The organism is Rhodococcus sp. WAY2 (genome assembly GCF_009859915.1).
GTDB classification, from domain to species: Bacteria; Actinomycetota; Actinomycetes; order Mycobacteriales; family Mycobacteriaceae; genus Rhodococcus_F; species Rhodococcus_F oxybenzonivorans.
On sequence record NZ_CP046572.1, the window covers coordinates 2,380,001 to 2,610,686 of the forward strand.

Below are 230,686 nucleotides of genomic sequence, written 5' to 3' on the forward strand. Positions count from 1 at the left end.
TGGAGGGAACGTGGGGAAGTGAAACATCTCAGTACCCACAGGAAGAGAAAACAATAGTGATTCCGTGAGTAGTGGCGAGCGAAAGCGGAAGAGGCTAAACCATGGATGTGTGATAGCCGGCAGGCGTTGCATTCGTGGGGTTGTGGGGTTCATCTTGTCAATGCTGCCGTGTTGGCCGACAGTAAGAAATCATGGTGTTAGTGGAAGTGGTCTGGAACGGCCTGTCGTAGAGGGTGAGAATCCCGTACACGAAAACATTGTGACTGTCGTGATGAAAACCCAAGTAGCACCGGGCCCGTGAAATCTGGTGTGAATCTGTCGGGACCACCCGATAAGCCTGAATACTCCCTGGTGACCGATAGCGGACTAGTACCGTGAGGGAAAGGTGAAAAGTACCCCGGGAGGGGAGTGAAATAGTACCTGAAACCGTGCGCTTACAATCCGTCAAAGCCTTCGAGTGACTTGTCACTGGGGGTGATGGCGTGCCTTTTGAAGAATGAGCCTGCGAGTTAGTGGCATGTCGCGAGGTTAACCCGTGTGGGGTAGCCGTAGCGAAAGCGAGTCCGAATAGGGCGTTCATAGTGGCATGTTCTAGACCCGAAGCGGAGTGATCTACCCATGGCCAGGTTGAAGCGACGGTAAGACGTCGTGGAGGACCGAACCCACTTAGGTTGAAAACTGAGGGGATGAGTTGTGGGTAGGGGTGAAAGGCCAATCAAACTCCGTGATAGCTGGTTCTCCCCGAAATGCATTTAGGTGCAGCGTCGCGTGTTTCTCATCGGAGGTAGAGCTACTGGATGGTCTAGGGGGCCCACAAGCTTACCGAAATCAGCCAAACTCCGAATGCCGGTGAGTGAGAGCGCGGCAGTGAGACTGCGGGCGATAAGGTTCGTAGTCGAGAGGGAAACAGCCCAGATCGCCAGCTAAGGTCCCTAAGCGTGTACTAAGTGGAAAAGGATGTGGGGTCGCGAAGACAACCAGGAGGTTGGCTTAGAAGCAGCCACCCTTGAAAGAGTGCGTAATAGCTCACTGGTCAAGTGATCCTGCGCCGACAATGTAGCGGGGCTCAAGTACACCACCGAAGCTGCGGCATTCACACAATGCACCCCCATTTTCCTGCGGGAGGGTGGGCAGTGGTGTGGATGGGTAGGGGAGCGTCGTGTGGCCATGGAAGCGGCGGGGTGACCCAGCCGTGGAGGCCACACGAGTGAGAATGCAGGCATGAGTAGCGAAAGACGAGTGAGAAACTCGTCCGCCGAATGACCAAGGGTTCCTGGGCCAGGTTAATCCGCCCAGGGTGAGTCGGGACCTAAGACGAGGCCGACAGGCGTAGCCGATGGACAACGGGTTGATATTCCCGTACCCGTGTGAACGCGCCCCTGGTGAATCAGTGATACTAACCACCCTGAAACCGCGTGTGGACCTTCGGGTTCGTGCGTGGTGGATGCGTGGGACCTGATCTGGTAGTAGCCAAGCGATGGGGTGACGCAGGAAGGTAGCTGAGCCAGTCAGTGGTAATACTGGTGTAAGCCTGTAGGGAGTGACCTAGGCAAATCCGGGTCACACATATCCTGAGAGGTGACGCATAGCCGAATGAGGCGAATTCAGTGATCCTATGCTGCCGAGAAAAGCCTCTAGCGAGCTTTCACACGGCCCGTACCCCAAACCGACACAGGTGGTCAGGTAGAGAATACTAAGGCGATCGAGATAACTATGGTTAAGGAACTCGGCAAAATGCCCCCGTAACTTCGGGAGAAGGGGGGCCTCGTCTGGTGATCACTCTTGCAGTGTGAGCTGGGTGGGGCCGCAGAGACCAGTGAGAAGCGACTGTTTACTAAAAACACAGGTCCGTGCGAAGTCGTAAGACGATGTATACGGACTGACGCCTGCCCGGTGCTGGAAGGTTAAGAGGACCGGTTAGCCATTTCGGTGGCGAAGCTGAGAATTTAAGCCCCAGTAAACGGCGGTGGTAACTATAACCATCCTAAGGTAGCGAAATTCCTTGTCGGGTAAGTTCCGACCTGCACGAATGGCGTAACGACTTCTCAGCTGTCTCAACCATAGACTCGGCGAAATTGCATTACGAGTAAAGATGCTCGTTACGCGCGGCAGGACGAAAAGACCCCGGGACCTTCACTACAGCTTGGTATTGGTGTTCGGTTCGGTTTGTGTAGGATAGGTGGGAGACTGTGAAGCGCTCACGCCAGTGAGTGTGGAGTCGTTGTTGAAATACCACTCTGATCGTATTGGACCTCTAACCTCGGACCATGATCTGGTTCAGGGACAGTGCCTGGTGGGTAGTTTAACTGGGGCGGTTGCCTCCCAAAATGTAACGGAGGCGCCCAAAGGTTCCCTCAGCCTGGTTGGCAATCAGGTGTCGAGTGCAAGTGCACAAGGGAGCTTGACTGTGAGACTGACAAGTCGAGCAGGGACGAAAGTCGGGACTAGTGATCCGGCACCGGCAAGTGGAAGCGGTGTCGCTCAACGGATAAAAGGTACCCCGGGGATAACAGGCTGATCTTCCCCAAGAGTCCATATCGACGGGATGGTTTGGCACCTCGATGTCGGCTCGTCGCATCCTGGGGCTGGAGTAGGTCCCAAGGGTTGGGCTGTTCGCCCATTAAAGCGGCACGCGAGCTGGGTTTAGAACGTCGTGAGACAGTTCGGTCTCTATCCGCCGCGCGCGTTAGAAACTTGAGGAAGGCTGTCCCTAGTACGAGAGGACCGGGACGGACGAACCTCTGGTGTGCCAGTTGTTCCACCAGGAGCACCGCTGGTTAGCTACGTTCGGAAGGGATAACCGCTGAAAGCATCTAAGCGGGAAGCCTGTTCCAAGATGAGGTTTCTCACCCCCTCGAGGGGGTAAGGCCCCCGGCAGACCACCGGGTTGATAGGCCAGAACTGGAAGCCCAGTAATGGGTGTAGGTGACTGGTACTAATAGGCCGAGGACTTACCACAAAGAAGCTACGCGTCCACTGTGCAGTATCTGAAACAACACACAGATACCCTTTTCCCTTTTACGGAACCCCCGACAAGTTCCGCACCCACCCGGGTGCGTGGCCACGGAGGGGAAACCGGCAAAGGGACGATGGGTGTGTGACAGTTTCATAGAGTTACGGCGGCCATAGCGGAGGGGAAACGCCCGGCCCCATTCCGAACCCGGAAGCTAAGCCCTCCAGCGCCGATGGTACTGCACTCGACAGGGTGTGGGAGAGTAGGACACCGCCGAACATCCGTTACCGGAAGCCCCCCAACACCTGTTGGGGGGCTTCCGGCATTCCACAACAAGAATGGTTGGTCTCGGGACCCTCATGATCGGGTAGCGCCGGCGAGTACCTGCAACGCCCGCGTGGCGAGATGAAGGTTCAACCGGGTATCGACGCTCCGGAGATCACGATCGGTGAGTTCGTGTATACGGGACATGCGGTATCTCAAGGTACTGCGGTGAATTCGGAGAGCGCGAGCGGTTTCGTCGTACTTGCCACCGCAGTCCAGATACTGGGCCAAGGTGGCTGTCATGGTGCTGTGGTGGTCCCGGTCGTAGTCGAGGAGCGGCCCGAGCCATTCCTGAACGAAATTTTCGACGTCGCGTGTCGTCGCGTGCGCGTCGAGGATGCGGTACACGCCCAATTCGTCGAAATGTGCCACGCCCCAGGGCGACAGTGATTGCTTTCGTATTTCCAGAGCTCGTACCGCGTTGCTGTACGACTGAGGTATCTCACTGGGTGACGAACATTCTGATCCGACACCCATCACTCCGCTCGCCGGCCCGAGGGTCTTCTCCACAGTTCGGAACGCTTCAACCGCATCGGTTTTCGACTGTGTAATCGCGGCGACGACCCCCGAACCGTGGTCGCTGCGGTGCATGAGAAGGGCCGCGGAATCGGTCGAGGCGAAGTATCGGTGTAGGGCGTCGGACACGGTATCCGCATTCGTCTCCGAATCCCACTCGACCACCAGAACTCGCTGCGGTTCGTGAAGGTCGTAGCCAAGTGCTTCGGCACGGGAGTAGGCACTGTCGTCGTCGGTTCCAGAGAGAAGATCGTCCCCGAGGTCGCGGCTCAACCGTGCCTCGGTCTCCGCCAACGACCGTTCGTGCGCCATCTCGATGGCGAGGACCGTCGCGGCGTGTTCCAGCGCGAACGTGTCCAAGTCCGTCGCCTCGTGTTCCGGGTCGCAGAGGTACACGATCCCCAGCAGAGCTTGACGGGGTCGAACGATCTGCAGGATCCGGTTGTCATCCCGCAGCGGTTTGCCCTCCATAGTGGCTCGGCGCACGACGTCGACTCGATTCCGGCCCCCAATCCGACGATATCGCGGCATCTTTCCGGGACCGGCCCAGACTCGGAGGTTGCCGAATTGGTCCTCGACGCCCACGGGTAGTCCGGTCAGCTGATGGAGGTTATCCGCGATGACCGCTTCGGACGCGCCCGCGAGAGAAAGCCGATCGAGCGTTTCACGGATCCTCGCTTCGGACTGGAGTCGCTCGAGCTGCTCCGTCACTACGGCCACTTCGTCGGAAGCTTCTCGCACACTGCGTGCCTGCGCTTCTGCGCGCAAGGCGCGGGAGGCTGAACGCAGGGCAGACATGGTGTGCTGAATCAGCAGTTCGAGAAGAGTGACTTCCCTCTGGGTTGGTGGACGAGCGGCCCTGATCATCAGCGCGATGGTGTCGACCGAAGGGTCGTCGAACAGAATGCGCTGACGCCAGAATCCGTCGGCATCTCCTGCCACCGGTTCCACTGTGAACGGTCCCAAGTGACCAAGGGCCTCCCGCATCACGCCGAGGATAATGTCCCGATCACTGGAGTCATGCATGTCCGCTGTGAGTGCCAGAACGGTACAGAGGTCGGATGCCCGAGGAGTGTCGACCACCCTGGGGTCTGGGGATGCTTCCAGATCCATGCCTTGATCTACCCCGGATATCCAGGGTCGAAACCCCCAAGGGTGTGCATCCGTGCCGATTCGCGTCAGACTCTTTCGTTCCGCCGTGACCATGTGGTGCGCGCCCGCAGGCGTCAATCTTGGGGATGAGGGGTGGCGACATGATCCAATCCGATACCTGGCACGATCCTGATCTGAACATGATTCGCGACGTCGTCGCGCATACGTCGGACGGGTGCGAGGGCTGTCTCGAACTCGGCACCCGGTGGGCACACCTGATGCTGTGCCTGACGTGTGGGTACGTCGGCTGTAGTGACTCGTCACCAATGCGCCATGCCAGACACCACGCACAGACCAGCGGGCATCCGATCGCACAGTCTCTGCATCCCGGGGACAACTGGCGCTGGTGCTTCGTGCATGACGTGAAGATCTGTACGCCGTATCCGGCGACCGGGACGAGGGTCGTCGGCCCGAGCGTCGTGCCGGGACTGACGAAGGATGTCAGACAGGATCTCCGTATCGCGAAATCGCAGTGAGAATCGCCGTCCAGATTGCGTCTGCGGGAACTTCGGGCGGCGCATCGTCCAGCCACCCGGGGCGCGGTGGGACGGCCCCCTCGGTGGTGGGCATCGTCGGCAAGTCACCGGGGACGTCAGCGTAGGCGTCGGCGGCCGGCGTAGGCCTCGACGTGGCGGCGAACGAGGAGTCCGAAAGGTTTTCCTGGTGCGATTCGTGCCGCAAGTCGAGCAGTTGCCGACCCTCGCGACCGCGGAGCAGAAACACCAGCAGCGGGTCGTCGTCGAGTATCCACGCGGCCTGGTACAGGACCGCCGCGGCATGTCGGCAAGGCGCGTCCCAGTCCTCACACGTGCATGTCGCGTCCGCATCGAACATCGAAGGCAGGAGCGATATGCCGATTGCCGCGAGATCTTCGTGCAGTTCGCGCGGAAGCGTTCCGCTGGACAACTGGGCGACGTGGCCACTCCTCGATCTGAGCGCGGCAGATACCCGCTCCCACTCTGCATCGTCGAGCACATCGACACGAATGCGCACGTGCAGCAGCTCGTCGCTGGAATGCACGTCGGCGGAAAGAAGTCCGGCGGCGAAGGTCAGCGGGCCGACCATTCCGCCGCGGGCATGAGCGCGTCCCTGCTTCAGCGTGTGAGAGTCGAGTGCAGATTGCTCGAGATCGTCCACCCACTGCTGGGCCCACCAGGTCCTACCGCGAGTACGTTTGCCCTTTTGGACCCCGAAGGGGGGAAGTGTCAACGCGGTCGTCGTCACAGAATGCCTCCGAGTTGATAGTCGGGGCTCAACGCCACGAGTTCGGTGAGTTCTCCGTCGGTCAGTTCGGTGAAGGCGGCGGCACCGCGAAGTAGGACCGAGTCGGCGAGCGCTCGTTTGCTGTCGAGCATGGCGGCAATACGTTCCTCGATGGTGCCCGCGGTGATGAAGCGATGGACCACCACCGGCCGGTGCTGGCCGATCCGGTAGGCACGATCGGTTGCTTGGTCTTCGACGGCCGGATTCCACCAGCGATCGAAGTGTACGACGTGATCCGCTCGCGTCAGATTGAGTCCGGTCCCCGCGGCTTTGAGGGACAGAATCAAGACCGGTACGTCGCCACTCTGAAACCGTTTCACCAGTTCCTCCCTGGCAGCTACCGAGGTGCCGCCATGGAGGAATTCGCACTCGATACCGCGGGAGCTCAGGTGCTGCCGCAGAAGTCGCCCCATCGCAGTGAAGTGGGTGAAGACCAGCGATCGGCCGTCCTCCGACAGAGTGGTGTCGACCAGGTCGTCGAGGAGGTCGATCTTCTGGGAGCGGCCCCCCAGGGACGTGGGCTGTTGCCCGAGGTACTGCGCTGGGTGGTTGCAGATCTGTTTGAGGCCGGTCAGCAGGGACACGATACCGCCGCGACGCTGCATGCCGTCGCTGCTACGAATCTGTTCGAGAGCCTCCCGGACGAGCGCTTCGTACAACGCAGCCTGCTCTGGAGTGAGCCCGACATCCACGTCGATTTCGGTTTTCGGTGGAAGCTCCGGGGCTATCCCGGGATCCGACTTCTTTCGGCGTAGGACGAACGGTGCGATGAGGCCGGCCAGCTCGCTAGCACGATCCACGCCGTCGCCGCCGCTCGGGTTGTCGTAGCGCCGCCGAAATTGTGCGTATGTGCCGAGGAGACCGGGTGTGACACCGTCGAGTATCGACCACAGATCGCTGAGTCTGTTCTCCACCGGCGTTCCGGTGAGGGCGACGCGAGCCCGGCCCGGCACAGTGCGCAGAGCTCTCGTGACCGAGGCATTGCGATTCTTCAGATGCTGGGCCTCGTCCGCGACGACGAGTCCCCACCCGGTCGCGGCGAGGGCGCCGGCGTCGAGCCGCATCGTCGCATACGTGGTCAGCACGATCGCGTCGGCGCTGTCCGTGAGGTACTCACTCGGCGCTGATCGTCTCGGGCCGTGATGGATGAAGACTCTCGTATCCGGGGCGAAGCGTTCGATCTCGCGGCGCCAGTTGCCCAACAAGGATGCGGGGCAGACGACGAGGGAGGGTCCCGAGGTCTCGACTTCCTGCTGACGGTGGACGTGAAGTGCTATGAGGGTCAACGTCTTACCGAGCCCCATGTCGTCGGCCAGGCAAGCTCCCAGCCCGCGGGAGGTGAGCGCCGCAAGCCATCGGAAGCCGGCAAGTTGGTAGTCCCGCAGTTGTGCGCGCAGCGCGGCCGGCACGGGCACGTCGAGGGCGATCTTGTCGGTGAGTTCTCGGGCCGTGCGGGCGAGTGCTCCGTAGGTATCGACACGACACTCTCCCTCGCCGCGGCCAGTTCGGCCTGTCAACGAGGCGCGTAGTGCCTCGACCATCGGCATCGTGCCGGTTCGCCGCTGCAGGGTCTTCCGCACGAGCGCCGAGTCGGCGACGACGTAGCGATTACGCAGTCGCACCACGGCGCGTTCGGAAGCGACCAGCTTCTCCATGTCCTCCCGGGTGAGGACCTCGTCGCCGATCGCCACCCGCCAGTCGAACCGGAAGGCGTGGTCACCACTGAACGCGGTGGGCCCCTCACTCACCGCGGACTCGCCCAGAACCATGCGGGTCGATGTCTGCGTCATCAGCTCCCGCGGCCAATGGATCTCGATGCCTTCATGGCGCAGACGAGCGCCGGCGTCACCGGCAAGTGCTGCGACGTCGTCGTCGTCGAGCCTGATCCGATCCGGCGCCTCGGAGCGCAGGAGATCCTCGAGCGGTGCCCACCGAAGCGCGGCACGACGGAGAGCTTCGAGTACCGCAATCCGCGGGTCGACCATGAACGCGGACTCCGCCATGCTCGGATAGCGCCAGAGATCCACGGCGTCGCAGACGATTCCGGGCCTGTCCACCCCGTGCACCTGGAGAGTGGCGTCGAAATCGCTGTCCACCAGATCGACGGTTCCCATGGCCGGAACAGGATCGATGCGCAGGGACAGAGCCACGGTCGTGGGCGCGTGGGAGGCGGTCCAGGCCCTGAGTCGGGGAACGCCGACAGTGTTCCATCCCAGATACGGTAAGGCGTCGGACTCGGCGGGGGCGCACACCCTGGGAAGCGCATCGAGGACGGACGTCACAAAGCCGCGCACCACCTCCGACGCAGCCGGAAGCAGGACCGCCCTCGCGTCCTCGGACAGTTCACCCGAGGGGATCGCGCGGGCCTCGGGTGGAAGGGCAGCGGCAAGGCTGCTGAGGTGGCGTTGCTCGTCCGTGTCGAGGACGCCGAGTCGCCACACGTCCTGTCCGCTCGCGGTCACGGACGGAAGAATCGAACCCTTCGCGAGATACCCGACGGCGGTCCGACCGCAGGCGGCGAAGAAGGCGACCGACCGGTGGACCTCGGCCTCGGCCGGCAGGGCCAAGAGAATGGGGAGCGCGTCGCGCAGGGACACTCGCCGCGTCGGAAGGCTGGCTACCGCATGCTCGCCGACGGCGAGGCGCGTGTACGAGTCCGAATTCGGGGGAGGGGCACCCTGTGGTTTGTCGTTCCAGAAGACAAGGTGTGCGTTCCGCGGAACTTCGGCGGGTACGAACGTGGCCGCGTAGCTCGTGAGAGCCGGCTCTACTGTCACAACTTCACCCTTCCCAGCGGCGTGCAGGCGACTTCACCCCACATACCAGCGCCTCATACGGTACGTCGTACGTCAACGACGCGGTGATCCCTCGAGTTCCCGAGACGTCATGGGAAGATTCCGACATGGCTGGAATCGCGACACCACAGGGCGGCGACCCGGCTCGAACCATGGAGTTGCTGTGGGGCGGTGGCAGTGCGCCCGTGTCGCGGCCCCGTCGGGGACAGGCGGGGCTGAACCTAGACCGCATCGTCGACGTCGCGATCGGCCTCGCCGACGCGGAGGGACTCGATGCTGTCTCGATGCGCCGCCTCGCAGCTGAGCTCGGAGCCGGGGCGATGTCGCTGTACACGCACGTTCCCGGCAAGGTGGAACTGGTCGATGTGATGACCGACCGGATGCTGTCCACTCTCCACGCCGCCCCTGACGGCAGCGCCGACCCGGTCGCAGCGTGGCGGGATCGGCTCGCCGCGGCAGCACGCGGCTATTTCGAGCTCCTCCGCGCCCATCCGTGGATGCTGAACGTCGTCACACTCAGCCGGCCGGTGCTGGGACCCGGGGCTATGGCGAAGTACGAGCGCGAGCTGGCTGCGGTCGAAGGGCTCGGACTCTCAGACCTCGAGATGGACTCCGTGGTGACCCTGGTCGACAGTTTCGCGGTAGGCGCCGCGCGGGCCGCCGCCGAAGCGGCAGCACTGGCTGCTCGGGGAGACGCCGACAGCGAATGGTGGCGCAGCGTGGCGCCGCATTTCGAGAAGGTGTTCGACCCCGACCGCTTTCCGCTTGCCGCCCGAGTCGGGGCCTCGGCCGGCGAACACCACAACGCCGCCTTCGCCCCCGACCATGCCTTCGAATTCGGTCTCGCCCGCCTACTCGACGGAATCGGCGCCCTGATCCGAAACGGTGGACGCTCCCTCGAGTAGCGCCGTGGGAACAGCCAGCCGGGTGGGTTCCACGCGACCACGAAGAGTCACGCTGTCGGTGAGGGTCCACTGCCGCCGTTCGTCCTCGCCCGCTTCGTCGGTGGCACGCTGGGACGCCACAAGCCGTCCGGGGACGTTCTTGGCCAACTCGGACAGACGCGCCGCTTCGTTGACGGGATCGCCGATCACCGTGTACTCGAATCGTTCGTGCGCGCCGATGTTGCCCGCGACCGCGCGCCCGGTCGCAACTCCGATACCCGCCTCGCACTCGCGGACCTCGGCGGCGAGCCGTTCGCGCAGAGCACGAGCGGCGGACAGTGCTGCACCCGCATGATCGTCGAGCGCGACCGGTGCACCGAAGATGGCAAGCGCGGCATCACCTTCGAATTTGTTGACGAACCCGCATCGGCGGTCCACCTCGTCGACCACGACATTGAAGAATCGATTGAGTAACTCGACAACCTCCGCGGGGGAGCGGGTGGCGGTCAAGGTGGTCGATCCGATGATGTCGACGAAGAGCACGGATACATCCCGCTCCTCACCGCCCAGCTCCGGCCGGTGGCGAAGCGCATTGCTCGCAACCTCCTGCCCGACGTGTCGCCCGAAGAGATCGCGGATCTTCTCGCGCTCGCGCAGGCCCTCGGCCATGCGGTTGAAGCCGGTCTGCAGCTCGCCCAGTTCGGTGCCGTCGTACACGATCACCTCGGCGTCCAGCTTCCCGTCGGCGACCTCGGCCATCCCCAACTGCACCGAACGGATCGGAGCCTCGGTGGCCCGCACACTGATCACGACGAGCAGCAGGCCGAAACAGAGGATTACACCACCGAGCGCGAGGATCGACACCGCAAGGCTGGTGGGACTGGCGTAGCGAATGAAACTGAACACAGCGATGAGCATCAGTCCGAGCAGTGGCACTCCGGTTCCGAGGACCCAGGCGAGCACGGTTCGACCGGTGATACCCAGGGTCCGGCGGGTCCGCGGTTCCCCTGAACTCAGCGCCCGGGCCGCGACGGGGCGCAGGGCGAATTCGGTGAGTAGATAGCAGAACGCGCAGATGGTTATTCCGGCAAAGGCAACGGTAAATGCCACTTTGGGGATTGTTTGCGGGTTGATGATGCCGTACAGCGCGGTGAAGAACACCCATCCCAGACCCCACAGGGCCGCCTGGACTCGCGTCAGCCGCCACGGCGCCCGGAACGCAGCTGCACGGTCGCTCTCGGTGGGGTTCCGGTCGACTGTGGACCATCGAAGGTCGGAGACGATCCGCCGAGTGCCCCACGTCACCCCGATCAACACTGCTGTCAGCACGAATACAGGCACCGCGACGAAATTGGCGAGCATGAATTCACCGGACCACACGCTCGGCCCTGGGACGACCACGCTGATGAGCAGACACGCAATCAGTGCCCCGATGAGGTTGGTGACCACCAACGGAGCGGTGAGCAGTAATTGGACGCGGACGCGGCGGCGGCGCGGGCTTTCATCCGGCGATCCGAGCAACCACGACCCCAGCGGGGCGACAGATCTGCGAGGGCGGCGCATAGTCATTCGAGACTAGTCGGCGCGATCCCTTAGGGTGATCGAGTGCGCCTAGTGATTGCCAGATGCCGAGTCGACTACGTAGGCCGCTTGACGGCACATCTTCCCACTGCGCGTCGTCTGTTGCTGATCAAGGCCGACGGATCGGTGAGCATTCATGCCGACGACCGCGCCTACAAGCCGCTCAACTGGATGAGCCCGCCGTGCTGGCTCGTCGAAGGAGCCGCAGACGACGGCGGAGCACTGTGGGTTGTCACCAACAAGGCCGGTGAGGAACTACGCATCACGATCGAGGACATCGAGCACGACTCCAGCCACGAGCTCGGGGTCGATCCCGGGCTCGTCAAGGACGGCGTCGAAGCGCACCTGCAGGAACTGCTTGCCGAACACGTCGAAACCCTCGGCACCGGATACACCCTCGTGCGTCGCGAATACATGACGGCCATCGGCCCGGTCGACCTCCTGTGCCGGAACGCCGATGGCGCGTCCGTCGCCGTCGAGATCAAGCGCAGAGGTGACATCGACGGAGTCGAACAGTTGACGCGGTACCTCGAACTCCTCAACCGGGACCCCTTGCTCGCGCCCGTGAGCGGAGTCTTCGCCGCCCAACAGATCAAGCCTCAAGCGAAAACTCTTGCCACGGACCGCGGGATCCGATGCTTGGTGCTCGACTACGAAGCGCTCCGGGGCACCGAGAGCACCGAGTTCCGGCTTTTCTGAGGCCTAGGCTGGTTCCGTGCCCCGTCGCAAACCCCAACCCAGGAACACGCGCCGAGGTGCGTCCAATGCGAACCGCGACGAAGCCGGGTTCGGCGATGCACTGACACGCCTGGAATCGGGCCCCGGCGGGTACAGCGACGAGGACTACGTCGTGCGCACCATCCCGGGGTCACGTGCCACCAAAACCTACCGGTGCCCGGGCTGCGATCACGACATCCGGCCGGGGGTACCCCATCTCGTGACGTGGCCCGCGGAATACGGCGGGGCCGATGACCGGCGGCACTGGCACACCGGGTGCTGGTCGGGACGCAGCACCCGGGGCCTGACGCGCCGGTGGTCCTAGCTGCCCGTCTTGACCGTCCGCTGATCCGCCGAGTCGGCGTTCGATTCCTCGTCGACTGCCGACAGGACTGCGGTGTCGGCGTCGGCATCCGAGTGATCGTCTGCCTTGTCGTCGGACTCGACCCGACCTGAGGTGGACTCGTTTCGCGCGGGAGCGTTCTTCTGCGCAGACCGGGAGTCGTTGCTCTCGTTGGAGCGTGCGTTCGACTGCGGGGCGGTCTCGGGGTGGGCGTCCAGTAGTTCGCTCTCCCGGTTGACGGACGCCAGCATGGCGGGAACCGAATCGAGCTGACCGCGAATGCCCAACAGCTGAGCGAGGATTCGGCCGCGGAGTACGCGAAGCTCCTCGGCAAGTTCCTTGGCGTGGGCGATCTTGCGCTCCGACTGGTCGGTGGCCGCCTGCAGCCTGCGCTCCGCCTCGTGCGTGGCGTCGGCGAGCCGTCGCTGAGCTTCGGCCTTGCTGGTCGCCTCGAGTTCGTTGACCGCGGCAATCGTCTTCTGCCTGCGCTCGGACATGGAGAGGTCGAAATCTTCCTGCACCTGCGCCCGGCGCAGATCGGCCTCGGCCGCGAGGCGGTCACGCTCGGCCTGCGCCGCCTCGACGATGCGCGCCGCCTCGGTGCGGGCTTTGGCCATGGTCTGCGTGTGCTCGGTCTCGAGGGCGCTACGACGGTCCTCGAGTTCGGCGACCAGCGACTCGTACTGGCCACGAAGCTGAGCGGCCTCCTGCTCGGCGATCGAGATCATCTCCGCAGCATCGGCCTCCGCCTTGGCGCGCACCTCCGAGGCTTCGTCGGACGCCAGGCGGAGCATCCGCGAGATGCGGTCGCTCATACCCTCCGCGGTAGTGGGGGGAACGGACAGGCGATCGACGTCCTTGCGGAGCTCGTCGATCTCGTCCCGCGCATCGTCGAGCTGCTTCGCGAGATCGCGTGCCTGCGCCGCCGCCGCGTCCCGGTCGGCCGCCGTCACGCGCAACTCCGCATCGAAACGCTCGAAGTAGTTGCGCACCTCGTCCCGGTCGAAGCCCTTACGCGCCACGGAGAACGGAAGGGGGATCGAACCACGGTCCTGCTCGTTTACCATGGCCGCCAATCTACCTGGGCAAAGCCGTGCTTGTCTTTCGGCCTACCTGGTCTTCACTGCTCCCGCGCAGGCCACGGGGCCAAGCATCAGGGGCCTGACGACGGCTCCGCCTCAGTGGCCTGACGACGGCTCCGCCTCAGTGGCCCGCCGAAGGCTCCACGAGCTCGATGAGGACTCCGCCGGCATCCTTGGGATGGACGAAGTTGATCCGCGAGTCCGCGGTCCCGCGGCGGGGAGCGTCGTAGAGGAGGCGTACGCCGCGATCGCGGAGCTGCGCGGAGAGGGCGTCGATGTCGGTGACCCGGTACGCCAGCTGCTGGAGACCGGGACCGCTCCGATCGATGAACTTGGCGATGGTCGAGCTCTCGTTCAGCGGGGCGAGCAGCTGCAGCGCGGTGCTGCCCTCAGGCGCGCCGACGACGCTGAGCATCGCCTCGCGCACGCCCTGCTCCTCGTTCACTTCCTCATGGGTCGACACCATGCCGAGATGCTCCGCGTACCACGCGATGGCCGAATCGAGGTCGGGAACGGCGATGCCGACGTGGTCGATGGCGGTCACCAGGTCCGAAGACAGCGGCGACGGGGGCTGAGAGGGGGAGGTCTGTGTCATGCCCTCGACGTTAGCGCTACCGTTTCTGTAGTTCTCGTCGGGATGTGACTTCCGTCGTGCTGTGCACGCAGACGTGTTCGCCCGGACGTGATCGGCCGACAGAAATCGAAGGATCCGCGGAGGAAAACGTGACCAGTTCTGTGATTGTTGCCGGGGCCCGTACGCCGATGGGTCGGTTGATGGGTTCGTTGAAGGATTTCTCGGGTTCGGATCTGGGTGGGATCGCGATCAAGGGTGCGCTGGAGAAGGCGGGGGTGGCGCCGGATCAGGTGGAGTACGTGATCATGGGTCAGGTCCTGACGGCGGGGGCGGGGCAGATGCCGGCGCGGCAGGCGGCGGTCGCGGCCGGGATTCCGATGGATGTGCCGGCGTTGACGGTGAACAAGGTGTGTTTGTCGGGGATCGATGCGATCGCGTTGGCGGATCAGTTGATCCGGGCGGGGGAGTTCGAGGTGGTCGTTGCCGGTGGGCAGGAGTCGATGTCGCGGGCGCCGCATTTGCTGGAGAAGTCGCGGGAGGGGTTCAAGTACGGCGATGTGACGATGCGTGATCACATGGCGTTCGACGGGTTGCACGACATTTTCACCGATCAGGCAATGGGAAATCTGACGGAGGCGCGGAACAAGTCCGACAGTGTCCCGGTCAGCCGCGAAGATCAGGACGCGTTCGCGGCGGCGTCGCACCAGAACGCGGCCCGGGCGTGGAAGGACGGGTTGTTCGACGACGAGGTGGTGCCGGTGTCGATCCCGCAGCGCAAGGGCGATCCGGTGGTCTTCGCCGCCGACGAAGGGGTGCGCGCCGACACCACGATCGACACGTTGGCAAAGTTGCGTCCGGCCTTCGCGAAGGACGGGACGGTCACGGCCGGGTCCGCGTCGCAAATTTCCGACGGTGCGGCGGCTGTGGTCGTGATGAGCAAGGCCAAGGCCGAGGAGCTCGGTCTCGAGTGGCTGGCCGAGATCGGCCCGCACGGCGTGGTTGCGGGTATGGACTCGACGTTGCAGTCGCAGCCGGCGCGGGCGATCGCGAAGGCGTGCGCGAAGGAGGGCATCGACCCGAAGGATCTCGACCTCGTCGAGATCAACGAGGCCTTCGCGGCTGTCGGGATCGTCTCGACCCGTGAGCTGGGGCTGGATCCGGCGAAGGTCAACGTCAATGGTGGGGCGATCGCTGTGGGGCATCCGCTGGGCATGTCCGGGGCGCGGGTCACCCTGCATCTGGCCCTCGAGTTGCAGCGCCGCGGCGGCGGTGTGGGTGTGGCCGCACTGTGCGGCGGCGGCGGTCAAGGTGACGCACTGATCGTCCGCGTCCCCAAGAAGTAGATGGGCGACGAGCCGTGGTGGTGTATCTCACACCACTACGGACCGTCGTAGATAGTCGGGCACAATGGTCGCCATGGCGAACGTCTTCGATCTCAGCACCACGGCCAAGCGCTTCCGATTTGTCGCAATTCTGGAAGCAATCACCTGGCTCGGCCTCCTCATCGGTATGGCATTCAAGTATCTGCCCGCCGACGGTAACGAGATCGGTGTGAAGATCTTCGGCCCCCTCCACGGGGGTGTATTCGTCCTGTACGTCTTGATCGCGCTGTGGACGGCACGCAAGCTGAGCTGGTCTCTGCTCACCACGTTCTGGGCGCTCGTTGCCAGCATTCCCCCCTTCGGCACGGTCGTGTTCGAGGTCTGGGCCGTTCGCGCCGGTCGCATGGCTGAACTGTCCGACGAGAGCGCAGCGAAGAACACGCCTTCGCTGGTCTGAGGCCGTAGGAGGTCGAGCCTTCCTCGGGTCGTGTGCCCGCTTTCCGGTACGCCCACGAATCGTGACAAACTGGGTGCGTGACTCGACCAGGTTCTCGTCCTCCCGCGCGTTCCTCTGCAGTGGCCGCCGCCATGACCGGCGCAGTCGATCTGTCAGCACTCAAGGAGCGCGCCACCACCCCGCCCCCTGCACCCTCCGGAAACGGAGCCGCGCCCTCGGCCGCCGGTTCCGGGCTCGCCCCGGTCGTCGAGGTCACCGAGGCCAACTTCGAAGCCGAGGTGCTCGTCCGGTCCCAGCAGGTCCCGGTCGTCGTCGACCTCTGGGCCACCTGGTGTGAGCCGTGCAAGCAACTCTCGCCGCTGCTCGAGAAGTTGGCTCACGAGACGGGTGGCACCTGGGTGCTTGCCAAGGTCGACGTCGACGCCAACCCGCGCATCGCCCAGGCATTCGGGGTCCAGTCGGTCCCGACGGTCGTCGCCATCGCGGCGGGGCAGCCCTTGGCGGACTTCCAGGGTGTGCAGCCCGAACCGCAACTGCGTCAGTGGCTGGCCGCCATCGCGCAGGCAGTCGCCGGAAAGCTCAGCGGCCCTCCGTCGGATGGCGCAGACGCCGACCAGCCGGAACCGGAGGACCCCCGCTTCGTTGCTGCCGAGGCGGCCCTCGACGAAGGCGATCTGGCCGGCGCAGAAGCCGCATTCCAGCGCATCCTCGACGAGGAACCCGCCAACGCCGAAGCGCAGGGTGCGCTGCGGCAGGTTCGTTTCCTCGCCCGCGTGCAATCGGTGGATCCCTCTGCCGTCGCGGCGGCGGATGCGGCGCCCGACGATATCGATGCTCAGCTGCAGGCCGCCGACGTGGAGCTCTACTCGCAGGCCCCGGAAGCTGCTTTCGCCCGATTGATCGGTGTGATTGCCCGGAGCGCCGGCGACGACAAGACGAGGGTCCGTACCCGCCTGGTCGAGCTGTTCGAATTGTTCGACCCTGCCGAACCGGTGGTCATGGCGGCACGCAGGAAACTCGCGGCCGCGCTGTACTGACCGGTGCTCTGGGCCGGTCAGCGGTAGCGTCCCTCGCAAGCCTGCTCGCCGCCCAGCACCCCGGTGCGGAAGGCGTCGACCCGGGAGAACCCACTCGGGACGGTCTCGCCGTTGACATCGCTGGCGGCGAGCCCGTCGGTGAGCAGCCCCGACACTGCCTCGTCGAGGTCGCCGGGGGAAAGCCACACACTGCCCTCCTCCAGGGTGGCCGGATTTTCCGGGCTCAGCGCCGTGGTGATGACGCCGGACAAACAGGCGGCGCGCAGAGCCGTCTGCGGTGAATGCAGGTCGTCTCCACGGTCCTTCTGCAGGGCCAGGGTGTACCGCGACGCCAGCAGAACGTATGCGTTGTAGTCGCCGGTCAGATCGGTCTGGAACAGCTCACGCCGGCCCAGCCGGCCCGGTGTGCCACGCTCGGCAAGGGCATCGACACTGACGCCGATGGTGTTGCTCGCCGGACAGAACGACACCGGCTCGGTGACCTCGGCGTCTCTGCAACCGAGATCCGCGCCGTCGAAGTTCAGCTCCGGCGGATCGCTGAGGTCGAAGATCTGCTGGAACGACGTGAAGAACGCCTCCAGCGACTCCTCGGTGACGGGTAGTTCACCGTCGTCGGATTCATCGGCGAAGAACTGAGGGAGGTCGGCACGGCGAGAATCGATCTCCTTCTCGTCGATGCGCGTACAGGGTGCGGGGCCGTCGGTGAATCCGATCTGCGTGGCGGTGACCCGCTCGAACGCCGAACCGTGAACATTGCCGGGGTCGCTGGGATCGGTATCGCCGATCGCGACCGCCGACGCCAGCACCTTGTTCAACCCGTCGGAGGTGTTCAACGTGAAGTGGGATGACTTGTCTTCCGCGATGTGCCGCATGAATGCCCCGCCGAAGCAGTCGGCCTGCTGCTCGCGAACGATGCCCCCGCCCACCTCGACCTCGGCGATTCCCGCCTTGGTCTGAACGGCATGCCCGTACTCGTGGGCGAGGACGAATACCGCGGCAACCACACCGAACTTCTCCACGACCTCGGGTAGGAGGAGCGCGCGGTCCCAGCCGATGGTGTGGTCGGTGCTGCAATACCCGGCATTGAGCAATTCTTCGGTGCTGTCCCCGCAGAACCGCGGACCGTCCGATTCCCGGGGGTCCCACGAAATCAGTTCTACGACTGGTTCGAAGTCGCGATGGAACAGAGCGGGGAACTGGGTGCGCCAGTAGGACTCGATGTCGCTGACAGCATTGGCGACCATCGTGTCGATCTCGCCGCCGTCGGTACCGGTGACGGAAAGGTCGGCGTCCGGCACCCCCTTCCGGGCGCCACTCGGCCCGGACGTGGCGTCCAGACCGGCGACCTTGAAAGGATCGTCGTAGATGGAGGCGGCGTCACCGTCGATCGATCGCGCGCAGCCGCACAGTACGACCAGGGCGAGCACACCCATACCCACGACCCACTGCCGACGTCTGGTCAACAACGCCGTGCTCTCATCAACGCTCCAGACTCATCCAGATCGCGCCGTTGGCCGGCAATGCCACCTCGGCAGAGGCGGGCCGCCCGTGCCATGGCTGCGAAGTTGCCGTCACTGCCCCGAGATTTCCCCAACCCGACCCCCCATAGATTTCGGCGTCGGTATTGAGAATCTCACGCCATGTGCCCAATTCGGGCAAGCCCACTCTATAACTGCCGTGTGGCGTACCCGAGAAATTGAACAGACACGCCACGATCGAACCGTCGGTGCCGTAGCGGAGGAAGCTCAGAACGTTGTTCGCGGTGTCATTGGCATCAATCCACGAATAGCCGCCCGGGGACGTATCGAGCGTCCACAGCGCTGGATGCGCCCTGTAAGTGGCATTGAGATCGCTGATCAGTTTCAGGAGACCGCCGTGCAAGCGTCCGGTGTGGGGATCGTCGATCTCGTGCCAGTCGAGGCTGCGCTCTTCCGACCACTCCCGCGTCTGGCCGAACTCCTGCCCCATGAACAGCAGTTGCTTGCCGGGGTGCGCCCACATGTACGCCAGCAGAGACCGGACACCCGCAGCTTTCGCATAGTCGTCACCTGGCATACGAGTCCACAACGTGCCCTTGCCGTGCACAACCTCGTCGTGGCTGATGGGCAACAGATAATTCTCACTCCACGCATAGACGAGCGAGAAGGTGATCTCGTGGTGGTGATAGCTCCGATGGACGGGATCGTGACCGAGATACCCGAGGGTGTCGTGCATCCAACCCATGTTCCATTTCATGTTGAATCCGAGACCGCCGATGTTCGTCGGGCGGGTGACACCGGGCCACGCCGTCGACTCCTCGGCAATCGTGACGACCCCAGAATGGTGCTTGTGGACCGTCGCGTTCATTTCCTGAAGGAAGTCGACTGCTTCGAGATTCTCCCGGCCACCGTGGATGTTGGGCGTCCAGCCGCCTTCCGGTCGCGAGTAGTCGAGGTAGAGCATCGACGCCACCGCATCGACGCGGAGTCCGTCCACGTGGAACTCGTCGAGCCAGAACAGGGCGTTGGCAACGAGGAAATTACGGACCTCGCGTCTGCCGAAGTCGAAGACGTAGGTTCCCCAGTCGAGCTGCTCACCGCGCCGGGGATCGCCGTGCTCGTACAGCGGGGTGCCGTCGAAACGGGCGAGCGCCCACTCGTCCTTCGGGAAATGGGCAGGTACCCAGTCGACGATTACGCCGATCCCCGACTTGTGGAGGCGGTCGACGAACCACCGGAAGTCGTCGGGGGAGCCGAAGCGCGACGTGGGCGCGTAGTACGACGTCACCTGGTAACCCCAGGATCCACCGAACGGGTGCTCGGCGACCGGCAGCAACTCCACGTGGGTGAAACCGCACTCGGTGACATAGGTGGCCAATTCCTCGGCCATGTCGCGGTAGCTCAACCCGGGACGCCACGAGCCGAGATGCACTTCGTACACACTCATCGGCAATTGTGTCGGGTCGGTGCTCGCCCGCTGCTCGAGCCACTCGGCGTCATCCCATTCGTGCGTACTGATCGCCACGCGGGACGCTGTCGCCGGCGGCACCTCGGTGGCGAACGCCATGGGGTCCGCCTTGTCCCGCACGCTTCCGTCGCGGCCGTGGACGCGGAACTTGTACAGCTCGCCGACCTCGATACCGGGAATGAACAGCTCCCAGACACCGGTGGAGCCGAGCACCCGCATGGGAAAGGTCTCGCCGCCCCAGCCGTCGAAGCTGCCGATCACGCTGACCCCACGGGCAGCGGGTGCCCAGACGGCAAACGACGTGCCGGTCACCGTTCCGTCCGGGGTGTCGTACGAGCGTCGGTGCGCCCCCAGAATTTCCCACAGGCGCTCGTGCCTGCCCTCCCCGAAGAGGTGCAGATCGAGCTCACCGAGGGTCGGCAGGAAGCGGTAGCCGTCCGCCGCGAGGTCGGTGTGGCCGCCCGGCCACGTCGTCGACACCCGGTAATCGATCAGATCACGGTAGGGAACCAGCGCTCCCCACATACCGTGCGCGATGTGCTCGAGTGGGAAGCTCTTTCCGCCGATCACCGCTTCGACGGACTCCGCCCGCGGGCGCAGAACACGGATGACCGTGCCGTCGGGGTGGGGGTGTGCCCCGAGGACAGAATGCGGGTTGTGGTGAATGCACCGCGCCAGCAGATCCAGATCGGCGTCGTCGGGTGCGATTGCAGTGGGCGGTTGGACGGCCACTATGTACCTCCGCGGTATGCCAGCTTCGTCCTGGCCGGATAGGGAATGGACGGCAGAGCCAGAATATGGGCCACCGAACGCCAGGGCTCGAGACGTACGAAGTTCGCCTGCCCCCAGTGGTATTGCTCCCCGGTGACCTCGTCGAGCACGGGTAGGTGGTCGTGCCAGTCACGTCCGAGTGCCGGCATGTCGAGCCACACCGTTCCCTGCTCGGCGCCGAACGGATTGAGGTTGATCACCGTCAGCACGGCGTCACCCGTTGTCGCGTCGAACTTCGAATATGCGATGAGTGCATCGTTGTCGACGTGATGGAAGTGCAGGTTTCGTAGCTGCTGCAACGCCGGGTGCTGACGGCGGATGCGGTTGAGCGCAGTGAGCCATGGTTCGAGGGACTCACCGCGGGCGGCGGCACCTTCGAAATCCCGGGGGCGCAGCTGGTACTTCTCCGAGTCGAGATACTCCTCACTCCCCGGACGCACCGGAAGGTGCTCGTACAGTTCGTAACCCGAGTAGACGCCCCACGTCGGTGACAGAGTCGCGGCCAGTGCGGCGCGCAACGCGAACATGCCGGGACCACCGGTTTGCAGGCTCTCGTGCAGGATGTCCGGGGTATTGACGAAGAGGTTGGGCCGCGCCTCGTCGGCCTTCGCTGCGATCTCCTTGCCGAATTCGGTCAACTCCCATTTGGCCGTTCGCCACGTGAAATACGTGTACGACTGGGTGAACCCGCGCCGGGCCAGTCCGTACAGTCGCGCCGGCCGGGTGAATGCCTCGGACAGGAACAACACGTCCGGATCGGTCTTCTTGACCTCCGCGATCAGCCACTCCCAGAAGTCCGGTGGCTTGGTATGCGGATTGTCGACCCGGAAGATCTTCACCCCCGCGGCGATCCAGTGCCGCACCACACGCAGGACCTCCGCGTAGATGCCGTCCTTGTCGTTGTCGAAGTTGACCGGATAGATGTCCTGGTATTTCTTCGGCGGGTTCTCCGCGTAGGCGATGGTGCCGTCCGGAAGGACCGTGAACCATTCCGGATGGTCCCGCGCCCACGGATGGTCGGGCGCGCACTGCAGCGCGAGGTCGATGGCGACTTCGAGGTCGAGTGCGCGCGCCGCAGCGACGAACGCCTCGAAATCCTGCATCGTTCCGAGCTCCGGATGTATCGCGTCGTGACCGCCTTCGGCCGATCCGATCGCCCACGGCGAGCCCGGGTCGTCCGGCCCGGGAGTCAGCGTGTTGTTGGGTCCCTTGCGGTTGATCACGCCGATCGGGTGGATGGGCGGCAGGTACACGACGTCGAAGCCCATGGCCGCGATCCGGGGCAGCGCGGCGGCCGAGGTGGCGAAGGTGCCGTGCCGGGGCTTCCCGTTCTCGTCCCAGCCTCCCGTCGACCGGGGGAAGAATTCGTACCACGACCCGAAGAGCGCCCGTGTGCGGTCGACGAGGACACTGTGCGCTTCACTTCTGGTCACCAGATCACGTAAGGGATGCGCCCGCAAAAGTTCGGCGACGTCCGAACCGAATGCCGGGGCCACCCGCTCGCCGAGCGGATGCTCGGACCGCAACGATGCGGCGACACCGATCAGCCGCGAACGGTCGTTCCGCGGGACACCCTTGGCGGCACGCTCGAATAGCCGGGCGCCGTTCTCCAGATCGTTGGCCAGCTCGGACGGCCCCTGCCCGACCGAGAGCTTGGCCTCCACGGCATGCTTCCAGGTGGTGATCGGGTCGCTCCACGCCTCGATCCGGAAGGTCCACATTCCTTCACTGGTGGGCGTGAAGGAACCGTCGACGGTGTCAGGCGCAGGTCCAGGGTTCATGGGAATGCGAAAGGTCGCCGATCCGCCGGATGATGCAGTACGGGGTCCTCGCACCGCGAGAGTGGCGGCCACGGCATCGTGCCCCTCCCGCCACACCTTCGCCCGCACGGGAAATACCTCACCGACAACAGCCTTGGCAGGGTAACGCCCGCCCGAGATGTCGGGCATCACGTCGTCGATGCCGAGTCGACCTGTCACACTGGGCTCCGTTCCATAGTCGGAAGTTGCCGACGACGCTTCGTTCCGCCGCCGGTTTCAACCGTAATGGAGCAGACCGGTCCCTGTCCCAGTTGGCGACAGCGCCCCGCGGGAGGGGCTTGGAGACTGGGCCGCGCGCCGCGGCAGGTCGGCCGAACTCGCTCGCATCCCGCGACACGACACCACCCGGCCGGAAGTGCATTATTGTTCGCGAAGTGAAAGCCTTGCGTCGGTTCACTGTCCGAGCCCACCTTCCCGAGCGTCTCGCCGCGCTCGGCCCGCTGTCGACGAATCTCCGCTGGTCGTGGCATACGGCCACGCAGGAGCTCTTCTCGTTGCTGGACGAGGACCTGTGGCGGCGCGTGCAGTACGACCCCATCCGGATGCTCGGTGAAGTCGAGCCGGCTCGCTTGGACGAGCTGGCCGAGGACGTCCCCTTCCTCGCCCGCCTCGACGCCGCCGCCGCCGATCTCGACCAGTACCTGTCCCGGCCGCGCTGGTACCAGAATCAGCAGGCGAAAGGCGTTTCGCTCGGTGGTGGGATCGCCTACTTCTCAATGGAGTTCGGTGTCAGCGAAGTGCTGCCCAATTACTCCGGCGGGCTGGGCATTCTTGCCGGTGATCACCTGAAGGCGGCGTCCGATCTGGGTCTTCCGCTGATCGGTGTGGGCCTGCTGTACCGATCGGGGTACTTCCGGCAGTCGCTGACCGCGGACGGCTGGCAGTCCGAGCACTACCCGGCCTACGACCCGCAGGGATTGCCGCTGCGTTTGCTGACGGAGTCGGGTCCGGACGCCGGAACTGCCTCTCCCATCCTCGTTCACGTTGCGGTGCCCGGTGGCCGAGTGTTGCGCGCCCGGGTATGGATCGCTCAGGTGGGCCGGGTACCGCTGCTGCTGCTCGACTCCGACATCGCCGAGAACGACGCCGAGATGCGTGGGGTCACGGACAGGCTGTACGGCGGCGACCAGGATCACCGGATCAAGCAGGAAATCCTGGCCGGTATCGGAGGGGTCCGCGCGGTGCGGGCATACACTCAGGCGCACGGTCTGCCCGATCCCGTGGTCTTCCACATGAACGAAGGACACGCCGGGTTCCTCGGACTCGAGCGAATCCGCGAGCTGGTGACCGGTGCGGGACTTGCTTTCGACGAAGCACTGGCCACCGTGCGCGCGGGCACCGTCTTCACGACGCACACGCCTGTTCCGGCCGGAATCGACAGATTCCCCGCGGACCTGGTCCGGCACTACTTCGGCGGGGACAACGCGGAGAACGAATCTGCGCTGCTCCCCGGGCTGACGATGGATCGCATCATCGGCCTCGGCAGCGAGCCGGATCCGTCGGTATTCAACATGGCGCACATGGGTCTGCGCCTCGGCCAGCGTGCCAACGGAGTGTCGAAACTGCACGGAATCGTCAGTCGCGCCATGTTCCGGCCACTGTGGCCGAACTTCGACGCCGACGAGGTCCCGATCGGTTCGGTGACCAACGGTGTCCACGCCCCCACCTGGGCGGCACCGGAATGGGTCGACCTCGCCACCCGCATCCTCGGACCCGAGCTGGTGGAGGAGGCCAAGGGGTGGGAGCGATTGCAAGAACTGTCCGCCGACGAGCTGTGGTCCACGCGCAACAGCCTCCGCACCAAACTGGTCGAGGAGGTACGACGACGCGTGCGGGCATCCTGGATCGAGCGCGGCGCCACCTCCGCAGAATTGGGATGGACCGACCAAGTCTTCGATCCGGGTGTCCTCACCGTCGGCTTCGCCCGCCGGGTCCCCACGTACAAGCGGCTCACCCTGATGCTGCGCGATCCCGACCGGCTGCGCGCACTGCTCCTCGACGAGAAGCGGCCGGTCCAGCTGGTGGTCGCGGGGAAGAGTCACCCGGCTGACGACGGCGGCAAGGCTCTCATCCAGCAGATCGTGCGGTTCGCCGACGCAGCGGACGTGCGGCATCGGATCGTGTTCCTGCCCGACTACGACATGTCGATGGCCCGGTATCTGTATTGGGGTTGCGACGTGTGGCTCAACAATCCGCTGCGCCCACTGGAGGCCTGCGGGACGTCGGGGATGAAATCTGCGTTGAACGGTGGACTGAACCTGTCGATCCGGGACGGGTGGTGGGACGAGATGTTCGACGGCGAGAACGGCTGGGCCATCCCGACCGCGGACGGGGTCGTCGACGAGACGCGCCGGGACGACCTGGAAGCCAGCGCACTGTACGAACTGCTCGAGCGGGCAGTGCTGCCGAGGTTCTACGACCGCGGTCCGGACGGTTTGCCCGTGCACTGGGTAGAGATGGTCCGGCACACCCTGCAGAACTTGGGCCCCAAGGTGCTGGCCTCGCGAATGGTGCGTGACTACGCCGTCCAGTACTACGCGCCTGCAGCGGATTCGGCGCGTACGGTGGCGGCCGACGGTTACGCGGGCGCCCGCGAGCTGGCCGAGTTCCGGCATCGCGTCGAGGCCGCCTGGCCGTCGGTTGCGGTGTTGCAGGTGGACGGCGAGGGACTTCCCGACACCCCGGAGATCGGCGCCAACCTGGTGCTGCGCGCCCATATCCGACTCGGTGCGTTGTCCGTCGAGGACGTCACCGTGCAGGCCGTCATCGGAAAGACGGATCTGGACGAGGAGCTCAGCGACATCGTCACCGTTCCGATGACGCACGACGGGTCCGACGGTGCCACGGAATTGTTCGTCGCAGACACCCCCCTTCCGCTGTCGGGGTCCGTCGGCTACACGGTGCGAGTGCTCCCGAAGCACAGGCTGCTCGTCGACCCCTCAGAGCTAGGCCTGGTGGCGGTTCCGAGTATGTAGCTGGCGGCGGCCGACGTCCCGGTGGCGGAAACCGGCGGCGCCGGCGAGAACCAGGACAGTCGCGGACACGAGAAGCACGAACGGCGGGAGCAAGGACGCGGCCGGCAGGTTCGGAGTGTGGTGGAACGGAGACAGCACCCCGAACCTCTCCGGAAGCACATGGGTGAACAGTGCGGCGACCAGAACATAACCGAGGTACGACCACAACAGAGGCAACGCCCGCGGGACGAGCCCGTACACGGCTGCGCCCAGGCCGACCATCAGGAACAGTGCGGGTAGGACGTTCAGAGCAGCCCCGATTGGAGCGGCCGAGGTGAGGCTCGATCCGATGCCCGCGGCCAGAGTGATCGTGGCGGCCGCACCGGCGATAATCAGCACATGGCTCGCGAACCACCTCGTGCGCGACCCCGCTGCGGCCACGGCCTCGTCGGTCCTGCCGGATGATTCCTGCGCGGATACCGCTGTGAACGCAGCCACGGAATACGCCGCGGCCAGTCCCGCCAGAAGTACCAGGTGATGAGCCGATATCTCGTCGACGGTCGCGCCTGCGGGCAGCACCTTCCCGTGCTGACCGAGGATTCCGAGGGGGAGCGACAGCGCGAATACTCCCAGACCCCACACGAGGGCCTGAGCTTGCAGACCTCGTGCTGCCAGAGCCGTAATTGCCGCCCGCGACGGGGCTGCTCGAGCGTGACCGCGTCGGGGTGGGAACAGTCCGGAACCGACGTCACGCCGGTCGACAGCGGCGTACGCGCATGCCGCGAAGATCACTGAGGCGGCGAGTCCGATCAGCAGTGGCCACCATCGTTCGTCGACGTAGGCACGGGTTGCTTGTGACCATCCGAGCGGCGACATCCAGGTGAGAAGGCTGCCACTGTGCTCGTGCCGGACATCGCCCACGGCGCGGAGCGCAACGGCGACGCCGATCGCGGCGATGCCGGCACCGCTCGCCGTGCGGGCATGCTCGGTGAACTGGGATGCGAGCGCGGAGAACGCCGTGAACACGAGACCCACCACCAGGACCCCGGCCGACATGGTGAGTGACCCGACCGGCGGAAGCCCCACCGCCAGAAGTCCGATCACGAGAAGCAGACCGACGAAGACGTTGGCGAGCGCAGCGGAAATCAGACCGGCCGTGATACTTGCATAGCGTCCGACGACACCGGTATGCACCAACTCGAGGCGTCCGCACTCCTCTTCGCCGCGTAGATGTCGGGTCACGAGCAGCACGGACATGACGGCTGCCGCCACCATCGTCATCCCGGCGACCTCGTTGGCCACCATCGCGCCGAGCGTGTAGTGGTCCAGTCCGTATCCGGGACCGGCGAGGGCTGTCGCGGCGGGGGAGGAGAGGAGCCCGGCCCGGGCCTGCCGGGCGACGGCGGTCGGGTAGGTCGTCGAGCAACTCCACGCAACGAGGAGAGTGAACCCGACGACTGCGACCGTCCATACGGGAAGTCGAACCCGGTCGGTTCGGATCGCCAGTTCGGTGAGAACCCCGGTGCCGCTCAGCCGGCTCACCGGGACTGTCCGCCGGCCAGTACCTTGGTCTCTTCGCGGTTCTCGCGACGGAACACGTCCTCGAGTGTCGGCGGGTTCGCGACGATCGAGACGATCCCCAACCCGGTCAGGGTGGTGAGAACCGGATCGAGTTGTTCCGGGTCGACGTCGAAGGTGACCGTGTGGGGGTCGTCGCCGCCGCGCAGATTGTGGACTCCCGGCACATGGCCGATGGGGTGCGGTCGAATTCGGGTGGTGGCGGTGACGGTGGTTCGGTGACACCGGCGCAGATCCGACAGCTTCCCCGCCTGCACGGTGCGGCCGGCGCGAACAATGGTGACGGCGCTACACAGAGTGTCGATCTCGGCGAGGCTGTGGCTCGACAACAACACCGTGCGTCCGCCGGCCGCGAACTCGGCGACGCACTCTCGAAAGACCGCTGCGAGCATCGGATCCAGCGCGGACGTCGGTTCGTCGAGGACGAGCAGTTCGCTGTCGGCGGCGAGCGCCGCCACGAGTGCGATCTTCTGGCGATCACCCTTCGAATAGGTGCGGCTCTTGCGCGTCGGGTCGAGCTCGAAACGTTCGATCAGCGATCGACATCGGGTCGGGTCGAGGCCGCCGCGGAGCCGGCCGAGGACGTCGATCGCTTGCCCGCCCGTGAGGCCGGGCCAGAGCGTCACCTCGCCCGGCACGTATGCGACGCGCCTGTGTAAGGAGACCGAGTTCCGCCACGGATCCCGACCGAGCACCGTAGCCGTGCCACCGCCGGGGCGGAGCAATCCGAGCAGTATCCGGATCGTGGTGGTCTTGCCGGAGCCGCCGGGTCCCAGCAGACCGTGCACCTCGCCGGGCTGCACTGTCAGATCGAGGCCGTCGAGGGCGAGGACGTCACCGAATTTCTTGGTCAGTGCTCGGACGGAGATCGCTGAGGCCATCGGACGAGCATAGGTGTGGACGGTCCCGGCGTCTGCGCGAGTCCGGTCTGCCGATCAACTACGCGAGTCCCGAATTCTGCCCAGGGCCTTGCGTACGACCTCGGGGTCGGACGTCTCCCAGAACGGCGGCAGCGACGCGCGGAGATATCCGGAGTATCGTGCGGTCGCCAGACGTGGATCCAGCACGGCGACAACACCTTTGTCGTCGACGCTGCGCAGCAAGCGGCCCACTCCCTGGGCGAGGAGCAGTGCGGCGTGGTTGGCCGCCACCGAGAGAAATCCGTTGCCTCCACGAGACTCCACAGCCTTCTGCCGAGCCACCAGTAGGGGGTCGTCGGGGCGCGGGAAGGGAATGCGGTCGAGGATGACGAGACTGAGGGACGGGCCCGGCACGTCGACGCCCTGCCACAGTGACAGCGTGCCGAACAGGGATGTCGGTTCGTCGCCGGCGAAGCCTCGGACCAGGGCTCCGGTGGAGTCGTCACCTTGGCAGAGGACGGGAGTGTCGAGACGCTCACGCATGGCCTCGGCGGCCGCCTTGGCCGCGCGCATCGAGGAGAACAGGCCGAGTGTGCGTCCGCCGGCAGCGGCGACCAGTTCGGCGATCTCGTCGAGGTAGGAAGGAACCAGACCGTCGCGACCCGGCGGCGGAAGGTGCTTGGCGATGTAGAGAATTCCGGCGCGTGCGTGATCGAACGGCGAGCCGACGTCCAGCGCATTCCATTTCAGAGTGCCCGCGTCCGACGGTGCCTCGGTGCCGGTGGCCAATGCCGGATCGATGACGACGGACGATTCGGCCGGAAGTCCCCAGTTGACCGCCAGACCGTCGAAGGAGCCGCCGACCGTGAGCGTGGCGGACGTGAGGACCACCGTCGACTCGGCGAACAGCCGCGACCGTAGGAGGCCGCCCACAGACAATGGAGCCATCCGCACGACCCGCCGGACCGAACCCCGATTGTCGTCCGCGGCCAGCCAGACGACGTCCCGTCGCTGGGCGGGATCCGGCTCGTCGAACGCGCTGAGCACCCGGACGGCGCTGTCGTGCACTTCCTCCACCGCTGCCAGGGCGGTGTTACGTGCGGCGGCGGCCTCGGGATCGCTCAGCGCCATTCCCGGACGTGACGGACCGATGGCTGTGCGCAGTGACCAGGCGGCGTCACGGACAGCAGCGAGCGCAGGTGCGGCACCCGGTGGCAGCGCCTCCCACCGCTCCGGTCGTAGTTCCTCGAGAAGCGCCGCCCATCCTTCGCCTGCTGCTTCGAGGCGATCCGCGTCCTGCTCCTCGACCAGTTTGGTGCACCGGCGGGCTGCGGCGCTGATCGTCGATGCGGCGAGTTCGGCGGTGGCGACATTCGTGACGCGATCCACCAACTCGTGGGCCTCGTCGATGACCACGACGTCGTGCTCGGGGAGGATCGCAATTCCCGTGATGGCGTCGATGGCCAGCAGCGCGTGATTGGTGACGACGACGTCTACCTGGGACGCCTCCGAGCGGGCACGCTCGGCGAAGCAGTCCTCACCGACCGGGCACCGGGACTTGCCGAGGCATTCGCGCGCGGTGACGCTGACCTGCCGCCACGCTTTGTCGCTGACGCCGGGGGCCAGATCGTCGCGGTCACCGGTGTCGGTTTCCGAGGACCACTCGGTGAGCCGCTGCACCTCCCGGCCGAGGCGTGAGACCGCGAAGGGGTCGAACAGCTCGTCCGTCGGCGGTTCGTCCGCGGCTCCCGTGTGGATCTTGTTCATGCACAGATAGTTGTTGCGCCCCTTGAGGATCGCGAAGTGCGGCCGCCTGCCGAGAGAGTCCTCGAGGGCGTCGGCGAGGCGCGGCATGTCGCGATCGATCAGCTGGCGTTGCAGTGCGATGGTGGCCGTCGAGACAACCACCGTCTTCCCACTCTGCACCGCATGCCGCACGCTCGGCACCAGGTAGGCCAGTGACTTGCCGGTGCCGGTTCCGGCTTGCACGGCCAGATGCTCCCCGGTGTCGATCGAATGCGCGACGGCCGACGCCATCGTGAGCTGGTTCGATCGTTCGGCACCACCCAGCGACCGCACCGCCGTGCGCAACAGTTCGGGGACGTTGGGAAGGTTTTCGGGCACCCGAGCAGATTACTCGGGACCGACGTCAGAAATTGCTCCGCCATCGCGAGAGGCGTCTCGGTCACGGACCTGCAGGTGCACGCCTGCGGCGCGCATCTCGGTCAGCGCCGACTCGACGGTCGTCGGAGAGACACCCGCAGTGAGGGGCAGCAGTACCCGGGTGGTGAACCCGGCCTTCGCTGCGTCCAGTGCCGTGGCTCGCACGCAGTGATCGGTGGCGATACCGACGATGTCGACGTCGGTGATCCCGGCGTCGTGCAACCACTTCTCGAGTCCCCAGCCCTCGGGATTCCTGCCCTCGAAGCCGGAATAGGCCGCGGAGAACTCTCCCTTGGAGAAAACCGTGGCGATACGGCTCGTGTCCAGGTCGGGATGAAATTCCACTCCCGGCGTACCCACTTTGCAGTGCACGGGCCAGGTGTCCACGAAGTTCGGTTCGTCGGCGAAGTGGTGACCCGGATCGATGTGGTGATCGATGGTCGCGGCGACAGCGTCGTAGTCGGCAGTGTCGAGGAAGCGACTGATGCCGGCTGCGACCGCGGAACCGCCCTGGACGGCAAGGGCCCCGCCCTCACAGAAGTCGTTCTGCACGTCGACGACGAGTAGCGCACGGCGCGCTCGGATGCTCTCGGTGTCGCTCACAACGTCCTTCCCTGGATGGCGCGGCTGTCGGTGTCGGCGAACCGGGTGGGGACAGCCGGATCGCCGTGGGACAACTTCAACCCCTCCCACGGCAGACTTACCAAGCCTGCCGCAAGTAGCGATCGACTCTCTTCCAGGGTATCGGCGTCCGCGACGGCCTCGCCACCGCGCACCAGCGGAACGAGCAGGTCGCGGGCCTCGAGCCCGTTCTGTTCGGGTCGGGGCCCGCGCGCCGGGTAGATCACTTCCTCCACGACGGTCCCGGTATCGCGGGAGAAGCGGACCGCCCGCTTCGCGCCACCCCGGGACGTTTTCAGACTGCTCCGCTTCTCGACGGGAATGCCGTTCACCTCGACGAGCTTGTAGACCATTCCGGCGGTGGGGGCACCAGAGCCCACGACGACAGCGGTGCCCACCCCGTACACGTCGACCGGTTCGGCGCGCAACGCCGCGATGGCGTACTCGTCGAGGTCTCCGGAAACGACGATCTTGGTCTTCGTGGCGCCTAGGTCGTCGAGTTGTCGGCGAACCTGACGGGCCAGGACACCGAGGTCGCCGGAGTCGATCCGGACGCCGCCCAATTCGGTTCCCGCGACGTCGACGGCGGTCTTCACGCCACTCGTGATGTCGTAGGTGTCGACGAGCAGGGTGGTTCCCACACCCAGCGCCGCCACCTGACCGCGGAAGGCGGCGGCCTCGTCGGGTCCGTCCGCGGTGGTGTGCAGCAGGGTGAACGCGTGTGCGCTGGTACCCGCGCCGGGTACACCGTGCCTGCGTACAGCCTCGAGGTTGGACGTGGCGGTGAAGCCCGCGAGGTATGCGGCGCGTGCCGCCGCGACGGCAGACTCCTCGTGTGTGCGCCGCGAGCCCATCTCGATCATGGGGCGACCGTCCGCAGCGCTGACCATCCGCGCGGCAGCCGAAGCTATCGCGCTGTCGTGGTTGAGGATCGACAGGATCAGTGTTTCGAGCACCACGCACTCGGCGAACGTTCCGCTCACCGAGAGGATCGGCGAGCCGGGGAAATAGAGCTCACCCTCGCGGTAACCGTCGATGTCCCCGGTGAAGCGGTACGTGCGCAGCCACGCCACGGTCGCGTCGTCGAGGAAACGTGACACCACATCGATCTCGGCGTCCCCGAAACGAAAGGTCGCCAAGGCGGAGAGCAGTCGCGAGGTACCGGCGACCACCCCGTACCGACGACCGTCGGGCAGGCGCCGGGCGAAGACCTCGAAACTGCACCGGCGATGCGCAGAACCATCGGCGAGGGCCGCCGACAGCATCGTCAACTCGTACTGATCGGTGAACAATGCGCTGCTGTCTCGGGACACCCGGCCACTCTAGGCCGCGGTGTCGCGGGATGTGAGCTCGTCGTACCCTGGTGTCATGGCTTCTCGCTCGACGACAGCACCATTCGTGGATGCCGTGCCGGCATCGCCGCAGGTCACTCCTGCAGAATCGGAAGCCGTCGAGGTCGAGGACGTCAGCGATCGCCCCTGGGTGACCGTGGTGTGGGACGACCCCGTGAATCTCATGCACTACGTCACCTACATATTCCAGAAGCTGTTCGGATACAGCAAGGCCAAGGCGACGGAACTGATGATGCAAGTGCACTCCGAAGGCAAGGCCGTCGTGTCGAGCGGTTCCCGGGACAAGGTCGAGAACGACGTACGCAAGCTGCATGCGGCGGGCCTCTGGGCCACCATGCAGCGGGACAGCAGCTAAGTATCCAGTCGACAGTCAACTATTCGTTCGACAGTGAGGAAATCGGTACCCGACGTGCGGATGTGGACCAGGAAGAACTCGCTCGGCGGCGTGAAGTTGCGGTCGGAGATGGATGCCCACGAGGCGACGGTGTTGCGGTCGCTGGTCGCCTCCGTCCTCGGTCTCCTCGACGAACGCGCCCGTTCTGCCCCCGAGGACGAACTCGCCGCCCTCACCGGGATGCGCACCGGCCACACGACACCGCCCGACGAGGAGGTGCTCGCGCGGCTGTTGCCGGACTTCCATCGGCCCGGTGCCGACGCGCCGGACGACGCGGATGGGCGGGCGGAGGCGAAGGCGGACATCAACGGAGCGCTACGTGGACTTCATGAGCCGGAGATCATCGACGCGAAGATGGCCGCCGGCTCCGTCATCCTCCACACCGTTCCGGAGAACGGCGGCAAGGTGCTGCTGACGCCGGAACAGGCCGACGCCTGGCTGAGCGGGCTCAACGACGTCCGGCTGGCATTGGGTACCAACCTCGGCATCGACGCGGACACGCCCGACGAACTGGATCCCGACGATCCGCGCGCGCCCCACCTGGACATCTATCACTGGCTGACGTGGATGCAGGATTCGCTGGTTCAGGTACTCGCTCCGTGACCTCGACGACGCCGGGACGGACCGACTCGCTCATCGATGTCGCCGGACTGCGCGTGGGCCACCACCACGAAGTGGACTCCGACGCCACGCTCGGCAGCGGTGCGGCGACGGGATGCACGGTGGTGCTGGCACCGCACGGCGTCACCGCGGCCGTCGACGTCCGCGGCGGAGGCCCGGGCACCCGGGAAACGGACCTCCTCGATCCCAGTCACAGCGTGCAGAAGATTCACGCGATCCTCCTTACCGGCGGCAGCGCCTTCGGTCTCGCCGCTGCGGACGGCGTCATGCGCTGGCTCGAGGAACACGGCCACGGAATCGCCATGGGTCAGCCGGGTCAGGTGGTTCCTATAGTGCCGGGTGCGGTCATCTTCGACCTCCCGGTGGGAGACTGGACTCGACGTCCCACCGCCGAATTCGGTTACCTCGCATCGAACTCCGCTTCGTCGTCGGTGCTCTGCGGATCCGTGGGCGCCGGGGTGGGAGCGCGGGCGGGGGCTGTGAAAGGTGGTGTCGGCACCGCCGGGGTGGTCATCACCGACGGCCCGGCCCAGGGCGTCGCGGTGTCTGCCTTGATCGTCGCGAACCCCGTCGGATCCGTTTTCGACCCCAGGACCGGACTTCCGTGGGGAGTCGCCACCGCCGGCGCCGCCGCTTTCGGGCTGCGCGTACCGGCCACCGCCGAACTGTCTGCGGCCAACGATCTCGTGGCCAAGGGGACGGTCCTCAACACCACCATCGGAGTCGTCGCCACCGACGCAGCCCTCGGTAAGGCTGCGTGTCGTCGCATCGCCGTCGCGGGCCACGACGGGCTCGCCCGCGCGATTCGTCCCGCGCATTCCCCCCTCGACGGAGACACGATTTTCGCCGTGTCCACGGGATACCACCGGACCGGACCCCTCGCGGGCGTGCCGGACGCCTTCCCGCCGGACCTGCCCATTCTCGACGCGGTGTGTTCGGCCGCCGCAGACGTGGTGGAGCGAGCCGTCGTCGATGCCGTTCTGAGTGCCACCGCGGTCGCGGGAATTCCCACCTACCGCGAACTGTTTCCCTCAGCACTGCGTTCCTGAGGGCCGGTGGCCGACCGGCCCGTCCGCACTTAGGATGGCGCTCACGGAGGTGGCTGACGTGTTGGTGATTCGAGCGGATCTCGTCGACGCAATGGTGGCGCATGCCCGGGCGGATCATCCGGACGAGGCGTGCGGTGTCATCGCGGGGCCCGAGGGCTCCGATCGCCCCGAACGGCACATTCCGATGATCAATGCGGAGCGGTCTCCGACGTTCTACCGCTTCGATTCGGGGGAGCAACTTCGGGTGTGGCGGGCGATGGAGGAGGCCGACGAGGTTCCCGTGGTGATCTACCACTCGCATACCGCCACCGAGGCATATCCGAGTAGAACCGATATCTCCTTCGCGTCCGAACCGGATGCGCACTACGTGCTGATCTCCACGCGGAACCCGGACAGCCACGACCTCCGCAGTTACCGCATCCTCGACGGCGAGGTCACCGAGGAACCCGTCGATGTGGTGCAAAGTTACAAGTTCGCCCACACGTCCGTGGCAGACGTTCCCGACAAGTGACCCCGCCGTCCTCCACGGACGGGTCCGTGCCGGAAAATCCCACACCTCGAGGAGCCGACCATGGCTGTCACCGTTTCGATCCCTACCATCCTCCGCGCGCACACCGGCGGTGAAAAGCGAGTAGAGGCTACAGGTCCCACTCTCTCTGCCGTCATCGACGATCTCGACGTCAACTACGGCGGCATCAAGGAGCGCCTGATCAACGACGGACGTCTGCACCGATTCGTGAACGTGTACGTCAACGACGAGGACGTCCGATTCTCGGGCGGACTCGAGACCGAGGTGGCCGACGGAGACTCGGTCACCATCCTCCCTGCCGTCGCGGGAGGTTGATCGCAGCCGATGGCCCGGTTCGAGTCGCTGATCGAGACGCTCGGGAACACACCCCTCGTCGGACTGCCCCGGTTGTCGCCGCGCTGGACCGGGGATGCCCCGGTCCGGTTGTGGGCGAAACTCGAGGACCGTAACCCGACGGGCTCGGTGAAAGACCGGCCTGCACTGCGCATGATCGAAGAGGCCGAACGGGACGGGGTGCTGGCGCCGGGCGCCACCATCCTCGAACCCACCAGCGGCAACACCGGAATCTCCCTCGCAATGGCTGCGAAATTGAAGGGGTACCGACTGATCTGCGTGATGCCCGAGAACACGTCCGTGGAGCGCCGTCAGCTTCTGACCATGTTCGGGGCACAGATCATCGACTCACCCGCGCGCGGCGGCTCCAACCAGGCCGTCGCGGTGGCCAAGGAACTGGCCGCCGAGCATCCCGAGTGGGTGATGCTCTACCAATACGGCAACCCCGCCAATGCACAGGCGCATTACGACACCACCGGGCCCGAGATTCTGCGCGACCTGCCCGAGATCACTCACTTCGTGGCCGGGCTCGGCACGACTGGAACGCTCATGGGTACCGGGCGCTTCCTACGCGAACACGTCGACGGCATCGAAATCGTCGCGGCGGAACCGCGGTACGGAGAACTGGTGTACGGGCTCCGCAACATCGACGAGGGTTTCGTTCCCGAACTCTACGACGAGGCGGTGCTCACCTCGCGATTCTCGGTGGGCCCCGCCGACGCGGTACGCCGGACCCGTGAGCTGATCGAGATGGAGGGGATTTTCGCCGGTATCTCGACCGGGGCCATCCTGCACGCAGCACTCGGAGTCGCGCGTAAGGCCGTGAAGGCCGAACGAACCGCGGACATCGCCTTCATCGTGGCCGACGGCGGCTGGAAATATCTGTCCACCGGCGCGTACGGCGGTACGGTCGAAGAAGCCGAGGAAGCACTGGAAGGGCAGCTGTGGGCGTGATGAGAACGGTGCGTGGAGCATGACTTCGTCGATCGATCCGGTGCAGCCGCAGCAGAAGCGGCCGCTGTGGCTGCAGTCGGCCGTCGTGATCGGCGTCTTCACCGTCCTGCTGTACGCGATCGAGGTCGTCGACGTGGTCTCGGGCGAGGTCCTCGAGAGGAACGGGGTACTGCCGCGATCGGTAGACGGTCTGTGGGGCATTCTCTTCGCGCCCGTTTTACACGACGACTGGAATCATCTGATCGGCAACACCATTCCCCTCATCGTGCTCGGTTTCCTCGTGCTGCTGTCCGGGGTCGCCAGAGGACTCGCGGCGACCGGGATCATCTGGGTGATCGGGGGTCTCGGCACCTGGCTGACAGGTGGCGCATTCGACAACCACATCGGATCCTCCATTCTGATCTTCGGATGGTTGGCGTATCTCCTGGTGCGCGGGCTGTTCACCCGGCACTTCGGCCAGATTCTGCTCGGTGTCGTGGTGTTCGTCTTCTACGGCGGCATGTTGTGGGGCGTACTGCCCAGCCAGCCGCACGTCTCCTGGCAAGGTCACCTCTTCGGCGCGATCGGGGGAGTGCTCGCCGCCTGGGCGCTCTCGGCGGACGCACGCAGAGAGCGCGCCCAGAAGTCGGTCGGGCCGCGTTCCCTCACCTGACTGTTGCCCGCCTTGGTCACCACGCCTCGGCAGCGGGCGGTTGCCCACGGCGGTCCCGGCGGTAGTCGAGGGTAGGTCGGAAGAGGATACCGAGGGCGGCTTGCCTGGGCGAACATAGCCCGATCTTGCGGCTAGGTCACAGTCGGTCATCAGTTGTGAAGTCGACGCGCCAATTCCGCCGGAAGCTTTTTCGGCAACGGGTCGCCATGGCAGCATGGCGGGTATGCGCATTACCGTCCTGGGGTGTTCAGGCAGCGTCTCCGGACCAGACTCACCCGCATCGGGCTATTTGTTGACGGCGCCGGACACTCCGCCGCTGGTAATGGACTTCGGGCCCGGTGTCCTCGGTGCTCTCCAGAAATTCGCCGATCCCGGTGAGGTGTCCGTGTTCCTCACCCACCTGCATGCCGATCACTGCCTGGACCTTCCCGGGCTGCTCGTCTGGCGCCGCTACCATCCGCACCCGCCGGAAGGTCGGGCCCTCGTCTACGGACCGTCCGACACCGCTCGCCGGATCGGAGTGGCGTCAGCGGAATGTGGTGGCGACATCGACGACATTTCCGACACGATCGAACTGCGCCACTGGGCGGACGGCGTTCCCGTCAACTTCGGTGACCTCACCATCACCGCCCGCCGCGTGAACCATCCGCCGGAGGCGTACGGACTCCGCGTGACCGACGGCACCGGTCGCACCCTCGTGTACAGCGGTGACACCGGCATGTGCGAAGAAGTGGTCGAACTGGCCCGCGGGGCCGACGTCCTGCTCGCCGAGGCGTCGTGGACGCACAGCCCGGATCGGCCGAAGGGGGTGCATCTCTCCGGCACCGAAGCCGGCCAGGTCGCCCGCCGCGCCGAGGTCGGCGAACTTCTTCTCACCCATATCCCACCCTGGACCTCGCGGGAAGATGTGATCGCCGAGGCCAAGGCCGAGTTCTCCGGACCCGTTCACGCGGTGACCGCGAGCGGCGTCTACGACGTCTGAAGCCGTGTGCCCAGGCTCTCGGACCGGACGACTAGGCTTTCGGCTGTGACAACACGAGATGACGGTAGGGCGGACGACGAACTCCGCGAGGTCAAGATCACCCGCGGCTTCACCACACACCCCGCAGGATCGGTGTTGGTCGAATTCGGCAACACCAGAGTGATGTGCACGGCAAGCGTCGAGGACGGCGTGCCCCGGTGGCGTCAGGGCTCAGGGCTGGGCTGGCTGACCGCTGAGTACGCGATGCTTCCCGCTGCCACACACACCCGCAGCGGACGTGAGTCCGTGAAGGGCAAGGTGGGTGGCCGGACCCAGGAGATCAGCCGATTGATCGGCCGTTCCCTCCGCGCGTGCATCGACCTCGCCGCCATCGGCGAGAACACCATCGCGCTCGACTGCGATGTCCTGCAAGCGGACGGGGGAACCCGCACCGCCGCCGTCACCGGGGCCTATGTCGCGCTGGTCGACGCAGTCACGTATCTGCGGGCGGCAGGCCGGCTCGCAGATCCGCAACCGATTTCCTGCGGAATCGCCGCTGTGAGTGTCGGCGTGGTCGATGGTCGTGTTCGACTCGATCTGCCCTACGAGGAGGATTCCAGGGCAGAGGTCGACATGAACGTGGTGGCCACCGACACGGGCACACTCGTCGAGATCCAGGGCACCGGTGAAGGAGCCACCTTCCCGCGCAGCACCCTCGACAAACTTCTCGATTCGGCTCTCGCGGGTTGCGAGCAATTGTTCGAAATCCAGAAGACCGCACTGGAACTGCCGTATCCCGGCGTCCTGCCCGAACCCAAGGTCGTGGTGCCGAAGAAGAAGTTCGGGAGCTAGTCCGGTGCCGGGAACACGGGTGCTCGTGGCCAGCCGCAACGCGAAGAAACTCCGGGAGCTCCATCGAGTACTCGACGCCGCGGGGGTGAAGGGTGTCGAATTGGTCGGTCTCGATGACGTACCTCCTTATCCCGAAGCTCCCGAGACAGGGGCGACGTTCGAGGAGAACGCGTTGGCGAAGGCGCGCGACGGGGCTCGGGCCACCGGATTGGCTTGCGTGGCAGATGATTCCGGCCTGGAAGTGGATGCCCTGAACGGCATGCCCGGCGTGTTGTCGGCGCGGTGGTCCGGCACGCACGGCCGCGACGAGGCCAACACGGCGCTGGTCCTCGCGCAGCTCGGTGACGTTCCCGACGACCGTAGGGGAGCGGCGTTCGTCTCCGCGTGCGCGCTGGTTGTGCCCGGTGGGGAGGAGACGGTGGTCCGCGGTGAGTGGCGGGGGACTATTGCCCGCGAGCCGGTCGGTGACGGAGGATTCGGTTACGACCCGGTGTTCGTGCCGGAAGGAAGTAGCCGCTCGGCAGCACAGTTGTCGCCGGAGGAAAAGGACGCGGCCTCACATCGAGGTCGCGCACTGACCCAGCTCATTCCCGCGCTGGCCAAGCTCGCCGAGAGCTGACGCCCGACGGGTACGACAAATGTGGACGGGAGGGTTTCATGTCTCCGATGATGGTGCCGCAAACACCGCTCGGATGGTTGGTCTACGTGATCGCTGTGATTACAGGTCAGCCGGTCATCATGTGACCGGCTGATCAACGCCGACTATTCGAACACTGATCAGATCCCGAAGTCGGAACGGACCTGCTTGGTGCGCTGATGCTCCACGTAGAACGACAGGAACGGAATGGTCCCGGCGAGCAGTGTTCCGACGGTGCGACCCGCGGGCCAGCGGACCTTCACTGCCAGATCCAGCGTGACCAGCAGGTAGACGAAGTACACCCAACCGTGCACTACGGCAATCCACGTGGGCAGATTCTCGACCTGGAAGATGTACTTGGCGACCATTTCCGCTGTGAGGACGAGCAGCCACACACCGGTGGCATAGGCAAGAACCCGGTAGCGCAGCAGCGCGGGAGCGATCTTCTTACGCTTGTCCGCGTCGACGACCGAACCGGACACAGTCTCGTCCTGACCCGTGCTCACGTGGTGCTCCTATCGTTCTCGCGAGCTGCCAGCTCGGCGAGATACTCGTTGTACTGCTGAACCTGGAGAATTTCGAGGTCATCCGAACCGTCTTCGGCGGCGACTGCGTCGACCGTGGGACGAGGGGGGAGCACATCGGCCGGAATTTCCCGCACCTCGTCGGCTGCCTTCTCTGCCTCCGCCGGATCGGCGTCCTCGAGCTGCACGAAACGCCGATACGCGTAGATGAAGAACACCGCGAACAAAGGCCACTGGAACGCATACCCGAGGTTCTGACCGTTGCCCCCCACCGCTTCGAAGCGCTCCCACTGCCACCAACCCAGCGCGAGGCACGTCGCAGCCCCGGCGACCACCAGCAGCACGAGTGCAGGTCGGCTTCGTCTACGGTTTCCGGACACGATGACGACGGTACCCGAAACGGTGATTGCCCTGCTAGGAGAGGTGGGCGGTATGGGCGCGGTCACACGCCCACACCGACCCGAACCGTGCGCGAGGGGGGATTCGAACCCCCACGCCCTTTCGGACATCAGGACCTAAACCTGACGCGGCTGCCTGATTACGCCACTCGCGCGCGTTGACAGACTACGCCATGGACAAGGCACCCCAGCACGCGCACGTCAGCCGGCGCGCTCACTCCTGTCGCGGCTCTTGCGCCCTGCCCATGACGCAGTCTGGCTGTGACAGTTGGGGCACAGAAATCGAACTTCCCGCAAGCGGGAGTCCAGTGGGTCTCCACGGATGTGGTCCACGTGCAGTATCAGCGGGCGTCCGCACCACTCACCTTTCACACCGCAAGTCGCGCATGCGTACGCCACTCCTGCCTCGATCAGAGCCCGTCGCAGTAGGTGAGGCTGAACGCGTCCGCTGCCGGGTGGGCGACGAATCAGTATCTCCTGCCAAGTCATTCGATTGCGGGCAGGTTTACCCTTCGTGTGCGCCTGTCCCGTGAAGTGGGAGGTGTCAATCTCGAGCGCTCTGATCCGCCGACTCAGGTGAGCGTGTGTTCCACCCGCGGGTTTCAGTCCGAGGTAGCGCATGACGCCTGCGTAACTCGTCGATTCTGCGACCGCCCGCTCGAGAACCTCCCGGGTGTACTTCACCGTGCACCCGTAAGCCGTCGCTGAGCTCGCTGGTACCGCCAGATCGCGTGGGAGAGGGTGGCCGCGGTGACATCGAAACGGACGGCGGCGGCCGCGAGGAGTTCCTCGGCCATCGCATTCGTCACCTCCACCTCTGGCGCAACAGCGTCGATGACGAAATCGTGGAGGAGGCAACGGCTTTCGGGAGTGTGAAGGCCGAGTTGCACCACGAAGCACTCCCATGTGGCGCTGCCGAAGCCGGCGATCTGGACGAGTGCAGAGCGGAGCACGTCGTCGTCCCGCAAGTCGGAGGACTGCCTGCATCCGGCGGTGACCAGCGAGCGGGCGGCAAGTGCGACGGCCTCCGCCTTGGTGGTGTAGTTGCCCGGGACCCGCTGCCGGTTGCCCAGCACGGCGATCAGCTCCGCTGGGTCGTCGGCGTACTCGGACAGGGCTTCGAGGTCGTCGAGCGGCACGCCTCGGTGCGCGCGCCAGCGCCCTATGACGGCACGCACCCCGGAAGCCGGCGTGCCGTAGGTGGCGCGGGCGGAGAACGCCGCGTCGAGCAGCCCGGCCTCGATCTCGCGCGGCCAGCCCTCCGTCCAGTGTGGCCATGCGCCCGGAGGTAGTTCCGCGGCGATGTAGTCGATCAGGTCACGAACGTGTGCAGTGCTCATTGTTTCCCCCCGGAGAACGATGTGTGTGCGTCGATCGGCTCGAACATTAGTTCGAGGGTCCGACACGCTCGAGGATCGAGCCGGCCGGACACGGTGACGTCACGGCGGATGGGCACGACCTAGGCACTTCGTCAAGGTGGTAACAGATTGATAACGATTAATATGAGGCTTTCCTCAGGTTCTAGGACGTCCTTGCACCGCCGCGTCCAGCGACGACGTGACCTACCCGAGAGTCACTTTTCGAACGCTCTGTGATCGACATCACGCGTATGTGGCGCCATGTCGAGCTCATGGCGCTGCACTCGCCGCGAACGTGAGGAATTCCTCATGATTCTGTGTCAACCTTGTACAGCCCGGAAGTGCTGATCAGAGCCGATGCAGCAGGCACACGATGCCGAGGGCGGCAGACCAGCAATCCCCACCTCCCCGTAGGGGTGACCAGGAGAGGACTTACGCGTGACGATTGACGACACGACACCCGCAGGAAATGGAAGAAACTCGAAGGGTTCGCGGCGCATCGGCGTAGACCGGGACGACACTCGGTCGTCGAGCAAGACCACACTCGCCGACCGTCTGGTTGGCGGCGAATCGTATGCCCTCGCCTTCGGTGGCCAGGGTGCGCCCTGGCTGAGCTCCCTCGAGGAGCTGAGCCGCGACAACGGTCTCGAGCCGGCTTTGACCAAGCTCGTGAACGAGGCCGCCGAGTACCTCGCCCCGGTGGCGCAGGAGCTGCTCGTCGTGCGTCCGGTCGGATTCGACCCCATCGCGTGGATCCTCGAGCAGGAACTCGCCGACGAAGAAGACGGTGCCCCGGCGGCCGGACCTTCAGCCGCTGCTCTCACGTCTGCAGCAGTCTCCCTTCCCGGTGTCTTCCTGACACAGATCGCCGCGCTGCGTGCGCTGGCGGCTCAGGGCCTCGATCCCACCGTGACGGCACCCGTGTCGGTGATCGGCCACTCCCAAGGACTTCTCGCTGCGGAGGCCGTTGCGACCTCCGGCAACAAGGACGGCGAACTTCTCGCCCTCGCTCAGCTGATCGGTGCCGCTGCCGGACTGGTGGGTCGTCGTCGCGGAGTGATCTCTGCGGCCGACTCCACCCCGATGCTTGCCGTGTCCAACGTCGACCCGGCGCGCCTGCGTCAGATCGTCGAAGAGCTCGCCGAGGGCCTCGAGCCCGAGCGCGCCGCTGTACTCGGCATCCGTAACGCCCGGCGCCGCGTCGTGCTGTCCGGCCCGCCGGCCCAGCTGGCACGGGTGCAGCAGCGCTGCGAGCAGATCGAGGCGGACGAAGCCCGTGAGCGCGACGCCAAGAAGCGTGGCGGCTCCATCTTCTCGCCCGTGTTCGAGCCGCTCCCCGTCGAGATCGGCTTCCACCACCCGGCTCTCGCGGAGACCGTCGATATCGTCGGCCAGTGGGCCGCCCGTTGCGGTCTCGATGAAGACAAGGCTCGCGCCCTCACGAGTGCCTGCCTCGTCGACCCCGTCGACTGGGTCGAGGCCGTCGACAGCACCATCGACGCCGGCGCCTCCTGGATCCTCGATCTCGGACCCGGTGACCTCCTCACCCGCATGACGTCGGCCAGCGTGCGAGGGCAGGGCGTCGGCATCGTCGCCGCTGCCACCCGCGGCGGCCACCGCAACCTGCTCACTCCGGGTGCGGCACCCGAGGTGCCCGCTGCGTGGACCGAATTCCTTCCGAAGCCGGTCGCGCTGCCCGGCGGACGTATCGGCGTCGAGACCGCATTCACCAAGCTGACCGGTCGTTCGCCGATCCTGCTCGCCGGCATGACCCCCACCACGGTCGACCCGAAGATCGTCGCCGCAGCTGCCAACGCAGGTCACTGGGCCGAGCTCGCCGGTGGTGGCCAGGTGACCGAGCAGATCTTCGCCGACCACGTCGAGGAGCTCACCGGGCTGCTCGAGCCGGGTCGGGCCGTGCAATTCAACTCGATGTTCCTCGACCCCTACCTGTGGAAGCTCCACGTCGGTGGCAAGCGCCTCGTCCCCAAGGCCCGCGCCGCCGGTGCCCCGTTCGACGGCGTCGTCGTCACCGCCGGCATCCCGGAGCTCGAGGATGCCGTCTCGATCATCGAGGACCTCACCGAGGCCGGATTCAGCTACATTGCGTTCAAGCCGGGCACGGTCGCGCAGATCCGTTCGGTGATCCGCATCGCCAACGAGGTTCCCTCGTTCCCCGTCATCGCCCACATCGAGGGCGGCCGCGCCGGTGGTCACCACTCGTGGGAAGACCTCGACGACCTGCTCCTCGACACCTACGCCGAGCTGCGTACCCGACCGAACCTGGTCCTGTGCGTCGGTGGCGGCATCGGCACGCCGGAGCAGGCTGCCGACTACCTGACAGGCCGCTGGTCCGTCGCGCACGGCTTCCCGGCGATGCCGCTGGACGGCATCCTGGTCGGTACCGCCGCCATGGCCACACTCGAGGCGACCACGTCTCCCGAGGTGAAGCAGCTCCTCGTCGACACCCCCGGTACCGCGGACTGGGTCGGTGCCGGCACCGCCGAGGGCGGTATGGCCTCCGGTCGTAGCCAGCTCGGCGCCGACATCCACGAGATCGACAACGCCGCGTCCCGCACTGGCCGCCTGCTAGACGAGGTCGCCGGTGACGCCGACGCCGTTGCCGCGCGTCGCGACGAGATCATCGAGGCACTGAACGTCACGGCGAAGCCGTACTTCGGCGACGTCGAGACGATGACGTACGAGCAGTGGCTGCTCCGCTACCTCGAACTGGCCGTCGGCATCGACGCCGCGAAGGCATTCGACTGCGGTTCCGACCTGCAGGACGCCATCGACGAGGCCACCACCAGCCCCTGGCTCGACATCACCTGGCGCAAGCGTTTCGGTGAGATGCTGCAGCGCACCGAGTCGCGTCTGCACCCGGTCGACCGCGGACCGATCCCCACCCTGTTCGCCGACGACGCGATCCTGGAGCGTCCCGAGGCTGCCATCTGCGCACTGCAGGCTCAGTACCCGGACTACGCGACCACGGTTCTGCACCCCGCCGACGTGTCGTTCTTCGTCTCGCTGTGCAAGACGCCCGGCAAGCCGGTCAACTTCGTTCCCGTGGTGGACGGCGACGTCCGCCGCTGGTGGCGTTCCGATTCGCTGTGGCAGGCACACGACCCCCGCTACACCGCGGACCAGGTCTGCGTCATCCCCGGCACCGTCGCCGTCGCCGGCATCACGCGCGTCGACGAGCCCGTCGGTGAGCTGCTCGACCGCTTCGAGAAGGCCACCTACGACGAGCTGGTCACCGCCGGTGCGTCACCGCTGTCGCTGCTCGCGCGCCGTCACGTCGACATCGCGCGGGGCCTCCTCGACACCGTCCTGTCGGCTCCCGACATCCAGTGGGCCTCGCGTCTGACTCTGAACCCGGTTCGCCGGCTCGGTGACCTCGACAAGTGGTCGGTCGAATCCGACACCCGCGCGGTGCACGAGACCACCGGTGCCGAGCTCTCCGTGATCGGCGACCAGCAGGTGCTCCTCACTGTTCCGCTGGTGGCGGGCAAGTCCGTCCAGATCACCATCACCGTTCCGGCCTCCGTCGCGGACGGTGGCGCACCCCTGGTCACCGAGGCCGATGCCGAGGAGTCGATGACCGCACTCCTCGCGGTCGCGGCCGGTCAGGAACTGCCGGCCGTCAAGAACGGTGTCGCTCGCCTCAACCTGGCCTGGACCCCGGATCTGATCGCCGACCACGCCGGTGTCACCGGTTCGGGTCTGCCCACGACGCTGAGCGTCAGTGGCAAGGCGGTCCCGGACGTGGTCGTCGGCGCCTGCTGGCCGGCCGTGTTCGCCGTGCTCGGTGCCGCGAAGACCGAAGACTCGCTCTCGGTCATCGAAGGCATGCTCGACCTGGTCCACCTCGATCACAGCGTCGACTTCGTGGGTGAATTGCCCTCGGAGACCAGCATTCTCGTCGTCAAGGCCGAGGTCGCCTCGGTGCTCGACACCGACCTGGGCCGCGTCGTCGAGGTCAAGGTGGAGGTCGGCGCCATGCTCGGTGAGGGCCTCGACGCCCCCGCCGTCGTCACCCTCTCGGAGCGCTTCGCCATCCGCGGCCGCACCGGCAAGGGCGAGCTGTCCGATCCGCCCCGCGCCGGTGGTTCGCTCAGTGACGAGGCCGTGGACACCCCGCGTCGTCGTCGCCGCGACACCACCATCGTCGCGCCCCGCAACATGGGCTCCTTCGCTCAGGTGTCGGGTGACCACAACCCGATCCACACCTCCGACAACGCCGCGCTCCTCGCCGGCCTCGGCAGCCCGATCGTGCACGGCATGTGGCTCTCGGCCGCAGCCCAGCAGGTCGTCACCGCCGTGGACCCGGCCGAGACCAAGACGCCGCCGCGCCGTCTCACCGCCTGGACCGCCCGCTTCCTCGGGATGGTCCGCCCCGGCGCCGAGATCGACGTCCGCGTGGACCGCGTCGCCGTGGACCGTGGCGCCGAGATCGTCGAGGTCGGGTGCCGCATCGACGGTGAACTGGTGATGGTCGCAACGGGTCGCACCGCGGCTCCGAAAACCGTCTACGCGTTCCCCGGACAGGGCATCCAGCGTCCCGGCATGGGCCTCGACGCCCGCGCCCGCTCCAAGGCCGCCCGCGAGATCTGGGACCGCGCCGACAAGCACACCCGCAAGGCTCTCGGCTTCTCGATCCTCGCCGTGGTCCGCGACAACCCGACGGTCGTCAAGGCCCGGGGTGTCGAGCACAAGCACCCGGACGGTGTCCTGCACCTGACCCAGTTCACCCAGGTCGCGATGGCGACGCTCGGTGTGGCTCAGGTCGCCGAGCTCCGCGAGTCCGGTGCCTTCGTCGAGGGTGCCCTGCTCGCAGGCCACTCGGTCGGTGAATACAACGCCCTCGCGGCGGTCGCCGGTGTGCTTCCCCTGGAAGCCGTTCTCGAGGTGGTCTTCCAGCGTGGTTCCGCCATGCACGCCCTCGTGCCGCGCGACGAGGCCGGGCGCTCCGACTACCGGATGGCCGCTATCCGGCCGTCGCAGATCGGTCTCGCGGACGAGGACGTCGAGTCGTTCATCGGTGAGATCGCCGCGGCAACAGGCGAATTCCTGCAGGTTGTGAACCTGAACCTGCGTGGCTCGCAGTACGCCATCGCGGGCACGGTGGCCGGACTCAACGCGCTCGAGAAGGAAATCGACGTCCGCCGTGAGGCTTTCGGCGGCAAGCGCGCCTACATCATGGTCCCGGGCATCGACGTCCCCTTCCACTCGACGGTTCTGCGCGGCGGTGTCGACGACTTCCGTGGTCGCCTCGAAGAACTGCTTCCGCAGGACATCGACCCGGCCATCCTGATCGGGCGTTACATTCCGAACCTCGTGCCGAAGCCGTTCTCGCTGAAGCGTGAGTTCGTGCAGGAGATCGCGGACCTCGTGCCGTCGAAGCCGCTGCAGAAGGTCCTGAAGGACTTCGACTCGTGGGCGGCACAGCCGTCGCAGCTCACGCGCATCGTGCTCACCGAGCTTCTGGCCTGGCAGTTCGCGAGCCCGGTCCGGTGGATCGAGACGCAGGACCTGCTGTTCGCCGACGAGTCCGAAGGTGGACTGGGTGTCGAGCGCTTCGTCGAGATCGGTCTGGGCTCCGTCCCGACCGTCGCGAACCTCGCCTCGCAGACCCTCAAGTTGCCGGGACGCTTCGGCTACCCGGTCGAGGTCCTCAACATCGAGCGTGAAGCCGCCATCGTGTACTCCACCGACGTGGATCCGGCGCCGGTCGAAGACGACGAGCCGGCAGCACCGGCAGCCGAGGCGCCCGCCGCGTCGGCAGCCCCCGCTGCCGCTCCGGCCCCCGCGGCAGCCCCCTCGGGTGGTCCGCGTCCCGACGACATCGCCTTCAAGGCAGCCGACGCCACCAAGGTTCTGATCAGCCTGTGGACCAAGTTGCGTCCCGATCAGGTCGGCCCCGTCGACACGATCGAGGCTCTGTGCGACGGCGTGTCCTCGCGGCGTAACCAGCTGCTCGTCGACCTCGGTTCCGAGCTCTCGCTCGGCGCGATCGACGGTGCCGCCGACGCCGACATGGGCTCGCTGGCTGCCACGGTCGACTCGCTGGCCCGTACGTACAAGCCCTTCGGCCCGGTGCTGTCCGACTCGATCAACGATCACCTCCGCAAGGTCTTCGGCCCCTCGGGTCGACGTCCCGCGGCCATCGCGGACCGAGTCAAGAAGGTCTGGGAGCTGGGTGACGGCTGGGCGCACCACGTCACCGCGGAGGTGGCGCTAGGAACCCGCGACGGTTCCAGCATCCGCGGCGGTGACCTCGGTGGCCTCGCAGGCGGCGGTCTCGCCGACGGCGCCGCAGTGGACGCTGTCATCGACAGCGCAGTCGCCGCAGTGGCCTCGCGCCGCGGGATCAGCGTTTCGCTCCCGGCAACGGGTGGCGGAGCCGGTGGCACCGTCGACGCTGCGGCACTGGGTGAGTTCACCGAGCACATCACGGGCCGCGACGGCGTGCTGGCCTCGGCCGCCCGCCTCGTGCTCGAGCAGCTCGGCTTCGCCGGTGACACGGCGACGGCAGCGGCGCCGACCGACACCGAACTCGTCGACCTCGTGTCCGCGGAACTCGGTTCGGACTGGCCGCGACTGGTGGCTCCCGCATTCGACGGAAAGCGGGCGGTCCTGCTCGACGACCGCTGGGCATCCGCGCGGGAGGATCTGGCCCGTCTGTGGATCGACGCGGCCGGCTCGGGATCGCTCGAGATCGAAAGTTTCGCCGGTGCAGGTAAGTCAGTTGCGGCGCAGGCCGCATGGTGGCAGGCCCGCGCTACCGACGAGGGTCGCGCGGCTCTGGCCGAGAAGTACGGGCGTATCGCCGCGGCGGCAGCCGCAATCGGTTCGGAGGCGGCAGCTGTCGTCACCGAAGAGACCCCGGAATGGGCAGACCAGGTCGCCGTCGTCACCGGTGCCAGCAAGGGGTCCATCGCGGCCGCGGTCGCAGGCAAGCTCCTCGCGGGCGGCGCGACGGTCTTCGTGACCACCTCGCGTCTCGACGACAAGCGTCTCGGCTTCTACCGCGACCTCTACCGCCGCAATGCTCGCGCCGGTGCCGCCCTGTGGGTGGTTCCCGCGAACATGGCGTCGTACACGGACATCGACGCGCTCATCGAATGGATCGGTGAGGCCCAGTACGAAACGGCCGGTGGATCGAAGAAGCTCATCAAGGAAGCGGTCACCCCGACCTTGCTGTTCCCGTTCGCCGCGCCCCGCGTGGCCGGTGACCTGGCCGACGCCGGCGCCCGCGCCGAAATGGAGATGCGAGTTCTCCTGTGGTCGGTGGAACGCCTGATCGGTGGACTGTCGAAGATCGGCTACGACCGTGACGTCGACACTCACCTGCACGTGGTTCTGCCCGGCTCCCCGAACCGCGGTCTGTTCGGTGGCGACGGCGCGTACGGCGAGGCCAAGGCCGCGCTCGACGCAGTGGTCGGCCGCTGGAAGGCCGAGCGCAACTGGGCCGAACGCGTCACCCTGGTGCACGCTCTCATCGGCTGGGTCCGCGGAACCGGACTGATGGGCGGCAACGACCCGCTCGTCGAGGCCGTCGAAGGTGCCGGAGTCCGTACCTGGTCCACCCAGGAAATGGCCACCGAGCTGCTGCAGTTGTGCGAGCCCGAGGCACGTCGCCTCGCGTCCGCCGAGCCGCTCGCCGCCGATCTGACCGGTGGACTCGCCCAGGCGAACCTGGACCTGCCCGCGCTGGCAAAGCAGGCTCAGGAAGCTGCTGCTGTCGAGGCCGACGAGGACACGGCCGAGCTCGACACCATCGCGGCTCTGCCCGCCCCGCCGCGGGTCTCGGAGTCGGCGGCACCGGCCTGGTCGGGAGTCACTGCGGCCCCGGAGGACCTCGTGGTCATCGTCGGTGCCGGTGAGCTCGGACCGTTCGGCTCCTCACGTACCCGCTTCGAGATGGAGGTCGACGAAGAGCTTTCGGCGGCAGGCGTTCTCGAACTCGCGTGGAACACCGGACTGATCGTGTGGGAGACCACACCGTCGCCCGGGTGGTACGACGCCGAGACCGGGGAACTGGTTCCGGAAGCCGAGATCGCGGACCGGTACCACGACACCGTCGTCGAACGGTGCGGCATCCGCCGCTACGTGGACGAAGGCGCGATGGTCGATAACACCGCACCGCTGCTCACGTCGGTCTTCCTCGACAAGGACCTGAGCTTCGTCGTCAGCACCGAGGCGGAGGCGCTGGCCTTCGTCGAGGCCGATCCGGACAACACGGTCGCGACTCCGGTCCCGGACAGTGGAGACTGGCAGGTCACCCGCCGAGCCGGTACCGAAATCCGCGTGCCGCGCAAGATGAAGCTCACGCGCAGCGTGGGTGGTCAGATCCCGACCGGATTCGACGTCACGAAGTGGGGTATCCCCGCCGACATGGCCGACTCCGTCGACCGCGTGGGCCTGTGGAACATCGTCGCCACGGTGGACGCGTTCCTCACCGGTGGGTTCACGCCCAGCGAACTGCTGCGGTGGGTGCACCCCTCGCTGGTCGCCAACACCCAGGGCACCGGCATGGGCGGCATGAGCTCGATGAGGTCGTTGTACATCGACACGCTGCTCGGTGAGAACCGGCCGAACGACATCCTGCAGGAAGCTCTGCCGAATGTTATTGCGGCGCACGTCGTCCAGTCCTACGTCGGCGGTTACGGCGCCATGGTCCACCCGGTTGCGGCGTGCGCCACGGCTGCGGTGTCCGTCGAAGAGGGCGTCGACAAGATCAAGCTCGGCAAGGCGCAGTTGGTCGTTGCCGGTGGCTTCGACGACCTGAGCACGGAAGGCATCATCGGATTCGGTGACATGTCCGCCACCGCGAAGACCGACGACATGCACGCCAAGGGAATCGAGGATCGCCGCTTCTCGCGGGCCAACGATCGTCGACGCGGCGGATTCGTGGAGTCGGCCGGCGGCGGCACGATCCTCCTCGCTCGCGGTGACGTGGCACTCGAGATGGGCCTGCCCGTCCTCGGTGTGGTTGCCTACGCCAGCTCGTTCGCGGATGGTGTCCACACATCGATCCCGGCTCCCGGAATCGGTGCGCTCGGTGCGGGTCGTGGGGGAGCGAATTCGCAGCTCGCTCAGTCCCTCGGCAAGCTCGGTCTCGGTGCCGACGACATCTCGGTGATTTCCAAGCACGACACGTCCACCGCGGCCAACGATCCCAACGAGGCGGAGCTGCACGAGCGCCTCGCCGGGGCCCTCGGCCGCAGCGAAGGTGCGCCACTGTTCGTCGTCTCGCAGAAGAGCCTCACCGGACACGCCAAGGGTGGTGCCGCAGCATTCCAGCTGATCGGTCTCTGCCAGGTGCTGGACAACGGTGTCGTCCCGCCGAACCGCAGCCTCGACTGCGTCGACGAGAAGATGGCCGAGTTCGAACACCTCGTGTGGGCTCGGGAGCCGCTCCGATTCGGTGAGCAGTTCCCCCTGAAGGCCGGTCTGCTCACGAGCCTGGGCTTCGGTCACGTCTCCGGACTGATCGCCGTCGTGCACCCGCAGGCGTTCGTCGAGGCAATCCCGGCAGACAGGCGGGAGGCGTACCTCGCACAGGCACGCAAGCGCTCCGTCGAGGGTCAGCGTCGTCTGGTGAAGGCCATGGTCGGTGGCGGCAGCCTGTACGAGCGTCCTGCCGATCGTCGCTTCGGCGGCGACAGTGTGCCGGCCGCAGCGTCCCGTCAGCTGGAAGCGGACGTCCTGCTCACCGAGGCAGCACGCCTGGGAGCGGACGACGTGTACAGCTCGGGTCTGCCCGGCTGCAAGTAGGAACAGGATCGATGGGAGTTCTGGGAATCGGCTTCGACCTCGTCACGGTGTCGGAGTTCGCCGAGCAGCTGGACCGGCCAGGTACGGCAATGCTCGACAACTTCACACCGGGCGAACGTCGAGACGCCGTGACCCGGAGCTCCGATCCGGCTCGGCATTTCGCGGCCCGATGGGCGGCGAAGGAGGCAGTGATCAAAGCATGGTCCACCGCCAACTTCGCCAGCCCGCCGGTGCTGCCCGAAATGATCCACCACCTGATCGAGGTGGTGACGGATGCGTGGGGACGACCGAGCATTCGCTTACGCGGAGACGTCGCCGAGCATCTGACGGACGTGAAAATTCATATCTCGCTCACGCACGACGGCGACACCGCCGGTGCATTCGCGGTGATCGAAGCGGCGTAGGCGCTCCGCGCCCGTGCGCCTTTCTGGTAGCAGGAGCAACCAGAAAGGCGCACGGGACCGGAGGTCCTAGCCGGTGGTCGTAGTGGTGCGAGATTCCTTTTCGGCGACGAGCAGGTACGCCACCATCAGCCGTTTCAGCTCGGCGACGGCATCGGCGTGGCTCTGGTCGTCCTGCACCGAGAAGTTCAGCATCGAGTAGACGACGTGAACGAGAACCTCGGCCATCATCGTGCGCCGCTCCCGCGTGGTTTGCGGGGTGAGCGGTGCGAGCATCCGCGAGACCTGCTCCGCGAACGCCTTCTCATGGATGGCCCCCGTGGCGCGGGTCGACGGGGTCGACTGCATCGCCAGCCACACCTCGCGTCGTGACGGATCCGACATCCACAAACCGGCCATGTGGTCGACGAAGGCGTTGAGGAAGCGTAGCCAGTCGAGAGACGGAACCTCACCGTTGAACTGCGCGAGTTCGTGTTGAACGCCGACGAGGTCCTGCCTGTTGAGCTCGCACACGATCACATACTTGTTCGCGAAGAACTGGTAGAGCGTGCCGATCGGCACATCGGCACGAGCGGCTACCTCCTCGCAGGTGAACGACTCGAATCCCACATCCACCAGCAATTCCCGCGACGCTGCGAGTAGCGCATCGAACTTGCGGCGACTACGTTCCTGGGTCGGACGTCGGCGGGGCAGGAGCTCCTGCGGGTCCGACTGCAGCTCCAGCGCCGGGTCCACACGGCGCGGTGCTTGCTTGCTGGCTGAAGACTCCACCGCCCCAGGCTATCGGTCTTTGCTCCGGATTCCGAAGACCCGTCCCGGTGGCTCGTCGGGTTTTGCCAGGACGTGGCCACCGATCGGGTGGTTTCCCGGGCGAACAATGTGATGGCCCACAAATAGCCGACGGCAGGAATTCCGCCACATCACCACCCGGCGACGAGAGCGACTGAGACCGGTTGGTTGGCGGCGTTCAACGTCCCCTGAAAGTCGCACCCGGCCCGCGGAGGAGTTCGGGCGTACTGCGCCGAAGGCCGGGTGGGACGGAATGCGCTCAGACGGAAAGGTCCCGTCGCAGCTTGGCCACATGGCCGGTGGCGCGAACGTTGTACTGCGCGACCTCGATCTTGCCCTCCTCGTCGACGAGGAAGGTGGAACGGATGACGCCCTGAACGGTCTTGCCGTACATCTTCTTCTCCCCGAATGCGCCCCACGCCTCGAGTGTGGACTTGTCCGGGTCGGACAGGAGCGGGAACGTCAGTTCCTCGGTGTCGCGGAACTTGGCCAGCTTGGCCGGCTTGTCGGGGGAGATGCCGATCACGTCGATGCCGGCTCCGTTGAGTTCCACCAGATTGTCGCGGAAGTCGCACGCCTGCTTGGTGCAACCGGGGGTGCTGGCGGCCGGGTAGAAGTACACGACGACCTTGCGTCCGCGGTAGTCGGCGAGGGACACCTCGTTGCCGTCGGCATCGGGGAGGGTGAAGGCGGGTGGAGTGTCTCCGGGAGAGAGTCTGCTGTTGTCGGTCACGACACGTCACGCTACCGGGACGGCCCGACACCGGCGGTACATCCAATGGGGGAGACGGAGTCGCGGGTGGCGTGTTCTCGTCTACGGTTGACGCAAGTGTGGGATCTTCGCGATAGCGTCGCTCTCGCTGATCGAACCATTCGAACAAGTTGGAGGATACGTTGCCCAGGGACACCGACAGCATCGAGCGTGAAATCGAGAACGCGCGCAATCAGCTCGCAAGCACACTCGACGAATTGACGGTCCGCACCAACCCGAAGCGTCTCGTGGAGAACACGAAGCAGACGCTGATCGCGAAGTTCAACGAGCCGGCGGTCAAGTACGGACTGATCGCCGTAGGTGCGGTGGTGGGGCTCCTGGTGCTCCGCAAGGCGCTGCGCTGACCGATTCGTGGTGACGCCGCCGGGACTGTGACCGCACATCCCGGCGGCTGTTCGCTTTTCGGGCGGAACAACAAGCGCAAGAAGAAAGGCCCTCACCTTCCGAAGAAGGTGAGGGCCTTTCCTGCAAGTGCGCCCACAGGGACTCGAACCCCGGACCCAGTGATTAAGAGTCACTTGCTCTACCAACTGAGCTATAGGCGCTCGCTCTTGCGAGACAGAACAGTAGCGGACCGCTTCTCGGGAATGCAAATCGCCTGGTCGACGCCTCGCTTACCTCCCCGGCACGAGATACAACCCGTAACAACAGCACCGCTGGTCACGATTGATATTCGAACGTTACTGGCACGCCCGGCGCTTGGTTGGAACCGGTCTCCGGCGGCTGGCATCATTGGAGACCACACGGTCTCGACGTGCTGATTCGTCTCGCGATGGCGAGGGGCGTGCCGGCTTGAACGTGACATCGGAGCGAGGACGTGAAGTGGGGTTAACCATGGGTGTGGGGCGCGGTAGGCGCATGCGTGCGCGATCGGTCTCGAAGACCGCGACGATTGTGGCGGCATCACTCGTATTCGCATTGTCGATCGCGGGATGCACGGTGTCCGACGCCGGCACCGTCACCTCGGAAGGGGAGGCGCCGATCGACTCCAATCCGGTCACCGAGTTGATCAAACCGAAGGTGACCGCATCGGCCACCGACGGAGCTGTCGGCTTCTCGCCGGGTCAGCCGGTCACCGTGTCAGTCGCAGACGGGACGCTGGCCGAGGTCACGATGTACAACCCCGAGGGTGTGCCGGTCGACGGCGCGATCGCACCCGACGGTCTGTCGTGGGTCAATACGGAACCGCTGGGCTACGACAAGGAATACCGGCTCGAAGCCAAGGCGAACGGACTCGGCGGCGCGACCACGTCGACGTCGGTGTTCACCACCAGCGCGCCCGGTAACGTCACCAAGCCTTACGTGATGCCGGGCGATGGTGACGTGGTGGGCGTCGGCCAGCCGCTCGCCGTGCAGTTCGACGAAAACATCCCCGACCGACGGGCTGCCGAGGCTGCCATCACCGTCACGACGAATCCGCCCGTGGAGGGCGCGTTCTTCTGGGTCAACAACCGTGAGGTGCGGTGGCGTCCGCAGAACTTCTGGGCGCCCGGCACGACCGTCGATGTCAAGGTCGCCGTGTACGGCCGAGATCTCGGAGACGGACTGTTCGGACAGGAAGACGTCCACACCACGTTCACGATCGGTGACGCTCTCATCGCGACGGCCGACGACAACACCAAGCAGGTCACGTTCGAACGCAACGGTGAAGTGATCATGACGATGCCCACATCGATGGGTAAGGACGACACACCCACCGACAACGGCGTCTACATCATCGGCGACCGGTTCGCGAATCTCGTGATGGACTCGTCCACCTACGGAGTGCCCGTCAACTCTCCGCAGGGGTACAAGACGCCCGTCGACTGGGCCACGCGAATGTCCTACAGCGGCATCTTCTTCCACTCGGCGCCGTGGTCGGTGGGACAGCAGGGCTATTCCAACGTCAGTCACGGTTGCCTCAACCTCAGTCCCGCCAACGCGAAGTGGGTGTACGACAACACCAAGCGGGGAGACATCGTCGTCGTGAAGAACACGGTCGGCGGCACACTGTCGGGCACCGACGGCCTCGGCGACTGGAACATTCCCTGGAACGTGTGGAAGGCGGGCAACGCCAGCGACTGAGTCCCTGGGACTGAACGCAGACAAGAAAGCCCCCGGCCGAGGCCGGGGGCTTTCTGTTGGGGTGAGTGACGGGACTCGAACCCGCGACAGCCAGGATCACAACCTGGTGCTCTACCAACTGAACTACACTCACCATGCGCTTTCGGCAGCCACCCGGAGGCGGTTACTTCGGCGAGGAAGATACTAGCGCGTCCGATGCCCGAGAAGCCAATCGGTATGTCAGGCGGGCCCGAGTTCTTCGACGATGGCGGCGATGTCGCTGGTAGACGGGCCGGGGTCGGGCACGAAGGCCGTTTTTCGGTAGTACCGCAGTTCGCGGATCGACTCCTTGATGTCGGCGAGGGCCCGGTGGGCGAGGCCCTTTTCGGGCTGCCCGAAGTAGATCCGGGGATACCAACGACGGCACAGCTCCTTGATGGAGCTCACATCTATCATCCGGTAGTGCAGGTAGGTGTCGAGGTCGGGCATGTCGCGCGCGATGAATCCGCGATCCGTTGCAATGGAGTTACCGGCGAGCGGTGCGGTGCCCGCCACGGGAACATGCTCGCGGATGTAGGCGAGCACCTGCTGCTCGGCGTCGGCGAGCGTGACCGTCGACTTGCGGACTTCCTCGGTCAGTCCCGAAGTCTGATGCATCTTGGTCACGACATCCGGCATGGCGGCGAGCGCTTCGTCGTCGGCGTGGATGACGATGTCGACACCCTCACCGAGAACGTTCAGCTCGCTGTCCGTGACCAGAGCGGCGATCTCGATCAGCTTGTCGGTACCGAGCCGGAGGCCCGTCATTTCACAGTCGATCCACACAAGTTTGTCCTGCACCAGGAACACAGTAGTCACGTGGGTCACGGGCTAAGGTCTGCGGTGGACACTTTCTCCCGACGTTCGTGATCCGAGGAGGGCTTCGATGACCCAGCAATCGCAGAACGGCGGGGCCGCCCCGACTCCCGCGCAGAAGGCGGAGGCGGCCAGAGCTGCCGCGGTCGAAGCGGCGAGGATTGCCGCCGAGGCCGCGGCCGCCGCGGAGGTGGCGGAGAAGGAAGCGCGGGAGGCGGAGGCGCAGGGCGCGACTGCCGCACCGCCTCTGTCGGGGCCTGCCGCAGAAATCGCGACGGGGTACTCGTCGGCTGGTGTAGCGCTCGAGCTCGGTACCGTCCTCATCGACGGAGTTGTCGATCCCGCGGCCAGGGTCCGGATACCGCTCGCGACGATCAACCGGCACGGCTTGGTGGCCGGTGCAACCGGGACCGGTAAGACCAAGACCCTGCAAGGAATAGCCGAGCAGCTGTCGGCGGCAGGGGTTCCCGTGGTGATGGCCGATGTGAAGGGCGACCTCTCCGGCTTGTCGAGGCCGGGAGAGACGAACGAGAAGATCACCGCTCGCGCCGCCGAAACCGGCGACGGTGACTGGGCGCCGGCGGGTTCGCCAGTGGAGTTCCTCTCCTTGGGTACGGAGGGTGTCGGCATCCCCGTGCGGGCCACCATCACTGCGTTCGGCCCGATCCTGCTCAGTAAGGTGCTGGGCCTCAACGCCAACTCAGGAGTCGACTCTCGGGCTCATCTTTCACTGGGCCGACACTCGGGGTCTGGCGCTGCTCGATCTGAAGGATCTGAGGTCGGTCATCGCTCACCTCACAAGCGACGACGGCAAGGCCGACCTGGCGGTCATCGGCGGAGTGTCGCCGGCCACGGCGGGTGTGATCCTCAGGGCACTGGTCAATCTCGAGGCGGAGGGCGGTGACACCTTCTTCGGTGAACCCGAGTTCGCCACCGAAGATCTGCTCCGATTCGACAGTGACGGGCGAGGCGTCATCACGCTGTTCGAACTGGGCGCGCAGGCCGCCCGTCCCGCCCTCTTCTCCACCTTCCTGATGTGGGTACTGGCCGATCTGTTTCAAACGTTGCCCGAGGAAGGAGATCTGGACAAGCCGAAGCTCGTCTTCATCTTCGACGAGGCGCATCTCCTGTTCACCGACGCGTCGAAGGCGTTCCTGCAGCAGGTGGAGCAGACGGTCAAGCTGATCCGCTCCAAAGGTGTCGGCGTCTTCTTCTGCACTCAATTACCGACGGACGTCCCCAATGCGGTGCTGTCACAACTGGGTGCACGCATCCAACATGCGTTGCGCGCGTTCACGCCGGACGATCAGAAGGCGCTGAACAAAACGGTACGCACGTACCCGAAGACGCAATTCTATGATCTGGAGAAGGCGCTCACATCCCTCGGTATCGGCGAGGCGATCGTGACGGTGCTCTCCGAGAAGGGTGCGCCGACGCCGGTGGCGTGGACCAGGATGCGGCCACCACGTTCACTCATGGACACCATTGGCAACGACGCCATTCGGGCCGCGGCGGCGTCGAGCCCGCTGGCGCAGAGATACGGTCGGACCGTCGACCGCGAATCGGCGTACGAGAAGCTGACCGCGAAGGTCGCGGGAGCGCCTGCGACCGATGACGACATCGATCTGCCATCGCTGCCGGGCCTGCCCGCGCCTGCGGAGCCCGACGGGCCGAACATGGCCGAGCAGATTCTGGGAAATCCGGCGGTCAAGAGTTTCCTGAGGTCGGCGGCCTCGGCCGCAGGACGAGAGATCTCGCGCAGTATCTTCGGCACCGGGCGCCGCCGACGGCGCTGACATCGGCTGCGCTCGGGGCGAACGTACCGTTCAGCGCGGTGGAAGCGTCGAACGGTACATTCGCCGCCGTCTAGTTGCCCAACTTCTTGTAGAAACTTCCCACGATCGGCGCCACGACGGCGCGCGGACTGTACTGTCCCGCAACGGACATCGCCTTACTGATGATGCCCGGCACCACACGCATCTTGTTGTCGGCCAAGCCGTCGAGCGACACCTTGGCGGTGTATTCGCTGGAGATCCACAGGAAGTCGGGGACCAGCTTGTCGACGATGGACGCGTCCGCGGGGTCGGGTTCCTCGGTGCGGACCGGTCCCGGGGCGAGCAGAGTCACGCCGACCCCCGAGCCCTTGAGTTCGCCGCGCAGCGACTCGGAGAAGGTGTTGACGAAGGCCTTCGTAGCCGCGTAGGTGGCGTTGTGGGGGATGGGCATGTTGCCTGCCGCCGATCCGACCATCAGGATCGCGCCGGACTTGCGTTCCAGCATGCCCGGAAGCACGGCGAGGGTGAGATCATGAACGGCAACGGCATTCAGTTCGACCTGCGCCCGTTCGTAGGCGGGATCGAGGTCGGCGACCGCGCCGAACGTTGCGATGCCGGCGTTGTTGCACAGCACGCTGATCTCCCGGCCGGCGATCTCGTCGACCAGGGCGGAACGTGCGTCACGATCGGACAGGTCGCACGCCCGCACGTCCACCTCGACACCGTGTTCGGCGCGGAGCGTCGCCGCCAACGACTCCATGACCTCGCCGCGCCGGGCGACGAGGATGAGGGAATGACCACGGGAGGCGAGATCCCTGGCCAGCGCCTCGCCGATACCGGACGAGGCGCCGGTGACGACGGCGCGGGCACTGGGGGTGGGGTTCGGCAAACTCACGGTCAGTCAGCGTAGTGCGTCAGATGCGCGCCGCGAGCCGGGTGCCCTGTTCGATGGCGCGTTTGGCATCGAGTTCGGCTGCGACGTCGGCGCCGCCGATGACATGGGTGCTGACCCCGGCGACGGTCAGCTCGTCGACCAGGTCGCGCACGGACTCCTGACCTGCGCAGATCACCACGTTGTCGACGGCGAGGGTGCGGGGCTTCTCGCGTTTGTCGCCGAAGGTGATGTGGAGTCCCTCGTCGTCGATGCGCTCGTAGTTGACGCCGGACAACTCGTGCACGCCCTTGTTCTTGAGGGCGGCGCGGTGCACCCAACCCGTCGTTTTCGCGAGCCCCGCCCCGATACGCCCGCTCTTACGCTGGAGGAGGTACACCTCACGAGGCGACGGCTCGGGTATGGGTGTGGTGAGGGCGCCGGCCGCGGCCTCGGGTTCGGTGACCCCCCACTCCTGCTTCCATTCCTTCAGGTCGAGAGTCGGTGAGTGCTCGTGGGTGAGAAACTCGCTGACGTCCACGCCGATGCCGCCGGCACCGATCACGGCAACCGACTTCCCGACCGACTTCCCACCCCGCACCACCTCGGGGTACGTGAGCACTGTGGGATGGTCGATGCCGGGAATCGACGGGAGGCGCGGGGTGACGCCGGTGGCGATCACCACCTCGTCGTAGTGGCCGACGAGATCGACCGCTGCGACGCGGGTGTCGAGCCGGACATCCACACCGGCGAGTGCGAGTTGCCGGTTGTAGTAGCGAATGGTCTCCGCGAACTCCTCCTTGCCGGGGATCTTGCGGGCGATGCCGAACTGGCCCCCGATTTCGGAGTCCGCCTCGAACAGCGTCACCGTGTGGCCCCGCTGCGCCAGGCCGAGCGCCGCGGACAATCCCGCGGGGCCGGCGCCCACAACTGCGACGCGCTTCGCGGTCCGGGTGGGGGAGAGCGTCAGTTCCGTCTCCCGGCCCGCACGCGGATTCAGCAGGCAGGACACGTGCTTGCGGACGAAGGCGTGGTCGAGGCACGCCTGGTTGCATGCGATGCAGGTGTTGATTTCGTCCGAGTTTCCGGCTTCGGCTTTGCGGACCCAGTCGGGGTCGGCGAGCATCGGGCGGGCCATCGAGATCAGCTGAGCATCACCGCGGGTGAGTATTTCCTCCGCGACCTCGGGCATGTTGATCCGATTGGACGCGGCCACCGGAATGTTCACGTGCTTCTCGAGCTTGCCGGTGATGTCGGCGAACGCCGCGCGCGGCACCGACGTGACGATGGTGGGGACGCGGGATTCGTGCCAGCCGATGTCGGTGTTGATGATCGTGGCACCGGCAGCTTCCACGTCCTTGGCCAGAGCGACGATGTCGTCCCACGTCTGACCGCCTTCCACGAGATCGGCCATCGACAAGCGGAAGATGATGATGAAGTCGCGGCCCACGGCGGCCCGGGTGCGGCGAACTATCTCGACGGCGATTCGGCGGCGGTTCTCGGGCGTGCCACCCCACTCGTCAGTCCGCTTGTTGGTGCGTTCGCACAGGAACTGATTGATGAAGTAGCCCTCACCCGCCATGATTTCGACGCCGTCGTAGTTCGCCCGCTGTGCCAGCCGCGCGCACCGCACGAAGTTGCGGATCTGCCAGCGGACGCCGCGGCCGGTGAGTCTCCGGGGGCGGAACGGGTTGATCGGGGCCTTGATGGAGGAGGCGGAGACGCTGAACGGCTGATAGCTGTAACGGCCTGCGTGCAGGATCTGCAGGGCGATCATGCCGCCCTCGTCGTGCACGGCCTGGGTAATCGCACGGTGCCGCCGGGCCTCCACGCGGTTGGTGAGCTTGGCCCCGAAAGGCAGCAGCCAGCCGGTGCGGTTGGGGGCGTACCCACCGGTGACGATCAGGGCGACACCACCGCGGGCGCGCTCGGCGAAGTACGCCGCCAGTCGAGGTACGTCCTTGGCGCGGTCTTCGAGGCCGGTGTGGATCGAACCCATGATCACCCGGTTCTTCAGAGTCGTGAAACCGAGGTCCAGCGGGGCGAGGAGCTGGGGAAACTGTGTCATGCGGCGTGTCCTTACTGCGAGAGGGCGTCGAGCACTTCTTGGCACCAGCCGGCGAACCCCTCTTCGACGCGGATGCCGCCGCGCAGGACGAGGTACTGGTGAAGGGCGGTGCCGGAGAGTTGGTCCGGCGCCGGGAAGTCACGTTTTTCGATCATGCGGTAGATCTCGAGCCGGGCAGCGTGGCCGTCGCGGTGCCGGGCGACTTCGGCGGCCAGTGCGGGAATGTCCCCTTGCTGGGCGGCGCGGATTTTGACCGCAAGCTCGTTACGCAGGTGATTCGGTTCGGTGGGCTCGGCGATCCAACGCTGCAACTCGGCGCGACCTGCCGCGCTGACCCGATACACCTTCTTGTCCGGCCGGCTGTCCTGCGCTACGACTTCAGGATCGACCCACCCGGCTTCGTCCATGCGCTTGAGCAGCCGGTAGATCTGCTGGTGAGTGGCGCTCTGGAAGAAGCCGATCGATTTGTCGAATCGGCGTGCCAATTCATATCCCGACCCGGAATGTTCGGTGAGGGAGACGAGAAGCGCATGTTCGAGTGCCACGAAGAAAGTATGTATGCAACGAAGTGCCTATGCAACTAAGTGCACACAATCCGCTCGGTGCGAGTGGGACGTTGCGTCGGAGAGTACGAACGACCCGTTCGCTCACATAGGCTCGCGACATGAGCACCGAAGTTCGTCCGCCCGCCGGGATCGGTGAGGCTGCGACGCGCAAACAGGTCGTCGCGTGGGGTCTGTGGGACTGGGGGTCAGCCGCCTTCAATGCGGTGATCCTCACGTTCGTCTTTTCCGTCTACCTCACCGACGCAGTGGGGGAGGACCTCGAAGGATCGATCTCTGCGAGCACCTGGCTCGGGTGGTCGCTGGGGATCGCCGGATTCCTTATCGCGGTGCTGGCGCCGGTCACCGGGCAGCGATTCGACGCCGCAGGACGGCGCAAGCGCGCGCTCGGTGTCCTCACCTTCGCGACCGTGGCCTGCATGGCCGGCATGTTCTTCGTCCGCGACTCGGTCGAGTACCTCTGGCTCGGTCTGGTGTTGCTTGCTGCCGGTTCGGTGATCTTCGAGCTCGCCGGTGTGCCGTACAACGCCATGTTGCGGCAGGTGTCGACGCCGTCGAATATAGGTCGGGTGTCCGGCTTCGGTTGGGCAATGGGCTATTTCGGCGGGATCGTGCTTCTTCTGTTGTGCTACTTCGGCTTCATCGCCGGTGACGGGGACACCCGCGGAGCACTGGGGTTCACCACGGACGGTGGCCTGAACATCCGGATGGTGGCGCTGCTCGCGGCGATCTGGTTCGCCGTCTTCGCGATACCTGTGCTGCTGAAAGTTCCCGAACTGCCGCGGCCCCAGGTCGATCCGGGCGCCGACAAGGCCGGTTTCGTGGAGTCGTATCGGATCCTGTGGCGAGATCTGCGCAGCCTCTGGTCTGCCGACCGCCGCACGGTGTACTTCCTCGGCGCCAGTGCGCTCTTCCGCGACGGACTGGCCGGGGTGTTCACGTTCGGTGCTGTCCTCGCCGTCAATGTGTACGGCATCAGTGCCGGAGATGTGCTGCTGTTCGGTGTCGCGGCAAATATCGTCTCCGCCGTCGGCGCACTCACGGCAGGCCGCTTCGACGACCGGGTGGGTCCCAAGACGGTCATCGCGGCGTCGCTGGCCGCGATGATCGTCGTCGGCATCATCTTGACGTTTGTGTCCGGTCCGGGAATGTTCTGGATCTTCGGTCTCCTGCTGTGCCTTTTCGTGGGACCCGCGCAGTCCTCGTCGCGCACGTTCCTCGCGAGGATCACCCCGCCCGGCCGCGAGGGGCAGATGTTCGGTCTGTACGCGACGACCGGACGCGCGGTGTCGTTCCTGTCGCCGACGCTGTTCGGACTCTTCGCGTGGTGGTTCGGCGCAGACCGGGCCGGTATCCTCGGTCTGCTGATCGTGCTGGCCCTCGGACTCGCGGCCCTGACCGTGGTGCGTGCCCCGGAGCGGAGCTGACGCGTCCTGCGTCAGCTCCCAGAGGCGACAATCAGCGGGCGGCCATTCCGGCCCGCCGAAGTATCGCCTCGGCGAGGTCCTCGGGGCACTGCTCGGGGATCCAGTGCGTCGCGTCGTCGAGGACGACGAACTCGTATGGTGCGTCCACGAACTCGCCACACTTCTCGGCTCCGGCGCGGCCCAGCGCTGTGTCGCCGGTACTCCAGACGTAGGTGGTGGGGACCGTGACGGCGGGGGTCTGGTCAAAATCTCTTGTCATTGCCCGGTACCAGTTCAGGGCCCCGGTGAGCGCGCCCGGCTCGGTGAGGACTGCGACATGCCGGTCGACGAGTTCGGGCGGGACGACATCGCCGAACATCGCCCGCAGCGACTGCGCGTTCTCGCGCAGGAGCACATGTTCGGCCTTGCCCTCCATCCGCAGCAGGCGAATGTAGGACGACCGTTCTTTCTGGTCGGCGTCCTCGCGCAGCGCCCAGCCGAAGGCGCCCGGATGAGGCACCGAAACGGTCGTGAGTGAAGTGATTCGGCCGGGGTGTCGCGCCGCCACGACCCACGCAACGATGGCGCCCCAGTCATGGCCTACGAGATGCGCTTTCTCGAGGCCGAGTGCGTCCAGGAGAGCGATGACGTCCCCGACGAGGTGGTCGATGCGGTAGGCGTCGGTACCCTCTGGCCGCGCACCAGCCGAATATCCACGCTGATTCGGTGCATAGGTCCGCATCCCGGACTGTGCGAGGAGGGCGGCGACCGGCGTCCACGACGCAGCGCTTTCCGGAAACCCGTGCAGGAGAATGGCTGCTTCGCCGTCGGAAGGGCCGTTGACGGTGACGTCGAAGGTCAGGTCGCCGATGGGGATGGTCACGTTTTCGGAGGTTGGCAGCATGCCCCCACCGTACGGCGGCAGGGTCAACTCCTCCGGGGATTCCACGCCGTCATGCCGAGCATGATGAGCCGTAGCTGGCGTTCGGCGCGGGCGACCACCTCGGCTTCGGTACGCACGCCGGGACGGTCGGCTTCGAGGAGGTCGACGACGACGGCGAACATCGTGGAGACGATCAGGTCGGCCGCCATCTCGAGGTCGTCGGCGTCCCACGACTCGAGGCCGCCGATTCGCGTGAGATCCACGGTCAGCTCGCTGACGAACAGTCGCATCTCGGTGGCGATGGCGCGGCGGATCTCGGGAACACCGCCGTAGCGCTCACGACTGAGGAAGCGGAACTGTGCCTCGTGAGTGCGGACCTGGCGGACGAGGATGTCGAGAGACGCGCCCGCACTCTTGGTGCTCGGGTTGCGGCGGGCATCGCGCAGCATCTGTCGCAGCATTCGCATGCTCTCCTCGACGAGAACGACGCCGAGTTCCTCGATGGACGCGAAGTGCCGATAGAACGCAGTGGGCACGATTCCTGCATGGCGGGCAATTTCCCGCAGGCTCACACCCGCGAAGCTCCGGTCCGCCATGAGGTCGAGGGTGCCGTCCAAGAGGGCCTTCCGGGTGCGCTCTTTACGTGCTGCCCTGCTCTCGGGTTCCGCACCGGTCGACTGACTCACGGTACCGAGTCTATTCGTGGCGACGGGAGCGTCGATCACGAGGACGTCGGCTGCCGCACCGTCCGTAACCACGGGCTGACCGTATTGCTCGTCCGTCATGTCTTTCCGATCTGTCCGAGGTGACGGCACTCGCGTGTGTGCCTGCCGTCACATTTCGATTGACAACTACCTGTCTGCACCTGTCACACTATTGTCAGTGTACAACCGTGCACTCAAATGGAGGAGGCTGCCGTGTCAGTTGCTCACACCAGTCGTCCGGCGGAGGGACGCAGGTTCTCGCTGCTGTCGTTGTTCGAGGCGATGGCCACTCCGCATCAGCTCGACCGTTACCTCGAACTCGTCACGCCGATGGTCACCGTGCGTGATCTGCGAGCCGAGGTGCTCGCGGTCGATCGGTCGACCGCGGACACCGTCACGCTCACGCTGCGCCCGACCCGTCAGTGGCGCGGATTCCGCGCCGGGCAGTTTGTGCAGGTAGGGGTAGTGATCGACGGAGTTCGCCACACTCGTTGCTACTCGCCGGCCAACGCTCAGTCGTCCCCGGACGGCACCATCGAGTTGACGATCAAGGCACACCCCGACGGCCTCGTGTCGCAGTATCTTCACGAAAACGCCCGGCCCGGACTGATCCTCGACCTGTCGCAGGCAGCGGGGGAATTTGTCCTGCCGACCGCCCGGCCGCGCCGAGTTCTCCTCGTGAGTGGTGGCAGCGGGATCACCCCGGTCCTCTCGATGCTTCGCACTCTCGTCGAGGAGAAGCACGCGGGAAGCGTGACTTTTCTGCACTACGCGTACACCGAAAACGACGTCGCCTATCTGGACGAGCTTCGCGAGCTTGCCGACGCCAACCCCAACGTCAACCTCGTGCTGGCGTACACCGATCAGGAGACCGGCGGACATCTGCACGGCTTCTTCGGGCAGAAGCATCTCGATGCGGTCGCGCCCTGGTACGCCGAGGCCGAGACCTTTCTCTGCGGTCCGCCCGGCCTGATGCGTGGTGTTCGGGAGGTGTACCGGGAACTCGGCATCGAGGACCGTCTCCACACCGAGGAGTTCGCTCCCGCCGCGACGCCGGTCGAGGGTGAGGCCGGTGGTGAGCTGTCCTTCACGGCCAGTGGAGTCACGGCCGACAACTCCGGTGGGACCCTGCTGGAACAGGCCGAGGCCGCCGGACTTCATCCCGAGTACGGCTGCCGGATGGGCATCTGCTTCTCCTGCACCGCGGTGAAGAAATTGGGATGCACCAAGAACGTACGTACCGGCGACACCGACACCGATCCGGACAAGGCCATTCAGTTGTGTGTCTCGGTCCCTGTCGGCGACGTCGCCCTCGACATCTGACTCACTCGACATCACACACTTGGAGACCGACATGTTTGGACTCTCACTTTCGTTCCTGCCGTTCGTCGACGGCTCGGACGACAAACATTCGACAGCCCCCGTTGTGCTCACGCACGACCAGGTCGAGGAAATCGGCCGGGAACTCGACGCACTTCGTGATCGCACCGTTGCCGATCTCGGCGCGGAGGACCGCGAGTACATCTACAAGATCATCAAGGCCCAGAGGGGCTTCGAGGTCGCCGGCCGCGGGCTGATGTACCTCGGATTCTTTCCGCCCGCCTGGATCGCGGGCGTCGGTGCCCTGGGGATCTCGAAGATCCTCGACAACATGGAAATCGGCCACAACGTCATGCACGGCCAGTACGACTGGATGCGTGAACCGGGACTGAACTCGCGGGTCTTCGAATGGGACACCGTGTGCCCGGCCGACCAGTGGAAGCACTCCCACAACTACATGCATCACACGTACACGAACATCCTGGGGCGCGACCGGGACATCGGTTACGGCATCTTGCGGATCGACGAGGCCCAGAAGTGGAATCCGTACTACCTCGGCAACCCCGTCTACGCCTTCCTGTTGATGATGCTGTTCGAGTGGGGCGTCATGTTGCACGACCTCGAGGCCGAGAACGTCATTCAGGGCAAGAGGAAGTGGCACGACGTCAAGCCGCTACTCAAAGGGTGGTGGAACAAGGCCGGGCGCCAGGTGCTCAAGGACTACGCGATCTTCCCTGCACTGACCGGACCGTTGTTCATTCCCACGCTGCTCGGCAACGTCACCGCCAACCTGATCCGCAACGTGTGGGCGTACTCGATCATCTTCTGCGGCCACTTCCCCAGCGGTGTCCAGAGTTTCACCGAGGACGAGACCGCGGAGGAGACTCGCGGCGAGTGGTACGTGCGGCAGATGCTCGGCAGCGCCAACATCGAGGGCAGCCCGCTGTTCCACATCATGTCGGGCAACCTCTCTCACCAGATCGAGCATCACCTGTTCCCGGACCTGCCGGCCCACCGCTACCCGGAGCTCGCCCCCCAGGTAAGGGCGCTGTGTGAGAAGCACGGACTTCCCTACAACACCGGTGGCTTCTTCAAGCAGATCGGCTCCGTGTGGGGGAAGATCTTCAAGCTGGCGCTCCCGCCCGGCCTCCTCTCGTCCGACACCCCTCCCGGTGTTATCGTCGAGCGGCAGAAGACTGCAGCCTGAGAGGCGAAACACATGGTGGGGAAGTTCGAACGGCGCAAGGACACCGTGCAGGAACTGACGGAATCCGCGGCCACGCACGTGGGACACATCGCGACCATCATCGCCGGCGCGGTTCGCGACGTCACCCGGGAGATCGGTGACTGGGTGTCGGACGGAATCGAGATGCGGGAGGCCGCGAAGAAGGCCCGCGAGGACGAAGGCTTGGACGACAAGCCGATCGACTGATGACGAGACAGGAGGGCACGGCCGATGCGGCCGTGCCCTCCTGTCGTCTCGGGACCGCTCGGTCAGATGACGCCGAGTGAGATCATTGCGTCGGCCACCTTGACGAAGCCGGCAATGTTCGCGCCGTGGACGTAATCGCCGGGCATCCCGTACTCGTCGGCGGTGGCGACGGTGCGGTCGTGGATGCCGCGCATGATCCCGGCCAGTCGCTCGTCGGTGTACTCGAAGCTCCACGAGTCGCGGGACGCGTTCTGCTGCATCTCGAGTGCCGACGTTGCGACACCGCCGGCGTTGGCGGCCTTGCCTGGTGCGAAGGCCACGCCGGCGTCGCGAAACACCTGTACTCCCTGAGGGGTGGTCGGCATGTTCGCGCCTTCGGCGACGGCCTCGACGCCATTGGCCACCAAAGTCTTGGCAGCTGCTTCGTCGAGTTCGTTCTGGGTGGCGCAGGGAAGTGCGACATCACATCGGACGTCCCAGATCGATCCGTTCGGAACGAATCTCGCGTGCGGCACGGTATCGGCGTATTCGCCGATGCGCCCGCGCCGCACTTCCTTGATCTCCTTCAGGAGGTCGACGTCGAGGCCCTTCTCGTCGACGACATATCCCGACGAATCCGAGCACGCAACCGCGACGCCGCCGAGCTGGTGGATCTTCTCGATGGCATGGATGGCGACGTTTCCGGAGCCGGAGATCACCACCGTCTTCCCGTCCAACGAGGTGCGTGCTGCGTGCAACATCTCGGCGACGAAGTAGGCCACTCCGTAACCGGTGGCCTCGCGCCGCACCTGTGAACCGCCCCAGGTGAGGCCTTTGCCGGTGAGGACACCCGACTCGTAGGAATTGGTGAGGCGTTTGTATTGACCGAACAGATAGCCGATCTCGCGTCCACCGACACCGATGTCACCGGCAGGGACGTCGACGTACTCGCCGATGTGGCGGTGCAGTTCGGTCATGAAGGACTGGCAGAAACGCATGATCTCGGCGTCCGAACGGCCCTTGGGGTCGAAGTCGGAACCCCCTTTGCCACCACCGATCGGGAGTCCGGTGAGTGCGTTCTTGAAGATTTGCTCGAAACCGAGGAACTTCACGATTCCGAGATTCACGCTCGGGTGGAAGCGGAGACCGCCCTTGTAGGGGCCGAGCACACTGTTGTACTGCACCCGAAATCCGCGATTGACGTGCACACTTCCGGCGTCGTCCACCCAGGGCACTCGGAAGATGATTTGTCGTTCGGGCTCGCACAGGCGCTCGATCAGCCCGGAATCCGCGTAGTGCGGGTGATGGTCGAGAACGATCTGAAGCGACTCGAACACTTCTGCCGCCGCCTGATGGAACTCCGGTTCGCCCGCATTGCGTAGGCGGACCTGTTCATAGATTTCGGCTACTCGGTCGCGCGTTGACACCCACATCCACCCATCTGCCGCTGTGAGGCTTTCTTTACCTTACATTTAGGCGAACTATAGACGTCGGTGAGAAAGTGCAGGTGCCGGCGCCGGGATCAGGTGGTTCGGCTGTGTGAACGAGCCCGCATCGCGACGGCGGCTTGGTCGACCTCGCCGCCGCAATGCCTGCAGCGATGTTCGAGTTCGAGCACATGTCCGCAGTCGTGCAGTAGCTCGGAGGCCGGCTCCTCCACCGCCCACTTGCTACCCCACTCGAACAGCGACAGCAGGAGCGGCCGAAGCTCCTCCCCGGCCCGGGTCAGGTGGTACTCGAACCTGGGAGGCCGCTCGGAATACTGCCGGCGTTCGATGACGCCTACCTCTTCCAGCTTCCGAAGGCGTGCGGTGAGGATGTCACGCGAGACGCCGATGTAGCCGGCGATTTTGTCGAAGCGATGCACTTCATAGCTCAGTTCGCGGATGACGAGCATGGACCAGCGGTCGCCGATGAGTTCCATGGTGGCGGCGATCGCGCAGGGGCGCGGCGCCAGCGGCATGCGGTCCATGGCCATCTTCGGCGTCGTTCGATCGGCTCGACCCTCGTTCATGTCTCCATCATAGAGGGTTGTGTTTTCCAACTCATGGCGAATACGCTGACCGGACACAGTCAGTTGGATATCCAGACTTACTCGAAGGGGTCTTCATGACCAAGATTCACGACCGATCTGTCCTCGTCACCGGGGCCAATCGCGGCCTCGGCCGCGCTTTCGTCACCGAGGCCCTCTCGCGTGGGGCGCGAACTGTCTACGCGGCGGCGCGCGACGCGTCGACGATCGTCGACCACCCCCAGGTGGTACCGGTGACCCTGGATGTGACCGATCCCGAATCCGTCTACGCTGCAGCGCAATACGTGGGCGACATTGGTGTGCTGATCAACAATGCCGGAATTTATCTCGGCGAGTCACCACTCACCGGTGACCTCGGCAAGATGCGCCGCGAACTCGAAACCAACCTCTTCGGCCCCCTGAATGTGACCAGGGTGCTCGCCCCCATCATCGCCGCCAACGGTGGTGGTGCGGTGCTCAACGTCCACTCGGTGCTGTCCTGGCTGGCGGTGAGTGGGTCGTACAGCGTCTCCAAGGCGGCGATGTGGAGTGCCACCAACGCGATGCGCCTGGAGCTCGCGGAACGGAACATTCAGGTGGTCGGGCTGCATCTGGCGTACATGGACACCGACATGACCGCGGGCCTCGACGTCCCCAAGATCTCGGCACCCGAGGTTGCCCGGTTGGCGTTCGACGGCGTGGAGTCGGGCGCCACGGAGGTGCTGGCCGACGATGTCAGCCGTACTGTGAAGGCGGCACTCGCCGGGGAACTCGAGGGCCTGTATCCGCAGCTCGCGGCCCAGGTCGTTGGGTAGGACGCGAAATAAGGAAACCCGCCACTCGCGGAGGCAGGTGACGGGTTCCCGAGCATCCGTCCTGTCGGGTGGGACGGTGCGACAACAGACTAGACGGTCTGTTTGCTACGCGCGAGTATCAGGGGCTGGGTTCGGAAGCGGGATGAAATACCTACCGGGCGCCTGCGGCCCTTTCGGGGGAACAGAGACATCGACTCGCGCCTGTTCCTACGGCGTCGCGCGCCTGCTGCGCAGCGCGATGCGGACGGAAACGCCGCGGATCGTGGGTTCGATCGTGCTCGGTGCACAGGCCACATCCGGTTCCCGCGACGGCGGGAAACCGGATGTGTGCCTATGCGGTGGCGCACTTGTGCCTAATGTGCCCCCGGCAGGATTCGAACCTGCGACCAAGAGATTAGAAGGCTCTTGCTCTATCCCCTGAGCTACGGAGGCGCGGTCGAAATATTACCTGTTGCCCGGACGCCGCTCGAGGACGGCTGCACAGCTCGTGTCGTCAGCTGATGGCAGCAGCCCATACCAGCATCCCGGCCAGAACGAGCTCCACGACAAAGTAGAACCAGACGGGGTAGAAACGCTGGGGTCGATCGACGAGCCCGGCGACGATGCGCCCCGCGGCCATGCCGACGAGAGCCACGGCCACCACGACGGCGGCCACCGATCTGATGCCCTCGACGTCGAACGCGGCGAATCCGAGCAACGCAGCCACCGCGACGCCGAATCCGCCGTACACCGCACGAACCTCGGCGCGGGCGGTCGGCGAGTCGGCGGTCAACCCGAACGGCGCCACGAGACGGGCAGGCGTGACCAGGCCGTAGAGGCCCATCCCTGCGAAGAACAACGCCACCAGAATGATCAGAAGCGCGGCCATACTGTCTCCTCGACTCCGCGGAAGGGGCTTCCGCCGACGGTAGCGGAGCATCCGCCGACCCTCGGTCTCCGACACGGCGTCGTAGGTCCTACCCTGGAGGTATGGCTACACCCCAGCTCACGGCCTCCGACTCGACGTCCAACAGTCCGGCTCGGGCCGATTCCACGGCCCTGTTCGTCGTGGCGGGACTCATTGCCGGGCTGGTCGCTGCACTCGTCGTCGGCTTGTCTGCCGCTCAGGCCCTCGTGCTGCTCGGTATCCCGGATCCGGGACCGGTCACCACCTATGGGCTGCCTGCGTTGCGGGCGGTGTCGGAGATCGCGGCCGTCGTCACCATCGGATCACTCCTGCTCGCCGCCTTCTTCGTACCGCCGCAGAAGTCGGGGGTACTGGACGTGGACGGCTACCGTGCGGTCCGGACGGCGTCTTATGGCGCCATCGTGTGGGCGGCGTCCGCGCTGGTCCTCGTTCCACTGACGCTGTCGGACACCTCCGGGCAACCGTTCACGGAAGCGGTGAAGCCGAGCAACATGTTCGCCGCGATCGACCAGGTGGAACTGGCCGGGGCGTGGCGCTGGACGGCGATCATCGCGATCGTCCTCGCGATCGTGTCCCGGTTGGTGCTGCGATGGTGGTGGACGCCGATCCTGCTCGTCGCAGGCATCTTGGGGTTGATGCCGCTGGCACTGACGGGGCACTCGTCCTCCGGCGGCTCCCACGACCTGGCTACCAACAGCCTGATCCTGCACCTGGTTGCGGCATCGCTGTGGGCAGGCGGGCTGTTCGCCCTGCTCGCGCACGCCCGTCGGCGAGGCGCCCACACCGATGTCGCGGCGAGGCGTTTCTCCTCGGTGGCAACCGTGTGTTTCGCCGTGATGGCAGTCAGCGGCGTGATCAACGCCCTGGTGCGTGTGCCCATCGGCGACCTCGTCGACACCACCTACGGGCGCCTGGTGGTGGCCAAGACGGTCGCGCTCGTCCTCCTCGGCGGGTTCGGCTGGGCGCAACGCCGCCGGGCTCTGCCCGCACTGCAGAAAGACCCCTCGAACCGCGGCAACCTCATCAGGTTCGCGGGCGCGGAAGCCATTGTCTTCGCCGCGACGATCGGTCTCGCTGTCGGATTGGGTCGGACGCCCCCGCCTGCACCGACTAGAGCACCGACTCTCACCGAGGTCGAACTCGGTTACAACCTCTCCGGACCGCCGACGTTCGCCCGACTGATGTTGGACTGGCGGTTCGATCTGCTCTACGGCACCGCTGCACTGGTGCTCGCCCTCGTCTATGTACTCGGTTTGCGCAAGCTCCACCGCCGCGGCGACAGCTGGCCGCTCGGCCGGACGCTCGCCTGGATGTGCGGATGCGCGGTACTCCTCCTGGCCACGTCGTCCGGGGTGGGGCGCTACGCACCAGCGGTGTTCAGCGTGCACATGGGTGCGCACATGGCGCTGTCCATGCTGGCCCCGGTTCTCCTCGTTCTCGGGGCACCGATCACTCTCGCGCTGCGAGCACTCGATCCGGCGGGCAAGGACGGTGTGCCGGGGCTACGGGAATGGATCCTGGCCGCGCTGCACAGCCGGTTCTCGCAATTCATCACTCACCCCCTCGTCGCGGCGGCTCTGTTCGTCGGCGGCTTCTATGCGCTGTACCTCGGCGGAATCTTCGGCGCCACCGTCGACTCACACTCCGCCCACCTCTTGATGAACCTGCACTTCCTGCTCAGCGGGTACCTCTTCTACTGGGTGGCGATCGGTGTCGACCCCTCCCCGCGCCAGCTGCAGCCCGTGACGAAACTCGCGATGGTGTTCGGGTCGCTGCCGTTTCACGCCTTCTTCGGGGTCGCGCTGATGAGCATGGGCGCCGTCATGGGCGAGTGGTACTACCGTTCGCTGGGCCTCGGCTGGAACTCGGACCTGGTGGGGGACCAGAAACTGGGCGGCAGCATTGCTTGGGCCACGGGCGAAATTCCTCTGGTGCTCGTCATGATGGCGCTCCTCATCCAGTGGTCGCGCAGCGACGACCGCACCGCGCGACGCGTGGACCGGGCGGCCGACCGGGACGACGACGCGGACCTCGCCGCCCACAACGCCATGTTCGCTGAGCTCGCGAAACGCGACCGCGAGGCTGGACTCTGACCGCTAGCACGCATCCCCGACACGACGGGCTGGTCATTCCCGGTTTTCGGTCGGTTGTCCACACCCGGCCCGATTCTCCACAGATTCGTCGCGGGCGACGATTGCGCGGTTCCAGAGAGGCAGGCTGTGTCCAACGGCAATTGCAGAACGACACAGGAGGAGCGCGAATGTACGAGACACACGGCACGGTGGTCGGCACGGTCATCACTACACCGGCCACACGATCCGGATCCGCCGGCGAGGAGTTTCTCGCCTTCCGGATGGCAAGCACGGTACGCCGCCGCGACTACACGACGGGGGAGTGGCGCGACGGCAGCACGCTGTACCTCACGGTCACCTGCCGGCGCCGGCTGATGTCCGGCGTGGTGCAGTCGCTGGCGAAAGGGGATCCGGTGATCGTCACCGGTGAACTGCGGACCAACGAATACACGACGCGAGACGGCGTCGCTCGGACCGACCTCGAGTTGAGCGCCACCGCGGTCGGACCCGATCTTGCGCGGTGCACGGTCGTCCTCGACCGGGAACCCCGGACCGTTGCGCCTGTGGAAGCAACGGAAACTTCTTCCGCGGAATCTGCCTCCACGGATTCGGTCTCCACAGAACAGGCAGCCGCAGAGACGCTCGTCGCCTGATGCGGCGCCGGGCACCCGCGCAGCTGGGTGCCCGGGCGAGCCGGAAAGCATCCGTTCACCTCTTCCCACGATCCGCAAATGTGGGTTCGACGCCCTACACCATTAGGCTGGCCACATGGCTGAGTTCATTTACACGATGAAGAAGGTGCGCAAGGCGCACGGTGACAAGGTCATCCTCGATGACGTCACGATGAGCTTTTACCCCGGCGCCAAGATCGGTGTGGTCGGCCCGAACGGCGCGGGTAAGTCCAGCATCCTCAAGATCATGGCGGGGCTGGATCAGCCGGGCAACGGTGAGGCATTCCTGGCTCCCGGTGCCTCCGTCGGAATCCTGATGCAGGAGCCCAAGCTCGACGAATCCAAGACTGTTCGCGAGAACGTCGAGGAGGGCATGGGCGAGACCATGGTCCAGCTCAAGCGGTACAACGAGATCGCCGAGCTGATGGCAACCGACTACTCAGACGAGCTGATGGAGGAGATGGGCAACCTTCAGGAAAAGCTCGACCATGCCGATGCCTGGGAGATCGACTCCCAGCTCGAGCAGGCCATGGACGCTTTGCGTTGTCCGCCGCCGGAGGAGATGGTTACGCACCTCTCCGGTGGTGAGAAGCGCCGCGTCGCGCTCTGCAAGCTGCTGCTCAGCAAGCCCGACCTGCTGCTGCTCGACGAGCCCACCAACCACCTCGACGCGGAGAGCGTCCTGTGGCTGGAACAGCACCTGGCGGCCTACCCCGGCGCCATCCTGGCCGTCACCCACGACCGGTACTTCCTCGACCACGTGGCGCAGTGGATCTGTGAGGTCGACCGCGGCCGCCTGTACCCGTACGAGGGCAACTACTCCACCTACCTGGAGCAGAAGGCAGCCCGGCTCGAGGTTCAGGGCAAGAAGGATCAGAAGCTACAGAAGCGCCTGAAGGAGGAGCTGGCTTGGGTCCGCTCCGGAGCGAAGGCCCGCCAGGCCAAGAACAAGGCTCGCCTCGACCGGTACGAGGAGATGGCGAACGAGGCGGAGAAGACCCGCAAGCTGGACTTCGATGAAATCCAGATTCCGGCGCCGCCGCGCCTCGGTGACGTGGTGGTCGAGGTATCGAACCTCGACAAGGGTTTCGACGGCCGTGTGCTGATCAAAGATCTGTCCTTCACACTTCCGCGGAACGGAATCGTCGGCGTCATCGGTCCCAACGGTGTCGGTAAGACCACACTGTTCAAGACCATCGTCGGTCTCGAGGAACCGGATGCCGGTGAGGTGAAGATCGGTCAGACCGTCAAGCTCAGCTACGTAGACCAGAACCGCACCGGGATCGACCCCGACAAGACGGTGTGGGAGGTCGTATCGGACGGTCTCGATCACATCGTCGTCGGACAGACCGAAATGCCGTCCCGCGCGTACATCAGCTCATTCGGCTTCAAGGGACATGACCAGCAGAAACCTGCCGGTGTGCTTTCCGGTGGTGAGCGGAACCGGTTGAACCTGGCAATGACCCTCAAGCAGGGCGGCAACTTGATCCTTCTCGACGAGCCGACCAACGACCTCGATGTCGAGACGCTCGGCTCGCTGGAGAACGCGCTCGAACAGTTCCCCGGCTGCGCCGTCGTGATCTCCCACGACCGGTGGTTCCTCGACCGGACCTGCACCCACATCCTCGCGTGGGAAGGCGGCTTCGGTGACAACGAGGCTGCCTGGTACTGGTACGAGGGCAACTTCGAGGGCTACGAGGAGAACAAGGTCGAACGGCTCGGACCGGACGCGGCACGTCCGCACCGTGTCACGCACCGCAAGCTCACCCGGGACTGACGTGGGAGAGCCGGCAGTCTTCACCTACGAAGTGCAGGTGCGGTGGGGCGACTCCGACAGACTCGGGCACGTCAACAACACCCGATTCGTCGAGTACATGCAGGAAGCGCGGATCCATTTCCTGACGACGGAATTGGCTGCTGCCGGTGCGCGTCCCGGGGCGATGGTGGTGCGCAAGATGGACGTCGAGTTCCTGCGCATCATCACCGACGACTCCGGTCCGTTGAAGGTCGACGTCACAGTGCAGCACGTGGGTACCTCGTCGTACACGATTCGGCATGTCGTCACCGACCGATCCGGGGCAGTGTGCGGGACGGGTGACGCCCTGCTGGTGGCCTTCGACGTCAAGACCGAACGCTCACGCCCACTGTCCGACGCCGAACGTGCCGGGCTGGGGCGTTACCTCGCACCGGTCAGCACCGGCTGACCAGCGGGGTACGCGGCGGCCTGAAGTTCACCCTCCGTTCCGACCGCCGCGGGATAGTCTCGAGGAGTACTGCCCGCGGCGATCGGACGAAGAGGATGTGATCACCGATGACGGAATCGGCAGCGCTGAGGGATGCGGAGTGGGCCCGGAACCTGCCCGAGGCGCTGAGATCTCAGGTGCCGGCCCTCGCTGCCACGTACTTTCGGCATGTCGATCGTGGCGACAGTGAAAGCGCGGTCAACGGTGCCTCCGACGCCGTGCTCGCCGCCCACCTGACACTGGCACTGCAACGCCCGCCGGAGCGGGCCGTCACCCGGGTGTATCGCCCCGGAGACGGCCACCACCTCGGCGCATCCCTGCAGATCGTCAACGACGACATGCCGTTGCTGGTCGAATCGATCACCGGGCTGCTTAACCGACTCGGTATCGGCATCAGCGAATTCGTCCACCCCATCATCTCGGTACACCGCGATCCCATCGGCGCGCTGCGCGGAATCCTGCTCGGCGACAAGGACACTGACACCACCGAGCATCGCCTCACCGAGTCCTGGATTCACGTTCAACTCGACCCCCGCGCAGAAGCCACCGTCCTGGACAGGCTGGAGACGGAAGTCGGGAACGTCCTGTCGGATGTTCGCCAGGTGGTCCGGGACACCGACGCCATGCGGACTCTCCAGCGGAACCTGGCCGACCAACTCGAGGCGTCGGCGCCGAGGCCGGGGGCGACGAAAGAAGACCTGGAAGACTGCGCCGACCTCCTTCGGTGGATGTCGCAGGGCAATTACGCAGCTCTGGGATACCGCCGATTCGAGCTGGGCGAGCCCGACTCGTCAGGACAGCGGAAACTCGAGGTCGTCCCGGGTAGCGGACTCGGACTGCTGCGGTCCGACACCGTCACCGACGGACAGTTCGGCCTGCCCCCGGCGGCAGAGATTCCGGACCGCCCGCTGCTGGTTCTGACCCAGGGGTCGTTTCCGGCCACCGTGCACCGTTCGGTGTACCCGTTCTATGTCGGGGTCAGCATTCTCGACTCGAACGGCACCATCGTGGGCGAGCACCGGTTCCTCGGTGTCTTCACGGTCACCGCACTGCACGAGAACGTCCTCGACATCCCGGTCATCGCACGCCGCGTGCGTGCAGTGATCGATCGGGCAGGCTTTCAGCTGAACTCGTACTCCGGGCAGGCCATGCTCGAGGTCATCCAATCATTCCCGCGGGCGGAACTGTTCTCCAGCGACGCCGACACGTTGTTCGACACCGTCACGGCCGTGCACAGCATCGGGTTGCGCAGGCAGCTCCGTCTGTTCGTGCGGGAGGACTTTCTGGGCAGGTTCGTCTCCTGCCTGATCTACCTTCCCCGGGACCGATACACCACTCGGGTGCGGATCGCGATGCAGAACATTCTCCTACGGGAACTGGGAGGGGGCACACTCGAGTACACCGCCCGGGTCACGGAACTCGACCTTGCACTGTTGCACGTCACCATCCGCAGGACTGCTGAGGAGATGGGCACCAGACTGGCCCTGTCGGACGCCGATCGTGAGCGCATCCAGGCGATGCTGTCCGAGGCGAGCCGCAGCTGGGACGATCATCTCGGTGATCTCGTCGCGGTCACACCCGGGGCGGATTCGGTTCTCGTGCAACGTTATGCGGATGCTCTGCCCGAGGGGTACAAGGAAGACTTCGACCCCGCGCGTGCTCTGGACGACCTGGTGCGACTCGAAGCGCTGGACGAGGGCACGATCGATCTTCATCTCTACCGTGACCCCGACGCCGTGGTCGGGCACTGGCGTCTCACCCTGTACGTCGGGGGCGAGGGGATCTCGCTGAGCAAGGTGCTTCCCGTCCTGCAGAGTCTGGGAGTCGAGGTACTCGACGAACGGCCCTATGCGGTTCCCAGGCCGGACGGCTTCAGTTGCTGGATCTATGATTTCGGGCTGTCGGTTCCGGCCGAGTTGCTGCGCGATTCGGTGGAGGACGACCTGGACGCCGAGTTGGCGGACGAGGGTGCGAGCTCGGCGCCGAAACTGCAGGAACGGTTCACCGAAGCTTTCACCGCTGTGTGGTTCGGACGTGCCGAGGCGGACCGGTTCAACGAACTGGTCCTCCGGGCCGGGTTGGCGTGGCGGCAGGCGGCAATCCTGCGCGCGTACGCGAAGTACCTGCGGCAGGCCGGCTTTCCTTACAGCCAGTTTCACATCGAGGGCGTGGCACTGGCCAATCCGCGTTCGGCGTGCACCCTGGTCGAACTGTTCGAGGCCATGTTCGATCCCGAAACTCCCTCCGTCGAACGGGTGTCCCAGCTCGAGACGCGGCTGCGGCACTTCATCGACAGAGTCGTCAGCCTCGACGCGGACCGCATTTTGCGGGGCCTCTTCGGCCTGATCCAAGCCACCTTGCGTACCAATTACTTCGTCACGGACGAGGCCGGCAACCGACGCGAGTATCTGTCCGTCAAGCTCGATCCGTCGAAAATTCTGGAGTTGCCGAAGCCGCGCCCGAAGTTCGAAATCTTCGTCTACTCACCGGATGTCGAGGGCGTCCACCTACGATTCGGGCCGGTAGCCCGTGGTGGTCTTCGCTGGTCGGACCGACGCGAGGATTTCCGCACCGAGATCCTGGGCCTGGCGAAGGCGCAGGCCGTGAAGAATGCCGTGATCGTGCCAGTCGGTGCGAAAGGCGGATTCGTGGTCAAGAATTCGCCGGTTCCCACGGGCGATGCGGCGCTCGACCGGATGCAGGCGCTCGAGGCCGGTCAGAACAGGTACCGCACCTTCATCTCCGGGCTGTTGGACCTCACCGACAATGTCGACCAGGCGTCGGGCAAGGTGGTACCGCCCCCCGGGGTCGTGCGCCGGGACGGTGACGACCGGTATCTGGTCGTCGCCGCAGACAAGGGCACCGCCAAATTCTCGGACCTCGCCAATTCCGTTGCCCAGCAGTACGGATTCTGGTTGGGTGACGCTTTCGCCTCCGGTGGGTCGGCGGGATACGACCACAAGGAAATGGGCATCACCGCGCGGGGTGCGTGGGAGAGCGTGAAGCGGCATTTCCGGGAAGTGGGGTTGGACACGGCGCGCGAGGATTTCACCGTCGTCGGTGTCGGGGACATGAGCGGTGACGTCTTCGGAAATGGAATGCTGCTGAGCCGGCACATTCGTCTGGTCGCGGCATTCGACCATCGCCACGTTTTCCTCGACCCCGATCCCGATGCAGCGCGGTCCTTTGGGGAGCGATCCCGCCTGTTCGCTCTGCCTCGTTCGTCGTGGGCAGACTACGACACCAGCCTGATCAGCGACGGCGGGGGCGTGTGGGACCGGACTCGCAAATCGGTTCCGATCAGCGCTCCGGCACGCGCAGCTCTCGGGCTGGACGACACGATCACCGAACTGTCCCCGCCGGAACTTGTCCGTGCGATCCTGCGGGCACCGGTCGACCTGTTGTGGAACGGCGGTATCGGCACATACATCAAGGCCTCGGGCGAAACCAATGCGATGGTCGGCGACAAGAGCAACGACGCCGTCCGGATTGACGGCAACGAGGTGCGTGCCCGAGTCGTGGGGGAGGGTGGCAACCTCGGGGTGACCGCTCTGGGACGAATCGAATACAGCCAGAACGGTGGACGAATCAACACCGACGCCATCGACAACTCGGCAGGGGTCGACTGCTCCGACCACGAAGTGAACATCAAGATCCTGCTCGATTCCCTCGTGAACAGTGGCGCGTTGCCGTCCGAGGAGCGCAACCCGCTCCTGGCCTCGATGACCGACGAGGTCGCCGACCTCGTCCTCGCCGACAACGTCGCACAGAACAACCTGCTCGGTGTCTCACGGACGAGTGCGGTACCGATGCTCACCGTGCACCGGCGGCAGATCGCCGACCTGGTGAAGCGGCGCGGACTCGATCGGAAAATCGAGGTGCTGCCCACCGACGCCGAGATCACGCGCCGCCGTCAGGCCGGTCAGGGTCTGACGTCGCCGGAACTCGCCACGCTCGTCGCCCATGTGAAGCTGGCGCTGAAGGATGATCTCCTCGCCACCGACCTGCCCGACAGCGACACGTTCGCGCCGCGCCTCCCGCGCTACTTCCCGAAAATACTGCGGGAGCGCTTCCGGACAGCGATCAAGGCGCACCCCCTACGCCGGCAGATCGTGGCGACCATGCTCGCGAACGAGACCATCGACAACGGCGGCATCACCTTCGCGTACCGGTTGGCGGACGAGTCCGGAGCGAGCAGCACCGACGCCATTCGTGCCTACGCCGCAGTCACCGAAATCTTCGCCCTCCCCGATGTGTGGGCGCGCATCCGGTCCGAACACCTGCCGGCCGCACTCGAGGACGATCTGATTCTCGAATCGGGGCGGGTTCTCGATCGTGCGTCGCGGTGGTTCCTCACCAACCGGCCGCAGCCGCTGGCCGTGGGAGCCGAGATCGCGCGTTACTCCACCGATGTCCGGAAGATGTCCCCTAAAGTCCCACACCTACTCAAAGGCCATCAGGTCGAGGACCTCGAAACCCGGGTACGGCCGCTGATTCTCCGCGGGGCGCCCGAGGACATCGCCTTCGAGGTATTCCGCCTGCTCGACCTGTACTGCCTCCTTGACATCAGCGACGTGTCGGACATCGCCGAACGGGATATCGACGAGGTGGCCGAGCTGTACTACGAACTCGACGCCCACCTCGGGATCGACTGGCTGCTCAGCGCTGTCTCCACGCTGGCTCGCGGTGACCGGTGGCATTCACTGGCACGGCTGGCGTTGCGGGACGACCTCTACAGTTCGCTGCGGCAGCTCACGATGGAGGTGCTCCTCGGCGGGGAGCCGGACGAGAGTCCGCGCGAGAAGATCGACGACTGGGAATCGACCAATGCCTCCCGACTGGGTCGGGCGAGGTCCGCTCTCACCGAAATTTTCGAGTCTGGGACCCTTGACCTCGCGACGCTCTCGGTGGCGGCGCGTCAGGTACGCAGCATGGTGCGAGGTGTGGGCACCCGATCGGAGGTATGACGTTGAGCGAGGGTTTTCACGCGGAGGTCGAAGTTCGGTGGTCGGACATGGACGTCTTCCAGCACATCAACCACGCTCGCATGGTCACCTTGCTGGAGGAAGCGCGGATTCCCTGGCTGTTCGAGAATGATCGTCCGACGGTCACGCTGCGCGACGGCGCCGTCGTCGCCGACCTCCACGTTCGTTATCGCGGGCAGCTTCGGCACAGCGACTCTCCACTCGACGTCCTGATGTGGGTGCAGAAGGTGCGGGCGGTCGATTTCACGATCGCGTACGAAGTGCGCCCGAAGGGGGTCGACATATCGGTGCCGGCGTCGATCGTGGCGTCGACGCAGATCGCGGCCTTCGACATCGACACGCAGCGGCTGCGCAGGCTCACCGCCGTCGAGCGCGAGTATCTGGAGAGCTGGCAGCGTGTATGAGCGGAACCTGTCCATTCCGGATTCCACGGAGCGGGGTGACCTCGCCACGTTCGTCGCACGCGTCGTCCGTTTGGACGAATCCGCGGTGGTCCGCCTGCGCCAACGGGGCGCGAATCGGCTGACCGTTTGGGCGGCAACAGGATTCGATGTCCTCGCAGTGCGCACAGTCGGTGGGTCCGTCTCCCCGGACGATACGTCCGCCGCCGGTGACCAGCTGCTGACGGCACTGCGATCGGTGAACACGGGTGACATCGACCCCGGATACTCGATGGACTCGGCGTGGCGGGGCGCACTGCCGCCCGCGGAGGGTTTCGTGCACATCGACGACGTCCCGGCGCGGGTGCTGGTCGACCTCGCCCAACGCGGAGCCGCCCTGGCGCAGGAGCACGGAAGCAGTCAGGGGCCTCCCGCGTCGCTGCTCGATCAAGAGGTGCTGCAGGTGCACGGTGCCGGGCAGACGGTGGGTGTGGCCATGCGGGTGGTGTTCGCCCTCACAGCACTCGGATTCATTCCGCACGCGGGCTCGGATCGCCTGACCGCCGACATCGACCTCGAACGCATCGACGCCTCGGAGCTGGTCCGGGTCCGCGCCACCGCGTCGTGGCTGCGGGTGGATGCCCGGTTCGGGTCCGTCTACCGTCACCGCGGCGGGACGATCCCGCTGTCGGTCACCCGGTAGCACCTGACGGTGTTCGCAGTGTGCTCACCGCGAGGACGGCAAGTGACGCGACCACCGCGGCCATCCCGATGCCCGCGACGACGGTCAGTTCCTCGCCGAGTATCGCGGTACCCAGGAGCGCCGCGACGACGGGCTCGGTGAGCGTGAGCGTGGCAACCGTGGCGGGCGGGAGACGGCGCAGCCCGGCCGCGAACAGTAAGTAGGCCAGCACCGTCGGAACGAGCACCAGATAGCCGGCCGCGGCGGCCCCCGCTGCCGTGTTGAGACCGCCGGGCCAGGTCGCGATCAGAACGGGCAGCAAGAACAAGCCGCCGAGCCCGAACATCTGTCCCATGGCGGCCTCGGGACCTGCCCCGGCTTCCATCAGGGACGAGCCCGCCACCGTGTAGGTGGCGTAGCCGAGGCCCGCGATCAGTGCGGGGACTGCGCCGGCGAGCATGTCGGACGAGTCGGTGTTTGCGCCGGTCCCCGCCACGATCAAAGCCATTCCGGCCACTGCGATCACCGTGGATACCGCCCATAACGGGCCGGGCCGGTGTCGATGGACCGCCCATTGGAGTGCGCCGGTGAATGCGGGGCCGGAGCCGAGCGCGATCATCGTCCCGGCCGCGACCCCCGCGCTCTGCACACCACTGAAGAACCCGAGTTGGTAGGCGGCCACACCCAGTCCGCCGCACACGGCCGGCAGGTACCGACGGGCTCCGGGTGCGCATTCGAATCCGAGGCCTCCCCGTAGCGCCGCGAAGGCGGCGAGAAGAGCCCCGGCTGCGGCTACCCGGGCAGAGCCGACTGCCAGCGGGTCGAGATCGAACCCGAGTGAACGGGAGGCGAGTGCCTGAGCGGTCCCTGTGGTTCCGAACAGGATCGAGGCGGCGACGACGGCCGCGACGGCGGGGGCGCGCGTCAGATGAGCCACGCAGCAGCGTTGGGGGGCAGCTGCCCGTCGACGAGGGGAGCGCTGCTCAGAAGTACTTCGCCCGGCGGCAGCGAGATGGGTGCATCGGTGGCGTTCAGCGCGCAGATGAGGCCACCGCCACGACGGAACGCGAAGCAGCCGGGGGGACTCCCGTACCAGTCGACGCCGGGACCGGAGAACTCCGGGCGGAGCTCGCGCAGTTCGAGCGCAGCGCGGTAGAGGGAGAGAGTGGAGGTGACATCCTCGAGCTGCGCCTCCGCCGTGAGCGACGACCAGTCCTCGGGCATCGGAAGCCACGTCGACGCGCCGGTGGTGAACCCGAACGGCGGTTCGACGCCTTCCCAGGGGAGCGGGACTCGGCACCCGTCACGACCACGTTCGGTGTGTCCCGAACGCTCCCACACCGGGTCCTGCAGGGCGTCGTCGGGAAGGTCCACGTTGGGCAACCCCAGCTCGGCGCCGTTGTAGATGAACGTGGTGCCGGGCAGCGCCAGTTCGACCAAAGCCATGGCGCGGGCGCGGGCGAGGCCGATCACACCACCGCCGTACCGGGTGACCTCCCGGTCGACGTCATGATTGGACAGCGTCCAGGTGGGCGTGGCACCCACCTGTTCCACCGCTGCCAGGGAATTCTCGATGGCCTCGCGCACGGATTCCGCCGAGAATTCGGCCTCGGCAAGGCGGAAATTGAAGCCGAGATTCAGCTCGTCGGGGCGGATGTACTCACCGAAGCGCACGTTGTCGCGCACCCAGATCTCCCCGACCGCCATGGCGCCGGGGTATTCGTTCAGGATCTTGCGTATCCCGCGGTGGATGTCATGGACGGACGGGTGGTTGAACCGCGGGTCGTCATCGGCGTTCTGCAGAAGTGCGTTGGTGTCCCAGTCGTGGTCCGGCAAGCCCTCGGGTTTGGCCATTCCGTGGGCGACGTCGATGCGGAAACCGTCGACGCCCCGATCCAGCCAGAACCGGAGCGTCTTCTCGAGGTCCTCGAACACCTCGGGATTGTTCCAGTTCAGGTCGGGCTGTTCCGCGGCGAACAGGTGCAGATACCACTGCCCGGGCCGGCCGTCGGGCTCGGTGATCCTCGTCCATGCGGGACCACCGAAGATGCTCGGCCAGTTGTTCGGCGGTTCGGAGCCATCCGGTCCCCGGCCGTCCCGGAAAATGTAGCGGTCCCGTTCGGGGCTGTCCGGCGACGCCTGGAGGGCGGCTCGAAACCACTCGTGCTCGATGCTGGTGTGATTGGGGACCAGGTCCATCGTGACTTTGATCTGGCGAGCGTGCGCGGCTTCGATCAAGTCGTCCATGGCGTCGACGTCGCCGAACAGCGGATCGATGTCGCGAGGATCGGACACGTCGTAACCGTGATCGGCCATGGGTGACCGCATCACCGGGCTCAACCAGAGGGCGTCGACACCCAGCAGTTCCAGGTATCCCAGTTTCTCCTGCACACCTCGGAGGTCGCCGACACCGTCACCGTTCGCGTCGGCGAACGAGCGCGGGTAGATCTGGTAGAAGACCGCTTCGGACCACCAGGGTGCCGGCTGCATGTCGTCGGCGGACGTTTCGGCGGGAGTACTCACAAACGCCCATCGTGCCAAAGGTTCGCGTGCACCACGAGTCGACCGGCGGAATCGACGCGGCGCCCGTTCAGAACGCGGAGTTCACCATCGACGCCGCAGCCATCTCCATGTAGTCGGTCAGGGCGCGCCGATGTGCGTCGTCCAGGGTTTCCGAATCGATGGAGGCAATGGCCGTGTGCATGCATCGCAGCCAGGCGTCGCGCTCGAGGGGGCCGATCTTGAAGGGGTGGTGGCGCATCCGCAGGCGCGGATGTCCCCGTTCGTCGGAATAGGTGTGCGGTCCACCCCAGTACTGCTCGAGAAACATACGCATCCGGCGCTCGGCCGGACCCAGATCTTCCTCCGGGTACAGGGGCCGGACGATGTCGTCGTTGGCGACTTCCTCGTAGAACCGCGCGGTGAGCTTGCGGAACGTCTCCGCTCCGCCCACCGCCTCGTAGAAGGTCTGCTGCACGTCAGTCATGGCATCTCCCATTGTGCACGTGCCTTCGGGGAACTCGTGCCGCCGGATACCCCGGCCGTTCCCGGCAGGGCGTTTCCACGGCGGCGTCACCGTCCGTTCATCCGCCGTCCCTGCAAGTTTGTCGAAAAATGGGCGTGCACGGGCAGGCATTTCATGATGCACTTGGTGGCAATCTCTCGGAGGTCGCATGAAGAATCGACACAGCGCCCGCGCGCACCGACAACGTGTGCCCACTGATGCCCGGAGTGCCGAGGTGTCAGGGGCGTTTGCACTACAAGTGATTACCGAAGGCTCCGCGCAGCGCGCAGGGCCTTCTTTCCCGGTCGAGAACGCGGTACCCCTCTGGGTCAAGCGTCGGGTGCTGCTGCTCAATGTCACCTATGAGCCCCTCACCGCCCTCCCGGCCCGACGCGCAGTCGTCCTCATGACCTGCGGAAAAGCCGACACGGTCCACGAAGATCCGCAGGCGCCGGTCGTGCACTCCGAGCAGTGGTCGGTGCAGGTACCGTCCGTGATCCGTCTCCGGAACTATGTCCGTGTGCCCTATCGCGCCCGCATCCCGATGACCCGTGCGGCACTCATGCACCGCGACCGGTTCCGCTGCGCGTACTGCGGGGCCAAAGCGGAGACCGTCGATCACGTCGTTCCCCGCAGCCGCGGTGGGGAGCACTCGTGGGAGAACTGCGTGGCCTGCTGCGCGCCGTGCAACCATCGCAAGGCGGACAAACTCCTCAGCGAACTCGGATGGACGCTGCGGGCCGCCCTGGTACCGCCCTCGGGTCCGCACTGGCGTCTGCTGGCATCCACCAAAGATCTCCATCCTTCGTGGATGCCCTACCTGGGCGAAGGCGCAGCCTGACACTCCGGTCGCTCGCTCGCGGAGAACTTCGGCCCTGACGCTTCGTCGCACACGGTTCTCGGCTACCGTTTGCCGTGTGAGCATTCTCGAGACAGTGCTGATATTCGTAGGAATCCCGGCGTTGATCACCGCTTTCTTCGCGGCGATGTCGTTCGTCGGCAAGGAGACGCCCGGTCCCGTGCCGCCTGCATTCCACCTCGGTGAGGAATGGACGCACGCACCCGTGTTGTGGAGTGCCGTCGACGAGGTGACCACCCATGGTCACCACGGGGGGCACCATTCCGCTGTGGCCGGCTCGGCAGATCTGATTGGAGGCAGGGCAAGTGGCAAGTGGTGATCTGATTCCCGCGTCCCGGGTATCCGAGGAAGATCTGCCCGTGGGCCACGTGGTGACGGCCAGTGGCCGGATCTCGGGCGTGCACCGCGCAGGTGAGCCTTTCGAGGACGACCTGCCGTTCACGACGGACGAACTCGTCCGCCTCGACGATGCTCTCACCGAAGGCACCCGGAAGACGAAGGTACGGTTCAACGCCTACATCGGCGATCTCGGCGTCGACACCGCTGTCGGAGCGGATGCACTGTTCCCGAGCACGCCGGAGGCGGAGCGTTCCGTTCTGATCGCAGTCTCGCCGAACCAGCGGACGGTCGAGATCCGCAGCGGCGTCGCGGTGGCCGATCGCGTGACCGACCGTGTTGCCCAGCTCGGCGCCACCGCCGCCGTCGCCTCGTTCGGCGACGGCGATCTGATCGACGGACTCGTCAGCGCGATCCGCGTGATGAGTGCGGCGATCTCTTCCCCGTAACTCCGGTAGTACCTGCTTTTCCGACGGCCCGGCGAGATTCAGTCCACTGAACCGCGCCGGGCCGTCGGCTGTCGAACAGGTGCCGGGAGGGGGTCGAGCGCCTTCCGCGAGGAGGACACTCGACTTCTGTCGGTGGTCGATGCGAACATATGTTCGTGTCGTCGTCTTCGCGCCCCCGGATCTCGAGCGGTCCCGACGCGACCATCTTGCATGCCGACCTCGATGCGTTCTATGCCTCGGTGGAGCAGCGAGACGATCCCAGCCTGCGTGGCCTGCCGGTGATCGTGGGGGGCGGTGTCGTACTGGCAGCCAGTTACGAGGCAAAGGCCTACGGGGTTCGCACGGCCGGCAGCGCGTCTCGGGCGCTTCACCTGTGCCCGCATGCAGTCGTGGTGCCTCCGCGTATGTCGGCGTACGCGGCCGCGAGCAAGGCCGTGTTCGACGTGTTCGCGCACACCACCCCGCTCGTGGAAGGCCTGTCGATCGACGAGGCTTTCCTCGACGTCGCCGGCCTACGCAAGATCGCGGGGACTCCGGTCGAGATCGCCGCACGACTGCGCCGCGAGGTGCGCGAGCAGGTGGGCTTGCCCATCACCGTCGGCGTTGCCCGCACCAAATTTCTCGCGAAGGTTGCGAGTGCGGTGGGAAAGCCCGACGGCCTGTTGCACGTGCCGCCCGATCGGGAACTGGAGTTCCTCCATCCGTTGCCGGTCGAACGGCTGTGGGGCGTCGGTGCCATCACGTCCGGAAAGCTCCGCGACGCGGGGATCGGGACAGTGGGTCAGTTGGCCCACTACCCGGAAGAGGTGTTGGTCACCATCGTCGGCCCGGCCGCGGGGCACCACCTACACGCGCTCGCGTGGGCCCGCGATCCCCGTCCGGTGGAGGTCGGACGAAGGCGGAGATCGGTGGGCGCCCAGCACGCCCTCGGTAGGCGCCCGAAGTCGCGGGAGGACGTCGACGCTGCCCTCGTCACCTTGGTCGATCGGGTGACGCGCCGGCTTCGCCGCGGTCGGCGGGTCGGGAGGACGGTGATACTCCGACTGCGTTTCGACGACTTCACGCGGGTCACCCGTTCGCATACTCTCGTGCAGCCGTCGGCGCAGACGCAGACCATTCTTCTCTCGGCGCGGGGCTTGCTGGACAAGGCGATGCCGATGATCGAGTCGAAGGGAATCACCCTCGTCGGTGTCGCCGTCGCGAATCTCGAGGACGATTGCCCGCAGCAGCTGGTACTGCCGTTCGACCCTTATTCCAGCAGTTCCCTCGACACCACACTCGACAGCGTCCGCGACCGCTTCGGGTCTTCGGCCGTCACGCGTGCCGTACTCCTCGGCAGGGACCCCGGCATTTCGGTGCCGATCCTGCCGGACTGACACGTCCTCTGACAGGCTCGTCGTCCTCAACGGACACTGCGGGGCGAAGGAACCTTTCGGCGCACCTGACGCGTCGAAAGATCCATTCGCCCCGCGACGCGGTCAGCTCGCGTCGAACTTGCGCGCTGCCAGGGAGCGGACGATGCCCGCGCGGCCTTCCACCACCAGCCGGCGTAGAGCGGGCGGGTGGTCACCGGCCAGGAACTCGTCGGCCGCTGCCACCGACTTCTCGCTGATCGACCAGGACGGGTACAGGCCGACCACGACGGTCTGTGCCACCTCGCTCGACCGCCGCTCCCACACCGCGGGAATGTCCGCGAAATAGCGGGCCACGTACGGCTCGAGCAGCTCCGACTGACCCGGTCCGGAGAACCCGCCGATGATGGCGCGGGCGGTGATGTTCGGCAGCGAGTCGTCGCCGATCACCTTGGTCCAGGCCTGTTCTTTGACGGCCGCCTGCGGCCGGAGCGTGGCCACGGCCGCAGCCTGGCGGGCCCCTGCGGCCGTGGGATCGCGCTTGGCTTCGGCGTCGATGAACGGCGATTCGACGTCGTCCGCATCGATCTCACCGGCTCCGGCCAGTGCCCCCACGATCCGCCAACGGAGATCGGTGTCGACCACGAGGCCGGGCAGCCCGACGGTGTCGGGTTCCGCGTCGAGCAGCTCCTGCAGGACCTCGGTGTGCCACGCCGACAGCTGCGCACCGGTCAGCGCGTTCACGAACGCCAACTGGTGGTCCGACCCTGCCTCGGCCTCCCGAGCCAGTTCGAGGAGCCGGTTCGCGAAGTCGGGCCACCCGTGCTCCTTCGCCCACTCGGGGTCGGCGTAGCTTCCGAGCGCGGTGTGCGCCTGCATCAGGAGCCGCTGCACCACACCTACTTCGGTTTCGGCGCTGATGCCGCGCTGCACCAGAGCGACGAAGTCCCGTGCCTTCAGCTCTGCCTGACGTGTCATCTCCCACGCTGCGGACCAGACGAGGGTGCGGGGGAGCGATTCCGCGATGTCCCCGATCCGCTCGATGGCCGTGGCGAGGGAGTCCGGATCGAGGCGCACCGAGCAATAGGTGAGGTCGTCGTCGTTGACCAGGATCAGTTGGCCCCGCTCCACACCCACCAGTTCGGCGACGTCGGTGCGTTCCGTGGCCTCGAGGTCGAGTTCGGCCCGATGGGTACGCACCAGCTTGCCGTCTCGATCGCCGTAGACGCCGACGGCGATGCGGTGCACGCGGCGCTCGCCGGCACCCGGTGCGGCACCTTCCTGAATGACGCTGAAGCGAGTGAACTTACCGTCGGCGTCCACCTCGAAGTCGGGGCGCACGATGTTGAGGCCGGTGGTCTTGAGCCACTGCGCACCCCAGTCCGACAGGTCGCGGCCCGAGGACTTTTCGAGCGCGCCCAGCAGGTCGTCGAACGTCGCGTTGCCGAACGCATGCTCGCGGAAGTAGTCCCGCAGCCCCGCCAGGAACGGCTCCAGCCCGACGTAGGCGACGAGCTGCTTGAGGACGGACGCGCCCTTGGCGTAGGTGATGCCGTCGAAGTTCACCTCGACGGCGGCGAGATCGGGGATGTCGGCGGCGATCGGGTGCGTGGACGGCAGTTGGTCCTGGCGGTAGGCCCACGACTTCTCGACATTGGCGAAGGTCGTCCACGCGCTGGTGTACTCGGTCGCCTCGCTCTGGCACAGCACCGATGCGAAGGTGGCGAACGACTCGTTGAGCCACAGGTCATCCCACCAGCGCATGGTGACGAGGTCGCCGAACCACATGTGCGCCATCTCGTGCAGTACGGTCTCGGCCCGGCGTTCGTACGACGCCCGGGTCACCTTGGACCGGAACACGTAGTCCTCGAGGAAGGTGACGGCGCCGGCGTTCTCCATTGCCCCGGCGTTGAACTCGGGCACGAAGAGCTGATCGTATTTGCCGAACGCGTAGGGCGTGCCGAAGTTGCGGTGATAGAAGTCGAAGCCCTGCTTCGTTTCCGTGAAGAGGCGCTCGGCGTCCATGTGCTCGGCAAGCGAGGCGCGGCAGAAGATTCCGAGAGGAATGGCACCGTGCTCGTCGGAGTACGTGTCGGTCCACTCGGCGTAGGGTCCGGCGATGAGCGCCACCAGGTAGGTACTCATCTTCGGGGTGGTGCGGAAGAGATGGCGTCCGGCCTCGGCCTTGACGGATTCGACGGTGGCAGAGTTCGAGATCACCTTCCAGTCGGCGGGGGCGGTGACGTGCACATCGAACGTCGACTTCAGATCCGGCTGATCGAAGCAGGCGAACATTCGCTTGGCGTCGGCAGTCTCGAACTGCGAGTACAGGTAGACGGCCTGATCGGTGGGATCGACGAATCGGTGCAGTCCCTCCCCGGTATGGGAGTAGACGCAGTCGGCCTCCACGACCAGTTCGTTCTGCTCGGACAGGTCGGTGAGCGCGATACCGGTGGCCTCGTCGTAGTCCGCCACGTCGACAGGTGAACCGTTCAAGGTGGCCGAATGCACACGGGCCGCAACGATGTCGATGAAGGTGGACGTGCCGGCGACGGCGCCGAAGGTGACGGTGGTGCGTGAGCTGAACGTCTCCACACCGGGCTTCCCGGCCCCGTCGGTGAGATCGAGTTCGATGAGGTAGTTGTCGACGGTCAGCAACCGGGCGCGTTCGGCTGCCTGCTCGCGGGTCAGGTTCGGTGGGGCCACAGAGGTCTCCTCGGGGATGGGCGGCGGTGCTCGTACTCGATGCTGCCATCCCATCACGAGTGGACCGGGGCCGTTAACCGGAGACGTCGACCAAAGGGACTGCCGGATCGGCCAGACGGTCGGGGTCGACCGGAGCCGACGAGGACACCAGTTGCTTGATCTGATCTGTCACATCCCAGATATTGACGTTCATTCCGGCGAGCACCCGGTTACCGGAATCGAGCCAGAAAGCGATGAACTCGCGGGTGGCGTAGTCGCCGCGCACGATGACCCGGTCGTAGGAATCGTGCGGTGCGTATCCCACGTACTCCATGCCGAGGTCGAACTGGTCGGTGAAGAAGTACGGCAGGTTGTCGTACTGCGCCGTGTGGCCGAGCATCGTCGCTGCGGCGACTGCGGGCTGGTTCAGCGCGTTCGCCCAGTGCTCGACCCGGATTCGTGTTCCGAGCCGAGGATGCAGATGCGCGGCGATGTCGCCCACGACGACGACGTCGGGATCACTGCTCTGCAGTCCTGCGTCGACGAGGACGCCGCCGCCGTCGACGTCGAGTCCCGCCTGCTCGGCGAGTTCGATGTTCGGGGCGGCGCCGACCGCTACCAGGACCGCGTCGGCGGGCAGCACGGTGCCGTCGCCGAGTCGCACGCCGGTTGCCCGGCCGTCCTCGACCAGTATTTCCTCGACCTTGGCGGCCAGATGCAAGTGGACGCCGTGCTCGCGATGCAGCTCCGCGAAGACCGTCCCGATCTCCGGGCCGATCGAGCCGCTCAGCGGGACCTCCGCAGCCTCCACCAGTGTGACGTCGGCGCCTCGTTCCCGGGCCGACGCGCCGACTTCGAGCCCGATCCAGCCGGCACCGATCACGACCAGACGGCCGTGCTCGCCGACTGCTTCGATGAGGGCGTCGGACTCGTCGACAGTGCGAAGGTAGTGAACCCCTGCAGCGTCCGACCCCGAGATGGGTGGCCGGCGAGACCGGGAGCCGGTGGCGAGTGCCAGCTTGTCGTACGAGAGGGTCGAACCGTCCGGGAGCGTCACGGTGTGGGCGGCGAGATCGAGGGCGGTGGCAGCGGTGCCGAGCCGCAGATCCACATGGTGGTCGCGGTACCAGTCGCCGCGGTGCACGATGAAATCGGCGAGCGCCTTCTTGCCTGCGAAGTGTTCCTTCGACAGTGGAGGCCGCTCGTAGGGGAGGTGATCCTCCTCGGACAGGAGGATGATCGAACCGTCGAAGTCTCTGGCGCGCAACGCCTCCGCGGTTTTCGCGCCTGCGAGACCACCGCCGACGACGATGAACGTACGAGTGGAAGACATGGGGAACTCCCTTCCAGCCGGTGCCACTGGCTGATCATCTCGACCCTACTGCGGCGCAGGGGACCGGCGGGAAGGATTGGCCGCGACTCCGTGTTGACACCCGTAGACCTGGAATGGGCCGACGACACCACCGAGAAGGAGTAACACGTGAGTGCTGGTACGAACGCTGGAACCACGAAGGACACCGCGGATTTCTGGTTCGATCCGCTGTGCCCCTGGTGCTGGATCACGTCCCGATGGATCCTCGAGGTCGCGCAGGTCCGTGACATCGAGGCCAACTTTCACGTGATGAGCCTGGCGGTTCTCAACGAAGGTCGGGACCTGCCCGAGCAGTATCAGGAATTGATGGAGAAGGCGTGGGGGCCGGTGCGAGTGCTGATCGCGGCTGCGCAGCAGCATGGCGACGACATTCTGCTGCCCCTGTACACGGCGATGGGCACGAAGATCCACCACGAAGGCAACAAGGATTTCGCCGACGTCGTGGTCAAGTCTCTCGCCGAGGTGGGACTGCCCGCCGAGCTTGCGGGCGCAGCCGAGTCGGACCGGTACGACACCGCGTTGCGTGAGAGCCACGCTGCGGGCATGGACGCCGTCGGACCCGATGTCGGAACACCGACCATCCACGTCAACGGTGTCGCGTTCTTCGGCCCGGTGCTCTCACGTATTCCGCGCGGTGAGGACGCCGGCAAGGTGTGGGACGGCGCTGTCGCGTTGGCCGGCTACCCGCACTTCTTCGAGCTCAAGCGCACGCGCACCGAAGACCCTCAGTTCGACTGAGGTTCGTTCACATCCGGGCGGGCCCGGCCGGGTCGATCGCGTACTGCAGCTGCTGCGGATCGCGGTAGATCTGGCCGGGCTTGACGAAGAGATGCCCGTGTCGGGTGCGGTTACGCAGCGCTGCCGCCCGCCAGGTGAGAACCGGATGTCCGGACAGCAGATTGACGAACCACGGAAAGAATCCGCGTTCGGTGGTGGCCCTATCGGCGAGTTCGTCGAAGCCGACGACGCTGACGAGGTATTTGCCCGCACCGAGGACGCCCATCGCGCCGCGAGCGCCCTGGGGCCGCACGCAGAAGCCGTGATTGTCCGCGGTGTACTCCATGGACCGGAACAGCGCCGATCCGACGACGGGAATGTAGTTGGCCGCGAACTGTCCCAGCTGCCGCCAGTAGGAGGCGTGACCCGCCGCGATGTGTCCCACCTCGTGGCCGATGATGAAGGCGAGGGCGTCCGGTTCGCGCGCCTCCCCACCGATCTCGAAGAGGTCGCTGTACACCACGACGAAACGTCGGAATCCGTGCCCGGACGCGAACGCGTTGATCCGGCCGTTCCCGAGCACCACATAGGCGTCGGGCGGCTCGGCCATTCCGAACCGTGCCGCCGCCTCGGCCACCATGCGGTAACCGTCCGGGAACTGGGTGGGCGTCATCTTGATGCCGTTCACCTGTTGCGAGCCGTACAACTGCCCGCGAGCGATGGCGATGAGGATCGGGGCGACGAGTACGACCACAACCCAGGTGGAGACCACACCGAGTACGAGCGACACGATCGCCGCCGTGTAGGCCACGACGGTGAGGGCGACGGCGCACACCAGAAGCGGAATCTCCCACGAATGCCGCGCCGGGCGGTCGTTCGGCATCAACCCCGGGGCAGGCAGCGGGGGAGGTGTCCATCCCATTCCGCTGTTCCACTGCGGCTGCCCGGATGCCGGCAGGTGTCCCGGATGCACGTGTCCCCAGTTCTGTCCGTTGTCGGGATACATGCTGATCACGATAGGCGCACCGGGGTCGTGAGACGATTCGCTCCCACCGCCTGACAGAATCTCCAGTCATGCGCGTATACCTGGGTGCCGACCATGCCGGATTCGAACGTAAGAACGAGATCATCGAACACCTCACCGCCACCGGTCACGAGGCCGTCGACTGCGGTGCTCACGTCTACGACGCCGTCGACGACTACCCCGCCTTCTGCATCGAGGCGGCTCGCCGGGTGGTCGAGGACGAGGGCAGTCTCGGCATCGTTCTGGGCGGCAGCGGCAACGGCGAGCAGATCGCAGCCAACAAGGTGCCCGGCGCCCGCTGCGCGCTCGCGTGGAGCGTGGAGACGGCTCAGTTGGCGCGTCAGCACAACAACGCCCAGCTGATCGGGATCGGCGGACGCATGCACTCACTCGAGGAGACCCTGGCGATGGTCGACGCCTTCCTCACCACGGAGTGGTCGAACGAGGAGCGGCACCAGCGCCGGATCGACATCCTCGCCGAGTACGAGAAGACCGGCGTCGCCCCGGCAGTGCCCGAGGCCTGACGAGAGAACTTCCATGCCCGAGGGCCCCACACTTCACCGGCTGGCACGCTTGCATCAGCGCCGATTCGGTCGTGCTCCGGTGCGGGTGTCCAGCCCGCAGGGCAGGTTCGCGGAAGAGGCGGCGATTCTCGACGGGCGCGTCCTCCTGAAGGCGGAGGCGTGGGGCAAGCATCTGTGGCATCACTACGAGGGCGGGTTCGCCGTCCACGTTCACCTCGGTCTCTACGGCACCTTCACGGAAACGCCCGTTCCGATGGACCCGCCGGTCGGCCAGGTCCGGATGCGGATGGTCGGTGCCGAGTTCGGCACCGACCTTCGAGGTCCCACCGCGTGTGAATTGCACGACGAACTTCAGGTCGCCGCTGTGGAGGCCAGGCTCGGACCTGATCCACTCCGCACGGACGCAGATCCCGAGAAGGCGTGGAAGCGGATCTCCTCGTCGAAGACGGCAATCGGAGCCCTGCTCATGGACCAAGCCGTCGTCGCAGGAATCGGCAACGTCTACCGGGCGGAGGTGCTCTTCCGGCATTCGATCCACCCCGAGCGGCCCGGCCGCGAACTGTCCCACGACGAGTGGGACGCAGTGTGGGCCGATCTCGTCGACCTCATGAAGCTGTCGGTGCGCCGCGGTCAGATTCATGTGGTCCGGCCCGAAGACGACCACGGCGAACCGCCCTACGCGAAGGGGCGTCCCCGAACCTATGTCTATCGTCGGGCAGGGGAGCCGTGCCGGATCTGTGGAACAGCGGTTGCCCATTCGGTCATGAAGGGGCGCAACCTCTTCTGGTGTCCCACCTGCCAGCCGTCCTGACCCGGCGGCGTCGCGCACACCAACTCCCGGTCACGAGACGGCGACTCAGATGTCGAAACCGCCGAAACCGCCGTCGCCGCCGAAGCCCATGAACCCATCGCCGCCGCCGCTCATGTCGCCGCCGGCGTCGCCGCTCATATCGCCGCCGGTGTCGCCGCCATCTCCACCGTCCCCGCCCGAGTCTCCGGTGTCGGCAGCGGCGTCGCCCTGACCGCTTTCCCAGTCCTGGGCGCCGTACGCCACCCCCGACATTCCGGAGAACATCGCGGAGAACAGGAACATCGAGCCGACGCCCCAGGCACCGGCAATGAGCGCCGGTTTCCACCACGGCTCCGAGTACCAGCCGGCGGGGACGGGGCGGCCCGCGACTCGACCGCCGGGGTAGTAATTGGGGGTTCTCGGCGAGGGATTCGGTGACGCGGCTACCTGACGCCCCTCGAAGTCGACCTCCCGGTCCTCGGTGACCTGACCGGCCACCTTCTGGCCTTCGAGGGTGGGAATCTCGGGCCCGGGGTCCATCCCCATCGCGATGCGCGCGGCGCGGATGTAATACAGACCCTCGAGGGCGGTCTGCTTGGCGAGACGTGCCTGTGTCGGGGTGTCGGCCTGATCGATCTGCGACCCAGCGGCGATGTAGCGCTCGGACGCGTCGGCCAGCGCCTGCTTGGACGCGTCGTCCGAACCGACGAGGTTGTAGACCTGTCCGCCGAGACGCTCGATGGCCTGCCGGGCGTCCGCCTTGGCATCCTCGAGTTGGTGTGCCGTCTGCTCCGCACGTGTGTTGCGGCCTCGCACGACCAGGAACCCGACCGCGGCGATGATCACGAGGATGAGTAGGAGTTCCACGAGAGCCTCCAAGGGCCGAGCGGCCGTCGTCAGGACGAATCGGACAACTCCCAGCCTACCGAGGAAACCGGGGATTACGCGTTGGGCGAACGCGGGAACGGTCGGGGAACGAGATCTCCAAGTTTGTGACGCATGTCACAAGGTCGTGGATTGCGTGCCCCGGCCACCAGAGCACGAAAAAGGAGCGCTTCCGCGAGGGGAAACGCTCCTGTGTGGAGGGGATGACGGGAATCGAACCCGCGTAATCAGTTTGGAAGACTGAGGCTCTACCATTGAGCTACATCCCCGTGCATACGACAACCTGGGATCGCCATGCATGTCGTCTGCGATGTCAGACTGTACCCAATCCCGCTTTGGATTTCATAATCGGGGGGCCGTAGGATTCTTCCTCGGGTCCTCGCGAGGTTGGCGAGAGCCTGCTCGGACCGGGGTGTAGCGCAGCTTGGTAGCGCATCCGCTTTGGGAGCGGAGGGTCGCAGGTTCAAATCCTGTCACCCCGACCAGAACCACAGGGCAGGCAACTGCCGCACAGTAAAGAGCACGACCACACGAAGGAGCCAGTCCGTGAAGAGCACCGTCGAGCAGCTCAGCCCGACGCGAGTCCGTATCAACGTTGAGGTGCCCTTCGAGGAGCTCAAGCCTGATTTCGACAAGGCCTACAAGGCCCTCGCGCAACAGATCCGTCTCCCCGGCTTCCGTCCGGGCAAGGCACCGGCCAAGTTGCTCGAAGCTCGTGTCGGACGTGGAGCCGTCCTGGAGCAGGTCGTCAACGATGCACTCCCGTCCCGCTACTCCGAGGCCGTCACCACGGCTGCGGTGAAGGCGATCGGTCAGCCCGAGATCGAGATCACGAAGATCGAGGACGGCGAGCTCCTCGAGTTCACCGCCGAGGTCGACGTGCGTCCCGAGATCACGCTGCCCGACTACAGCGAACTCAGCGTCACCGTCGATCCCATCGAGATCACCGACGAGGCCGTCGAGGAGCAGCTGCTGTCGCTGCGTCAGCGCTTCGGCACCCTCACCGGCGTCGATCGTCCGGTTCAGGACGGCGACTTCATCTCCATCGATCTGTCGGCCACCGTCGACGGTGAGGCCGTTCCCGAGGCCACCGCGAGCGGACTGTCGCACGAGGTCGGCTCCGGTCAGCTGATCGAGGGCCTCGACGAGGCCGTCATCGGTCTCTCCGCCGGCGAGTCCAAGGAGTTCACCTCGACACTCGTCGCCGGTGATCATGCGGGCAAGGAAGCCGTCGTCACCGTCACCGTCGGCACCGTCAAGGAGCGCGAGCTCCCGGCCGAGGACGACGAGTTCGCTCAGCTGGCAAGCGAGTTCGACACCCTCGATGAGCTGAAGGCCGACCTGCGCGAGCGCGTCGGACGGGTTCGTAAGGTCGAGCAGGCGGGGCAGATCCGCGACAAGGTCCTCGAGACCCTGCTGGAGACCGTCGAGGTTCCGCTGCCCGAGGCCGTCGTCAAGGCCGAGGTCGACGCGGCACTGCACGACGCCGTGCACAGCCTCGACCACGACGAGGACGCCCTGAACAAGGCTCTCGAGGAGCAGGGCACCAGCCGCGAAGACTTCGACAAGGACGCCAAGGAGAGCGCCGAGCGCTCGGTGAAGACCCAGCTGCTGCTGGACGCCATCGCCGACGCGTCCGACGTCACTGTGGGCCAGGACGAACTCACCGAGCGCATCCTGTTCCAGGCCCAGCGCTACGGCATGGCTCCGGAGCAGTTCATTCAGCAGATCCAGCAGGCCGGCCAGCTCGGTGCCGTCTTCGCCGACGTGCGCCGCGGCAAGGCTCTCGCCGGTGTCGTCGAGCAGGCCACCGTCACCGACACCACGGGTGCCACCGTGGACACTGCGGAACTGTTCGGCAACGGCGAGACCGAAACCGATGAGCCCGCCGCGGATTCCGCCGAGGGCGAAGACCAGAGCTAACGCTGGTCGCGGGGTGTTTCCCGCATGTTCGGCGGTGAGTTGTTTTCCGCTTTGAGCGAAGTAGGGCGGCACCGGGACTCCGGTGCCGCCCTCCTTCGTTAGTGTCTGTGTCAGCAATCAACGATTTACGGAGAAGGCAGGTACCGTGACTTCCAATCACCTGGAGACTTTGCAGAGTCCCGCCATGACTTCAGCCACCGCTGGGTTGAACCTCAGCGATTCGGTGTACGAGCGCCTGCTGCGCGAGCGCATCATCTTCCTCGGTACCCAGGTCGACGACGACATCGCGAACAAGCTGTGCGCTCAGATCCTGCTGCTGTCGGCAGAGGATCCCAATCGGGACATCTCCCTCTACATCAACTCGCCCGGCGGCTCGGTCAGCGCCGGAATGGCGATCTACGACACGATGCAGTTCGCGGAGTGCGACGTTGCCACGTTCGGAATGGGTCTTGCCGCCTCGATGGGTCAGTTCCTGCTCTCCGCCGGTGCGAAGGGCAAGCGTTACGCTCTCCCGCACGCCCGGATCATGATGCACCAGCCGTCCGCCGGTATCGGGGGCACCGCCAGTGACATCGCGATCATGGCCGAGCAGTTCGCCCACACCAAGCGTGAGATGGCCGAGCTGATCGCCGAGCACACCGGTCAGACCGTCGAGCAGATCACCGCCGACTCCGACCGCGACCGCTGGTTCACCGCCAATGAGGCTCTCGAATACGGCTTCGTCGACCACGTCGTCTCCCGCGCACGCCAGGCGGGTGGAACCGGTAGCTGAATCCGGCCCCTGACCCTCCCCGCGTCCCACACATCCTTGGAGAACTGATGACCAACCTGTTCGATCCCCGCAACCTGGGAGGCCAGGCGCCCGCCGCCCCGCAGTCGCGCTACATTCTGCCGTCGTTCATCGAGCACTCGAGCTATGGCGTCAAAGAGTCCAACCCGTACAACAAGCTGTTCGAGGAGCGCATCATCTTCCTCGGCGTCCAGGTCGACGATGCCTCGGCCAACGACGTGATGGCTCAGTTGCTCGTCCTGGAGTCGCTCGACCCCGATCGCGACATCACGATGTACATCAACTCCCCGGGTGGTTCGTTCACTTCGTTGATGGCGATCTACGACACCATGCAGTACGTGCGCGCCGACATCACCACGGTGTGCCTGGGTCAGGCGGCGTCGGCGGCGGCCGTGCTGCTGGCGGCCGGGTCGCCCGGTAAGCGCCTGGCGCTGCCGAACGCTCGCGTCCTCATCCACCAGCCGGCCTCTGGCGGCATCCAGGGCCAGGTGTCCGACCTCGAGATTCAGGCAGCCGAGATCGAGCGCATGCGCCGCCTGATGGAGACGACCCTGTCGAAGCACACCGGCAAGACGCCGGATGTGATCCGCAAGGACACCGATCGCGACAAGATCCTCACCGCCGAAGAGGCGAAGGAATACGGGATCATCGACGACGTGCTCGAGTACCGCAAACTCAGCGCCCAGAAGTGATGTATTGCCGCCCCGGCTCGGGCGACACGCCGTGAGGGTGGAGTTGCGACGGGCCGGGTGCGGCGTCGGTAAGGCTGGCGTTCCCGGAAGATCGGCGAGCGAATCACCGACAACCAGTCGACCTCGCTCGCGATCTGCGGGTACGGTCACATAACGGGCTTTCGTTTTTCGGTGGTGCGCAGCACGCGTGTCGTCGGGATTCGGTGGTTGCACGTAAACGAGGGAAGTAGGGACCTGACGAGATGGCACGCATCGGTGACGGCGGGGATCTGCTCAAGTGCTCTTTCTGCGGTAAGAGCCAGAAGCAGGTCAAAAAGCTCATTGCGGGGCCTGGGGTGTACATCTGCGACGAGTGCATCGACCTCTGCAACGAGATCATCGAAGAGGAGCTGGCAGAGTCCAGCGAGGTGAAGCTCGACGAGCTGCCGAAGCCTGCCGAGATCCGGGACTTTCTCGAAAATTACGTGATCGGCCAGGACGCCGCCAAGCGGACCCTCGCTGTCGCCGTCTACAACCATTACAAGCGCATCCAGGCCGGTGACAAGGGTCGTGACGCGCGTGGTGAGACGGTCGAGCTGGCCAAGTCGAACATCCTCATGCTCGGCCCGACCGGCTGTGGCAAGACCTACCTTGCTCAGACGTTGGCGAAGATGCTCAACGTCCCGTTCGCGATCGCCGACGCCACGGCACTCACCGAGGCCGGTTACGTGGGTGAAGACGTCGAGAACATCCTGCTCAAGCTGATCCAGGCCGCCGATTACGACGTCAAGCGCGCCGAGACCGGCATCATCTACATCGACGAGGTCGACAAGATCGCCCGCAAGAGCGAGAACCCGTCGATCACACGCGATGTGTCCGGTGAAGGCGTGCAGCAGGCGCTTCTGAAGATCCTCGAGGGAACGCAGGCGAGCGTGCCTCCTCAGGGCGGGCGTAAGCACCCCCATCAGGAATTCATCCAGATCGACACCACCAACGTGCTCTTCATCGTGGCCGGCGCCTTCGCCGGACTCGAGCGGATCGTCTCCGACCGGGTCGGCAAGCGCGGAATCGGCTTCGGCGCCGAGGTGCGTTCCAAGGCGGAGATCGATACGCAAGACCACTTCGCTGAGGTCATGCCCGAGGACCTGATCAAGTTCGGTCTGATTCCCGAATTCATCGGTCGCTTGCCGGTGGTGGCGTCGGTCACCAACCTCGACAAGGAATCACTCGTCCAGATCCTGTCCGAGCCGAAGAACGCGCTGGTCAAGCAGTACAACCGGCTCTTCGATATGGACGGCGTGGAGTTGGAGTTCACCACGGACGCGCTCGAGGCCATCGCCGACCAAGCGATTCTTCGTGGCACCGGTGCCCGCGGTCTCCGTGCGATCATGGAAGAAGTTCTTCTCCCGGTCATGTACGACATCCCAAGTCGCGACGATGTCGAAAAGGTCGTGGTCAGCGCCGAAACGGTCAACGACAACGTTCTGCCGACCATCGTTCCGCGCAAGCCCGACCGCGGGGAACGCCGGGACAAGTCCGCGTAGGCGAAGGCGCGCTGTATCCTGATTGCGGACTAACTCACTAGTTCGTACATACGGAGGTAACGCGCGCGATGACAGCTCCAGGACCGATCTTCGTTCTGAACGGCCCCAACCTGAACCTGCTCGGGCAGCGCCAGCCCGAGGTGTACGGATCCGAGACGCTCGATGACGTCGTCGAACTCTGTCGCACCTCGGCTGCGCGGGCCGGTCGGGAGATCGTGGCTCGTCAGTCCAATCACGAGGGCCAACTGATCGACTGGGTGCACGAAGCGCGGACCACTGCGTCGGGTGTGGTGATCAACCCCGGTGGATACACCCACACCTCGGTGGCGCTACGCGATGCACTCGTCACGCTCGAGATGCCGTTGGTGGAGGTCCACATCAGCAATGTTCACGCGCGCGAGGAATTCCGGCGACACTCGTACGTCTCCGGCATTGCCACCGGCGTGATCGCCGGGCTGGGAATTCTCGGGTACGGGCTGGCCGTCGACTTCATCTGCAACAAGGGCTGAGTACGTCGTGGCAGAGCGGATCCGGACAAGTGTCGCCACCGTCTCCCTCAGTGGGTCGCTGGAGGAGAAGGTCGCCGCGATCGCCGCCGCGGGTTTCGACGGGTTCGAGGTGTTCGAACCGGACTTCGTGAGCTCGCCGTGGTCTCCACGTGAACTCGCAACCCGCGCAGCTGATCTCGGGCTCACACTAGATCTCTATCAGCCGTTCCGTGACCTCGATTCGACGGACGATGCCACCTTCGCCCGCAACCTGGTCCGGGCCGAACGCAAATTCGACATCATGGAGCAGCTCGGCTGCGACACCATGCTGGTCTGCTCGTCTCCGCTGCCGGAGGCGGTACGCGACGACGGTCTTCTCACCGCGCAACTCCACACTCTTGCCGAACGTGCGCACGCCCGTGGACTGCGGATCGCGTACGAGGCGCTGGCTTGGGGAACGCACGTCAACACCTATCGTCATGCGTGGAAGATCGTGGCGGACGCGGACCATCCCGCCCTCGGAACCTGTCTCGACAGCTTCCACATCCTCTCGCGCGGCGACGACCCCTCGGGTATCCGCGACATCCCGGGCGAGAAAATCTTCTTCCTGCAACTCGCGGACGCACCACGCCTGTCGATGGATGTCCTGCAGTGGAGTCGGCATCACCGGAACTTCCCGGGGCAAGGAAACTTCGACCTTGCGGCGTTCGGCGCGCACGTGCAGGCGGCGGGGTACCAGGGCCCGTGGTCACTCGAAATATTCAACGACACGTTCCGCCAGTCGTCCACCGGCCGCACGGCGGCAGACGCTCACCGTTCGTTGTTGTATCTGCAGGAGGAAGTCGGCCGGGTTCTGGCGGAACGCGGCGAAGAGGCCGACGGCGGGCCCGTCCTCTTCCGGCCACCGCCCCGCGCGCCGCTCGAGGGAATCGTGTCCTTGCGCCTCGCGGCGGGTCCCGGCAAAGAAGCGGACCTGCGGCAGGCACTGCAGCACATCGGTTTTCAGCTAGCGGGGCGGCATCGCAACCACGACCTCCAGTTGTGGCGGCACGGGCCGTTGACCGTCGTCGTCGACGCCACGGCCGGCACCGTGTGGACTGCCCCCGGCCTGCCTGCGCACTTGCCGGTGCTCACCCAGATCGGCATCCGGTCGAGCGACCCGGATGCATGGGGTGAGCGGGCGGCAGCGCTCGAGGTGCCGGTGCACGAGGTTCAGTTGCCGGGCGTGGACACGGCTCCCGAGTCAGACGTAGTGCGGCTGAAAATCACCGATGCCACCTCGCTGGACCTGCGAGGGCCCGGGAGTGCGGCTGCGTGGCAATCGGCGTTCGACCTGTATCCCACCGAGTCGCGGTGGCAGGACGACGTTCCCGTCTTCACGGGTGTAGATCATGTGGCCCTGGCGGTGCCGTCCGACAACTGGGACGGCATCATGCTGCTGCTGCGGTCGGTGTTTGCGATGGCGCCGCACGAGGGCCTCGACGTCACCGACGCGGTCGGAATGATGCGCAGTCAGGCACTGACGATGGATCAGACGGGTGCCGACGGTGTCGACCGGCCGCTGCGCATCTCCCTGAACATGGTTCCGGGCGCAGCGCCCGGCAATTCGCACATCGCCGCGACCAGGCGTGGTGGGATCAGCCATGTGGCGTTCTCGTGCAGCGACATTTTCACCGCGGCGGCCGCGATGCAGTCCAACGGGTTCGAGCCGTTGTCGATCTCACCGAACTACTACGACGACCTCGAGGCCCGGTTCGGGCTGTCGCGGGAGTTGCTGGACCGGATGAGCAGTTCGGGCATCATGTACGACGCCGATCCGCACGGGGAGTTCTTCCACGTGTTCACCAGGACGGTGGGCGCCGACCTGTTCTTCGAGGTGGTGCAGCGGATCGGCGGGTACGAGGGCTACGGCGACGCCAACTCGGCGATGCGCTTGGCCGCCCAGCTGCGGGCGGCCGGCTGAGGGTGGCCGGCTGAGGGGCGGGCGCGGCGTCAGTTACCGGCGGTCCGGACTCCGGATCGTGGTTCGCTGGACCATCTCCACCGTGACGCGCTCACCGGTCTCGAGTGACTCGACCCCCGCAGCGCACACTGCGGCGGCCGCGTAACCGTCCCATGCGTCCGGCCCGTCGATATAGTTGCCCGTCCTGGATCCCGAGCGGACAGCATCGACCCACCGCTGAATCTCGATGTCGTAGGCCTGCCCGAACCGCTCCGTGAAGGTCCGCGTGATCCGACCGCTTCGAATGCCGGGCGTGCTCGTACGAATCAGTCCTACGTCGAGACCGATCATTGCGCTACCCGATTCCCCGACAACCTCTGTCCGGACCTCGTAGGCGACCCCGGTGGTGACGAACACCTCCACGTCGACGTGCATGCCGGACGTGGTGGTGAACAGAGCGATCTGCGGATCCCGCAGGCCCTCCGGTGCTCGCGGGTTGGGTCTGGGCGTGATGATCTGAACGGAGGAGATCTCCTCGTTCAGCAGGAAGCGGGTCACATCGACCTCGTGCACCAGCGAATCCTTGACGATCATCGCGCTGTCGAAATGAGTTGGCACGCTCGGGTTTCGGTGGATGCAGTGCAGGAGCAGGGGGCGACCCAATTGGCCCGAGTGGAGGAGGGCCGCGAGTTGCCGGTACTCGGGATCGAATCGGCGCATGAAACCCACTTGTATGAGCTTCGTGCCCAGTTCCGCTTCACGCGCGACCACTTCGAGTGATGTGGCGACGTCGGTCGTGAGGGGCTTCTCGCACATCACCGGCTTGCCGTGCTCGAGGCACGCAAGCAGTTGCTTCTCATGGGCCGGGCCGGGACTGGCCAGCAGTACGGCGTCGACGTCCGGATCCGCGATCGCATCGAGCGGATCTTCGACGACGCGGCAATCCGGGATGGTCGCGGCGAGTCGCGCAGCCTTCTCGACGACGTAGTCGTTGACCACCGCGACCCGGGCACCGGAAATTGTGGAGGTAATGCGTCTGACGTGATCGGCGCCCATCATTCCGACGCCCAGTACGGCGATGCGGAGGCTCCGGCTTGCGGTCATCGGGGAACGAACTCCTGACGTTGTCAGTGGAAGCGAACGGAACCTATCCCGCAGCTCTCCAGATACATTCGAGTGCGTTGCGCGATCGGCAAGGGGACGTGGGGGGCGCAGGGATAGAGGTCTTGCTCGACGATGGCGAATACGTCTATATCGAGCGTGTCGATCGCCGCGAGGACAGACGGCATGTCCGGGATTCCCAGCGGAGGCTCGATCATGACGGCGAGCTGCACGGCTTCACCGAACGGCAGGTCGCCGGCTTCGACCGTGGCCCGGACCTCGGGATCGACCTGCTTGAGGTGCAAGTAGCCGATACGCTCGGCCGCGCGCTCGATGATCGCGAGATTGTCGCCACCGCGGTAACTGATGTGCCCGGTGTCGAGGCACAGATTGACGAATTTTTCGTCGGTGGCATCGAGAAAACGATACACCCGCTCCTCCGTGTCGATATGGCTGTCGGCGTGCGGGTGGTACTGGGCTTCGACGCCGTACTGCTCGAACATTCGCTTGCCCAGCTCGTTCATTCCTGCGGTCTTCTTCGTCCATTGCTCCGTGGTGAGGCTGCGATCTTCGAGGACCTTGCCGCTGCCCGGATCGCGCCACATCTCGGGGATCACGACGACGTGCCGGCCACCGACAGCCGCAGTGAGGGCGGCGACTTCCTCGATCCGGGACCAGACGGCTTCCCGGGAATCGGGTCGATGCAAGTGCTCGAACACCGTCCCGGCGGAAAGTTTCAGGCCGCGGGCGTCGAGTTCGTCACGCAGCTTCTCCGGCTGGGTGGGCAGGTAGCCGTACGGGCCCAGTTCGATCCATTCGTAACCGGCCGCGGACACCTCGTCGAGGAAGCGGTCGTAAGAAATCTGCCGCGGGTCGTCGGCGAACCAGACACCCCAGGAATCAGGGGCTGATCCGACGCGGATGGCGCTCATGTCGGGGCTCCTTTCGAGTTCTTGGGTAGTCGCTCTAGTTTCCGGAGGGCCGCAGGAAGGGGCGTTGGATCTTCTTCCACTGTGCGTACGTCTCGTAGGCGGTTCGGGTCGAGTCGAGCGTGGACGTGGAAGACACCGGAACGTCCCACCAGGATTCACTGTCCGGGCCAGGGGAACGCGGATCGGTTTCCACGTGAATGACAGTAGTCGTCTCGCCGGCCTTCGCGACTTTGACGGCGTCAGCGAACTCCGCAGCTGTCTTCACGCGAATGACATCTACGCCGAGACTGGCTGCGTTGGCTGCCAAGTCGACCGGGAGTACTTCGCCGTCGAGCCGGCCCGATCCGCCGCGGCGACGGTACTCTGTGCCGAATCTCTGGGATCCCACCGACTCGGAGAGCGATCCGATCGAGGCGAAACCGTGATTCTGCACCAGGATGACGATGAGCTTGAGATTTTCCTGCACTGCAGTCACCAGCTCGGTGGCCATCATGAGGTACGAACCGTCACCGACCATGACGAAGACGTCGCGGTCGGGACAGGCCATTTTGACGCCGACTCCGCCGGCGATCTCGTATCCCATGCAGGAGAAGCCGTATTCGACGTGGTAGCCCTTCGCATCGCGCGTCCGCCACAGCTTGTGGAGGTCGCCGGGCAGGGAACCGGCGGCACCGACCACGACGTCACGTGGGTCCGACAGGGTGTTCGCCAAGCCGATCACCTGGCTCTGGTTCACCTGCCGAGTGTCGTCGGTGATGCGGTACACCGACTCGACTTTCGCTTCCCAGCGGGATACGAGCTCGCGTGTCCAAGTGCGGTACTCCTGGGACACGCAATAGTCGCCGAGCAAGGGGCCGAGCGCCTCGAGGGCCTCTCGAGCATCCGCGATGACGCTGACTCCGCCCTGTTTCACCGAATCGAGCGATGCCACATTGATATTGACGAATTGCACGTTCGGGTGTGCGAACGCGGTCCGCGACGCCGTCGTGAAATCGCTGTACCTGGTACCGATGCCGATGACCACATCGGCATCGGCGGCCAACGTGTTGGCTGCCGTGGTTCCGGTCGAGCCGATGGCTCCCAGCGACTGTGGGTGATCGGAAGCGAGCGATCCCTTGCCTGCCTGCGTCAGACCGACAGCGACGCCGGTCTGCTCGACGAACGCTACGAGGGCGTCGGTCGCACCGGAGTAGATGACACCACCACCGGCGATGATGAGCGGATTCTGTGCCGAGCGAATGATATCCGCAACGCGGGTGAGCACGGACCGTTCGGGCAGGGGCCGCGCGACGTGCCAGGTGCGCGGGGCGAAGAGCGAGCGCGGCCAGTCGAATGCGTGTGCCTGAACGTCCTGCGGAATAGCGACCGTGGCGGCGCCGGTTTCGGCCGGGTCGGTCAGCACGCGCATCGCTCCGAGCAGCGCCGCGGGCAGCTGCTCCGGGCGCCACACCCGGTCGAAGTATCGCGACAGCGGCTTGAAGGCGTCGTTGACGGTGACATCACCGCTGGACGGCAATTCGAGTTCCTGGAGAACCGGGGCACTCGCACGGGTCGCGAATGTGTCGGCAGGCAGCAGTAGCACCGGCAACCGGTTGATCGTGGCGAGTGCCGCACCGGTAAGCATGTTGGTCGAGCCCGGCCCGACACTGCTGGATACCACCCACGTCTGCAGGCGGTTCTTCTGGCGTGCGTACGCGACGGCTGTGTGCACCATCGCCTGCTCGTTGCGGCCGGGCACGTAGGGCAACTCGGGTATGGTCCCGGCTTCGGCGGCGTCGATCTCCGCCTGCAGCAGCGCCTGTCCCACACCGGCCACGTTGCCGTGGCCGAAGATGCCGAGGCAACCGGCGAAGAACCGGTTCCGTACGCCGTCCCGCTCCACATACTGGTTTTCGAGGAACCTGAGGGCCGCCTGGGCCACAGTGAGGTGCACGGTGCCCTCGGCGTCGGGATCTTCGTTCGCCGATCGAGGCGCGGTGGACACCACGTCATGCTCCTTTCGGAAAGGTGGAGCGGTGCAAGGGCAGTCGGGGATCGACGGTCTGGTGCTCCCAACTGGTGCGGACCCAGGCGTGCGCCGGGTCGTCGCAGATCTTCCAGGATCGCTCGTCGCCGGGACCGGCCATGATGTTCAGGTAGTACATGTGGTGGCCGGGTGCGGCAATCGACGGGCCGTGATACCCGTGCGGAACGAGGACCACGTCGCCGGTTCGTACTTCCTCGAGCACCTCGATGGGCCGCTCGGGTGTGCCGTAGACGCGGTGGTAGCCGAATCCGGTTCCACTGAAATCTGGTGTCCTCGATTGTGCCTGGGCGATTTCGAAATAGTAGATCTCCTCCAGCTGGGATTCGACAGCGCTGTTTTCGTCGTGCTTGTGGCTCGGATACGACGACCAGTTGCCGCCGGGCGTGATCACCTCGCACGCGATGATCGAATCTGCGTCGAACCGGTCGGCGGTCGCGAAGTTGTGCACCTGCCGGCTGCAGTTGCCCGCACCGCGCAGTTCCACGGATACGTCTGCGGCGGGGACATACCGGAACGGGAACTTTTGCCGGGCCCGGGCGCCGCAGAGCGCGAAGCGTCCACCGTTCGAGGCCGTCACCCGGTAGGCGGAGTCGATGCCGACATACGCGAAGTCGGTGGGACCGTCGAACACTGATCGTCGCCCGGCGAGGACGAACTTCTCGGTCGCGCAGGACACCGTCACCGATCCCGAGAGGGGAACGACGAGAATTTCTTCTGCGCCGGTATCGAATTCCGCGGAGCCGTCGAGAGGAAGCGTCAGGACGCGCAGGCTCGACTCGGTCCAGCCCGCGGATTCGGGCGTCACCTCGAGGTCGAAGGGACCGGTGGCGGCGGAGCCGACGGGCAGGTAATACTTGCTGCTCATCGCATCCCCTCCGGCGCGGTCAGTGGCGAGGCGCGATGCGCACGGGGGACGAACGTTTCAGACATCGATGACCCCCGAAGTGTCGACTTCGGCACGTGCGCGTACCTCTTCGGCCGTCGGCATCGCCGTCGAGCATTCGAGGCGGGACGCCACAATCGCTCCTGCGGCATTGGCGTAACGCAGTACTTTCTCGAGCGGCCATCCTGACAGAAGTCCGTGGCACAGGGAGCCGCCGAAGCTGTCACCGGCGCCGAGTCCGTTGACCACCTGCACGTCGATCGCGGGCACGGTGACGCGCTGGCTGCGCGTCTTTCCGAGCACACCATGCGGGCCCTGTTTCACTATCGCGAGTTCGACACCGAAGTCGAGGAGTGCGTCGGCGGCGTTGTCCGCGTCGGTCTCACCGACCGCGATCTCACATTCTTCCCGGTTGCCCACCGCAACGGTGACGTGTCGGAGAGCGCGCTGAATCTGCACGGTGGCGTCGGTCGCGCAGTCCCAGAACATCGGCCGGTAGTCGAGATCGAGAACGGTGTGCTGCTGACGCCCCCGCGATTCCCAGGCTGCGAAATGAGCGCTGCGACTCGGTTCCTCGGACAGTCCGGTCACCGTGGACCAGTACAGCTTCGCCTCGCGCACTGCGGCGGTGTCGATGTGCTCGGAGGAGACCTGCAAGTCGGGGGCCGCGGGCTTACGGTAGAAATACAGCGGAAAGTGGTCCGGCGGAAAGATTTCACAGAACGTGACCGGTGTCGGGTATGCGGAGTCGATGCGCACGTAACGGTTGTCTACTCCGAGGTCGGTGAGTGCCGAGCGCACGAACCGTCCGAACGGATCGTCGCCGACGCCGGAGATGAGGGCACTGCGGCAACCGAGGCGCGCGGCGGCGACGGAGATATTGGCTGCGCTGCCGCCGAGGAACTTGCCGAACGTCTCTACCTGCTCGAGCCCGACCCCGGTCTGGAGTGGGTAAAGGTCGACCCCACAACGACCGATAGCGAGAACATCCCAGCCGGGGCGGCTGCGTTGCGTGCTGTCCGTGGTCAATGCTGACTCCCGGGGAGGTCGTTGCGGCGCTCTGCGCAGGCGGTGAGATCTGATGGAGACTGTTCTCCACATCGCGCGCACTGTCAACGCTTTGTCCTGACATTAAGACGTAACGTTCACCCGGTGTTAGTCTTTTCAGCGCCGCTCTGGCCGAGGACGAGGATCGGAGTGATCCGTGAGTGCACAGCTCGCAGTCGAGCTCGACAGATCCAGCCCGATCCCGCTCTACTTTCAGCTGGCACAAAGTATCGAGAAAGCGATCATCGCAGGCGAACTCGCGCCGGGAGATCGATTCGAGAACGAACTCTCACTCGCCAAGCGTCTCAATCTCTCACGCCCCACAACTCGGCGGGCGATCCAGGAAGTCGTCGACAAGGGGTTGCTCGTCCGAAAGCGCGGTGTGGGGACGCAGGTGGTGCACAGTACGATGCACCGACCGGTGGAGCTGACGAGTCTGTTCGACGACCTCACCAGGACGGGGCAGAGCCCCACCACCACGCTGCTCGAGTTTCGCGTGACGGCGCCCGGAGCGAACGTCGCGGCCGAACTCGGCCTGGAGCACGGTGCGGAAGTGGCGTGCATCCGGCGACTCCGCAGCGCCAACGGGGAGCCTCTCGCGCTGTTGACGAACTTCCTCCCGATCGCCCTCGCGCCGGACCCGGAGGAACTGGAAGAGTCCGGGTTGTATGCCGCGCTGCGAGCCCGCGGAGTGCACATTCGGTTGGCTCGGCAGCGGATCGGCGCATCACTGGCGACCGACGCCGAGGCGTTGCTGCTCGACGAGAAGGCCGGTGCACCGTTGCTGACCGTGAACCGGACTGCCTTCGACGATTCCGGCCGCGCTGTCGAATGCGGTAGCCACTGCTACCGGGCGTCTCGCTACAGCTTCGACACGACCGTCGTCGACAAATAGGCCTCGAGTCCGGTGCCTCGACACGAAAGAACGCGCCCGGCAAGGTGCCGGGCGCGCTCGATGCTCGTGACGAGATCAGACTTTCAGCTTCGCGAGCGCGACGTCTTCCTTGTCGAGTTCGAGGAGCGGGGTGCGCGAATTTTCCTTCGCGGTGGCGGCGGAGGCTCCGGCGACGAGTGCGCACACTGCTGTGAAGACTGCGACGGGCACCCAGTTCTTGGGGTCTGCACCGCGGAGTGCCTGGGCGATGGTCGGGGCGAATCCGGCGAGCGCGAACCCGAGCTGCGTGCCGATCGCCATGCCGGAGTAGCGAACTCGGGACGAGAACATTTCGGCGTAGAAGGCGGGCCAGATGGCGTTGGTCCCGGCGTACACGCCACCCATGAGCAGGATTCCGGCGAGGAAGATCAGTGTGACGTTTCCGGTGCCGATCGCGGCGAAGTACAGGAAGATTCCGGCGGCGGAGCCGATCGCGCCGCCGATGAAGACGGGCTTGCGGCCGATCCGGTCGGACAGGATGCCGAGCAGCGGCTGCGAGATGAGTGCGACGCAGTTGGCGGCGATCGCGACCCACAGCATGGTGGTCCGGCTCATCCCGATTTCCGGAGTGGTGGCGTACGCGAGGCCGAACACGGAGAAGACGGTGCTGACGACGGCGATGAATGCGCAGAACACGACCCGCAGTACGTCACGCCAGTGCGTGCGGAACAGGTCGACGACGGGAAGCGGCGCGGGGGTCTCGTCCAATGCCTCCTTGTTGGCAATGAAGATCTCGGGCTCTTCGAGCTTGCGACGCACGATGTAGGCGACGACGAGGACGAGGAGGCTGCACCAGAACGGGACACGCCAGCCCCAGCTGTAGAGGGTCTCGTCCGGCATCGCGGCGACCGGAATGAACGCGAGGCTGGCGACGATGAAGCCGGCCTGGGTGCCCGTCAAGGTCCAGCTGCAGAAGAATCCGCGACGGTGGGCGGGGGAGTGCTCGAGGGTGAGGGAACCGGCTCCCGACTGCTCGCCGGCAGCGGAGATGCCCTGACAGATACGCAGAAGAACCAGGAGTGCCGGTCCCACCATGCCCGCGGTTTCCGAAGAAGGCAGACAACCGATCAGGAAGGTCACGACCCCCATGAGCACCAGGCAGAACATCATCACCTTCTTGCGCCCGGCCCGGTCGCCGAAGTGTCCGACGAATACCGCACCGACCGGACGTGCGACGTAAGAGATGCCGAAGGTGGCCAGCGACAGCAACAGCGGGTTCTTCGAGCCTTCGAAGAACACGTGGGGGAACACCAGCGCAGCAGCCGAGGCGAAAATATAGAAGTCGTAGTACTCGAGCAGGCTGCCGAAGAAGGCGGCTTTCGCGGCCTTCTTCGCGTTGGTGGGATCGTCGTTGGGGTCGACGGCGGAACGGCCGTTGCCGTCACCGCCTCGACCGGAGACGCCGGTGCCGTAGTCGATGGTCATCGATACTCCTGGGGAGCGAGGAGGGCGAACAGGCTGCGCTCGGCGAGCGGCTGTTCGAAGGTCGTGCAAGCAAGGTAACCCCCGTCACACGCTCTCGTCAATAATGGTCGAAATGGTTAGTTCATAACTTTCCGGGCTGCTGAAGGTAGGCGAGGACGACGTCACCGAGCATCGTGCGCAGGTGGGGGCGGTTCTCGGCGCCCGTGAGATCCCAGTCGAACAGCGCCTTGAAGGTGTACCGGTTGGCGACGCGAAAGACGCAATACGCGCTGATGAGCATGTGAATGTCGAGGGCGGTGGTATCGGCACGGAAGATTCCGGCATCCTGCCCGCGTTGAAGAATTTTCTCGAGTGTGCGGATGGCGGGGGTTTGCGTTTCCTGTAGGCCCTCGGCCTGGCTGAGATTCGCGCCCCGATTCGTGTTCTCGATGGCGACCAGCCGGATGAAGTCGGGGTGCGCCTCGTGGTGATCGAAGGTCAACTCGGCGAGCGCTCTGATCGCCTCCGACGGATCGAGGTGGTCGACGTCGAGCTGCGACTCTTCGTAGCGAATCTCCTCGTACGCGCGCTGGAGCACCGCTCGATACAGCCCGTCCTTGTCGCCGAAGTAGTAGTAGAGCATCCGCTTCGTCGTGGCGGTCTTGGCTGCGATCTCGTCGATGCGGGCACCGGACAAGCCTTTGTCGGCGAACTCCTTCATCGCCACGCGCAGAATGTCCTCCTTGGTCTTCTCGGGATTTCGAGTGCGTTTGGCACCCTCGTGCCGGGGTGTCTTCTCCGTAGCGTCACTTCGTGTCATCCCGAGAACTCCTGTTCATCGCTGTTGCTTTCGCGCGGTATGGAGGTATGCTACCGTGACATAACTCACTAGATAGTTAATTAGCTCCTGCAAGTCCTCTCCCCGGAAGTGAGCACCATGATTTCTCCCGACCTCGACACCGTTGCCGTATCCCGCCCGTCGTACCTGTGTGGGCTCATCGGTTCGGGAATCTCGAAGTCCCTGACGCCTCCTCTGCACGAGGCGGAGGGTCAGGCGCAGGGGGTCGGGTACGTCTACCGCATTCTCGATCTCGACACACTCGCGCTGGGTGAGGATGCGTTGCCGCGGCTCCTTGCCTCGGCGAAGCTGCTCGGATTCGATGGTCTCAACATCACGCATCCCTGCAAGCAGGCCGTCATCCCGTTGCTCGACGACCTGTCGGACGATGCGCGCACGCTCGGCGCGGTCAACACGGTGCACATCGCTAATGGACGGCTCATCGGCCACAACACCGACTGGTCCGGATTCGCGCGGAACATGGACGAGGGCCTCGGCGGTGCGCCGACCGATCGTGTGGTCCAGCTCGGCGCAGGCGGCGCGGGCGCAGCCGTCGCATACGCGGCGCTGACCCGTGGGGTCCTGCACTTCACGATCATCGATGCCGACGCAACCCGCGCACAGCTGCTGCGGGATTCACTCGCCGCCATGTTCCCGGACCGCGTCGTCGTCTCCGGTGACCTCTCCGCCGTGCCTGCCGCTATCGGGCAAGCGCAAGGTCTCATCAATGCAACCCCGCTAGGAATGGCGCAGCATCCCGGTATGGCGCTGGATGCTGAACTGCTCCGGCCCGATCTTTGGGTTGCCGACGTCGTCTACCGGCCGGCGGAAACTGAGCTTCTGCGACGTGCCCGCGACATCGGGGCGCGCACCCTCAGCGGCATCGGAATGGCCGTCGGACAGGCGGTCGATTCCTTCCGCATCTTCACTGGACTCGAGCCCGACGCACTACGGATGCAGGAGCACATGCGACGGCTGCTCGCCGAAGAGGACAGCGCCACCCTCGCCGCATCACCGTCGTAAACCGGGGCGGAGCCTTCGCCGGTAGGGAAGTTGGGCGGCAACATCGGCCAGCGATGTCCTTGTCTTAGGGATGTCCTTGTCTTAGGGATGTCCTTGTCTTCGGGGCGTCCTTGTCTCCGGGTTGCTGATCGCAACGGGTTTGGTGGGTTGGTGAGGACCAAGGTCGATGCAGTCTGCGCTTGGCGCTTGGCGCTCGGCATGACGGCATGACGGCATGACGGCTCTGCAACAGGAGTGGTCCTGTTGCAGAGTCGGCAAGTGTGTGTCGCGCCTCGGGGGTCAGGCCGCTCGGGGTCGGGCCTGGTTGTGCGCGGGTATGGGTGTGCGCTCCCAGTCGACTTGCCGGGGCGGGATGAAGACGGGGTGCCGGTCTGCCCCCATTTCGATCTCCCAGTCGCTGTGGTGGAGCAGTCGGTGATGGAACCCGCAGAGCAGCACCAGGTTGTCCATGTCGGAGGGCCCACCTTTGGACCACGGAATGATGTGGTGGCCCTCGCACCATGACGGTGGCGCACCGCATCCGGGAAATGCGCATCCCCGATCTCTCGCGACCAGCGCCTTTCGTTGTCGTTTGGTCACTGTCCGGGTGGTGGTGCCGAGGTCGAGTGGCGCGCCGTGGTCGTCGAGGACGATCGGTGTGTAGATCGAGTCGCAGCTGAGGAGCCGAGCCGCTCGCAGGCTCAGCGGTCCCATCCACTCGGTCCACGCGACCCCGTCGACCGCGAACAGCGACGCGTCCCTCGCGCAGGCGCCGCGCTGATCTTCTGCGCTGGCGTGGTTGGCGTGGTCGGCGTGCTCGGCGAGGTCTTTGATGTTGATGTGGAGGGAGACGTGGGGTCGTTCTCCGCCTTCTTCGCCGGCGATTGCGGCGTTGAGGTACCGGCGCAGCAGTTCGGTGAACCCGTCGGCCCTGCGCTGTCCGGGGGTGCGGGTGTCTGTGGTTCCGTCCTGCGCGGGTCGCGGCTGGGAGAGTCCGGAGAGCGCGGAGAGCAGCATTTCACCGGTGACGGCGTCGAGGTCGCCTGTGACGGCGACGCGTCCGTTGAGTGTTCTGGAGGCGTGGAATTCGTTGAGTTCGGTGTCTTCGGCGGGCGGCGGGTCGTCGGATTCGAAGGCGCGTTCGAGTCGAGCGATGACGGCACGCACGGCGTCGGTGTTGGCGGTAGGACCGCTCGCCGCGTACAGCAACGCGTTTCGGCAGTCGTCCATCGCTTCGAGTGGCATGCCTTTGGGCGGCCGCTCGCAGAATTTCATGATCAGTGCGGTGTGCTCCGCCGACATCGTGGTGTCGAAGTATGCGTCCGCGATTTCCGGTTGGGAACGTAAACCGCGTCCCAACATCACGATTCGTCCCGCCGCTCCCACCTCGAGCAACGTCTTGGAGGCCAGCCACATCTTGGTGTTCGGAAATCCCAGCACATCGACCGTGCAGCGCTGGTCGACGGCACCGACCAGCCTGACCCGCAACGCCTCGAGTCGCTGAATCTCCTCCGACACAGCAACCACCGATGCGAGCAACTCGGCCTCGGCCAGACGCCACGCATCACCGACCGCAGTTGCCAGAATCTCGTCCGGCAATGCCCCCTGGATATCCTCCCCGATCCCCATGTTCAAATCCTACTTCGAACACGTGTTCGAGTCAATAGCCCGAGTTGGCTTATACAGCCGGAGTAGAGGATGCAGGGCATCATCGATTCCGACACCACCCCCCCGGTGGCGCGTGGAAGTATTTCAGTACCGTCGCGGGCCCAGGCTCCCGTTCGCTGACGCCAGGACAGCACGTCACCTTCGAACCCGAGAGAGTGGTCAGCGGGACGCAGAACGGCTACCACTACCGCGCACTGGATGTTCGAAGGTGACGGAGACCAGCCTCGAGCCACCCGATCAGACACCGGCTGTACTGTCCTCAGGCAACTCAACTTCTGAGCCCCAGAAAAATTCGGGTGCACTGATCACATCGATGTGCGCGCGAGGGGTTGAACGGCTGGGTCTGCGAGGGAGACGAAGTCAGACTCGTTCGAAAACGGCGGCGAGTCCCTGGCCGCCTCCGATGCACATCGTTTCGAGTCCGTAGCGGGTTTCGCGGCGGTCCATTTCCCGCAGCAGGGTGGCGAGGATCCGCCCACCGGTGGCACCGACGGGATGCCCGAGGGAGATGCCCGATCCGTTGGGGTTGAGCCGCTCGTCGGTGGGTTCGAGGTCCCAGGTTCTGAGCACCGCGAGGGTCTGCGCGGCGAAGGCCTCGTTCAGCTCGATTACGCCCATGTCGGACAACGACAGTCCGAGTTGTCCGAGGGCGTTCTCCGTCGCCGGCACAGGACCGATGCCCATGGTGCGCGGTGGAACTCCGGCCACTGCCCAGGACGCCATACGGGCGAGCGGCCTCAGCCCGAGCTCCTTGGCCTTCTCGGCGGTCGTCACGATGCACACGGCGGCACCGTCGTTCTGCCCGCTGGCGTTGCCGGCGGTGACAGTGGATTCAGAGTCGATCTTGGAGCGGATGGCGCGGAGCTTCGACAGCGACTCCACCGTGGTGTCGGCCCGCGGGTGCTCGTCGGTGTCCACCACGACGGGGTCGGACTTTCGTTGCGGCACAGTGACACCGACGATTTCCTCGGCGAACCGGCCGGCCCGCTGCGCCGCCACCGCCCGCTGATGCGACTGCACTGCGAGCGCGTCCTGATCTTCGCGGCTGATGTCGAACTCTGCGCGAAGATTCTCGGCAGTCTCGATCATGCCGCCCGGAACGGGGAAGTTGTCGCCGCCTGCGGTGACGCGAGCGCGGGCGAGACGGTCGGCGAGCTGCACACCCTCGCCCTTCACTCCCCAGCGAATGTTGGGGTGGGTGTAGAACTCGGCCTGGCTCATCGATTCGGTACCGCCGGCGAGGACCAGGTCGTTGCCACCGGACGCGACCTGCAGTACCGCGGTGATGACCGCCTGCAGGCCGGATCCGCATCGGCGATCCACCTGCATCCCGGGAACGTCGATACCGAGGCCGGCGTCGAGCGCGGCGATCCGGCCGATCGCCGGAGCCTCACCGCCCGGAGATGCTTGACCGAGGATGACGTCGTCGATCGCGCTGGCGTCGATGCCGGTTCGTTCGACGAGTGCGGTGATGACGGTGGCAGCGAGACTTTGGGGAGTGAGGTCTTTGAACACTCCGCCGAAACGCCCTACCGGGGTGCGCAGGGGCTCACAGATGACGACGTCACGCATGGAAAACCTTTCATAGCTGTTCTGAACGGACCACGTCAGCGGTTGACGGTGGCGAGGTCGCGTTCGATGTCGTGCGCGGCATGACGCAGCGCGGGAATCAGATCGGAGTACAGGTCGTCGAGGCTGTACCGGGCAGCATGGGTGGAGATGTTGACAGCCGCCACCGTCTCGCCGGAGGCCGACCGAATGGGCGCAGCCATCGAGCGCAGCCCCGCCTCGAGTTCCTGGTCGAGTAGGCAGTAGTCGTTCTTCCGAACCTCGAGAATTGCTGATCTCAGATCGGCGGGGGCGCTGATGGTGCGTTCGGTGAGCGGCTCGATCTCGATCCGCGAGAGATACGCGTCGAGTTCCTCGTCGGACAGTCCGGCCAATAGCACGCGTCCCATCGAGGTGGCGTAGGCCGGGAACCGCGTGCCGATGGTGATGCCCACCGTCATGATTCTGCTGACCGGGACTCTTGCGACGTACACGATGTCGTCGCCGTCGAGAATCGACACCGACGACGACTCGTGCACCTGGTGACTGAGCTTCTCGAGGTGCGGCTGCGCGACCTCGGGCAGCGAGAGGCTCGACAGGTAGCTGTAGCCCAGTTCGAGTACGCGCGGCGTGAGCCAGAATGCCGAACCGTCGGTGGCCACGTACCCCAGTTCGACGAGTGTCAGCAGGAAGCGACGCGCGGTGGCCCGGGTGAGATCGGTCGCGCGGGCGACATCGCTGAGTGTGCGTCGCTGGTTCTGCTGGTCGAAGCAGCGGATCACCGCGAGGCCACGGGCCAGCGACTGCACGTAGTCGGGGGAGGGGAGAATCTTCTCCGTCGGTTCGGTTGCGGTCATGTCTGCGAATCATCCTCGGTGTCACCCGGCGACAGGTCGGCGAGGGCCTTCTTTCCGAGCGCAAAACCTCGGTTGCTGTTGGGAACACCGGCATAGACGGCGGTGTGCAGCAGTACTTCGCCGATCGTGTCCGCATCGACGCCGCCGCGCAGCGCCGCGCGAATGTGCATGTCCAGTTCGTGCTCGTTGCCGACGGCGGTGAGGACGGCGATGGTGAGAAGGCGCCGCGTCGTGTGGTCGAGGCCCGGCCGTGCCCAGATGTCACCCCAGGCCGTGCGGGTGATGAAGTCCTGGAATGGTGCGGTGAACTCTGTGGTCCCCTCGATCGACCGATCGACGTGTGCGTCACCGAGAACGGAGCGTCGTACCTTCATTCCCTCGGCGTGCGCTGCCCGGCGTCCGCGTGCGTACCCACCACCGAGAATGTGCTCGCGCAGCAAGGCGGTGACGGCACCGGCCTGTTCGAGGTTGGCCACGTGGGCAGCGGGGGAGAGGATTTCGAATCGAGCACCCGCGATCCCGTCGGCGAGCACCTGCATGACGGACGGCGGTGTCGACGGATCCTCGGCGCCGGCCAGAACAAGCGTGGGTGCGGCGATGCGGGAGAGATCGGCGGTGAAATCCCAATCGGCCAGAGCGTCGCAGCAGGCGGCGTAACCCTCGGGGGAGGTCGCCGCGATCATCTCGCGGTAATGCCGCACGAATTCGGGGTCACGCTTGGCGAGCCCCTCGCTGAACCACCGTGCCACGACGGCATCCGCAAGTGACTCCGGACCGTCGGTGCGCGAGGCGGCAGCACGCTCCACCCATGCGTGCGGTTCGCCGAACTTCGCTGCAGTGCACATCAGCGACAGGGACAGCACCCGGCGCGGAGCGTGGGCTCCGAGCCATTGCGCGATGGCGCCGCCCATCGAGAGCCCCACGATGTGGGCGGCGTCGACATCGAGGACATCGAGCACCGCGAGGACGTCTTCGGAGAGTTCGCGCACGGAGTACGGCCCGTCCGGTGCGGGCGACTCGCCGTGGCCGCGCTGATCGACGGCGACCACCCGGCAGTCGTCGGACAGCGCTGCGATCTGCGGATCCCACATCGACCGATTGGAGCCGAGGGAGCCGAGCAGTACCACGACGGGGGCGTCGGGCGATCCGTTCCTGGGGCCGGAGACTTCATGTGCGAGTGCGACTGTCATCGCGTTCCTTCCCGTCCGCGAGTCACTGTGTCCAGTGCGCGGTCGACGATGTCGTGAGCGTGGCCGAGGTAGCCGGCCGGGTCGAGAAGCGCGCGGATCTCGTGCGCCTCGAGGTGTTCGAGAAGCGCGGGATCCTCGTCGAGGGGACGTCCCGTGCGGCAGGCGGCAGTCACGAGGTCGCGCGCGTTGTGGGTGCGCGTGGACAGGGCGCCGGTGACGCGTTCGGCGAGCAGAAGTCCCCCGGTGAGGTCGAGGTTGCGGGCCATCGCGCCGGGATGCACCTCGAGGTCGCCGAGGCAGTCGGCGATGCGGGCGACGGCCCCGCCGGTGAGACGCAGCAGGTCCGTGACTGTTTCCCATTCGGCGTGCCAAGCTCCCGCCGCCCGTTGCTGCTCATGGTCCATGGAGGCGAGGACAGTGGCGACGAGGCCGGGAACGCGTCGGGCGCCGGCACGGGCGGCGATGGCGGCCACCGGGTTACGTTTGTGTGGCATGGCGGAGGAACCACCGGGCGTGCCCTCGCTGACCTCTCCGATTTCGGTGGCGGAGAGGAAGACGATGTCGGTGGCGATCTTGGAGACCGCACCGGCCGCGGTTCCGAGGGCCGAGGCGAGGATCGCGATGCGTGTGCGGTCGGTGTGCCACGGGACGTCCTGACGCGGCAGACCGAGTTCGTCGGCGAGGGCGTCCGCGACCTCGATGCCGTGCGGATAGAGGGCCGCCGACGTTCCTGCCGCGCCGCCGAGCTGCACAGGCAGATCAATGAGCGCGTCGTCGAGGTTGCGGGAAGCCCTGTGCAGTGCGGTCATCCAGCCCGCGGCGAGAACACCGAAGGTGGTGGGCAGTGCCTGCTGTCCGAGCGTGCGGCCGGCGATCGGCGTGGTGCGTTGCGCCCGCGCCAGCGCCTCGGCGCACACGAGCGCCTCATCCAGCAATGCCAGCACATGAGCGCCCGCGCGGCGGGCGAGAAGGACGAGCGCAGTATCGAGGATGTCCTGACTGGTCGCACCCTTGTGGACATGACTTCCGGGGACGGCAGGATCGGCGGCCGCGAGTTCGGTACGCAGAAGTTTCACGAGCGGTATCACGGGATTGCCGCCCGCCGCCGCTGCCTCACCGAGGTCACCGACGTCGATGGTGCCCTCGGCAACCAACCGCCCGAACAACGACGAGATGGTGTCGGCGGACGTGGTGGGGATGACCCCGCATTTTCCCTCCGCCCTGGCCAAGGCAGCTTCCACCTCGACCATCGCGGTCACCCATGCCCGGTCGGAGAGCAGCGTCGACAACTCCCCGGCGCCGAACGTCGGGTCGAACAATGCGCCTCGGATGGGCGAATTCACGCGAGATCCTTTCACCGATCGGTTACAGGGCGAAGAACGGCGTTTCCCGTCCTTCCGCATTCTGCACGTGGATGGTCAGGTGGTACCCGCGATCGGTCTTTGCGGCGATCAACTTCGGACGGTCCGCTTCGGGAACGGCGGCGAGGACGGGGTCCGCTTCATGAGCCTCGGTGTCCTCGGGAAAGTAGAGACGGGTGTAGAGACGCTCGAGCATTCCGCGGGCGAAGAGACCGACGTTGATGTGCGGCGCCTCCGCGGTGCCGTTCTCCGCGGGGAGAGCGCCGGGTTTGACCGTGTGCACCACGATCGTGCCGGTGTCGTCGGCGAATACTCGTGCCAGACTGCGGAAACCGGCCGGAGTCGCCTCCGCCGCACCGCGGGGATCGGCGGGAGTGTCGAAGCGGCCTTCGGCATCGGCCTGCCAGGTCTCGATCATCGCGTCCACGATGGGCTGCCCGGCGCCGTCGAGCACCGTGAAGGAGACGTCGACGCGTCCCGGCGCATCCTCGGGAACAGTGGTGCCGCTGTTCTCCCAGCGGGGTAGCAGGCCGATGTGCACATACGGTCCCACCGTTTGGGAGGGGGTGACGCCGAAGGGCACTTCGTCCTGACTGCGCGCGAAGACGGGGTAGCGGGGTGCGTCGGGATTCTGGGTGTCGATCATCAGTGGCCCCCTGCCTCGGTGGACGGCTCGAACGGGGTGGCGTCCCGGCCGCGCAGGACGATGTCGAATCTGAACCCGACCGCCCAGTTCTCGCGGGTGTGGTCGTAGTCGAACGTGGCGATCATCCGCTCGCGAGCGGCTTCGGGAACCGAGTTGTAGATCGGATCCTGGAAGAAGAACGGATCGTCCGGAAAGTACATCTGGGTGACCAGTCGCTGCGTGAACGCCTGACCGAACAGGGAGAAGTGGATGTGCGCCGGCCGCCAGGCGTTGTGGTGATTGCCCCACGGGTAGGCGCCGGGCTTGACGGTGGTGAATTCGTAGTGGCCTTGCTTGTCCGTCAGGCAACGAGCCACACCGTTGAAGTGGGGATCCAGAGGTGCCGGCCAGGAGTCGTTCTTGTGGCGGTAGCGTCCGCCGGCGTTGGCCTGCCACACCTCGATGAGGGTGTCGGGGATCGGTTTGCCGGCGCTGTCGAGGACCCGCCCGTGGACGATGATGCGCTGTCCCTGCGCCTCGCCACCGTTGGCGTGAGTCATGTCGTTCTCGCCCTTGGCGACATCGCCGTCACCGAAGACCGGGCCCGTGATCTCGCCCAGACGCTGGGGAATCAGGACCAGATCATTCTTGGGACTGCGTAACCGGGTTGTCTTGTACTCGGGGAAGAGCAACGGCGCATTGGCTTCGTGCCCAGCCCGGTGCGCTGGTAGGTGCAGCATGAAATCCTCGCGTTCTCGATGTGAACAGTCGCCCGCTATACGTACATTGTAGGCGGGATCTGTGATGGGGCCAACAGCCGGGGCGATATTTGTTCGCAATGTGGATGGGTGTTCACTGTGTGAACATTTTCGGGTAGCCTGGGTCACATGGTCAACAAAGTCTTCCCAACAGCGGCCGAGGCTGTTGCCGATGTCCCCGACGGTGCGTCCCTTGCCGTGGGCGGCTTCGGCCTCGTCGGCATCCCCTCGGTGCTCATCGACGCCCTCTTCGCGCAGGGTGCGACCGACCTCGAGACCGTCAGTAACAACTGCGGCACCGATGGTTTCGGTCTCGGGCTCCTGCTCGAGCAGCACCGTATCCGCCGCACGATCAGCTCATACGTGGGCGCCAACAAGGAATTCGCACGCCAGTACCTGAGCGGCGAACTCGAGGTGGAACTCACTCCGCAGGGCACGCTGGCGGAGCGCATGCGCGCCGGGGGAGCGGGCATTCCCGCCTTCTACACCCCTGCGGGGGTGGGAACGCAGGTTGCGGAGGGCGGACTGCCGATCCGTTACGACGGCCAGGGCGGTATCGCCGTGGCAAGCAAGCCGAAGGAAACGCGCGAATTCGACGGCGAGGCCTACGTCCTCGAACGGGCCATCCGCACCGACTTCGCGCTGGTCCACGCCTGGAAGGGTGACCGACTCGGCAATCTCGTTTACCGCGAGACGGCCCGTAACTTCAACCCCGATGCCGCGGGCGCGGGTCGCATCACCATCGCGCAGGTCGAGTACCTGGTCGAACCCGGTGAGATCGATCCGGCCGAAGTCCACACACCCGGCATTTTCGTTCAGCGTGTGGTCGAGGTCGGTAAGCAGGAAACGGGAATCGAGAACAGGACGGTGCGGGCATGAGTTGGACGCGGAACGAGATGGCAGCACGAGTCGCCGCAGAACTCGAAGACGGACAGTATGTGAATCTGGGTATCGGGATGCCTACCTTGATCCCCGGCCACATCCCGGCCGGCAAGGACGTCATCTTGCATTCGGAGAACGGAATCCTCGGCGTCGGGCCGTACCCCACCGAGGACGAGGTCGACCCCGAACTGATCAATGCAGGCAAGGAAACCATCACGGTGGCACCCGGTGGGGCGTTCTTTTCGTCCTCCGATTCGTTCGCGATGATCCGCGGCGGCAGCGTGGACGTGGCCGTTCTCGGCGCCATGCAGGTCAGCAGCCACGGCGACCTCTCCAACTGGATGGTTCCCGGGGCAATGGTCAAGGGGATGGGCGGCGCCATGGACCTTGTTCACGGTGCAGGCAAGGTCATCGTGATGATGGATCATCTCACCAAGAAGGGTGAGCACAAGATTCTCGAGGAGTGCACGCTGCCGTACACAGGCAAGCGGTGCGTACAGAAGATCGTCACCGACCTTGCCGTCATCGACGTGACGGCGAACGGTCTGCGCCTCGTCGAGACCGCGCCCGGCCACAGCATCGAAGAGGTGCAGGCGGCAACGGGCGCCACGCTGCTGGTCGACGCCACCGTGTAGTCCGAGACTTCCGTGTGATCCCAGACTTCGGAGGGCGCGCGGATCGTCGTCGGCTCCTTCGTCAGCCAATGGGTGTTCACAGCGGGAGGCCCGCGACTCGTCCTGAGGGCACGGTCCGGCCGCACATTACGAGGGCGAGGTCTTCGCCCGAGCCGAGGAGTTCGGTACCCGACCCGAATGCCCAGTCCATGTCCGTGGCCACCAGCCGCCGGCCCTCGATGTCGATGCCGAAGCGAGCGTGTCCGCCGCCGTGCGTGAGATCGTCCAGCACGGCCCGGATGGTCTCGTCGGGTACCCGGCGGGTGCATCCGAGCGGCACGGTGGCATCGAGGCCATGGATTACCACGTGGTTGAGGGCGCCGTGATAACCGCCGCCCGGCGGTGTCCAGTGCTGCATCACCTCGGAACGCAGGTTGTCCACGAGCTCGGTTACCGGGAGGCGGGCATCCTCCCGGGCGATCTGGTTGGACAGCCGGGTGAAGTCGAATTGGCAGTCCTGCAACTTGGCCATGAATTCGTCGCCTGAATAGCGCGCCGCCATGGTCAGATGGGCAATCACTTCGCGCACCCTCCACCCTTCGCAGAGCGATGGCGTGTCCCACCGTGCGTCGGAGAGTGCCTCGAGTTGATCGGCGAGTGCCGAGAATTCTGCAGCGACCGCGGGTTGGAGATGCGCGTCGTCATCAGTCATCGCAGACCTTCCCGCCTCCACGTGTTCGGCGACTCCCCGCCGTGGTACACCCACCGTAGACCCGGCTGCACGGCGGTTGGGCGTAATCGGGCCTGCATGGTCAGTGTGTGCCGGCGTTCCCCGTTACTCTCCTCGTGCGGTCATGATGGGGCGGTGACTGCAGACCCACCTGCTCGAGCCGTGCGCCGGCGGTTCCCGTTCCGCGCGGCCGCGACGCTTCTCCTCGCCGCATTCCTGATGTGGATCAGTGCCGCCTGGTATTTCGGTGCGCTCGACTACCCGCTGGACGATTCCAACGGTGCGTTCGTCGAGTGTGGATCGCCGTTTTCACCCACTCCTCGGGAAAGCCTCGCAGTCACGCCGGAGGGTCGACAGGCCGTGTCGGAGGAGGAGCTGTACCGGTTGTGTGCGGCTGCCCTGGACGGCACGGCGCGCATCTCCCTGGTAACCGCCGTGTTCGCGGTGGGTGTCGTTCTTCTCGGCGCACGGTTGCTCCGGACCTTCGTGCACGGCACGAACTGACCGGACGCACTCCTCCCTCCGGGGATAGTGTGGACGGCATGGTCCTGCTCGTACCTCACCGTTTTCGCGGCCCCACGGCGTCGGGCAACGGCGGGTACGTCGCTGGACTTCTAGCCGCGACGCTGGATCACGACGACGCCCCGGCGGGTCCGGTGACCGTGACCCTGCGCACACCGCCACCGCTGGAAGTTCCACTGAAGGTGGTGAGGAGCGAAGGGCGCTCCAGCGCCCAGGACCGGGACGGCACGACCATTGCCGACGCCGAGTCGGCCACTGTCAACGAGCTACCACAGGTCGCGGCAGTGGGCCTCGACGTTGCTCGTGCCTCGTCCGAGAACTATCCCGGCCGAGACCGTCATCCGTTCCCGCAATGTTTCGTGTGCGGCCCCGACCGCGCATCCGGTGATGGCATGCGCCTGTTCCCCGGCCGGATCGCAGACGGCAGCACCGCGTGCGTGTGGTGTGTCGACCCCGACCTCGCGGGGCAGGCGGCTTTCGTGTGGGCGGCGCTCGATTGCCCTGGCGGCTGGGCCGCACCGATCGAAGATCGACCCATGGTGCTGGGCCGAATCACCGCTCGGATATCGGCGCTGCCCGAGCCTGGCGAGAACTGCGTGATCACGGGCCGACTGATCGGCTCCGAAGGGCGCAAGGTGTGGACTGCGACGACGGCCTACGGAGCCGACGAACGTGAACTCGGTCGTGCCTCCGCTACGTGGATCACCCTGTGAGTTGGCCGCTCCCGCTGCATCGAGGGGGACCTGGAAGAAAGTAGGATTCGAGCGGCAGCGGCGGCGACCTCAGTCGGCCATCGCCTCTGCCAATTCCTCGACCTCCTGGATGACCGGTTCGGGCACACGGACCGTACCGGGGGTGTAGGTGACCGATCGCAGTCTGCCGGTGAAGCGGAAAGTCCCGCGGCGTTCCCGAAGCTCCCACACCACGGGTCCGCGGGCGTCGACGCCTACCGAGATCCCGGTCCAGGGCGCCATGCCGACCAGCTGGAACTGGTCGTCGAGGGTGGCCACGTCCGTTTTGACCCCGGCCGAGTCGGTGAGGGCGACGGTGAAGTTCCACCGGACGGATTCGGTGGCCTGTGCCCGCACCTGCACGCCCACCACAGCCGCGCCGAGGGGCGCGGAGGTATGCGCAACCCGGCCGTAGCTGTTGACGGCGAACACAATTCGGCCGTCTTCGACGTAGAGCACGTATCCGCCGTGCGGGTCGCCGTGGGCCACGAGCACGCCTTCGTCGTCCCCGGTGATCTCGTGTGTGGCGACGTCAATGGTGAAGTCGCGGTACTGGATCAGCACGCTGGACCGATAGCGTTCCAGCGTCGGCGTGCCCGCGAGGATCTTCACCGGCTCTGCCAGCCGACGCTCGTCGGGGCGCCGCTGCACGGCCTTGCGGTCGTTCAGGATGGGGAACACCGTGTTGTGCCAGGCCGCCCGGTCCCAGGCCTCGGCGAGTTCGCGCACCTTCTCGGGAAACAGATGTGCGACATCGGTGGTCTCGGCCGGGTCGGACTCGACGTCGAACAGCTGCCACTGCGGATCGTCGACCCGGGTCGGATCCGTGTGCAGCGACAGCAGTTTCCAGCCGTCCCGGTAGAACCCGCGGTGACCACCGAACTCGGCGTACTGCTCCGTGTGCGGGGTGGGCTGCGCGGCGTCACGCAGAACGTCGGCGATACTGACACCGTCACGCTCCTGGGCGGGAAGCCCGTTCCGGTGGCTCGGAGTTTCGAGTCCAGCGAGATCCAGGAGCGTCGGCGTGATGTCGGTGACGTACGAGTACTGCTTGCGCAGTCCGGTGTCGCCGTCGGCACGCCCGAGTCCGGCCGGCCAGGACAGCAGGAACGGCACCCGGACACCACCGGCGAACGTCTGGCCCTTGTAGAACCGGAACGGGGTATTCGACGCCTGCCCCCAGCCGCGCGGGTAGTGGACGCCGATCCTCTCCGAGCCGATCAGTTCCTCGTCGTGCGGAACGTCGCGCACCCAGTCCGACGGGACCGGTCCGTGCACGAATTGGCTGAAGTACGAACGCGTTCCCGCCGCGCCGCCCTCAGCGGTGCCACCGTTGTCGGACGTGAACACGATGATGGTGTTGTCGGTCTCGCCGAGTTCGTCGAGGGTGTCGAGCACCCGCCCCACGCTCTGGTCGATGCTGTCGACCATCGCGGCGTAGACCTCCTGGTACCGGGCGAACCGCAGCTGCTCCTCTTCGGTGAGCTCGTCCCACGGCGGCGCGTCGTAGCCGGGTTCGGTGTTGCGTTCGGCCATCTGGGTGCCGGGCGGGAAGAACCCTGCCTCGAGCTGCGCGTCGAAGCGGCTGCGTCGCACTGCGTCCCAGCCCTCCGTGTAGCGGCCGCGGTACTTGGCCAGGTCTTCGGGCTTGGCCTGGTGCGGTCCGTGCATCGCGATGTGCGAGAAGTACAGGAAGAACGGCTTGTCGGCGTCGTGGGCGCGCAGGCTCTTGATCCGCGAGACGGCCTTGTCCGTGATGTCATCGGTGACGTAGTAGTCCGGCGGATACTCCTCGACGTCGACCACGGAGTTGTCCGAAATCAGCTCGTTCGGGTAGTAGAACGAATTCAACCCCTCGAGCGAGCCGTAGTAGCTGTCGAATCCACGCTGCAGGGGCCAGGAGTCACGGGTGCGGCCCGGTGCGAGGTTGGTGTCGCGCGCGAGATGCCACTTGCCGACCGCGTGCGTGGCATACCCGTTCGCGCGCAGAATCTCGGCGAGGCTGAGCGCGTCGTCGGCGAGTTCCATGCGCAGTCCGGGGAAGCCGGGATCGAAGTTGGCCACGCTGCCGTAGCCGGCGCGGTGCGGGTTCAGGCCGGTGAGCAGCGCCGCGCGAGCCGGTGAGCAGACCGAGGTGGTGTGATAGTTAGACAGTCGGTAACCGCTGTCGGCGAGCCGGTTCAGGTTGGGGGTGTCGATTTCGGAGCCGAACGGTCCGATGTCGGCGTAGCCCATGTCGTCGACCAGGATCACGACGATGTTCGGTGCGCCGGGCGGAGCTGTGGTCTCAGGACCCCACCAGGGAGTCGACTCGGCGCTGGTTCGCCCGATACGCCCGCCGAATCCCTCGTATCCCCGCGCCCCGGGCGGGACGGGCGGTTCGGCCGGTCGCTGCTCGCTTCTGCCGTCGTCCACATTCGTCACGAACACAATTCCTTCCACCGTGCCGGGCGTACTTCCCCGGACAACCCGAGAAGACGGTACGGGTGCCGATCCCGTCCCTCAGTACTTGAAATCAGGTGGATTCCATCCCCGCCGGACCGGCTGCCCCGTGTCGGCCTCGCCCCGGGGTCGTACCAGCGGTACGTTCGTTCGATCTGACGCAACGAACGTCCCGTTCGTGCGGAGTGCAGGTGTCGACGGAGTGCAGGTGTCGACGAAGTACAGGGGTCGGCGGAGTGCACGGGTCGGCGGGGCAGCAGGGGGATCTGTGGAGTCGCATCGGGGAAGACCGCACGCAGGAAGACCGCACGCAGAAACCGCGCACGCACGGACCACGGATACGGCGACTAGGCCCAGTATTCGGGAGTTGTGGCCGTACGCGCGCGAGCATCGGCGGCTTCTCGGTGCGGCGGTGGTGTTGTCGGTGGCTGCGGCCGGGGTGAGTCTCGCGCAACCCTTGGTCGTGGGCGGAATCATTGCCGCAGTCAGCGACGGACGATCATGGGGCGGGCTGGGGTGGGCGCTGGTCGGCTTGCTGGCCGTCGAAGTCGGCGTGGGGACGATGCAGTATTACCTGTTGCATCGGACCGCCGAAGGTGTGGTCCTCGGCGCCCGCACCGATCTGATCCGTCACGTGCTGCGCTTACCGATCAGCGAGTACCGCCGCCGTGATGTCGGTGATCTCGTCTCCCGGGTGGGATCGGACACGACGCTGCTTCGCGGTGCACTGACCGAGGGGCTCGTCGATGCACTCGGCGGCGTCTTCGTTCTGGTCGGTGCGCTGGCAGCGATGCTGCTCCTCGACCCGGTTCTCGCGGGGGTGACGGTGACGGTGATCGCGATAGTCGTGGCCGTCTCCCTGCTGGTGGGCAACCGACTGCGCAAGTTGATGTTCGACACCCAGAGCCGCCTCGGCGACCTCACCGGAGATCTGACCCAAACACTGTCCGCCGTCACCGTCGTTCGTGCCAACGGCGCTACCGAACGGGCACAGGCTCGGCTCGACGAGCGGGCTGCAGCCGCATTCGCTGTCGGCGTGCGCGCGGCACGGTCGAGCGCTGCGATACAACCGCTCGGACGGGCCGCGGGTCAGGCGTCGCTGCTGATCGTCCTCGGCATCGGCGGCTTCCGGGTGGCCGCGGGAAATATGACGGTGGCCGAGTTGGTGACCTTCGTTCTCTTCATGTTCTTGTTCATGGGCCCGGTGAATGTCGGATTCGCCGCGGTGCAGTCCGTCGCAGGGGCGCTCGGTGCCCTGCAACGCATCACCGAAATCCGCCGCGTGCCCACCGAGGACGCCGCCGACACCATCCGCCACCGCGCTGTGCCGCACACAGCGGGACCCATGCTGCAATTTCACGACGTGCACTTCGCCTACACGCCGGGGCATGCCGTGCTGAATGGGGTGAGCGTCAGCGTGGAGCGCGGCTCACGTACCGCAGTGGTCGGGCCGTCCGGGGCCGGTAAAACCACACTCCTGGCCCTGATCGAACGCTTTTACGACATCGACCGCGGCCGAATCGCCATCGGTGGCATCGACATCACCGAGTTGCCCCGCGCAGTCCTGCGCGAGCAGATCGGGTACGTGGAGCAGAACTTGCCCGCCGTGGCCGGGAGTATCCGCGACAACCTCACGTTCGGAGCCCCGCACGTGAGCGACGAGCGGTGCCGCGCGGCGCTGAAAGCTGTCGACCTCCTCGGCCGGGTCGATGCCGAGCCGAGGGGTCTCGACGCACAGATCGGCGAGAACGGTGTCCGCCTGTCCGGCGGGGAGCGACAACGGCTTGCGCTCGCCCGTGTTCTTCTCACCGAGCCGCCGCTGCTTCTGCTGGACGAGCCGACGTCGAGTCTCGACAGCCGCAACGAGGAAATCTTCCAGATCGCTCTCGACGCCACCGCCTCCGATCAGACGGTGCTCATCGTCGCGCATCGTCTCGCGACGGTGAAGAACGCCGACCAGATCGTCGTCCTCGACTCCGGCCGCATCTCCGCTGTGGGTGCCCACGACGAACTCTTGACCACCAGCCTGCTGTACCGCGAACTCGCCCGTCACCAGATGATCGGCGCCCCGAATCCGTAGGAATCCTCGCGGGGAAGCGGACCGACCCCGAATTATTACGACGGCGCGACGCGCAGCGGCCGTACCCTCGACGCATGGGTGTGCGCGTTCGAGCCGTAAGCAGGAAAGACATCTCCGAGTCGGCCCGGGTCCTCGCCGACGCCTTCTTCGACGACCCCGTCATGGAGTGGATGTGGCCCGATCCGGCTCGCCGACGACACGGACTGCCGCTGCTCTTCGCGGCCGATATGAAATATCACCACCTTGCCGGCGGAGGGGCCGAACTCGCGGTCGATGCCGACGGCGTCGTGCGCGGCGCCGCGATGTGGGATCCGCCCGGGCGGTGGAAGCAGTCCACGTGGTCGTCGGTTCTCAGCCTTCCGCGCCTGGTGCAGGCATTCGGTGGGCGCCTCGGCGTCGGTGCGGCAGTGAGCGGAACCATAGATTCGGCGCACCCGGCGGAGCCGCGGCACTGGTATCTCGCGACGATCGGGACGTCGGGTGCCGGCCGTGGCGGTGGCTACGGCAAGGCACTGATGCAGTCGCGGCTCGACCGCTGTGACGCCGAAGGGTTGCCCTCCTACCTCGAGTCCAGCAAGCAAGGAAACATCCCGTACTACGAGCGCTTCGGCTTCGAGGTCACGCGGGAGATCCGGATACCCGACGGTGGACCCGCAGTGTGGGCGATGTGGCGAGAGCCCAAAAGGGATCCCTTAGGATAGGCTCGCCAAGCCTGAACCGGAGCGAACGTTTCGCCCGGCGAACGAGAGGGTCGCCTGCATGAACCTGGGTCAACAGAGAGCCGGCCTGAGCCGCCGCGGTTTCCTCGTCGGTACCGGGGGAGCATTGCTCGCTTTCGCCGCGGCCTGCAGCAGTTCCGGGAACTCGGGCGGTGACGAGCCCTCGGGACCCCTGGTGGCGCACAAATACGGGGAAACCCAGGTGCCGGTGGATCCGCAGCGCATCGTGAGCGTCGGCTACAACGATCACGACACAATTCTCGCTCTCGGTGGCACTCTCGCCGGCACGTTCGACTGGTACGGCGACTACCCGTACGGAGTCTGGCCCTGGGCGCAGGATCTGCTGGGCGACGCGCAGCCGGAAATTGTCGGCACCGCCTCCACCAACATCGACTTCGAAAAGGTCGCGACGGTGGGGCCCGACCTCATCGTCGGCACCTACTCCGGCCTGACGCAGGCGCAGTACGACAAACTCGGGGCCATCGCTCCGACAGTGGCGCAGCCATTGGGTTTCGCCGACTACGGCGTTCCCTGGCAGGACCAGACGCGCGTTCTCGGCACTGCCCTCGGTAAGGAGGACAAGGCAGCCGAACTGGTGTCCGCGGTGGAGAAGCAGTACGCCGACGTCCGAGCCGCCAACCCGTCCTTCGCCGGCAAGACCGTGCTCGTGGGCGCACTCAAGGGTCCGGGGCAGTTCGGGGTGTACGGGCCGGAAGACCCGAAGGTGCGATTCTTCACCGACCTCGGCTTCGTCAATCCTCCTGTCACCCAGCAGATCACCGGCAACTTCGCGGAGATCAGCACCGAGCAGCTGTCGCTGGCGAATGTGGATCTGCTCGTCTGGTACGCCGGTGGTGGTTACGGTGACAAGTTGCGCGAAGAACTCGCCAAGACGCCGATCTACCAAGAACTCGACGTGGTGAGAGCGGGCCGCACCATCATCCTCGAGGACGCCGCCGCCGAGGCGATGGCCTGGAGTACGGTGCTGAGCCTGCCGTACGCCCTGACCGAGATTCCGCCGCGGATCACACCGCTCATCGACTGACCACGCGCGGTATCGAACGTCTCGGCCCTTCGGCGGCGCGACGCTCGGCGATGTCCGACGACACGCGGCGCGTCCGTGGTACCAACGAACCGTGACCGCGATTCCTGAACTCCACGCCGGAACTCCTTTCGACGATCTCGACGACTATCTGGCTCTCGGCCGCCTCGCCGGCCTGGTGTTGTCCCCGGACGGGCGCCGTGTCGTCGTGACGCAGTCGACACTCGACGCGAAAGCGACCAAATACGTCACGGCGCTGTGGGAGATCGATCCCACCGGGGAACGGGCGGCACGTCGACTGACACGAGGGCGGACCGGTGAAACCAATCCGGCGTTCACGAGCAACGGTGACCTCCTCTTCACGTCCTCGCGGCCGACGCAGGACGAGGAGGAATTGCCCGAATCCCTGTGGCGGCTCCCCGTGGGCGGTGGTGAGGCGGCCGTGATCGCTCACCGGAGCGGTGGGATCACCGGGGTGCGGGCGGCGCGGTGTGCTCCGCGGTTCGTCGTGACCACCGGCGTGCTGGGACGGTCGGGGGAGAAGGACGAGGACGAGCGCCTGCGCTCCGAGCGCAAGGACAAGAAGGTGTCCGCGATCCTGCACTCCGGTTACCCGATCCGGTACTGGGACCACGACCTCGGACCCGACGTTCCCCATCTGCTGTCTGGGACGCTGGGCGACGCGTCGCAGGACGAGGCGGTAAAGGACGTCGTCGACCTCACATCCATGCCCGGCCCTGCACTGCGTGAAGCGAACTACGCGCTGAGCGAGGACGGTACCTTCGTCGTCACGTCCTGGACGGTTCCCGGTCCGACGGCCTCCATCCGGACGATCCTCGTGCGCATCGATACCGAGACAGGGAATCGGACGACACTCGTCGACAATCCCGCCGCCGACCTGTCGAATCCGGTGATCTCGCCCGGCGGTGAGTATGTGGTCTTCAGCAGGGAGTCTCACGCGACTCCGGACGGTGCGCCTCGATTCACGCTGCACCGCTACAGCTTCGAGACGCGAACCGTGGCGGACGTGGCACCGGGCTGGGACCGCTGGGCCACTTCCGTGCAGTGGCTACCCGACGGCTCGGGGCTGGTGCTGACGGCCGACGACCACGGCCGCGCGCCCCTCTTCGTTGTCCGCGGCGGTGCGGAACCGACGCCGGTGACGACGGATGATTACGCCTACACCGATATCCACGTGGCCCCGGACGGATCCGCGGTGTTCGCCCTGCGGGCGTCGTACGCGACTCCGCCCCACCCGGTGCGCGTCGACCTCGCCACGGGAGCGGTCACGGTGTTGCAGGCGCCGCAGGATTCCCCCGAGCTTCCCGGAACGCTGACCGAGGTCGAGACCACCGCGGACGACGGGGTGCCCGTGCGGGCCTGGCTGGCCTTGCCGAACGGCGCGTCCGCGCACGCACCCGTCCCGTTGGTGTTGTGGGTGCACGGCGGACCGCTCGGTTCGTGGAACACGTGGTCGTGGCGTTGGAACCCGTGGTTGCTGGTGGCACGCGGCTACGCGGTGCTGCTGCCCGACCCGGCACTGTCCACAGGGTACGGTCAGGAGTTCGTGCAGCGGGGCTGGGGACAGTGGGGCAAGGCGCCGTTTACCGACCTCATGGCGATCACCGATGCGGCGGTGGCATTACCCGAGATCGACGACAAGCGTACGGCAGCGATGGGCGGATCGTTCGGCGGATACATGGCCAACTGGATCGCCGGGCACACCGACCGATTCCAGGCGATCGTCACCCATGCGAGCCTGTGGGCGCTGGACCAGTTCGGACCCACCACGGACGCCGCCTGGTACTGGCAGCGGGAGATGACTCCCGAGATGGCCGTGGAGAATTCACCGCACCTCTACGTCGCCGACATCGTGACGCCCATGCTGGTGATCCACGGCGACAAGGACTTCCGCGTTCCCATCGGCGACGGGTTGCGGTTGTGGTACGAACTGCTCTCGGAGTCGGGGCTGCCCGCCGACGACGAGGGCCGCACGGCGCACCGCTTCCTGTACTTCCCGGACGAGAACCATTGGATCCTCAGCCCTCAGAACGCGAAGATCTGGTACCAGGTGGTGTTGTCGTTCCTGTCCGAACATGTTCTCGGCGAAGAGGCACCCCTACCGGAAATCCTCGGATGATCGGCCCGGAAATCCTCCGAGGGGCCTCTCGCCGAGGCGCCGAGAGGCAGGTGGGCAATTCGGACACAACGTGCGACACGTCGGCTGGATGACGTGAAGTAGCGATTCTCTCGCTACGGTGTTCGATAAGCACCCCGAATTGAAGGAGACATCGTGGCACTTCCCCAGCTCACTGACGAACAGCGGGCCGCAGCTCTCGAGAAGGCCGCAGCCGCTCGACGTGCGCGTGCAGAACTGAAGGGCAAGCTCAAGTCGGGTGACGTCACTCTCAAGCAGGTCCTGTCCAAGGCCGACGTGGATGACATCATCGGCAAGACCAAGGTGAGCGCCATCCTCGAGGCTCTGCCCAAGATCGGCAAGGTCAAGGCTCAGGAAATCATGGCCAACCTCGAGATCGCCCCGACTCGGCGCCTTCGTGGCCTGGGTGATCGCCAGCGTGACGCCCTGCTGGCTCACTTCAGCTGACACTGCCTCGGGAACCGCACCGCACCGCCGTTCGGGGGTGCGGTGCGGTTTCCGTTGAAGGACCCCCCGACACCTCGCCGTCTGTGCAACCAGTGGGTTGCGCAACGGCGATCGACGTGCAACCCTGGGGTGGCACATATGCGGCGAGGTGAGGATGATCATGAGCACTTCCGGGGTGTCGACCGACCGGATCGAACGCGAAATCTTCATCGCGGCCCCAGTGCAGCGGGTGTACCGGCTGGTGAGCGAGCCCGGCTGGTTCATCGGTGACGGAGACCCGAGTGCACGCACCATCGTTCGTGAGGGCGACGTCTACGTAGTCGAATACCCGCCGTACGGACGGTTCCCCGTTCTGCCCGTCCGGGCCGACGCTCCGCACTACGTCTCGTTCCGTGGGGGAGACGAGCCTGGTGCGCCCCTGAACGAGGGCAACTCCACGCTGGTCGAATTCTTCCTGTCCGAGCACCGCGACGGCACGATGCTGCGGGTCGTCGAGAGTGGATTCGACGCACTGTATGCGAGTGCAGAACGACGGGCTGCCGCTCTCGACGACAATTCCCGAGGCTGGGAGATGCAGCTTGCGATCGCAAAGCGGGACGCCGAGCGGTCGTAGCGAACGATTGGTGCGCGTGTTGCAGCGTCAACTGCGCGGTCCGCAGCGAGTTGGGGGCATACTCGACATAGAGGCCGGACCGAATCTCGGGAACCCGGAGATGTGTACACGGCCCCCACCCGCTTCAATCAGCGGAACTGCCGCGGCCCGCTACGGCAGACGAACCGGAGGAAACCTTGACCAACCAGCATGTGCAGCTCTTCTCCGAGCAGCACCCGCCTACCGGAACCACGCCCCTCCCGCGTGGAGACGAGGGCGACGAGCCGGCGCAGTCCGTGGACGCCCACCATCCCACGGCAACCGAGATTCACCTCACACTGTTCAGCGACCGGTAGAGAGCAGCAGTCGGCAGCCCTACACCGCTGTCGGTCGCTCTCGGCGGCCCGCACGTTCGAGGGTCGCGTCCGCGTTCACTAGACTCGACGGGTGACCAGTGCAGCTCCCGAAAATTCCCAGAACCGCGCCGATGCCCTCCCGAAGAGCTGGGATCCCAGCTCCGTCGAGGCCGACCTGTATCAGGGCTGGGTAGACGCCGGTTACTTCCGTGCGGATCCTTCCAGCAGCAAGCCCGGTTACTCCATCGTGCTGCCGCCGCCCAACGTGACCGGCAGTCTGCACATGGGTCACGCACTCGACCACACGTTGATGGACGCACTGAGTCGCCGCAAGCGCATGCAGGGCTACGAAGTGCTGTGGCTGCCCGGCATGGACCACGCCGGCATCGCCACCCAGAGCGTGGTGGAAAAGCAGCTCGCCGCCGACGGCAAAACGAAGGAAGATTTCGGCCGCGAACTCTTCATCGACAAGGTGTGGGACTGGAAACGCGAGTCCGGCGGAACCATCGGTGGGCAGATGCGCCGCATCGGCGACAGCGTCGACTGGAGCCGGGACCGTTTCACCATGGACGAGGGACTGTCCCGGGCCGTCCAGACCATGTTCAAGCGGATGTACGACGACGGCCTCATCTACCGGGCCGAGCGTCTCGTCAACTGGTCGCCCGTGCTGCAGACCGCCATCTCCGACATCGAGGTGAAGTTCGAGGACGTCGAGGGCGAGCTGGTGTCGCTTCGTTACGGCTCGTTGAACGACGACGAACCGCACGTCGTGGTCGCCACCACCCGCGTGGAGACGATGCTCGGTGATACCGCCGTGGCCGTCCACCCGGACGACGAGCGGTACAAGCACCTGATCGGAACGACGCTCGAGCACCCCTTCACGGGGCGCGACATCCCGATCATCGCGGACGAGTACGTCGATCCCGAATTCGGTACCGGTGCAGTGAAGATCACGCCGGCGCACGACCCCAACGACTTCGAGATGGGTCTTCGGCACAACCTGCCGATGCCGACCATCATGGACAAGACCGGCAAAATTGCCGACACAGGAACTCAATTCGACGGACTCGATCGTTTCGAGGCGCGGGTCAAGGTGCGAGAGGCGCTGGCCGAGCAGGGCCGCGTTGTCGCCGAGAAGCGCCCGTATCTCCACAGTGTCGGCCACTCGGAGCGCAGCGGTGAGTCCATCGAACCGCGCCTGTCGCTGCAGTGGTGGGTGAAGGTCGAGTCCCTCGCGAAGGCGGCCGGCGATGCGGTGCGCAACGGCGACACCGTGATCCACCCGACGAGCCAGGAGCCACGATGGTTCGCCTGGGTCGACGACATGCACGACTGGTGCATTTCGCGCCAGCTGTGGTGGGGCCACCGGATTCCCATCTGGTATGGACCCGACGGTCAGGTGGAGTGCTTCGGGCCCGACGAGACCGTGCCCGAGGGCTGGGAGCAGGATCCCGATGTTCTCGACACCTGGTTCTCTTCCGGACTGTGGCCGTTCTCGACCATGGGCTGGCCGGAGAAGACCCCCGAGCTCGAAAAGTTCTATCCCACCAGCGTTCTCGTCACCGGGTACGACATCCTGTTCTTCTGGGTGGCGCGGATGATGATGTTCGGCACCTACGTGTCGGAGGACGAGGCCCTTGCGGCCGGAAAGTCCGGCCCGCAGGTTCCGTTCGAAGACGTTTTCCTGCACGGCCTCGTCCGCGACCAGTTCGGCAAGAAGATGTCGAAGTCGCGGGGCAATGGCATCGATCCCCTCGACTGGGTCGACCGCTTCGGCGCCGATGCGCTCCGCTTCACTCTCGCCCGCGGTGCCAACCCCGGCAGCGACCTGTCGGTCGGTGAGGATCACGCGCAATCGTCGCGGAACTTCGCCACCAAATTGTTCAACGCGACCAAGTTCGCGTTGATGAACGGCGCTGCGCCCGCTCCGCTTCCCGATCGCGGGGAGCTGACCGACGCCGACCGGTGGATCCTCGACCGTCTCGAGCAGGTGCGCGGCGAGGTCGATGCAGCTTTCGACCGTTACGAGTTCAGCAAGGCCTGCGAGGCGCTGTTCCACTTCGCGTGGGATGAGGTCTGCGACTGGTATCTCGAGTTGGCCAAGGTGCAGTTCGCCGAGAACGACACCGTTGCCGCGACCACCCGAAGCGTTCTGGGCACCGTGCTGGACGCTGTGCTCCGGCTGCTGCATCCGGTGATCCCGTTCGTCACCGAAACGCTGTGGAAGGCGCTGACGGGCGGTGAATCCGTCGTTGTCGCGCAATGGCCGCAGAGCACCGGCGCGGCGGCGGATCCGGTTGCAGCCCAGCGCATCGAGGACATGCAGCGCCTCGTGACCGAGGTGCGCCGTTTCCGCAGTGATCAGGGGCTCAAGCCCTCGCAGCGCGTGCCTGCCCGCGTGAGCGGCATCGTGGAGGCGGATCTGAACACCCAGGTCGCCGCCATCACGTCGCTGGCACGGTTGACGGCGCCGGAGGAGGGTTTCGAGGTATCGGCGTCCGTCGAGGTGCGCCTCAGCAAGGGCACCGTCACCGTCGACCTGGACACCTCCGGGAACGTCGACCTCGGCGCGGAGAAGGCCCGGCTCGAAAAAGACCTCGCTGCGGCGGAGAAGGAACTCGCGGGCACTGCCGCAAAGCTGTCCAATGAGGCCTTCCTGGCGAAGGCTCCCGACGCTGTCGTGGAGAAGATCCGCACCCGCCGGCAGATCGCCACCGAAGAGATCGAACGCATCACCAAGCGACTGAAGGAGCTGGAAGGCGCGTGACCTCGCCCGACTCCACGCCGGAGAAAGTCAGCCCGGTCGACCTCGCCGAACTGGCATTGGTCGAGGCGGAACTCGACAAACGCTGGCCCGAGACGAAGATCGAACCCTCTCTCACTCGGATCGCAGCGTTGATGGACGTGCTCGGTTCGCCACAGAGGGGATACCCCGCTATCCATGTCACCGGAACCAACGGCAAGACGTCGGTGACGCGGATGATCGACGCCCTGCTGACCGCACTGCACCGCCGGACGGGACGCACCACCAGTCCCCACCTGCAGCTCGCCACGGAGCGGATCAGTATCGACGGGCGTCCGGTGTCACCCCGGCGGTACGTCGACACCTACCGCGAGATCGAACCCTACGTTCAGATGATCGACCAGCAGTCGGAAGCTGCGGGTGGGCCGCGGATGAGCAAGTTCGAAGTACTCACCGCGATGGCCTACTCGGCCTTCGCCGAAGCGCCGGTCGATGTGGCCGTGGTGGAGGTGGGTCTCGGCGGGCGCTGGGATGCGACGAATGTGATCGACGGCGAGGTCGCCGTGATCACACCTGTCAGCCTCGACCATGCCGAGTATCTCGGCGACGATCTCGCCGGAATTGCCGCGGAGAAGGCCGGGATCATCAAGAAGGGTCGCGAGGATGCCGTCGTGCCGCGCGACGCGGTCGCCATCATCGCCGAGCAGACGCCCGAGGTCATGGACGTGCTCCTGCGCCGAGCCGTGGAGGTCGACGCTGCCGTGGCTCGGGAAGGGGCCGAATTCACTGTCCTGGCGCGGCAGATCGCCGTCGGCGGTCAGCAGTTGGAACTGCAGGGCCTCGGCGGCGTGTACACGGACATCTTCCTGCCACTACACGGAGAACATCAGGCGCGCAACGCCTCTCTCGCACTGGCTGCCGTCGAGGCGTTCTTCGGTGCCGGCCCCGACCGCCAACTCGATCAGGAGGCGATTCGGACGGCCTTCGCCTCGGTGGTCAACCCCGGTCGCCTCGAGCGTGTGCGCAGCGCCCCCACCGTCTTCCTCGACGCCGCCCACAACCCCGACGGCGCAAGGGCGCTCGCCGCGGCGCTCACCGCCGAGTTCGACTTCCGCAAGCTCGTCGGGGTCGTCAGCGTCATGGGGGACAAGGACGTCGAGGGCATCCTCGCAGCGCTGGAGCCCGTTTTCGACGAACTTGTGGTGACCCACAACGGCTCGCCTCGCGCCATGGACGTCGAGGACCTCGCCAATCGGGCGGTCGCGAAATTCGGTGACGAGCGCGTCGTTGTGTCTCCCACTCTCGCGGATGCGCTGGAGACAGCCATCGGTCTGGCCGAGGAAGTTGCGGAACCGGGTGAGGCAGTATCGGGTGCGGGCGTGGTGGTCACCGGATCCGTGGTGACCGCCGGTTCGGCCCGCACCCTCTTCGGAAAGGACCCAGCGTGAGCGAGCCAGATTCGAGTGCCCCGGACTTCGGCCCGCCGGCCAAGGATCCCTGGAAAGGTTTCCGCGGTGTGGTCGCCGGATCGCTGGTCCTCGAAGCGATCGTCGTGCTCCTCGCCCTGCCCGTCGTCGCCACCGTGGGTGGGGGAATCACCTGGGTGTCGGGTTCCTACTTGGTGGGTCTCGCCGTGCTGATGATCCTCGGAGCCGGCCTGCAAGGCCGGTCCTGGGCGATGACCTACAACCTCTTGCTGCAGGTCGCGCTCCTTTTCGGCTTCTTCGTGCACGTGTCGATCGGCGCGGTCGGCGTGGTCTTCGCCATCCTGTGGGGATACCTTCTCTACTTTCGGAAGAATGTTCGAGAAAGAATGGAGCGGGGCCTGCTTCCTGGGCAACGGGACTGACCATTTAGGCTGTCCGCCGTGACTGAGCGCACCCTTGTACTGATCAAGCCTGATGCTGTTGCCCGCGGATATGTAGGAGAAATCCTCGGTCGGATCGAGCGGAAGGGTTTGACGATCTCTGCGCTCGACCTGCGCACCGCACCCACCGACGTCGCGGCAACCCACTACGCCGAACACGAAGGACGTCCGTTCTACCCGAGCCTGCTCGAGTTCATCACCTCGGGACCGCTCGTCGCGGCGGTACTCGAGGGTCCGCGGGCAATCGCAGCGTTCCGTCAGCTGGCCGGCGGCACCGACCCCGTGGAGAAGGCGTTGCCGGGAACGATCCGCGGCGACTTCGGGCTGGAAGCCCAGAATAATCTGGTGCACGGTTCCGACTCGGTCGAGTCGGCTGAGCGGGAGATCGCCCTCTGGTTCCCGCACCTCGCCTCACGCTGACCAATGCTTCTCGCGCCGCGGCGTGGCGTCCGTCAGAACGTGTTGCAGACGGATCGGTGCGCCGCTGGCACGGAGTGCGGCACACGTGTGGGATACTGAGGGCGGTTGAACCGCAAATTGTGCTTCACGCGGCTTCGACCGGATGACACCTCGGCTCGATGCCCTTCATCGCTGCCCCTACGTCAACAGGAAGTCCCTGGGCGGATCGGCAAGCTGGATGATCAGGCGCTCGCGTCGCGGACTCACGCCATCCGCAAGGCACTACATGGATGTGCAGTGAAAACGGACACTGCATGCGCCGTGTGGAGCGAGACCAGACAATCTCGCGCTCACAGCAGTGGCGCGAGTACACACACTGCGCCCTCGCGTGGCCGCGTGACATTCCCAGACAGGGGAGTGGACGCGCCCGGGGGCTGAGGAGACTACGTGGCCGATCAAGCGCCGCCCATAAATTCAGAACCGAACGCCGACAGCGCAGGACGTACGGTTCCTGTTCTTCCGGAAAAGATGCGCGTCCACGCTCTGGCCAAGATCCTGGGCGTCACCAGCAAGCAGGTTCTCGCCGAGGCTGCGGCCCTCGGAACCGAACTGCGCAGCGCGCAGTCCAGTCTTCAACGTGAGGTAGCCGAGCGCGTTTACTTAGCGTTCGCGCCCGCCGACGTCCCTGAGCCGGCCGTCGAGGCCGAACCGGCCGTTCCTGAGCCCGAGCAGGCGGCTGAACCAGAACCGGCAGTCGCCCCTGAGGCCGTTTCCGAACCGGAGCAGGCCGTTTCCGAACCGGAGCAGGCCGTCGAAGCCGAGCCGGTAGCTGCAGCCGAGCCGACAGCTGAAGCAGAACCGACAGCTGAAGCAGAACGGGTCGCCGAAGCTGAACCGGCGGCTGAAGCCGAACCGGTCGCTGAAGCCGAACAGGCCGTCGAGGCCGAGCCGGTAGTTGCAGCCGAGCCAGTAGCTGCAGCCGAGCCGGCGGCGGCGGTCGAGGACGCCGCACCCGAGGCGAGCGCGCCCGACCAGGTACGGGCTGAGAAGGAACTCGGCCGCGACCTGTTCACGACCTCGGCGTACGAGGTCGAAGCCCCCGCAGCGGAGCCCGGCCCCGAGACCACTCCCGCCGTCGCGCAGGTTCCGTTGTTCCTGCAGCCCGACCCCGCTGCGGTCGAGACGCCGCGTCGTCGTCGCAGCCGCCGGGACGCCGGAACGCCGGACGCCGCTTCCGAGCAGGCGCAACCCGCCCCCGAGAAGCGGGACGTCCCCGCTGAGCCCGCACGGTCCGCCGACACCGGAACCACAGAAGCCGAATCCGACGATGCCGATGCCGATGGCGACCAGCCGCGGCGCCGCCGCCGGGGACGCCGGGGCCGCGGCCGCGGCCGCGGCGAGCAGCAGAACGAGCAGGGCACCGAGACCGACTCCGACACCGAGTCCTCGGACACTGTCGACACGGTCGAGCAGACAGGGGAAGAGAAGGCGGGGGACGAGAAGACCGCCGAGAAGCCTGCCCGCGAATCCGCCGAAGCAGCCGAGACGGAGCCGGCCGAGGCCGCGGAGTCGGACGAGACGGATTCGGATCAGACCGGTGACGAGGAGTCCGGCGACGCCGACTCGGACGGTTCGAGCCGTCGCCGTCGCCGCCGTCGTCGGCGCAAGTCGGGTACCGATGCTTCCGGTGAGAGCGTTTCCGAGGACGATCCGCCCAATACCGTCGTCCACGAGCGTGAGCCCCGCAACAAGAGCCGGGCGAAGGACGAAGTCCAAGGCATCACCGGGTCGACACGACTCGAGGCGAAGCGTCAGCGTCGCCGCGACGGTCGCGATGCCGGCCGCCGTCGCCCGCCGATTCTCACCGAGTCGGAATTCCTGGCTCGCCGCGAGGCGGTGGACCGCGTCATGGTGGTCCGTGACCGGATCGCCACCGGGCAGCCCCACGCCACCACGCAGGTTGCGGTTCTCGAGGACGGGGTTCTCGTCGAGCACTTCGTGACCACGTCCGCGTCGGCCTCCATGGTCGGGAACGTGTACCTCGGACGTGTGCAGAACGTTCTGCCCAGCATGGAGGCGGCGTTCATCGACATCGGCCGCGGCCGTAACGGCGTCTTGTATGCAGGTGAGGTCAACTGGGAGGCCGCCGGGCTCGGTGGGAACTCCCGCAAGATCGAGCAGGCGCTCAAGCCGGGCGACCAGGTCCTCGTGCAGGTGAGCAAGGATCCGGTCGGGCACAAGGGTGCGCGGCTGACCACGCAGATCAGCCTGGCCGGCCGATTCCTCGTGTATGTGCCGGGCGGCACCTCCACCGGAATCAGCCGCAAGCTGCCCGACACGGAACGCAAGCGCCTCAAGGACATCCTCCGCGACATTGTTCCGGCGGACGCCGGTGTGATCATCCGCACCGCCTCCGAAGGTGTGAGCGAGGAAGAGCTGGCGCGTGACGTCACCCGTCTGCAGGAGCAGTGGGCCGGAATCGAAGAGCAGGCCGCCAAGGCGGACGCCGGCAAGTCCGGGAACCCGCAGGCGCTCTACGAGGAGCCGGACCTGCTGGTCAAGGTGATTCGCGACCTGTTCAACGAGGACTTCTCCAAACTCGTCATCGAGGGTGAGAAGGCGTGGTCGACTGTCGAGTCCTACATCAAGTCCGTGGCTCCCGACCTCTTGCCGCGGCTCGAACAGCACACCGGACACAACGGTATCGACGTCTTCGAAGCGCACCGCATCGACGAGCAACTGGCCAAGGCACTGGACCGCAAGGTGTGGCTGCCGTCGGGTGGCACGCTCGTGATCGACCGCACCGAGGCCATGACCGTGGTCGACGTCAACACCGGCAAGTTCACGGGTGCCGGCGGCAACCTCGAGGAGACCGTCACTCGTAACAACCTCGAAGCCGCCGAGGAGATCGTGCGGCAGATGCGCCTGCGCGACATCGGCGGCATGATCGTCGTCGACTTCATCGACATGGTGCTCGAATCGAACCGGGACCTGGTGCTGCGACGTCTCACCGAGGCCCTGGGCCGCGACCGCACCCGCCACCAGGTGTCGGAGGTCACGTCCCTCGGCCTGGTGCAGATGACCCGCAAGAAGTTGGGTACCGGCCTCGTCGAGGCGTTCTCCACCACCTGTGAGCACTGCCACGGACGCGGAATCATCGTCCACACCGAGCCGATCGACGCGAAGGTCTCCGAGGACAACGGGGCACGGGGGTCCTCCCGCGGCGACGCCGGCGGCTCCCGCAAGAAGCGCGGTCGCGACAAGTCCGCCGGTGCCGATGTGTCGCCGACGCCCCCGCAGGAGGCTGTCGTCCCGGCCGTGGATGCCACCGTGAAGCGGGCGCATCCGGTGGCTCTGGCGATGGCGCACCACCATCACGAGGACGTGGCAGCGCCCGAGCGGCCCCGCGAAACGGCAGCGCAGCACGCTCGTGACGAGGCTGTGCACGACGCACCTCGTAGCGAGGCTGTGCACGACGTGCGTGCTGCCGAGGCGGCGCAGATGGATGCTCCGGCCGCGGTGGCCGCCGAGGCTACGGAGCAACCGTTCGTCGCTTCTACCGCGGCGGAGCAGACGACGGAGGGGACGCCCACGGCGGACCTGGCCGGAATCGAAGAAGCTGTTGCCGAGGCACCGGCGGCCGTCGCCGGCGAAGCAGTGACCGCACCGGAACCCGTGGTCGAGCCCGTGACGCCGGAGACTGCGGTGACGCCGGAGACTGCGGTGACACCGGAACCTGCTGTCGCACAGGAACCTGCTGTGACATCCGGACCCGTGACTCCGCAGCGGCGTCGTAGTCGCCGAGTGTCGAGGGCAGCGGCCGCACCGGTGTCCGAAACCCCGGCAGCGGGCACCGTCTTCGTGATTCCTGCCGCGTCGGAGTCGGAGTCGGAGTCTCGGTCGGAGAGGGCTCCGGAATCAACTCCGGAACCGGCGATGTCCTCATCGGCGCCGAGCGGGTCGGCCGGTTCCTCGCCCACCGGCACGGGTGTGCAGCCTGCGCCTCGTCGGCAGCGTCGTCGCGCAGCGGCGCGTCCCGCCGGTCCGCCGGTGGACGCCGACAGCTGATCAGAGGCTGCGGAAAGGCAACCCGCCCAGTTTGTATGGAACGGTTGCCTTCCTGTAACCTTGACCAGTCGCTACTCGGCGATAAGGGTCAGCTGTGCCTTCACTTGTGAAGGCTGCGCGATCTCGACCGAGCTAGCCGTACCAACAGACCAGTCGCGCACTTCGTGGCGCGAGCAAGTTCGAAGAAGCAAGGGGTAGCCCTCCGATGGCAACGTACGCGATCGTCAAGACCGGCGGAAAGCAGTACAAGGTCGCTGTTGGTGACCTCGTCAAGGTCGAGAAGATCGAGGGTGAGCCCGGCACTGCTGTCTCGCTTGCTCCCGTTCTCGTCGTCGACGGATCCGATCTGACCACCGACGCCGACAAGCTGGCCAACATCTCGGTCACCGGCGAGGTCGTCGAGCACACCAAGGGCCCGAAGATCCGCATTCACAAGTTCAAGAACAAGACCGGCTACCACAAGCGTCAGGGCCACAGGCAGAAGCTGACGGTCCTCAAGGTCACCGGTATCAAGTAACTAGAGCTTCAGAGCTGATTTCACCCGAGGAGGGTCAAGAAACATGGCACATAAGAAGGGTGCATCCAGCTCCCGTAACGGGCGCGATTCAAATGCACAGCGACTCGGCGTGAAGCGCTTCGGCGGTCAGTCCGTCAGCGCCGGCGAGATCCTGGTGCGTCAGCGCGGAACCCACTTCCACCCCGGCGTCAACGTCGGACGTGGCGGCGACGACACGCTCTTCGCTCTCTCCGCCGGTGCCGTCGAGTTCGGCACCAAGCGTGGACGCAAGACCGTGAACATCGTTCCGGCGGCGGCAGAGGCCTAGTCCTGCCGCGAGTATGTACCGTCCTGACATAGGACGTACCAAGCTCCCGAATAGGGGCGGACCAGGGTCGAGATACCCGGTCCGCCCCTATTGTTTTTTTCAGAGTTCATTTATTGACTGAGGAAGGATCCGGCAGTCATGTCCCGATTCATCGACCGCGTCGTGCTGCACGTCAGCGCCGGCAAAGGCGGCAACGGCTGCGCCTCCGTACACCGGGAGAAGTTCAAGCCGCTCGGCGGCCCGGACGGCGGTAACGGCGGGCGTGGCGGTGATGTGGTGCTCGAGGTGGACGGCAATGTCCACACCCTCCTCGACTTCCACTTCCATCCCCATGCGAAGGCCACCAACGGCAAGCAGGGGATGGGAAGTAACCGGGACGGCGCCCAAGGTGACGACCTCGTCCTGAAGGTCCCGGACGGCACCGTCGTCCTCGACGAGAACGGCAAGGTTCTCGCCGACCTGATCGGTATCGGCACCCGGTTCGAGGCCGCCCAGGGTGGGCGTGGTGGGCTCGGAAACGCCGCGCTGTCTTCCAAGGCACGCAAGGCGCCCGGCTTTGCCCTCCTCGGTGAGGACGGCGTCGAACGCGAGCTCGTCCTCGAACTCAAGTCTGTCGCCGACGTCGGGCTCGTAGGCTTTCCCTCGGCCGGCAAGTCCTCCCTCGTGTCCGTGCTCTCGGCGGCAAAGCCCAAGATCGCCGACTACCCGTTCACCACTCTCGTCCCCAACCTCGGTGTCGTGTCCAGCGGTGATACCACCTTCACCGTCGCCGACGTGCCCGGGTTGATCCCCGGGGCGAGCGAGGGACGTGGCCTGGGTCTGGACTTTCTGCGCCACCTCGAGCGCTGTGCTGTGCTGGCGCATGTCGTCGACTGTGCGACCCTCGACCCCGGTCGTGACCCGATCTCCGACATCGACGCCCTCGAAGCTGAGCTCGCGGCCTACAAACCCGCGCTGTCCAGTGACGCCAGCCTCGGTGACCTCGCCGATCGTCCTCGCATCGTGGTCCTCAACAAGGCGGACATTCCGGAAGCTGCTGAGCTGGCCGAGATGGTGACCCCCGACCTCGAGGCCCGCGGCTGGCCGGTGTTCACGATCTCCGCGGTGAGCCGCGAAGGATTGCGTCCGCTGATCTTCGCGTTGGCGAAACTTGTCGAGGAGTACCGCACGGCGCATCCGCCGGAAGTCCCCAAGCGGCCCGTGATTCGCCCGATTGCCAACAAGGACAACAGCTTCAGCGTTATAGCCGACCCGGAGGTGCCAGGCGGCTTCATCGTCCGGGGAACGCGTCCCGAGCGCTGGGTGCGGCAGACCCAGTTCGACAACGACGAGGCTGTGGGTTATCTGGCCGACCGTCTCGCTCGACTCGGAGTGGAGGACGCCCTCGTCAAGCAGGGAGCCGAACCCGGCGCGTCCGTCACGATCGGTGACGTGAGTTTCGACTGGGAACCCCAGACGCCCGCAGGTGTCGATCTCACTCGCACCGGCCGCGGTACCGACCCACGTCTCGATCAGGTGGAACGTATCGGCGCGTCGGAGCGCAAGCACGCACACAGGATCCGTCGCGGTCTCGAAGGCCTCGACCCCGAAGAGCAGTGAGCGCCACCCGGCGCACGATTGCGTCGGCCGACAGCATTGTCGTGAAGATCGGATCGTCAGCGCTGACCAGCCTGGTCGGCGGACTCGACGTGGGTCGTCTCGATGCGCTGGCTGACGCAATCGAAGCACGGATGCGTGCCGGCTCCGACGTGATCGTGGTGTCGTCCGGTGCCGTCGGCGCCGGTCTGGCGCCACTGGGTCTCACGCGGCGACCCCGCGACCTGGCCACCAAGCAGGCCGCCGCAAGTGTCGGGCAGCTGGCCCTGGCCCACGCCTGGGGAACGTCCTTCTCCCGGTACGGCCGCACCGTGGGGCAGGTGCTGCTCACCGCCGACGACATCGCGCGCCGTGCGCAGCATCGCAATGCCCAGCGGACCCTGGACCGTTTGCGGGCGCTGCATGCCGTGGCGATCGTCAATGAGAACGACACCGTCGCCACCGCCGAACTCCGGTTCGGTGACAACGACCGCCTCGCTGCGCTCGTGGCGCACCTGGTCGGTGCCGACGCACTCATCCTGTTGTCGGACGTCGACGGTCTCTACGACGGCGATCCACGCAAGGGGAACGCCACTCTGATCCCGGAAGTGAACAGCCCCGAGGACCTCGACGGAGTGGTCGCCGGTTCGGGTGGTGCCCTCGGGACGGGCGGCATGGCGTCCAAACTGTCCGCGGCCCGCCTCGCCTCGGATGCCGGTGTGCCGGTGTTGCTCGCGGCAGCGTCGGAGGCGGGTGCGGCGCTGCAGGACGCCGCCGTGGGAACAGCTTTCGCGGCTCGGCCCACCCGGCTGTCCGCACGCAAGTTCTGGGTGCGGCATGCCGCGGACGAACAGGGAATCCTCCACATCGACGAGGGCGCGGTCCGTGCCGTCGTCACCAAGCGGCGGTCGCTGCTGCCCGCGGGCATCACTGCCGTTTCGGGCCGGTTCTACGGCGGCGACGTGGTTTCCCTGCTCGGCCCCGAGGAGCGTCCCGTAGCGCGGGGCGTGGTGGCCTACGACTCCACCGAGATCAACGACATCCTGGGGAAGTCGACAACCGAGTTACCGCCGGAGATGCAGCGACCCGTGGTGCACGCCGACGACCTCGTACCGCTCTGACTGGGGTGCCTGTCACGCCGACATCGTGGTGGATACGTCGAGCAGCGCCCGCAGCGCGTCCGAGCAACCCGCATCGAGTGTGAGGGTGGCGAACTCGTCACCTCTCGTCGACCCACGGTTGACGATCACGATCGGTTTTGCGCGCTTGGCGGCGTGCCGGACGAACCGTAGTCCCGACATGACGGTGAGCGACGAACCCGCCACCAGCAGCGCTTCCGCTTCGTCGACCACGGCGTAGGCAGCCGCGACCCTCGGCTTGGGGACCGACTCGCCGAAGTACACGATGTCCGGTTTCAGGAGCCCGCCGCAGGCCTCACAGTCGACCATCCGGAAGTGCTCCGTACTGGTGACGACGGCGTCCGCATCGGGTGCGATCTCGACTCCCTCCGCGGCGGCCACGGTCTCGGCGAACTCGGGGTTGGCTCGCTCGAGACGCTCGGCCAGTGTTGCCCGGGAGATCAGTGCACCGCACGAGAGACAACGCACCTGTGCGTACGTGCCATGTAGATCGATGACCCGGCGACTGCCCGCCTTGGTGTGGAGCAGATCCACGTTCTGCGTGATCACCGCGTGCACGGCGCCGGCGCGTTCGAGACCGGCCAGGGCCCGATGACCGGCGTTGGGCCGGGCTGCGTCCATGTGCCGCCAGCCGAGATGATTCCGCGCCCAGTAGTGACGACGGAAGTCGGGGTCGCCGATGAATTGCTGGAAGGTCATCGGGTTGCGCGGGGGAGAGTCGGGACCCCGGTAGTCGGGGATTCCGGAATCCGTGGAAATGCCGGCGCCGGTGACCACACACAGACGCCGGCCGCTGAGTACGTCGAGCAGTCGGTCGAACACGCACTCCAGGGTAGCGCCGGGTCAGTAACCGACGACGGGATCGATCAGGGCGGTGAGCCGCTCACCGGCGACGAAACGGGTCACGTTCAACGCCACATGATCGGCGAAAGCGGGCGGACGCACGGACGGCGGGTTGGAATCGTGGGGGGTGATGATCACATTGGGCAGTTCCCAGAGCGGGTGACCGTCGGGAAGCGGCTCCGGATCCGTGACATCGAGTCCGGCGCCGCCGATGCTGCCGTTCCGCAATGCGTGCACGAGGGCATCGGTGTCGATGAGCGACCCGCGGGCCACGTTGATCACCCACGACGTCGACTTCATCTGAGCCAGTTCGGCGCCGCTCACCAGGTGATGTGTCGCGGACGTCGCGGGCGCCCCGATGACGAAATGGTCGGCCCGCGGCCACACCTCGTTCAACCTGGTGGTCGGAAGCGTTTCGATGGCACCCGGAACGGGGCTGCCCGAGCGATTCACGGCGATCACGTCGGCCCCGAGCGAGGCCAGCATGGGAATGAGTGCCCGGCCGATGCCGCCTGCGCCCACCATGGCGACCGTCGCACCGCGCAGGGTGCCGACTTTGGAGTAGAAATCGTGCTGACGCCACGTTCGGGCCGCCATGTGTTCCGGCAGCGCCCTCACTCCGGCCAGGAGGAGCGTCAGGGCATGTTCGGCGACTGTGGCCGCAAACGCACCTGCAGCCGACGTCCACATGATCTGGGTATCGGGTGTGATGAGTTTCGCATCGAACCACTGCTCGACTCCGGCGGAATCGAGCTGCACCCACCGAATATTGTCCGGGAGCGGGTCGGGAAACCCGATCGGGCCCGCGGTCCACACCAACGCATCGGCGGACTCGAAGGGCGATAGACGGGCGCCGCCCCGGCGCACCGCGTCCTCGAGGAGCGGGTCCGGGGCGGGTCCGATGGCAACAGCTGGAACAGCAACGTCGTCGGCCATGGTTCGACGCTACGCGGGAACCTCGATCAACGGGTAGACACCATTTTCGTCGTGTACCTCACGTCCCGTCACGGGCGGGTTGAACACGCAGAGCATGCGCATTTCGGTCTCCGGCTCGACGCGGTGCCGTTCGTGCCCGTTCAGCAGGTACATCGATCCGGGTCCGAGGTCGTAGACCTTGTCGTTGTCGAGATCGACCAATTTGCCCGTGCCCTCGACCAGCCACACGGCCTCGACATGGTTGGCGTAGTGGAACTCGTTGACAGTTCCCGCCTTGATCGTGGTTTCGTGGAAGGAGAAGCCCACCTTGTCACCGCCGAGGACGATGCGCTTGCTGCGCCAATTGCCGTCCTCGCTGGTGATGTCGCGCTCGGTGTCGGTGATTTCTGCGGTGGTGCGAACGATCATGGGTACTCCCATCCTCTCTCTAGCTGCAAACCTTGCCGGTGGCCTCGGCGAGAATGCCGAGTCCGTGGTCGAGTTCCTCGTCGGTGATGGTGAGCGCCGGTAGCAGCTTGACCACCTCGTCGGAAGGTCCGGAGGTTTCGGCGAGCAGTCCCTCGTCGAAGGCGAGTTTGCAGACCTTGCCCGCATTCTCGGCCTCGTCGAAGACGAGACCCTGAACGAGGCCGCGACCGCGGGTGAAGACCTTGCCCTCGAACTGGTTGGACAGTGCGGTGAACGCCTGATGAATCTTCTCGCCCTTGGCCAGCGTCGACTGATGCAGGGCGTCGTCGGACCAGTACTGGTCCAAGGCCACTTTGGAGGTGATGAATGCGGGATTGTTGCCGCGGAACGTGCCGTTGTGCTCGCCCGGACCCCACACGTCGAGTTCGCGTTTGAACAGCGTGAGCGCCATAGGGAGCCCGTAACCGCTGATCGACTTCGACAGGCAGACGATGTCGGGGGTGATGCCGGCGATCTCGAAGGAGAAGAACGGGCCGGTGCGCCCGCACCCCATCTGAACGTCGTCGACGATCAGCAGGATGTCGCGCTCGGCGCACAGCTCGGCCAAGGCGCGCAGCCACTCGGCCCGAGCAACGTTGACGCCACCTTCGCCCTGAACGGTTTCGACGATCACGGCGGCCGGACGGTTCAGGCCACTGCCCGAGTCGTCGAGGACCCGGGAGAACCAGTGGAAGTCCTCGGTGACTCCGTCGAAGTAGTTGTCGAACGGCATGGGAGTGGCGTGCACCAGCGGGATACCGGCTCCGGCACGTTTCATCGAGTTACCGGTGACCGAGAGCGCGCCGAGCGTCATGCCGTGGAACGCGTTGGTGAAGTTGATGATCGACGAACGGCCCGTGACCTTACGGGCAAGCTTCAACGCGGCCTCGACGGTATTGGTGCCGGTGGGGCCGGGGAACTGGACTTTGTAGTCGAGGCCCCGCGGTTTCAGGATCTTGTCCTCGAAGGTCTCGAGCAGTTCGCGTTTCGCGACGGTCGACATGTCGAGACCGTGGGTGATTCCGTCACCGACGATGTAGTCGACGAGTGCCGATTTGAGCACCGGGTTGTTGTGCCCGTAGTTGAGCGAGCCGGCTCCGGCGAAGAAGTCGAGGTAGTCTTTGCCGTTCTCGTCGCGAATCCACGATCCGGACGCCGTTTCGAAAACGGTGGGCCACCCGCGGCTGTAGCTGCGAACCTCGGATTCGAGGCTCTCGAAGATATCGGTATGAGCGTTAGTCGTACTGCTGTCAGTCATGTTGCTGCATTCCTCCGGGGCATGCTCTTAGCCGATCGTGTACAGATCTTCGGCTTCGTGTCCATCGGGAAAATCGTTGGGCGAGAATAGCGTCTGCTTGGTGATCGCCGTATCTCGGCGACGCGCCAATGCGGTGAACAACGCGATCGATGCCTCGTTGTCGGGGCTGATCGTCGTCTCGAGATGGGTGATCCCTTCAGGCGCAAGACGATCGAGCAAGGCGCCCAGCATGCGTCCGGCAATTCCCTTGCCACGCTGGTCTGCGTCTACGGCGACCTGCCAGACAAACAGTGTCGCCGGGGATTCGGGGCGGATGTAGCCCGAAACGAATCCCACTACTCGTTCGTCGACCACTGCGACGATCGACGTGCGGCTGAAATCTCTGCACCACAACAGGTAGGCATAACTCGAGTTGAGGTCGAGCACTTCCGTGTTCCTGGCGATCTCCCAGAGCCGGACTCCATCAGAGATCTGTGGACTTCGAAACAACACCGCGTCCGGCGCGGTGGTCGGGATGGCACTCTTCTGAACAGGCGTCATTGGAAAAACCAACCTAACAACCATCTATGCCGATTTCACGTGCGTCGCGAAATTGGCCCGTCCGGGCACGGAGCCTTCGCAGGTGAGACGGGCAATGTGACGCTGATCACGTTATGTAACTTTTCGACGATCCGCAAGCGACACACTTGTCCATTTCGAGATCTCAGGGCACTCGACCGCCGCTGCGGAGTCACTTCACGGCTGCCAGGGCGAAAGGCAGCACCGAGGTGGCGCCCGCCGCCCGCAGCGTCCGGGCAGCCATCGTCAGGGTCCAGCCGGTGTCGGTGAGGGTGTCGACGAGGAGAACAGGCCCCGTGGAACCCGAAAGTTGGGGGGTTTCCCACGCGTCTGCCAGACCGGCCACCCGGTAGGCGGAGTTCGCCGCAGAGACTGGCGGATGGCCGGGTCGTTGCCTCAGGACTCCCAGATGCTCGAGCCGTCCGATCTGGGCGAGCCGCTCCGCCAAGGAGGCCGCGAGAAGGGGATGGGTGGTCGATTCGACGGCCATGACGGCGGTGGGCCGCTGCGTCCAGTCCCACGATGCCAGCACGGCGATGCAGGCCTGCAAGACGTTCTCCGGTGCCGGACCGTCCGGTCCGTCCATCAGAGTGCGCAGTCGTTGTCCCCAGCCGAGGTCGGACAATCGGCCGAGGACACGGCCCGGTTCCGGACCGTCCGTAATTTTCCCCGACAACGCGACACCGAGCTTCTTCAGTCCCGAAGGCCACTGTTTCCGAGGCGCCAGGTCGATGCCCGGCCTCTCCAGCCGCGATCGGGTCTGAGCCACGGTGTCTGCATCCACAGCGGTGTCGTAGTGCGCGCCGGTGCAGTTGTCGCACCGGCCGCAGTCGGACGCCCCCTCGACCAGTCCCGGATCGTCGAGCTGCTCCCTCAGGAACTCCATCCGGCACGTGGTGATGCGTTGATAGTCGAGCATGGCCTGCTGCTCGGACTCACGGGCCCGTTCGAGACGTTCGTAGCGTTCGGCGTCGTAGGTCCAAGGCTGCCCGGTTCCCACCCAGCCCCCACGGACCCGGCGAACCGCACCGTCCACATCGAGAACCTTCAACACCATCTCGAGCCGCGTCCGCCCCAGTTCCACCAGCGGCTCCAGGGCCTGCGTGGATTGCGGCCGGTCGGGGTCGAGAACCTCGATGACCCGCCGCACGATGTGCTCACGGGGAAACGCCACCGAGGCGAAATAGCTCCAGATCTGCCGGTCTTCCGAGCCTGGGAGCAAGATGACTTCGGCGCGATCAGTGGAACGGCCCGCACGGCCCACCTGCTGGTAGTACGAGATCGGTGACGACGGCGCACCGAGGTGCACCACGAATCCGAGATCGGGCTTGTCGAAGCCCATGCCGAGCGCCGACGTAGCCACCAGGGCTTTCACGCGGTTGTCGAGTAGATCCTGCTCGAGGCCTTCCCGTTCGCCGGCATCGGTTTGTCCCGTATAGGCGGCGACGGTGTGCCCCTGCTCGGTGAGCAAGCTCGCCAGATCTCGTGCCGCCGACACCGTCAACGCATAGATGATCCCCGACCCGGGCAGGCTGTCGAGCTTCTGGGCGAGCCACGCGGCGCGGGCCGTGGCCTCAGGAATTTGCACCACCGACAGATGTAGCGATTCGCGTTCGAGCCCGCCGCGCAACACCAGCGTTTCGCCGCCGCCCACACCGAGCTGGGTCGAGACATCGGTGACCACGCGGTCGTTTGCGGTGGCCGTGGTCGCAAGCACGGGAATGCCCTGCCCGAGCTCGCCGATCAGCGTGCGGATGCGCCGATAGTCCGGGCGGAAGTCGTGGCCCCAGTCCGAAACGCAATGGGCTTCGTCGACGACGACCAGGCCGGCGTCGGCGGCGAGGGAAGGAAGAACCTGGTCGCGGAAGTCGGGGTTGTTCAGGCGTTCCGGGCTGACCAACAAGACATCCAGCTCTTGCGCCGCGACACGGGCGTGAATGTCGTCCCACTCCGTGACGTTGCCCGAGTTGATCGTGGCGGCCCGGACTCCCGCCCGTTCTGCCGACGCCACCTGATTCCGCATGAGGGCGAGAAGCGGCGACACAATGACGGTCGGCCCGTGCCCGTCGGCCCTCAACAGCTTGGCCGCGATGAAGTAGACAGCTGATTTACCCCACCCGGTCCGCTGGACGACGAGCGCGCGTCGTCGGCCCACGACGAGCGCCTCGATGGCAGTCCACTGGTCGTCCCGCAGCCGCGCTTCGGGTCCTGCCAGCTCTCGGAGCAGGCGTTCGGCCTCGTCGCGGAGTGCGGGCGTGGTGGCGGTGGTCATGACCCCATGGTGCACGACTGCTGTGACACTCCACCTGCGGCGAGGGGGAACGGCCTGCTCAGCGGTGCAGAGCTGTCTCGATGGCGGTGCGGGTGGGGGAGGATGTCGAGGCTCCTCGCCGGGTGGTCGCGAGTGCGCCTGCCGCGGTCGCGAACGGCAGTGCGGCCTCGGGGCCGCGCATCCACGACACCGCCAGAGCGCCTGCGAACGCGTCACCGGCACCCGTCGTGTCGACTACCTCGACCGAGGGGGCGTCGGCATGTACGGCGGCGCCGCCCGGGTTCGTGTACTCGGCGCCGGATCCGCCGAGTGTGGTCACCAGGTGGGGGACGGCGGAAATCACGTCGGGTCCGAGTTGCGCGGCTTCTGTCTCGTTGACCACCAGCACATCGACGAGTGCTACGAGTTCTCGGGGAAGCGGCTGAGCGGGTGAGGGATTGAGCATCACAACCGTGTCGTGTTCGGCGGCGTGCGCGGCTGCGGCGAGCACGGTCGCGACCGGTATCTCGAGTTGGCAGAGGAGCACGTCGGCGGCCGCGATGGCCTCGAGATCTGCCGGTTCGAGATCGGTCAGGGTGCTGTTGGCGCCCGGGACCACCACGATGCTGTTCTGTCCGGCGGCGTCGACGGTGATGGTCGCGATTCCACTCGGCCCGTCGACCTCGCGGAGGTGGGTGGTGTCGACTTCGGCCTCCACCAGGGTTTGGCGCAGTTCGAGGGCGAACGTATCGGATCCGACGGCGCCGATGAATGTGACCCGTCCCCCTGCCCGCGCCGCGGCGATGGCCTGATTCGCGCCTTTGCCGCCGGGGGTGGCGGCAAAGGCGCTGCCCAGAATGGTCTCGCCGGGGGCGGGTAATCGTTCGGTCGCCGTCAGCAGATCCATGTTGACGCTGCCGACCACGGCGATCCTGGGAGCGGACATGATGGAAAGACTATCCCGCGTCGACGGCGTCCGCCTCGTGCTCGGACCTCGGTGACTCGCCGGCCTTCGTCCGCCGCAACCGGCCGAGGACACGACGAGCTTCCGCCTCCGTGGCGACGGCAGGCGGCGATCCCTCGAGCGGCTTGCGGGCGGTCTCGGAGATGAGGAGGACCGCGATGGCCCCGATCACTGCGGCCACCATCATGTACATCGGAGCGACGAGATCGCTGCCGGTCGCGTCCTGCAGGGCGGTCAGCACCAGAGGCGTGGTACCACCGAAGATCGAGACGGCGAGGTTGTATCCGATCGCGAGGCCGCCGTAGCGAATTCCCGTCGGGAAGAGTGCAGGAAGGACCGAGGGGAAGACGCCGACGAACAGCAGCAGTAGTCCGCCGAGCATCGCGAGGCCGACGAAGACGGTGAAGTAGTGCCCGACACCGATCAGCAGGTACGCGGGCAGCGACAGCGCGAAGAATCCGACGAAACCGGTCAGCAGCAACGGTTTACGACCCACCCGGTCGGACAGCTTTCCGACGAAGCTGATGCACACCATCATGATGAGCATCACGATGATCATGAGGACGAGGCCGTGCGACTCGTCGTAGCCGAGCGTGTTCGACAGGTACGTCGGCATGTAGCTGAGCAGACCGTAGTGCGCGATGTTGTAGGCGGCGACGAGGATGACGCACAGTACGAGGGGCCGCCAATTGTCGACCAGTGTCTCGCGCAATTTTCGGCCGGTGGATTCTTCTGCGAGAGAACGTTCCTCAGCCTGCTGTTGCTGCTGGAAGGCCGGCGTCTCTTCGAGCCGCAGGCGCAGGTAGAGGCCGATGAGTCCCAGGGGACCGGCGAGCAGGAACGGGATTCGCCATGCCCAGTCGACCAGAGCGTCGGCGCTGACTGCGCTGCTGATGACGGTGACGAGCCCCGCCGCCGCGACATACCCGGCCAACGTGCCGAATTCGAGGAAACTCGCGAAGAAGCCGCGACGCTTGTCGGGCGCGTACTCGGCGACGAACGTACTGGCGCCACCGTATTCGCCGCCGGTCGAGAATCCCTGTACGAGGCGAAAGAGTACGAGAAGGATCGGTGCCAGGATGCCGATCGATTCGTAGCTCGGGATCACGCCGATCGCGAAAGTGCTTCCCGCCATGAGGATGATGGTGGTGGCAAGCACCTTCTTGCGGCCGATACGGTCGCCGAGCGGGCCGAAGAAGAAACCGCCGAGCGGCCGGACGATGAAGGCTGCGGCGAAGATTGCGAACGTCGACAGTAGCTGCGCCGTGCCGCTGGCCTCGGGAAAGAACACCTGGCCGATGGTGGTCGCGAGGTAGGCGTAGACGCCGAAGTCGAACCATTCCATGGCGTTGCCGAGCATGGTCGCTTTGACGGCCCGCGAGACCGAGGCCTCGTCGATGACGGTGACGTCGGGTGACTGCGCCACCTCGTCCGCGGTGATGGAGTGATCTGGTGCATTCATGAGTCGTGCGCTCCCCAGCGCCGGTATCACCCACGCGGGGCACGTACCTGATGCACGCATCTTTTCGTCGCCCGCCGGGTGAAATGCTGGTCGGGTCTCCTGGCCACGGACCCTTCGGCGCGATGCGGCCCCCGCCGATCGGCTCTGGCTCGTGGCTGGTCCCGCCCACCGTCCGGGGTGCGGGACTACCAGCTGTAAGAGCGATTACCGTAGCAAAGGATGCGGGGGCTTGTCGGCTCGAGCCTCAGTACGCCCGGGCGTACTGCGCCGGAATCTGCGGCGTCACCTGCGCATTCAATGCCAGTGCGGCTTTTCGCGGCCAATACGGGTCGCGGAGCAGTTCGCGCCCGAGGAACACGGCGACGGCTTCTCCCGACTCCACGATTCGCTCGGCCTGCTCCGGCTCGGTGATGAGCCCGACGGCGGCGGCCGGGACCGTGGTCTCGTTCTGGATGCGACGGGCGAACGGCACCTGGTAGCCGGGCCCGACGGGGATCCGGGCGGCCGCGACGCCACCGCTGGACACGTCGACGAGGTCGACGCCGAGGTCCGCGAGGGCCTGCACGAGGGACACGGTCTGATCCGGCGTCCAACTGTCCGCGTCGAGGCCGGGCTCCTCCGAGAGCCAGTCGGTTGCCGAGACCCGGACGAAGACGGGCAACTCGGCCGGCCAGACCCCGCGTACTGCGTCGACGACCTCGAGCAGGAGGCGAATGCGGCCCGCGAAGCTGCCGCCGTACTCGTCGGTGCGGTGATTGCTGACCGGTGAGAGGAACTGGTGCAGCAGATAGCCGTGTGCCGCATGGATTTCCACCACCTTGAAACCGGCCCGCGACGCCCGCTCGGCGGCGGCGGCGAAATCGGCGACCACCTTCCGGATGTCGGCGGACGTCGCCGCGGCAGGCGGGGTGTGGTCGCCGAAACCGATCGCGCTCGGCGCCACCGTCTGCCAGGACAGCCGATCGTCGCCGTCGAGGCTCCCGCCCCCGCGCCACGGGACGTGCGCGGAGCCCTTGCGCCCGGCGTGACCGAGCTGGATGCCCGGGACCGCGCCGAAGTACTCGAGCTGTGCGTTGATCTCCGCGAAGGCCTCGGCCTGGGTGTCGTTCCAGATGCCGAGGTCGGCGGGGCTGATGCGGCCCTCCGGGCTGACTGCCGTCGCCTCGGTGAGGATCAGGCCGGCACCGCCGATGGCGCGCGTCACGAGGTGCGTCCGGTGCCAGTCATTGGGAACTCCCACATCGCGGCCCGTCACGTCGGCCGAGTACTGGCACATCGGCGCCATCCACACCCGATTGGGGACGGTGACTCCGCGGAAGGTGATGGGTTCGAACAACACACTCACTACAGCACTCCTGCCTCTGATGGTCTCGACCAGTCGCAACCTGCGCGGGGGACGAAATCATTCCCGGTCGTTCCCGCGCCGCGCTGCACAGACCCCGGTATATAGGCTGTCTTCATGACTGCAGTGACCTCCACCGCGTCGACCGGTGCCGTGGACACCCGTGAGGCCGTTCACGCGGCGGCTCGTCGTGCCCGCACCGCGTCGCGGGTCCTTGCTCTGCTCACCACCGCGCAGAAAGACGCGGTCCTGCACGCCGCGGCCGATGCGGTGCTGGCAGCTACGACTGACGTCCTTGCCGCCAATGCGGCCGACATCGAGTCGGCCCGGGCGTCCGGCACCGAGGAATCCCTTCTCGACCGGCTCCGGCTGACCGAGGCTCGGATCGAGGGAATCGCCGCCGGACTCCGTCAAGTAGCGGGTCTGCCCGACCCGATCGGTGAAGTGGTGCGCGGATCCACACTGCCCAATGGACTCGAACTGCGACAGCTCCGAGTGCCGCTGGGTGTGGTGGGCATGGTGTACGAGGCCCGTCCCAACGTCACCGTGGACGCGTTCGGCCTGGCCCTGAAGTCGGGCAACGCTGCCCTTCTGCGTGGATCCTCGTCCGCGGCGAAGTCGAATGCGGCGCTGGTCGTCGCATTGCGCGCCGCGCTGGCTGCGCAGGAGCTGCCGGAAGACGCGGTGCAATTACTGCCCACCGAGGACCGCTCGAGTGTCACCCATCTGATCCAGGCGCGCGGTTTGGTCGACGTCGTCATCCCGCGGGGCGGCGCCGGACTGATCAGCGCCGTCGTGCGAGACGCCTCCGTCCCCACCATCGAGACGGGCGTGGGTAACTGCCACGTCTACATCCATGCCGCCGCGGACCTGGAGATGGCCGAACGAATCCTGCTCAACTCGAAGACGCGGCGGCCGAGCGTCTGTAATACCGCGGAGACGGTTCTGGTCGATGCCGCCATTGCCGACGTCGCCGTCCCGAAGCTCCTGCAGGCGCTGCAGACGCACAGTGTCACCGTCCACGGAGATCTTCCCGGCATGGTGCCCGCCACCGAGACGGACTGGTCGGACGAATATCTCACCCTCGATGTGGCGCTGAAGGTCGTCGACGATCTCGATGCCGCGGTAGAGCACATCGATCGATATGGAACCGGTCACACCGAGGCGATCGTGACCGCCGACCTGTCGGCCGCGCGCGAGTTCACCGCCCGCGTCGATGCCGCCGCCGTCATGGTCAACGCGTCGACCGCCTTCACCGACGGCGAGCAGTTCGGTTTCGGCGCCGAGATCGGGATCTCCACCCAGAAGCTCCACGCCCGCGGTCCGATGGGGCTGCCGGAACTCACCTCCACGAAGTGGATCGTGTGGGGGGACGGGCACACGCGTCCGGCCTAGCGCCACAGTTCGACCACCAATTTCCGCAAGCCCATCGAAAGGAGCGAGCGTGGATCGCGCACTACCCACCACGACGCCGTTGTTCGCGAGCGTCGACGACGTGATCGCCCGGCTCGCCGAAACCGGCTACCTGGCAGACAAGGGCACCGCGACCGCGGTGTTTCTCGCCGACCGGCTCGGTAAGCCCCTGCTCATCGAGGGACCGGCGGGTGTCGGCAAGACAGAGCTGGCCCGAGCCGTCGCGCAGACGACCGACGCCGAACTGGTGCGGTTGCAGTGCTATGAGGGCGTCGACGAGGCTCGCGCGCTCTACGAGTGGAACCACGCGAAGCAGATCCTGCGCATCCAGGCCGGAGCGAGCGCAGCGACGGGGAATGTTCACGGCAGCGACAGCAGCTGGGACTCCACCAAGGCGGATGTCTTCTCGGAGGAGTTCCTGCTGTCGCGTCCGCTGCTGACCGCGATCCGGCGCGAGGATCCGACGGTGCTGCTCATCGACGAGACCGACAAGGCGGACGTCGAGATCGAGGGCCTGCTCCTCGAGGTGCTCAGCGATTTCGCGGTCACCGTTCCCGAGCTGGGAACGATCACGGCCGTCCGGAAGCCGTTCGTGCTCCTCACCTCCAACGCCACCCGTGAGTTGTCCGAGGCGCTCAAGCGTCGCTGCCTCTTCCTCCACCTCGACTTCCCGGATGCCGAACTCGAACGCAAGATTCTGGCGAGTCGAGTCCCGGAGCTTCCGGAAGCGATCGCCGAGCAGTTGGTGGCGACCATCCGGGTGCTGCGCGGAATGCAGTTGAAGAAACTGCCCTCGGTAGCCGAGACGATCGACTGGGGCCGCACGCTCCTCGCGCTCGGGTTGGACACCCTCGACGACGACGCCGTGCGGGCCACCCTGGGCGTGGTTCTGAAGCACCAATCCGACCAGCAGCGCGCCGCTGCCGAACTGCGACTGAACTGAGGGTTCCCATGGCTGCAGGTGGTCCTCCCACGTCCCGGTCGGCAACATCGGGGCCCGCCGCGCCGCACGGGTTACCCGGCCACCTGGTCGACTTCGTCGAGGCGTTGCGGCGGCGCGGCATCATGGTGGGCCCGTCGGAGACCGTCGATGCCGGGCAGGTCATGTCCGTCCTCGACCTCCTCGACCGCGAGGCACTCCGAGAGGGACTGGCGTGCGCCCTGCTACGCCGTCCCACTCACCGCTCCACGTTCGACGCTCTGTTCGATCTGTGGTTCCCCGCGGCCGTCGGGAATCGGTCGAGCGGGGCCGTCGACACCAGGCTTCCGCGAACCGAGAAGGGCGACATCGATTACGACGCCCTGCGTGAGTTGATCGTCGAGCTCCTCGCCGACGGGTCGCCCGAAGCGCTCGAGCTCACCGAACTCCTGACCGCGCAGATGGTCGAAGAACTCGGGCAGTACCAGTCGGCGAACGGGCCGTCGTTCTCCGCCTACCAGGCGTTGCGGGACGTGGCGCCCGAGACCCTGCTGAAGAAGATCCTCGACGGACTCCTGGGCAATCAGCAGGACGGCGAAGCCCGAACGACGGAGAGCTACGAATCCGAGGTGGCCAAACGCACCGCGGCGCAGCGGATCGCCGACTTCCGCAAGATGGTCGAGAAGGAGACGCGTCGGCGGTCGGCCGAGAACCTGGGCAAGGAGCGGGTGGCGTCGTACGGCGTGCCGCGGCTGGCCGAGGAAGTGGACTTCCTGCGCGCGTCGGACTCTGAGCTGACCGCTCTCAAACGTAACGTCACCCCGCTCGCCAGACTGCTGGCCAGCCGGCTCGCGGTGCGCCGCAGTCGTCATCGCGCCGGGTCGATCGATCTCCGGCGGACCCTGCGCAAGTCGATGTCCACCGGGGGAGTGCCCATCGATCTCGTCCAGCGCAAGCCGAGACGCGCCCGCCCGGAACTGGTGGTGATGTGCGACGTGTCGGGTTCGGTGGCGGGGTTCAGCCACTTCACATTGCTGCTCGTCCATGCGCTACGGGAGCAGTTCTCGCGGGTGCGGGTGTTCGCTTTCATCGACACCACCGACGAAGTCACCCGATTCTTCGACACCGGCGCAGACCTCGGGAACGCGATGTCGCGGATGATCCGCGAGGCCGACCTCGTCAGCTACGACGGGCACTCCGACTACGGCAACGCATTCGGTGTGTTCGCGGAGCGGTTCACCTCGAGCATTACCTCGCGCACCTCACTGCTCGTCCTCGGGGACGGCCGCAACAACTATCGCGACCCCAATCTGGAGGCGCTGGCGCGTCTGGTGTCGGTGGCCAAGCATGCGCACTGGCTCAACCCCGAGCCACGCGGACAGTGGGGTTCCGGGGATTCGGCCGCCAAGGTGTACAACGAGGTCATCAGCATGCACGAGTGCCGCTCCGCGCAGCAGCTCGCCTCGGTGGTCGCCGGGTTGCTCCCGGTATGACCACGTAAGCTCGGCACTCGTGGAACAGGGAACAACGGGCGCACGTCGGCGCCGTCTCGGGGTCATGGGCGGCACCTTCGACCCCATTCACCACGGTCACCTCGTGGCCGCCAGTGAAGTCGCCGACCGGTTCGGCCTCGACGAGGTGATCTTCGTACCCACCGGCAGGCCCTGGCAGAAGCAGGGGAAAGTGGTCAGCCCCGCGGAGGACCGGTACCTGATGACGGTCATCGCCACTGCGTCGAACCCACGGTTCTCGGTGAGCCGGGTGGACGTCGACCGCCGGAAAGTCACCTACACCGTCGACACTCTGCGCGATCTCCGCAGCTTCCACCCCGACGCCGAGCTGTACTTCATTACCGGTGCCGATGCCCTGGCGAGTATTCTGTCGTGGCAGGACTGGGAGGAACTGTTCTCACTGGCGAAATTTGTGGGAGTGTCGCGCCCGGGATTCGATCTCAATACCGAACATCTGGCCGCTCATCTCGACGCGCTGCCGGAGGACGCCGTCACGTTGATCGAGATACCGGCGCTGGCGATCTCCTCGACGGAATGTCGGCGGCGCGCCAGCCGGCACCGGCCTGTGTGGTACCTGGTGCCGGACGGTGTGGTCCAGTACATCTCGAAGCGGAACCTGTATCGGCCGCCGGACGCCGAGCGCCTGGACGGTGCGACGACGATGTCCGAACCGGCCCCCGGCAAGACCAAGAGCTAGCACTTTTTCAACGAACTGGAGAACATCGAGTGAGCGCAACGACCGAAGCCATCGCGATGGCACGCATCGCGGCAGTGGCGGCCGACGAGAAGCTGGCCTCCGATGTGGTGGTGCTCGATGTTTCCGAGCAGCTGGTCATCACCGACTGCTTCGTCATCGCGTCGGCGCCCAACGAGCGCCAGGTGAACGCGATAGTCGAGAACATCGAGGAACGTCTGCGTGAGGCCGGTCACAAGCCGGTGCGCCGTGAAGGCACCCGGGAGGGTCGGTGGGCGCTGCTGGACTTCGTGGACGTCGTCATCCACGTGCAGCACAACGAGGAACGTAACTTCTACGCACTCGAGCGGCTCTGGAAGGACTGCCCCACCGTCCCGGTCGACGGAATCGGCCTGCACGCCCCCGCGACCAACGGTGCTGATCCCGGCTCCGCGAACAGTGAGGAATCCGAGCAGTGACGGACGCTCCGCGCGCCCCGCGACGGCTCATTCTGCTGAGGCACGGCCAAACCGAGTACAACGCCGGAAACCGCATGCAGGGTCAGCTCGACACCGACCTGTCCGAACTCGGCCGGAGGCAGGCCCGCGCCGCTGCCGCCGTCCTCGTCGGTCGCTCACCGATCTCTATCGTGTCCTCGGACCTGCGGCGTGCGTACGACACGGCGGTGGAGATCGGCGACAACGCCGGACTGCCGGTGCAGATCGACGAGCGTCTGCGGGAAACCCATCTCGGTGAGTGGCAGGGGCTGACTCATCTCGACGTCGACGCGCGGGCACCGGGTGCGCGCGCGGCGTGGCGTAGCGACGCAACGTGGGCACCGCCCGGCGGAGAGAGCCGTGTCGATGTCGCGCGCCGCAGCACGCCGGTGGTGGCCGAGCTCCTCGAGAAGTACGAGGATTGGGCCGAACAGCCCGTTGTCCTCGTCGCCCACGGCGGATTGATTGCTGCACTCACCGCGGCGCTTCTCGATCTTCCTGTCAGTCATTGGCCGGTGCTCGGTGGTCTCGGTAACACCAGCTGGGTTCAGCTCAGTGCGCACGGAAACTCCGAATCGCCGAGCTGGCGCCTGGACGTCTGGAACGCATCCGCGAGCGTGGCAAGTGACGTCCTCTGACATGGAGGCCGGTTCCGGAGAGCGGCCGGTCCTTCTCGTGCTCGCCGATTCACTGTCCTACTACGGGCCCAAGGGCGGCTTGCCGTCCAACCATCCCGACATCTGGCCCAACATCGTTGCGCGCGAGCTGGACTGGGATGTGGAGCTTGTTGCGCGGATCGGTTGGACCAGTCGTGACGTCTGGTGGGCCCTGACCCAGGACCCCCGCGTGTGGTCGGCCGTCCCCCGGGCGGGTGCTGTTGTGTTCGCGGTCGGGGGAATGGACTCTCTGCCGTCCCCGCTGCCCACCGCGCTGCGGGAGCAGCTCCGCTACATTCGCCCGCCCGCGCTGCGGCGGGTCGTGCGTACTGCCTACCAATGGTTGCAGCCGCGGCTGTCTCCGCTCGGATGGCCGGTCGCGTTGCCCCCGAAGTTGAGCGTCGAGTACCTCGAAAGCTCCCGGGCGGCGCTCGAATACATGCGACCGGAACTGCCCGTCGTCGGCACTCTCCCGTCCGTCCACCGCAGCGAGGCCTACGGCAAGGTGCATTCCGGCCGGCCGGGTGCTGTCGTGGCCATCACGGCGTGGGCGGAGGACAAGAACGTTCCGCTCGTCGACCTCGCGGAGGCTGTGCGAGCCGACATCTTCGGTGGCCGAGGCAATCCGGACGGAATCCACTGGGGCTGGGACGGTCACGCCCAGGTAGCGGCGGCCATGCTGACCGCTCTTCGTGCCACCGGAGCGGCACCGATGCTGGGCGAAGACATCACTGCCGCGGACGCGGTGTCGAGCAGGGCCGAGTAGTCCCATGCCCGTTGTCGTTGTCACCGATTCGTCGGCCTCGCTCGTTCCCGAGGTCGTCGAGGAGCAAGCAATCCAGGTCGTGCCCCTTCATGTTCTCAGCGGCGACGAGGACTTTCGCGAGGGAATCGACGTCATTCCGGAGGACCTCGCCGGCGTCACCACCGCGGGTGCCTCGCCCGGCGAGCTGTCCGAGGCCTATGCGGCGGCGTGGGAAGCGAGCGAGGGCGCCGGCGTGGTCGCCGTGCACATCTCCCGCCAGTTGTCGGGAACCTGGGAGGCCGGACGACAGGCGGCGCAGGAGTTCGACGGTCGCGTGCGCATCGTCGATTCCCAGTCGGCTGGAATGGGTTTGGGATACCCGGTGCTGGAAGCAGCACGGTTGGCGAAGAGCGGTGCCGACCTCGAGACGGTGTACCGGCGGGCTGTCGACGTAGCGGGTCGCAGCCGTTGCCTGATTGTCGTGGACCGGCTCGATCAGTTGCGCCGCGGGGGGCGGATCGGCGCTGCGGCCGCGTTGCTCGGCACCGCGCTGGCGATGAAACCGGTGCTGCATCTCGTGGATGGACGACTCGTCCTGAAGGAGAAAACCCGGACCTCCACCAAGGCGATGGCGAAGATGATCGATTCCGCCGTCGAGCTGGCAGGGGTGGACAGAACCTCGGTGGCTGTGCATCACATGCATGCACCCGACCGGGCCGAGTCGGTCGCGCAGCGGCTGAAAGAACGAATTCCGCAGGTCAGCGACCTCGTAGTCACTGATTTCAGTTCGGTGATCGGGGCCCACGTGGGGGCAGGCGCTGTGGGCGTCGTTCTCTGCCCGGAGCCCGCCGAGGGCTATCCAGACGCCGATTCATCCACAACCTCGAGCTGATCCACAGGCCAATTTTTCTCGCCCACAACCTCGCTGATCGGCCGCCGCGACGTTCTACCTTCTCTGCATGGGCAACAGGGAAGAGCGTTCGCGAGGACGGAGCCGTCTTGCGTTCATCACGTCGGGGGAGGACGCGCATCTTCCTCCGGGTGCGGTAGCCCCGTCCGGCCCCTCCACACCGGGATGGTTGGCGCACGCCGAGGACGCCGAAACCGAGGACGCGCCGTCGTGGTCTGCGCAAGGGCGATGGTCCCGCGCCCTTCCGGAACGCTGGCGGGATGCGCGCGTCGACCCCGGCCGCGCAGGCGCAGCCGTCCTCGTCATAGTGGGGCTGATTCTGGCGACAGTCGCCGTGATCAGTGTTCGCAGCGGTCAGCCGGAGGCGCAGGCCGTGCCCTCCCTTCCCCTTGCGCACGTCCGTTCGGAGGCCACCCCCGCCGCGGAGCCGGCCGAGGCAGCTCGGCCGCAGCTTCCGCCGCCGGTGGACGAAATCGTGGTGAGCGTGGTCGGTTTGGTGAGCACGCCCGGGCTCGTGCGGCTGCCGCCTGGCTCACGGGTTGCCGACGCACTCGCCGCCGCGGGAGGAGTGAGCACCGGCGGAGACACTCTCGCTCTCAATCTGGCGCAACGACTTTCCGATGGTGACCAAATCGTGGTTGGGGTGGCCGCGCCCGGAGCGGCGCCCAGTGCGGTGGGCGGCGTCTCCACTCCGGGCGCCGCCCCGGCGGACGGGAAGGCAACGACGGGCGGGCTCGTCGATCTGAACACGGCCACGGAGACCGAGCTCGATGCCTTGCCCGGCGTCGGCCCGGTGACCGCGGCAGCCATCATTGCGTGGCGCACCACCAATGGGAAGTTCACGGACGTGGCCCAACTCGGCGAGGTGGACGGGATCGGGCCGGTGCGCCTCGAGAAGCTACGGTCGCAGGTCACCGTGTGAGGTCCGAGCGGGAGTCGCACCGGCTCGACGTCCGCCTCGTTCCCTTCGCTGCGGCCTGCTGGGCAACGACCGGAGGCGGGATCCTGTGGGGTTCACGAACCGCGTGGTGCGTGGTGGGTGGCTCGTTTCTCGTTGCTGTCGCGCTGGTCGCGGCGAGTGTTCGGTCGGGTGACTCCCAGTGGACAGCGCATCGGACGACGGCACTGGCGTTTCTTCTGTTCGGATGCGTGTGTAGCACGGCCGTCGCCGTGCGGGTACAGGCCGCCGAGACGCACCCGATGGTGAACCTGGCGTCGAACGGTGCGTGGGTGACGTTGGTGGTCGAAATCGCCGACGACCCACAGCAGCTCGCGAGTTTCGGCCGACGGGTCCGCGTCGACGCGCATCTGCGCGAGATACGCAAAGCCACCGAGACTGTTCACGCGAGTGGGTCGATAGTCGTACTCGCCCCGTCCGATGGGTGGTCCGGTCTGCTGCCGGGACAGGAGGTGGTCCTGCGAGGGCAGGTGAGCCCGCCGATGCACCGCGATCTGACTCTGGCCACGGTCCGGGTGTCCGGTCCACCCTCGGAAGTGGGACCGACACCTCCTCACCAGCGATGGGCGGGCACCCTGCGCGCCCGGTTCACGGCCGCGGCCGCCGTTCTGCCGCCCGACGAGGCTGGACTGCTACCGGGGCTGGTGGTGGGGGATACCTCGTCGCTTTCGGCAGAAGTGAAGGACGATTTCACGACGACCGGACTGACACACCTGACCGCGGTGTCCGGCGCGAACGTCAGCATCCTCCTGGGGGCGGTGTTGCTCCTGGTCCGGGCGCTCGGACTAGGCCCTCGGGCCGGCGCCGTTCTGGCGGCCGGCGCGCTGGCCGCTTTCGTCGTGGTGGCGAGGCCGTCGCCCAGCGTGCTGCGCGCCGCGGCGATGGGCTCGGTTGCGTTGCTCGCTCTCATGAGCGGTCGGCGAAAGCAGGCGGTACCAGCTCTCGCCGCGGGTGTCATCCTGTTGCTGATGTGCTTCCCGGCGCTGGCCGTGGATTTCGGTTTTCTCCTGTCCGTCACGGCCACCGCGGCGTTGATCGTCGTCGCGCCGGTCTGGGTGGACCTTCTCGTCGAGCGGCGATGGCCGCGCGCGGCAGCGGAAATGGTGGCCGTCGCAGTGGCTGCCTTCGCGGTGACCGCGCCCATCGTCGCCGCAATGACGGGGACCGTCAGCGCGGTGTCGGTGGGGGCCAATCTCCTGGTCGCGCCTGTGATCGGAATCGTCACGGTGCTCGGCGCCGTCACCGCCCTCGTATCAGCGACCTCGGTGCCGGTCGCGGAAGTGACGGTACGCCTGACGCAGTGGCCACTCTGGTGGCTCGTCACCGTGGCCGACCACGGGTCGCGGATCCCCGGGGCGTCGATACCGGTCCCGTCGGGGCCGGTCGGCGCACTGTCCGTCCTCGCCTGCACAGTCTTGATCGGGGTGACGCTGCGCTTCCGACGATTCCGCCTGCTGCTGTTCGGGGCCGCGGTCGGTCTCGCGCTGCTCTGGGCACCGGTGTGGCCTGCCTCTCTCGCCGGCGCTGTGTGAGTACGCCGCCGTGCGGGCAACCTGCTCGGAACTCGACGACACAGGAGGATTCCTCATGCAGGTCGGTTTCAAGCTCATGGCCGAAACGTTCGATCCACGGGAAATCGTGCGCCAAGCGGTGGAGGCCGAGCGTGCGGGTTTCGACTTCGTCGAGGTGAGTGATCATTACCATCCTTGGCTCTACAGTCACGGCCACTCGGGATTCGTGTGGTCGATGCTCGCCGCGGCCGCCGCCCGAACCAGCACCATCGGCTTGGCAACGGGTGTCACCTGCCCGTTCGTCCGCTACCACCCCGCAATCATCGCGCAGGCCGCCGCCACCACCGCAGTGCTGAGCGAAGGGCGCTTCACACTCGGCCTGGGCTCGGGAGAGCGTCTCAACGAACATGTGGTGGGCGGTGGGTGGCCGTCGGTGCGGGTGCGGCACGAGATGCTGCGCGAATCGCTCGACATCATTCGACTGCTGTGGTCGGGTGGCTACCACTCCTACGAGGGCAAGCACCTGACGTTGGACGACGCCCGCGTGTACGACCTGCCCGAGGTGCCGCCCACGATTGCCGTCGCGGCAGGGGGCGCGGAAGCCGCGCGGCTCGCCGCGGAACTGGGCGACGGGTTGTTCGCCACCGAACCCGACGCCGAACTGGTGCGGGCGTACTCCGACGCCGGCGGATCGGGGCCCAAGTACGGTGAAGTGCCGCTCGCGTGGGCGCCGGACGTGGAGTCGGCCGTGAACTCGGCGCACGACAAGTTCCGTTTCGGTATGACGGGATGGAAGGTGCAGGCGGAGCTGCCGAACCCGATCAACTTCGAGGCGGCCACGGCGACAGTACGTCCGGAGGATGTCCAGGAAGGGATGGCGTGTGGTCCTGACGTGCAGCGTCATCTGGAGGTGGCCGGTAAGTTCGTCGACGCCGGGTTCGATCGTCTGGCGCTGATCAACGCGGGTCCCGACGTCGATGGATTCTTCGAATTCTTCGCGAACGAACTGAGCGAACCGTTACGGGCACTTCGGTAGGGCGCACCGATTGCGGATTCAATGCGCGATGTGTGTATGCCGCGCGGCAACTGCGACTACCATCCGGTGACAAATACTGCGGCGAATGGTCCTGAAGTGCATCCGCATTGGAGGTGAGAGGTATGTCGGAAGCTGAGCAGGCAGATCTCGATGTGGACGATGTCCTCGACGCGGGTCAGGTTCGCCGGGCGCAGCGCGTCGTCGCCGCATCATCGCTGGACGCCGACGATTGCCGGTTGCTGCTGTCCATGCTGGGCATTGCCGGGAACCCGGAGTCCGCCGAGCTGGAGTGAAGTCGGGGGCTGAACTGGTGCCGGTCAGCTCAGGTTCTTGTGGTGGTGAACGATGATTTCCTCAGCCAGCGCCGAGATCTTGACGTTCATTTCCTGAGATGTCGCCTGCAGGATCGCCAGCGCCTGGTCTTCGGTGATGTTGTGAAACGCCATCATCAAGCCCAATGCCTTCCCTATCTCCCGATTGCTGGTCAACCCCGCCCGTAACGTCTCCGCTTCGAGGTGCTCATGCGCAGCGGTGAGGGCTACCGCGGCGAACGATGCGAGCATGATCCCCTGTTCGACGGATGCTGCCGTCAACGCGCCGGGCGTATCGGCGAAGAGGTTGAGGGCGCCGACCTTCCGACGCCGGACGACGAGGCGGAACCCGGCTGCACCGCGAACCGGGGTCTCGGCGAGCACCCGGCGCACCAATCGTGGCCACTCGTGTGCGGCGGTCAGGTCCGGTACCAATTGCGGTGTCTCCTCGACGATGGCATCGACACACGGACCTTCGTTTTCGCTCCGCTCCAATTCGTCCACCCGGGCGGCGATGGTGTCATTGGCCGCGGCGGTGACGAATCGACCCTTCTCGTGAAGCATCAGGCTGGCGTGGGAACAGCCGTCGACGAGAATGGGGGCGACATCGCAGACTGCTTGCTGGACATCCCGAAAGTCCGCGCCGGTGTATACCAGTTCGGCCAATCCTGTCAACGATGCCGACGCTTTGTCGACAGGCTGTGAGCGAGTCGCTTCCTGCTCGTCGTCCCGCATCGGGTCCTCCACATCCGGGCACGCCCAGTGTTGACGCCCAGTCTGCCAGATGAGGGTCGGGCCGGGCCCCGGCCTGAAGAATTCCTGGAACCGACTCGTGAATCCTTGTCGGCAGCGAAGATGGCGGCATGGTGCCGTCCACCGATAGTCCACTCGTGACCATCGCTCAGGGAACCGCGCGAGGCGTGCGCCTCGCCGGCGCACTGGTGTGGAAGGGGATACCCTATGCGGCTCCACCGATCGGCGACCTGCGCTTCCGCGCCCCACAGGCTGCTGCGGCGTGGGAGGGCGTGCGCGACTGCTCGGTGTTCGGGCCGATAGCACCGCAGAACGAGCACGGGCCGCTGCCCATCGACCCCGGCCTCACGGTCGACGAGGATTGCCTGTCACTGAACGTCTGGGCCCCCGAAGGTCCGCAGCATCGACCACGCCCCGTCATGGTGTGGATTCATGGTGGTGCCTACTACCTCGGGTCCTCGGCGCAGCGGATGTTCGATGCCTGCCATCTGGTGGAGCGCGGCGACGTCGTGGTGGTCACGATCAATTATCGACTGGGTGCTCTCGGTTTCCTGGACTTCTCGTCGTTCTCGACGGCAGAGCAGCCTTTCGATACGAACCTCGGTCTCCGCGATCAGATCGAGGCGCTGAACTGGGTGCGAGCGAACATCGCCGCGTTCGGTGGCGACCCGGCCGATGTGACACTGTTCGGCGAGTCCGCGGGGGGCGGCGCGGTGACCACGCTGATGACGTCGCCCGCCGCGGAGGGACTCTTCCACCGGGCGATCGCCGAAAGTTCACCCGCGACCTCGGTCTACGGCAGCGAGCGCGCGGCGTCCATTGCCGAGTCGTTCCTCGAACTGGTCGGCCTGGCTCCCGCCGAGGTGGGGCGTCTCCGCGATCTTCCCGTCGACGTGTTGACTGCGGCCTGCGTGGAACTCGTGCAGCAGGTGCCTGCTCGCGTCCCCGGCACGCTGGCGGTTGCGCCCACGGTGGACGGTGACGTGGTACCGCACTACCCGGTGGCCGCGTTCCGTCACGGCCTCGCGCACAAGGTGCCGCTGCTGATCGGCACCAACAGGGACGAGGCGTCGATGTTCCGGCTGATGAAGTCTCCGCTCATGCCCATCACCCCGGACGCCGTCCACCAGATGTTCGTGGCGATCGCGGCCGACAACCCCGACCTGCCGGTGGACGAAGAGCAGCAGGTGGAGGCGGCATACCCCGATTACCCGAAGAGGCGGTCCGCAATGGAGATCTCGCGGGACGCTGCTTTCCGGATGCCCACTTTGTGGATCGCCGAGGCCCACAGTCGCGTCGCACCCACGTGGTTGTATCGGTTCGATTACGCCACGCCTTTTCTCCGGGCGGCGCGAATCGGTGCGACCCACGGGACGGAAGTGCCCTATGTGTTCGGGAACTTCGGTGTCGTCCCCCGGGACCCCACCTTCAAGCTCGGTGGCCGCCGGACCGCCGCTCACGTATCCGATCGGATTCAGCGGCGGTGGCTGTCCTTCGCGTCGGCGGGCAGCCCGGACGGCGGGGAAACCGAAACGCCCTGGCCACGGTACGACGAGACGGACCGCGCCACGCTGTTGATCGGCAAGGCGGATGCGGTGGTGGGGGACCCCGATCGGGATCTTCGCCGTGCGTGGGGTGAAGAGGTGATCGGCTTCACGTGAGCGGGTGCTCCGGTTTCGTATCGACCGATCGGGGGATACCTCTCGGATGGGCGATGCAGCAAGGGAATCGGTTCGAAACCTCACCGTCGGCGTCGAGGAGGAGTTTTTCCTGGTCGACTCCTCGGGGCATCTCTCCGACGCGGGACCCGATGTGGTGGCGGAAGCCGGTGAGGAAATCCAGGGACTGCAGCGGGAACTGTCCCGGCCCCAGATCGAAACGGCGACCGGTGTGTGTTCCACCGGTGAAGAGGTGCACGAGCAATTGCGCACTCTGCGTAGCAGTCTGGTGAAGGTTGCCGCGGACCGCGATCTCCTGCTCCTGCCCAGTGGCACCCCGCTGATGGTCGAGGAAGGTCCCGCTGCCATCACGCCGACACCGCGCTACCAGAAGATGGCTCGTCGTTTCGGGCCGATCGTCGATTCGGTCACTACGTGTGGCTGCCATGTTCACGTGGGGATACCGAACCGTCAGATCGGTGTACAGGTGAGCAACTACATCCGAGGATGGCTGCCCGTCGTCCTCGCGCTGGCCGCGAACTCGCCCTTCCACAGCGGGCAGGACACCGGCTACCACAGCTGGCGTCACATCCTGTGGTCGCGCTGGCCATCCGCGGGCCCGCCGCCGCGTTTCGACTCCGCCGAGGAGTACGAGGACACCGTGACCGCGATGATCGCCAGCGGCGCTGCTCTCGACCGCGGCATGATCTATTGGCACGTTCGACTGTCCGACGCGCAGCCGACCATCGAGATTCGGATCGCGGACGTCGCCATGACCGCCGCGCACGCGTCCGTGTACGCCATTGCGGTGAAGGGGCTGGTCGCGCGGGCGTTGCGGTACATCGACGACGGGGTGTCCGTCGACTCACCGCGGATCGAACTCTTACGTGCGGAGCAGTGGCGGGCAGCCCGAGAAGGGCTCGACGGGGAATGTACGAGTCCGGTTTCGGCCCGGCCTCTGGCGATCCGGCGGCAACTCGAATTGCTGCACGACACGGTGAGTGACGTCCTCGGCGCGGAGGATCGGGGCTTCCTCGAAGCCGGACTCGATTCGATGCTCCGTGACGGAACGGGCGCAGAGCAGCAACGCGCCGAGTTCGAACGGCGCGGCTCGCTGGCCGACGTGCTGGCATTCCTGACGCGAGAGGTGATCAGTTGAGGTCGCGTCCGTCCGATAGGCGCCGGGGTCGCCGTCCGTGTCCGCCGCCCGTGGCACGATTGTCGCGTGAGCACCCCAACCCAGCTCGAACAACTTCACCTGGTCCTCGGCGACGAGGAATTCCTCGTCGAACGCGCGGTGTCGACCGTGGTCGCCCAGGTCCGGGCCACTGCTGCCGTCGCGCAGGGTGCTGAACTGCCCGTCAACCGGCTGCGGGCCGGTGATGCCGGTGCAGCAGAACTGGCCGAGCTGCTGAGTCCGTCCCTGTTCGCGGAAGACCGGGTGGTGGTGCTCGAGTCCGCCGCGGAGGCGGGTAAGGATGCGGTCGCGCTCATTCTCGACGCCGCAGCAGACCCGCCGCCAGGTGTCGTACTCGTGGTTCTGCACTCCGGCGGTGGGCGTGCGAAGGCGATGACCGGCTCCCTCGAGAAACTCGGCGCGGTCACTCACCAGTGCGCCAAGTTGAAGTCCGGTGACATCATCGGCTTCATCCGCGGCGAGTTCCGAACGCTCGGCGTCCGGGTGTCACCGGAAGTGGTGCAGACCGTGTTCGAGGGTGTGGGCTCGAATCTGCGAGAACTTGCGGCCGCCTGCTCACAGCTCACAGCTGACACCGGCGGGAAGATCGACGTGGCTGCCGTTCAGCGGTACTACTCGGGCAAGGCCGAGGTGACCGGGTTCGATGTTGCGGACAAGGCTGTGGCCGGGGACACGGCGGGTGCCAGGGAAGCGCTGCGATGGGCCATGCTGCGTGGGGTACCGCACGTGCTGCTCGCGGACGCGCTCGCCGACGCGGTGCACTCGATTGCGCGCGTGGCGCCCGCAGGCAGGGGGGATCCGTTTCGGATGGCGTCCGAGCTGGGCATGCCGCCCTGGAAGATCAAGAAGGTGCAGGCTATCGCCAAAGGGTGGACTCCGGCGTCCGTCGGCGAAGCGTTGCGTATCGTCGCCGCTCTCAACGCAGACGTGAAAGGTGCCGCTGCGGACGCGGACTATGCCGTCGAGAGCGCGGTCGGACGCGTATCGCTGCTACGGCAGCTCTGATCGGCGCACGACAACAGCCGCTCGATCCAAGGACCGAGCGGCTGTTGGAGAGCTACGACGAAGGTGTCGTCAGATCTTGTTGAGAGCCTGCGCGAGAGCAGACTTCTTGTTGGCAGCCTGGTTGGCGTGAATGACGCCCTTGCTGGACGCCTTGTCGAGCTTGCGGCTGGTGGCGACGAGGAGCTCGTTGGCCTTGTCCTTGTCACCGGCCGCCGCAGCCTCGCGGAACGAGCGGATGGCCGTGCGCAGCGAGGACTTCACCGACTGGTTACGGAGTCGGGCCGCCTCGTTGGTACGGATCCGCTTCACCTGGGACTTGATGTTGGCCACGCGTAAAATCCTGTCGTCTTAAGCTGGATACGGTCTAGAAAGCTGTGGGCGCACACTTATGCACCGACAGGCGAGATTACCAGTGATCGGGGTCCGATCTCAAACCGGACCCCGGACGCGCCGGGGACAGGGCGGCTGCGCTGCTGAACGGGTGTACATGTAGCAGCATGTCTGGGATGACGCCCCCAGCATCGAAGTCGTCAACAGTAACGAAGTCGCAGGGAAGCACGAAGGCGACGGCTCCCATCTCGGGCGACAGCAGACAGAAGGGCGTGAAAGCGTCAGCAGCTCAGTCGCGAGCCTCTGTGACGACCCGATCACGCAAGCCGGCGCGGGCCGCGCACGTGTTCGACGGCTATGTCGACGTGGGCGGGTACGGGCCGGCGTTCGACGAGATGTTCGACCGTGACGGCAGTGTCCGGCCGCCCTACAAGGGTGTCTTCAAGGCCCTCGAGCCGGCCGACAGCGCCGATCTCGCCGCCCGCTCCGAGGCGCTGGGCAGGGCCTTCATCGACCAGGGCGTGACATTCTCCCTCTCCGGTCAGGAACGGCCGTTTCCGCTCGATCTCGTCCCCCGGGTGATCGCCGCCGCGGAGTGGACGCGCCTCGAGAAAGGGATCAAGCAGCGCGTGAAAGCGCTGGAGATGTTCCTCCACGACGTCTACGGGGAGCAGCGCATCCTGCGCGATCACGTCCTCCCGAAACGATTGGTCACCTCGTGTGAGCACTTCCACCGGGAGGCGTCGGGCATCGTTCCACCCAACGGTGTGCGCATTCACGTGGCCGGTATCGACCTCGTTCGTGACGAGAACGGGGTGTTCCGCGTACTCGAGGACAACCTGCGGTCGCCGTCGGGAGTGTCCTATGTGATGGAGAATCGCCGCACCATGGCGCGCGTCTTCCCCGACCTGTTCATGTCCCACCGCGTGCGTTCGGTCGGCGACTACTCCACGCATCTGCTGCGCGCGCTGCGGGCGTCCGCCGCGCTCAACGAGGCCGACCCGACCGTGGTGGTGCTCACTCCCGGTGTCGCGAACTCTGCCTATTTCGAGCATTCACTGCTCGCGCGCCAGATGGGGGTGGAACTCGTCGAGGGCCGCGACCTCTTCTGCCGCGACAACATGGTCTACATGCGCACCACCGAGGGTGAGCGCCAGGTGGACGTCATCTACCGCCGCATCGACGACGACTACCTCGACCCGATGCATTTCCGGCCGGATTCGGTATTGGGTGTGGCCGGTGTTCTCAACGCCGCGCGGGCCGGCAACGTCGTCATCTCGAGTGCCGTCGGAAACGGTGTCGCCGACGACAAGCTGGTCTACACCTATGTGCCGCAGATCATCGACTACTACCTCGGTGAGAAACCGCTGCTCGCGAACGTCGACACGTTCCGGTGCTGGCTCGACGACGAGTGCGAGCAGGTGCTCGACCGCGTGGACGAACTGGTCATCAAACCGGTGGAAGGCTCGGGTGGCTACGGCATCGTCTTCGGTCCCGACGCCTCACCCAAGGAACTCAACACGATCACCCGGAAAATCAGGGCAGACCCGCGGGGATGGATCGCCCAGCCGCTGGTCCAGTTGTCCACGGTGCCGACCAAGATCGGTGACGACCTCGTGCCCCGGCACGTCGACCTGCGCCCGTTCGCGGTGAACGACGGCGAGGACGTGTGGGTGCTGCCAGGGGGACTGACCCGGGTTGCCCTGCCCGAGGGTTCTCTCGTGGTCAATTCCAGTCAGGGTGGTGGCAGCAAGGACACTTGGGTGCTTGCCAGCCGAACCTCGGATGAGGAACAGGAACTCGCGGGCGAGGAACTCGTCACCGAACCTGCGCAGACCGCAGAAGCCGAGCAGGGTCCCGAACTCAGTACGTCGCAACAGCAACAGCAACAGCAACAGCAACAACAGCAGCAACAGCAGCAGCAGAAGCAGAAGTGTGGAGGTGAGGGCTGATGCTGGCGAGAAACGCGGAATCGCTGTACTGGATCGGCCGGTACGTCGAGCGTGCCGACGACATGGCACGGATTCTCGACGTCGCGGTGCATCAACTGCTCGACGATGCGTCGGTGAATCCGGACCGGACGTCCCGGCTGCTCCTGCGGGTTCTCGGAATCCCTGCTCCGAGTACGGAACTCGACGTGCGCTCGGTCACCGAACTCGTCGCCTTCAGTCGCAATCAGGTCGGCTCCATCATCGACTCGCTCGCCAGCGCACGCGAGAACGCCCGAGGCGCCCGCGAGGTCACGTCGAGTGAGATGTGGGAGTGCCTCAACGCCACGTACAACGGTCTCGCGGAACGCGAACGCGCAGCCAAACGGCTTGGGCCGCACGAGTTCTTCCGCTACGTCGAGGAGCGCGCGGCGATGTTCGCCGGTCTCGCCGACTCGACGATGAGTCGTGACGACGGCTACCGCTTCCTGCTGCTCGGCCGCTCGATCGAACGTGTCGACATGCTGGCGCGAATGCTGCTGTCCCGCGCGGGCGACCGACCGTCGTCGCCGGCGTGGGTGACGGTTCTGCGTTCGGCGGGCGCTCACGACACGTACCTGCGCACCTACCGCGGCGCGCTCGACGCCAACCGCGTCGTCGAGTTCATCCTCCTCGACCGCTTGTTCCCGCGGTCGGTGTTCCATGCCATCCGGCAGGCGGAACAATGTCTCGCGGAACTCGACCATCAACCCGACAGCCGGGTGGGACCGCGCGCCGAGGCGCAGCGTCTGCTGGGACGGGCGCGGAGCGAACTCGAGTTCCTGCCTCCCGGTGTTCTCCTCGAGGACCTCCAGGACCGGTTGGTGGGCTTGCAGGACACCTGCCGTGAGCTCGGAGAAGCGATCGCACTGCAGTATTTTCACGCCGCGCCGTGGGTGGCGTGGACCGATGCACGGGCCGTCGGCGCAGAAGCCGTCGTGGAGGGAGAGTTGTGAGCTGGCGAATGAGGGTGGTGCACACCACCGGTTATGCCTACGACGCGCCGGTGACGTCTTCATACAACGAGGCGCGGCTCACGCCCCGCGGCGACAGCAGGCAGACGGTGATTCTCAACCGAGTGGAGACCACACCGGCCACCCGTTCGTATCGCTACACCGACTACTGGGGTACCGCGGTCACCGCCTTCGATCTGCACGCGCCGCATCGGGAACTCGAGGTCACAGGGCTGTCGGTCGTGGAGACGGAACCGTTCTCACCTCCCGAGGAGTCGGTGGATTGGGACGAACTGGCGGGGCCGGCGGTGACGGACCGGTTCAACGAGCAGCTCAGTAACACCCAGTACGCGCCCCGCAACCGGAAGCTCGACGCGATCGCTCGCGACCTCCGGAAGGGGTGTACGCCCGAGGAAGCCGTTGTGGCCGCAGCGGACTGGGTGCACGCGGAAATGGCGTACGTTCCCGGGACCACGGGCGTGCACACGTCGGCAGTCGAGGCCTGGACCGAACGGGAAGGCGTATGCCAGGATTACGCCCACCTGACGCTCGTCCTGTTACGGAGCATGGGGATTCCCAGCCGGTACGTGTCGGGATATCTGCACCCGAAAGCGGATGCGGCACTGGACGACACGATTGCGGGGGAGAGCCACGCCTGGGTGGAGGCATGGACCGGCGCGTGGTGGGGGTACGACCCCACCAACGCTGTGGCCGTCAACGAGCAGCACGTGTCGGTGGGTGTCGGGCGCGACTACGCCGACGTCCCGCCGCTCAAGGGAATTTTCTCGGGAGGGCAGGCAACAGATCTCGAAGTCGTCGTGGAGATCACACGCCTGGCGTAAAGTCCGGCGCAGAACTGTGGAAAGCAAGGACTAACGATCCATTCCGACGAAGGTGGGTTCAATGTCTCCAACCGCACAGGAATACGTAGAGGTCGAGCCGATCTCGGATATCAAGAAATACTCGGCGGAGGCAATCGGCACTTTCGTGCTGGTTTTCTCGGCAGTGGGCACGGCGGTGTTCGCCGGAGCCAAGGTCGGCAATCTCGGTGTGGCCCTAGCTTTCGGACTGACGCTCCTCTTCCTCGTCTACGCCATCGGTCCCATTTCCGGGTGTCACGTCAATCCGGCCGTCACCATCGGACATCTGGCCCTCGGCCGAGTGTCGGTGGTCCGGGCCGGCCTGTACATCGTGGCCCAGGTGATCGGCGGCCTCCTCGCAGGACTCGTCATCTACGCAGTCGCGCAGAGTCTGCCGTCGTACGACCGCAAGGCCGACGGGCTCGGGGCCAACGGCTGGGGTGAGCACAGCCCCTCGGCGATCAAAGGCCCTCTGGGCGGCATTCTGGAGAACGGATACGGCATCGGTGCTGCGATGATCGTCGAGGTCCTCCTCACCGCTTTGCTCGTGTTCGTCGTCCTGGCCTCGACCGACCAGATCTCGGATGTACCGCTGGCCGGTGTGTCCATCGGCTTCACCCTCGCGGTGATCCACCTGGTGTCCATTCCGATCGACAACACGTCGGTGAACCCCGCCCGCAGTCTCGCCGTGGCCCCGTATCAGGTCGGCGCGCTGTCGCAGGTGTGGTTGTTCCTCGTTTTCCCGTTGATCGGCGGTGCGGTGGGCGCCCTGGCCTACCGCTCGCTGTTCGGCAGGTACGACCGCCTGCAGAGTTGACGAAAGCCGGCTCCCTCGGCGAATGCCGGGCACGCACCCCTCGGTGCGTGCCCGGCCTTACTGTCCCGGCGAATCTCACTGCCAGCTGAAATCGGCCCTCAGCCGCCTTGCCACGAGCTCGAACGTCGTCCGCTCCATGACGGCGCCCTCGCGCCGGATCCCTTCCTCGGGCACGTCGAGCACCCGGTCGAGGCGGACCCAGCTCGGGCGACCCTCGGAGTCCCAGGAACCCGAGCCGACCGCCACCCAGTCGCGGTCACCGTCGTGCTTGCTCTGCGAAGACAACATCAGGCCCAGGAGCGTCGCGCCGTCCCGCCCGACGACCAGTACGGGCCGGTCCTTGCCCTGTGCCGGATCTTCCTCGTACGCCACCCAGGTCCACACGATCTCGCCCGGGTCCGCGCGCCCGTCCAGGTCGGGGGAGTATTGCACCCTGCGGGCGCGGTGAGCCGTCGGCGCGGAGTTCGCGGTAACCGGGCGGCCAGCGCTCGGCTTCGGCGCGGTGGTCGCCGAACCGGTCAGCACACCGGCTGCGCGGTCGAGTGCGCCGGACTTCTGCAGCTGCTGCAGCAACTGGGGGCCCTTGTCTCGCGCCAGTTTGGCCAGTGTCTTCCCGATGCTGCTCCACGTGCTCGCCATGGCCGTCGAGCTTAGTGCGTGTATGCCGCAGCAGCCGGAGTCCGGTGGCTTGGATATCCTGACAGGTGACAGTGGCCCGGAACCGGGCCGGTGCCGGTCCAGGTAAGGGGTCCCCCATCAGCAGCTTCGCCGACAAGACGTTCACGGATCCCGCACAGATCCGGAATTTCTGCATCATCGCGCACATCGATCACGGCAAGTCGACGCTGGCCGACCGCATGCTTCAGCTCACCGGCGTGGTCGAAGAACGGCAGATGCGGGCCCAGTACCTCGACCGCATGGACATCGAGCGCGAACGCGGCATCACGATCAAGGCGCAGAACGTCCGGTTGCCGTGGAAGGTAGGTGACGAGGAATTCGTCATGCACCTCATCGACACGCCCGGGCACGTCGACTTCACGTACGAGGTCTCGCGTGCCCTCGAGGCGTGCGAAGGCGCGGTGCTGCTGGTCGACGCCGCTCAGGGCATCGAGGCTCAGACACTGGCCAACCTGTATCTGGCGATGGAGAAGGACCTCACCATCATCCCGGTGCTCAACAAGATCGATCTGCCTGCCGCCGATCCAGACCGCTACGCCGAGGAAATCGCGCACATCACCGGCTGCGAGCCGGGCGACGTGCTGCGCGTGTCCGGCAAGACCGGTGTGGGCGTCAAGGAACTTCTCGACGAGGTCGTGAAGCAGATCCCGGCGCCGGTCGGCGACGCCGACGGACCGGCGCGCGCGATGATCTTCGACTCCGTGTACGACGCCTACCGCGGTGTCGTCACCTACGTCCGCGTGGTCGACGGGCGGATCTCCCCGCGCGAGAAGATCACCATGATGTCGACCGGCACCACCCATGACCTCATCGAGGTCGGCATCATCTCGCCGGAGCCGAAGGCCAGCATCGGACTGGGTGTCGGCGAGGTGGGCTACCTCATCACCGGTGTGAAGGACGTGCGGCAGTCGCGCGTCGGCGACACCGTCACCGCAGCCCGTGGCGGCGCCACGGAACCGCTCGTCGGCTACCGCGACCCCAAGCCGATGGTCTATTCGGGTCTGTATCCCCTCGACGGCTCCGACTACCCGGTGCTGCGCGACGCTCTGGACAAGCTGCGCCTGAACGACGCCGCACTCGCTTACGAGCCGGAGACGTCGGTGGCGCTCGGATTCGGTTTCCGGTGCGGGTTCCTCGGACTGCTGCACATGGAGATCACCCGCGACCGCCTCGAGCGCGAGTTCGGCCTCGAACTCATCTCCACGTCACCCAACGTGGTGTACCGCGTGGTGATGGAGGACGGCGCCGAGCACGTCGTCACCAACCCGTCCTACTGGCCGGAGGGCAAGATCCGCGAGGTGTACGAGCCGATGGTGAAGTGCACCGTCATCGCGCCCAGCGAATTCATCGGGGCGATCATGGAGCTGTGTCAGAACCGGCGCGGTGAACTCGGCGGCATGGATTATCTGTCGGAGACCCGAGTCGAGCTGCGCTACGAAATGCCCATGGGCGAGATCATGTTCGACTTCTTCGACGCGCTGAAGTCCCGCACCAAGGGGTATGCGAGCCTCGACTACGAAGAGTCCGGCGAACAGCAAGCGGATTTGGTAAAGGTCGACATCCTGCTCCAGGGCGAGGCCGTCGACGCGTTCTCGTCGATCGTGCACCGGTCTGCCGCCGGCGCCTACGGCGGACGGATGACGTCCAAGTTGCGCGAGCTCATTCCGCGCCAGCAGTTCGAGGTCCCCATCCAGGCGGCCATCGGCGCGAAGATCATCTCCCGTGAGAACATCCGCGCGATCCGCAAGGACGTGCTTGCCAAGTGCTACGGCGGCGACATCAGCCGTAAGCGCAAGCTGCTCGAAAAGCAGAAGGAAGGCAAGAAGCGCATGAAGACCATTGGGCGAGTGGAAGTGCCCCAGGAGGCTTTCGTCGCCGCGTTGTCCTCCGAAGCGGTCGGCGACAAGCCGAAGAAGTAACGCAGCCCCGCCCGGAGGTGTCCCCTCCGGGGTGTCCGAACGAAAGTAGGTACGCGGCGTGGCAATCGAAACCTGGCTGACCCGGACTCTCGGGATCGAGGTGCCGATCTTCGGAGCCCCGATGGGCGGGCGGGCAGGAGGCACTCTCGTCGGCGAGGTGTCGAAGGCGGGCGGGCTCGGCCTGCTCGGGGCAGCCCGCTATGCCACCCCGGAGTGGATCGCGGACGAGGTGGCGATCGCGCGCAGCATCGGCGGGGACGCCTTCGGGATCGGCCTGATGACCTGGGCGCTCGACGACGATGACGCGCTGCTCGACGCCGCTCTGGCTCAGAACCCGCGGGTGGTCTCGCTCTCGTTCGGGAACCCCGCACCGTATGTGGATCGCGTCCACGACATCGGTGCGCTCGTGGTGTCGCAGGTCAACACCGTCGAGGACCTTCGCGTGGTGGAAGCTGCCGGCGTGGACGTCGTCATCGCCCAGGGCGGTGAAGCCGGTGGTCACACCGGTCGAATCGGGACGCTGCCCCTGCTGCAGGAGATCCTCGAGGCCACGTCGTTGCCCGTGCTCGCCGCAGGAGGAATCGCGACCGGCCGCGGCCTTGCCGCGGTGATTGCCGCCGGCGCCGAGGGCGCGATGATCGGGACCGTCCTGCTCGCGAGCCCGGAGACCATCGGCCCGGAGTATGCGCGGAGCAAACTGATCGCCGCGGGCAGCGCCGACACCGTCTACACCTCGGTGTTCGACCAGGCCCGCAGCCAGCCGTGGCCTTCGCGGTGGGGTGGCCGGGCGCTGCGCAACGACTTCACCGGCAAGTGGCACGACGCCGGCGCCGCAGAGAGCGAACTCGCCACGGCGTACGACCCCGCGAATCCAGACCTCGGGGTCGTGTACGCGGGCGAAGCGGCCGGGTTGGTCACTTCCGAGCAGCCGGCGGGAGCGGTGGTCCGCCGGATCGCCGCCGACGCGGAGCGACTGCTGACGCGTTTCGCGAAGTGACGGCAACGAAGGTGTAGCGCCGAGTCGTCCGATATGCCAAGGTTAGCCTTGGCTTATCGAGAGGGGTGCGCTGTGCGTGGAGGTCTGGTCATCGCGCTCGTGTTGTCGGTGATGTTCGCCGGTGCCGGCTGCAGCGTCGACGCTCGTTCCGACGAGGCAGCCGTGCGGCAGATCACGGTCGAACATCGCTTCGGCACGACGACCGTGGAGGGCACACCGACCCGGATCGTCGCGACGAGCAGCCAATGGCTCGACGCGTTGTTGGAATTCGGCGTCCAGCCGGTGGGGTATCTCTCAGCTGGTCCGATGGGGGACGAGCGGGGACTTTATCCCTGGGAATCCGATGTTGCCGAGGCGGCGGTCGAACTGGACCGAGCGTCGGTGACTCAGTCGGGTGCGCCGTTGCCTGCCGAAGAAATCGCCGCCATGAATCCCGACCTGATCCTCGGTTCGTTCGCCATCACGGATCAAGACGACTTCGATCGAATCTCCGGCATCGCACCTACCGTTGCGGCGATCGGCGATGAACAGGTCGACCCGTGGGAATTGCAAGTCGAGACGCTCGGTCGACTGCTCGGTAAGGAGGGGCAGGCAGCCGAGATCGTCGCGAAGACCGACGGATTCGTGAATGGCCTGACCGAGCGACTGCCCGGCCTCGCGGGCAAGACGGCTGTCCTCTCCCAATTCATGTTCGCCACCGATCAATTGGTGGTGGTGGCCGATCCTGACGACGGCGCGAGTACCGTCTTTCGCCGGCTGGGACTGACATTGCCGCCGGATCTCGTCGAGGAGGCGGGTGCCACGGGCGGTCGGCTGATGCTGAGCCCGGAGAGGGTCGACGCCCTGGACGCCGATCTCGTCGTCATATTGCCCAACGGCGGCACGCGCGAGGACCTGATGGCACTGCCAGGATTCGCCGAGCTTCCGTCGGTGCGTGGCGGTGGGCTCGCGGCCCAGGACTACGCGACCGTGGTGGGATTCAACACGCCGTCGAGCCGCTCACTGGTGTATTCCCTGAACCGGATCATGCCCCAGCTCGAGGCAGTGGCCACCTGATCAGACGGTCTGATGCGCAGGTTGGAAGCCGCCCGCGGCGGCCTCTTCGGCGCGGATGACGTGGACCACTGCGTTGATCAAAGCCAGGTGGGTGAACGCCTGCGGGAAGTTGCCCAGATGTCGTCCCGACGCCGGGTCGATTTCCTCCGCGTACAACTTCAGTGGACTCGCGAAGCCCAGCAGCCGGTTGCACAAATCCTTGGCGCGGTCGAGCTCACCGATCTCGACGAGCGCCGAGACCAGCCAGAAGGAACAGATCGTGAACGTGCCCTCCTTGCCCTCGAGTCCGTCGTCGGTGGTCTCGACCTGATAGCGCAGGACCAGGCCGCCCTCGGTCAGTTCGTCGGCGATGGCGAGGACCGTGGCGCGGATACGCGGATCGTCCGCTGGAAGGAACCGCAGTAGCGGGGCAAGGAGCAGTGAGGCGTCGAGGTCGTCGCTGCCGTAGCGCTGAGTGAAGACACCGCGACGATCCACCCCGTGCTCGAGGATGTCCTCCTTGATCTCGTCGGCCAGGTCCGACCACTGCTGTGCGTAACTCGCCTCACCCTGCTGCTCGGCGAGTTTGGCGCCGCGGTCGAGGGCGACCCAGCACATGATTTTCGACGAGGTGAAGTGCTGTGGTTCGCCGCGCACCTCCCAGATGCCGCGGTCCGGGTGCCGCCAATGCTTGACCGCTTCCTCCACCTGACGTTTGAGCATCGGCCACAACGTTTCGGGAACCCGCTCCCGCGACTTCACGTGCAGATACACCGAGTCGAGGATCGTTCCCCAGATGTCGTGCTGATTCTGGTTGTACGCACCGTTGCCGATGCGCACCGGCTTCGCCCCGCCGTACCCGGACAGGTGATGCAGTTCGGCCTCTTCGAGGGTCTGCTCGCCCCCGACGCCGTACATGACCTGGAGCGGATGATGGTGGCCGTCCTCGGAGGCAGAAACGTCATAGATGAACGAGAAGAAATCGTTGGCTTCACGGTCGAGCCCGAGACTGTACAGACCCCACAACGCGAAGGTCGAATCGCGAACCCACGCGTAGCGATAGTCCCAGTTGCGCTCGCCGCCAGGTGTTTCCGGCAAGGAGGTCGTGGACGCGGCCAGAAGGGCACCCGTGGGCGCGTACGTCAAACCCTTCAATGCGAGCGCACTGCGCTGAAGGTAACCGCGCCACTTGTGGTCGGGGAAACGGCCGATGGTGATCCATTCGCGCCAGCACTTCGCGGTGTGCCACATCTTCTGGGCGGCCTCGTCGAACGTCTGGGGTGCGGGCAGGTGCGACCAGGACAGCGCGACGAACACGTTGTCGCCCTCGACCATGCGGGTTCGGGCCCTGGCCTCGCGGCCCTCGAGGCCGATCTTCAGATTGGTGGTGAGCCGCAGCACCGGATGATCACCCGGGCCGCTCGCGTTGCAGGTGGCCGTGGCCTCCTCGTACACCTTGCCCGTGTACTCCCAGTGCGCTGTGCCACGGTGATAGTCGAAGGCAGGTTCGCAGCTCATCTCGAATTCGACCGTTCCGTTGACGCACTTGACCGTTCGCAGTAGAACATGCTCGGCGTCCCAGTCGGTGGGTGTGCGCCGATGCGAACGGGAGCGTTGCTCGGTGTTGTGCCACGGGCCGAGCACCAGCGCGTCACGCACGATCAGCCACCCCGTCTCGGTTTGCCAGGTGGTCTCGACGATGAGCCCGCCCGGCAAGTAGCGGCGGGCCGCCGGCACGTTCTGCCCGTACGGACCGATGCGGAAGTGGCCGGCGCTGCGGTCGAGAATCGCGCCGAAGACGCTGGGGGAGTCGGGACGTGGGATGCACATCCATTCGACGGCCCCGTTGCGGGCGATCAGGCACGTGGTTTCACAGTCCGAGAGGAACGCGTAGTCGTCGATCGGCGGAAACGTGTCGTGCCGATGGTGCCCGCCGGATGCGGTCTTACCAGGGGTCGTCGGCCCGAACGGAAGCTTCTGGTTCTCGGTGGACACCATCTGGACATCATCGACCGCCTGCGTCGCGCCGTCCACCTGTGCGGCCTCCCGACATCGGCGGGCGATAGGGTGGTGCGGTGGAATTGATGGCGGGTTGGTGGGACGGCTTCGAGCTGTGGATCGCCGGCCTTCCCTTCGTTCCTCAAGTCGCACTCGTGCTGCTGGTCATGGTGCCGGTGTGCCGCGGCGTCGCGTGGCTGCTCGATCGAGCACTGGCCGCAGTCTTCGTCCTGCTCAGGCGGGATGTTCCCACAGTGGAGGAACCCTGATGCCGCGCTCCCGCGTCACACTCGCCTTGCTCGCGCTCATCGTTCTCGTTGTCGTCGCCTGGCTGCTCACCCGATAGCTCGGTTCGATTCGAGAGGCTGGTTCAGCCTCTGCTACAGTCCACGGCGTGTCTGAAGCCGCTGTACACCAGGTCCGCCATGAATTGGCGTTGATCGCTGTCGGCATGCTTGCAGTCGCCGACATCGACTGTTGTTGATTCTCACCTCGCACCCAGCAGTCGGCATTTCCCGCATCGAGCAGTTCCGCCGCCGATGGCGCATCGCTCTTTCCGTTGCGTTCCTGCAGGTGCCGATGGGCGCGTCCCCCCTCTTCTCGTTTCGCACTACTCCTCTGTAAACAGTTCCCAGGAAGGTTTCTCCATGAAACGCCGTTCTCGTAGTCTTCTCACGGCCCTCGTGACACTCGGAGCTGTGGCACTGACCGCGTGCAGCGGCGGCGCGAGCGACACCGCCGGCAGCGACGCGGTGGGTGCAGACGGCAGTGCCGGCACCATCAACCTCTTCGCGTACGCGGTGCCCAAGCCCGGCTACGACAAGCTGATCCCCGCGTTCAACGCCACCGAAGAAGGCACGAACGTCGCGTTCCAGCCGTCGTATGGCGCGTCCGGTGACCAGTCCCGCAAGGTCAAGGACGGTGCCGAAGCCGATTTCGTCAACTTCTCGGTCGAGCCCGACGTCACTCGTCTCGTCGACGCGGGACTGGTCGACAAGACGTGGAACCAGGATGCCTACAACGGAATCCCCTTCGGTTCGGTGGTCACGATCGTCGTCCGTGAGGGCAACCCGAAGAACATCCGGGACTGGGACGACCTTCTGAGCCCCGACGTCGAGGTGGTCACGCCCAACCCGTTCAGCTCCGGATCGGCGAAGTGGAATCTGCTCGCACCGTATGCCGCGAAGAGCAACGGCGGCCAGGATCCGAACGCCGGTCTCGCCTACATCACCTCGCTGGTCAACGACCACGTGAAAATTCAGCCGAAGTCGGGCCGTGAGGCGTCGGAGGCGTTCCTGCAGGGCACCGGTGACGTGCTGCTGAGCTACGAGAACGAGGCGCTGTTCATGGAGAGCAACGGTGATCCGGTCGAGCATGTGACCCCGCCGACCACCTTCAAGATCGAAAATCCGGTCGCCGTGCTGTCCAACAGCAAGCACCTCGACAAGGCCAACGCGTTCAAGGACTTCCTCTACACCCCCGAGGGGCAGAAGCTGTGGGCGGAGGCCGGGTTCCGTCCGGTCGACCCGGCCGTGGCGACGGAGTTCGCCGACAAGTTCCCCCAGCCGGCGAAGTTGTGGACCATCGCCGACCTCGGCGGCTGGTCGAAGGTCGACCCCGAGTTGTTCGCCAAGGACACCGGGTCGATCGCCGTGATCTACGACAACGCAACCAGGTAACACCGACATGAGCGACGCACCAACGACGACGGCGGTCGGCACCGGCACCACGGTGCCGTCCCCGCCCGATCGCCGCACCCGTAAGAAACTCGTTCAGGTCACCGGCGCGGTCGGACCGTTGGGTATCGGTGTCGCGACCCTGTGGCTGAGCATCATCGTGGTGCTTCCCCTCGCCGCCCTGACCGTGGCGTCGTTCGGTGACGGCATCAGCGGCTTCGTCGACGCCATCACCAGTCCGGTCGCGTTGGCCTCCCTGCGGGTCACCATCATGGTGTCGGTCGTGGTGGCGGTGATCAACGTGGTGATGGGCACGCTGATCGCGTGGGTGCTCGTCCGCGACGAGTTTCCGGGCAAACGGATCGTCAATGCGCTGATCGATCTCCCGTTCGCACTCCCGACGATCGTGGCCAGCATCGTCCTGCTGGCCCTCTACGGGCCGGAAAGTCCCATTCACATCTACCTCAACGCGACGCAACCCGGACTGATCGTGGCACTCGCATTCGTGACGCTGCCCTTCGTGGTGCGTTCGGTGCAGCCGGTACTCATCGAGGTGGACCGGGAAGTGGAAGAAGCTGCGGCGTCGCTCGGTGCAGATAATGTGACGATCTTCCGGCGAGTCGTCGTCCCGACCCTCATGCCTGCGATCATCAGCGGTGCAGGGCTGGCGTTCGCCCGTGCGATCGGCGAATACGGGTCGGTGGTCCTCATCGGCGGAAACATTCCGCGTGAGACCCAGATGGCATCGCAGTACATTCAACAACAGATCGAAATCGATCGGCCTGCCGCTGCGGCGGCCGTGTCGGTGGCACTTCTGGCCATCGCGTTCGTGACGTTGTTCGTTCTGCGGCTTCTCGCGAGTCGTGGCCAGCGTCGTGAGGAGCAGGCGGAATGAAACTGTCGGGACCCACCCGCATCACTCTGCGCACCGTCGCGCTGCTCTACCTGTTCGGCCTTCTCGTCGTGCCGATCGCGGTCATTCTCTACCGAACGTTCGAGCGTGGCATCGGTGCGTTCATCGACTCCATCTCGACCCCGGCGGCAATCTCGGCGCTCAACCTGTCGATGCTGATCGTCGCCATCGTCGTGCCGATCAACGTGGTGTTCGGAATCGTGACCGCCCTCGCTCTCGTACGGGGACGATTCCCGGGTCGTGGTCTGGTGCAAGCCGTGGTGGATCTGCCGTTCGCCGTGTCCCCGATCGTCGTGGGTGTGTCGCTGATCCTGCTGTGGGGTACCAACGGCTGGTTCGGGGGAGTGGAATCGCTCGGGTTCAAGGTCATCTTCGGACTGCCGGGAATGGTGATCGCCACGTTGTTCGTGACGCTTCCGTTCGTGGTGCGCGAGGTGGAGCCCGTGCTGCACGAGATCGGGGAAGAACAGGAGCAGGCGGCCGCGACGCTCGGGGCAAACAAGTGGCAGACCTTCTGGTTGATCACCCTCCCCGCCATCCGGTGGGGTCTGACGTACGGGGTAATTCTCACCATCGCCCGCTCGTTGGGCGAGTTCGGCGCCGTCATCATGGTGTCGTCCGGGTTCCCCGGAGTCTCGCAGACCCTGACACTGCTGGTGCATTCGCGGTACATCGACGACCACAACACCTTCGGGGCATATTCGGCGGCCACCCTGCTGATGGGCATTGCCGTACTCAGCCTGCTTCTGATGACTCTGCTCGACCGTAAGAGGAGCACCACATGATTACCGTGACCGGCGCGCGCAAGAACTACGGATCGTTCGCTGCCCTCGACGACGTGACCATCGACATCCCCTCGGGTTCGCTCACTGCGCTCCTCGGTCCGAGTGGTTCCGGCAAGTCGACACTGCTGCGCTCCATCGCCGGCCTGGAGGCACTCGACTCCGGCACGGTGGTGATCGGCGGGAAAGATGTCACGAACGTCTCGCCGCAGAAACGTGACATCGGATTCGTGTTCCAGCATTATGCGGCGTTCAAGCACATGACGGTGCGCGACAACGTCGCGTTCGGACTCAAGATTCGAAAGAGGCCGAAGCCGGAGATCGACAAGAAGGTCAACGAGCTCCTCGGAATCGTCGGGCTCGATGGGTTCCAGCACCGATACCCGGCTCAGTTGTCCGGCGGGCAGCGACAGCGCATGGCGCTCGCCCGGGCATTGGCTGTCGATCCCCAGGTGCTGCTCCTCGACGAGCCGTTCGGTGCCCTCGACGCCAAGGTGCGGACCGACTTGCGCACCTGGCTGCGCCGGCTCCACGACGAGGTGCACGTGACCACCGTCCTCGTCACCCACGATCAGGAGGAGGCACTCGATGTCGCCGACCGGATCGCCGTCCTCAACAGGGGCCGCATCGAGCAGATCGGTGAACCGGCAGACCTCTACGATCGTCCGGCCAACGATTTCGTGATGTCGTTCCTCGGTTCGGTGGCCAAGCTCAACGGCCAGCTGGTCCGTCCTCACGACATCCGGCTCGGCCGCGACCCCGACATGGCACTTGCCCAGAAGGCGGGAACCGCGGAGTCGCTCGGGGTGACACGGGCCACTGTGGAACGGGTGGTGCATCTCGGGTTCGAGGTGCGGGTCGATCTGCGCAACGAGGCGACCGGCGAGCGTTTCTCGGCCCAGGTGACGCGGGGTGACAGCGCGGCGCTGCATCTGCAGGAGGGTGAAACGGTGTACGCGCGGGCCACCCGGGCACCGGAGCTTCCCGAGGCGGAAATCCCGGTGTCTCTATAGCCCGGTGTCTCTGTAATCCCGAGCCGACGAGGAGGCGATTGTGACAACTCCGGCAGTGCCCGCAACCCGCGACAACGTGCTGATCGTGCACTGGCACGACCTCGGCAGACATCTGGGTTGCTACGGTGCGTCCGGTGTGCGAAGTCCGAACCTCGACCGGCTCGCCGCGGAGGGAGTGCGGCTGACCGACGCGCACGCGGTGGCACCCCTGTGCTCCCCGTCGCGGGGCGCTCTCTTTTCGGGCCGGTACCCGCACAGCAACGGTCTCGTCGGACTCGCCCATCACGGATGGCAGTATCACGACGACGTGCAGACGTTGCCGTCTCTTCTGTCGAACGCCGGGTGGTACACGGCCCTGTTCGGCATGCAGCACGAGACGGCATACCCGAAGCGGCTCGGCTACCACGAGTACGACGTGACGAATTCGTACTGCGACTACGTCACCGATCGTGCGTCCGGGTGGTTGTCCCGATTCCCGCCACAGCCGTTCCTGTTGACGGCGGGATTCTTCGAGACGCACCGCCCGTACCCGGCGGACCGCTACCGGCCGGCCGACCCGGAGAGCTTCGCGGTGCCGTCGTACCTGCCGGACCGGCCGCAGGTGCGCGAAGACCTGGCCGGGTTTCACGGTTCGATCGAGGTGGCGGACGCGGCCGTTGGACGGCTGCTGCACACGCTGGAGGCCGAGGGACTCGACGACAGCACGTGGGTCGTGTTCTTCACCGACCATGGCGAAGCGTTCCCCCGGGCCAAGTCGACCTTGTATGCGCCGGGCACCGGGATCGCGACGATCATCCGCCCACCGCGCCGGTTGCGCGCGGCGCCCCGTGTCTACGACGGATTGTTCAGTGGTGTGGATCTGGTGCCCACCCTTCTCGACCTGCTCGGTGTGCCGGTGCCCGCGGAGGTGGAGGGCGTCTCCCACGCCGAACAGCTACTGGGTGCGTCGAACGACCAGGCGCGCGAGGTGGTGTTCACCGAGAAGACCTTCCACGACACGTTCGACCCGATCCGCGCTGTGCGATCGAAGCAGTACAGCTACATCGAGAACTATGCGCCTCGGCCCGTTCTCGACCTTCCGCTCGACATCCAGAACAGCCTGTCCGGTGACGCGATGGGTACCGAGCACCTCGCGCCACGCCCGAGCAGGGAGCTCTACGACCTCGCTGCCGATCCCGACGAACGCGTGAACGTCGCAGACACCGAATCCTTCGCCGGCATCCAGGCCGAGTTGTCGCTCGAGCTTCACGCGTGGCGACGGGCCACCGGCGACGCCATTCCGAGCGATGAGGAGGGCACCGCCTACGCCCGAACCGCAATGGAGAAGTATCTCGCCAAACTGGACCGCACGCCCGATGTGCGGTCGGCGTACAGCGCGGAGCGCGGCATCCTCGACGAACCGCGGAACAACACCGACACCTGACCGGCCGAAATCGAAGATCCGGTTCAGCCCTCGCACGCCCCGTGGCAGTGGTGCACTGAGAGCGTGAGCATCGATTGCCCGTCCCGTCCGCCCACACCTCTGCGCGAGGTGCTGCGCCGCCTCGGCGCGGCGGCAGTGCTCTTCGGGACCGGGGAGGAAGTCGTGACGGGTATCAGTCAGGACTCGCGTCTCGTCCGGCCGGGCGACCTCTATGCGGCGCTGCCCGGCCAGCGCTGGCACGGCGCCGCGTTCGCCGCCGAAGCCGTCTCGCGTGGTGCGGTCGCGATGCTGAGTGACCACCCGTCGGAACTCCTGCCGACCATCGTCGTGGACGATCCGCGGTGTGCTGTGGGGCCGCTCGCTTCCGCACTCTACGGAAATCCCTCCGGCGCACTCGATGTCTACGGCGTGACGGGAACGAACGGAAAGACCAGCACCGCATATCTCCTCGAGGCAGGTTTGCGCGGCGCCGGAATTGCCGCCGGACGGATTACCGGCATCACGGTGCGGGGACGCCGCGGTTCGCGGGACGCTGTCCGGACCACTCCCGAGGCCTCCGAACTCCACCAAACTCTCGCGGCTTTCAAAGACCAGGGGGTCTCCGCGGTGGCGATGGAGGTGTCCAGCCACGGGCTCGCGCTGCATCGCGTCGACGGAACGTCGTTCGGTGTAGCCGTATTCACCAATCTGGCACGGGACCATCTCGATTTCCACAAAGATATGGATTCTTATTTTGCCGCGAAGGCGAGGCTGTTCAGCGCCGAGCGTTGTGCGACAGCGGCAATCGGCATAGACGACGAATTCGGTCGCCGCCTTGCCGCCACTGTGTCCGTGCCCCGTCTGACCTTTTCCTCGAGGTCTGTGGCGGCAGATATTTACGGAGACGACGTGCACGCCGACGAGGGTGGAACTTCGTTCAGGTTGCACGGCCCGTCGGGGACGACCACGATTCGACTGCGGCTCCTGGGAGCACATCAGGTGGACAACGCACTTGCCGCCGTCACGGCTCTGACTGTGCGCGGGGTCGACCTCGACGGCGCGATCGCCGGAATCGAAAGCCTCGACACCGTGCCGGGTCGTCTCGAAGCGATCGACGCCGGCCAGCCCTTCCTGGCCTTCGTCGACTACATGCACAACACGGGAGGTCAGCGGCGGTTGTTCCCGTATCTTCGCTCCCTGACCCGGGGCAAGGTCATCGTTGTCATCGGGGCGACGGGCAATCGTGATCCGGGTAAGCGCGCCCCGCTAGGGACGACGGCAGCCGAGCTCGCCGACATCGTCGTCGTCACAGACGAAAGCCCGTTCTCGGAAGATGCCGAGGTGCTGCGGGACGACGTCGCAGGAGCGGCGCGGAGGGTGAAGACCGCTGAGGTACTCGTCGTCCCCGAACGCGGCGAGGCCATCGCGACCGCGGTCACGCTGGCCGCACCCGGTGACGTCGTCGTCGTAGCGGGTCGCGGTTCCGACGCCGTGCAGGATTTCGGCCGGGTCCGGCGACCTTTCGATGATCGCGTCGCCCTTTATGACGCCGTACTCCGGTCCGCGCGGGCGTGAGCAGACCCGGCCTCGAGCCTCGACGGCGCCGCGCCAGCGCTACCGAACCTCGTGTCGGGCCAGTACGGCAAGGATGCGTTGTACGAGCTCGTCGAGATCGGCACCCGTGGTATCGAACGCGAGGTCCGGATCATCGGGCTCCTCATAAGGCGCGTCCACACCTGTGAGGCCACGCAGCTCGCCGGCCCGCGCACGAGCATAGAGGCCCTTCGGATCTCGTCGTTCGCATTCCTCTACCGGCGTGCTCACGTGAATCTCGAGGAACGGCAGTCCCGCCGCCTCGTTGAGGGCCCTCGCGATGGTGCGATCCGACCGGAGTGGAGACACCATCGAGGCGATGGCGACCACCCCGGCGTCGGCGAACAATCGGGTGAGGTGTCCGACTCGCCGGATGTTCTCGGCGCGGTCCCCCGGGCTGAACCCCAGATCGTCGGAGATTCCGTGCCGCACATTGTCGCCGTCGAGCAGATACGCCGTTCGCCCCGCGTCGACGAGCGTGCGTTCGAGTGCTACAGCCACCGTCGACTTCCCCGAGGCGGGAAGCCCGGTGAGCCAGATGGTGGCGCCGCGCTGACCCGTCGCCGCCCATCGACGGCCACGGTCGAGAGAGGAAGGGTGCCAGGTGATATCGCGTCTCGTCTGCGCTCCCGGTACCACTTCCCGGGAATCGAGGACAGTGCCGGCGCCGATCGTGTCGTTACTGCTCTCGTCGATGAGGATGAATGCGCCGCCATCCCGGTTTTCCGCATACGTGTCGGCGAGGACGACGGTACTGGTGCGCAGCGTTATTCGACCGATGTCGTTGAGAGCGAGTTCGGCGGGGGAGTCGTGTTCGTCGAGAGTTTCCGGGTCCAGTCGAGTGTGCAACGCCTGCACCGTGGCGCGAACGGTGCGGGACGTGTGCTTCACGGCGATGCGATCGCCGGCACGCAAAGGGGTTTCACCGAGCCAGCACACGGTCGCATCGATCTCTCGCGCCGGCACCGGCGCCGAGGCATCGGCGCGGGCACTGACGATGAGATCGCCCCGTGCGACGTCGATGTCGTCGGCAAGTTCCAGCGACACCGACAGGGGCGCGACGGCGACGGAGCGTTCGGGGTCGAGCGTATCGAGGGCGGTCACCGTGCTTCGCGCGCCCGCGGGCAACACCACAACTTCGTCGCCGACTGTGAGAGTGCCGGCCGACAGTCGACCGGTGTAGCGCCGTCGGCGGCCTTCAGTCGGGCGCGCAACCCACTGGACGGGCAAGCGCAGCTGAGCGGTGTTCGCCGATGGGGCAGCGAGTTCCACGGATTCGAGATACTCGAGCAGAGTGGGACCTGCGTACCACGGAGTGGTGCTGGAGCGGTGCACGACGTTGTCGCCCAGTGTCGCCGACACAGGGATCACGGTGAGATCGGCCGCACCCAGATGCCCGGCAAGTATGCGGAGGTCGGACTCGACCTCCCGGAAGCGTGCCTCGTCGAAACCCACCAGATCGATCTTGTTCACGACTGCCACCACGTGAGGCACTGCGAGCAGTTCGGCGATGCGTGCGTGCCTCCGGGTTTGGCGGAGCACTCCGGTCCGCGCATCGACCAGCAACATCGCGACGTGTGCGTTGGACGTCCCGGTGAACATGTTGCGGGTATACCGCTCGTGCCCGGGCGTGTCGGCGAGTACGAAACTACGGGAGGCGGTCGAGAAGAAGCGGTATGCGACGTCGATCGTGATTCCCTGCTCCCGTTCGGCCCGTAGGCCGTCGGACAGGGCGGCAAGGTCCGCGTTCCCATCTTCGTCGGTCACCGCGTCGAGGTGATCGATGGGCAGGCTTCCGGTGTCGTGAAGGAGCCGGCCGATCAGCGTGCTCTTTCCGTCGTCGACACTGCCTGCAGTCGCGAGTCTCAGCAGTTGGCGCGGTGCAGTGATGGTCATCAGAAATAGCCCTCGCGCTTCCGGTCTTCCATTGCTGCAGCCGACGTTCGGTCGTCGGCTCGGGTCTGGCCGCGTTCGGAGACGGTGGCGGCCATGATCTCGTCGATAACCCCCGCGACGTTGTCGGCCTCGGAGAGGACGGCACCCGTGATGGTGAGGTCGCCGACCGTCCGATATCGGACCCGGAGTTCCTGCACCACCTCACCGGGCGCGGGCTGCGTGTGTTCGGACACGCCCACAAGGATCCCGTCGCGCTCGAACACTGTGCGGCGGTGTGCGAAATAGATCGACGGCAGCTCGAGATTCTCGAGTTCGATGTACCGCCAGATGTCGACTTCCGTCCAATTGCTCAACGGAAACACGCGCACCTGTTCGCCCCGGCGAATTCTCCCGTTGTAGAGCGACCACGGCTCGGGGCGCTGCGCACGCGGGTCCCATTGGCCGAACTCGTCGCGGAAACTGAGCACTCGCTCCTTCGCGCGGGCCCGTTCCTCGTCCCGCCGGGCGCCACCGAACGCGGCGTCGAATCGGTGCTGTTCCAACGCGTCGAGCAACGTGCGTGTTTGCAGCCGGTTCCGTGACCCGCTCGGACCGCCCGCCTCGGTGACCCGGCCACGATCGATCGACTCCTGCACGGACGCGACGAGGAGCGAGTGCCCGCCCTCGGCGAGTCGCCGGTCCCGGAACTCGAGTACTTCCGGGAAGTTGTGACCGGTGTCCACATGGAGCACGGGAAAGGGAACAGGCGACGGACGAAAGGCTTTCTCCGCGAGGCGAAGTAGAACGATCGAGTCCTTGCCGGCCGAGAAGAGCAGTACCGGCCGTTCCAGTTCGGCCACGACCTCGCGAATGATGTGCACGGCCTCGGCCTCGAGTGCGCGCAGTTCCTCGACGGGGGCGACTGTGGATTCCGCAGATCTGGAATCCGCAACGATAGAACCGTGGGTCATACCGGGTACCCCTTCGCCGTTGCTTCGACGCGATAGCGTTCTGCCCATTCGCGGGAGCGGCCGTCGCTCTGGCGTTTCAGTGGCGGCGGCGGTGCCAAGTCCGGATCCAACCCGAGCGCAAGAAGAACCTTCGCAGTGGTGGCCTGCGGATCGGCCACCAGATCGGTGAAGCTGACCTCGAGAGGAGACAGGTTCTCCGCCGCAAACCAGTCGCGCCAGCCGCGCTCCTGGTCACGCAAAATCCGCGCAAGGTGGGCGATGCCTTCGGCGTTGTACTCGGCGCCGTCGTTCGGTGCCGGTGGAGTCGCGTCGTCGCGCCAGACCTGGGTCTGGACGGCCCGCCACATCGACACCGCCTGATCGACGACATCGGGCCGGTACACGTGAATGAAAGTGATGTCCGTGCCGAGAACCTCGTCGAGGGCGGACCGGAGATCGGCGCCGGAACGGTGGGGTAACCCCGCCGCGCGATCGAGCAGCAGGGAAACCTGGTTCCACATGAGCTTTCCGCCCCACACCCCGTTGGGTGTGCGCCCGAGACTGAGTAGTTGATCGCGCCACTGCTCGGCCGTGCGGGTGTCCTCGACCCCCGGTTCCAGCGGCGCGAGGAGTGAGAGCACCGCTTCGTCGGTGACACCCTCGAACCACTGCCGCGGTTGCGGTGACCGGCTGGTGGACGGCAAATACTGGAAGAACTCCTCAGGATTGCCGGCCACCGTGGTGGCGCGAAGTGACTCGACGAGCAAAGTGCTGCCACTACGCTGCGACGCGCAGACAAGGTACGACTGGGGCTCCGGCATGCCGGAAACTATAAACGCGAAATCAAGTGTCGCAATCGGTGGTGCATTTGATTTTGCGTGATGGAAACACTTGTCTTTTCTGCAGGCTGTGCATGGGGTGTTGTGACACTGCGATCAACCAAAAAGACGCAGTTCAGAAGTATTTCGGATTGCTGGATGCGACGCCGGATTCCGGCACAAGATTGGTTCTGTACTACGTCGATATTAATCAGACTGATCGCAATTGCCTGCGTGCGCTCAGCCTTTACGGCAGACCAGCACCGGGCACCGTGCGTGGTGGATCAGGCTCTGACTGGTGGAGCCGATGAACGACGCGGTGAAGGGGCTGCGCCCGTGACTGCCGACGGCGATCAACTGCGCCCCGAACGAGTACTCGAGGAGTACCTTCATCGGCCCGCCCCGCTCGAGGCACCGCGTGACCTCCACGTCGGGGTACTGCTCGCACCATCCGGCAAGGCTCTCTGCGAGCCAGGCCTCCTCGTGCTGAACGAGGTCGGTCCAGTCCATGAATCGCCGCGCCTCCGAGTACCACGCCCCGAACGTGGAGTGCTCCGCCCAGGTGTGCACGGCGACCAGTGGGGCGCCGAAGAACGATGCGAACTCGAAGGCGTGGGATACCGCCATGTCGCTCAGTTCACTGCCGTCCACACCCACCACGATCGGGCGATTGCCGCTGACCTCGTGGCCCTGGATCCCACGCCACACAACGACCGGGCATTCGGCGTGGTTCGACACCCGCACGACGTCGGAACCGGCATACACCGATTTCATTTCACTGGTGGCCGCAGGTCCGAGGACGATCATCCGCGCGGTACGGGACAGATCGATCAACACGCGTGCCGGGGGTCCGTCGACGATGCTCCGCTCGATCTCCACGTCGGCACGGCCGTCACGCAACGCGCGTTCCGCTGCCGCGAGGAGCGCCTCTGCCTCGGCGCGGAAGTCGTGCCGGGCCTCGCCCGCGGGGGCCCGGCCGCGTGACTCGGGATGCTTGGGCAGCACGTGGACCAGGCGCAGCGGCTCCTCGAAGCGCTCCGCTGCGGAGGCGGCCCACTGCGCCGCCTCCACTGCGCCGTCCGATCCGTCGATGCCTGCCACGATTCCGTGCCGGATGATCTCAGTAGCCATGGTGGACTCCCTCGCCTCTGTTTCAGTTTGATCCAGAACGACGGCGGTGCGCCAGGGGAGAAGGAATGTGACGCGAGGGGTTGATTCCGTTTTTGGTGCCGGCCGGCGGGTGCTCAGGCGGACAAGACCGTGCACGTCCGCGACTCGGTGCGCGTGTCCGCATACCGATCGAGCATGACGTCGAGCAGCCGGGCGTGCGGTCCGATGGTGGCGGAGTAGGTGATGTCGCCTGCGCAGGACTCGGCTGCACGGCTCAGCCGGTCGGTGAGCAGTCCGGGGGCGAGGAACCACGGCGCGATCACGATGCGTGACGCGCCTGCCGCGTGAAGATGCGCGATCGCCTGCTGCACCGTCGGTTCGGCTGAAGTGGCGAAACAGGTGACAGCGCCGGACCACCGGGTGCCGGCGAGAAGTGCGTCGGCCAGCCTCCGGGTTCGGTCGTTCGCTGCCGGGTCCGAGGAGCCGACCGCCGCGAGGACCACCCCGAGACCGGACTCGCCGGTGGAGCCGCCGGCCTCGACGATCCGGTCACGGACGGCGTCGAGGAGCCGGGGATCATGCCCGAGTACGTCGGCTTGACGGACCTCGAGCCGGGGGTGCCGTCGCCGGGCGGCGTCGAGAAGTGCGGGTAGGTCGACCCGGGCGTGGAAGGCAGCGCCCAGCAACATCGGCACGACCACCACCGAGTCATGGCCCTCCGCGGCCACCGCGTCGATCACCTGATCGACCGACGGCGCAGTGAGGTCGAGGAAGCACAGGCGGACATCGAGGTCCGGACGTCTCTCGCGCAGCGCCGACACGGCAGCCGCCACCACCTGCGCGCTGCGGGGGTCGCGACTGCCGTGCGCGACAGCGATCAGCGGCGTCACTGCACTCAGACGCGCTCGCCGAGCTCCACCGAGGCGATGGCGTCTCCGACGAGTCCTGCGGCGAGCGTGTTGCCGCCGGCCGGATCGATCAGCAGGAAGCTGCCGGTGTGGCGGTTCACCGTGTAGTCGTCCGCGAAGATCGGTTCGGCGACACGCACCGAGATCTTCCCGATCTCGTTGAGCTCCAACGACTCCGGGCTGGGCTCGGAGGTGAGTTCCTGCTCGTTGAGACGCTCGACCAGGGTGCCGACAATGGCCTGGGTGGTGCGGGTGCCGTGCTTGAGAAGCAGGCGCGCCCCGGGCCGCAGCGGTTTCTCGGCCAACCAGCACACGGTGGCATCGAACTCACCGAGCGGTTCCGGCGCATCTGCAGGCGAGGCGATGACGTCGCCACGCGAGACGTCGACGTCGTCGGCGAGAACCAGGGTGACGCTCCGGCCTGCGTGTGCGCTGTCGAGTTCACCGTCCGCGGTATCGATCCGGGTCACCGTGGTGCGCACACCGGACGGCAGGATCACCACTTCGTCCCCGGGCTCCACCGCACCTGCCGCGACCTGCCCGGCGTATCCGCGGTAATCCGGGAATTCGGGGGTACGGGGTCGGATCACGTACTGGACCGGGAAGCGGAGGCCGACCCGGTGCGGTTCGGCGTCCACCGGCACGGACTCGAGGTGCTCGATCAGGGTGGGACCGTCGTAGTACGGCGTGTTGTCCGATCGGACCGCGACGTTGTCGCCGTGCAGTGCTGACACGGGGATCTCGAGGACGTCCTCGGACGCCCAGCCGAGTGAACTGGTGAGCGAGTTGAACTCGGCCGAGATCTCGGCGAACACACTGGCCGGATCCTCGACGAGGTCGATCTTGTTGACCGCCAGCACCAGCTTGGGAACCCCGAGCAGAGCCAGAACTGCAGCGTGCTTACGGGTCTGCGAGATCACACCCTTACGGGCGTCGACCAGCAGAATCACCAGCTGCGCGGTGGACGCTCCCGACACGGTGTTGCGGGTGTACTGCACATGCCCGGGGGTGTCGGCCAGCACGAAGGACCGGCGTGGGGTGGCGAAGTACCGGTAGGCGACGTCGATGGTGATGCCCTGCTCGCGTTCAGCGCGCAGACCATCCACCAGCAGCGACAGGTCGGGGGTGGACAGACCCTTGTCGACCGAGGCCCGGGTGACGGCATCGATCTGGTCGGCGAGTACCGACTTCGTGTCGTACAACAGTCGGCCCACGAGAGTGGACTTGCCGTCGTCCACACTGCCGGCGGTGGCGAGCCGAAGTAACTGGGTGCTTCGGGGGCTACCCACGTGGAGGTCGCTCATGATCAGAAGTAGCCCTCTCGCTTGCGGTCTTCCATGGCCGCTTCGGAAACTCGGTCGTCGCCGCGTGTCGCGCCGCGCTCGGTCAATCGGGATGCCGCGACCTCGGCGAGGATCGCCTCGTTGTCGGCGGCGTCGGAAAGGACTGCGCCGGTGGTCGATCCATCACCGACAGTGCGGTATCGGACCGACAAGGTCTGCAGTTCCTCGCCCTCGGTCGGACCGCCCCACACGCCCGGGGTCATCCACATGCCGTCGCGCTGGTACACCGCACGCTGGTGGGCGTAGTAGATGCTGGCGAGTTCGACATTGTCGCGGGCGATGTAGCGCCAGATGTCGAGTTCCGTGAAGTTGCTGAGCGGGAACACACGGACCTGCTCACCGGGGGAGTGTTTGCCGTTGTACAGGTTCCACAGTTCTGGGCGCTGCTTCTTCGGGTCCCACTGGCCGAACGCGTTGCGCAGTGAGAAGATGCGCTCCTTGGCCCGGGCGCGTTCTTCGTCGCGGCGAGCGCCACCGAAGACGGCGTCGAAACGGTTCTCGGCAATCGCGTCGAGCAACGGCACAGTCTGAAGAGGGTTGCGGATCCCGTCGGGACGTTCGGTGAGGCGACCGTCGGCCAGGTAGTCCTCGACCTTCGCGACGTGCAGGCGCAGGTTGTACTTCGAGACCACGTGGTCGCGGAAGTCCAGCACCTCCTGCAGGTTGTGGCCGGTGTCGACGTGCAGCAGGGCGAAGGGCAGCGGTGCAGGCCAGAACGCCTTGATGGCCAGATGCAGCAGCACCGTCGAGTCCTTGCCACCCGAGAAGAGGATGACCGGACGTTCGAACTCGCCGGCGACCTCACGGAAGATGTGGATCGCTTCCGACTCGAGCGCGTCGAGTGTGTCGAACTGAGTGCCGTTCAACTGCGGGCGAACGCCCGTGTCGGCAACGGAGGTGGAGAAATCGATGCTCATGAGGCGTGCAACCCGCATTCTGTCTTGGCCTGACCGGCCCAGCGGCCGCTGCGCGGATCGCTGCCGGGGGCTGGCTTGCTGGTGCACGGAGCGCACCCGATGGACGGATAACCTTCGTCGACAAGCGGATTCACGAGAATCGAGTGCTCGTCGATGTAGGCCTGCATGTCTTCGTCGGACCACGCGGCGATCGGGTTGATCTTCACCAGACCGAACGCCTCGTCGAACGAGATCAGCGGCGCGTTGGCCCGCGTGGGGGCCTCGACCCGCCGGATACCGGTGACCCAGGCCTTGTAACCGGCGAGAGTCTTCTTCAGCGGCGCGACCTTGCGCAGTGCGCAGCACCGGTTGGGCTCACGGGCGAACAGATCCTTGCCCTCCGCCGCGTCCTGCTCGGCCACGCTGGCCTCGGCGCGGGCGTTGATGATGTTGACCCCGTACACCTGCTCCACGGCATCGCGGGTGCCGATGGTCTCCGCGAAGTGATAGCCGGTGTCGAGGAACAACACGTCCACGCCGGGATGAACCTGGGCGGCGAGGTGGACCAGAACACCGTCCTGCATGTTCGACGCGACGATGTAGCTGTTCCGATACCCCGTCGCGTCGCTCGCACCGTCCCCGAACGTCTCTTCGGTCCACTGCAGCAGCTCGTGCGCGGTGGCACCTTCGAGGTTTGCTGCTCCGCGCTCGGCAAGGAGCCGGAGATCGTCGTGTGTGGCTGTGGCGAGATTCACCGCAAGTCTCCTTCGTCAGCTCGAACGACCCATTCCGCGAAGCGCTCACCTTCGTTGCGATGCTTCACGAACTGGCGGACGACGCGATCGATGTAGTCACCGAGTTCGGTGCTGGTGACCTTGTGCTGCCGGAGCTTCCGGCCGAAAGCTGCATCGAAACCGAGGCTGCCACCGAGGTGGACCTGGAAGCCCTCCACCTGGTTGCCTTCGCCGTCGTCGACGAGCATTCCCTTGAATCCGATGTCGGCGACCTGGGAACGGGCGCACGAGTTGGGGCAGCCGTTGATGTTGATCGTGATCGGCACATCGAGCTGCGCGTTGATGTCGGCCAGCCGCTGCTCGAGTTCGGGAACCAGCACCTGCGAGCGCTTGCGCGTCTCCGCGAACGACAGCTTGCAGAACTCGATGCCCGAGCAAGCCATCAGGTTCTTGCGCCAGTGCGACGGACGAGCGGGCAAACCCACCTCGTCCAGGTCGGCGATCAGCTGGTCGAGCTTGTCGTCGGCGACGTCGAGGATGATCAGCTTCTGGTAGGGCGTGAAGCGGATCTTGTCGCTGCCGGCGCGTTCGGCAGCGTCGGCGACCTTCGCGAGAATGGTGCCCGACACACGGCCGGCGATGGGCGCGACCCCGACGGCATTGAGGCCGTTGCGGGTCTTCTGCACGCCGACGTGATCGATGGGACGCAGCGGCTTCTCCGGCGCCGGGCCGTCGATCAGCTTGCGCTTCAGGTACTCGGTCTCGAGCACCTCACGGAACTTCTCGATACCCCAGTCCTTCACGAGGAACTTGAGCCGGGCCTTGGCGCGCAGCCGGCGGTAGCCGTAGTCACGGAAGATCGAGACAACGGCTTCCCAGACGTCGGCGACCTCGTCGAGCGGCACCCACACGCCCACGCGCTGCGCGAGCATGGGGTTGGTGGACAGTCCGCCGCCGACCCAGAGGTCGAGACCGGGACCGTGCTCCGGATGGTTGACACCGATGAACGCGACATCGTTGATCTCGTGGACCACGTCCTGCTGACCCGAGATGGCGGTCTTGAACTTGCGCGGCAGGTTGGAGTACTCGGGCTTCCCGATGTAGCGGCGGACGATCTCGTCGATCGCGGGCGTGGGATCGAGGACCTCGGTCAGCGACTCACCGGCGAGAGGCGAACCCAGCACCACGCGCGGGCAGTCGCCGCACGCTTCGGTGGTCTTGAGACCGACACCTTCGAGGCGCTTCCAGATCTCCGGGACGTTCTCGACCTCGATCCAGTGGTACTGGACGTTCTCGCGGTCCGAGAGGTCGGCAGTGTCGCGGGCGAACTCCGTGGAGATACCGGCGATGGTGCGGAGCTGTTCGACGTTGAGTGCGCCGGCGTCGCACCGCACCCGCATCATGAAGTGCCGGGCCTCGAGCAGGTCGATGTTCTCGTCACCGGTGAAGGTGCCGTCGTAACCCTGCTCGCGCTGGGTGTAAAGACCCCACCAGCGCATGCGGCCACGCAGGTCGCTCTTGTCGATGCTGTCGAAACCTTGCTTCGAGTAGATGTTCTCGATGCGTGCCCGGACGTTGAGCGGGTTGTCGTCCTTCTTCGCCTGCTCGTTGGCGTTGAGCGGCTCGCGGTAGCCGAGGGCCCATTGTCCCTCGGCCCGTCGGCGGGTCGGCTTCGCCGTGCGGGTGCGAGTGGGCGCGGGAGCTGCGTCGGTGGCAGCGGGGGAGGCGTCGGTGGTCGACGTCATGGAGCACTCCTGTGTCTCACGGTGCACCGGCTGAGGCCGAGGAGGAACGCTGTTCCTCGCTCGGGGCGTACGAATCCGGCCGGAAGTCGAGAAGAATGATGAACGGGCTGACAGGCTGGTTTACTGCGCGCAGCAGGGCAGACAACAACAGCTGCAGACACGCTTGAGATCGACGTGGCGACGTGCCACCAGTCGCACTCCGGGTCCGGTCATGCGGTCCATTGTGCCACGTCAGATCGCTGACTCCGAGCCGGGGACCGATTTCCACCATTTTTGCGGGAAATATCACGCTTGCGTGCATTTCTTCCGGTCGGTCGGGAGGTGACACGGCCCGTGGAATCGCCGCGACGCAACACCGTGGACACTGGAGGAGTGAGCGGAACGAGTACGACCCCCGGCAGTCTGCGCGAGGCGGACCCCTTCGTGCTGCCGGAACGGTCTCTCGCCGGTGTGGGGAGTCGTCCGTTCGGCATCTACATCCACGTTCCGTTCTGCGCCACACGCTGCGGTTACTGCGATTTCAACACCTACACGGCCGGTGAACTCGGCACGTCGGCGTCCCCGCAGTCGTGGATGGAGGGATTGCGCCGCGAACTCGACGCGGCAGCGGAGCTGACCGGGGCGCCGGCCGTCGACACGGTGTTCGTGGGCGGCGGTACCCCTTCACTGCTGGGCGGTGACGGTTTGGCCGACGTCCTCGGCGCCGTCCGCGCGAGCTTCGGGCTGGCCGATGGCGCCGAGGTCACCACGGAATCGAACCCCGAGTCGACATCGCCGGAGTTCTTCGACCGGCTCCGCGCAGGCGGGTACACCCGCGTCTCGCTGGGCATGCAGTCCGCAGCCCAGCACGTCCTGAAAGTGCTCGATCGGACGCACACTCCCGGTCGGGCGGTCGCCGCCGCCCTCGAAGCGCGGGCCGCCGGGTTCGAGCACGTCAACCTCGACCTCATCTACGGCACACCGGGCGAACGCGACGAGGACCTCGACCTCTCGCTGGATGCGGTGCTCTCGGCGGGGGTCGACCACGTCTCGGCCTACGCGCTGATCGTCGAGGACGGTACCGCGCTGGCCAGGAAAGTCCGTCGAGGTGAACTGCCCGCACCGGACGACGACGTGCTGGCATCGCGCTACGAACGTATCGACGCCCGCCTCGCCGACGCCGGTCTGACCTGGTACGAGGTGTCGAACTGGGCTGTGAGCGGAGCGGAATGCCGGCACAACCTGGGGTACTGGGACGGCGGTGACTGGTGGGGAGCCGGCCCGGGCGCCCACAGTCACGTCGGGGGCGTGCGCTGGTGGAATGTCAAACACCCGGCCCGCTATGCCGAGCAGCTCGCGGCCGGATCGCTACCGGTCGGCGGAAGTGAACACCTCACCGACGAGGATCGCCACCTCGAACGGGTGATGCTGACCGCACGGTTGCGGACGGGCCTGCCGGTAGCCGAGCTCGACGCCGGGGAACGCCGCTCCGCCGACGCAGTAGTGAAGGACGGGCTTCTGCTGCGAGACGGCGACCACCTGGTGCTGACCGATCGGGGACGGCTCCTCGCCGATGCCGTGGTCAGGACCGTTCTCCGGTAGCCGGACAGCGATCAGGCGGTCAGGCGGTCACGATCCCGGGCATCTCGTCGTAGTCGAACACCCGCGCGTGCAGCACCACACGGTTCCGCAGGGCCGACCGCACCGCCCGGTGTAGTCCGTCCTCGAGGTACAGCACCCCATGCCACTGCACGGCGTGCGGAAAGAGGTCGCCGTAGAACGTCGAATCCTCGGACAGCAGCCGGTCGAGTTCCAGAACCTTGGTCGTGGTGACGATTTCGTCGAGTCGAACCTGCCGCGGCGGGATCTTGGACCAGTCGCGCAGCGACAAACCGTGGTCCGGGTAGGGCTTGCCGTCCATGACACCTTTGAAAATCATCGCCTCGTCATCCGCCCGTAGTCGTGCCGTGCGCTCATCGACGCCCGAATATCCAGCTGGTCACCGATGCGCGACTTCCGGTCACCACAGTAAGGCCTCGACGGGTGCGGGCGTCCGGACGATTAGACTGGATCGAGCCGCGATGCACGTGCCTACGCACGGAGCTCAGGGGACGTGAGGGCCTCACCGAACCCGGTTCGGTGAGGGCCGTATTCGTGATGATCGAGAACTGGAGGTGGATGGCGGTGTCGAGTACTGACGACAGACGTTTCGAGGTTCTACGCGCGATCGTCGCCGACTACGTCTCCACACAGGAGCCCGTGGGGTCCAAAGCGCTGGTCGAGCGGCACAACCTGGGGGTTTCCAGCGCCACCGTACGCAATGACATGGCCTTCCTCGAGAACGAGGGATACATCGCCCAGCCGCACACGAGTTCCGGCCGCGTGCCCACGGACAAGGGTTACCGGCAGTTCGTGGACCGCATCGCCGAAGTGAAGCCACTGTCGACCGCGGAGCGGCGGGCCATCCTGGAGTTCCTGGAGTCGGGTGTCGACCTGGACGACGTGCTCAGGCGGGGCGTGCGGCTCCTCGCGCAACTGACGCGGCAGGTCGCGGTTGTGCAATATCCCACACTTTCGGCGTCGAGCGTTCGTCATCTCGAGGTGGTCGCCCTGACACCCGCCCGGCTGCTGCTGGTGCTGATCACCGACTCCGGCCGCGTCGATCAACGCATCGTCGAACTCGGTGACGTCCTCGACGACGAAGACCTCGCACGTCTGCGCCGGCTCCTCGGCGGCGCGCTCGAAGGCAAGCGGCTGGCGGCGGCGTCGATCGCCGTGTCGGAACTCGCCGAAGAGGCTCCCGAAGACCTCCGCGACGCCGTGGTCCGTTCGGCCACCGTGCTCGTGGAAACGCTCGTCGAACACCCCGAGGAGCGGCTGGTGCTCGGCGGCACGGCGAACCTCACCCGCAACGCCGCCGATTTCACCGGTATCAGCGGGCTGCCCGGTTCGTTGCGGGCCGTCCTCGAGGCGCTCGAGGAGCAGGTGGTGGTCCTGAAACTGCTGGCCGCCACCCAGGATGCCGGCACCGTCACCGTGCGGATCGGCGAAGAAACACAGGTGGAGCAGATGCGCGGCACTTCGGTCATTTCCACCGGCTACGGCGCCGCCGGCACCGTGCTCGGCGGCATGGGAGTGCTCGGACCCACCCGAATGGACTATCCGGGAACAATCGCGTCGGTGGCAGCCGTTGCCAGATACATCGGCCAGGTACTCGCCGAGCGGTAACCGCCGGACCCGTGAGCTCGACGGGAGCCGGGGACGCGAAGACGGATCAATAGCGAGATGACGAAGTAGAGAAGGACGAGAGACTCAACGTGGCACGGGATTACTACGCAACGCTCGGCGTCGACCAGAAGGCGACCGACCAGGAGCTCAAGCGCGCCTACCGCAAGCTTGCGAGGGAACTGCATCCCGACGTGAACCCCGACGAGTCGGCGCAGGCTCGGTTCCGGGAGATCTCGACGGCCTACGAGGTGCTGTCCGACCCGGAGAAGCGGCGCATCGTCGATCTCGGTGGCGACCCGCTGTCCTCCGGTGGTGGTGCGGGTGCCGGCTTCGGTGGCGGTTTCGGTGGCGGCCTCGGCGACGTGTTCGAAGCGTTCTTCGGTGGCGGAGGTGGCGCGGGACGCGGTCCCCGCGGCCGGGTGCAGCCCGGAGCGGACTCCCTCCTGCGCACCCGTCTGACTCTGGCCGAATGCGCGACCGGCGTGAGCAAGCAGGTCGCGGTCGAGACGGCGATCCTGTGCGACAGCTGCACCGGCTCCGGCACCAACGGAAACTCCAAGCCCGTGCGCTGTGAGACGTGTGGCGGTGCCGGTGAGGTGCAGTCGGTCCAGCGTTCGTTCCTCGGTCAGGTGATGACCTCCCGTCCGTGTCCGACGTGCCGCGGCGCGGGCGAAACCATCCCGGATCCCTGCCACAAGTGCGGCGGCGACGGCCGCGTGCGCGCCCGCCGCGACATCACCGTCAAGGTCCCTGCCGGCGTCGCCGGAGGTATGCGGATCCGGCTCGCCGCGCAGGGCGAGGTCGGCCCCGGCGGTGGTCCGGCCGGTGACCTGTACGTCGAGGTCGTCGAGCAGGCACACGAGGTATTCGTCCGCGACGGCGAAGATCTGCACTGCACCGTCCGGGTGCCGATGGTCGACGCCGCGCTCGGAACCACGGTCACCATCGACACCATCATCGACGGCCCCAAGGACATCGTCATCGAACCCGGCACCCAGCCCGGGTCGGTGACGGTCCTGCGCGGACACGGCATGCCGAAGCTGCGCTCCGGTGTACGCGGCGACGTGCACGCGCACCTCGAGGTCGTCGTGCCCTCGCGCCTCGACCACAAGGAAGCCAAGCTTCTCCGCGAGCTGCGCGATCTGCGTGACCGGGACGTCGCCGAGGTCGTCTCCACCCAGTCGCAACACAGCGGTGGGCTGTTCTCCCGCCTGCGCGAAGCGTTCAGCGGCCGCTGACGGTGGCGGCCACCGTCTTCTTCCTCGACCCCCTGCCCGAGGTCGGGCAGACCGCGGTACTCGACGGCCCCGAGGGCAGGCACGCGGCCACCGTGCGCCGAATCGGTGTCGGTGAGCGGATCGTCCTCGCCGATGGACGCGGAGGCCTCGCGGACACCGAAGTCACCGCAGCCGGAAAGGACCGGCTCGAACTCACCGTCCACGAGCGTCGTCAGGTATCTGCAGCGTCGCCCACGGTCACGGTGATCCAGGCACTGCCGAAGGCGGACCGCTCGGAGCTGGCCGTCGAACTCGCCACCGAGGCCGGTGTCGATGCGATCATTCCCTGGCAGTCGTCGCGGTGCGTGGCCAAGTGGGAGGGTCCCAAGGTGGCGAAGGGCGTCGCTCGCTGGCGTAGCGCCGCAGTGGCCGCCGCCAAGCAGTCGCGGCGGGCGATCGTGCCCGAGGTGTCGGAGCTGCACCGCACCGCCGGGATACTCGCCGTCGTGCGTGAGGTGGTGGGCCGCGGCGGAGTCGTCGCGGTCCTGCACGAAGCGGCCACACAGGGACTCGCCGAACTGCCACTGCGTTCCGCCGCAGAGATCGTGCTCGTCGTCGGACCCGAGGGCGGCCTCGCCGACGACGAGGTCGCCTCGTTGACGGAGGCGGGCGCCGTCCCCGTACTGCTGGGACCGCACGTCTTGCGGACCTCCACGGCGGCCGCGGTCGCCCTCGGAGCCCTCGGCGTGCTCACGGACCGCTGGGGAACCGCCCCCATCGCCTGACGCTGCGTCTTCGTCGGCGATTAATCTGACTGCCCGTGGACCGCATTCGTATCGCCTACGGCACCGAACCGCAGCAGTTCGGGCACTTCTACGCCCCCGAGGAGCCGGTCGAGGGTCCCGTCCCCGTGGTGATGGTCGTGCACGGCGGATTCTGGAGCGGCAAGTACCACCTCAATCTGGGAACGAGCTTCTCGGTCGATCTGGCGCGGCACGGAGTCGCGGTGTGGAACATCGAGTACCGCAGGTTGGGTGCGGGTGGGGCGTGGGACGAGATGTCCGCCGACGTCGTCGCCGCGCTGGAGGCAATCGCCGGTCCCGTCGCCGAGCAGTCGCCGGTTGCCTTCGACCTGTCTCGCGTTCGGGTGGTCGGGCACTCGGCCGGGGGACAGCTGGCCGTGTGGCTCGCCGGCCAATCGCACACCGCGGTGCGGCCCGACATGGTCGTGGCACAGGCCGGGGCGCTCGACCTCGCGTCGGCGGGGGAGCGCGGGCGGCGTATCGGGTACATCGAGGACCTCCTAGGCGTTCCCTTCGGCGACGATCCCGAGCGCTACCGCTCGGCGTCTCCGTATCACCGGATTCCGATCGGCGTACCGGTCGTCTGCGTGCACGGCACGGAGGACGTGCAAGTGCCTGCGAAGGTGAGCGTGCGGTACAGCGAGGCCGCGCGGGCGTCCGGGGACCCGATCGCGCTGCATATCGTCGAGGGTGAAGACCACTACGCCTTCCTGAATCCCGAGACCGACTGTTGGAAGATCTCGCGGCATGCGCTCTTGACCGGTCCGGCCGCCTGGTGACGTTCCCCGCCGCTGTCGCCGATCACGCCGGTGTTGTCGCGTAACCGGGTGGGCGCGCTGACCTGCGAGCGATAGACTGCGGAGAGCACGGCGACCGCCGTGAATCGCCGGGAACCGGAAGTAGGCCATATACCTCACGTGAGCGAACAAGACCAGAATGGCGAGACGTTCGGCGCCACGCGCCCGGCGGAACGCACCGTGCGTTCGAGTATCGATCTCCCACCCGAAACGGTCCCGCCCCTCCTCGGTTCTGCCGACGAGAATCTGCGAGCTCTCGAGCGGGTCCTGGATGCAGACATCCACGTACGCGGCAATGCGGTCACACTCACCGGGAAGCCCGGGGACGTTGCCCTGGCCGAGCGCGTGATCACAGAGCTCGCCGCCATCGTGGGCCGGGGACAGCCGCTCGCACCCGATGCGGTGCGGCGCACCGTCGGGATGCTGACCCAGGGGTTGAGCGAGTCCCCCGCCGAGGTACTCACTCTCGACATCCTGTCGCGGCGCGGCAAGACCATCAGACCCAAGACGCTCAATCAGAAGCGGTACGTGGACGCGATCGACGCCAACACGATCGTCTTCGGCGTCGGCCCCGCCGGCACGGGCAAGACGTACCTGGCGATGGCGAAGGCCGTGCAATCGCTGCAGACCAAACAGGTGTCGCGGATCATCCTCACCCGACCCGCGGTCGAGGCGGGCGAGCGGCTCGGATTCCTGCCCGGCACGCTGCACGAGAAAATCGACCCCTACCTGCGGCCACTGCACGACGCGCTGCACGACATGATGGACCCCGAGGCAATCCCGAAGCTGATGCAGTCGGGCATCATCGAGGTCGCGCCGCTGGCGTACATGCGAGGTCGCACGCTGAACGACGCCTTCATCATTCTCGACGAGGCACAGAACACCACCGCCGAGCAGATGAAGATGTTCCTCACCCGGCTGGGCTTCGGTTCCAAGGTGGTCGTCACCGGTGACGTCACCCAGGTAGACCTGCCGGGAGGCGCGCGATCGGGCCTGCGGGCCGCCAGCGAGATACTCGGCGACATCGACGACATCCACTTCGCCGAGCTGAACAGCAGCGACGTGGTCCGGCACCGGCTGGTATCCGACATCGTCGACGCCTACGAGCGTTTCGAGGCGGATCGCGACGGCAAGGTGGAGCTCGGAAACCGCGCACAGCGGAGAGCGGCGCACTCGCGTTCTCCGCGACGGTAGGGTGAGTGTCGCCGGAACCAGGAGGAAGCGACACACATGAGCATCGAAGTCTCGAACGAATCGGGCATGGACGTCTCCGAAGAGGAGCTGATCAGCGTTGCCCGCTTCGTGATCGCACGGATGGATGTCCATCCCGCGGCCGAGTTGTCGATGGTCCTCGTGGACTCGGCCACCATGGCGGACCTGCACATGCGGTGGATGGACCTGCCGGGCCCCACCGACGTGATGTCCTTCCCGATGGATGAGCTCGAGCCGGGTGGGCGGCCGGATGCGCCGGACCCCGGACCGTCGATGCTCGGCGACATCGTGCTGTGCCCGTCCTTCGCAGCGGATCAGGCCGACAAGGCCGGTCACCCGCTGGCCCACGAACTCGCGCTGCTCACCGTCCACGGGGTGCTGCACCTTCTCGGCTACGACCACGCGGAGCCCGAGGAAGAGAAAGAAATGTTCGGCCTGCAGAACCAGCTCCTCGAAGAGTGGTACGAGGACCTTCGCCGCGCCGAACGGGACGCGGCACTCGCTGCCCGCGATCAGAAGTTGCTCGGCAAGGCCGGGTTCTTCGACTCGCCGGATCAGTAACCGCGACGTGAAGGGTTCTTTGTGACTAGCGCCATTGCGCTGATCGTCCTCGCGATCGTTCTCGTCCCCCTCGGCGGTGTGTTCGCCGCCGTCGACTCCGCGCTCAACACCATCTCGTCGGCGCGCGTCGAGGAGATGGCCAAGGAGGATCGGGCCGGCGCTCACCGGGTCCTCCGCATCTTGTCGGATCGCCCACGCTACGTGAATCTCATGGTGCTGCTTCGCATCCTGTGCGAAATCACCGCCACGGTGGTGCTCGTCGGCGGGCTGACCGACCTCCTCGAACCGGTGTGGGCCCTCACGGTCACCGCCATCGTCATGGTGCTCGTCGACTATGTGGTGATCGGCGTCGGCCCGCGCACACTCGGCCGTCAGCACGCCTACTCGATAGCGCTCATCGCGTCGTTCCCCCTGCAGGTCATCGGTACCCTCCTCGGCCCGATCAGTCGCCTGTTGATCCTCATCGGTAACGCGATCACGCCGGGCCGTGGTTTCCGCAACGGCCCCTTCGCCTCCGAGATCGAGCTTCGGGAACTCGTCGACATGGCGCAGGAGCGTGGCGTGGTGGCCGACGAGGAGCGGCGCATGATTCAGTCGGTGTTCGAACTCGGCGACACCTCGGCCCGTGAGGTGATGGTCCCGCGCACCGAGATGGTGTGGATCGAGAGCGACAAGAGCGCCGGACAGGCGACGTCCCTCGCGGTCCGCAGCGGTCACTCGCGGATCCCGGTGATCGGCGACAACGTCGATGACGTCCTCGGGGTGGTCTACCTCAAAGACCTGGTCCAGCAGACGTACCACTCGCGTGACGGTGGGCGCAGTGTCCGCGTCCGCGACGTGATGCGCCCGGCCGTGTTCGTGCCGGATTCCAAACCACTGGACAGCCTGCTCGCCGAAATGCAGCGCGACCGCAACCACATGGCGGTGCTGGTGGACGAATACGGCGGAGTCGCCGGGCTCGTCACCATCGAAGACGTCATCGAGGAAATCGTCGGGGAAATCGCCGACGAGTACGACCAGGACGAGACACCGCCGATCGAGGACCTCGGTGACGGTATGTACCGGGTGTCGGCGCGGCTGCCCATCGAGGATCTCGGCGAACTGTTCGGACTCGAACTCGAAAACGATGAGGTGGAAACCGTCGGCGGGTTGATCGGATACGAACTCGGCAGGGTGCCCCTTCCCGGCTCCGAGGTCGTGTCGGAGGGGCTGATCCTGCGCGGCGAGGGCTCACCCGACGTGCGGGGCCGGGTGCGGATCAGCACGGTCTTCGTGCAACGCGCCCCCATCTCGGAAGACGAGCACGACGACGACCGCGAACGGGAGAGCGACGATGCCTGAACTCGATACCGAGGACGCCAAGCTGGTGGTGCTTGCGCGGGGAGCCCTGGGCCGCAGCGGAAGCGGGCAGGGCGCTGCCGTCCGCGACCTCGACGGCCGCACCTACGCCGCAGGCGCCGTCACCTTGGCCGCGTTGTCGCTGACGGCTCTGCAGGCGGCCGTCGCCGCGGCGGTGTCGAGCGGCGCCGAAGGGTTCGAAGCGGCTGTCCTGATCGGCGCAGCCCCGGACGACCCCGGCATCGCCGCACTACACGAAGTCAGTGCGCAGGCGGCGATCGTCTTCGCGCGAACCGATGGATCCGTGATCGAGGAGAAGCATGAGTAAACCCGAATTCCGTTCCGGATTCGTCTGTTTCGTCGGGCGGCCCAACACGGGCAAGTCCACACTCACCAACGCGTTGGTGGGCAGCAAGATCGCGATCACGTCCTCGCGTCCGCAGACGACCCGGCATACGATTCGCGGCATCGTGCACCGCGAGCACGCGCAGTTGATCCTCGTCGACACCCCGGGGCTGCACCGGCCCCGGACGCTCCTCGGTCAGCGCCTCAACGACCTCGTGCGCGACACCTACTCCGAGGTCGACGTGATCTGCCTGTGCATTCCCGCGGACGAGAAGATCGGCCCCGGCGACCGGTGGATCGTGCAGCAGGTTCGCCAGATCGCGCCGAAGACGACGCTCATCGGCATTGTGACGAAGATCGACAAGGTCACCAAGGACAAGGTCGGGCAGCAGTTGCTGGCCGTGTCCCAGATGCTCGGACCGGAATCCGACGTCGTGCCGGTCTCCGCCGCGTCGGGTGAGCAGGTGGAGGTCCTGGTGGACGTCCTCGCCTCCAAGATGGAGGAAGGGCCCGCGTTCTACCCGGACGGCGAGCTCACCGACGAACCCGAAGAAACGTTGATGGCGGAACTCATCCGTGAGGCGGCTCTCGAGGGCCTCGGCGACGAACTGCCGCACTCCCTTGCGGTGGTCATCGAGGAAGTGATCCCCCGTGAGGGGCGCACCGAAAAGCAGGGCGAAATGCTCGACGTGCACGCCCTGCTCTACGTCGAACGCCCGAGCCAGAAGGGCATCGTCATCGGGAAGGGTGGTGCCCGGCTCCGGGAGGTCGGGACCAAGGCGCGCCTGCAGATCGAGAAGTTGCTGGGCACCCGGATCTTCCTCGAGCTGCACGTCAAAGTCGCCAAGGACTGGCAGCGCGACCCGAAGCAATTGGGCCGCCTGGGCTTCTAGGGCCTTCGGCCTCGCACGGGCGCGGAGCGCCTTCCGACATGGGACACTGGACCGGTGAGGCTGTATCGAGACAATGCGGTGGTGTTGCGCCAGCACAAGCTGGGCGAGGCCGACCGTATCGTCACACTCCTCACCCGGCAGCACGGTCTGGTACGCGCGGTGGCCAAGGGGGTGCGCCGCACGAAGTCCAAGTTCGGCGCTAGGCTCGAGCCGTTCGCGCACATTGACGTGCAGTTGTATCCGGGCCGCAATCTCGACATCGTCACCCAGGTGCAAACTGTCGATGCGTTCGCCACCGACATCGTCGACGACTACTCCCGGTACACCACGGCGTGTGCGATCCTCGAAACCGCCGAGCGACTGGCCGGTGAAGAGCGCGCTCCCGCGCTGCAGCTGCACCGCCTGACGGTGGGTGCGCTGCGCGCGGTCGCCGAACACCATCGGCCGTGTGAGCTGATTCTCGATGCTTTCCTTCTGAGGGCCATGGGTTACGCAGGATGGGCACCTGCACTCGACGAGTGTGCGCGGTGCAGCGCGCCCGGACCCCACCGGGCATTCCACGTGTCCGCTGGGGGCGCGGTGTGTACCCACTGCCGCCCACCCGGTGCGGCCACCCCGTCTCCCGGAGTGCTCGCGCTGATGGACGCGCTGTTCCGTGGGAACTGGGCGGAAACCGAGAATGTGGCGGCGCCGCTGCGCAGTCAGGCCAGCGGACTCGTCGCCGCGCACCTGCAGTGGCATCTCGAACGACAGCTGCGCACCCTTCCCCTGATCGAACGGTCCCGTCCGCATCCGGCCGTCGGGCCGGAGAATTCGGTCAGGCAGGATGGGGACCGTGATTCGACGACGCGAACCTCGAACTCCGCTTGACGGTGCGGCCGAACGCCACATTCGGCCGCCCGACCCGCATCCGTCGGGGGCTCGGCCGCCGGGCCTGCAGACCGAACTGATACCTCGGCACATCGCACTGGTCATGGACGGGAACGGCCGCTGGGCGCAGGAACGGGGACTGCCGCGGACTGCGGGCCATGAACGCGGCGAAGCCGTGCTGATGGACGCGGTCTGCGGCTGTATCGAGATGGGTGTCGAATGGCTGTCGGCGTATGCCTTCTCGACGGAGAACTGGAAACGCAGTCCCGAAGAAGTCCGCTTCTTGATGGGCTTCAACCGGGACGTGATCCGCAGGCGCCGCGACGAAATGCACGAGATGGGTGTGCGCGTGCGCTGGGCGGGACGCCGACCACGGTTGTGGCGCAGCGTGATCAAGGAACTCGAGATCGCCGAGGAGTTGACGAAGCACAACACGGTGATGAACCTGACGATGTGCGTCAACTACGGTGGTCGCGCCGAGATCGCCGATGCGACGAAGGAAATCGCACGCAGGGTTGCGGCGGGACAACTCGATCCGGAGAAGATCACCGAGGCGACGGTGGCCCGGTACCTCGACGAGCCGGACATGCCGGATGTCGATCTGTTTCTGCGGCCGTCCGGTGAGCAACGAACGTCCAATTTCTTGATCTGGCAGTCCGCGTACGCGGAAATGGTCTATCAGGAGAAGCTGTTTCCCGACTTCGACCGGCGCGATTTGTGGGCGGCCTGCGTCGAATACGCCTCTCGGGACCGCAGATTCGGTGGCGTCAAGTGACGGCCGACGGAGCGCCGGCACTTCTGGCGCGCGCCGAGAATGCACTCGCTCATTTCGCCACGGTCGACAGGGCGGACGACGGCTCGCTCAGTTTCGAGTACGCCGGAGCGCTGTGCTCGATCAGTGCGATGACCCTGACCGAGGGACTGGACGTGTTGTCGATGACCTGTGTCCTCGCCTGGGATCGCCCCGTCAGTGCGTCACTGCACAAGAAGGTGGCCGAACGAAACAGCGCCCTCCAGTTCGGCTCGATCGCCGTGTTCGGACACGGCAGACTCGCCGACGTCATCCTGCGCTACACGTTCCCCGCCGCCGGCCTCGAGGACGAGGCCCTGACCACGATGCTGCTTCTGGCGCTGTCCGGGGCGGACACGGCTCGGCAGGGACTGATCCCCTGACGCTCACCGCGGCGCGTTGCAGTCCTTGCAGACGCCGAAGATCTCGATGGTGTGGCTTACGTCGGAGAATCCGTGATCGTCGGCGATCGACTGCGACCACTGTTCCACGGTGGGTCCTTCGACCTCGACGGTGTAGCCGCAACTGCGGCACACGAGATGATGGTGGTGCCCCGACGAGCACCTGCGGTACACCGATTCACCCGTGTCCGTCCGCAGGACGTCGACCGTCCCGGCATCGGCCAGCGTCTGCAGCGTGCGGTAGACGGTGGTGAGACCGATGCCTTCTCCACGCTTGCGGAGTTCGTCGTGGAGTTCTTGTGCCGAGCGGAATTCCTCGATGTCGTCGAGGAGGGCGGAGATCGCACTGCGCTGCTTGGTGGCGCGCACTCCGACGACCACAGGTTTGCGATGCTCGGCGTTCTGGGTCGGCATTCTCATCCTTCCTCGGCGTGCGCGACGGCGTCCACGACGATGTGTGCGAGATGGTCGTCGACGAGCCGGTAGAGAACCTCGCGCCCGGTGCGTTCGCCGCGCACCACCCCGGCAGCTTTCAAGACGCGAAGGTGCTGGCTGATCAGCGGCTGGGTGACTCCCAGCGCCCCGACGAGTTCGTGCACGCAGCGCTCCGATTCGCGGAGTTGCAGCACGATGGCGATTCGGACCGGTGCAGCGAGCGCGCGCAGAATGTCACCTGCCGCAGCCAACGTCTCCTTCGACGGCACAGGCGCGGGCGGCGCGGTGTCGAACGGATGAAGATCGCCGGTATCGGTCACGCTCACAGCGGATCTCCTTCGGTATGCCGGACACGAAGCGACAGAATGGTCGGGGAGCACCTTCGGTCAGCTCGTCGCCCATCTTATTGCAAATCGATTCCATTTTGATATGCATGAATTCGCATGTCAACCAGGCGGGTGAACCGGGCGGAAACGGGCAGATAGGCTAGGAGCCGAAAACTGCACGTAAACCATGCATCTATTACCCAGATGGAGAGCACTCGAGTGGCACCGAAATCCAAAGTCGAAACCGTCGTCAACCTGGCCAAGCGTCGTGGCCTCGTCTATCCGTGCGGTGAGATCTACGGAGGCACGAAGTCGGCCTGGGATTACGGCCCCTTGGGTGTCGAACTCAAGGACAACATCAAGAAGCAGTGGTGGCGCAACATGGTCACCAGCCGCGAAGACGTCGTCGGTCTCGACTCGTCGGTGATTCTGCCGCGTGAGGTGTGGGTGGCGTCCGGCCACGTCGGCGTGTTCAACGACCCGTTGGTCGAGTGTCTCAACTGCCACAAACGCCACCGTCAGGACCACCTGCAGGAGGCGTACGCGGAGAAGAAGGGTCTCGATAACCCCGACGACGTCACCATGGACGTCATTGCCTGCCCCGACTGCGGCACGGTGGGGCGTTGGACCGAGCCCCGCGACTTCAACATGATGCTCAAGACGTATCTCGGCCCGGTCGAGAGCGAAGAGGGAATGCACTACCTGCGCCCCGAGACGGCGCAGGGCATTTTCGTGAACTTCGCGAACGTGCTCACCACGTCGCGTAAGAAGCCGCCCTTCGGCATCGGCCAGATCGGTAAGAGCTTCCGCAACGAGATCACCCCCGGCAACTTCATCTTCCGCACCCGCGAGTTCGAGCAGATGGAGATGGAGTTCTTCGTCAAGCCCGGTGAGGACGAGGAGTGGCACCAGTACTGGATCGACTACCGCATGGACTGGTACACGGGCCTGGGTATCAACAAGGACAACCTGCGCCTGTACGAGCACGCCGCGGACAAGCTGTCGCACTACTCCAAGCGGACCGTGGACATCGAGTACCGGTTCCACTTCCAGGGCAGCGAGTGGGGCGAGCTCGAGGGTGTGGCCAACCGCACCGACTTCGATCTGTCGACGCACTCGACGCACTCGGGCACCGACCTCAGCTACTACGACCAGGCCAGTGGTGACCGGTACACCCCATACGTCATCGAGCCCGCTGCCGGCCTCACCCGGTCGCTGATGGCCTTCCTCGTCGACTCCTACACCGAGGACGAGGCACCCAACGCGAAGGGTGGCGTCGACAAGCGCACGGTGCTGCGACTGGACCGTCGCCTCGCGCCGGTGAAGGCCGCGGTGCTGCCGCTGTCCCGCAACGCCGATCTGACGCCCAAGGCCAAGGATCTGGCCGCGACGCTTCGTCAGAACTGGAACGTCGAGTTCGACGACGCCGGCGCCATCGGACGCCGTTACCGTCGTCAGGACGAGATCGGTACGCCGTTCTGCATCACCGTCGACTTCGACACCCTCGAGGATCATGCGGTCACCGTCCGTGAGCGTGACTCGATGGCTCAGGAGCGTGTCGCGCTCGATCAGGTGGAGGGCTACCTGGCCCAGCGCCTTCTGGGCTGCTGATCCGGAAGACGAGCAGGGTGAGCAGTTCCCCGGTTGCGGTCGATTCCCGACCGCAACCGGGGATCTGTTGTAATTGCCGCAGACGAAACGGGGGCATTGATGAGTAATGTGCTGGTATGCGGTGCGCTCTTGATCGGGAGCGCAGGTTTTCTGGGACTGGCGGTCGCCCTGTTCGGGTCGGCTGGTACCCGCTCGTGCAGCGACGTCGAGTAGGCCCTCGGAAGGTCAGAAGCGGCCGCCTCCGCTGATCCGGCCCGAACTGCGCGGACCACCGAAGGAGCCCGGTCCACCCCCGAAACCGCCACCACCGAATCCGCCACTACCGAAACCGCCACGGGAGCCTTGGCCTCCCCAGCTGCCGCGGCCGCTGAATCCGCCCCGCATGACGCTGTCGATCAGGATTCCGCCGAGGACCGCGCCGGCGAGGTTCCCGCCGGCACCGGGTCCGGCGCCTTGACGAAGTTCCCATTCCTGCACGTCATTTCGGGCAGAACTCAGGGCGTCGACGGCGAGAGTCGACGCGGCCTGCGCATGCTGCAGGGCGCCGGAGACATCGGTCTCGCGGAGCTGACGCGCGGCGGCGAGATGACGCTGGGCCTCGGTGAGCCGGGTCCTGGCCTCCGCACCGATCGCACCGCGCCGGGTGCCGATGAAATCCGAGGCCGCGGTCACCTGTGACTGCGCTGCCACCAGATTCTGGTCGAGATGCTGCTGCGCGCGTTCGGTCTGTCGGCGGGATTCCTGGGCTGCTGCCAGGACGGCGTCGAGTTCGGCGTCTGCCTTGACGATCGCGGTGAAGGTGCCGAGCGGGTCGGCATCTTTCGAGGTGCGTGCCGATGCGAGCGCTGCCTGGGCTGCGCCCCGCGCCGATTCGAGCGGGGGTCCACCCTGCTCGGTGAACTGGGCGGCAGTGGCCACCCCGTTCTCGAGGTCGGTGATCGCCGCGGGCAGGGCGGCGATCGCGTGGCGAATGTTGTCGGCTGCGTGATCGACGGCGTCGAGCAACGTCCGGGCCTGCTCGAGTGCACCCTCGGCACGGCGGATCGCCGACACAGCCGGCCCCTGCTTTCCCGGCGGCAGGGCGATGGTGTCCCGCGCCTCGCTCACTGCCTGCTCCGCAAACGCCAGCCGTTCCTGCGCCATCGTCACATTGGCCGCAATGGACGCCAGCGTCTCGGCCGGGAACTGGGTGTGCAGTGCCTCGAGTGTGCGGGTGGACTCCGGAATGCGGACGCTTGCCGCGACGATGTCGCGGGTCAGCGCGTCGAGTCGCTCTGGTGCGTTGATCAGGAGATTTCGCAGACCGTCGAATTCCTGAACCCGTTCGTCGAGTTCCCGGTCTGCCCGGCCGCAGGAGGAGATGATGTCGATCAGCATCTCTCGCTGCTGCTGGGGAGTCTCGGGAATCGCGTCGTCGAGTCGTTGACGGACGGTGAACGCGGCGGCCAGCGCCGCCTGCGCCTTCTCGAACGCCGTGGTGAACGACGCGGTCGACTGCTCCCCGAACTCGCCCCGGGCGAGGTCGAGTTCTTCGCGGCTTGTGCGCAGCGCGTTGTCCGTGTCGACCAGAATTTCCCTGGCCAGCTCGTCCAGCGTGGGCAGCGGCAGGGCGGCAAGTGCGTCGGTGTCCTCGGGGTCGATGTTCCTCGCGGCCGCGACAGCGTCCGCGGCCCGGTCGTTCTTCTTCTTGCGGGAGTACAGGACAATTCCGCCGACGCCCGCCGCCACCACGCCGCCGCCGATGAGCAGTGTGCGCACCGACATTCCGCCGCTCGCGCTCATCGCATCGCCGATACCGCCCGCCGCGGCGATGGCGCCACCCGCCCAGTCATCCTCGCGCAGAGCGGGTTCGACGGCGTCGACCCGGATGCTCTCCGCTTCATCGGAGGTGATGTCCTCGAGGCCGTCCGAGGCGATGAGAGCGTATTCGCGGTCGACGGTGGCGACAGCCAACAGTGCGTCCCGGTCGCCGAGCGAGGAGGCCTGCGCGGTGCGATCGGCCCACGGTCCTGCGCCGAGACCGTCGAAATCGGCGACATAGACCACCCACAACCGCACCTTGTGCTCGTCGTAGAGCTGATCGATCGCGGCCTCGACCTCGGTTCGCTGATCCTCGTCCAGCGCGCCCACGTTGTCCGTCACCTGATTGGGCAACCGGAAGGGTGCATCGGCGGACGCGACCGCCGGCCCCCACAGGATCGTCACCACACCGAGGACGGCCGCGACCGCACCCAGGACCGAGAACCGTCGAGCGGGTGGAGCGAGGAATCGTCGGCGGGACGACGGCAACTGCTCGAGTGGCGATGCGACTGGCATGGCAGCAAATCTATCCGGTGTGGCGAGTCGTCAGCGGGACAGTTCGACGGCAGCTGGCAGAATCGGGGAGTGAATACTGCACCGAGCCGTGAACGCCACGACCTGCCGCGCGCCGAGGCGCGTCTGGGTTTCGTCGGCACGTTCGCGCGGTGGACCCGCCGGGTGATCGTCGGAGTGGTCCTTATCGCCGTCGCCCTCGTGTTCGGCACGGCAGTCCGGGTGTGGCAGGTGGCGCGAATCGACGACAGCTCGAGCGCCGACGCCATCGTCGTCCTGGGAGCCGCGCAGTACTCGGGGACCCCGTCGTCGGTGTTCGAGGCCCGACTCGAACAGGCCTACAAGCTGTACGAACAAGGCGTGGCTCCCGAGGTCATCACCGTCGGCGGGAAGCAGGAGGGTGACGAGTACACGGAGGCGGCGTCGGGTAAGAACTACCTGATCTCGCGCGGGGTCCCGGCCGACAGCATCACCGCGGTCGAGGAGGGTTCCGACACCCTGCTGAGCATCGAGGCCGTCAGCGAAACCATGGGGGAGCAGGGCATCAACTCGGCGGTCCTGGTCAGCGACCCCTGGCATTCACTGCGCACCCGAACCATGGCGCGCGACGCCGGACTCGATGCCTGGACTGCGCCCACCCGGCAGGGCCCGGCCGTGTTCACGCGCGAATCGCAGCTACACGGGATTGCGCGGGAAACCGGGGCCCTGATCTGGTACCAGCTCACCCACTTCTCCGCGGACTTCCCCTACACGGCAGGACAATGATGGCCGGATACTCGACTCACGACGTCGCACGGCGCGTCTCCGAGCCGCCCAAACGGGCCGGTCTGCCGGGGAGCCAAATCGCCGCGGCCCAGCACCGCTCCGATTTCTCCCGGGACCGCGCCCGCGTGCAGCACTCCGCGGCGTTACGCCGGCTCGCGGACAAGACACAGGTGGTGGGACCGAGGGACGGTGACACACCCCGTACCCGGTTGACTCATTCGATCGAGGTCGCGCAGATCGGGCGGGGAATTGCGGACGGACTTGGATGTGACCCCGATCTGGTGGATCTCGCGGGGCTCGCGCACGACATCGGCCACCCGCCCTACGGACACAATGGTGAGAAGGCGCTCGACGAGGTGGCGGCGAGCTGCGGCGGCTTCGAAGGTAACGCCCAGAATCTGCGAATCCTGACCAGCCTCGAACCCAAGGTCCTCGACCCCTCGGGCGCCAGCGCCGGACTCAACCTCACGCGCGCGGCGCTGGATGCGGCCATCAAGTATCCGTGGACGAGGCCTAGGCCGGGTGCCAAATTCGGGGCCTACGACGACGACGCGGAAGTGCTGATCTGGGTGCGCGAGGGTGCACCGGAGAATCGTCGGTGCCTCGAGGCGCAGGTGATGGACTGGGCCGACGACGTGGCGTATTCGGTTCACGACGTCGAGGACGGGGTGATTGCCGGGCGCATCGATCTGCGTGCCCTCGCCGACCCGGTGGAACAGCGGGCGCTGGCGGAACTGGGTGTCTCCGAGTTCCCTGGGCTCGTCGTCGACGATCTCGTCGAGGCGGCGCATCGGCTCAGCCTTTTGCCTGTGGTGGTGGAGGTGGGCAGCTACGACGGAACGCTGACCAGCGCCGTCGCGTTGAAGAATCTGACCAGCGAGTTGGTCGGCCGTTTCGCCACCGCCGCAATCAGCGGCACGCGGAAGGTCAACGGGGACGAGCCGCTGGCCCGGTACGACGCGGACCTGGTGATCCCCCCGGTGGTGGCCTCCGAAGTGGCCCTTCTGAAAACCGTTGCGCTGTATTACGTGATGTCCGACTCCGGTCACAAGGCGCGTCAGGAGCGGCAGCGCGACCGCATTCACCGAGTGGCCGAATGGCTCCTGGCCACCGCTCCGGCGGGACTCGACCCCCTGCTGTTGCCGGCCTGGGACAAGGCCGGCGACGATTCCGCGCGGGTCCGGGTGATCGTCGACCAGATCGCGTCGTACACCGAGAGCAGGCTCGAACGCGTCGACAAGGCCAGCCTGGGAGCGCAAGCGAGCTGGGGCTGACGAGAAACGGACCAATCCGCTTGCTCCGGTGCTACGAATACGGTGCGAGAGCGCTCACACCACCTGCAGGGAGCCCGGATGAAGTCTGTACTGCGCAAGATCATCGGCTCGACGTCCGCTGCCCTGGCGGTTGCGGTCGGCGCCGCTGTGCTTGCCGCTCCGAACGGGCACGCCGCCCCGGCGTATCCGTTCGCCGACCCCGACCCGTTCTACAACGCGCCCGCCGATGTCGGTACACGTGCCGACGGTGACGTACTGGCCGGCAGGTCCGTCGCCGCGACCGGTTTCCCGACGGCCGAGGCCTGGCAGATCCAGTACAAATCCACCAACTCGGCCGGCGTCCCGATCGCCGCCGTCACCACGGTGCTCGTGCCCCGCGGCGCTCCCGCGAACCGGCCCCTCGTCTCATACCAGCCGTTCGTCAATTCGCTCGGATTGCAGTGCGCGCCGTCGCATCAACTGTTCGTCGGCGGACTGCAGGAGACACCGGCCCTCAACGCTCTCCTCGCGCGCGGATGGGCTGTCGCGGTGCCCGATCATCTCGGGCCGTCCAGCGCATACGGTGCGGCGAAGCTGGGCGGACGGCTGGTCCTCGACGGGATCCGGGCAGCGCAGCGGCTGCCGCAGACCGGTCTGGGCGCCGGCCCGGTCGGATTGGCGGGCTACTCCGGTGGTGCCATGGCAACGAACTGGGCGGCGGCACTCGCGCCGACCTACTCGCCCGAGCTGAACATCGTGGGCGCAGCCCAGGGCGGTACGCCGGTGAACATCGGCGAATTGGCCGACCGGTTGGGCGGCGCCCCCTCGGACGCCTTCGGTCTGGGTTTTGCGGCCGCCATCGGACTCGAACGCGAGTACCCGACGCGCTCGCCCCTGGGAAACGGCCTCAACGACGAGGGTCTCGAGCTCCGCGACCGGATGAGCAACCTGTGTACCGATTCGATCCTGGCTGCCGGTGCCGGCAGGTCGCTGGCCGAACTCACCGACGGTCCGAGCATCCTCACCGATCCCTCGGGACGGTCGGTCATGGATGAGAACAGTGTGCAGCTGTACCCGGGCGTGCCGAGAACGCCGATGTACGTCTGGCACGGCAGTGCGGATCCGCTGGTGAACATCGGGCCGGTACGCGAGACCGTCGACAAGTACTGCGCGCAGGGCGCGAGGGTTCAGTTCGACGTGATCCCGGGCGCCGACCACGGCACCGCCACCGTGCTCGGCGTGGGGCCGGCGTTCAGCTACCTCGGTGACCGGTTCGCGGGGATTCCGGCGCCGTCGAACTGCTGATTCCGAGTCGGAAATTGCGGCCCCGGCGGAGCGCCTAGACTGTGTGCCGTGGCTGGCAGAATCCCTGATCGAGACGTTGCGGCCATTCGCGAGCGCACCCGCATCGAGGACATCGTGGGGGAGTACGTGTCCCTCAAGCGTGCCGGCGGTGACTCGATGAAGGGCCTGTGCCCGTTCCACGACGAGAAGTCGCCGTCGTTCCATGTTCGGCCCAATCACGGGCACTATCATTGCTTCGGCTGTGGTGAGGGCGGCGACGTCTACTCGTTCCTGCAGAAGATCGACCACGTCAGTTTCGTCGAGGCTGTCGAGCAGCTGGCTGATCGCCTGAACTACTCGATCTCGTACGAGGGTGGCGGCACGTCCGTCCAACGCGACCGCGGCACTCGTGCGCGGCTGGTGGCGGCCAATGCGGCCGCCCAGGAATTTTATGCAGCGCGTCTGCAGGAACCGGACGCGCAGGCGGCCCGCGACTACCTGACGGAGCGCAACTTCGACGCGCACGCCGCGCAGCAGTTCGGTTGCGGCTACGCGCCCGACGGCTGGGACGTACTCACGAAGCATCTGCTGGGCAAGGGTTTCGACGTCAAGGAGCTCGAGGCGGCGGGGCTGTCGAAGGCCGGCCGCCGCGGTCACATCGATCGCTTCCATCGCCGCCTGCTCTGGCCGATCCGCAACCTGTCGGGCGACGTCATCGGCTTCGGTGCGCGCAAACTCTTCGATGACGACACGATGCCGGGGAAGTATGTGAACACCCCGGAAACCATGCTGTACAAGAAGTCTCAGGTGCTCTTCGGTCTGGATCTCGCCAAGCGCGACATCGCCAAAGGGCATCAGGCGGTCGTGGTCGAGGGCTACACCGATGTGATGGCGATGCACCTCGCCGGGGTGAAGACGGCCGTTGCCGCCTGCGGAACCGCGTTCGGTGAGGACCACCTCGCCATGCTGCGTCGTCTTTTGATGGACGACAGCTATTTTCGCGGCGAGATCATCTACACGTTCGACGGTGACGCAGCCGGGCAGGCCGCGGCGATGAAGGCTTTCGAGGGCGATCAGAAGATGGCCGGGCAAACTTTCGTGGCCGTCGCCCCCGATGGTATGGACCCGTGCGAACTGCGGCAGAAGTCCGGTGACGCGGCTGTCCGCGATCTGGTGGCGCGCCGGACACCGATGTTCGAATTCGTGGTCAAGTCGATCCTCACCGAGCACGACCTCGAGACCGCGGAGGGACGTGTGGAGGCGCTGCGCCGCACGGTGCCGGTGGTGGCTCAGATCAAAGAAGCGACGCTGCGTGACAGTTACGCCGTCCAGCTGTCCGGCTGGGTGGGCTGGGACGATATCGCCGCCGTTCGTCAGCGGGTGCGCGACGAGGCGCGCAAGCGGGCGTCGACGCGGGGTTCGGTGCCTGCTCCGCCGCGCCGCAAAGCGGGCAGGGACGACAGCGATGCGCCGCAGCTTCCGGTGGGCCTGTCCCGTCCCCGGCCCAACGACCCCACGCTGTGGGCGCAGCGGGAGGCGCTGAAGAGCGCGCTGCAGCACCCGTCGATCGCCGGCACGGTGTTCGACTCACTGCCCGTCGAGACCTTCACCCATCCGGCGTACGTGATGATCCGCGAGTCGATGATCTCAGCCGGTGGAACCAGTGCCGGCCTCGGCGGCGGCGAATGGGTCGACGCCGTCAGCCGGGGAGTGGGAGACATCACAGCGGCGTCGCTCGTCTCCGAGCTCGCCGTCGAGCCGCTCCCCGTCGAAGAAGATCGAGTGCCCCGATACATTTCGGGCGTGCTCGCACGCCTGCAAGAGGTGTGGGTCGGTGAACAGGTGGCCGAGCTCAAGTCCAAGCTCCAGCGCATCTCCCCGGCCACCGAATCGGACGAATTCCACTCGCTCCTCGGCGACCTCGTCGCGTTGGAGCAGTACCGCCGCAGCCTCCTCGATCAGGCGATCGGCGACACCACCAGGGACGGGATGGCCGGCTGACCGCCTGCGGCGCTCACCGGTTCTTCAACTGCTCGTGGGGGACGAACACCGTGGTGTCCTCGTCGATCGGCTTCATCGGCTCGAGTTTGGGCTGCGTGTTCAGCGAATCGGACAGCTTCTGACGCGACACCTGCAACACCTTCTTGGTGGCCGGACTGGTGGCCACAGCCCTCGTCGCCCGGCTGATCTGTTCGTAGCGTGCACGTCCCGCCCGCGTACCCAGCACGTACCCCGCCGCGATACCGATCAACAACCGCATCATTCCCGCTTCCTCCCGGTGCACATCGACCGTCCCCATCCTGCCTGATACGTCGACAGGCAGCCGATTTGGTACTGGGGTAGGGCTATGCGCTACAGTTTCTCAGGCGTCGCCGGGAACGGCGAAGCACAGCAGAATAATCCCCTGTAGCTCAATTGGCAGAGCTTCCGACTGTTAATCGGACGGTTGCTGGTTCGAGTCCAGCCGGGGGAGCAACGAAACCCCCGCCCGGATCTTCCCGGGCGGGGGTTTCTGCTGTCCCGGGCCAATCCCGATCGGTGTGCGTGCCAGGCGGGTACATTCCCGCTGTATCGGCAGCAAACGACCGCGGGGTGTGCGATGAGCGAGGACGGCGGCCAATCGGAGCGGACCCGGTCAGCCGGAGGCATCGGTCCGCGCGACGCCCCACGCTGGCTGCGACCGGCCGTCTTCTACGTGCTCCTCGCCGTCGCCGCCTACCAGATGTCGGGCTGGCTGTTCCACAACCTGCGAGGCTTCCTGGGACTGCTGTTCCTCGCGTGGTTGTTCAGCATCACCATCGAGCCGGTCGTCGATTGGATGGCCTCTCGGGGTGTCCGCCGGGGCGCCGCCACCGGACTGGTTCTGTTCGCACTGTTCGTCGCGGCCATCGCCTTCCTGGCCCTGTTCGGAACGCTGCTCGCTCAGCAGCTGGCCCAGCTGCTGAAGGCACTGCCCGGCGCGCTCTCCTCGGTCACCGAATGGTCCAATCGTGTTCTCGACACCGATTTCGCGACTGGCGACGACTTGATTCATCTCACCCCCGACACCATCCGCGACCTTGCGCAGCGTTTCACCCCAGGGGTTCTGGGCGTCTTGTCCTCGCTACTCGGCGTCGTGTTCCAGATGCTGACGCTGCTGTTGTTCGTGTTCTACATGTCGGCGCAGGGCCCCACCCTCCGCCGGACGATTTCGAGCTGGTTCCCGGCACGGCAACAGCGCGTCATCTCCACGGTCTGGGAGATCTCCGTCGAGAAGACCGGCGGATACATGGTGTCGCGACTGATCCTCGCCGCGGTGAGTGCAGTCGCCACCGGAATCTTCCTCGTGATCATCGGCGTCCCCTATTGGCTGCCGCTCGCGCTGTGGACCGGGGTCGTCTCGCAGTTCGTCCCCACCCTGGGCACATATCTCGCCATTGCCCTGCCGGCGATCATCGCGGCGGCGGCCCAGCCGATCGACGGCGTGTGGGTAGTGGTGTTCGGAACGGTCTATCAGCAAGTCGAGAACTACATCCTTCACCCGCGGATCACCTCGCGGACGGTGTCGATCCACCCTGCGGTCGCATTCGGATCGGTCATCGTCGGCGCGTCGCTGTTCGGCGCGGTCGGGGCACTGATCTCCGTTCCCGTGGTGGCGGCGATCCAAGCGCTGGTCGAAACCTACGGGCGACGTTACGAACTCGTCGCCGACGAGAGACCGATCGACCCAGGGCAGTCCGACGAAGGGCAGACCGACCAAGGACAGTCGACAGTCACCTCAGTCGAACAGCGCGAACACGCGCGCGACGAAAAAGGCCGCGATCCCCAGGACGAGTAGGCCGACCAGCACGAAAGTGAGCACCGGCAAACTGCGTCCCGGCATCGGTTGAGGATGAGACAAGCCAGAGGTCTGCCCCGCGTCGGGTGGTGTATCCCCAGCGGGAACGCCACCGCCCTCGTCGAGTGCGGGTGCATCATCCGGGTCCGGTCCTGGATTCTGAGTGCTCACCTTGCTCCCTTCACGAACCGCGATCATGTAGCGACGACGGCTGACTGCAGAGGTACCCGCGACCGAGTCATCCCACACACCGAGCGCCACGACCGGCAGCCGAAGCGGGGCGACTCGAAAGCCCAAGGCGACAAGGACGCGACGCCGCGGAACACCCGAAATTCGCGCCGCATCCCGCCTGCCACCTCACGGCGGCGGCACGGTAACATCGGCTCGCCGCAGTCCGGACATGCCGCGGCGATGGGGCGGTAGCTCAGTCGGTTAGAGCCGTGGACTCATAATCCATTGGTCGCGGGTTCGAGCCCCGCCCGCCCCACCCCTTTCACTGTGGCGCGGAATTCGTGACCGGCGCCCGGAATTCCCTGCCACAGCGATGAGCGATCGCCTGCGTCCGAGCCGTGGTCGCGGATAGAATCGGGTTTCTGCGCTGGACCGGGGGGGCTCTCGGATTGGAGCTGATCTCGGATGGCCGATCAGGCGAAACTCCTCGACTATTTGAAGCGGGTCACCGCAGAGCTTTATCAGGCGCGGGCGAAGTTGCGCGAGGCCGAGGGGGTCAGTCGCGAACCGATCGCCGTCATCGGAATGGGCTGCCGGTTCCCTGGCGGGGTGCGGTCACCGCAGGATTTGTGGCGCCTGGTGGAATCGGGTTCCGATACCGTCACCGAGTTCCCCGAGGACCGCGGCTGGGAGCTGGCGGATCTCTACGATCCGAAAGCCGAGCAGGCCGGCAAGACGTACACGGTGCAGGGCAGCTTCCTCGACGATCCCGCGGGCTTCGACCCGGAGGTCTTCGGCATCTCGCCCCGCGAAGCGCTGGCCATGGACCCGCAGCAGCGACTTCTTCTCGAAACGAGCTGGGAAACGTTCGAACATGCCGGCATCGATCCGCGGTCCATGCATGGTCGCCAGGTCGGCGTCTTCACCGGGTTGTCGGGAATCGACTATGCGGCGCGGGCGGGCGGCATGCCGCCCGAGGACCTCGAGGGGTACTTCATCACCGGCAACGCCATGAGCGTTGCCTCCGGCCGGGTGGCGTACAGCTTCGGCCTCAGCGGACCGGCGATCACGGTCGACACCGCCTGCTCTTCGTCGCTGGTCTCCATCCACCTCGCCGTGCAAGCGCTGCGCAGCGGTGAGTGCGAACTGGCTCTGGCGGGCGGCGCGACCGTGATGTCGACCCCCGCGGTGTTCGTCGAGTTCAGTCGCCAGCGCGGACTGGCCCGCGACGGGCGGTGCAAGGCGTTCTCCGCCGCGGCAGACGGCACGGCGTGGGGTGAAGGCGCGGGGATAGTGGCGTTGGAACGTCTTTCCGACGCAGAGCGCAATGGTCGCCGGATCCTGGCCGTCATCCGCGGCAGTGCAGTGAACCAGGATGGCGCGAGCAACGGCCTGACCGCTCCGAACCGGCAGGCCCAGGAGCGGGTGATAGGGCAGGCACTGTCCAACGCGGGGCTGGGACCGGCGGACGTCGACGCGGTCGAAGCGCACGGAACCGGCACCAAGCTGGGCGATCCGATCGAGGCATCGGCCCTGCTGGCCGGCTACGGCCGGAATCGTCCCGTCGACCAGCCGCTGTGGCTGGGCTCGGTGAAGTCCAATCTCGGACACACCCAGGCCGCCGCCGGCGTTGCCGGCGTGATCAAAATGATCATGGCGATGCAGCACGGGGTTCTCCCGCAGACGCTGCACGTCGACCGGCCGACCCCGCACGTCGACTGGTCGGCCGGTGCGGTGTCGCTGCTCACCGAGCAACGGAAGTGGCCCGAGGTCGATCGGCCCCGCCGGGCAGCGGTGTCGTCGTTCGGCATCAGCGGCACCAACGCCCATGTCATTCTCGAGCAGCCCCCGACGATTGAGCCGGTGAACAGCGGATCACCTTCTCCCGCAGAGGAAGTCGTGGCGTGGTGTGTGTCCGGGCACACCGAACCCGTGCTGCGCACCCAGGCCGCGAAGTTGCGCGAATACGCCGCAGACCATCCCGAACTGACGCCTGCCGCGGTAGCCGGCGCACTGCTCGGCTCACGTGCCACCTTCGACTACCGGGCCGCGGTGATCGGGGCGGAGCCGCAGGTGCTGCTGGCCGGCCTCGACGCGCTGAGCCGAGGTGTGCCCAGCCCTCACGTGGTCAGTGGCGTGGCCTTGGAAGCCGGCGACCGGCCGGTGTTCGTCTTTCCCGGGCAGGGCTCGCAATGGGTGGGGATGGCCACAGAGCTACTGGATTCTTCGCCGGTCTTCGCCGACAGTGTGCAGGAGTGTGCCGACGCACTTGCCCCCTTCACGGACTTCTCACTGCTCGAGGTACTGCGGGATCGAGATCCGGCCTCACTGGACCGGGTCGATATCGTGCAGCCGGCGCTGTTCGCGATGATGGTCGGTCTCGCGCAGTTGTGGCGTGCACACGGCGTCGACCCGGCGGCGGTGGTCGGTCACTCGCAGGGCGAGATCGCGGCCGCCTACGTCGCCGGCGCACTGAGCCTGTCCGACGCGGCGTTGGTCGTCGCGGCGCGCAGCAAGGTGATCGCCGCATCGGCCCGGCGTGGCGGTGGGATGGCCTCGCTGGCATTGCCGCACGACAGCGTGCGGGAGAAGATCCAATCCTGGTCCGGTGCCATCGAGGTGGCGGCGATCAACGGCCCGACCGCGACGGTGGTCTCAGGTCCCGTCGATGCCCTCGACATCCTCGTCGGGCAGGTGCAGGGCGACGGCGTCCAAGCAAGGCGGATCGCGGTGGAATACGCCTCCCATTGCGCCGACGTTTCGGTGCTGCGCCAACCGATTCTCGACGCCCTGGCCTCGATCGAGCCGCACCGGTCACAGATTCCCTTCTACTCGTCGGTGTCAGGTGGTGCGTTGGACGGCAGCGCGCTCGACGCAGACTACTGGTACCGGAATCTGCGCCGCACGGTTCGATTCGAACAAGCGACGAGAGCCCTTGTGGCAGAGGGATATCGATTCTTCGTGGAGTCGTGTGGCCACCCTGTCCTGACCGTGCCGTTGCAGGAAACGCTCGAGGCGGCGGGCGTCGCCGGACGAGCCATCGGCACCCTGAGGCGCGACAATGCAGGCCTGCGCCAGTTCACCGCCGCACTCGCCGAAGCCCAGGTACACGGAGTGCACGTCGAGTGGGACCGGGTGCGGTGGGCTCACCGCGACGATCGGCAGCAGTGGGTCGACCTGCCCACGTACGCCTTTCACCACCGCCGCTACTGGCTGGAAAGTTCGGTGCCGCACGGCGATGTGGCATCGGCGGGCATGGAGACCGGGGGACACCCGATGCTCGGTGCGTCGGTCGAACTCGGCGACGGGCGTGGCGCTGTGTTCACGGGAGTGCTGTCGCCGCACCGTGTTCCGTGGCTGAGTGATCACGCGGTGAACGGCACGGTCATCCTGCCGGGCACGGCTTTCGTGGAGCTCGCCCTGCACGCAGGAAGCCGTGTCGCGTGCGGACGGCTCGAAGAACTCACCATCGAGGCGCCCTTGATGATCCCCGGCGACGGTGAGGTGGCCGTGCAGGTGAGCGTGCTCGCCGACGGCGAGGCCGGCCATTCGACGGTGTCGATACATTCTCGACCCGCGGATGCGTCGGGGGATGCTCCGTGGACCCGGCATGCCACCGGCGTCCTCACCGCGGACGTGGACAGCGCCGACTCCCCAGAGGAGTGGCCGCCGGCCGATGTCACACCGATCGACGTCAGAGGGCTGTACGAAGTGCTCGGCGACGCCGGCTACGGGTACGGCCCGATGTTCCGGGGGTTGCGGGCAGCGTGGCGCCGCGGTGACGAGCTGTTCGGCGAGGTGCGGCTGGGCGGAGAGGACCCGGCCGCTGCTGTGGCGGGATACGGGATTCATCCGGCCGTGCTCGACGCCGCGCTGCACGTTATCGCGTTCGGAGTCGCAGACACCGGCGCACGCGACGTCCGGCTGCCGTTCGCCTGGGGGACAGTGCAACTGCAC

At 66.0% G+C, this 230,686-nt stretch carries 200 protein-coding genes, 8 tRNA genes, 2 rRNA genes and 1 pseudogene (2 of these 211 cut by a window edge); 125 read left to right on the forward strand and 86 right to left on the reverse strand.

What is annotated here, in order from left to right; genetic code table 11:
• Nucleotides 1-2,959: ribosomal RNA gene (locus GFS60_RS11095) — 23S ribosomal RNA — on the forward strand (it extends 176 nt beyond the left edge of the window).
• Nucleotides 2,960-3,115: 156 nt separating this feature from the next.
• Nucleotides 3,116-3,232 (forward strand): 5S ribosomal RNA (rrf, locus tag GFS60_RS11100).
• 78 nt (nucleotides 3,233-3,310) lie between these two features.
• On the opposite strand, the gene GFS60_RS11105 is transcribed toward rrf, so the two are convergent.
• Nucleotides 3,311-4,906 carry a PucR family transcriptional regulator gene (locus GFS60_RS11105; RefSeq protein ID WP_159921216.1) on the reverse strand — a complete coding sequence of 532 codons (1,596 nt, stop codon included), beginning with the start codon at nucleotides 4,904-4,906 and terminating at the stop codon, nucleotides 3,311-3,313.
• A gap of 179 nt (nucleotides 4,907-5,085) precedes the next feature.
• Between GFS60_RS11105 and GFS60_RS11110 the strand changes: the two genes are divergently transcribed.
• Nucleotides 5,086-5,421, forward strand: a complete 336-nt coding sequence (locus GFS60_RS11110; protein ID WP_268962614.1) for a UBP-type zinc finger domain-containing protein — start codon at nucleotides 5,086-5,088, stop codon at nucleotides 5,419-5,421.
• Here GFS60_RS11110 and GFS60_RS11115 read toward each other — a convergent pair.
• Together GFS60_RS11115 and GFS60_RS11120 are read right to left on the reverse strand one after the other, a co-directional pair.
• Complete coding sequence (locus GFS60_RS11115) at nucleotides 5,387-6,169, reverse strand: SWIM zinc finger family protein (protein WP_159921220.1); 783 nt, start codon at nucleotides 6,167-6,169, stop codon at nucleotides 5,387-5,389. The two genes, GFS60_RS11110 and GFS60_RS11115, sit on opposite strands and share 35 nt — an antisense overlap.
• A complete protein-coding gene (locus GFS60_RS11120; RefSeq protein ID WP_159921222.1) occupies nucleotides 6,166-8,985 on the reverse strand; it encodes a DEAD/DEAH box helicase in 2,820 nt (939 codons plus the stop codon). The genes GFS60_RS11115 and GFS60_RS11120 overlap by 4 nt, the downstream gene beginning before the upstream one ends.
• 125 nt (nucleotides 8,986-9,110) lie before the next feature.
• Between GFS60_RS11120 and GFS60_RS11125 the strand changes: the two genes are divergently transcribed.
• Nucleotides 9,111-9,908 (forward strand): TetR/AcrR family transcriptional regulator, encoded by a 798-nt coding sequence (locus GFS60_RS11125; RefSeq protein ID WP_159921224.1) that lies wholly within the window; start codon nucleotides 9,111-9,113, stop codon nucleotides 9,906-9,908.
• Here GFS60_RS11125 and GFS60_RS11130 read toward each other — a convergent pair.
• Nucleotides 9,855-11,450, reverse strand: a complete 1,596-nt coding sequence (locus tag GFS60_RS11130) for an adenylate/guanylate cyclase domain-containing protein (RefSeq protein WP_201453607.1) — start codon at nucleotides 11,448-11,450, stop codon at nucleotides 9,855-9,857. The genes GFS60_RS11125 and GFS60_RS11130 overlap by 54 nt on opposite strands.
• 42 nt (nucleotides 11,451-11,492) lie before the next feature.
• Here GFS60_RS11130 and nucS point away from each other — a divergent pair, with 42 nt between their 5' ends.
• Nucleotides 11,493-12,167, forward strand: coding sequence for an endonuclease NucS (nucS, locus tag GFS60_RS11135; protein ID WP_109328727.1), 675 nt, complete (start codon nucleotides 11,493-11,495; stop codon nucleotides 12,165-12,167).
• 16 nt (nucleotides 12,168-12,183) lie between these two features.
• A complete protein-coding gene (locus tag GFS60_RS39080; RefSeq protein WP_159921228.1) occupies nucleotides 12,184-12,510 on the forward strand; it encodes an ATP/GTP-binding protein in 327 nt (108 codons plus the stop codon).
• Here the strand turns inward: GFS60_RS39080 and GFS60_RS11145 are convergent.
• Together GFS60_RS11145 and mce are read right to left on the reverse strand one after the other, a co-directional pair.
• Nucleotides 12,507-13,595 carry a hypothetical protein gene (locus GFS60_RS11145; protein WP_159921230.1) on the reverse strand — a complete coding sequence of 363 codons (1,089 nt, stop codon included), beginning with the start codon at nucleotides 13,593-13,595 and terminating at the stop codon, nucleotides 12,507-12,509. The genes GFS60_RS39080 and GFS60_RS11145 overlap by 4 nt on opposite strands.
• Nucleotides 13,596-13,731: 136 nt before the next feature.
• Entirely contained in the window at nucleotides 13,732-14,205 is a 474-nt protein-coding gene (gene mce / locus GFS60_RS11150; protein ID WP_159921232.1) for a methylmalonyl-CoA epimerase, read from the reverse strand.
• 128 nt (nucleotides 14,206-14,333) lie between these two features.
• On the opposite strand from mce, the gene GFS60_RS11155 reads away from it, so the two are divergent.
• The 3 genes from GFS60_RS11155 (at nucleotide 14,334) to GFS60_RS11165 (ending at nucleotide 17,000) form a co-directional block, all read left to right on the forward strand.
• Entirely contained in the window at nucleotides 14,334-15,527 is a 1,194-nt protein-coding gene (locus GFS60_RS11155) for an acetyl-CoA C-acetyltransferase (protein ID WP_159921234.1), read from the forward strand.
• A 64-nt stretch (nucleotides 15,528-15,591) separates the two neighbouring features.
• Complete coding sequence (locus GFS60_RS11160) at nucleotides 15,592-15,963, forward strand: DUF3817 domain-containing protein (RefSeq protein ID WP_159921236.1); 372 nt, start codon at nucleotides 15,592-15,594, stop codon at nucleotides 15,961-15,963.
• A 131-nt stretch (nucleotides 15,964-16,094) separates the two neighbouring features.
• Nucleotides 16,095-17,000 (forward strand): tetratricopeptide repeat protein, encoded by a 906-nt coding sequence (locus tag GFS60_RS11165; protein WP_159927072.1) that lies wholly within the window; start codon nucleotides 16,095-16,097, stop codon nucleotides 16,998-17,000.
• A gap of 17 nt (nucleotides 17,001-17,017) precedes the next feature.
• On the opposite strand, the gene GFS60_RS11170 is transcribed toward GFS60_RS11165, so the two are convergent.
• From GFS60_RS11170 to GFS60_RS11180, 3 genes are read right to left on the reverse strand one after another with little or no spacing between them, the layout of a single operon-like run.
• Nucleotides 17,018-18,433 carry a neutral zinc metallopeptidase gene (locus GFS60_RS11170; protein ID WP_159927074.1) on the reverse strand — a complete coding sequence of 472 codons (1,416 nt, stop codon included), beginning with the start codon at nucleotides 18,431-18,433 and terminating at the stop codon, nucleotides 17,018-17,020.
• A gap of 46 nt (nucleotides 18,434-18,479) precedes the next feature.
• Nucleotides 18,480-20,678 carry a 1,4-alpha-glucan branching protein GlgB gene (gene glgB / locus GFS60_RS11175; RefSeq protein ID WP_159921238.1) on the reverse strand — a complete coding sequence of 733 codons (2,199 nt, stop codon included), beginning with the start codon at nucleotides 20,676-20,678 and terminating at the stop codon, nucleotides 18,480-18,482.
• Complete coding sequence (locus tag GFS60_RS11180; protein WP_159921240.1) at nucleotides 20,678-22,696, reverse strand: alpha-1,4-glucan--maltose-1-phosphate maltosyltransferase; 2,019 nt, start codon at nucleotides 22,694-22,696, stop codon at nucleotides 20,678-20,680. The genes glgB and GFS60_RS11180 overlap by 1 nt, the downstream gene beginning before the upstream one ends.
• A gap of 215 nt (nucleotides 22,697-22,911) precedes the next feature.
• Between GFS60_RS11180 and glgP the strand changes: the two genes are divergently transcribed.
• A complete protein-coding gene (glgP, locus tag GFS60_RS11185; protein ID WP_159921242.1) occupies nucleotides 22,912-25,512 on the forward strand; it encodes an alpha-glucan family phosphorylase in 2,601 nt (866 codons plus the stop codon).
• Here the strand turns inward: glgP and GFS60_RS11190 are convergent.
• Genes GFS60_RS11190 through GFS60_RS11210 form a run of 5 tightly spaced genes read right to left on the reverse strand, consistent with a single transcriptional unit; the run spans nucleotide 25,483 to nucleotide 32,026 of the window.
• A complete protein-coding gene (locus tag GFS60_RS11190; protein WP_201453550.1) occupies nucleotides 25,483-27,033 on the reverse strand; it encodes an ABC transporter permease in 1,551 nt (516 codons plus the stop codon). The genes glgP and GFS60_RS11190 overlap by 30 nt on opposite strands.
• Complete coding sequence (locus tag GFS60_RS11195; RefSeq protein ID WP_159921244.1) at nucleotides 27,030-27,950, reverse strand: ABC transporter ATP-binding protein; 921 nt, start codon at nucleotides 27,948-27,950, stop codon at nucleotides 27,030-27,032. The genes GFS60_RS11190 and GFS60_RS11195 overlap by 4 nt, the downstream gene beginning before the upstream one ends.
• Nucleotides 27,951-28,004: 54 nt before the next feature.
• Nucleotides 28,005-30,053, reverse strand: a complete 2,049-nt coding sequence (locus GFS60_RS11200; protein WP_159921246.1) for an ATP-dependent DNA helicase — start codon at nucleotides 30,051-30,053, stop codon at nucleotides 28,005-28,007.
• A 9-nt stretch (nucleotides 30,054-30,062) separates the two neighbouring features.
• Complete coding sequence (locus tag GFS60_RS11205) at nucleotides 30,063-30,695, reverse strand: nicotinamidase (RefSeq protein WP_159921248.1); 633 nt, start codon at nucleotides 30,693-30,695, stop codon at nucleotides 30,063-30,065.
• Nucleotides 30,692-32,026: a nicotinate phosphoribosyltransferase gene (locus GFS60_RS11210; RefSeq protein ID WP_268962581.1), complete on the reverse strand. Its 1,335-nt coding sequence runs from the start codon at nucleotides 32,024-32,026 to the stop codon at nucleotides 30,692-30,694. The genes GFS60_RS11205 and GFS60_RS11210 overlap by 4 nt, the downstream gene beginning before the upstream one ends.
• 55 nt (nucleotides 32,027-32,081) lie before the next feature.
• Between GFS60_RS11210 and clpS the strand changes: the two genes are divergently transcribed.
• From clpS to rdgB, 10 genes are all read left to right on the forward strand, one after another.
• Nucleotides 32,082-32,420 (forward strand): ATP-dependent Clp protease adapter ClpS, encoded by a 339-nt coding sequence (clpS, locus tag GFS60_RS11215; RefSeq protein ID WP_159921250.1) that lies wholly within the window; start codon nucleotides 32,082-32,084, stop codon nucleotides 32,418-32,420.
• 54 nt (nucleotides 32,421-32,474) lie between these two features.
• Nucleotides 32,475-33,062, forward strand: coding sequence for an oxidative stress transcriptional regulator AosR (gene aosR / locus GFS60_RS11220; protein ID WP_109328756.1), 588 nt, complete (start codon nucleotides 32,475-32,477; stop codon nucleotides 33,060-33,062).
• Nucleotides 33,059-34,129 carry a P1 family peptidase gene (locus tag GFS60_RS11225; RefSeq protein ID WP_159921252.1) on the forward strand — a complete coding sequence of 357 codons (1,071 nt, stop codon included), beginning with the start codon at nucleotides 33,059-33,061 and terminating at the stop codon, nucleotides 34,127-34,129. Before aosR ends, GFS60_RS11225 begins: the two co-directional genes overlap by 4 nt.
• A gap of 34 nt (nucleotides 34,130-34,163) precedes the next feature.
• Complete coding sequence (locus tag GFS60_RS11230; RefSeq protein ID WP_201453551.1) at nucleotides 34,164-34,640, forward strand: Mov34/MPN/PAD-1 family protein; 477 nt, start codon at nucleotides 34,164-34,166, stop codon at nucleotides 34,638-34,640.
• A 60-nt stretch (nucleotides 34,641-34,700) separates the two neighbouring features.
• The gene (locus GFS60_RS11235; protein WP_109328760.1) at nucleotides 34,701-34,973 is read left to right on the forward strand and encodes a MoaD family protein; all 273 of its coding nucleotides are present in this window, start codon (nucleotides 34,701-34,703) and stop codon (nucleotides 34,971-34,973) included.
• A 9-nt stretch (nucleotides 34,974-34,982) separates the two neighbouring features.
• Nucleotides 34,983-35,945, forward strand: a complete 963-nt coding sequence (locus GFS60_RS11240; RefSeq protein ID WP_159921254.1) for a PLP-dependent cysteine synthase family protein — start codon at nucleotides 34,983-34,985, stop codon at nucleotides 35,943-35,945.
• Between the two features lie 19 nt (nucleotides 35,946-35,964).
• Nucleotides 35,965-36,597 (forward strand): rhomboid family intramembrane serine protease, encoded by a 633-nt coding sequence (locus GFS60_RS11245; RefSeq protein ID WP_159921256.1) that lies wholly within the window; start codon nucleotides 35,965-35,967, stop codon nucleotides 36,595-36,597.
• 223 nt (nucleotides 36,598-36,820) lie between these two features.
• Nucleotides 36,821-37,579, forward strand: coding sequence for a cyclic nucleotide-degrading phosphodiesterase (locus GFS60_RS11250; protein WP_201453552.1), 759 nt, complete (start codon nucleotides 36,821-36,823; stop codon nucleotides 37,577-37,579).
• A 45-nt stretch (nucleotides 37,580-37,624) separates the two neighbouring features.
• Nucleotides 37,625-38,410 (forward strand): ribonuclease PH, encoded by a 786-nt coding sequence (rph, locus tag GFS60_RS11255; protein WP_159921260.1) that lies wholly within the window; start codon nucleotides 37,625-37,627, stop codon nucleotides 38,408-38,410.
• Nucleotides 38,411-38,414: 4 nt separating this feature from the next.
• Nucleotides 38,415-39,029, forward strand: a complete 615-nt coding sequence (rdgB, locus tag GFS60_RS11260; protein ID WP_159921262.1) for an RdgB/HAM1 family non-canonical purine NTP pyrophosphatase — start codon at nucleotides 38,415-38,417, stop codon at nucleotides 39,027-39,029.
• Nucleotides 39,030-39,187: 158 nt separating this feature from the next.
• Here rdgB and GFS60_RS11265 read toward each other — a convergent pair whose 3' ends face one another.
• From GFS60_RS11265 to GFS60_RS11285, 5 genes are all read right to left on the reverse strand, one after another.
• On the reverse strand, nucleotides 39,188-39,553 hold the full coding sequence (locus tag GFS60_RS11265) for a DUF3817 domain-containing protein (protein ID WP_109328772.1): 366 nt from the start codon (nucleotides 39,551-39,553) through the stop codon (nucleotides 39,188-39,190).
• Nucleotides 39,550-39,951 (reverse strand): transcriptional regulator, encoded by a 402-nt coding sequence (locus tag GFS60_RS11270; RefSeq protein WP_159921264.1) that lies wholly within the window; start codon nucleotides 39,949-39,951, stop codon nucleotides 39,550-39,552. The genes GFS60_RS11265 and GFS60_RS11270 overlap by 4 nt, the downstream gene beginning before the upstream one ends.
• 88 nt (nucleotides 39,952-40,039) lie before the next feature.
• Nucleotides 40,040-40,124, reverse strand: a tRNA-Leu gene (locus GFS60_RS11275).
• A gap of 46 nt (nucleotides 40,125-40,170) precedes the next feature.
• Entirely contained in the window at nucleotides 40,171-40,653 is a 483-nt protein-coding gene (locus tag GFS60_RS39085; RefSeq protein ID WP_159921266.1) for an HNH endonuclease signature motif containing protein, read from the reverse strand.
• A complete protein-coding gene (locus GFS60_RS11285; RefSeq protein WP_159921268.1) occupies nucleotides 40,650-41,309 on the reverse strand; it encodes a hypothetical protein in 660 nt (219 codons plus the stop codon). The genes GFS60_RS39085 and GFS60_RS11285 overlap by 4 nt, the downstream gene beginning before the upstream one ends.
• Nucleotides 41,310-41,765: 456 nt before the next feature.
• On the opposite strand from GFS60_RS11285, the gene GFS60_RS11290 reads away from it, so the two are divergent.
• On the forward strand, nucleotides 41,766-51,107 hold the full coding sequence (locus GFS60_RS11290) for a type I polyketide synthase (protein ID WP_159921270.1): 9,342 nt from the start codon (nucleotides 41,766-41,768) through the stop codon (nucleotides 51,105-51,107).
• Between the two features lie 11 nt (nucleotides 51,108-51,118).
• On the forward strand, nucleotides 51,119-51,511 hold the full coding sequence (gene acpS / locus GFS60_RS11295) for a holo-ACP synthase AcpS (protein WP_109328781.1): 393 nt from the start codon (nucleotides 51,119-51,121) through the stop codon (nucleotides 51,509-51,511).
• A 66-nt stretch (nucleotides 51,512-51,577) separates the two neighbouring features.
• On the opposite strand, the gene GFS60_RS11300 is transcribed toward acpS, so the two are convergent.
• Entirely contained in the window at nucleotides 51,578-52,279 is a 702-nt protein-coding gene (locus tag GFS60_RS11300; RefSeq protein ID WP_109328783.1) for a TetR family transcriptional regulator, read from the reverse strand.
• Nucleotides 52,280-52,556: 277 nt separating this feature from the next.
• Nucleotides 52,557-53,030, reverse strand: a complete 474-nt coding sequence (gene bcp, locus GFS60_RS11305; RefSeq protein ID WP_159921272.1) for a thioredoxin-dependent thiol peroxidase — start codon at nucleotides 53,028-53,030, stop codon at nucleotides 52,557-52,559.
• Between the two features lie 161 nt (nucleotides 53,031-53,191).
• Here bcp and GFS60_RS11310 point away from each other — a divergent pair, with 161 nt between their 5' ends.
• On the forward strand, nucleotides 53,192-53,413 hold the full coding sequence (locus GFS60_RS11310) for a DUF3618 domain-containing protein (protein ID WP_109334997.1): 222 nt from the start codon (nucleotides 53,192-53,194) through the stop codon (nucleotides 53,411-53,413).
• Nucleotides 53,414-53,541: 128 nt separating this feature from the next.
• On the opposite strand, the gene GFS60_RS11315 is transcribed toward GFS60_RS11310, so the two are convergent.
• Nucleotides 53,542-53,614 (reverse strand) — tRNA-Lys (locus GFS60_RS11315).
• Between the two features lie 289 nt (nucleotides 53,615-53,903).
• Here GFS60_RS11315 and GFS60_RS11320 point away from each other — a divergent pair.
• Complete coding sequence (locus GFS60_RS11320) at nucleotides 53,904-55,133, forward strand: L,D-transpeptidase (protein WP_159927078.1); 1,230 nt, start codon at nucleotides 53,904-53,906, stop codon at nucleotides 55,131-55,133.
• Between the two features lie 57 nt (nucleotides 55,134-55,190).
• On the opposite strand, the gene GFS60_RS11325 is transcribed toward GFS60_RS11320, so the two are convergent.
• Together GFS60_RS11325 and orn are read right to left on the reverse strand one after the other, a co-directional pair.
• Nucleotides 55,191-55,266 (reverse strand) — tRNA-His (locus GFS60_RS11325).
• 86 nt (nucleotides 55,267-55,352) lie between these two features.
• Nucleotides 55,353-55,952: an oligoribonuclease gene (gene orn, locus GFS60_RS11330; RefSeq protein WP_109334998.1), complete on the reverse strand. Its 600-nt coding sequence runs from the start codon at nucleotides 55,950-55,952 to the stop codon at nucleotides 55,353-55,355.
• Nucleotides 55,953-56,037: 85 nt separating this feature from the next.
• Between orn and GFS60_RS11335 the strand changes: the two are divergent.
• Nucleotides 56,038-57,763: pseudogene (locus GFS60_RS11335) on the forward strand (helicase HerA-like domain-containing protein).
• A 70-nt stretch (nucleotides 57,764-57,833) separates the two neighbouring features.
• Here GFS60_RS11335 and cmrA read toward each other — a convergent pair.
• From cmrA to GFS60_RS11350, 3 genes are read right to left on the reverse strand one after another with little or no spacing between them, the layout of a single operon-like run.
• A complete protein-coding gene (cmrA, locus tag GFS60_RS11340) occupies nucleotides 57,834-58,637 on the reverse strand; it encodes a mycolate reductase (protein WP_159921274.1) in 804 nt (267 codons plus the stop codon).
• A gap of 19 nt (nucleotides 58,638-58,656) precedes the next feature.
• Entirely contained in the window at nucleotides 58,657-60,681 is a 2,025-nt protein-coding gene (locus GFS60_RS11345; RefSeq protein WP_159921276.1) for an NADPH-dependent 2,4-dienoyl-CoA reductase, read from the reverse strand.
• Between the two features lie 11 nt (nucleotides 60,682-60,692).
• Nucleotides 60,693-61,226: a PadR family transcriptional regulator gene (locus tag GFS60_RS11350; RefSeq protein ID WP_159921278.1), complete on the reverse strand. Its 534-nt coding sequence runs from the start codon at nucleotides 61,224-61,226 to the stop codon at nucleotides 60,693-60,695.
• A 119-nt stretch (nucleotides 61,227-61,345) separates the two neighbouring features.
• On the opposite strand from GFS60_RS11350, the gene GFS60_RS11355 reads away from it, so the two are divergent.
• Complete coding sequence (locus GFS60_RS11355; protein ID WP_159921280.1) at nucleotides 61,346-62,671, forward strand: MFS transporter; 1,326 nt, start codon at nucleotides 61,346-61,348, stop codon at nucleotides 62,669-62,671.
• Between the two features lie 31 nt (nucleotides 62,672-62,702).
• Here the strand turns inward: GFS60_RS11355 and GFS60_RS11360 are convergent, their stop codons facing one another.
• Together GFS60_RS11360 and GFS60_RS11365 are read right to left on the reverse strand one after the other, a co-directional pair.
• Nucleotides 62,703-63,554, reverse strand: a complete 852-nt coding sequence (locus GFS60_RS11360; RefSeq protein ID WP_159921282.1) for an alpha/beta fold hydrolase — start codon at nucleotides 63,552-63,554, stop codon at nucleotides 62,703-62,705.
• A 23-nt stretch (nucleotides 63,555-63,577) separates the two neighbouring features.
• Complete coding sequence (locus GFS60_RS11365) at nucleotides 63,578-64,318, reverse strand: TetR family transcriptional regulator (protein WP_159921284.1); 741 nt, start codon at nucleotides 64,316-64,318, stop codon at nucleotides 63,578-63,580.
• Between the two features lie 132 nt (nucleotides 64,319-64,450).
• On the opposite strand from GFS60_RS11365, the gene GFS60_RS11370 reads away from it, so the two are divergent.
• Genes GFS60_RS11370 through GFS60_RS11380 form a run of 3 tightly spaced genes read left to right on the forward strand, consistent with a single transcriptional unit; the run spans nucleotide 64,451 to nucleotide 66,989 of the window.
• Complete coding sequence (locus GFS60_RS11370; RefSeq protein WP_159921286.1) at nucleotides 64,451-65,560, forward strand: ferredoxin reductase; 1,110 nt, start codon at nucleotides 64,451-64,453, stop codon at nucleotides 65,558-65,560.
• Nucleotides 65,561-65,591: 31 nt separating this feature from the next.
• On the forward strand, nucleotides 65,592-66,764 hold the full coding sequence (locus GFS60_RS11375) for a fatty acid desaturase family protein (RefSeq protein WP_159921288.1): 1,173 nt from the start codon (nucleotides 65,592-65,594) through the stop codon (nucleotides 66,762-66,764).
• Nucleotides 66,765-66,776: 12 nt separating this feature from the next.
• Nucleotides 66,777-66,989 (forward strand): hypothetical protein, encoded by a 213-nt coding sequence (locus GFS60_RS11380; protein ID WP_109328805.1) that lies wholly within the window; start codon nucleotides 66,777-66,779, stop codon nucleotides 66,987-66,989.
• 62 nt (nucleotides 66,990-67,051) lie between these two features.
• On the opposite strand, the gene gdhA is transcribed toward GFS60_RS11380, so the two are convergent.
• Together gdhA and GFS60_RS11390 are read right to left on the reverse strand one after the other, a co-directional pair.
• Nucleotides 67,052-68,395: an NADP-specific glutamate dehydrogenase gene (gdhA, locus tag GFS60_RS11385; RefSeq protein ID WP_159921290.1), complete on the reverse strand. Its 1,344-nt coding sequence runs from the start codon at nucleotides 68,393-68,395 to the stop codon at nucleotides 67,052-67,054.
• 95 nt (nucleotides 68,396-68,490) lie between these two features.
• Nucleotides 68,491-68,982 (reverse strand): winged helix-turn-helix transcriptional regulator, encoded by a 492-nt coding sequence (locus GFS60_RS11390; RefSeq protein WP_159921292.1) that lies wholly within the window; start codon nucleotides 68,980-68,982, stop codon nucleotides 68,491-68,493.
• Between the two features lie 95 nt (nucleotides 68,983-69,077).
• Here GFS60_RS11390 and GFS60_RS11395 point away from each other — a divergent pair, with 95 nt between their 5' ends.
• The gene (locus GFS60_RS11395; protein WP_159921294.1) at nucleotides 69,078-69,794 is read left to right on the forward strand and encodes an SDR family oxidoreductase; all 717 of its coding nucleotides are present in this window, start codon (nucleotides 69,078-69,080) and stop codon (nucleotides 69,792-69,794) included.
• A 359-nt stretch (nucleotides 69,795-70,153) separates the two neighbouring features.
• Here the strand turns inward: GFS60_RS11395 and GFS60_RS11400 are convergent.
• Together GFS60_RS11400 and GFS60_RS11405 are read right to left on the reverse strand one after the other, a co-directional pair.
• Nucleotides 70,154-70,226 (reverse strand) — tRNA-Arg (locus GFS60_RS11400).
• A gap of 61 nt (nucleotides 70,227-70,287) precedes the next feature.
• Nucleotides 70,288-70,662, reverse strand: coding sequence for a DUF4345 family protein (locus tag GFS60_RS11405; protein WP_159921296.1), 375 nt, complete (start codon nucleotides 70,660-70,662; stop codon nucleotides 70,288-70,290).
• A gap of 101 nt (nucleotides 70,663-70,763) precedes the next feature.
• Here GFS60_RS11405 and GFS60_RS11410 point away from each other — a divergent pair, with 101 nt between their 5' ends.
• The 7 genes from GFS60_RS11410 to GFS60_RS11440 all read left to right on the forward strand — a co-directional run bounded on the left by GFS60_RS11410 (nucleotide 70,764) and on the right by GFS60_RS11440 (nucleotide 81,755).
• The gene (locus GFS60_RS11410) at nucleotides 70,764-72,794 is read left to right on the forward strand and encodes a cytochrome c oxidase assembly protein (RefSeq protein WP_159921298.1); all 2,031 of its coding nucleotides are present in this window, start codon (nucleotides 70,764-70,766) and stop codon (nucleotides 72,792-72,794) included.
• Between the two features lie 167 nt (nucleotides 72,795-72,961).
• Nucleotides 72,962-73,426: a single-stranded DNA-binding protein gene (locus GFS60_RS11415; RefSeq protein WP_159921300.1), complete on the forward strand. Its 465-nt coding sequence runs from the start codon at nucleotides 72,962-72,964 to the stop codon at nucleotides 73,424-73,426.
• Nucleotides 73,427-73,541: 115 nt separating this feature from the next.
• Nucleotides 73,542-75,221: an energy-dependent translational throttle protein EttA gene (gene ettA, locus GFS60_RS11420; protein WP_109328817.1), complete on the forward strand. Its 1,680-nt coding sequence runs from the start codon at nucleotides 73,542-73,544 to the stop codon at nucleotides 75,219-75,221.
• Between the two features lies 1 nt (nucleotide 75,222).
• On the forward strand, nucleotides 75,223-75,648 hold the full coding sequence (locus GFS60_RS11425) for an acyl-CoA thioesterase (RefSeq protein WP_109328819.1): 426 nt from the start codon (nucleotides 75,223-75,225) through the stop codon (nucleotides 75,646-75,648).
• 107 nt (nucleotides 75,649-75,755) lie between these two features.
• On the forward strand, nucleotides 75,756-80,654 hold the full coding sequence (locus tag GFS60_RS11430; protein WP_159921302.1) for an NAD-glutamate dehydrogenase: 4,899 nt from the start codon (nucleotides 75,756-75,758) through the stop codon (nucleotides 80,652-80,654).
• Entirely contained in the window at nucleotides 80,651-81,076 is a 426-nt protein-coding gene (locus GFS60_RS11435; RefSeq protein WP_159921304.1) for an acyl-CoA thioesterase, read from the forward strand. The genes GFS60_RS11430 and GFS60_RS11435 overlap by 4 nt, the downstream gene beginning before the upstream one ends.
• Nucleotides 81,069-81,755: a hypothetical protein gene (locus GFS60_RS11440; RefSeq protein ID WP_159921306.1), complete on the forward strand. Its 687-nt coding sequence runs from the start codon at nucleotides 81,069-81,071 to the stop codon at nucleotides 81,753-81,755. Before GFS60_RS11435 ends, GFS60_RS11440 begins: the two co-directional genes overlap by 8 nt.
• On the opposite strand, the gene GFS60_RS11445 is transcribed toward GFS60_RS11440, so the two are convergent.
• From GFS60_RS11445 to GFS60_RS11455, 3 genes are all read right to left on the reverse strand, one after another.
• Entirely contained in the window at nucleotides 81,745-82,671 is a 927-nt protein-coding gene (locus GFS60_RS11445; RefSeq protein ID WP_159921308.1) for an EamA family transporter, read from the reverse strand. The two genes, GFS60_RS11440 and GFS60_RS11445, sit on opposite strands and share 11 nt — an antisense overlap.
• Nucleotides 82,659-84,257 (reverse strand): glycoside hydrolase family 13 protein, encoded by a 1,599-nt coding sequence (locus GFS60_RS11450; protein ID WP_159921310.1) that lies wholly within the window; start codon nucleotides 84,255-84,257, stop codon nucleotides 82,659-82,661. The genes GFS60_RS11445 and GFS60_RS11450 overlap by 13 nt, the downstream gene beginning before the upstream one ends.
• 67 nt (nucleotides 84,258-84,324) lie before the next feature.
• A complete protein-coding gene (locus GFS60_RS11455) occupies nucleotides 84,325-84,720 on the reverse strand; it encodes a globin (RefSeq protein ID WP_159921312.1) in 396 nt (131 codons plus the stop codon).
• A gap of 187 nt (nucleotides 84,721-84,907) precedes the next feature.
• On the opposite strand from GFS60_RS11455, the gene GFS60_RS11460 reads away from it, so the two are divergent.
• The 4 genes from GFS60_RS11460 (at nucleotide 84,908) to dinB (ending at nucleotide 87,758) form a co-directional block, all read left to right on the forward strand.
• Nucleotides 84,908-85,579 (forward strand): HNH endonuclease, encoded by a 672-nt coding sequence (locus GFS60_RS11460; RefSeq protein WP_201453553.1) that lies wholly within the window; start codon nucleotides 84,908-84,910, stop codon nucleotides 85,577-85,579.
• Between the two features lie 76 nt (nucleotides 85,580-85,655).
• Nucleotides 85,656-85,916: an aa3-type cytochrome oxidase subunit CtaJ gene (gene ctaJ, locus GFS60_RS11465; RefSeq protein WP_159921314.1), complete on the forward strand. Its 261-nt coding sequence runs from the start codon at nucleotides 85,656-85,658 to the stop codon at nucleotides 85,914-85,916.
• The gene (locus GFS60_RS11470) at nucleotides 85,903-86,382 is read left to right on the forward strand and encodes a DUF5130 domain-containing protein (protein ID WP_109328834.1); all 480 of its coding nucleotides are present in this window, start codon (nucleotides 85,903-85,905) and stop codon (nucleotides 86,380-86,382) included. The genes ctaJ and GFS60_RS11470 overlap by 14 nt, the downstream gene beginning before the upstream one ends.
• 149 nt (nucleotides 86,383-86,531) lie before the next feature.
• The gene (dinB, locus tag GFS60_RS11475; protein ID WP_159921316.1) at nucleotides 86,532-87,758 is read left to right on the forward strand and encodes a DNA polymerase IV; all 1,227 of its coding nucleotides are present in this window, start codon (nucleotides 86,532-86,534) and stop codon (nucleotides 87,756-87,758) included.
• A gap of 102 nt (nucleotides 87,759-87,860) precedes the next feature.
• Here the strand turns inward: dinB and pepN are convergent, their stop codons facing one another.
• Both pepN and GFS60_RS11485 read right to left on the reverse strand, forming a co-directional pair.
• Nucleotides 87,861-90,440: an aminopeptidase N gene (pepN, locus tag GFS60_RS11480; RefSeq protein ID WP_159921318.1), complete on the reverse strand. Its 2,580-nt coding sequence runs from the start codon at nucleotides 90,438-90,440 to the stop codon at nucleotides 87,861-87,863.
• Nucleotides 90,441-90,513: 73 nt separating this feature from the next.
• Complete coding sequence (locus tag GFS60_RS11485; protein WP_159921320.1) at nucleotides 90,514-91,752, reverse strand: NAD(P)/FAD-dependent oxidoreductase; 1,239 nt, start codon at nucleotides 91,750-91,752, stop codon at nucleotides 90,514-90,516.
• A gap of 147 nt (nucleotides 91,753-91,899) precedes the next feature.
• Here GFS60_RS11485 and GFS60_RS11490 point away from each other — a divergent pair, with 147 nt between their 5' ends.
• Nucleotides 91,900-92,529 carry a DsbA family oxidoreductase gene (locus GFS60_RS11490; RefSeq protein WP_159921322.1) on the forward strand — a complete coding sequence of 210 codons (630 nt, stop codon included), beginning with the start codon at nucleotides 91,900-91,902 and terminating at the stop codon, nucleotides 92,527-92,529.
• 7 nt (nucleotides 92,530-92,536) lie between these two features.
• Here GFS60_RS11490 and GFS60_RS11495 read toward each other — a convergent pair whose 3' ends face one another.
• Complete coding sequence (locus tag GFS60_RS11495; RefSeq protein ID WP_159921324.1) at nucleotides 92,537-93,514, reverse strand: M48 family metallopeptidase; 978 nt, start codon at nucleotides 93,512-93,514, stop codon at nucleotides 92,537-92,539.
• 68 nt (nucleotides 93,515-93,582) lie between these two features.
• Here GFS60_RS11495 and GFS60_RS11500 point away from each other — a divergent pair, with 68 nt between their 5' ends.
• Complete coding sequence (locus GFS60_RS11500) at nucleotides 93,583-94,056, forward strand: ribose-5-phosphate isomerase (protein ID WP_159921326.1); 474 nt, start codon at nucleotides 93,583-93,585, stop codon at nucleotides 94,054-94,056.
• Nucleotides 94,057-94,069: 13 nt separating this feature from the next.
• Nucleotides 94,070-94,867, forward strand: coding sequence for an Fpg/Nei family DNA glycosylase (locus GFS60_RS11505; RefSeq protein ID WP_159921328.1), 798 nt, complete (start codon nucleotides 94,070-94,072; stop codon nucleotides 94,865-94,867).
• A gap of 45 nt (nucleotides 94,868-94,912) precedes the next feature.
• On the opposite strand, the gene GFS60_RS11510 is transcribed toward GFS60_RS11505, so the two are convergent.
• Nucleotides 94,913-95,713, reverse strand: coding sequence for a DUF1542 domain-containing protein (locus GFS60_RS11510; protein ID WP_159921330.1), 801 nt, complete (start codon nucleotides 95,711-95,713; stop codon nucleotides 94,913-94,915).
• A 213-nt stretch (nucleotides 95,714-95,926) separates the two neighbouring features.
• Nucleotides 95,927-96,000, reverse strand: a tRNA-Gly gene (locus GFS60_RS11515).
• A 139-nt stretch (nucleotides 96,001-96,139) separates the two neighbouring features.
• On the opposite strand from GFS60_RS11515, the gene GFS60_RS11520 reads away from it, so the two are divergent.
• The 7 genes from GFS60_RS11520 (at nucleotide 96,140) to GFS60_RS11550 (ending at nucleotide 103,110) form a co-directional block, all read left to right on the forward strand.
• A tRNA-Pro gene (locus GFS60_RS11520) sits at nucleotides 96,140-96,216 on the forward strand.
• Nucleotides 96,217-96,277: 61 nt separating this feature from the next.
• Complete coding sequence (gene tig / locus GFS60_RS11525; RefSeq protein ID WP_159921332.1) at nucleotides 96,278-97,654, forward strand: trigger factor; 1,377 nt, start codon at nucleotides 96,278-96,280, stop codon at nucleotides 97,652-97,654.
• 184 nt (nucleotides 97,655-97,838) lie between these two features.
• On the forward strand, nucleotides 97,839-98,426 hold the full coding sequence (locus GFS60_RS11530; protein WP_109328849.1) for an ATP-dependent Clp protease proteolytic subunit: 588 nt from the start codon (nucleotides 97,839-97,841) through the stop codon (nucleotides 98,424-98,426).
• Between the two features lie 47 nt (nucleotides 98,427-98,473).
• Entirely contained in the window at nucleotides 98,474-99,136 is a 663-nt protein-coding gene (locus GFS60_RS11535; RefSeq protein ID WP_109328851.1) for an ATP-dependent Clp protease proteolytic subunit, read from the forward strand.
• Between the two features lie 242 nt (nucleotides 99,137-99,378).
• Nucleotides 99,379-100,659: an ATP-dependent Clp protease ATP-binding subunit ClpX gene (gene clpX / locus GFS60_RS11540; RefSeq protein WP_109328853.1), complete on the forward strand. Its 1,281-nt coding sequence runs from the start codon at nucleotides 99,379-99,381 to the stop codon at nucleotides 100,657-100,659.
• 68 nt (nucleotides 100,660-100,727) lie between these two features.
• Entirely contained in the window at nucleotides 100,728-101,168 is a 441-nt protein-coding gene (aroQ, locus tag GFS60_RS11545; protein WP_159921335.1) for a type II 3-dehydroquinate dehydratase, read from the forward strand.
• A 7-nt stretch (nucleotides 101,169-101,175) separates the two neighbouring features.
• Complete coding sequence (locus GFS60_RS11550) at nucleotides 101,176-103,110, forward strand: sugar phosphate isomerase/epimerase and 4-hydroxyphenylpyruvate domain-containing protein (protein ID WP_159921337.1); 1,935 nt, start codon at nucleotides 101,176-101,178, stop codon at nucleotides 103,108-103,110.
• A 33-nt stretch (nucleotides 103,111-103,143) separates the two neighbouring features.
• Here GFS60_RS11550 and GFS60_RS11555 read toward each other — a convergent pair whose 3' ends face one another.
• Genes GFS60_RS11555 through iolC form a run of 5 tightly spaced genes read right to left on the reverse strand, consistent with a single transcriptional unit; the run spans nucleotide 103,144 to nucleotide 109,060 of the window.
• Nucleotides 103,144-104,193, reverse strand: a complete 1,050-nt coding sequence (locus tag GFS60_RS11555; RefSeq protein ID WP_159921339.1) for a Gfo/Idh/MocA family protein — start codon at nucleotides 104,191-104,193, stop codon at nucleotides 103,144-103,146.
• A 23-nt stretch (nucleotides 104,194-104,216) separates the two neighbouring features.
• Nucleotides 104,217-105,122, reverse strand: a complete 906-nt coding sequence (locus GFS60_RS11560; RefSeq protein WP_159921341.1) for a sugar phosphate isomerase/epimerase family protein — start codon at nucleotides 105,120-105,122, stop codon at nucleotides 104,217-104,219.
• A gap of 34 nt (nucleotides 105,123-105,156) precedes the next feature.
• Nucleotides 105,157-107,109, reverse strand: coding sequence for a 3D-(3,5/4)-trihydroxycyclohexane-1,2-dione acylhydrolase (decyclizing) (gene iolD / locus GFS60_RS11565; RefSeq protein ID WP_159921343.1), 1,953 nt, complete (start codon nucleotides 107,107-107,109; stop codon nucleotides 105,157-105,159).
• 1 nt (nucleotide 107,110) lies between these two features.
• A complete protein-coding gene (iolB, locus tag GFS60_RS11570) occupies nucleotides 107,111-108,013 on the reverse strand; it encodes a 5-deoxy-glucuronate isomerase (RefSeq protein WP_159921345.1) in 903 nt (300 codons plus the stop codon).
• A gap of 57 nt (nucleotides 108,014-108,070) precedes the next feature.
• Complete coding sequence (iolC, locus tag GFS60_RS11575) at nucleotides 108,071-109,060, reverse strand: 5-dehydro-2-deoxygluconokinase (RefSeq protein WP_236603439.1); 990 nt, start codon at nucleotides 109,058-109,060, stop codon at nucleotides 108,071-108,073.
• A gap of 175 nt (nucleotides 109,061-109,235) precedes the next feature.
• Here iolC and GFS60_RS11580 point away from each other — a divergent pair, with 175 nt between their 5' ends.
• A complete protein-coding gene (locus tag GFS60_RS11580; protein ID WP_159921349.1) occupies nucleotides 109,236-109,973 on the forward strand; it encodes a GntR family transcriptional regulator in 738 nt (245 codons plus the stop codon).
• Nucleotides 109,974-110,048: 75 nt separating this feature from the next.
• Here GFS60_RS11580 and GFS60_RS11585 read toward each other — a convergent pair whose 3' ends face one another.
• Nucleotides 110,049-111,437, reverse strand: a complete 1,389-nt coding sequence (locus GFS60_RS11585) for an MFS transporter (protein ID WP_159921350.1) — start codon at nucleotides 111,435-111,437, stop codon at nucleotides 110,049-110,051.
• A gap of 121 nt (nucleotides 111,438-111,558) precedes the next feature.
• On the reverse strand, nucleotides 111,559-112,236 hold the full coding sequence (locus GFS60_RS11590; protein ID WP_159921351.1) for a TetR/AcrR family transcriptional regulator: 678 nt from the start codon (nucleotides 112,234-112,236) through the stop codon (nucleotides 111,559-111,561).
• 117 nt (nucleotides 112,237-112,353) lie between these two features.
• Here GFS60_RS11590 and GFS60_RS11595 point away from each other — a divergent pair, with 117 nt between their 5' ends.
• Nucleotides 112,354-113,277, forward strand: coding sequence for a shikimate dehydrogenase (locus tag GFS60_RS11595; RefSeq protein WP_159921353.1), 924 nt, complete (start codon nucleotides 112,354-112,356; stop codon nucleotides 113,275-113,277).
• A gap of 279 nt (nucleotides 113,278-113,556) precedes the next feature.
• Here the strand turns inward: GFS60_RS11595 and GFS60_RS11600 are convergent, their stop codons facing one another.
• The 7 genes from GFS60_RS11600 to pcaH all read right to left on the reverse strand — a co-directional run bounded on the left by GFS60_RS11600 (nucleotide 113,557) and on the right by pcaH (nucleotide 121,245).
• Nucleotides 113,557-114,885 (reverse strand): HNH endonuclease signature motif containing protein, encoded by a 1,329-nt coding sequence (locus GFS60_RS11600; protein ID WP_159921355.1) that lies wholly within the window; start codon nucleotides 114,883-114,885, stop codon nucleotides 113,557-113,559.
• Nucleotides 114,886-115,284: 399 nt separating this feature from the next.
• Entirely contained in the window at nucleotides 115,285-116,496 is a 1,212-nt protein-coding gene (locus GFS60_RS11605; RefSeq protein ID WP_159921357.1) for an acetyl-CoA C-acetyltransferase, read from the reverse strand.
• Nucleotides 116,497-116,531: 35 nt separating this feature from the next.
• Entirely contained in the window at nucleotides 116,532-117,329 is a 798-nt protein-coding gene (locus tag GFS60_RS11610) for an IclR family transcriptional regulator (protein ID WP_109328878.1), read from the reverse strand.
• Nucleotides 117,326-118,519, reverse strand: coding sequence for a bifunctional 3-oxoadipate enol-lactonase/4-carboxymuconolactone decarboxylase PcaDC (gene pcaDC / locus GFS60_RS11615; RefSeq protein WP_159921359.1), 1,194 nt, complete (start codon nucleotides 118,517-118,519; stop codon nucleotides 117,326-117,328). Before pcaDC ends, GFS60_RS11610 begins: the two co-directional genes overlap by 4 nt.
• Nucleotides 118,516-119,862: a 3-carboxy-cis,cis-muconate cycloisomerase gene (gene pcaB, locus GFS60_RS11620; RefSeq protein ID WP_159921361.1), complete on the reverse strand. Its 1,347-nt coding sequence runs from the start codon at nucleotides 119,860-119,862 to the stop codon at nucleotides 118,516-118,518. The genes pcaDC and pcaB overlap by 4 nt, the downstream gene beginning before the upstream one ends.
• Nucleotides 119,863-119,884: 22 nt before the next feature.
• Nucleotides 119,885-120,526: a protocatechuate 3,4-dioxygenase subunit alpha gene (gene pcaG, locus GFS60_RS11625; protein ID WP_109328884.1), complete on the reverse strand. Its 642-nt coding sequence runs from the start codon at nucleotides 120,524-120,526 to the stop codon at nucleotides 119,885-119,887.
• The gene (gene pcaH, locus GFS60_RS11630; protein WP_159921363.1) at nucleotides 120,526-121,245 is read right to left on the reverse strand and encodes a protocatechuate 3,4-dioxygenase subunit beta; all 720 of its coding nucleotides are present in this window, start codon (nucleotides 121,243-121,245) and stop codon (nucleotides 120,526-120,528) included. The genes pcaG and pcaH overlap by 1 nt, the downstream gene beginning before the upstream one ends.
• Nucleotides 121,246-121,392: 147 nt before the next feature.
• Here pcaH and GFS60_RS11635 point away from each other — a divergent pair, with 147 nt between their 5' ends.
• Both GFS60_RS11635 and GFS60_RS11640 read left to right on the forward strand, forming a co-directional pair.
• Nucleotides 121,393-122,142 carry a CoA transferase subunit A gene (locus tag GFS60_RS11635; RefSeq protein WP_159921365.1) on the forward strand — a complete coding sequence of 250 codons (750 nt, stop codon included), beginning with the start codon at nucleotides 121,393-121,395 and terminating at the stop codon, nucleotides 122,140-122,142.
• Nucleotides 122,139-122,780, forward strand: coding sequence for a CoA transferase subunit B (locus GFS60_RS11640; protein ID WP_159921367.1), 642 nt, complete (start codon nucleotides 122,139-122,141; stop codon nucleotides 122,778-122,780). The genes GFS60_RS11635 and GFS60_RS11640 overlap by 4 nt, the downstream gene beginning before the upstream one ends.
• Nucleotides 122,781-122,856: 76 nt before the next feature.
• Here GFS60_RS11640 and GFS60_RS11645 read toward each other — a convergent pair whose 3' ends face one another.
• Nucleotides 122,857-123,471: a maleylpyruvate isomerase family mycothiol-dependent enzyme gene (locus GFS60_RS11645; RefSeq protein WP_159921369.1), complete on the reverse strand. Its 615-nt coding sequence runs from the start codon at nucleotides 123,469-123,471 to the stop codon at nucleotides 122,857-122,859.
• 153 nt (nucleotides 123,472-123,624) lie between these two features.
• On the opposite strand from GFS60_RS11645, the gene GFS60_RS11650 reads away from it, so the two are divergent.
• Nucleotides 123,625-123,993, forward strand: coding sequence for a hypothetical protein (locus GFS60_RS11650; protein ID WP_159921371.1), 369 nt, complete (start codon nucleotides 123,625-123,627; stop codon nucleotides 123,991-123,993).
• Between the two features lie 38 nt (nucleotides 123,994-124,031).
• A complete protein-coding gene (locus tag GFS60_RS11655; RefSeq protein WP_201453555.1) occupies nucleotides 124,032-124,724 on the forward strand; it encodes a hypothetical protein in 693 nt (230 codons plus the stop codon).
• Nucleotides 124,725-124,793: 69 nt separating this feature from the next.
• On the opposite strand, the gene GFS60_RS11660 is transcribed toward GFS60_RS11655, so the two are convergent.
• The gene (locus GFS60_RS11660; RefSeq protein ID WP_159927082.1) at nucleotides 124,794-127,157 is read right to left on the reverse strand and encodes an arylsulfatase; all 2,364 of its coding nucleotides are present in this window, start codon (nucleotides 127,155-127,157) and stop codon (nucleotides 124,794-124,796) included.
• 394 nt (nucleotides 127,158-127,551) lie between these two features.
• On the opposite strand from GFS60_RS11660, the gene GFS60_RS11665 reads away from it, so the two are divergent.
• The 16 genes from GFS60_RS11665 (at nucleotide 127,552) to proB (ending at nucleotide 147,175) form a co-directional block, all read left to right on the forward strand.
• Entirely contained in the window at nucleotides 127,552-129,264 is a 1,713-nt protein-coding gene (locus tag GFS60_RS11665) for an ABC transporter ATP-binding protein (RefSeq protein ID WP_159921373.1), read from the forward strand.
• Between the two features lie 74 nt (nucleotides 129,265-129,338).
• Nucleotides 129,339-129,965, forward strand: a complete 627-nt coding sequence (locus GFS60_RS11670; RefSeq protein ID WP_159921375.1) for a GNAT family N-acetyltransferase — start codon at nucleotides 129,339-129,341, stop codon at nucleotides 129,963-129,965.
• A 58-nt stretch (nucleotides 129,966-130,023) separates the two neighbouring features.
• Nucleotides 130,024-131,028, forward strand: a complete 1,005-nt coding sequence (locus GFS60_RS11675) for an iron-siderophore ABC transporter substrate-binding protein (protein WP_159921377.1) — start codon at nucleotides 130,024-130,026, stop codon at nucleotides 131,026-131,028.
• A gap of 91 nt (nucleotides 131,029-131,119) precedes the next feature.
• On the forward strand, nucleotides 131,120-133,165 hold the full coding sequence (locus GFS60_RS11680) for a S9 family peptidase (RefSeq protein ID WP_159921379.1): 2,046 nt from the start codon (nucleotides 131,120-131,122) through the stop codon (nucleotides 133,163-133,165).
• Nucleotides 133,166-133,318: 153 nt separating this feature from the next.
• Nucleotides 133,319-133,630, forward strand: coding sequence for an integration host factor, actinobacterial type (gene mihF, locus GFS60_RS11685; RefSeq protein WP_109328903.1), 312 nt, complete (start codon nucleotides 133,319-133,321; stop codon nucleotides 133,628-133,630).
• 154 nt (nucleotides 133,631-133,784) lie between these two features.
• A complete protein-coding gene (locus tag GFS60_RS11690) occupies nucleotides 133,785-134,243 on the forward strand; it encodes an SRPBCC family protein (protein ID WP_159921381.1) in 459 nt (152 codons plus the stop codon).
• Nucleotides 134,244-134,419: 176 nt separating this feature from the next.
• Nucleotides 134,420-134,578 (forward strand): hypothetical protein, encoded by a 159-nt coding sequence (locus GFS60_RS11695; RefSeq protein WP_159921383.1) that lies wholly within the window; start codon nucleotides 134,420-134,422, stop codon nucleotides 134,576-134,578.
• Nucleotides 134,579-134,669: 91 nt separating this feature from the next.
• Nucleotides 134,670-137,345, forward strand: coding sequence for a valine--tRNA ligase (locus GFS60_RS11700; protein WP_159921385.1), 2,676 nt, complete (start codon nucleotides 134,670-134,672; stop codon nucleotides 137,343-137,345).
• Nucleotides 137,342-138,769, forward strand: coding sequence for a bifunctional tetrahydrofolate synthase/dihydrofolate synthase (gene folC, locus GFS60_RS11705; protein ID WP_159921387.1), 1,428 nt, complete (start codon nucleotides 137,342-137,344; stop codon nucleotides 138,767-138,769). The genes GFS60_RS11700 and folC overlap by 4 nt, the downstream gene beginning before the upstream one ends.
• Entirely contained in the window at nucleotides 138,766-139,170 is a 405-nt protein-coding gene (locus tag GFS60_RS11710) for a DUF4233 domain-containing protein (protein ID WP_109328911.1), read from the forward strand. Before folC ends, GFS60_RS11710 begins: the two co-directional genes overlap by 4 nt.
• An 18-nt stretch (nucleotides 139,171-139,188) precedes the next feature.
• Nucleotides 139,189-139,608 carry a nucleoside-diphosphate kinase gene (gene ndk, locus GFS60_RS11715; RefSeq protein ID WP_159921389.1) on the forward strand — a complete coding sequence of 140 codons (420 nt, stop codon included), beginning with the start codon at nucleotides 139,189-139,191 and terminating at the stop codon, nucleotides 139,606-139,608.
• A gap of 426 nt (nucleotides 139,609-140,034) precedes the next feature.
• A complete protein-coding gene (locus tag GFS60_RS11720) occupies nucleotides 140,035-143,655 on the forward strand; it encodes a translation initiation factor IF-2 N-terminal domain-containing protein (RefSeq protein WP_442972187.1) in 3,621 nt (1,206 codons plus the stop codon).
• A 205-nt stretch (nucleotides 143,656-143,860) separates the two neighbouring features.
• Nucleotides 143,861-144,172 (forward strand): 50S ribosomal protein L21, encoded by a 312-nt coding sequence (rplU, locus tag GFS60_RS11725; protein WP_109328917.1) that lies wholly within the window; start codon nucleotides 143,861-143,863, stop codon nucleotides 144,170-144,172.
• A 43-nt stretch (nucleotides 144,173-144,215) separates the two neighbouring features.
• On the forward strand, nucleotides 144,216-144,479 hold the full coding sequence (rpmA, locus tag GFS60_RS11730) for a 50S ribosomal protein L27 (RefSeq protein WP_005248077.1): 264 nt from the start codon (nucleotides 144,216-144,218) through the stop codon (nucleotides 144,477-144,479).
• Nucleotides 144,480-144,617: 138 nt separating this feature from the next.
• Complete coding sequence (gene obgE, locus GFS60_RS11735; protein WP_159921391.1) at nucleotides 144,618-146,078, forward strand: GTPase ObgE; 1,461 nt, start codon at nucleotides 144,618-144,620, stop codon at nucleotides 146,076-146,078.
• Complete coding sequence (gene proB / locus GFS60_RS11740) at nucleotides 146,075-147,175, forward strand: glutamate 5-kinase (RefSeq protein ID WP_159921393.1); 1,101 nt, start codon at nucleotides 146,075-146,077, stop codon at nucleotides 147,173-147,175. Before obgE ends, proB begins: the two co-directional genes overlap by 4 nt.
• A gap of 12 nt (nucleotides 147,176-147,187) precedes the next feature.
• On the opposite strand, the gene GFS60_RS11745 is transcribed toward proB, so the two are convergent.
• The 9 genes from GFS60_RS11745 to GFS60_RS11785 form a co-directional block, all read right to left on the reverse strand.
• Nucleotides 147,188-148,015 carry an NAD-dependent protein deacetylase gene (locus GFS60_RS11745; protein ID WP_159921395.1) on the reverse strand — a complete coding sequence of 276 codons (828 nt, stop codon included), beginning with the start codon at nucleotides 148,013-148,015 and terminating at the stop codon, nucleotides 147,188-147,190.
• A gap of 21 nt (nucleotides 148,016-148,036) precedes the next feature.
• Complete coding sequence (locus GFS60_RS11750) at nucleotides 148,037-148,972, reverse strand: D-isomer specific 2-hydroxyacid dehydrogenase family protein (protein ID WP_159921397.1); 936 nt, start codon at nucleotides 148,970-148,972, stop codon at nucleotides 148,037-148,039.
• A 9-nt stretch (nucleotides 148,973-148,981) separates the two neighbouring features.
• A complete protein-coding gene (locus GFS60_RS11755; protein ID WP_109328926.1) occupies nucleotides 148,982-149,380 on the reverse strand; it encodes an ectoine synthase in 399 nt (132 codons plus the stop codon).
• 19 nt (nucleotides 149,381-149,399) lie between these two features.
• Nucleotides 149,400-150,677, reverse strand: coding sequence for a diaminobutyrate--2-oxoglutarate transaminase (gene ectB / locus GFS60_RS11760; protein ID WP_159921399.1), 1,278 nt, complete (start codon nucleotides 150,675-150,677; stop codon nucleotides 149,400-149,402).
• Nucleotides 150,678-150,704: 27 nt separating this feature from the next.
• The gene (gene ectA, locus GFS60_RS11765; RefSeq protein WP_159921401.1) at nucleotides 150,705-151,217 is read right to left on the reverse strand and encodes a diaminobutyrate acetyltransferase; all 513 of its coding nucleotides are present in this window, start codon (nucleotides 151,215-151,217) and stop codon (nucleotides 150,705-150,707) included.
• A gap of 190 nt (nucleotides 151,218-151,407) precedes the next feature.
• A complete protein-coding gene (locus GFS60_RS11770) occupies nucleotides 151,408-153,507 on the reverse strand; it encodes a RecQ family ATP-dependent DNA helicase (RefSeq protein ID WP_159921403.1) in 2,100 nt (699 codons plus the stop codon).
• Between the two features lie 58 nt (nucleotides 153,508-153,565).
• Nucleotides 153,566-154,432 carry a ribokinase gene (locus GFS60_RS11775; RefSeq protein ID WP_159921405.1) on the reverse strand — a complete coding sequence of 289 codons (867 nt, stop codon included), beginning with the start codon at nucleotides 154,430-154,432 and terminating at the stop codon, nucleotides 153,566-153,568.
• A 10-nt stretch (nucleotides 154,433-154,442) separates the two neighbouring features.
• Complete coding sequence (locus GFS60_RS11780) at nucleotides 154,443-155,912, reverse strand: MFS transporter (protein WP_159921407.1); 1,470 nt, start codon at nucleotides 155,910-155,912, stop codon at nucleotides 154,443-154,445.
• Between the two features lie 244 nt (nucleotides 155,913-156,156).
• A complete protein-coding gene (locus GFS60_RS11785) occupies nucleotides 156,157-157,257 on the reverse strand; it encodes an NADH:flavin oxidoreductase/NADH oxidase (protein WP_159921409.1) in 1,101 nt (366 codons plus the stop codon).
• A gap of 114 nt (nucleotides 157,258-157,371) precedes the next feature.
• On the opposite strand from GFS60_RS11785, the gene GFS60_RS11790 reads away from it, so the two are divergent.
• The 12 genes from GFS60_RS11790 (at nucleotide 157,372) to GFS60_RS38575 (ending at nucleotide 168,376) form a co-directional block, all read left to right on the forward strand.
• On the forward strand, nucleotides 157,372-158,649 hold the full coding sequence (locus GFS60_RS11790; RefSeq protein WP_159921411.1) for a glutamate-5-semialdehyde dehydrogenase: 1,278 nt from the start codon (nucleotides 157,372-157,374) through the stop codon (nucleotides 158,647-158,649).
• 49 nt (nucleotides 158,650-158,698) lie between these two features.
• On the forward strand, nucleotides 158,699-159,610 hold the full coding sequence (locus GFS60_RS11795) for an AAA family ATPase (RefSeq protein WP_159921413.1): 912 nt from the start codon (nucleotides 158,699-158,701) through the stop codon (nucleotides 159,608-159,610).
• A gap of 8 nt (nucleotides 159,611-159,618) precedes the next feature.
• The gene (locus GFS60_RS11800; protein WP_159921415.1) at nucleotides 159,619-161,079 is read left to right on the forward strand and encodes a vWA domain-containing protein; all 1,461 of its coding nucleotides are present in this window, start codon (nucleotides 159,619-159,621) and stop codon (nucleotides 161,077-161,079) included.
• Nucleotides 161,080-161,098: 19 nt separating this feature from the next.
• Nucleotides 161,099-161,794, forward strand: coding sequence for a nicotinate-nucleotide adenylyltransferase (gene nadD, locus GFS60_RS11805; RefSeq protein WP_109328945.1), 696 nt, complete (start codon nucleotides 161,099-161,101; stop codon nucleotides 161,792-161,794).
• A 29-nt stretch (nucleotides 161,795-161,823) separates the two neighbouring features.
• Complete coding sequence (rsfS, locus tag GFS60_RS11810; protein WP_109328947.1) at nucleotides 161,824-162,249, forward strand: ribosome silencing factor; 426 nt, start codon at nucleotides 161,824-161,826, stop codon at nucleotides 162,247-162,249.
• The gene (locus GFS60_RS11815; RefSeq protein ID WP_159921417.1) at nucleotides 162,246-162,905 is read left to right on the forward strand and encodes a histidine phosphatase family protein; all 660 of its coding nucleotides are present in this window, start codon (nucleotides 162,246-162,248) and stop codon (nucleotides 162,903-162,905) included. Before rsfS ends, GFS60_RS11815 begins: the two co-directional genes overlap by 4 nt.
• Entirely contained in the window at nucleotides 162,892-163,689 is a 798-nt protein-coding gene (gene octT, locus GFS60_RS11820; protein WP_159921419.1) for a diglucosylglycerate octanoyltransferase, read from the forward strand. Before GFS60_RS11815 ends, octT begins: the two co-directional genes overlap by 14 nt.
• 4 nt (nucleotides 163,690-163,693) lie before the next feature.
• On the forward strand, nucleotides 163,694-164,560 hold the full coding sequence (locus tag GFS60_RS11825) for a DegV family protein (protein ID WP_159921421.1): 867 nt from the start codon (nucleotides 163,694-163,696) through the stop codon (nucleotides 164,558-164,560).
• A 67-nt stretch (nucleotides 164,561-164,627) separates the two neighbouring features.
• The gene (locus GFS60_RS11830; protein ID WP_159921423.1) at nucleotides 164,628-165,500 is read left to right on the forward strand and encodes a ComEA family DNA-binding protein; all 873 of its coding nucleotides are present in this window, start codon (nucleotides 164,628-164,630) and stop codon (nucleotides 165,498-165,500) included.
• Nucleotides 165,497-167,068, forward strand: a complete 1,572-nt coding sequence (locus GFS60_RS11835; RefSeq protein WP_159921425.1) for a ComEC/Rec2 family competence protein — start codon at nucleotides 165,497-165,499, stop codon at nucleotides 167,066-167,068. Before GFS60_RS11830 ends, GFS60_RS11835 begins: the two co-directional genes overlap by 4 nt.
• A 55-nt stretch (nucleotides 167,069-167,123) precedes the next feature.
• A complete protein-coding gene (locus tag GFS60_RS11840; RefSeq protein ID WP_159921427.1) occupies nucleotides 167,124-168,083 on the forward strand; it encodes a TIGR03557 family F420-dependent LLM class oxidoreductase in 960 nt (319 codons plus the stop codon).
• Between the two features lie 122 nt (nucleotides 168,084-168,205).
• A complete protein-coding gene (locus tag GFS60_RS38575) occupies nucleotides 168,206-168,376 on the forward strand; it encodes a hypothetical protein (RefSeq protein WP_201453556.1) in 171 nt (56 codons plus the stop codon).
• Nucleotides 168,377-168,400: 24 nt separating this feature from the next.
• On the opposite strand, the gene GFS60_RS11845 is transcribed toward GFS60_RS38575, so the two are convergent.
• The gene (locus GFS60_RS11845; RefSeq protein WP_159921429.1) at nucleotides 168,401-169,129 is read right to left on the reverse strand and encodes a GAF and ANTAR domain-containing protein; all 729 of its coding nucleotides are present in this window, start codon (nucleotides 169,127-169,129) and stop codon (nucleotides 168,401-168,403) included.
• 128 nt (nucleotides 169,130-169,257) lie between these two features.
• Between GFS60_RS11845 and GFS60_RS11850 the strand changes: the two genes are divergently transcribed.
• The 3 genes from GFS60_RS11850 (at nucleotide 169,258) to holA (ending at nucleotide 173,008) form a co-directional block, all read left to right on the forward strand.
• Nucleotides 169,258-170,808 carry a carboxylesterase/lipase family protein gene (locus tag GFS60_RS11850; protein ID WP_159921431.1) on the forward strand — a complete coding sequence of 517 codons (1,551 nt, stop codon included), beginning with the start codon at nucleotides 169,258-169,260 and terminating at the stop codon, nucleotides 170,806-170,808.
• 46 nt (nucleotides 170,809-170,854) lie between these two features.
• Nucleotides 170,855-171,964, forward strand: coding sequence for a carboxylate-amine ligase (locus tag GFS60_RS11855; protein WP_159921433.1), 1,110 nt, complete (start codon nucleotides 170,855-170,857; stop codon nucleotides 171,962-171,964).
• 66 nt (nucleotides 171,965-172,030) lie between these two features.
• Complete coding sequence (gene holA, locus GFS60_RS11860) at nucleotides 172,031-173,008, forward strand: DNA polymerase III subunit delta (protein WP_159921435.1); 978 nt, start codon at nucleotides 172,031-172,033, stop codon at nucleotides 173,006-173,008.
• A 69-nt stretch (nucleotides 173,009-173,077) separates the two neighbouring features.
• Here the strand turns inward: holA and rpsT are convergent, their stop codons facing one another.
• The gene (gene rpsT / locus GFS60_RS11865; protein WP_159921437.1) at nucleotides 173,078-173,338 is read right to left on the reverse strand and encodes a 30S ribosomal protein S20; all 261 of its coding nucleotides are present in this window, start codon (nucleotides 173,336-173,338) and stop codon (nucleotides 173,078-173,080) included.
• Between the two features lie 305 nt (nucleotides 173,339-173,643).
• Here rpsT and GFS60_RS11870 point away from each other — a divergent pair, with 305 nt between their 5' ends.
• The 4 genes from GFS60_RS11870 (at nucleotide 173,644) to GFS60_RS11885 (ending at nucleotide 177,935) form a co-directional block, all read left to right on the forward strand.
• Nucleotides 173,644-175,290, forward strand: coding sequence for a circularly permuted type 2 ATP-grasp protein (locus tag GFS60_RS11870; protein ID WP_236603440.1), 1,647 nt, complete (start codon nucleotides 173,644-173,646; stop codon nucleotides 175,288-175,290).
• Nucleotides 175,290-176,261, forward strand: a complete 972-nt coding sequence (locus GFS60_RS11875) for an alpha-E domain-containing protein (protein ID WP_159921439.1) — start codon at nucleotides 175,290-175,292, stop codon at nucleotides 176,259-176,261. The genes GFS60_RS11870 and GFS60_RS11875 overlap by 1 nt, the downstream gene beginning before the upstream one ends.
• An 8-nt stretch (nucleotides 176,262-176,269) precedes the next feature.
• Nucleotides 176,270-177,100: a transglutaminase family protein gene (locus GFS60_RS11880; RefSeq protein ID WP_159927088.1), complete on the forward strand. Its 831-nt coding sequence runs from the start codon at nucleotides 176,270-176,272 to the stop codon at nucleotides 177,098-177,100.
• Nucleotides 177,101-177,161: 61 nt separating this feature from the next.
• Nucleotides 177,162-177,935, forward strand: a complete 774-nt coding sequence (locus tag GFS60_RS11885; protein ID WP_159921441.1) for an aquaporin — start codon at nucleotides 177,162-177,164, stop codon at nucleotides 177,933-177,935.
• Nucleotides 177,936-178,010: 75 nt separating this feature from the next.
• Here the strand turns inward: GFS60_RS11885 and GFS60_RS11890 are convergent, their stop codons facing one another.
• A complete protein-coding gene (locus GFS60_RS11890; protein WP_159921443.1) occupies nucleotides 178,011-178,574 on the reverse strand; it encodes a type II toxin-antitoxin system PemK/MazF family toxin in 564 nt (187 codons plus the stop codon).
• Between the two features lie 65 nt (nucleotides 178,575-178,639).
• Here GFS60_RS11890 and lepA point away from each other — a divergent pair, with 65 nt between their 5' ends.
• The 3 genes from lepA (at nucleotide 178,640) to GFS60_RS11905 (ending at nucleotide 182,585) form a co-directional block, all read left to right on the forward strand.
• Entirely contained in the window at nucleotides 178,640-180,532 is a 1,893-nt protein-coding gene (gene lepA / locus GFS60_RS11895; RefSeq protein WP_109328974.1) for a translation elongation factor 4, read from the forward strand.
• 58 nt (nucleotides 180,533-180,590) lie between these two features.
• Nucleotides 180,591-181,529, forward strand: a complete 939-nt coding sequence (locus GFS60_RS11900) for an NAD(P)H-dependent flavin oxidoreductase (RefSeq protein ID WP_159921445.1) — start codon at nucleotides 180,591-180,593, stop codon at nucleotides 181,527-181,529.
• Nucleotides 181,530-181,601: 72 nt separating this feature from the next.
• A complete protein-coding gene (locus GFS60_RS11905; protein WP_236603441.1) occupies nucleotides 181,602-182,585 on the forward strand; it encodes an ABC transporter substrate-binding protein in 984 nt (327 codons plus the stop codon).
• On the opposite strand, the gene GFS60_RS11910 is transcribed toward GFS60_RS11905, so the two are convergent.
• Complete coding sequence (locus GFS60_RS11910; RefSeq protein WP_159921447.1) at nucleotides 182,586-184,562, reverse strand: glycoside hydrolase family 15 protein; 1,977 nt, start codon at nucleotides 184,560-184,562, stop codon at nucleotides 182,586-182,588.
• Nucleotides 184,563-184,648: 86 nt separating this feature from the next.
• Between GFS60_RS11910 and GFS60_RS11915 the strand changes: the two genes are divergently transcribed.
• The 8 genes from GFS60_RS11915 to GFS60_RS11945 all read left to right on the forward strand — a co-directional run bounded on the left by GFS60_RS11915 (nucleotide 184,649) and on the right by GFS60_RS11945 (nucleotide 191,923).
• A complete protein-coding gene (locus GFS60_RS11915) occupies nucleotides 184,649-184,831 on the forward strand; it encodes a hypothetical protein (protein ID WP_284708046.1) in 183 nt (60 codons plus the stop codon).
• Nucleotides 184,832-184,956: 125 nt separating this feature from the next.
• Nucleotides 184,957-185,046 carry an Ms4533A family Cys-rich leader peptide gene (locus GFS60_RS40105; RefSeq protein WP_317746273.1) on the forward strand — a complete coding sequence of 30 codons (90 nt, stop codon included), beginning with the start codon at nucleotides 184,957-184,959 and terminating at the stop codon, nucleotides 185,044-185,046.
• A gap of 163 nt (nucleotides 185,047-185,209) precedes the next feature.
• Entirely contained in the window at nucleotides 185,210-186,241 is a 1,032-nt protein-coding gene (locus GFS60_RS11920; protein ID WP_159921451.1) for a sulfate ABC transporter substrate-binding protein, read from the forward strand.
• Between the two features lie 7 nt (nucleotides 186,242-186,248).
• On the forward strand, nucleotides 186,249-187,133 hold the full coding sequence (cysT, locus tag GFS60_RS11925) for a sulfate ABC transporter permease subunit CysT (RefSeq protein WP_159921453.1): 885 nt from the start codon (nucleotides 186,249-186,251) through the stop codon (nucleotides 187,131-187,133).
• Complete coding sequence (gene cysW, locus GFS60_RS11930) at nucleotides 187,130-187,936, forward strand: sulfate ABC transporter permease subunit CysW (RefSeq protein ID WP_109328983.1); 807 nt, start codon at nucleotides 187,130-187,132, stop codon at nucleotides 187,934-187,936. The genes cysT and cysW overlap by 4 nt, the downstream gene beginning before the upstream one ends.
• Nucleotides 187,933-188,946, forward strand: a complete 1,014-nt coding sequence (locus GFS60_RS11935; RefSeq protein ID WP_159921455.1) for a sulfate/molybdate ABC transporter ATP-binding protein — start codon at nucleotides 187,933-187,935, stop codon at nucleotides 188,944-188,946. Before cysW ends, GFS60_RS11935 begins: the two co-directional genes overlap by 4 nt.
• Before the next feature lie 40 nt (nucleotides 188,947-188,986).
• Complete coding sequence (locus GFS60_RS11940) at nucleotides 188,987-190,369, forward strand: sulfatase family protein (RefSeq protein WP_374433877.1); 1,383 nt, start codon at nucleotides 188,987-188,989, stop codon at nucleotides 190,367-190,369.
• A 63-nt stretch (nucleotides 190,370-190,432) separates the two neighbouring features.
• Nucleotides 190,433-191,923 (forward strand): UDP-N-acetylmuramoyl-L-alanyl-D-glutamate--2,6-diaminopimelate ligase, encoded by a 1,491-nt coding sequence (locus GFS60_RS11945; protein ID WP_159921457.1) that lies wholly within the window; start codon nucleotides 190,433-190,435, stop codon nucleotides 191,921-191,923.
• 39 nt (nucleotides 191,924-191,962) lie between these two features.
• Here GFS60_RS11945 and cysC read toward each other — a convergent pair whose 3' ends face one another.
• From cysC to GFS60_RS40360, 10 genes are all read right to left on the reverse strand, one after another.
• Nucleotides 191,963-193,837, reverse strand: coding sequence for an adenylyl-sulfate kinase (cysC, locus tag GFS60_RS11950; protein ID WP_159921459.1), 1,875 nt, complete (start codon nucleotides 193,835-193,837; stop codon nucleotides 191,963-191,965).
• On the reverse strand, nucleotides 193,837-194,787 hold the full coding sequence (cysD, locus tag GFS60_RS11955; RefSeq protein WP_159921461.1) for a sulfate adenylyltransferase subunit CysD: 951 nt from the start codon (nucleotides 194,785-194,787) through the stop codon (nucleotides 193,837-193,839). The genes cysC and cysD (GFS60_RS11955) overlap by 1 nt, the downstream gene beginning before the upstream one ends.
• Entirely contained in the window at nucleotides 194,784-195,587 is an 804-nt protein-coding gene (stf0, locus tag GFS60_RS11960; protein WP_159921463.1) for a trehalose 2-sulfotransferase, read from the reverse strand. The genes cysD (GFS60_RS11955) and stf0 overlap by 4 nt, the downstream gene beginning before the upstream one ends.
• Nucleotides 195,588-195,824: 237 nt before the next feature.
• On the reverse strand, nucleotides 195,825-196,715 hold the full coding sequence (locus GFS60_RS11965; protein WP_159921465.1) for a universal stress protein: 891 nt from the start codon (nucleotides 196,713-196,715) through the stop codon (nucleotides 195,825-195,827).
• A 113-nt stretch (nucleotides 196,716-196,828) separates the two neighbouring features.
• Nucleotides 196,829-197,584, reverse strand: a complete 756-nt coding sequence (locus tag GFS60_RS11970) for a sirohydrochlorin chelatase (protein ID WP_159921467.1) — start codon at nucleotides 197,582-197,584, stop codon at nucleotides 196,829-196,831.
• A gap of 5 nt (nucleotides 197,585-197,589) precedes the next feature.
• Nucleotides 197,590-198,906, reverse strand: a complete 1,317-nt coding sequence (locus tag GFS60_RS11975; protein WP_159921469.1) for a sulfate adenylyltransferase subunit 1 — start codon at nucleotides 198,904-198,906, stop codon at nucleotides 197,590-197,592.
• Between the two features lie 2 nt (nucleotides 198,907-198,908).
• On the reverse strand, nucleotides 198,909-199,862 hold the full coding sequence (cysD, locus tag GFS60_RS11980) for a sulfate adenylyltransferase subunit CysD (protein ID WP_109328997.1): 954 nt from the start codon (nucleotides 199,860-199,862) through the stop codon (nucleotides 198,909-198,911).
• Nucleotides 199,859-200,596, reverse strand: a complete 738-nt coding sequence (locus GFS60_RS11985; protein WP_159921471.1) for a phosphoadenylyl-sulfate reductase — start codon at nucleotides 200,594-200,596, stop codon at nucleotides 199,859-199,861. Before GFS60_RS11985 ends, cysD (GFS60_RS11980) begins: the two co-directional genes overlap by 4 nt.
• The gene (locus GFS60_RS11990; protein WP_159921473.1) at nucleotides 200,593-202,320 is read right to left on the reverse strand and encodes a nitrite/sulfite reductase; all 1,728 of its coding nucleotides are present in this window, start codon (nucleotides 202,318-202,320) and stop codon (nucleotides 200,593-200,595) included. The genes GFS60_RS11985 and GFS60_RS11990 overlap by 4 nt, the downstream gene beginning before the upstream one ends.
• 120 nt (nucleotides 202,321-202,440) lie before the next feature.
• A complete protein-coding gene (locus GFS60_RS40360; protein WP_374433888.1) occupies nucleotides 202,441-202,542 on the reverse strand; it encodes an Ms4527A family Cys-rich leader peptide in 102 nt (33 codons plus the stop codon).
• A 150-nt stretch (nucleotides 202,543-202,692) separates the two neighbouring features.
• Between GFS60_RS40360 and hemW the strand changes: the two genes are divergently transcribed.
• Complete coding sequence (gene hemW / locus GFS60_RS11995; protein WP_201453557.1) at nucleotides 202,693-203,901, forward strand: radical SAM family heme chaperone HemW; 1,209 nt, start codon at nucleotides 202,693-202,695, stop codon at nucleotides 203,899-203,901.
• A 19-nt stretch (nucleotides 203,902-203,920) separates the two neighbouring features.
• On the opposite strand, the gene GFS60_RS12000 is transcribed toward hemW, so the two are convergent.
• Nucleotides 203,921-204,238: a type II toxin-antitoxin system VapB family antitoxin gene (locus GFS60_RS12000; protein ID WP_005261240.1), complete on the reverse strand. Its 318-nt coding sequence runs from the start codon at nucleotides 204,236-204,238 to the stop codon at nucleotides 203,921-203,923.
• A gap of 245 nt (nucleotides 204,239-204,483) precedes the next feature.
• Here GFS60_RS12000 and hrcA point away from each other — a divergent pair, with 245 nt between their 5' ends.
• The 12 genes from hrcA (at nucleotide 204,484) to GFS60_RS12060 (ending at nucleotide 214,736) form a co-directional block, all read left to right on the forward strand.
• A complete protein-coding gene (gene hrcA, locus GFS60_RS12005; RefSeq protein ID WP_109335011.1) occupies nucleotides 204,484-205,527 on the forward strand; it encodes a heat-inducible transcriptional repressor HrcA in 1,044 nt (347 codons plus the stop codon).
• Nucleotides 205,528-205,616: 89 nt separating this feature from the next.
• Entirely contained in the window at nucleotides 205,617-206,765 is a 1,149-nt protein-coding gene (gene dnaJ, locus GFS60_RS12010) for a molecular chaperone DnaJ (RefSeq protein WP_159921475.1), read from the forward strand.
• Between the two features lie 2 nt (nucleotides 206,766-206,767).
• Nucleotides 206,768-207,529 carry a 16S rRNA (uracil(1498)-N(3))-methyltransferase gene (locus GFS60_RS12015; protein ID WP_159921477.1) on the forward strand — a complete coding sequence of 254 codons (762 nt, stop codon included), beginning with the start codon at nucleotides 206,768-206,770 and terminating at the stop codon, nucleotides 207,527-207,529.
• Between the two features lie 35 nt (nucleotides 207,530-207,564).
• A complete protein-coding gene (locus tag GFS60_RS12020; protein ID WP_159921479.1) occupies nucleotides 207,565-208,326 on the forward strand; it encodes an alpha/beta hydrolase family protein in 762 nt (253 codons plus the stop codon).
• Between the two features lie 138 nt (nucleotides 208,327-208,464).
• A complete protein-coding gene (locus GFS60_RS12025) occupies nucleotides 208,465-209,538 on the forward strand; it encodes a PhoH family protein (RefSeq protein WP_159921481.1) in 1,074 nt (357 codons plus the stop codon).
• A gap of 36 nt (nucleotides 209,539-209,574) precedes the next feature.
• Complete coding sequence (ybeY, locus tag GFS60_RS12030; protein ID WP_109329011.1) at nucleotides 209,575-210,117, forward strand: rRNA maturation RNase YbeY; 543 nt, start codon at nucleotides 209,575-209,577, stop codon at nucleotides 210,115-210,117.
• 21 nt (nucleotides 210,118-210,138) lie between these two features.
• Nucleotides 210,139-211,458 (forward strand): hemolysin family protein, encoded by a 1,320-nt coding sequence (locus GFS60_RS12035; RefSeq protein ID WP_159921483.1) that lies wholly within the window; start codon nucleotides 210,139-210,141, stop codon nucleotides 211,456-211,458.
• A complete protein-coding gene (locus GFS60_RS12040; RefSeq protein ID WP_159921485.1) occupies nucleotides 211,451-211,783 on the forward strand; it encodes a cytidine deaminase in 333 nt (110 codons plus the stop codon). The genes GFS60_RS12035 and GFS60_RS12040 overlap by 8 nt, the downstream gene beginning before the upstream one ends.
• Nucleotides 211,776-212,693, forward strand: a complete 918-nt coding sequence (gene era / locus GFS60_RS12045) for a GTPase Era (protein WP_109329016.1) — start codon at nucleotides 211,776-211,778, stop codon at nucleotides 212,691-212,693. Before GFS60_RS12040 ends, era begins: the two co-directional genes overlap by 8 nt.
• Before the next feature lie 54 nt (nucleotides 212,694-212,747).
• The gene (recO, locus tag GFS60_RS12050; protein ID WP_109329018.1) at nucleotides 212,748-213,563 is read left to right on the forward strand and encodes a DNA repair protein RecO; all 816 of its coding nucleotides are present in this window, start codon (nucleotides 212,748-212,750) and stop codon (nucleotides 213,561-213,563) included.
• Complete coding sequence (locus tag GFS60_RS12055) at nucleotides 213,529-214,338, forward strand: isoprenyl transferase (RefSeq protein WP_109329020.1); 810 nt, start codon at nucleotides 213,529-213,531, stop codon at nucleotides 214,336-214,338. The genes recO and GFS60_RS12055 overlap by 35 nt, the downstream gene beginning before the upstream one ends.
• The gene (locus GFS60_RS12060) at nucleotides 214,335-214,736 is read left to right on the forward strand and encodes a hypothetical protein (protein ID WP_109329022.1); all 402 of its coding nucleotides are present in this window, start codon (nucleotides 214,335-214,337) and stop codon (nucleotides 214,734-214,736) included. The genes GFS60_RS12055 and GFS60_RS12060 overlap by 4 nt, the downstream gene beginning before the upstream one ends.
• Nucleotides 214,737-214,739: 3 nt before the next feature.
• On the opposite strand, the gene GFS60_RS12065 is transcribed toward GFS60_RS12060, so the two are convergent.
• On the reverse strand, nucleotides 214,740-215,168 hold the full coding sequence (locus GFS60_RS12065; RefSeq protein WP_159921487.1) for a Fur family transcriptional regulator: 429 nt from the start codon (nucleotides 215,166-215,168) through the stop codon (nucleotides 214,740-214,742).
• Nucleotides 215,169-215,170: 2 nt separating this feature from the next.
• Complete coding sequence (locus GFS60_RS12070) at nucleotides 215,171-215,515, reverse strand: ArsR/SmtB family transcription factor (protein ID WP_159921489.1); 345 nt, start codon at nucleotides 215,513-215,515, stop codon at nucleotides 215,171-215,173.
• Between the two features lie 219 nt (nucleotides 215,516-215,734).
• Between GFS60_RS12070 and GFS60_RS12075 the strand changes: the two genes are divergently transcribed.
• Nucleotides 215,735-217,126: a glycine--tRNA ligase gene (locus GFS60_RS12075; protein WP_109329028.1), complete on the forward strand. Its 1,392-nt coding sequence runs from the start codon at nucleotides 215,735-215,737 to the stop codon at nucleotides 217,124-217,126.
• Between the two features lie 225 nt (nucleotides 217,127-217,351).
• Here GFS60_RS12075 and GFS60_RS12080 read toward each other — a convergent pair whose 3' ends face one another.
• Entirely contained in the window at nucleotides 217,352-219,442 is a 2,091-nt protein-coding gene (locus tag GFS60_RS12080; protein WP_159921491.1) for a TPM domain-containing protein, read from the reverse strand.
• A gap of 69 nt (nucleotides 219,443-219,511) precedes the next feature.
• Between GFS60_RS12080 and GFS60_RS12085 the strand changes: the two genes are divergently transcribed.
• From GFS60_RS12085 to dnaG, 4 genes are all read left to right on the forward strand, one after another.
• Complete coding sequence (locus GFS60_RS12085; RefSeq protein ID WP_159921493.1) at nucleotides 219,512-220,204, forward strand: YdcF family protein; 693 nt, start codon at nucleotides 219,512-219,514, stop codon at nucleotides 220,202-220,204.
• Complete coding sequence (locus GFS60_RS12090; RefSeq protein WP_159921495.1) at nucleotides 220,204-221,478, forward strand: deoxyguanosinetriphosphate triphosphohydrolase; 1,275 nt, start codon at nucleotides 220,204-220,206, stop codon at nucleotides 221,476-221,478. Before GFS60_RS12085 ends, GFS60_RS12090 begins: the two co-directional genes overlap by 1 nt.
• A 78-nt stretch (nucleotides 221,479-221,556) precedes the next feature.
• On the forward strand, nucleotides 221,557-222,762 hold the full coding sequence (locus GFS60_RS12095) for a lipase family protein (protein WP_201453558.1): 1,206 nt from the start codon (nucleotides 221,557-221,559) through the stop codon (nucleotides 222,760-222,762).
• A 48-nt stretch (nucleotides 222,763-222,810) separates the two neighbouring features.
• Nucleotides 222,811-224,742 carry a DNA primase gene (dnaG, locus tag GFS60_RS12100; protein WP_159921497.1) on the forward strand — a complete coding sequence of 644 codons (1,932 nt, stop codon included), beginning with the start codon at nucleotides 222,811-222,813 and terminating at the stop codon, nucleotides 224,740-224,742.
• Nucleotides 224,743-224,755: 13 nt separating this feature from the next.
• Here the strand turns inward: dnaG and GFS60_RS12105 are convergent, their stop codons facing one another.
• Nucleotides 224,756-225,004 (reverse strand): hypothetical protein, encoded by a 249-nt coding sequence (locus GFS60_RS12105; RefSeq protein WP_109335012.1) that lies wholly within the window; start codon nucleotides 225,002-225,004, stop codon nucleotides 224,756-224,758.
• Between the two features lie 137 nt (nucleotides 225,005-225,141).
• Between GFS60_RS12105 and GFS60_RS12110 the strand changes: the two genes are divergently transcribed.
• A tRNA-Asn gene (locus tag GFS60_RS12110) sits at nucleotides 225,142-225,214 on the forward strand.
• A gap of 126 nt (nucleotides 225,215-225,340) precedes the next feature.
• Nucleotides 225,341-226,558, forward strand: a complete 1,218-nt coding sequence (locus tag GFS60_RS12115; protein ID WP_159921499.1) for an AI-2E family transporter — start codon at nucleotides 225,341-225,343, stop codon at nucleotides 226,556-226,558.
• Here the strand turns inward: GFS60_RS12115 and GFS60_RS39090 are convergent.
• Nucleotides 226,499-226,819, reverse strand: a complete 321-nt coding sequence (locus GFS60_RS39090) for a DUF6480 family protein (protein WP_442972188.1) — start codon at nucleotides 226,817-226,819, stop codon at nucleotides 226,499-226,501. The two genes, GFS60_RS12115 and GFS60_RS39090, sit on opposite strands and share 60 nt — an antisense overlap.
• A 152-nt stretch (nucleotides 226,820-226,971) precedes the next feature.
• Between GFS60_RS39090 and GFS60_RS12125 the strand changes: the two genes are divergently transcribed.
• Together GFS60_RS12125 and GFS60_RS12130 are read left to right on the forward strand one after the other, a co-directional pair.
• A tRNA-Ile gene (locus GFS60_RS12125) sits at nucleotides 226,972-227,045 on the forward strand.
• A gap of 149 nt (nucleotides 227,046-227,194) precedes the next feature.
• Nucleotides 227,195-230,686: the start of a type I polyketide synthase gene (locus GFS60_RS12130; RefSeq protein ID WP_159921501.1), read on the forward strand. Its footprint extends 7,143 nt past the window's final position; 3,492 of the gene's 10,635 nt are visible here — the first part of the coding sequence; its start codon is at nucleotides 227,195-227,197; its stop codon lies off the right edge, out of view.

What these genes read in the sequence shown, in the direction of transcription:
- GFS60_RS11105 (WP_159921216.1), bottom strand. Translation starts at nt 4,906, where the DNA reads ATGGATCTGGAAGCATCCCCAGACCCCAGGGTGGTCGACACTCCTCGG.
- GFS60_RS11110 (WP_268962614.1), top strand. Translation starts at nt 5,086, where the DNA reads ATGATTCGCGACGTCGTCGCGCATACGTCGGACGGGTGCGAGGGCTGT.
- GFS60_RS11125 (WP_159921224.1), top strand. Translation starts at nt 9,111, where the DNA reads ATGGCTGGAATCGCGACACCACAGGGCGGCGACCCGGCTCGAACCATG.
- GFS60_RS11130 (WP_201453607.1), bottom strand. Translation starts at nt 11,450, where the DNA reads ATGCGCCGCCCTCGCAGATCTGTCGCCCCGCTGGGGTCGTGGTTGCTC.
- GFS60_RS11145 (WP_159921230.1), bottom strand. Translation starts at nt 13,595, where the DNA reads ATGGTAAACGAGCAGGACCGTGGTTCGATCCCCCTTCCGTTCTCCGTG.
- mce (WP_159921232.1), bottom strand. Translation starts at nt 14,205, where the DNA reads ATGACACAGACCTCCCCCTCTCAGCCCCCGTCGCCGCTGTCTTCGGAC.
- GFS60_RS11160 (WP_159921236.1), top strand. Translation starts at nt 15,592, where the DNA reads ATGGTCGCCATGGCGAACGTCTTCGATCTCAGCACCACGGCCAAGCGC.
- GFS60_RS11165 (WP_159927072.1), top strand. Translation starts at nt 16,095, where the DNA reads ATGACCGGCGCAGTCGATCTGTCAGCACTCAAGGAGCGCGCCACCACC.
- GFS60_RS11170 (WP_159927074.1), bottom strand. Translation starts at nt 18,433, where the DNA reads ATGGGTGTGCTCGCCCTGGTCGTACTGTGCGGCTGCGCGCGATCGATC.
- GFS60_RS11195 (WP_159921244.1), bottom strand. Translation starts at nt 27,950, where the DNA reads ATGGCCTCAGCGATCTCCGTCCGAGCACTGACCAAGAAATTCGGTGAC.
- clpS (WP_159921250.1), top strand. Translation starts at nt 32,082, where the DNA reads ATGGCTTCTCGCTCGACGACAGCACCATTCGTGGATGCCGTGCCGGCA.
- GFS60_RS11230 (WP_201453551.1), top strand. Translation starts at nt 34,164, where the DNA reads ATGGCGCTCACGGAGGTGGCTGACGTGTTGGTGATTCGAGCGGATCTC.
- GFS60_RS11235 (WP_109328760.1), top strand. Translation starts at nt 34,701, where the DNA reads ATGGCTGTCACCGTTTCGATCCCTACCATCCTCCGCGCGCACACCGGC.
- GFS60_RS11240 (WP_159921254.1), top strand. Translation starts at nt 34,983, where the DNA reads ATGGCCCGGTTCGAGTCGCTGATCGAGACGCTCGGGAACACACCCCTC.
- GFS60_RS11245 (WP_159921256.1), top strand. Translation starts at nt 35,965, where the DNA reads ATGACTTCGTCGATCGATCCGGTGCAGCCGCAGCAGAAGCGGCCGCTG.
- GFS60_RS11250 (WP_201453552.1), top strand. Translation starts at nt 36,821, where the DNA reads ATGCGCATTACCGTCCTGGGGTGTTCAGGCAGCGTCTCCGGACCAGAC.
- GFS60_RS11285 (WP_159921268.1), bottom strand. Translation starts at nt 41,309, where the DNA reads ATGAGCACTGCACACGTTCGTGACCTGATCGACTACATCGCCGCGGAA.
- acpS (WP_109328781.1), top strand. Translation starts at nt 51,119, where the DNA reads ATGGGAGTTCTGGGAATCGGCTTCGACCTCGTCACGGTGTCGGAGTTC.
- GFS60_RS11320 (WP_159927078.1), top strand. Translation starts at nt 53,904, where the DNA reads ATGGGTGTGGGGCGCGGTAGGCGCATGCGTGCGCGATCGGTCTCGAAG.
- GFS60_RS11345 (WP_159921276.1), bottom strand. Translation starts at nt 60,681, where the DNA reads ATGACACAGTTTCCCCAGCTCCTCGCCCCGCTGGACCTCGGTTTCACG.
- GFS60_RS11355 (WP_159921280.1), top strand. Translation starts at nt 61,346, where the DNA reads ATGAGCACCGAAGTTCGTCCGCCCGCCGGGATCGGTGAGGCTGCGACG.
- GFS60_RS11360 (WP_159921282.1), bottom strand. Translation starts at nt 63,554, where the DNA reads ATGCTGCCAACCTCCGAAAACGTGACCATCCCCATCGGCGACCTGACC.
- GFS60_RS11365 (WP_159921284.1), bottom strand. Translation starts at nt 64,318, where the DNA reads ATGACGGACGAGCAATACGGTCAGCCCGTGGTTACGGACGGTGCGGCA.
- GFS60_RS11375 (WP_159921288.1), top strand. Translation starts at nt 65,592, where the DNA reads ATGTTTGGACTCTCACTTTCGTTCCTGCCGTTCGTCGACGGCTCGGAC.
- GFS60_RS11380 (WP_109328805.1), top strand. Translation starts at nt 66,777, where the DNA reads ATGGTGGGGAAGTTCGAACGGCGCAAGGACACCGTGCAGGAACTGACG.
- GFS60_RS11390 (WP_159921292.1), bottom strand. Translation starts at nt 68,982, where the DNA reads ATGAACGAGGGTCGAGCCGATCGAACGACGCCGAAGATGGCCATGGAC.
- GFS60_RS11395 (WP_159921294.1), top strand. Translation starts at nt 69,078, where the DNA reads ATGACCAAGATTCACGACCGATCTGTCCTCGTCACCGGGGCCAATCGC.
- GFS60_RS11405 (WP_159921296.1), bottom strand. Translation starts at nt 70,662, where the DNA reads ATGGCCGCGCTTCTGATCATTCTGGTGGCGTTGTTCTTCGCAGGGATG.
- GFS60_RS11410 (WP_159921298.1), top strand. Translation starts at nt 70,764, where the DNA reads ATGGCTACACCCCAGCTCACGGCCTCCGACTCGACGTCCAACAGTCCG.
- GFS60_RS11415 (WP_159921300.1), top strand. Translation starts at nt 72,962, where the DNA reads ATGTACGAGACACACGGCACGGTGGTCGGCACGGTCATCACTACACCG.
- ettA (WP_109328817.1), top strand. Translation starts at nt 73,542, where the DNA reads ATGGCTGAGTTCATTTACACGATGAAGAAGGTGCGCAAGGCGCACGGT.
- GFS60_RS11430 (WP_159921302.1), top strand. Translation starts at nt 75,756, where the DNA reads ATGACGGAATCGGCAGCGCTGAGGGATGCGGAGTGGGCCCGGAACCTG.
- GFS60_RS11435 (WP_159921304.1), top strand. Translation starts at nt 80,651, where the DNA reads ATGACGTTGAGCGAGGGTTTTCACGCGGAGGTCGAAGTTCGGTGGTCG.
- GFS60_RS11455 (WP_159921312.1), bottom strand. Translation starts at nt 84,720, where the DNA reads ATGACTGACGTGCAGCAGACCTTCTACGAGGCGGTGGGCGGAGCGGAG.
- GFS60_RS11460 (WP_201453553.1), top strand. Translation starts at nt 84,908, where the DNA reads ATGAAGAATCGACACAGCGCCCGCGCGCACCGACAACGTGTGCCCACT.
- dinB (WP_159921316.1), top strand. Translation starts at nt 86,532, where the DNA reads ATGTTCGTGTCGTCGTCTTCGCGCCCCCGGATCTCGAGCGGTCCCGAC.
- GFS60_RS11485 (WP_159921320.1), bottom strand. Translation starts at nt 91,752, where the DNA reads ATGTCTTCCACTCGTACGTTCATCGTCGTCGGCGGTGGTCTCGCAGGC.
- GFS60_RS11495 (WP_159921324.1), bottom strand. Translation starts at nt 93,514, where the DNA reads ATGTATCCCGACAACGGACAGAACTGGGGACACGTGCATCCGGGACAC.
- GFS60_RS11500 (WP_159921326.1), top strand. Translation starts at nt 93,583, where the DNA reads ATGCGCGTATACCTGGGTGCCGACCATGCCGGATTCGAACGTAAGAAC.
- GFS60_RS11505 (WP_159921328.1), top strand. Translation starts at nt 94,070, where the DNA reads ATGCCCGAGGGCCCCACACTTCACCGGCTGGCACGCTTGCATCAGCGC.
- GFS60_RS11530 (WP_109328849.1), top strand. Translation starts at nt 97,839, where the DNA reads ATGACTTCAGCCACCGCTGGGTTGAACCTCAGCGATTCGGTGTACGAG.
- GFS60_RS11535 (WP_109328851.1), top strand. Translation starts at nt 98,474, where the DNA reads ATGACCAACCTGTTCGATCCCCGCAACCTGGGAGGCCAGGCGCCCGCC.
- clpX (WP_109328853.1), top strand. Translation starts at nt 99,379, where the DNA reads ATGGCACGCATCGGTGACGGCGGGGATCTGCTCAAGTGCTCTTTCTGC.
- aroQ (WP_159921335.1), top strand. Translation starts at nt 100,728, where the DNA reads ATGACAGCTCCAGGACCGATCTTCGTTCTGAACGGCCCCAACCTGAAC.
- GFS60_RS11555 (WP_159921339.1), bottom strand. Translation starts at nt 104,193, where the DNA reads ATGACCGCAAGCCGGAGCCTCCGCATCGCCGTACTGGGCGTCGGAATG.
- GFS60_RS11560 (WP_159921341.1), bottom strand. Translation starts at nt 105,122, where the DNA reads ATGAGCGCCATCCGCGTCGGATCAGCCCCTGATTCCTGGGGTGTCTGG.
- iolB (WP_159921345.1), bottom strand. Translation starts at nt 108,013, where the DNA reads ATGAGCAGCAAGTATTACCTGCCCGTCGGCTCCGCCGCCACCGGTCCC.
- GFS60_RS11585 (WP_159921350.1), bottom strand. Translation starts at nt 111,437, where the DNA reads ATGACCATCGACTACGGCACCGGCGTCTCCGGTCGAGGCGGTGACGGC.
- GFS60_RS11590 (WP_159921351.1), bottom strand. Translation starts at nt 112,236, where the DNA reads ATGACACGAAGTGACGCTACGGAGAAGACACCCCGGCACGAGGGTGCC.
- GFS60_RS11595 (WP_159921353.1), top strand. Translation starts at nt 112,354, where the DNA reads ATGATTTCTCCCGACCTCGACACCGTTGCCGTATCCCGCCCGTCGTAC.
- GFS60_RS11600 (WP_159921355.1), bottom strand. Translation starts at nt 114,885, where the DNA reads ATGGGGATCGGGGAGGATATCCAGGGGGCATTGCCGGACGAGATTCTG.
- GFS60_RS11605 (WP_159921357.1), bottom strand. Translation starts at nt 116,496, where the DNA reads ATGCGTGACGTCGTCATCTGTGAGCCCCTGCGCACCCCGGTAGGGCGT.
- GFS60_RS11610 (WP_109328878.1), bottom strand. Translation starts at nt 117,329, where the DNA reads ATGACCGCAACCGAACCGACGGAGAAGATTCTCCCCTCCCCCGACTAC.
- pcaDC (WP_159921359.1), bottom strand. Translation starts at nt 118,519, where the DNA reads ATGACAGTCGCACTCGCACATGAAGTCTCCGGCCCCAGGAACGGATCG.
- pcaG (WP_109328884.1), bottom strand. Translation starts at nt 120,526, where the DNA reads ATGATCGACACCCAGAATCCCGACGCACCCCGCTACCCCGTCTTCGCG.
- pcaH (WP_159921363.1), bottom strand. Translation starts at nt 121,245, where the DNA reads ATGCTGCACCTACCAGCGCACCGGGCTGGGCACGAAGCCAATGCGCCG.
- GFS60_RS11635 (WP_159921365.1), top strand. Translation starts at nt 121,393, where the DNA reads ATGGTCAACAAAGTCTTCCCAACAGCGGCCGAGGCTGTTGCCGATGTC.
- GFS60_RS11640 (WP_159921367.1), top strand. Translation starts at nt 122,139, where the DNA reads ATGAGTTGGACGCGGAACGAGATGGCAGCACGAGTCGCCGCAGAACTC.
- GFS60_RS11645 (WP_159921369.1), bottom strand. Translation starts at nt 123,471, where the DNA reads ATGACTGATGACGACGCGCATCTCCAACCCGCGGTCGCTGCAGAATTC.
- GFS60_RS11655 (WP_201453555.1), top strand. Translation starts at nt 124,032, where the DNA reads ATGGTCCTGCTCGTACCTCACCGTTTTCGCGGCCCCACGGCGTCGGGC.
- GFS60_RS11670 (WP_159921375.1), top strand. Translation starts at nt 129,339, where the DNA reads ATGGGTGTGCGCGTTCGAGCCGTAAGCAGGAAAGACATCTCCGAGTCG.
- GFS60_RS11675 (WP_159921377.1), top strand. Translation starts at nt 130,024, where the DNA reads ATGAACCTGGGTCAACAGAGAGCCGGCCTGAGCCGCCGCGGTTTCCTC.
- GFS60_RS11690 (WP_159921381.1), top strand. Translation starts at nt 133,785, where the DNA reads ATGATCATGAGCACTTCCGGGGTGTCGACCGACCGGATCGAACGCGAA.
- rplU (WP_109328917.1), top strand. Translation starts at nt 143,861, where the DNA reads ATGGCAACGTACGCGATCGTCAAGACCGGCGGAAAGCAGTACAAGGTC.
- rpmA (WP_005248077.1), top strand. Translation starts at nt 144,216, where the DNA reads ATGGCACATAAGAAGGGTGCATCCAGCTCCCGTAACGGGCGCGATTCA.
- obgE (WP_159921391.1), top strand. Translation starts at nt 144,618, where the DNA reads ATGTCCCGATTCATCGACCGCGTCGTGCTGCACGTCAGCGCCGGCAAA.
- GFS60_RS11750 (WP_159921397.1), bottom strand. Translation starts at nt 148,972, where the DNA reads ATGGCCGACGACGTTGCTGTTCCAGCTGTTGCCATCGGACCCGCCCCG.
- GFS60_RS11755 (WP_109328926.1), bottom strand. Translation starts at nt 149,380, where the DNA reads ATGATCGTTCGCACCACCGCAGAAATCACCGACACCGAGCGCGACATC.
- ectB (WP_159921399.1), bottom strand. Translation starts at nt 150,677, where the DNA reads ATGACTGACAGCAGTACGACTAACGCTCATACCGATATCTTCGAGAGC.
- ectA (WP_159921401.1), bottom strand. Translation starts at nt 151,217, where the DNA reads ATGACGCCTGTTCAGAAGAGTGCCATCCCGACCACCGCGCCGGACGCG.
- GFS60_RS11770 (WP_159921403.1), bottom strand. Translation starts at nt 153,507, where the DNA reads ATGACCACCGCCACCACGCCCGCACTCCGCGACGAGGCCGAACGCCTG.
- GFS60_RS11775 (WP_159921405.1), bottom strand. Translation starts at nt 154,432, where the DNA reads ATGTCCGCTCCCAGGATCGCCGTGGTCGGCAGCGTCAACATGGATCTG.
- GFS60_RS11780 (WP_159921407.1), bottom strand. Translation starts at nt 155,912, where the DNA reads ATGAATGCACCAGATCACTCCATCACCGCGGACGAGGTGGCGCAGTCA.
- GFS60_RS11790 (WP_159921411.1), top strand. Translation starts at nt 157,372, where the DNA reads ATGACTGCAGTGACCTCCACCGCGTCGACCGGTGCCGTGGACACCCGT.
- GFS60_RS11800 (WP_159921415.1), top strand. Translation starts at nt 159,619, where the DNA reads ATGGCTGCAGGTGGTCCTCCCACGTCCCGGTCGGCAACATCGGGGCCC.
- GFS60_RS11825 (WP_159921421.1), top strand. Translation starts at nt 163,694, where the DNA reads ATGCCCGTTGTCGTTGTCACCGATTCGTCGGCCTCGCTCGTTCCCGAG.
- GFS60_RS11830 (WP_159921423.1), top strand. Translation starts at nt 164,628, where the DNA reads ATGGGCAACAGGGAAGAGCGTTCGCGAGGACGGAGCCGTCTTGCGTTC.
- GFS60_RS11840 (WP_159921427.1), top strand. Translation starts at nt 167,124, where the DNA reads ATGCAGGTCGGTTTCAAGCTCATGGCCGAAACGTTCGATCCACGGGAA.
- GFS60_RS38575 (WP_201453556.1), top strand. Translation starts at nt 168,206, where the DNA reads ATGTCGGAAGCTGAGCAGGCAGATCTCGATGTGGACGATGTCCTCGAC.
- GFS60_RS11845 (WP_159921429.1), bottom strand. Translation starts at nt 169,129, where the DNA reads ATGCGGGACGACGAGCAGGAAGCGACTCGCTCACAGCCTGTCGACAAA.
- GFS60_RS11850 (WP_159921431.1), top strand. Translation starts at nt 169,258, where the DNA reads ATGGTGCCGTCCACCGATAGTCCACTCGTGACCATCGCTCAGGGAACC.
- GFS60_RS11855 (WP_159921433.1), top strand. Translation starts at nt 170,855, where the DNA reads ATGGGCGATGCAGCAAGGGAATCGGTTCGAAACCTCACCGTCGGCGTC.
- GFS60_RS11875 (WP_159921439.1), top strand. Translation starts at nt 175,290, where the DNA reads ATGCTGGCGAGAAACGCGGAATCGCTGTACTGGATCGGCCGGTACGTC.
- GFS60_RS11880 (WP_159927088.1), top strand. Translation starts at nt 176,270, where the DNA reads ATGAGGGTGGTGCACACCACCGGTTATGCCTACGACGCGCCGGTGACG.
- GFS60_RS11885 (WP_159921441.1), top strand. Translation starts at nt 177,162, where the DNA reads ATGTCTCCAACCGCACAGGAATACGTAGAGGTCGAGCCGATCTCGGAT.
- GFS60_RS11890 (WP_159921443.1), bottom strand. Translation starts at nt 178,574, where the DNA reads ATGGCGAGCACGTGGAGCAGCATCGGGAAGACACTGGCCAAACTGGCG.
- GFS60_RS11910 (WP_159921447.1), bottom strand. Translation starts at nt 184,562, where the DNA reads ATGGTGTCCACCGAGAACCAGAAGCTTCCGTTCGGGCCGACGACCCCT.
- GFS60_RS11915 (WP_284708046.1), top strand. Translation starts at nt 184,649, where the DNA reads ATGGCGGGTTGGTGGGACGGCTTCGAGCTGTGGATCGCCGGCCTTCCC.
- GFS60_RS11920 (WP_159921451.1), top strand. Translation starts at nt 185,210, where the DNA reads ATGAAACGCCGTTCTCGTAGTCTTCTCACGGCCCTCGTGACACTCGGA.
- cysT (WP_159921453.1), top strand. Translation starts at nt 186,249, where the DNA reads ATGAGCGACGCACCAACGACGACGGCGGTCGGCACCGGCACCACGGTG.
- cysW (WP_109328983.1), top strand. Translation starts at nt 187,130, where the DNA reads ATGAAACTGTCGGGACCCACCCGCATCACTCTGCGCACCGTCGCGCTG.
- GFS60_RS11935 (WP_159921455.1), top strand. Translation starts at nt 187,933, where the DNA reads ATGATTACCGTGACCGGCGCGCGCAAGAACTACGGATCGTTCGCTGCC.
- cysC (WP_159921459.1), bottom strand. Translation starts at nt 193,837, where the DNA reads ATGACCATCACTGCACCGCGCCAACTGCTGAGACTCGCGACTGCAGGC.
- cysD (WP_159921461.1), bottom strand. Translation starts at nt 194,787, where the DNA reads ATGACCCACGGTTCTATCGTTGCGGATTCCAGATCTGCGGAATCCACA.
- stf0 (WP_159921463.1), bottom strand. Translation starts at nt 195,587, where the DNA reads ATGCCGGAGCCCCAGTCGTACCTTGTCTGCGCGTCGCAGCGTAGTGGC.
- GFS60_RS11965 (WP_159921465.1), bottom strand. Translation starts at nt 196,715, where the DNA reads ATGGCTACTGAGATCATCCGGCACGGAATCGTGGCAGGCATCGACGGA.
- GFS60_RS11975 (WP_159921469.1), bottom strand. Translation starts at nt 198,906, where the DNA reads ATGAGCGACCTCCACGTGGGTAGCCCCCGAAGCACCCAGTTACTTCGG.
- cysD (WP_109328997.1), bottom strand. Translation starts at nt 199,862, where the DNA reads ATGAGCATCGATTTCTCCACCTCCGTTGCCGACACGGGCGTTCGCCCG.
- GFS60_RS11990 (WP_159921473.1), bottom strand. Translation starts at nt 202,320, where the DNA reads ATGACGTCGACCACCGACGCCTCCCCCGCTGCCACCGACGCAGCTCCC.
- GFS60_RS40360 (WP_374433888.1), bottom strand. Translation starts at nt 202,542, where the DNA reads ATGGACCGCATGACCGGACCCGGAGTGCGACTGGTGGCACGTCGCCAC.
- GFS60_RS12000 (WP_005261240.1), bottom strand. Translation starts at nt 204,238, where the DNA reads ATGATTTTCAAAGGTGTCATGGACGGCAAGCCCTACCCGGACCACGGT.
- ybeY (WP_109329011.1), top strand. Translation starts at nt 209,575, where the DNA reads ATGAGCATCGAAGTCTCGAACGAATCGGGCATGGACGTCTCCGAAGAG.
- GFS60_RS12040 (WP_159921485.1), top strand. Translation starts at nt 211,451, where the DNA reads ATGCCTGAACTCGATACCGAGGACGCCAAGCTGGTGGTGCTTGCGCGG.
- era (WP_109329016.1), top strand. Translation starts at nt 211,776, where the DNA reads ATGAGTAAACCCGAATTCCGTTCCGGATTCGTCTGTTTCGTCGGGCGG.
- GFS60_RS12065 (WP_159921487.1), bottom strand. Translation starts at nt 215,168, where the DNA reads ATGCCGACCCAGAACGCCGAGCATCGCAAACCTGTGGTCGTCGGAGTG.
- GFS60_RS12080 (WP_159921491.1), bottom strand. Translation starts at nt 219,442, where the DNA reads ATGCCAGTCGCATCGCCACTCGAGCAGTTGCCGTCGTCCCGCCGACGA.
- GFS60_RS12090 (WP_159921495.1), top strand. Translation starts at nt 220,204, where the DNA reads ATGGCCGGATACTCGACTCACGACGTCGCACGGCGCGTCTCCGAGCCG.
- GFS60_RS12095 (WP_201453558.1), top strand. Translation starts at nt 221,557, where the DNA reads ATGAAGTCTGTACTGCGCAAGATCATCGGCTCGACGTCCGCTGCCCTG.
- GFS60_RS12105 (WP_109335012.1), bottom strand. Translation starts at nt 225,004, where the DNA reads ATGATGCGGTTGTTGATCGGTATCGCGGCGGGGTACGTGCTGGGTACG.
- GFS60_RS12115 (WP_159921499.1), top strand. Translation starts at nt 225,341, where the DNA reads ATGAGCGAGGACGGCGGCCAATCGGAGCGGACCCGGTCAGCCGGAGGC.